The organism is Actinoplanes lobatus (assembly GCF_014205215.1).
Lineage (GTDB): Bacteria > Actinomycetota > Actinomycetes > Mycobacteriales > Micromonosporaceae > Actinoplanes > Actinoplanes lobatus.
Map to the genome: position 1 here is coordinate 9,609,635 of NZ_JACHNC010000001.1, position 228,056 is coordinate 9,837,690.

General features: G+C 71.9%; 206 protein-coding genes, 1 tRNA gene and 1 riboswitch (2 of these 208 running past the window's edge). Of the genes, 84 read left to right on the plus strand and 123 right to left on the minus strand.

What is annotated here, in order from left to right; all coding sequences use genetic code 11:
* Both BJ964_RS43680 and BJ964_RS43685 read right to left on the minus strand, forming a co-directional pair.
* Positions 1-625, minus strand: the 5' portion of a protein-coding gene (locus BJ964_RS43680; protein WP_188126142.1) for a DUF3500 domain-containing protein. The gene continues 611 nt to the left of window position 1, outside the view; the window shows 625 of its 1,236 coding nt (coding positions 1-625); its start codon is at positions 623-625; the stop codon falls past the left edge of the window.
* A gap of 38 nt (positions 626-663) precedes the next feature.
* Positions 664-1,443, minus strand: coding sequence for an inositol monophosphatase family protein (locus BJ964_RS43685; RefSeq protein WP_229806818.1), 780 nt, complete (start codon positions 1,441-1,443; stop codon positions 664-666).
* Between the two features lie 75 nt (positions 1,444-1,518).
* Here BJ964_RS43685 and BJ964_RS43690 point away from each other — a divergent pair, with 75 nt between their 5' ends.
* From BJ964_RS43690 to BJ964_RS43700, 3 genes are all read left to right on the plus strand, one after another.
* Positions 1,519-2,190, plus strand: coding sequence for a TetR/AcrR family transcriptional regulator (locus BJ964_RS43690; protein ID WP_229806819.1), 672 nt, complete (start codon positions 1,519-1,521; stop codon positions 2,188-2,190).
* Positions 2,187-3,866, plus strand: coding sequence for an AMP-dependent synthetase/ligase (locus BJ964_RS43695; RefSeq protein WP_229806820.1), 1,680 nt, complete (start codon positions 2,187-2,189; stop codon positions 3,864-3,866). Before BJ964_RS43690 ends, BJ964_RS43695 begins: the two co-directional genes overlap by 4 nt.
* 232 nt (positions 3,867-4,098) lie before the next feature.
* Positions 4,099-4,881, plus strand: coding sequence for a hypothetical protein (locus BJ964_RS43700; RefSeq protein ID WP_188126144.1), 783 nt, complete (start codon positions 4,099-4,101; stop codon positions 4,879-4,881).
* Between the two features lie 9 nt (positions 4,882-4,890).
* On the opposite strand, the gene BJ964_RS43705 is transcribed toward BJ964_RS43700, so the two are convergent.
* The 3 genes from BJ964_RS43705 to BJ964_RS43715 form a co-directional block, all read right to left on the minus strand.
* Positions 4,891-5,223, minus strand: a complete 333-nt coding sequence (locus BJ964_RS43705) for an STAS domain-containing protein (RefSeq protein ID WP_188126145.1) — start codon at positions 5,221-5,223, stop codon at positions 4,891-4,893.
* Positions 5,220-6,050: an ATP-binding protein gene (locus BJ964_RS43710; RefSeq protein WP_188126146.1), complete on the minus strand. Its 831-nt coding sequence runs from the start codon at positions 6,048-6,050 to the stop codon at positions 5,220-5,222. The genes BJ964_RS43705 and BJ964_RS43710 overlap by 4 nt, the downstream gene beginning before the upstream one ends.
* 98 nt (positions 6,051-6,148) lie before the next feature.
* Positions 6,149-8,902: a DEAD/DEAH box helicase gene (locus tag BJ964_RS43715; protein WP_188126147.1), complete on the minus strand. Its 2,754-nt coding sequence runs from the start codon at positions 8,900-8,902 to the stop codon at positions 6,149-6,151.
* 78 nt (positions 8,903-8,980) lie between these two features.
* On the opposite strand from BJ964_RS43715, the gene BJ964_RS43720 reads away from it, so the two are divergent.
* Complete coding sequence (locus BJ964_RS43720) at positions 8,981-9,724, plus strand: HAD family hydrolase (protein ID WP_188126148.1); 744 nt, start codon at positions 8,981-8,983, stop codon at positions 9,722-9,724.
* Here the strand turns inward: BJ964_RS43720 and BJ964_RS43725 are convergent.
* The 7 genes from BJ964_RS43725 to BJ964_RS43755 all read right to left on the minus strand — a co-directional run bounded on the left by BJ964_RS43725 (position 9,715) and on the right by BJ964_RS43755 (position 14,887).
* Positions 9,715-9,897, minus strand: coding sequence for a hypothetical protein (locus BJ964_RS43725; protein WP_188126149.1), 183 nt, complete (start codon positions 9,895-9,897; stop codon positions 9,715-9,717). The two genes, BJ964_RS43720 and BJ964_RS43725, sit on opposite strands and share 10 nt — an antisense overlap.
* A 41-nt stretch (positions 9,898-9,938) precedes the next feature.
* Positions 9,939-10,838 carry a diacylglycerol/lipid kinase family protein gene (locus BJ964_RS43730; RefSeq protein WP_188126150.1) on the minus strand — a complete coding sequence of 300 codons (900 nt, stop codon included), beginning with the start codon at positions 10,836-10,838 and terminating at the stop codon, positions 9,939-9,941.
* A 356-nt stretch (positions 10,839-11,194) separates the two neighbouring features.
* Positions 11,195-12,160, minus strand: coding sequence for a twin-arginine translocase subunit TatC (tatC, locus tag BJ964_RS43735; protein WP_188126151.1), 966 nt, complete (start codon positions 12,158-12,160; stop codon positions 11,195-11,197).
* A gap of 9 nt (positions 12,161-12,169) precedes the next feature.
* Positions 12,170-12,472, minus strand: coding sequence for a Sec-independent protein translocase subunit TatA (gene tatA, locus BJ964_RS43740; protein ID WP_188126152.1), 303 nt, complete (start codon positions 12,470-12,472; stop codon positions 12,170-12,172).
* A gap of 128 nt (positions 12,473-12,600) precedes the next feature.
* The gene (locus BJ964_RS43745; protein WP_188127508.1) at positions 12,601-12,846 is read right to left on the minus strand and encodes a hypothetical protein; all 246 of its coding nucleotides are present in this window, start codon (positions 12,844-12,846) and stop codon (positions 12,601-12,603) included.
* Between the two features lie 15 nt (positions 12,847-12,861).
* Entirely contained in the window at positions 12,862-13,848 is a 987-nt protein-coding gene (locus tag BJ964_RS43750; protein WP_188126153.1) for a helix-turn-helix transcriptional regulator, read from the minus strand.
* A gap of 49 nt (positions 13,849-13,897) precedes the next feature.
* Positions 13,898-14,887 carry a helix-turn-helix transcriptional regulator gene (locus BJ964_RS43755; RefSeq protein WP_188126154.1) on the minus strand — a complete coding sequence of 330 codons (990 nt, stop codon included), beginning with the start codon at positions 14,885-14,887 and terminating at the stop codon, positions 13,898-13,900.
* A 76-nt stretch (positions 14,888-14,963) separates the two neighbouring features.
* On the opposite strand from BJ964_RS43755, the gene BJ964_RS43760 reads away from it, so the two are divergent.
* Entirely contained in the window at positions 14,964-16,046 is a 1,083-nt protein-coding gene (locus tag BJ964_RS43760) for a DUF3866 family protein (protein WP_188126155.1), read from the plus strand.
* Positions 16,047-16,337: 291 nt separating this feature from the next.
* On the opposite strand, the gene BJ964_RS43765 is transcribed toward BJ964_RS43760, so the two are convergent.
* From BJ964_RS43765 to arc, 8 genes are all read right to left on the minus strand, one after another.
* On the minus strand, positions 16,338-16,538 hold the full coding sequence (locus BJ964_RS43765) for a hypothetical protein (RefSeq protein WP_188126156.1): 201 nt from the start codon (positions 16,536-16,538) through the stop codon (positions 16,338-16,340).
* Positions 16,539-16,564: 26 nt separating this feature from the next.
* Positions 16,565-17,923, minus strand: a complete 1,359-nt coding sequence (gene pafA, locus BJ964_RS43770; protein WP_188126157.1) for a Pup--protein ligase — start codon at positions 17,921-17,923, stop codon at positions 16,565-16,567.
* A 110-nt stretch (positions 17,924-18,033) separates the two neighbouring features.
* Positions 18,034-18,831 carry a proteasome subunit alpha gene (gene prcA, locus BJ964_RS43775; protein ID WP_188126158.1) on the minus strand — a complete coding sequence of 266 codons (798 nt, stop codon included), beginning with the start codon at positions 18,829-18,831 and terminating at the stop codon, positions 18,034-18,036.
* Between the two features lie 34 nt (positions 18,832-18,865).
* A complete protein-coding gene (gene prcB, locus BJ964_RS43780) occupies positions 18,866-19,705 on the minus strand; it encodes a proteasome subunit beta (RefSeq protein WP_188126159.1) in 840 nt (279 codons plus the stop codon).
* Between the two features lie 143 nt (positions 19,706-19,848).
* Positions 19,849-20,064, minus strand: a complete 216-nt coding sequence (locus BJ964_RS43785) for a ubiquitin-like protein Pup (protein WP_106320381.1) — start codon at positions 20,062-20,064, stop codon at positions 19,849-19,851.
* A 99-nt stretch (positions 20,065-20,163) separates the two neighbouring features.
* Positions 20,164-21,681 (minus strand): depupylase/deamidase Dop, encoded by a 1,518-nt coding sequence (gene dop / locus BJ964_RS43790; RefSeq protein WP_407650826.1) that lies wholly within the window; start codon positions 21,679-21,681, stop codon positions 20,164-20,166.
* A 47-nt stretch (positions 21,682-21,728) separates the two neighbouring features.
* The gene (locus BJ964_RS43795) at positions 21,729-22,922 is read right to left on the minus strand and encodes an acyltransferase family protein (RefSeq protein ID WP_188126160.1); all 1,194 of its coding nucleotides are present in this window, start codon (positions 22,920-22,922) and stop codon (positions 21,729-21,731) included.
* A 62-nt stretch (positions 22,923-22,984) separates the two neighbouring features.
* The gene (arc, locus tag BJ964_RS43800) at positions 22,985-24,766 is read right to left on the minus strand and encodes a proteasome ATPase (protein ID WP_188126161.1); all 1,782 of its coding nucleotides are present in this window, start codon (positions 24,764-24,766) and stop codon (positions 22,985-22,987) included.
* 174 nt (positions 24,767-24,940) lie between these two features.
* On the opposite strand from arc, the gene BJ964_RS43805 reads away from it, so the two are divergent.
* Positions 24,941-25,228, plus strand: coding sequence for a ferredoxin (locus BJ964_RS43805; RefSeq protein ID WP_188126162.1), 288 nt, complete (start codon positions 24,941-24,943; stop codon positions 25,226-25,228).
* A gap of 54 nt (positions 25,229-25,282) precedes the next feature.
* Here BJ964_RS43805 and BJ964_RS43810 read toward each other — a convergent pair whose 3' ends face one another.
* From BJ964_RS43810 to BJ964_RS43820, 3 genes are all read right to left on the minus strand, one after another.
* Entirely contained in the window at positions 25,283-25,873 is a 591-nt protein-coding gene (locus tag BJ964_RS43810) for a hypothetical protein (protein ID WP_188126163.1), read from the minus strand.
* Positions 25,874-25,934: 61 nt separating this feature from the next.
* Positions 25,935-26,873, minus strand: coding sequence for a tRNA (adenine-N1)-methyltransferase (locus BJ964_RS43815; protein ID WP_229806821.1), 939 nt, complete (start codon positions 26,871-26,873; stop codon positions 25,935-25,937).
* Positions 26,874-26,896: 23 nt separating this feature from the next.
* Positions 26,897-28,048: a site-2 protease family protein gene (locus BJ964_RS43820; RefSeq protein ID WP_407650827.1), complete on the minus strand. Its 1,152-nt coding sequence runs from the start codon at positions 28,046-28,048 to the stop codon at positions 26,897-26,899.
* Positions 28,049-28,264: 216 nt separating this feature from the next.
* Here BJ964_RS43820 and BJ964_RS43825 point away from each other — a divergent pair, with 216 nt between their 5' ends.
* Positions 28,265-29,452 (plus strand): RecB family exonuclease, encoded by a 1,188-nt coding sequence (locus BJ964_RS43825; RefSeq protein WP_188127512.1) that lies wholly within the window; start codon positions 28,265-28,267, stop codon positions 29,450-29,452.
* 297 nt (positions 29,453-29,749) lie between these two features.
* Positions 29,750-30,466, plus strand: coding sequence for a LuxR C-terminal-related transcriptional regulator (locus tag BJ964_RS48845; RefSeq protein ID WP_407650828.1), 717 nt, complete (start codon positions 29,750-29,752; stop codon positions 30,464-30,466).
* Between the two features lie 151 nt (positions 30,467-30,617).
* Here BJ964_RS48845 and BJ964_RS43835 read toward each other — a convergent pair whose 3' ends face one another.
* Both BJ964_RS43835 and BJ964_RS43840 read right to left on the minus strand, forming a co-directional pair.
* On the minus strand, positions 30,618-31,268 hold the full coding sequence (locus BJ964_RS43835) for an HAD family hydrolase (protein ID WP_268248015.1): 651 nt from the start codon (positions 31,266-31,268) through the stop codon (positions 30,618-30,620).
* 58 nt (positions 31,269-31,326) lie between these two features.
* Positions 31,327-32,046, minus strand: a complete 720-nt coding sequence (locus BJ964_RS43840) for a neutral zinc metallopeptidase (protein ID WP_188126165.1) — start codon at positions 32,044-32,046, stop codon at positions 31,327-31,329.
* 203 nt (positions 32,047-32,249) lie between these two features.
* On the opposite strand from BJ964_RS43840, the gene BJ964_RS43845 reads away from it, so the two are divergent.
* The gene (locus BJ964_RS43845) at positions 32,250-33,017 is read left to right on the plus strand and encodes an ABC transporter ATP-binding protein (protein WP_188126166.1); all 768 of its coding nucleotides are present in this window, start codon (positions 32,250-32,252) and stop codon (positions 33,015-33,017) included.
* Positions 33,017-35,551, plus strand: coding sequence for an ABC transporter permease (locus tag BJ964_RS43850; RefSeq protein WP_188126167.1), 2,535 nt, complete (start codon positions 33,017-33,019; stop codon positions 35,549-35,551). The genes BJ964_RS43845 and BJ964_RS43850 overlap by 1 nt, the downstream gene beginning before the upstream one ends.
* A 252-nt stretch (positions 35,552-35,803) precedes the next feature.
* Here the strand turns inward: BJ964_RS43850 and BJ964_RS43855 are convergent, their stop codons facing one another.
* Positions 35,804-36,358: a hypothetical protein gene (locus BJ964_RS43855; RefSeq protein WP_188126168.1), complete on the minus strand. Its 555-nt coding sequence runs from the start codon at positions 36,356-36,358 to the stop codon at positions 35,804-35,806.
* Positions 36,359-36,365: 7 nt separating this feature from the next.
* On the minus strand, positions 36,366-37,136 hold the full coding sequence (locus tag BJ964_RS43860; protein WP_188126169.1) for a CDP-alcohol phosphatidyltransferase family protein: 771 nt from the start codon (positions 37,134-37,136) through the stop codon (positions 36,366-36,368).
* Between the two features lie 107 nt (positions 37,137-37,243).
* On the opposite strand from BJ964_RS43860, the gene BJ964_RS43865 reads away from it, so the two are divergent.
* Complete coding sequence (locus tag BJ964_RS43865; protein WP_188126170.1) at positions 37,244-38,113, plus strand: PAC2 family protein; 870 nt, start codon at positions 37,244-37,246, stop codon at positions 38,111-38,113.
* A 56-nt stretch (positions 38,114-38,169) separates the two neighbouring features.
* Here the strand turns inward: BJ964_RS43865 and BJ964_RS43870 are convergent, their stop codons facing one another.
* From BJ964_RS43870 to BJ964_RS43880, 3 genes are all read right to left on the minus strand, one after another.
* Entirely contained in the window at positions 38,170-38,361 is a 192-nt protein-coding gene (locus BJ964_RS43870) for a DUF397 domain-containing protein (protein WP_183219225.1), read from the minus strand.
* Positions 38,362-38,381: 20 nt separating this feature from the next.
* On the minus strand, positions 38,382-39,305 hold the full coding sequence (locus BJ964_RS43875) for a helix-turn-helix domain-containing protein (protein ID WP_188126171.1): 924 nt from the start codon (positions 39,303-39,305) through the stop codon (positions 38,382-38,384).
* A gap of 99 nt (positions 39,306-39,404) precedes the next feature.
* A complete protein-coding gene (locus BJ964_RS43880) occupies positions 39,405-39,815 on the minus strand; it encodes a DUF6232 family protein (protein ID WP_188126172.1) in 411 nt (136 codons plus the stop codon).
* A gap of 281 nt (positions 39,816-40,096) precedes the next feature.
* On the opposite strand from BJ964_RS43880, the gene BJ964_RS43885 reads away from it, so the two are divergent.
* Positions 40,097-40,888: a GntR family transcriptional regulator gene (locus BJ964_RS43885; protein ID WP_188126173.1), complete on the plus strand. Its 792-nt coding sequence runs from the start codon at positions 40,097-40,099 to the stop codon at positions 40,886-40,888.
* A gap of 24 nt (positions 40,889-40,912) precedes the next feature.
* On the opposite strand, the gene BJ964_RS43890 is transcribed toward BJ964_RS43885, so the two are convergent.
* Positions 40,913-42,220: an alpha/beta fold hydrolase gene (locus tag BJ964_RS43890; RefSeq protein WP_188126174.1), complete on the minus strand. Its 1,308-nt coding sequence runs from the start codon at positions 42,218-42,220 to the stop codon at positions 40,913-40,915.
* A 111-nt stretch (positions 42,221-42,331) separates the two neighbouring features.
* Between BJ964_RS43890 and BJ964_RS43895 the strand changes: the two genes are divergently transcribed.
* The 3 genes from BJ964_RS43895 (at position 42,332) to BJ964_RS43905 (ending at position 44,948) form a co-directional block, all read left to right on the plus strand.
* The gene (locus BJ964_RS43895) at positions 42,332-43,489 is read left to right on the plus strand and encodes a sensor histidine kinase (RefSeq protein WP_188126175.1); all 1,158 of its coding nucleotides are present in this window, start codon (positions 42,332-42,334) and stop codon (positions 43,487-43,489) included.
* Positions 43,486-44,151: a response regulator transcription factor gene (locus BJ964_RS43900; RefSeq protein ID WP_188126176.1), complete on the plus strand. Its 666-nt coding sequence runs from the start codon at positions 43,486-43,488 to the stop codon at positions 44,149-44,151. Before BJ964_RS43895 ends, BJ964_RS43900 begins: the two co-directional genes overlap by 4 nt.
* Before the next feature lie 311 nt (positions 44,152-44,462).
* On the plus strand, positions 44,463-44,948 hold the full coding sequence (locus tag BJ964_RS43905; protein ID WP_229806822.1) for a response regulator transcription factor: 486 nt from the start codon (positions 44,463-44,465) through the stop codon (positions 44,946-44,948).
* A gap of 86 nt (positions 44,949-45,034) precedes the next feature.
* Here the strand turns inward: BJ964_RS43905 and BJ964_RS43910 are convergent, their stop codons facing one another.
* The 7 genes from BJ964_RS43910 to BJ964_RS43940 form a co-directional block, all read right to left on the minus strand.
* Positions 45,035-45,367 carry a hypothetical protein gene (locus BJ964_RS43910; protein ID WP_188126177.1) on the minus strand — a complete coding sequence of 111 codons (333 nt, stop codon included), beginning with the start codon at positions 45,365-45,367 and terminating at the stop codon, positions 45,035-45,037.
* 128 nt (positions 45,368-45,495) lie between these two features.
* A complete protein-coding gene (locus BJ964_RS43915; protein WP_188126178.1) occupies positions 45,496-45,771 on the minus strand; it encodes a lipocalin/fatty acid-binding family protein in 276 nt (91 codons plus the stop codon).
* A gap of 238 nt (positions 45,772-46,009) precedes the next feature.
* Positions 46,010-47,254, minus strand: coding sequence for a cysteine--1-D-myo-inosityl 2-amino-2-deoxy-alpha-D-glucopyranoside ligase (gene mshC, locus BJ964_RS43920; protein ID WP_188126179.1), 1,245 nt, complete (start codon positions 47,252-47,254; stop codon positions 46,010-46,012).
* Positions 47,255-47,308: 54 nt separating this feature from the next.
* Positions 47,309-48,124 (minus strand): SCO1664 family protein, encoded by an 816-nt coding sequence (locus BJ964_RS43925; protein WP_188126180.1) that lies wholly within the window; start codon positions 48,122-48,124, stop codon positions 47,309-47,311.
* Positions 48,121-48,708 carry a DUF3090 domain-containing protein gene (locus tag BJ964_RS43930; protein WP_188126181.1) on the minus strand — a complete coding sequence of 196 codons (588 nt, stop codon included), beginning with the start codon at positions 48,706-48,708 and terminating at the stop codon, positions 48,121-48,123. The genes BJ964_RS43925 and BJ964_RS43930 overlap by 4 nt, the downstream gene beginning before the upstream one ends.
* A gap of 108 nt (positions 48,709-48,816) precedes the next feature.
* Positions 48,817-49,509 (minus strand): histidine phosphatase family protein, encoded by a 693-nt coding sequence (locus BJ964_RS43935; RefSeq protein WP_188126182.1) that lies wholly within the window; start codon positions 49,507-49,509, stop codon positions 48,817-48,819.
* Positions 49,509-50,561, minus strand: coding sequence for an LLM class F420-dependent oxidoreductase (locus BJ964_RS43940; RefSeq protein WP_188126183.1), 1,053 nt, complete (start codon positions 50,559-50,561; stop codon positions 49,509-49,511). The genes BJ964_RS43935 and BJ964_RS43940 overlap by 1 nt, the downstream gene beginning before the upstream one ends.
* A gap of 138 nt (positions 50,562-50,699) precedes the next feature.
* Here BJ964_RS43940 and BJ964_RS43945 point away from each other — a divergent pair, with 138 nt between their 5' ends.
* On the plus strand, positions 50,700-51,698 hold the full coding sequence (locus BJ964_RS43945; protein ID WP_188126184.1) for an aldo/keto reductase: 999 nt from the start codon (positions 50,700-50,702) through the stop codon (positions 51,696-51,698).
* 54 nt (positions 51,699-51,752) lie between these two features.
* The gene (locus BJ964_RS43950; RefSeq protein ID WP_188126185.1) at positions 51,753-51,944 is read left to right on the plus strand and encodes a DUF5703 family protein; all 192 of its coding nucleotides are present in this window, start codon (positions 51,753-51,755) and stop codon (positions 51,942-51,944) included.
* A 38-nt stretch (positions 51,945-51,982) separates the two neighbouring features.
* On the opposite strand, the gene BJ964_RS43955 is transcribed toward BJ964_RS43950, so the two are convergent.
* The gene (locus tag BJ964_RS43955; protein WP_188126186.1) at positions 51,983-52,663 is read right to left on the minus strand and encodes a hypothetical protein; all 681 of its coding nucleotides are present in this window, start codon (positions 52,661-52,663) and stop codon (positions 51,983-51,985) included.
* Between the two features lie 22 nt (positions 52,664-52,685).
* Positions 52,686-53,996 (minus strand): M20/M25/M40 family metallo-hydrolase, encoded by a 1,311-nt coding sequence (locus tag BJ964_RS43960; RefSeq protein ID WP_188126187.1) that lies wholly within the window; start codon positions 53,994-53,996, stop codon positions 52,686-52,688.
* Positions 53,997-54,119: 123 nt separating this feature from the next.
* On the opposite strand from BJ964_RS43960, the gene BJ964_RS43965 reads away from it, so the two are divergent.
* Positions 54,120-54,677, plus strand: coding sequence for a hemerythrin domain-containing protein (locus BJ964_RS43965; RefSeq protein WP_229806827.1), 558 nt, complete (start codon positions 54,120-54,122; stop codon positions 54,675-54,677).
* A gap of 125 nt (positions 54,678-54,802) precedes the next feature.
* The gene (locus BJ964_RS43970) at positions 54,803-55,786 is read left to right on the plus strand and encodes a LysR family transcriptional regulator (protein ID WP_188126189.1); all 984 of its coding nucleotides are present in this window, start codon (positions 54,803-54,805) and stop codon (positions 55,784-55,786) included.
* Positions 55,787-55,831: 45 nt separating this feature from the next.
* On the opposite strand, the gene BJ964_RS43975 is transcribed toward BJ964_RS43970, so the two are convergent.
* Complete coding sequence (locus BJ964_RS43975; protein WP_188126190.1) at positions 55,832-58,357, minus strand: ATP-dependent Clp protease ATP-binding subunit; 2,526 nt, start codon at positions 58,355-58,357, stop codon at positions 55,832-55,834.
* Between the two features lie 119 nt (positions 58,358-58,476).
* Here BJ964_RS43975 and BJ964_RS43980 point away from each other — a divergent pair, with 119 nt between their 5' ends.
* From BJ964_RS43980 to BJ964_RS44000, 5 genes are all read left to right on the plus strand, one after another.
* Complete coding sequence (locus BJ964_RS43980) at positions 58,477-58,917, plus strand: hypothetical protein (RefSeq protein WP_229806823.1); 441 nt, start codon at positions 58,477-58,479, stop codon at positions 58,915-58,917.
* A gap of 285 nt (positions 58,918-59,202) precedes the next feature.
* Positions 59,203-59,463, plus strand: a complete 261-nt coding sequence (locus BJ964_RS43985) for a hypothetical protein (RefSeq protein ID WP_183219414.1) — start codon at positions 59,203-59,205, stop codon at positions 59,461-59,463.
* A 4-nt stretch (positions 59,464-59,467) separates the two neighbouring features.
* Positions 59,468-60,373 carry a hypothetical protein gene (locus tag BJ964_RS43990; RefSeq protein ID WP_188126191.1) on the plus strand — a complete coding sequence of 302 codons (906 nt, stop codon included), beginning with the start codon at positions 59,468-59,470 and terminating at the stop codon, positions 60,371-60,373.
* A gap of 42 nt (positions 60,374-60,415) precedes the next feature.
* Complete coding sequence (locus tag BJ964_RS43995) at positions 60,416-63,223, plus strand: FtsK/SpoIIIE domain-containing protein (RefSeq protein ID WP_188126192.1); 2,808 nt, start codon at positions 60,416-60,418, stop codon at positions 63,221-63,223.
* Between the two features lie 19 nt (positions 63,224-63,242).
* Positions 63,243-63,947: a hypothetical protein gene (locus tag BJ964_RS44000; protein WP_188126193.1), complete on the plus strand. Its 705-nt coding sequence runs from the start codon at positions 63,243-63,245 to the stop codon at positions 63,945-63,947.
* Here the strand turns inward: BJ964_RS44000 and BJ964_RS44005 are convergent.
* Positions 63,916-64,086, minus strand: coding sequence for a hypothetical protein (locus BJ964_RS44005; RefSeq protein ID WP_188126194.1), 171 nt, complete (start codon positions 64,084-64,086; stop codon positions 63,916-63,918). The genes BJ964_RS44000 and BJ964_RS44005 overlap by 32 nt on opposite strands.
* Positions 64,087-64,140: 54 nt before the next feature.
* Here BJ964_RS44005 and BJ964_RS44010 point away from each other — a divergent pair, with 54 nt between their 5' ends.
* Positions 64,141-64,566 carry a DUF72 domain-containing protein gene (locus BJ964_RS44010; protein ID WP_229806828.1) on the plus strand — a complete coding sequence of 142 codons (426 nt, stop codon included), beginning with the start codon at positions 64,141-64,143 and terminating at the stop codon, positions 64,564-64,566.
* Between the two features lie 104 nt (positions 64,567-64,670).
* Here the strand turns inward: BJ964_RS44010 and BJ964_RS44015 are convergent, their stop codons facing one another.
* From BJ964_RS44015 to secA2, 4 genes are all read right to left on the minus strand, one after another.
* Positions 64,671-65,096 carry a TraR/DksA family transcriptional regulator gene (locus tag BJ964_RS44015; RefSeq protein WP_188126195.1) on the minus strand — a complete coding sequence of 142 codons (426 nt, stop codon included), beginning with the start codon at positions 65,094-65,096 and terminating at the stop codon, positions 64,671-64,673.
* Positions 65,097-65,296: 200 nt separating this feature from the next.
* Complete coding sequence (locus BJ964_RS44020) at positions 65,297-65,929, minus strand: nucleoside/nucleotide kinase family protein (RefSeq protein ID WP_188126196.1); 633 nt, start codon at positions 65,927-65,929, stop codon at positions 65,297-65,299.
* A 3-nt stretch (positions 65,930-65,932) separates the two neighbouring features.
* Positions 65,933-66,502, minus strand: a complete 570-nt coding sequence (locus BJ964_RS44025) for a winged helix-turn-helix domain-containing protein (RefSeq protein WP_188126197.1) — start codon at positions 66,500-66,502, stop codon at positions 65,933-65,935.
* A 354-nt stretch (positions 66,503-66,856) separates the two neighbouring features.
* A complete protein-coding gene (gene secA2, locus BJ964_RS44030; RefSeq protein ID WP_188126198.1) occupies positions 66,857-69,148 on the minus strand; it encodes an accessory Sec system translocase SecA2 in 2,292 nt (763 codons plus the stop codon).
* Between the two features lie 179 nt (positions 69,149-69,327).
* On the opposite strand from secA2, the gene BJ964_RS44035 reads away from it, so the two are divergent.
* Genes BJ964_RS44035 through BJ964_RS44045 form a run of 3 tightly spaced genes read left to right on the plus strand, consistent with a single transcriptional unit; the run spans position 69,328 to position 72,529 of the window.
* A complete protein-coding gene (locus BJ964_RS44035) occupies positions 69,328-70,068 on the plus strand; it encodes an ATP-binding protein (protein ID WP_188126199.1) in 741 nt (246 codons plus the stop codon).
* A 54-nt stretch (positions 70,069-70,122) separates the two neighbouring features.
* Positions 70,123-71,751: a CheR family methyltransferase gene (locus tag BJ964_RS44040; RefSeq protein ID WP_188126200.1), complete on the plus strand. Its 1,629-nt coding sequence runs from the start codon at positions 70,123-70,125 to the stop codon at positions 71,749-71,751.
* A gap of 52 nt (positions 71,752-71,803) precedes the next feature.
* The gene (locus BJ964_RS44045) at positions 71,804-72,529 is read left to right on the plus strand and encodes an STAS domain-containing protein (RefSeq protein ID WP_188126201.1); all 726 of its coding nucleotides are present in this window, start codon (positions 71,804-71,806) and stop codon (positions 72,527-72,529) included.
* 4 nt (positions 72,530-72,533) lie between these two features.
* On the opposite strand, the gene BJ964_RS44050 is transcribed toward BJ964_RS44045, so the two are convergent.
* Together BJ964_RS44050 and BJ964_RS44055 are read right to left on the minus strand one after the other, a co-directional pair.
* Entirely contained in the window at positions 72,534-73,673 is a 1,140-nt protein-coding gene (locus tag BJ964_RS44050; protein ID WP_188126202.1) for a SigB/SigF/SigG family RNA polymerase sigma factor, read from the minus strand.
* A 183-nt stretch (positions 73,674-73,856) separates the two neighbouring features.
* Positions 73,857-74,861 carry a hypothetical protein gene (locus BJ964_RS44055; RefSeq protein ID WP_188126203.1) on the minus strand — a complete coding sequence of 335 codons (1,005 nt, stop codon included), beginning with the start codon at positions 74,859-74,861 and terminating at the stop codon, positions 73,857-73,859.
* A 2,242-nt stretch (positions 74,862-77,103) separates the two neighbouring features.
* On the opposite strand from BJ964_RS44055, the gene BJ964_RS44060 reads away from it, so the two are divergent.
* Both BJ964_RS44060 and BJ964_RS44065 read left to right on the plus strand, forming a co-directional pair.
* Positions 77,104-77,625: a hypothetical protein gene (locus BJ964_RS44060; protein ID WP_188126204.1), complete on the plus strand. Its 522-nt coding sequence runs from the start codon at positions 77,104-77,106 to the stop codon at positions 77,623-77,625.
* A gap of 178 nt (positions 77,626-77,803) precedes the next feature.
* Positions 77,804-79,282, plus strand: coding sequence for a glutamate--cysteine ligase family protein (locus tag BJ964_RS44065; protein ID WP_188126205.1), 1,479 nt, complete (start codon positions 77,804-77,806; stop codon positions 79,280-79,282).
* On the opposite strand, the gene BJ964_RS44070 is transcribed toward BJ964_RS44065, so the two are convergent.
* The 6 genes from BJ964_RS44070 to BJ964_RS44095 all read right to left on the minus strand — a co-directional run bounded on the left by BJ964_RS44070 (position 79,229) and on the right by BJ964_RS44095 (position 87,959).
* Positions 79,229-79,648: a cobalamin biosynthesis protein gene (locus tag BJ964_RS44070; RefSeq protein WP_188127592.1), complete on the minus strand. Its 420-nt coding sequence runs from the start codon at positions 79,646-79,648 to the stop codon at positions 79,229-79,231. The two genes, BJ964_RS44065 and BJ964_RS44070, sit on opposite strands and share 54 nt — an antisense overlap.
* On the minus strand, positions 79,645-80,994 hold the full coding sequence (locus BJ964_RS44075) for a cobyrinate a,c-diamide synthase (protein ID WP_188126206.1): 1,350 nt from the start codon (positions 80,992-80,994) through the stop codon (positions 79,645-79,647). The genes BJ964_RS44070 and BJ964_RS44075 overlap by 4 nt, the downstream gene beginning before the upstream one ends.
* Entirely contained in the window at positions 80,988-81,587 is a 600-nt protein-coding gene (gene cobO, locus BJ964_RS44080) for a cob(I)yrinic acid a,c-diamide adenosyltransferase (protein ID WP_188126207.1), read from the minus strand. The genes BJ964_RS44075 and cobO overlap by 7 nt, the downstream gene beginning before the upstream one ends.
* Positions 81,588-81,864: 277 nt before the next feature.
* Complete coding sequence (locus tag BJ964_RS44085; protein WP_188126208.1) at positions 81,865-84,249, minus strand: VWA domain-containing protein; 2,385 nt, start codon at positions 84,247-84,249, stop codon at positions 81,865-81,867.
* Between the two features lie 55 nt (positions 84,250-84,304).
* Positions 84,305-84,431: riboswitch (cobalamin riboswitch) on the minus strand.
* A 252-nt stretch (positions 84,432-84,683) separates the two neighbouring features.
* Positions 84,684-86,321, minus strand: coding sequence for a gluconokinase (locus BJ964_RS44090; RefSeq protein ID WP_188126209.1), 1,638 nt, complete (start codon positions 86,319-86,321; stop codon positions 84,684-84,686).
* A 354-nt stretch (positions 86,322-86,675) separates the two neighbouring features.
* Positions 86,676-87,959 (minus strand): citrate synthase, encoded by a 1,284-nt coding sequence (locus BJ964_RS44095; RefSeq protein ID WP_188126210.1) that lies wholly within the window; start codon positions 87,957-87,959, stop codon positions 86,676-86,678.
* Between the two features lie 173 nt (positions 87,960-88,132).
* On the opposite strand from BJ964_RS44095, the gene BJ964_RS44100 reads away from it, so the two are divergent.
* Positions 88,133-88,891 (plus strand): universal stress protein, encoded by a 759-nt coding sequence (locus BJ964_RS44100; protein ID WP_188126211.1) that lies wholly within the window; start codon positions 88,133-88,135, stop codon positions 88,889-88,891.
* A 29-nt stretch (positions 88,892-88,920) separates the two neighbouring features.
* Positions 88,921-91,251, plus strand: coding sequence for a putative bifunctional diguanylate cyclase/phosphodiesterase (locus BJ964_RS44105; protein ID WP_188126212.1), 2,331 nt, complete (start codon positions 88,921-88,923; stop codon positions 91,249-91,251).
* 5 nt (positions 91,252-91,256) lie between these two features.
* Here the strand turns inward: BJ964_RS44105 and BJ964_RS44110 are convergent, their stop codons facing one another.
* Positions 91,257-91,886 carry a hypothetical protein gene (locus BJ964_RS44110; protein WP_188126213.1) on the minus strand — a complete coding sequence of 210 codons (630 nt, stop codon included), beginning with the start codon at positions 91,884-91,886 and terminating at the stop codon, positions 91,257-91,259.
* A 200-nt stretch (positions 91,887-92,086) separates the two neighbouring features.
* Between BJ964_RS44110 and BJ964_RS44115 the strand changes: the two genes are divergently transcribed.
* The 4 genes from BJ964_RS44115 (at position 92,087) to BJ964_RS44130 (ending at position 96,239) form a co-directional block, all read left to right on the plus strand.
* Positions 92,087-92,872, plus strand: coding sequence for an exodeoxyribonuclease III (locus tag BJ964_RS44115; protein ID WP_188126214.1), 786 nt, complete (start codon positions 92,087-92,089; stop codon positions 92,870-92,872).
* 9 nt (positions 92,873-92,881) lie between these two features.
* Entirely contained in the window at positions 92,882-94,495 is a 1,614-nt protein-coding gene (locus tag BJ964_RS44120; protein WP_188126215.1) for a SpoIIE family protein phosphatase, read from the plus strand.
* On the plus strand, positions 94,492-95,517 hold the full coding sequence (locus tag BJ964_RS44125) for a cobalamin B12-binding domain-containing protein (protein ID WP_188126216.1): 1,026 nt from the start codon (positions 94,492-94,494) through the stop codon (positions 95,515-95,517). Before BJ964_RS44120 ends, BJ964_RS44125 begins: the two co-directional genes overlap by 4 nt.
* 485 nt (positions 95,518-96,002) lie before the next feature.
* The gene (locus BJ964_RS44130; RefSeq protein WP_188126217.1) at positions 96,003-96,239 is read left to right on the plus strand and encodes a hypothetical protein; all 237 of its coding nucleotides are present in this window, start codon (positions 96,003-96,005) and stop codon (positions 96,237-96,239) included.
* A gap of 102 nt (positions 96,240-96,341) precedes the next feature.
* Here BJ964_RS44130 and BJ964_RS44135 read toward each other — a convergent pair whose 3' ends face one another.
* From BJ964_RS44135 to hrpA, 3 genes are all read right to left on the minus strand, one after another.
* Positions 96,342-97,070, minus strand: coding sequence for a LamG-like jellyroll fold domain-containing protein (locus BJ964_RS44135; RefSeq protein WP_188126218.1), 729 nt, complete (start codon positions 97,068-97,070; stop codon positions 96,342-96,344).
* A 74-nt stretch (positions 97,071-97,144) separates the two neighbouring features.
* Positions 97,145-97,534 (minus strand): DUF6401 family natural product biosynthesis protein, encoded by a 390-nt coding sequence (locus tag BJ964_RS44140; RefSeq protein WP_188126219.1) that lies wholly within the window; start codon positions 97,532-97,534, stop codon positions 97,145-97,147.
* 83 nt (positions 97,535-97,617) lie between these two features.
* Complete coding sequence (gene hrpA, locus BJ964_RS44145; RefSeq protein ID WP_188126220.1) at positions 97,618-101,532, minus strand: ATP-dependent RNA helicase HrpA; 3,915 nt, start codon at positions 101,530-101,532, stop codon at positions 97,618-97,620.
* Positions 101,533-101,726: 194 nt separating this feature from the next.
* Here hrpA and BJ964_RS44150 point away from each other — a divergent pair, with 194 nt between their 5' ends.
* The gene (locus BJ964_RS44150; RefSeq protein WP_188126221.1) at positions 101,727-102,104 is read left to right on the plus strand and encodes a response regulator; all 378 of its coding nucleotides are present in this window, start codon (positions 101,727-101,729) and stop codon (positions 102,102-102,104) included.
* On the opposite strand, the gene BJ964_RS44155 is transcribed toward BJ964_RS44150, so the two are convergent.
* Complete coding sequence (locus tag BJ964_RS44155) at positions 102,025-103,074, minus strand: CHASE domain-containing protein (RefSeq protein WP_188126222.1); 1,050 nt, start codon at positions 103,072-103,074, stop codon at positions 102,025-102,027. The genes BJ964_RS44150 and BJ964_RS44155 overlap by 80 nt on opposite strands.
* A 22-nt stretch (positions 103,075-103,096) precedes the next feature.
* On the minus strand, positions 103,097-103,960 hold the full coding sequence (gene gsmA, locus BJ964_RS44160) for a sporangiospore maturation cell wall hydrolase GsmA (RefSeq protein WP_188126223.1): 864 nt from the start codon (positions 103,958-103,960) through the stop codon (positions 103,097-103,099).
* Positions 103,961-104,130: 170 nt separating this feature from the next.
* Between gsmA and BJ964_RS44165 the strand changes: the two genes are divergently transcribed.
* Positions 104,131-105,024 (plus strand): phosphatase PAP2 family protein, encoded by an 894-nt coding sequence (locus BJ964_RS44165; protein ID WP_188126224.1) that lies wholly within the window; start codon positions 104,131-104,133, stop codon positions 105,022-105,024.
* A gap of 54 nt (positions 105,025-105,078) precedes the next feature.
* Here the strand turns inward: BJ964_RS44165 and BJ964_RS44170 are convergent, their stop codons facing one another.
* Positions 105,079-105,864, minus strand: coding sequence for an RNA polymerase sigma factor SigF (locus BJ964_RS44170; protein ID WP_188126225.1), 786 nt, complete (start codon positions 105,862-105,864; stop codon positions 105,079-105,081).
* 246 nt (positions 105,865-106,110) lie between these two features.
* Between BJ964_RS44170 and ppgK the strand changes: the two genes are divergently transcribed.
* Both ppgK and BJ964_RS44180 read left to right on the plus strand, forming a co-directional pair.
* Positions 106,111-106,905, plus strand: coding sequence for a polyphosphate--glucose phosphotransferase (gene ppgK / locus BJ964_RS44175; protein WP_188126226.1), 795 nt, complete (start codon positions 106,111-106,113; stop codon positions 106,903-106,905).
* Positions 106,906-106,926: 21 nt separating this feature from the next.
* Positions 106,927-107,388, plus strand: a complete 462-nt coding sequence (locus BJ964_RS44180; protein WP_188126227.1) for a PPOX class F420-dependent oxidoreductase — start codon at positions 106,927-106,929, stop codon at positions 107,386-107,388.
* 222 nt (positions 107,389-107,610) lie between these two features.
* Here BJ964_RS44180 and BJ964_RS44185 read toward each other — a convergent pair whose 3' ends face one another.
* A complete protein-coding gene (locus BJ964_RS44185) occupies positions 107,611-108,213 on the minus strand; it encodes a hypothetical protein (RefSeq protein WP_188126228.1) in 603 nt (200 codons plus the stop codon).
* Between the two features lie 475 nt (positions 108,214-108,688).
* On the opposite strand from BJ964_RS44185, the gene BJ964_RS44190 reads away from it, so the two are divergent.
* Genes BJ964_RS44190 through glgB form a run of 4 tightly spaced genes read left to right on the plus strand, consistent with a single transcriptional unit; the run spans position 108,689 to position 115,896 of the window.
* A complete protein-coding gene (locus BJ964_RS44190) occupies positions 108,689-110,653 on the plus strand; it encodes an alpha-1,4-glucan--maltose-1-phosphate maltosyltransferase (protein ID WP_188126229.1) in 1,965 nt (654 codons plus the stop codon).
* A gap of 13 nt (positions 110,654-110,666) precedes the next feature.
* Entirely contained in the window at positions 110,667-112,424 is a 1,758-nt protein-coding gene (treS, locus tag BJ964_RS44195; protein ID WP_188126230.1) for a maltose alpha-D-glucosyltransferase, read from the plus strand.
* Positions 112,421-113,722 (plus strand): maltokinase N-terminal cap-like domain-containing protein, encoded by a 1,302-nt coding sequence (locus BJ964_RS44200; RefSeq protein ID WP_188126231.1) that lies wholly within the window; start codon positions 112,421-112,423, stop codon positions 113,720-113,722. Before treS ends, BJ964_RS44200 begins: the two co-directional genes overlap by 4 nt.
* Before the next feature lie 23 nt (positions 113,723-113,745).
* A complete protein-coding gene (gene glgB, locus BJ964_RS44205; protein WP_229807142.1) occupies positions 113,746-115,896 on the plus strand; it encodes a 1,4-alpha-glucan branching protein GlgB in 2,151 nt (716 codons plus the stop codon).
* Between the two features lie 18 nt (positions 115,897-115,914).
* Here glgB and BJ964_RS44210 read toward each other — a convergent pair whose 3' ends face one another.
* Both BJ964_RS44210 and BJ964_RS44215 read right to left on the minus strand, forming a co-directional pair.
* A complete protein-coding gene (locus BJ964_RS44210) occupies positions 115,915-116,454 on the minus strand; it encodes a GNAT family N-acetyltransferase (RefSeq protein WP_188126232.1) in 540 nt (179 codons plus the stop codon).
* A gap of 57 nt (positions 116,455-116,511) precedes the next feature.
* Complete coding sequence (locus BJ964_RS44215) at positions 116,512-117,231, minus strand: PP2C family protein-serine/threonine phosphatase (protein WP_188126233.1); 720 nt, start codon at positions 117,229-117,231, stop codon at positions 116,512-116,514.
* A gap of 397 nt (positions 117,232-117,628) precedes the next feature.
* Between BJ964_RS44215 and BJ964_RS44220 the strand changes: the two genes are divergently transcribed.
* Positions 117,629-120,064 carry a Tex family protein gene (locus BJ964_RS44220; protein ID WP_188126234.1) on the plus strand — a complete coding sequence of 812 codons (2,436 nt, stop codon included), beginning with the start codon at positions 117,629-117,631 and terminating at the stop codon, positions 120,062-120,064.
* 48 nt (positions 120,065-120,112) lie between these two features.
* On the opposite strand, the gene BJ964_RS44225 is transcribed toward BJ964_RS44220, so the two are convergent.
* Positions 120,113-121,897 carry a serine/threonine protein kinase gene (locus BJ964_RS44225; RefSeq protein ID WP_188126235.1) on the minus strand — a complete coding sequence of 595 codons (1,785 nt, stop codon included), beginning with the start codon at positions 121,895-121,897 and terminating at the stop codon, positions 120,113-120,115.
* Positions 121,898-122,098: 201 nt separating this feature from the next.
* Here BJ964_RS44225 and BJ964_RS44230 point away from each other — a divergent pair, with 201 nt between their 5' ends.
* Together BJ964_RS44230 and BJ964_RS44235 are read left to right on the plus strand one after the other, a co-directional pair.
* Positions 122,099-122,341 carry a PspC domain-containing protein gene (locus BJ964_RS44230; RefSeq protein WP_183225650.1) on the plus strand — a complete coding sequence of 81 codons (243 nt, stop codon included), beginning with the start codon at positions 122,099-122,101 and terminating at the stop codon, positions 122,339-122,341.
* Positions 122,342-122,396: 55 nt separating this feature from the next.
* Positions 122,397-122,960 carry a DJ-1/PfpI family protein gene (locus tag BJ964_RS44235; protein WP_188126236.1) on the plus strand — a complete coding sequence of 188 codons (564 nt, stop codon included), beginning with the start codon at positions 122,397-122,399 and terminating at the stop codon, positions 122,958-122,960.
* Positions 122,961-122,963: 3 nt separating this feature from the next.
* Here the strand turns inward: BJ964_RS44235 and BJ964_RS44240 are convergent, their stop codons facing one another.
* Genes BJ964_RS44240 through BJ964_RS44250 form a run of 3 tightly spaced genes read right to left on the minus strand, consistent with a single transcriptional unit; the run spans position 122,964 to position 126,690 of the window.
* Complete coding sequence (locus BJ964_RS44240) at positions 122,964-123,548, minus strand: TlpA family protein disulfide reductase (protein ID WP_229807141.1); 585 nt, start codon at positions 123,546-123,548, stop codon at positions 122,964-122,966.
* Positions 123,545-125,020 carry an NADH-quinone oxidoreductase subunit NuoF family protein gene (locus BJ964_RS44245; protein WP_188126237.1) on the minus strand — a complete coding sequence of 492 codons (1,476 nt, stop codon included), beginning with the start codon at positions 125,018-125,020 and terminating at the stop codon, positions 123,545-123,547. The genes BJ964_RS44240 and BJ964_RS44245 overlap by 4 nt, the downstream gene beginning before the upstream one ends.
* Positions 125,017-126,690, minus strand: a complete 1,674-nt coding sequence (locus BJ964_RS44250; RefSeq protein WP_188126238.1) for a translation initiation factor III — start codon at positions 126,688-126,690, stop codon at positions 125,017-125,019. The genes BJ964_RS44245 and BJ964_RS44250 overlap by 4 nt, the downstream gene beginning before the upstream one ends.
* A 379-nt stretch (positions 126,691-127,069) precedes the next feature.
* Between BJ964_RS44250 and BJ964_RS44255 the strand changes: the two genes are divergently transcribed.
* Together BJ964_RS44255 and BJ964_RS49420 are read left to right on the plus strand one after the other, a co-directional pair.
* Positions 127,070-127,855, plus strand: coding sequence for a hypothetical protein (locus BJ964_RS44255; protein WP_188126239.1), 786 nt, complete (start codon positions 127,070-127,072; stop codon positions 127,853-127,855).
* A gap of 109 nt (positions 127,856-127,964) precedes the next feature.
* On the plus strand, positions 127,965-128,834 hold the full coding sequence (locus BJ964_RS49420) for a DUF3455 domain-containing protein (RefSeq protein ID WP_188126240.1): 870 nt from the start codon (positions 127,965-127,967) through the stop codon (positions 128,832-128,834).
* Between the two features lie 235 nt (positions 128,835-129,069).
* Here BJ964_RS49420 and BJ964_RS44265 read toward each other — a convergent pair whose 3' ends face one another.
* Together BJ964_RS44265 and BJ964_RS44270 are read right to left on the minus strand one after the other, a co-directional pair.
* Positions 129,070-129,705 (minus strand): hypothetical protein, encoded by a 636-nt coding sequence (locus tag BJ964_RS44265; RefSeq protein ID WP_188126241.1) that lies wholly within the window; start codon positions 129,703-129,705, stop codon positions 129,070-129,072.
* Between the two features lie 116 nt (positions 129,706-129,821).
* Positions 129,822-131,594: a glycoside hydrolase family 6 protein gene (locus BJ964_RS44270; RefSeq protein WP_188126242.1), complete on the minus strand. Its 1,773-nt coding sequence runs from the start codon at positions 131,592-131,594 to the stop codon at positions 129,822-129,824.
* 186 nt (positions 131,595-131,780) lie between these two features.
* On the opposite strand from BJ964_RS44270, the gene BJ964_RS44275 reads away from it, so the two are divergent.
* The 8 genes from BJ964_RS44275 (at position 131,781) to BJ964_RS44310 (ending at position 145,610) form a co-directional block, all read left to right on the plus strand.
* On the plus strand, positions 131,781-132,476 hold the full coding sequence (locus BJ964_RS44275) for an RNA polymerase sigma factor (RefSeq protein ID WP_203832694.1): 696 nt from the start codon (positions 131,781-131,783) through the stop codon (positions 132,474-132,476).
* The gene (locus BJ964_RS44280) at positions 132,473-133,405 is read left to right on the plus strand and encodes a hypothetical protein (RefSeq protein ID WP_188126243.1); all 933 of its coding nucleotides are present in this window, start codon (positions 132,473-132,475) and stop codon (positions 133,403-133,405) included. Before BJ964_RS44275 ends, BJ964_RS44280 begins: the two co-directional genes overlap by 4 nt.
* Before the next feature lie 209 nt (positions 133,406-133,614).
* Positions 133,615-135,078 (plus strand): sensor domain-containing diguanylate cyclase, encoded by a 1,464-nt coding sequence (locus BJ964_RS44285; protein WP_229807140.1) that lies wholly within the window; start codon positions 133,615-133,617, stop codon positions 135,076-135,078.
* Positions 135,079-135,170: 92 nt separating this feature from the next.
* The gene (locus tag BJ964_RS44290) at positions 135,171-135,965 is read left to right on the plus strand and encodes a hypothetical protein (protein ID WP_188126245.1); all 795 of its coding nucleotides are present in this window, start codon (positions 135,171-135,173) and stop codon (positions 135,963-135,965) included.
* 116 nt (positions 135,966-136,081) lie between these two features.
* Positions 136,082-139,042 carry a glycine--tRNA ligase gene (locus BJ964_RS44295; protein WP_188126246.1) on the plus strand — a complete coding sequence of 987 codons (2,961 nt, stop codon included), beginning with the start codon at positions 136,082-136,084 and terminating at the stop codon, positions 139,040-139,042.
* A 33-nt stretch (positions 139,043-139,075) separates the two neighbouring features.
* Positions 139,076-141,607 carry a DUF6493 family protein gene (locus BJ964_RS44300; protein WP_188126247.1) on the plus strand — a complete coding sequence of 844 codons (2,532 nt, stop codon included), beginning with the start codon at positions 139,076-139,078 and terminating at the stop codon, positions 141,605-141,607.
* Between the two features lie 5 nt (positions 141,608-141,612).
* Entirely contained in the window at positions 141,613-144,270 is a 2,658-nt protein-coding gene (locus tag BJ964_RS44305) for a DUF6493 family protein (RefSeq protein WP_188126248.1), read from the plus strand.
* Positions 144,271-144,512: 242 nt separating this feature from the next.
* Positions 144,513-145,610 (plus strand): glycerophosphodiester phosphodiesterase, encoded by a 1,098-nt coding sequence (locus BJ964_RS44310; RefSeq protein ID WP_188126249.1) that lies wholly within the window; start codon positions 144,513-144,515, stop codon positions 145,608-145,610.
* Positions 145,611-145,865: 255 nt separating this feature from the next.
* On the opposite strand, the gene BJ964_RS44315 is transcribed toward BJ964_RS44310, so the two are convergent.
* The 4 genes from BJ964_RS44315 to BJ964_RS44330 form a co-directional block, all read right to left on the minus strand.
* Complete coding sequence (locus BJ964_RS44315; protein ID WP_188126250.1) at positions 145,866-146,174, minus strand: hypothetical protein; 309 nt, start codon at positions 146,172-146,174, stop codon at positions 145,866-145,868.
* A gap of 11 nt (positions 146,175-146,185) precedes the next feature.
* Positions 146,186-147,412 (minus strand): inorganic phosphate transporter, encoded by a 1,227-nt coding sequence (locus tag BJ964_RS44320; RefSeq protein ID WP_188126251.1) that lies wholly within the window; start codon positions 147,410-147,412, stop codon positions 146,186-146,188.
* A gap of 338 nt (positions 147,413-147,750) precedes the next feature.
* Positions 147,751-149,046, minus strand: coding sequence for an aspartate aminotransferase family protein (locus BJ964_RS44325; RefSeq protein ID WP_188126252.1), 1,296 nt, complete (start codon positions 149,044-149,046; stop codon positions 147,751-147,753).
* Between the two features lie 27 nt (positions 149,047-149,073).
* Positions 149,074-150,498 carry an aminotransferase class I/II-fold pyridoxal phosphate-dependent enzyme gene (locus BJ964_RS44330; RefSeq protein ID WP_262479434.1) on the minus strand — a complete coding sequence of 475 codons (1,425 nt, stop codon included), beginning with the start codon at positions 150,496-150,498 and terminating at the stop codon, positions 149,074-149,076.
* Positions 150,499-150,640: 142 nt separating this feature from the next.
* Here BJ964_RS44330 and BJ964_RS44335 point away from each other — a divergent pair, with 142 nt between their 5' ends.
* The 7 genes from BJ964_RS44335 to BJ964_RS44365 all read left to right on the plus strand — a co-directional run bounded on the left by BJ964_RS44335 (position 150,641) and on the right by BJ964_RS44365 (position 157,589).
* Positions 150,641-151,483 (plus strand): nitrilase-related carbon-nitrogen hydrolase, encoded by an 843-nt coding sequence (locus BJ964_RS44335; RefSeq protein WP_188126254.1) that lies wholly within the window; start codon positions 150,641-150,643, stop codon positions 151,481-151,483.
* Positions 151,480-152,880, plus strand: coding sequence for a dihydropyrimidinase (gene hydA, locus BJ964_RS44340; protein WP_188126255.1), 1,401 nt, complete (start codon positions 151,480-151,482; stop codon positions 152,878-152,880). The genes BJ964_RS44335 and hydA overlap by 4 nt, the downstream gene beginning before the upstream one ends.
* A 12-nt stretch (positions 152,881-152,892) precedes the next feature.
* Complete coding sequence (locus BJ964_RS44345) at positions 152,893-153,891, plus strand: TIGR03842 family LLM class F420-dependent oxidoreductase (protein ID WP_188126256.1); 999 nt, start codon at positions 152,893-152,895, stop codon at positions 153,889-153,891.
* On the plus strand, positions 153,888-154,730 hold the full coding sequence (locus BJ964_RS44350; RefSeq protein ID WP_188126257.1) for an ABC transporter permease: 843 nt from the start codon (positions 153,888-153,890) through the stop codon (positions 154,728-154,730). Before BJ964_RS44345 ends, BJ964_RS44350 begins: the two co-directional genes overlap by 4 nt.
* Entirely contained in the window at positions 154,727-155,536 is an 810-nt protein-coding gene (locus BJ964_RS44355) for an ABC transporter ATP-binding protein (RefSeq protein ID WP_229807139.1), read from the plus strand. The genes BJ964_RS44350 and BJ964_RS44355 overlap by 4 nt, the downstream gene beginning before the upstream one ends.
* 73 nt (positions 155,537-155,609) lie before the next feature.
* Complete coding sequence (locus tag BJ964_RS44360; protein ID WP_188126258.1) at positions 155,610-156,368, plus strand: ABC transporter permease; 759 nt, start codon at positions 155,610-155,612, stop codon at positions 156,366-156,368.
* A 90-nt stretch (positions 156,369-156,458) separates the two neighbouring features.
* The gene (locus tag BJ964_RS44365; protein ID WP_188126259.1) at positions 156,459-157,589 is read left to right on the plus strand and encodes an ABC transporter substrate-binding protein; all 1,131 of its coding nucleotides are present in this window, start codon (positions 156,459-156,461) and stop codon (positions 157,587-157,589) included.
* 1 nt (position 157,590) lies between these two features.
* On the opposite strand, the gene BJ964_RS44370 is transcribed toward BJ964_RS44365, so the two are convergent.
* The 6 genes from BJ964_RS44370 to BJ964_RS44395 all read right to left on the minus strand — a co-directional run bounded on the left by BJ964_RS44370 (position 157,591) and on the right by BJ964_RS44395 (position 164,675).
* On the minus strand, positions 157,591-158,373 hold the full coding sequence (locus BJ964_RS44370) for a hypothetical protein (protein WP_188126260.1): 783 nt from the start codon (positions 158,371-158,373) through the stop codon (positions 157,591-157,593).
* 66 nt (positions 158,374-158,439) lie between these two features.
* Positions 158,440-159,309: an SCO6745 family protein gene (locus tag BJ964_RS44375; RefSeq protein ID WP_229807138.1), complete on the minus strand. Its 870-nt coding sequence runs from the start codon at positions 159,307-159,309 to the stop codon at positions 158,440-158,442.
* A complete protein-coding gene (locus tag BJ964_RS44380) occupies positions 159,297-159,806 on the minus strand; it encodes a hypothetical protein (protein WP_188126261.1) in 510 nt (169 codons plus the stop codon). Before BJ964_RS44380 ends, BJ964_RS44375 begins: the two co-directional genes overlap by 13 nt.
* 19 nt (positions 159,807-159,825) lie before the next feature.
* Complete coding sequence (locus BJ964_RS44385; RefSeq protein WP_188126262.1) at positions 159,826-162,102, minus strand: putative bifunctional diguanylate cyclase/phosphodiesterase; 2,277 nt, start codon at positions 162,100-162,102, stop codon at positions 159,826-159,828.
* The gene (locus BJ964_RS44390) at positions 162,099-163,922 is read right to left on the minus strand and encodes a diguanylate cyclase domain-containing protein (protein ID WP_188126263.1); all 1,824 of its coding nucleotides are present in this window, start codon (positions 163,920-163,922) and stop codon (positions 162,099-162,101) included. The genes BJ964_RS44385 and BJ964_RS44390 overlap by 4 nt, the downstream gene beginning before the upstream one ends.
* A gap of 129 nt (positions 163,923-164,051) precedes the next feature.
* A complete protein-coding gene (locus BJ964_RS44395) occupies positions 164,052-164,675 on the minus strand; it encodes a hypothetical protein (RefSeq protein ID WP_188126264.1) in 624 nt (207 codons plus the stop codon).
* Between the two features lie 155 nt (positions 164,676-164,830).
* On the opposite strand from BJ964_RS44395, the gene BJ964_RS44400 reads away from it, so the two are divergent.
* Positions 164,831-166,228 carry a serine/threonine-protein kinase gene (locus tag BJ964_RS44400; protein WP_188126265.1) on the plus strand — a complete coding sequence of 466 codons (1,398 nt, stop codon included), beginning with the start codon at positions 164,831-164,833 and terminating at the stop codon, positions 166,226-166,228.
* 218 nt (positions 166,229-166,446) lie between these two features.
* On the opposite strand, the gene BJ964_RS44405 is transcribed toward BJ964_RS44400, so the two are convergent.
* Positions 166,447-167,457 carry a LacI family DNA-binding transcriptional regulator gene (locus tag BJ964_RS44405; RefSeq protein ID WP_188126266.1) on the minus strand — a complete coding sequence of 337 codons (1,011 nt, stop codon included), beginning with the start codon at positions 167,455-167,457 and terminating at the stop codon, positions 166,447-166,449.
* 177 nt (positions 167,458-167,634) lie between these two features.
* Between BJ964_RS44405 and BJ964_RS44410 the strand changes: the two genes are divergently transcribed.
* Positions 167,635-168,654 (plus strand): LacI family DNA-binding transcriptional regulator, encoded by a 1,020-nt coding sequence (locus tag BJ964_RS44410; RefSeq protein WP_188126267.1) that lies wholly within the window; start codon positions 167,635-167,637, stop codon positions 168,652-168,654.
* Between the two features lie 6 nt (positions 168,655-168,660).
* Here BJ964_RS44410 and BJ964_RS44415 read toward each other — a convergent pair whose 3' ends face one another.
* Positions 168,661-169,227 (minus strand): helix-turn-helix domain-containing protein, encoded by a 567-nt coding sequence (locus BJ964_RS44415; protein WP_188126268.1) that lies wholly within the window; start codon positions 169,225-169,227, stop codon positions 168,661-168,663.
* Between the two features lie 47 nt (positions 169,228-169,274).
* Between BJ964_RS44415 and BJ964_RS44420 the strand changes: the two genes are divergently transcribed.
* Entirely contained in the window at positions 169,275-170,147 is an 873-nt protein-coding gene (locus BJ964_RS44420; protein WP_188126269.1) for a class I SAM-dependent methyltransferase, read from the plus strand.
* 36 nt (positions 170,148-170,183) lie between these two features.
* Here BJ964_RS44420 and BJ964_RS44425 read toward each other — a convergent pair whose 3' ends face one another.
* Both BJ964_RS44425 and BJ964_RS44430 read right to left on the minus strand, forming a co-directional pair.
* Entirely contained in the window at positions 170,184-172,151 is a 1,968-nt protein-coding gene (locus BJ964_RS44425) for an MFS transporter (RefSeq protein ID WP_188126270.1), read from the minus strand.
* Positions 172,148-172,288 carry a hypothetical protein gene (locus BJ964_RS44430; protein WP_188126271.1) on the minus strand — a complete coding sequence of 47 codons (141 nt, stop codon included), beginning with the start codon at positions 172,286-172,288 and terminating at the stop codon, positions 172,148-172,150. Before BJ964_RS44430 ends, BJ964_RS44425 begins: the two co-directional genes overlap by 4 nt.
* Before the next feature lie 197 nt (positions 172,289-172,485).
* On the opposite strand from BJ964_RS44430, the gene BJ964_RS44435 reads away from it, so the two are divergent.
* The gene (locus BJ964_RS44435; protein ID WP_188126272.1) at positions 172,486-173,100 is read left to right on the plus strand and encodes a hypothetical protein; all 615 of its coding nucleotides are present in this window, start codon (positions 172,486-172,488) and stop codon (positions 173,098-173,100) included.
* Between the two features lie 20 nt (positions 173,101-173,120).
* A complete protein-coding gene (locus tag BJ964_RS44440; protein ID WP_188126273.1) occupies positions 173,121-174,410 on the plus strand; it encodes an MATE family efflux transporter in 1,290 nt (429 codons plus the stop codon).
* A gap of 1 nt (position 174,411) precedes the next feature.
* Here the strand turns inward: BJ964_RS44440 and BJ964_RS44445 are convergent, their stop codons facing one another.
* From BJ964_RS44445 to BJ964_RS44485, 9 genes are all read right to left on the minus strand, one after another.
* Entirely contained in the window at positions 174,412-175,641 is a 1,230-nt protein-coding gene (locus BJ964_RS44445; protein ID WP_188126274.1) for a hypothetical protein, read from the minus strand.
* A gap of 142 nt (positions 175,642-175,783) precedes the next feature.
* A complete protein-coding gene (locus tag BJ964_RS44450) occupies positions 175,784-176,383 on the minus strand; it encodes a fascin domain-containing protein (RefSeq protein ID WP_188126275.1) in 600 nt (199 codons plus the stop codon).
* Positions 176,384-176,516: 133 nt separating this feature from the next.
* On the minus strand, positions 176,517-177,830 hold the full coding sequence (locus BJ964_RS44455; RefSeq protein WP_188126276.1) for a pectate lyase family protein: 1,314 nt from the start codon (positions 177,828-177,830) through the stop codon (positions 176,517-176,519).
* A gap of 10 nt (positions 177,831-177,840) precedes the next feature.
* Entirely contained in the window at positions 177,841-178,176 is a 336-nt protein-coding gene (locus BJ964_RS44460; RefSeq protein ID WP_188126277.1) for a cupin domain-containing protein, read from the minus strand.
* A gap of 130 nt (positions 178,177-178,306) precedes the next feature.
* The gene (locus BJ964_RS44465) at positions 178,307-179,449 is read right to left on the minus strand and encodes a Gfo/Idh/MocA family protein (RefSeq protein WP_188126278.1); all 1,143 of its coding nucleotides are present in this window, start codon (positions 179,447-179,449) and stop codon (positions 178,307-178,309) included.
* Positions 179,449-180,909, minus strand: a complete 1,461-nt coding sequence (locus BJ964_RS44470; RefSeq protein WP_188126279.1) for a mannitol dehydrogenase family protein — start codon at positions 180,907-180,909, stop codon at positions 179,449-179,451. The genes BJ964_RS44465 and BJ964_RS44470 overlap by 1 nt, the downstream gene beginning before the upstream one ends.
* The gene (locus BJ964_RS44475; RefSeq protein ID WP_188126280.1) at positions 180,900-182,189 is read right to left on the minus strand and encodes an enolase C-terminal domain-like protein; all 1,290 of its coding nucleotides are present in this window, start codon (positions 182,187-182,189) and stop codon (positions 180,900-180,902) included. The genes BJ964_RS44470 and BJ964_RS44475 overlap by 10 nt, the downstream gene beginning before the upstream one ends.
* Positions 182,186-183,607 carry a glucuronate isomerase gene (uxaC, locus tag BJ964_RS44480; RefSeq protein ID WP_188126281.1) on the minus strand — a complete coding sequence of 474 codons (1,422 nt, stop codon included), beginning with the start codon at positions 183,605-183,607 and terminating at the stop codon, positions 182,186-182,188. The genes BJ964_RS44475 and uxaC overlap by 4 nt, the downstream gene beginning before the upstream one ends.
* On the minus strand, positions 183,604-184,923 hold the full coding sequence (locus BJ964_RS44485) for a Gfo/Idh/MocA family protein (RefSeq protein ID WP_188126282.1): 1,320 nt from the start codon (positions 184,921-184,923) through the stop codon (positions 183,604-183,606). Before BJ964_RS44485 ends, uxaC begins: the two co-directional genes overlap by 4 nt.
* Positions 184,924-185,141: 218 nt before the next feature.
* On the opposite strand from BJ964_RS44485, the gene BJ964_RS44490 reads away from it, so the two are divergent.
* The 5 genes from BJ964_RS44490 to BJ964_RS44510 are packed head-to-tail and all read left to right on the plus strand — an operon-like array spanning position 185,142 to position 190,136.
* Positions 185,142-186,167, plus strand: a complete 1,026-nt coding sequence (locus BJ964_RS44490; protein ID WP_188126283.1) for a LacI family DNA-binding transcriptional regulator — start codon at positions 185,142-185,144, stop codon at positions 186,165-186,167.
* Between the two features lie 9 nt (positions 186,168-186,176).
* A complete protein-coding gene (locus BJ964_RS44495; RefSeq protein WP_188126284.1) occupies positions 186,177-187,472 on the plus strand; it encodes an ABC transporter substrate-binding protein in 1,296 nt (431 codons plus the stop codon).
* 5 nt (positions 187,473-187,477) lie between these two features.
* On the plus strand, positions 187,478-188,452 hold the full coding sequence (locus BJ964_RS44500) for a carbohydrate ABC transporter permease (RefSeq protein ID WP_188126285.1): 975 nt from the start codon (positions 187,478-187,480) through the stop codon (positions 188,450-188,452).
* Entirely contained in the window at positions 188,452-189,288 is an 837-nt protein-coding gene (locus BJ964_RS44505; protein ID WP_188126286.1) for a carbohydrate ABC transporter permease, read from the plus strand. The genes BJ964_RS44500 and BJ964_RS44505 overlap by 1 nt, the downstream gene beginning before the upstream one ends.
* Positions 189,285-190,136, plus strand: a complete 852-nt coding sequence (locus BJ964_RS44510) for a hypothetical protein (RefSeq protein WP_262479435.1) — start codon at positions 189,285-189,287, stop codon at positions 190,134-190,136. Before BJ964_RS44505 ends, BJ964_RS44510 begins: the two co-directional genes overlap by 4 nt.
* Before the next feature lie 200 nt (positions 190,137-190,336).
* On the opposite strand, the gene BJ964_RS44515 is transcribed toward BJ964_RS44510, so the two are convergent.
* Both BJ964_RS44515 and BJ964_RS44520 read right to left on the minus strand, forming a co-directional pair.
* Positions 190,337-190,813 (minus strand): hypothetical protein, encoded by a 477-nt coding sequence (locus BJ964_RS44515; protein ID WP_188126287.1) that lies wholly within the window; start codon positions 190,811-190,813, stop codon positions 190,337-190,339.
* 344 nt (positions 190,814-191,157) lie between these two features.
* A complete protein-coding gene (locus BJ964_RS44520) occupies positions 191,158-191,625 on the minus strand; it encodes an Lrp/AsnC family transcriptional regulator (protein ID WP_188126288.1) in 468 nt (155 codons plus the stop codon).
* 128 nt (positions 191,626-191,753) lie between these two features.
* On the opposite strand from BJ964_RS44520, the gene ald reads away from it, so the two are divergent.
* The gene (gene ald, locus BJ964_RS44525) at positions 191,754-192,869 is read left to right on the plus strand and encodes an alanine dehydrogenase (protein ID WP_188126289.1); all 1,116 of its coding nucleotides are present in this window, start codon (positions 191,754-191,756) and stop codon (positions 192,867-192,869) included.
* 255 nt (positions 192,870-193,124) lie between these two features.
* Here the strand turns inward: ald and BJ964_RS44530 are convergent, their stop codons facing one another.
* The gene (locus BJ964_RS44530) at positions 193,125-193,289 is read right to left on the minus strand and encodes a hypothetical protein (RefSeq protein WP_188126290.1); all 165 of its coding nucleotides are present in this window, start codon (positions 193,287-193,289) and stop codon (positions 193,125-193,127) included.
* A 115-nt stretch (positions 193,290-193,404) separates the two neighbouring features.
* Here BJ964_RS44530 and BJ964_RS44535 point away from each other — a divergent pair, with 115 nt between their 5' ends.
* On the plus strand, positions 193,405-194,094 hold the full coding sequence (locus BJ964_RS44535) for a lytic polysaccharide monooxygenase (RefSeq protein ID WP_188126291.1): 690 nt from the start codon (positions 193,405-193,407) through the stop codon (positions 194,092-194,094).
* Positions 194,095-194,128: 34 nt separating this feature from the next.
* Here the strand turns inward: BJ964_RS44535 and BJ964_RS44540 are convergent, their stop codons facing one another.
* The 7 genes from BJ964_RS44540 to BJ964_RS44570 form a co-directional block, all read right to left on the minus strand.
* Complete coding sequence (locus BJ964_RS44540) at positions 194,129-194,950, minus strand: MetQ/NlpA family ABC transporter substrate-binding protein (RefSeq protein WP_188126292.1); 822 nt, start codon at positions 194,948-194,950, stop codon at positions 194,129-194,131.
* Between the two features lie 73 nt (positions 194,951-195,023).
* Entirely contained in the window at positions 195,024-195,680 is a 657-nt protein-coding gene (locus BJ964_RS44545) for a methionine ABC transporter permease (protein WP_188126293.1), read from the minus strand.
* 73 nt (positions 195,681-195,753) lie between these two features.
* The gene (locus BJ964_RS44550; protein ID WP_188126294.1) at positions 195,754-196,725 is read right to left on the minus strand and encodes a methionine ABC transporter ATP-binding protein; all 972 of its coding nucleotides are present in this window, start codon (positions 196,723-196,725) and stop codon (positions 195,754-195,756) included.
* A gap of 130 nt (positions 196,726-196,855) precedes the next feature.
* Positions 196,856-197,536, minus strand: a complete 681-nt coding sequence (locus BJ964_RS44555) for a response regulator (protein WP_407650829.1) — start codon at positions 197,534-197,536, stop codon at positions 196,856-196,858.
* Positions 197,515-198,690: a sensor histidine kinase gene (locus tag BJ964_RS44560; RefSeq protein ID WP_188126296.1), complete on the minus strand. Its 1,176-nt coding sequence runs from the start codon at positions 198,688-198,690 to the stop codon at positions 197,515-197,517. The genes BJ964_RS44555 and BJ964_RS44560 overlap by 22 nt, the downstream gene beginning before the upstream one ends.
* Positions 198,687-199,388, minus strand: a complete 702-nt coding sequence (locus BJ964_RS44565) for a YqeB family protein (RefSeq protein WP_188126297.1) — start codon at positions 199,386-199,388, stop codon at positions 198,687-198,689. Before BJ964_RS44565 ends, BJ964_RS44560 begins: the two co-directional genes overlap by 4 nt.
* Positions 199,389-199,502: 114 nt before the next feature.
* Positions 199,503-200,687: a helix-turn-helix domain-containing protein gene (locus BJ964_RS44570; protein ID WP_188126298.1), complete on the minus strand. Its 1,185-nt coding sequence runs from the start codon at positions 200,685-200,687 to the stop codon at positions 199,503-199,505.
* Positions 200,688-200,796: 109 nt separating this feature from the next.
* On the opposite strand from BJ964_RS44570, the gene BJ964_RS44575 reads away from it, so the two are divergent.
* Positions 200,797-201,891, plus strand: a complete 1,095-nt coding sequence (locus BJ964_RS44575) for a ferredoxin reductase (protein ID WP_203832691.1) — start codon at positions 200,797-200,799, stop codon at positions 201,889-201,891.
* Positions 201,892-202,019: 128 nt separating this feature from the next.
* Positions 202,020-203,198 (plus strand): fatty acid desaturase family protein, encoded by a 1,179-nt coding sequence (locus BJ964_RS44580; protein WP_188126299.1) that lies wholly within the window; start codon positions 202,020-202,022, stop codon positions 203,196-203,198.
* Between the two features lie 48 nt (positions 203,199-203,246).
* Here the strand turns inward: BJ964_RS44580 and BJ964_RS44585 are convergent, their stop codons facing one another.
* The 4 genes from BJ964_RS44585 to BJ964_RS44600 form a co-directional block, all read right to left on the minus strand.
* On the minus strand, positions 203,247-203,555 hold the full coding sequence (locus BJ964_RS44585) for a putative quinol monooxygenase (protein WP_188126300.1): 309 nt from the start codon (positions 203,553-203,555) through the stop codon (positions 203,247-203,249).
* 53 nt (positions 203,556-203,608) lie between these two features.
* On the minus strand, positions 203,609-205,081 hold the full coding sequence (locus BJ964_RS44590) for a family 4 glycosyl hydrolase (protein ID WP_229807136.1): 1,473 nt from the start codon (positions 205,079-205,081) through the stop codon (positions 203,609-203,611).
* A 141-nt stretch (positions 205,082-205,222) separates the two neighbouring features.
* Entirely contained in the window at positions 205,223-206,287 is a 1,065-nt protein-coding gene (locus BJ964_RS44595; RefSeq protein ID WP_188126301.1) for a carbohydrate kinase family protein, read from the minus strand.
* Between the two features lie 43 nt (positions 206,288-206,330).
* Positions 206,331-206,738: a hypothetical protein gene (locus BJ964_RS44600; protein ID WP_188126302.1), complete on the minus strand. Its 408-nt coding sequence runs from the start codon at positions 206,736-206,738 to the stop codon at positions 206,331-206,333.
* A 70-nt stretch (positions 206,739-206,808) separates the two neighbouring features.
* On the opposite strand from BJ964_RS44600, the gene BJ964_RS44605 reads away from it, so the two are divergent.
* A complete protein-coding gene (locus BJ964_RS44605) occupies positions 206,809-207,462 on the plus strand; it encodes a DinB family protein (protein WP_188126303.1) in 654 nt (217 codons plus the stop codon).
* On the opposite strand, the gene BJ964_RS44610 is transcribed toward BJ964_RS44605, so the two are convergent.
* The 5 genes from BJ964_RS44610 to BJ964_RS44630 form a co-directional block, all read right to left on the minus strand.
* Positions 207,455-207,961 carry a GAF domain-containing protein gene (locus BJ964_RS44610; RefSeq protein ID WP_188126304.1) on the minus strand — a complete coding sequence of 169 codons (507 nt, stop codon included), beginning with the start codon at positions 207,959-207,961 and terminating at the stop codon, positions 207,455-207,457. The two genes, BJ964_RS44605 and BJ964_RS44610, sit on opposite strands and share 8 nt — an antisense overlap.
* Positions 207,962-207,969: 8 nt before the next feature.
* Positions 207,970-208,233 (minus strand): hypothetical protein, encoded by a 264-nt coding sequence (locus BJ964_RS44615; RefSeq protein WP_229807135.1) that lies wholly within the window; start codon positions 208,231-208,233, stop codon positions 207,970-207,972.
* 28 nt (positions 208,234-208,261) lie between these two features.
* Positions 208,262-209,890, minus strand: coding sequence for a methyl-accepting chemotaxis protein (locus tag BJ964_RS44620; RefSeq protein WP_188126305.1), 1,629 nt, complete (start codon positions 209,888-209,890; stop codon positions 208,262-208,264).
* A 97-nt stretch (positions 209,891-209,987) separates the two neighbouring features.
* Positions 209,988-210,464: a hypothetical protein gene (locus tag BJ964_RS44625; RefSeq protein WP_188126306.1), complete on the minus strand. Its 477-nt coding sequence runs from the start codon at positions 210,462-210,464 to the stop codon at positions 209,988-209,990.
* A 41-nt stretch (positions 210,465-210,505) separates the two neighbouring features.
* Positions 210,506-211,327 (minus strand): TIGR02452 family protein, encoded by an 822-nt coding sequence (locus BJ964_RS44630; protein WP_188126307.1) that lies wholly within the window; start codon positions 211,325-211,327, stop codon positions 210,506-210,508.
* A 118-nt stretch (positions 211,328-211,445) separates the two neighbouring features.
* Between BJ964_RS44630 and BJ964_RS44635 the strand changes: the two genes are divergently transcribed.
* From BJ964_RS44635 to BJ964_RS44645, 3 genes are read left to right on the plus strand one after another with little or no spacing between them, the layout of a single operon-like run.
* Complete coding sequence (locus BJ964_RS44635; protein ID WP_188126308.1) at positions 211,446-212,342, plus strand: ABC transporter ATP-binding protein; 897 nt, start codon at positions 211,446-211,448, stop codon at positions 212,340-212,342.
* A gap of 42 nt (positions 212,343-212,384) precedes the next feature.
* Positions 212,385-213,389, plus strand: a complete 1,005-nt coding sequence (locus tag BJ964_RS44640; RefSeq protein ID WP_188126309.1) for an aliphatic sulfonate ABC transporter substrate-binding protein — start codon at positions 212,385-212,387, stop codon at positions 213,387-213,389.
* Positions 213,386-214,135, plus strand: coding sequence for an ABC transporter permease (locus BJ964_RS44645; protein ID WP_203832690.1), 750 nt, complete (start codon positions 213,386-213,388; stop codon positions 214,133-214,135). Before BJ964_RS44640 ends, BJ964_RS44645 begins: the two co-directional genes overlap by 4 nt.
* A gap of 1 nt (position 214,136) precedes the next feature.
* On the opposite strand, the gene BJ964_RS44650 is transcribed toward BJ964_RS44645, so the two are convergent.
* From BJ964_RS44650 to BJ964_RS44665, 4 genes are all read right to left on the minus strand, one after another.
* Positions 214,137-215,330, minus strand: a complete 1,194-nt coding sequence (locus BJ964_RS44650) for an ABC transporter permease (RefSeq protein ID WP_188126310.1) — start codon at positions 215,328-215,330, stop codon at positions 214,137-214,139.
* Between the two features lie 73 nt (positions 215,331-215,403).
* On the minus strand, positions 215,404-216,072 hold the full coding sequence (locus BJ964_RS44655; protein WP_188126311.1) for an ABC transporter ATP-binding protein: 669 nt from the start codon (positions 216,070-216,072) through the stop codon (positions 215,404-215,406).
* Positions 216,069-217,142: a peptidoglycan-binding protein gene (locus tag BJ964_RS44660; protein WP_188126312.1), complete on the minus strand. Its 1,074-nt coding sequence runs from the start codon at positions 217,140-217,142 to the stop codon at positions 216,069-216,071. Before BJ964_RS44660 ends, BJ964_RS44655 begins: the two co-directional genes overlap by 4 nt.
* Positions 217,139-217,696 carry a hypothetical protein gene (locus BJ964_RS44665; RefSeq protein WP_188126313.1) on the minus strand — a complete coding sequence of 186 codons (558 nt, stop codon included), beginning with the start codon at positions 217,694-217,696 and terminating at the stop codon, positions 217,139-217,141. Before BJ964_RS44665 ends, BJ964_RS44660 begins: the two co-directional genes overlap by 4 nt.
* A gap of 151 nt (positions 217,697-217,847) precedes the next feature.
* Here BJ964_RS44665 and BJ964_RS44670 point away from each other — a divergent pair, with 151 nt between their 5' ends.
* Together BJ964_RS44670 and BJ964_RS44675 are read left to right on the plus strand one after the other, a co-directional pair.
* Positions 217,848-219,077 carry a sensor histidine kinase gene (locus BJ964_RS44670; protein ID WP_188126314.1) on the plus strand — a complete coding sequence of 410 codons (1,230 nt, stop codon included), beginning with the start codon at positions 217,848-217,850 and terminating at the stop codon, positions 219,075-219,077.
* The gene (locus BJ964_RS44675; protein WP_188126315.1) at positions 219,077-219,733 is read left to right on the plus strand and encodes a response regulator; all 657 of its coding nucleotides are present in this window, start codon (positions 219,077-219,079) and stop codon (positions 219,731-219,733) included. Before BJ964_RS44670 ends, BJ964_RS44675 begins: the two co-directional genes overlap by 1 nt.
* A gap of 9 nt (positions 219,734-219,742) precedes the next feature.
* On the opposite strand, the gene BJ964_RS44680 is transcribed toward BJ964_RS44675, so the two are convergent.
* The 7 genes from BJ964_RS44680 to BJ964_RS44710 all read right to left on the minus strand — a co-directional run.
* Positions 219,743-221,044, minus strand: a complete 1,302-nt coding sequence (locus BJ964_RS44680) for a ferredoxin reductase family protein (protein ID WP_229807134.1) — start codon at positions 221,042-221,044, stop codon at positions 219,743-219,745.
* Positions 221,045-221,135: 91 nt separating this feature from the next.
* Positions 221,136-221,209, minus strand: a tRNA-Cys gene (locus tag BJ964_RS44685).
* 197 nt (positions 221,210-221,406) lie between these two features.
* Positions 221,407-222,306 carry a hypothetical protein gene (locus tag BJ964_RS44690; protein ID WP_188126317.1) on the minus strand — a complete coding sequence of 300 codons (900 nt, stop codon included), beginning with the start codon at positions 222,304-222,306 and terminating at the stop codon, positions 221,407-221,409.
* Between the two features lie 11 nt (positions 222,307-222,317).
* Complete coding sequence (locus BJ964_RS44695; protein ID WP_188126318.1) at positions 222,318-222,812, minus strand: SigE family RNA polymerase sigma factor; 495 nt, start codon at positions 222,810-222,812, stop codon at positions 222,318-222,320.
* A gap of 69 nt (positions 222,813-222,881) precedes the next feature.
* Positions 222,882-223,883 carry a TAXI family TRAP transporter solute-binding subunit gene (locus BJ964_RS44700; protein WP_188126319.1) on the minus strand — a complete coding sequence of 334 codons (1,002 nt, stop codon included), beginning with the start codon at positions 223,881-223,883 and terminating at the stop codon, positions 222,882-222,884.
* Entirely contained in the window at positions 223,880-225,892 is a 2,013-nt protein-coding gene (locus tag BJ964_RS44705) for a TRAP transporter permease (protein ID WP_188126320.1), read from the minus strand. Before BJ964_RS44705 ends, BJ964_RS44700 begins: the two co-directional genes overlap by 4 nt.
* A 124-nt stretch (positions 225,893-226,016) precedes the next feature.
* Positions 226,017-228,056, minus strand: partial view of an NACHT domain-containing protein gene (locus BJ964_RS44710; RefSeq protein WP_188126321.1) — the 3' portion only. Its footprint extends 1,083 nt past the window's final position; the window shows 2,040 of its 3,123 coding nt (coding positions 1,084-3,123); its start codon lies off the right edge, out of view; the stop codon is at positions 226,017-226,019.

Sequence of the window (228,056 nt, forward strand, 5' to 3'; positions counted from 1 at the left end):
GCGTGCCGAGGAACGCCAGGAAGTAGTTGCCGGACGAGTAGCTCGTGTCCGCGCCGCTGAACGGGCCACCGCTCGGCATCTCACCGGGCGGGCCGCCGCCCGGCATGCCACCGCTGGGCATCCCGCTCGGTCTCCCGCTGGACATGCCACCGGGTGGGGCACCGCTGGGCATGTCCGGACGGGCGCTGCTGAGAGCGCCTTTGGCCTGGAGGACGCCGAGGTAGTCGTCGGCGGCCATGATCTGCTCGGCCCGCTCGTAGCCGCCGCCGGCCCCCGTCCCGAGCGCCGTCTTCAGCACGCTCTTGGCGGCGGCCTGCTCCTCGATGTCCAGGTCACCGAACCGGATGCCGGGGCGGCAGGACGAGCCGCACGGCAGGTTCGACCACAGGGTCGCGTTGGCCTCGGTCAGCTCCAGCTGGGTGAGCGCCTTCTCGTCGGCGTCGAGGGTGGCGAGGAACGCCTCGGCCGCCTGGACCACCCCGGCGACCGATTTCTCGTACGACCTGACGATGGGCAGCGCCGCGCTGGACCTCCCGGTCGTCGGCTCCTGGTCCGCCGACTCGCCGCAGCCCGCGGACGCGAGCACGAGAAGCACGCCGGCGAAGGCCGGCCACCGATTTCTCACGATCCGCCCCCTGGTGAAGATCCGTCCGGATCATCACGTTAGCGATCGTTGAGCACCTTCAAGGCGATATCACCCAACTCCGCACTCCGGGAATACAGCGACGCCCCCGGCCCCGGCCGGGTCCGCCCGTCCAGCCCCCGGTAGTCGCCGCCGGCCTCGGTCACGATCAGCGAGGTGGCCGCGAAGTCCCAGATCTTGCCGCCGGTCTGCACCGCCAGATCCAGTTCGCCCCGGGCCACCAGCAACGCGGGCTGCACCGTCCACGCGCGCTCGTCGGCCGCCTCGATGAGAGGGGCGACCTTGTCGCGTCCCCAGTCCGGCACCACGCCGAGCCGGCTCCCGGCCAGCTCCGCCGGCCCGGCGCCGGCGACCCGGATCCGGTGTTCGCCGAGGATCCGCCCGTCCTGGATCCGGCCCTCCCAGGTGCCGCCGCCGCGTTCGGCCCACCAGATCCGTCCCTGGGCCGGGACGGCCGCGACGGCGACGCTGATCTCGTCCCGCTCCTCGAGGGCGATCAGCACGAGCCACCGGTTGTCGCCCTCGACGAAGAGATGGGTGCCGTCGATCGGGTCGATGATCCAGCGGCGGCCCTCGGTGCCGGCGGTCTCGCCGTGCTCCTCGCCGAGAACCGCGTCCCCCGGCCGGGCGGCGGCGAGAACCTCCCGGATCCGGGTCTCGACGGCCCGGTCGGCGGCGGTCACCACCGACCCGTCGGTCTTGACCTCACGCGGCAGCCCGGCGAGCGCCGCGAAGTGCCGGAGGCCTTCGGCGGCACCCGCGAGGGCGGCGTCCTGGGCGAGTCTCAGATCATCAGCCACTCCCCCATCCTGCCCGCGGCACCCCCGAGGGGTTGTCCCGTGTAACGAGAACGTCATGGGAATCTTGAAGTAACAATGCGTACTCAGATGGACCGGATCACCGACGGAGTGATCTTCACCGTGCCGGCCGGCCTGCCCCGGGGCCGGCACGTGCTGGCCCGTGAGCAGGTGGTGGCCGCCCAGCGGGAGCGGATGATGATCGCCGCCACCGAGCTGCTGGCGGCCGGGGGCTACCGGGGCTTCGGGGTGCGCGAGATCTGCGCCCGGGCCGCGGTGTCGAGGGCGGCGTTCTACGAGTGCTTCGCCGACAAGGACGCCTGCGTGCACGCCGCGTACGACCGGTTCATCGCGGTGTTCCTGGACCGCCTGGCGGCGAACCGGGGCGAGGACTGGCCCGGTTGCGTGCGCGAGTTCGTGGCCGCGTACCTGGGCACGCTGGAGAGCGACCTGGTGGCGGCCCGCGCGTTCGGGGTCGAGATGGACGCGCTGGGCCGGGCGGCCCGTGAGCGGCGGCGCGCCGCGCTCACCCACCTGGCCGGGTTCATCCGCGACCTGCGGGAGCGGCGGTTCCCCGGCACGACCGGGGACACCCCGCTGAGCGCCTACATCGGAGCCGTCTACGCGCTGCGGCAGATCGCGTCGGACGCCCTCGACGCCGAACCCGTGCCCGGCCTGTCGGCCCTGATCCCGGAACTGTCCACCTGGCTGTGCCGGATGGTGCAGAGCCCAGCAGAGGAGAGAGTGTGACGATCTGTGCCGCGCCCGCGGACGAGAAGGCCCGCCTCGACGATCTACGGCGGGACACCCCGTCGTCGTTCGGTGCGATGTTCCTGCGGCGCGCCGAGCGTACCCCCGATGAAGTGGCCTATCGGCGACCCGGCAGCGAGGGTGAGTGGATCGCCCAGACCTGGGCGGAGACCGCGTCAGCGGTCCGGGAGATCGCGGCCGGACTGATCACGCTCGGCCTGCGCCCGGAGGACCGGGTGGCGATCGCGGCCGGCACCTGCGTCGAGTGGATCGAGGCGGACTTCGGGGTGATGTGCGCGGGCGGCGCGACCACCACCGTCTACCCGTCGTCGTCGCCGGAGGAGGTGGCGCACGTCCTCACCGACTCGGGCAGCCGGTTCGCGTTCGTGGCGGACGCCGCCCAGGAGGCGAAGGTCGGCCCGCACGTGGAGCGGGTGTTCCGGATGGACGCCCTCGGCGAGCTGCGGGACGCCGGCCGGGAGGCGCTGGCCGCCGATCCGGAACTGGTGCGGCGGACCACCGGCGCGGTCGGCCCGGACGACCTGGCCACGCTGATCTACACCTCCGGCACCACCGGCCTGCCCAAGGGTGTGCGGATCACCCACGGCGCGTGGGTCTACCAGGGCCTGGCGATCCAGGCGATGGGCTTCCTGCGGACCGACGACGTCGGCTACCTGTGGCTGCCGCTGTCGCACGCCTTCGGCAAGGCGCTGCTGGCCTGCCAGCTGTCGGTGGGCTTCGAGTTCGCCGTGGACGGCGACGTGAGCCGGATCGTGCAGCGGCTCGCCGAGGTGCGGCCGACCATCATGCCGGCCGTGCCGCGGATCTTCGAGAAGGTGTACGCCGGGGTCGGCGCGACGGTCGGCGGTGGCCTCAAGGGCCGCCTGTTCGCTTGGGCGATCAAGGCCGGGCACCGCAACGTGCTGGCCGACCGGCTGGTGCTGTCGAAGGTGCGGGCCCGGTTCGGCGGGCGGATGCGGTTCTTCATCTCCGGCGCCGCCGCGCTCTCGCCGGACATCGCGGTCTGGTTCGGCGCGATGGGCCTGCCGATCGCCGAGGGGTACGGGATGACCGAGTCCTGCGCCACCACGGTCTTCAACCGCCCCGAGGCCCCGGAGTACGGCACCGTGGGCCGCCCGCTGCCCGGCACCGACGTACGGATCGCCGAGGACGGGGAGGTCCTGCTGCGCGGCCCCGGCATCATGAGCGGCTACCACGGGCTGGACTCCGGCGAGACCCTGGTGGACGGCTGGCTGCACACCGGCGACATCGGCGAGATCACCGAGGGCGGCTCGCTGCGGATCACCGACCGCAAGAAAGACCTGATCAAGACGTCGAACGGCAAGTACGTGGCCCCGCAGGCGATCGAGGCGAGGTTCAAGGCGATCTGCCCGATGGTGAACCAGATCCTGATCCACGGCGACGGGCGGAAGTTCGTCACCGCGCTGATCGACCTGGATCCGGAGGTCACCCGTACGCCCGAGGTGGAGGCCGAGGTCGCCGCCTGCGTCGAGCGGCTGAACGCCGGTCTCAACCCGTGGGAGACGATCAAGAGGTTCCTGATCCTCGACGAGCACCTGGACGTGGAGAGCGGCCTGCTCACCCCGTCGATGAAGCTGCGCCGCCGGGTGGCCGAGGAGCGCTACCGGTCGCGATTGGACGGTCTCTACACCTAGGGTCCGATCATGCGTCGCAGCCACGACGGTCGCCGACCACGGCGGCCACAGGACGCTGCGGGCGCCGGGCGGCCGTCTGCTCTGCGTGGTGCCGGTGCAGAGCCCGCCCGGCCTGTTCGACGCGGAGGCCAGCACCTGGGCGTGACCTGGGCCGCACCCGGTCCGGCCTGCGCCTATACCGGTTGCGCGATCACATAGGGTTTTGGATGCGTCGATCCATGGGGGAATCAACATGTCGCCATCTCGCCCTGCCCTGCTCGCTCTCGCCACCGTCGCGCTGGCCGCCGGGTGCACCAGCCCGGCCGTCGAGCGGGCATCCACGCCCGCGTCCACGCCGGGCACCGAGTCCACGTCGGCCGCCACCGCGCCGAGCCCGACCGGAACCCCGGCCCGGGACCAGTTGCTCGCCGCGCTGGAGAAGTCACGCACCAGCACCTACCGGTTCAGCGTGACCGGTGACGTGCCGGACAAGCAGAAGGTCGCCGGATCCGGGACGTTCGACCCGAAGGCGAAGCGCCTCAGCGTCAAGTACAAGATCACCGGCAAGGAGACCGACCAGTCCCAGCGGATCGTGGTCGGCACCGACCTGTATTCGCGGGAGAAGAGCAACGAGACCTGGGTGCACCTCGACCTGAAGCGGATCAAGAAGGACTCGCTGTACTGGTTCGACATGACCGACCCGACCGGCCTGTCCCGGTTCACCTCGGCGGTCGACCAGGTCCGCAGCACCGGGCCGAACGCGTACGCCGGCACCCTCGACATCGAGGGCGACAAGTTCAACGAGGGCTTCCTGCCGGTCGGCACCCCGGCCATCTCGGTCTGGTTCGGCGGAAACGCCCAGTTCACCGCGACCACCGACGCGGCCGGCTGGGTCACCTCCATCGGCGTGACGCTGCGCGACAGCGACGGCGCGCTGAAGATGAGCACCCGGCTCAGCGGCCACGGCAAGCCGTCCGGGGTGAAGAAGCCGTCCAACTACGGCGAGGCCTGGGACTTCTACTACGACAAGAAGTAGCGGCCGCGGTCACATGTCGAAGAGGTCGGCGGCCCGGGTGGCGCGCAGCAGCCATCGCAGGTGCGGCTGCGGATCGTGCAGGTGGCAGGTCGCCTGCCGGGCCTCCGCCACCCGCCGGGCCGCCACCAGCATCCGCAACCCGGCCGCGTCGCAGAAATCCACGCCGGCCACGTCGATGTGGATCTGCCGGACCGGGTCGCCGAGACCGATCAGGTCGTGCACCCGGGTCAGGTCGTAGAGCTGGGTCTGCAACGCCTCCACCGACATGGCGTCCAGGCTGCCCTGGAGGGTGATCAGCAGACGGTCGCCCTCCCGGCTGCCGGCGATCCGGGTCCCGGTCACGACGGACCCTCCGGGCGCGATCGGATGATCGCCCAGACCAGCTTGCCGCCGCGGGCCGGCAGGGCGCCCCACGCCGACGCCGCCGACCCGACGATCCGCAGCCCCAGGCCCCGGTCGACCAGCGACGGACCGAGCGGGCCGGGCACCGGATCGCAGACCCGGGGCAGCACCAGGTCACCGTCGTAGACGGCCAGGTGCAGGGCGGCCGCCGGCCCGGAGCCGCGCGACGACACCACCACCTCGATGTCGGTGCCGGCGTGCTCGGCCGCGTTCACCACCAGCTCGGAGATCACCAGGCGGGCCCGCTCGCACAGGTGGCCCAGGCCCCAGCCGGAGCAGGCGTCGGACACCAGTGACCGGGCCTGCATCGCGGCCGCCGGGTCCGGGGGCAGGGCCAGGTGCAGCCGGTCCGGCAGCGCGTTCCGGCCGGACAGGGCGGCCCGCGCCTGGGAAACGGTCGCGTACAGCACCAGCCAGTCCCGGGCGCCGAGTCGCCGCAGCCGCCGGGCCACCGGCGCGTTCGCCGGCACGCAGACGGCGACCGCGACCGGCGGTTGCAGGGCGGCCCCCTGGGCGCACGCGGTCAGCCACAGCGGCGCGCTCACCGCGTGCGGGTCGCGCAACCGGTGCAGATCCACGATCACCCCGGTCGGGTGCTCGGCGAGGCATTTGTCCAGCACGGTACGGGCCTGCACCGACCGTCGCCGGTCCCAGCCGCCCCATACGGACAGCTCGATGACCGCGGTGTCCGCGTCGATGACGGCCAGCACCGAATCCGCCACCGCATCACCGGACCACCCGATCAGGTGCGGTGAGCCCGCGCTCATACCCTCTTCTCCCGGAAATCAGCAACATCGATGCCGCCGCCGCAATTCTTGGATTATCCGGGAGATACCGTCAACGGTGATTCACCATCCGCCACGATCTACAGGGCGCTCTGCAGTGCGAGCACCCCCCGGTTGACCGCGCTGATCGCCTTGCGGGCCGTCTCCCGCACGCTCGGCGAGGCGGCGGACGCGTCCTTCACCTGGCCGAGCAGGTCGAGCACCTGGCGCGCCCACCGGACGAAGTCGCCGGCCGGCATGTCGGCGTCGTTGGAGCCGCTGGCCAGCACCCGGGCCAGCGGCTCACCGCGGGCCCAGCGGTACATCGGCCAGACGAAGCCGGCGTCGGGCTCGCGGGTCAGCGACAGCCCGTGCTCCGACTCGTCGGCCGCGATCTCGCCCCACAGCTTGGCGCAGGCGTCGACGGCGCCGCTGACCGGGCCCTTCGGCACCGAGGCGCGGTCCTCGCCCTCACGGCGGGACTCGTAGAGCACCATCGACACGGCGGCGGCCAGCTCGTCGGGGGCCAGCCCCTCCCACACGTCCTGGCGCAGGCACTCGGCGACCAGCAGGTCGGCCTCCGACCAGATCCGGCCGAGCATCCGGCCGGCCTCGGTCACCTCGCCGTCGGAGGAGAGATAGCCGCGGGCGGTCAGGACGGCGCACACCTGGTCGAACGTGCGGGCGAGCGAGCCGGTGCGCCCGGACACCTTGGCCCGCAACGTCTCGGTGTCGCGGTGCAGGCGGTGCCGCCGCTCGGCCCAGCGGGCGTGGTCCTCCCGCTCCGGGCAGGCGTGGCAGGGGTGCTGCCGCATCCTCACCTTGAGCAGGCCGATCTCGGCGTCCTCCCCCGGGTTGGCGCGGCTGCGGCCGCCCCGGCGACGGTCCGGATGCCGGTCCAGCCCGGTGGCGCTGACCTGGGCGGCCAGATCCCGGCGGGCGCCCGGCGAGCGGTGGTTGAAGTTCTTCGGCACCCGCACCCGGGCCAGCACCTCGACCTGTCCGCCGAAGTCGCCGGGGCTGACCCGGCCGGCCCACCGGTCCTGGGTGAGCACCAGCGGCCGCGGCTCGCCGAACCCACCGGTCGCCGGCTCGATGACCACGGCCAGCCCGGCCCGGCGGCCCTGCGGCACCCGGATCACGTCGCCGGTCCGCAGCCGCTCCAGCGAGTCGACGGCCGCCGACCGGCGCTGCTGGACGCCCTGGCGCGACAGCGACTTCTCCCGGTCGGCGATGGCCACCCGGATCCCGAAATACTCGTCGAAGTCGCCGTGGTGGCAGGCGGCGTCCGCGGAATACGTCTCCATGGTCTCGACGTTGCGCTGCACCTGCCGGGCCAGGCCGACCACCGACCGGTCCGCCTGGAACTGGGCGAACGACGACTCCAGCAGCTCCCGGGACTTCTCCGCGCCGACCGAGCCGACCAGGTTGACCGCCATGTTGTACGACGGCCGGAACGACGACCGCAACGGATAGGTCCGCGTGGAGGCGAGCCCGGCCACGTGACGCGGGTCCACGTCGGGGCTCCACAGCACCACGGCATGGCCCTCGACGTCGATGCCGCGGCGCCCGGCCCGGCCGGTCAACTGCGTGTACTCCCCCGGGGTGAGGTCGACGTGCGCCTCGCCGTTGAACTTGACCAGGCGCTCCAGCACCACGCAGCGGGCCGGCATGTTGATGCCCAGCGCCAGCGTCTCGGTGGCGAACACCGCCTTGACCAGGCCCTTGACGAAGCACTCCTCGACCGCCTCCTTGAAGGCGGGAAGCATGCCGGCGTGGTGGGCGGCGACGCCGCGCTCCAGGCCGTCGAGCCACTCCCAGTAGCCCAGGACCGACAGGTCCTCGGACGGGATGGCGGCCACCTTGGCCGACACGATCCGGCGGATCTCGGCCCGCTCCTCCGGGTCGGTGAGCCGCAGCCCGGCGTCGAGGCACTGCTTGACCGCCGCGTCACAGCCGGCCCGGCTGAAGATGAACAGGATCGCCGGCAGCAGGCCGCCCCGCTCCAGGCGGTCGACGACCTCGGCCCGGGGCGGTGGCTGCCAGCGCTTGCCGCGCCCGCCCCGCCAGCCGCTGCTCGCCCGGTCGGTGAACTCGAGCCGCCGGTCCATCTCGCGGGTGTAGCGCAGCAGCTCGGGATGCACATCGTGCTTGCGGGCCGCGTCGGCGTCGTGGAACAGGTCGAACATCCGCCGGCCGACCAGCATGTGCTGCCAGAGCGGCACCGGCCGGTGCTCGCTGACCACCACCTCGGTCTGCCCCCGGACGGTGACCAGCCAGTCGGCGAACTCCTCGTAGTTGCTGACCGTCGCGGACAGCGAGACCAGGGTGACCGACAACGGGAGGTGGATGATCACCTCTTCCCAGACCGCGCCCCGGAACCGGTCGGCGAGGTAGTGCACCTCGTCCATCACCACATAGGCCAGATTGCGCAGCTGGTCGGAGCCGGAGTAGAGCATGTTGCGCAGCACCTCGGTGGTCATCACCACCACCGGCGCGTCCCCGTTGATCGCGTTGTCGCCGGTCAGCAGGCCGACCTTGTCGGCACCGTGGCGGGCCACGAGATCGTGGTATTTCTGATTGGACAGCGCCTTGATCGGTGTCGTGTAGAAGCACTTGCGCTCCCCCGAGCGCAGGGCCAGGTGCACCGCGAACTCGCCGACCACGGTCTTGCCGGCGCCGGTCGGAGCGCAGACCAGGACCCCGCTGCCACGCTCCAGCACCTGGCAGGACTCGCGCTGGAAGTCGTCCAGGTCGAAGCCGACGTCGAGCATGAAATCCTCGAGGGCCGGATAGGTGGCGACCCGCGCCGCCCGCCGTCGGGATGCCGCGTAGTTCTCGGCGGGACTAGTCATGACCCAAGGCTAGTTCGTGCGTATGACAATTTGCAGCACGGTATAGGGCCGCAAGGTCCGCCGGGACAGGTCGGTAAGGTGCACGACGTGCCGCTTGCCTCGAATCCTCCAAACCGTCCGGTGCGGCCCGTCGAGGCCGTGCTCTTCGACTTCCACGGCACACTCGCCCAGGTGGAGGATCCGCTGACCTGGGTGATCGCCGCGGCCGCCGCGTGCGGGACCGCACTGGACCGGGGAAAGGCGACGGTTCTGGCCGACCGTCTGACGACCGCCGGGCGGGCCGGCGGGCCGCTGCCGCACCGGGTGCCGCCGCATCTGGCCGAGCACTGGGCCGACCGCGACCTGTACCCGCACAGTCACCGCGCCGCCTACACCGGCCTGGCCGCGACCGTCCACACCGATGTCGAAGGATTCGCGGACGCCCTCTACGAGCGGCTGCTGCTCCCGGAGGGCTGGCTGCCGTACCCGGAGACCGAGCCGACGCTGCGCAAACTCCACGAGGCCGGGGTGAAGGTGGCGGTGGTCAGCAACATCGCCTTCGACATCCGGCCGCTGTTCGCCGCCTGGGGGCTGGACGGGTTCGTCGACGGTTACGCGCTGAGTTACGAGATCGGGCGGATCAAACCCGACCCGATGATCTTCTACCGGGCGTGCGGCCTGCTCGGCGTCGACCCGGAGCGGGCGCTCATGGTCGGCGACACCCCGGCCGACGCGGGCGCCGTCAACGCGGGCCTGGCCACGCTGGTGCTTCCCGCCGCCGACCCGGGCCGGCCCAACGGCCTGTCCGCAGTGCTGGCGCTGGCGCTCGCCGGTCAGGCGTAACGGTCCAGGACGGTCCCCTGGCGGCCCTTCTTCGCCGCCTCGGCGACCGGCGCCTCGTCCTGCGTGCTGACCGCCGCGTCGGCGATCGCCCGGAACGCGTCCTTGGCACCCCCGAACAGGGCGGACGCACGAGACGTCACCGAGGGGGCGCTGCTGCCGATCGAGTTCGTCATGCCCTACGGTTCGGCACCCGCACCGGGATCTGACCCCGTGGTCAGCGGAGCAACCGGACCGCACCCGGCACACAGCTCACCTCGACCGGCAGAGGGCCGAGACGCTCGCCGTCCGCGTACCCGATGATGCCCTCCGCCTCGATCCGCACCTCGCGCGCCCGCAGCACGGTGACCCGCGGATCGGTGACGTGGGTGCCGTTGCGCAGGCGCGGCTTCAGCCGCGTCAGGGCCGCGCGCCCCAGCGTGGTCGCGAAGATGACGTCGAGCAGGCCGTCCGCCGGGTCGGCGTCCGGCACGATCCGCAGGCCGCCGCCGTAGCTGGGGCAGTTGCCCACCGCCACGATCTCGCCCCGCAGATGATGGACGGCGCCGTCGGTGTGCACCGTGTAGTCGCGGGCCCTCAGCCGGGCCAGCTCCAGCAGGATCGCCAGGTCGTAGCGGCGCGGTCCGGAGGGCCTGCGCATCCGGTTGGCGCGCTCGTTGACCAGCGCGTCGAATCCGCCGGCCAGGACCGCGCAGAACCATCGCCGCTCACCCCGGGCGTCACGGGTCCGGGCCAGATCGAACCGGTGGTCCCGCTGATCACGGAGGGCCCCGGCGATCGCCTCCGCGGCCTTCAGCGGATCATGGGGTACGCCCACCGCGCTCGCGAAATCGTTGCCCGTCCCGGCCGGCACCACCCCGAAGCCGGCCTCCTGCCCGGCGACCGCCTGGAGCGCCCGGTGCACCGTGCCGTCGCCACCGACCGCGACCACCGCGGCGGCCCCGTCGGCGACCGCCCGGTGGCAGGCCAGCTCGGCCTCGGCGCTGCTGCCGGCGTCCAGGAGCCGCACCGTGTGCCCGGCCGTCCCGAGAGCCTGCAACACTCCCGGAAGCAGGCCGCGGTGCCGGCCACGCCCCGCCGAGGGGTTGGCCAGCACCGCGATGAAGTCGCTCGTCACAGCCGCGAACGGTACCCCCCGGTCAGGATCGCCGCCGGTGAGGGGGCATGCGATCGCCGCGGAGCGAAGCGAAGCAATCAAGCTACGTCGCGATCGCCGCCGGTGAGGGGGCAAGCGATTTCTCGACGCCCGCGCTCTTGGTTTTGCGGGCGGCGGGAAATCGCCTGCCCCCTCACCGGTTACCAGGCGATCGCCGCGGAGCGAAGCGGAGCAATCAAACTACGTCGCGATCGCCGCCGGTGAGGGGGCAAGCGATTTCTCGACGCCCGCGCTCTTGGTTTTGCGGGCGGCGGGAAATCGCCTGCCCCCTCACCGGTTACAAGGCGATCGCCGCGGAGCGAAGCGAAGCAATCAGGCTAAGTCATGTCGTCGAAACGGCGTTCGATCGGCATGGGCTTCTCCACCGGCGCCGGGGCGTCGATGGAGGTGGGCGACTCGATCGGGTCGGACGCGCCGACCGGCACCCGCTCCTCCTCGAGCGGGGAGATCGCGTCGTCGTCGAGGCCCGCGTAGATCTCCCGACCGCGGCCCTTGCGCCGGTCGTAGAGGAAGGCCACGCCGACCGCGATGAAGTACAGCAGGCTCATGCAGGCCGCCAGCAGGGTCATGCCGAACGGCCCCGGGTCCGGGGTGGCGATCGCGGCGAACGCGAACGACAGGAACACCACCGTGCGCCACCAGCTGAGCAGCCGGCGCGCGCTGACCACGCCGGTGAAGTTCAGCATCAGCAGCACCAGCGGGAACTCGAACGCCACACCGAACAGCAGGATCATCGTGGTCACGAACCCGATGTAGGCGGTGACCTCGAGCTGCTGGGACTCCTGGAGGACACCGGCCTCCATGATGAAGGCCAGGCTGTGCTCCACCACGAGGTAGGCCAGGACCGCGCCGCCGAGGAACAGCGGGGCGGCGATCGCCACGAAGACGTACGCCCATTTGCGCTCGTGCCGGTGCAGGCCCGGCGCGATGAAGGCCCACAGCTGGTACAGCCAGACCGGCGCGCCGATGATCAGGCCGAGCCACAGCGCGATCTTCAGCCGGATGATCAGCGAGTCGGTGGCGCCCAGGGTGAGGAACATGCACTGCTTCTCGCCCTGGGCGTTGAGCACCCACGAGGTGTCGAGAGCGCAGTACGGCCCGCTCAGGACGTCGAACGCCCAGTTGGCCAGGATGAAACCGACGATCAGGCCGACGACGATGCCCAGTGACGCCCAGAAGAGCCGGTTCCGCAGCTCACGGACGTGCTCGATGAGCGTCATGGAGCCGTCGGCGGCCTGCTGGAACTTACTGGGTCCCTTGTTCTTCCGAAGGCTCAGGTCCATCGGCCCGGGTCAGCGGTCGTTGGTGCGCTGCACCGGGTCCACGTACGGCTGGGCGGACGGCTGCTGCGGCTGCTGGTAGCCCTGCTGCTGGTACGGCTGCTGCACCTCGCCCTGCAAGGGGGTGCGGCTGTGCTGCGGCTCAGCCTTCTCCGCGACGTTGTTGTCGTCGTCGACGAGGCCCTTGGTCTCCGCCTTGATGATCCGCAGCGAACGGCCGAGGGACCGCGCCGCGTCGGGCAGTCGCTTCGCGCCGAAGAGCAGGACAAGCACAACAACGAGAACAATGATGTGCCATGGCTTGAGGGCGCCCATGGGAGACTCCAGTCGGTCGGATCAGGTTGCGGGGTCCATCGTACGTGTGGATCCCCGGGATGTTGCCCTCCGGATCCTTCCGGTTTCTTATGATCTTCGGAAGGTCCGGACAACAGGCCGGGAACTGTCTAACGGTGGCCCAGACCTGCTTTGATCTGCTCCACCTTCTCCTGGGCCCGCTCGGCCCGCTCCTGCACGGCGAGCATCGTCTCCTGCATCACCTCGGCCTTGGCCTGCACCGCGAGCGCCTGCTCCTGGCGGTGCCGCAGCCGCCGGGCCGCACGCTCCAGGACCCGCAGCCGCCCGAGAAGTCTCGTCCCGGCGACGATCAGGACCACCAGCGCGACCGCCACCACGGCGATCCAGACCCACATCAGCACGCGGCCACCCTATCCGGCCGCCGGACGGTCCGCCGCGAGGCCGTGCGGCGCGGCGTACTGGCCGAGGGCGGTAGCGGCCTGGGCACGGATGCGTTCCAGCAGCTCGGGCGGGCCCACCACGGTGACGTCGCGGCCCTGGCCGGCCAGGAACCGCTGAGCCCAGCCCAGGTCGGTGACCCGCATCGTGACCAGCCATTCCGGGCCCTCCCGGACGACCTGCTCGACCGGGTAGTACTCGGTGATCCAGCGCCCGCCGCGGCCCACCCGCAGGGTGACCAGCGGCAGCTCCGGGCCGGGGTGGAAGACGCCGCTGGTGACGTCGTGCGGCACCGCGCCGACCGGCGGCGCGGACGGCTCGTCCAGCTCGGTGAACGCGTCGATCCGGTCGATCCGGAACAGCCGGGTCGCCTCGGCCCGGCGGCACCACGCCTCCAGGTAGTTGAAGCCGCCGACCATCAGCATCCGCATCGGGTCGACCACCCGATCGGTGGTCTCGTCCCGCGACGGGGTGTAGTAGGTGAGCCGCAGCGCGTTGCCGGAGGCGACCGCGGCCCGGACCTTGGCGAGCCGCTCCTGGTTCGCCGGCAGCTTGACGGCCACCGGGGCGTCCGCCAGGTCACCGGCCGCGTTCTCGATCTTGGCGAGGGCTCGCTCGATCGCGTCCCGGGTGCCGATGCCGGGCGTCTCGGCGAGCATCCGCAGCGCCACCACCAGGGCGAGGGCCTCGTCCGGGTTGAGCCGCAGCGGCTTGTCCATGCCGGCGTCGTGGCTGATCGTCACGTGGTCGCCGTCGATCGCCATGTCGATCAGGTCACCGGGACCGTAGCCGGGCAGCCCGCACACCCAGAGCAGCTCCAGGTCCTCGCGCAGCTGCTTGTCGGTGACGTCCAGGTCGGCGGCCGCCTCGGAGATCAGGATTCCGGGCCGGGCCAGCAGGTACGGCACCAGGTTCAGCAGCCGCCCGAGCCGGTCCGCGCTCGGCGTACGCGCGCTCATGACGCCACCTCCGCCGCGTTCCCGCGCCATCTCGAAACCGGGCCCGCGCTCATGCCGGCACCGCCGGGGCCTCGTGCCGGGTGATCATTTCCTTCAGGTGCTGGATGACGGCGTCGCGTAGCTCGGGCGGGCCGTCGGCGCGGGCGTCCGGACCGTACCCGGCGATCCGCGAGGCCAGCCAGTCCACGTCCCCGTAGCTGATGGTCAGCCGGTCGCCGTCCGGCCCCGGGGACACCTCGGCGGCCATCCGGCGCAGCCCGGCGGCCCGGCCGGGACGGACCGTCACGGTGGCCCGGCCGTTGCGCGCGATCGGCCCGGACGAGCGGGCCACGTGGCTGATCAGGTCCGCGCCGACGGGCGGCTCGAAAGCGCCCGGGCGGCCGGTGGCCTTGACCTCGCCGACGATGCGGGACAGGCGGAAGCAGCGGGTGGCGGCCCGGTCGCGGTCGTGGCCCACCACGTACCACCGGCCGCGCCAGCAGACCACGCCCCACGGCTCCAGGCGGCGCGAGCTGGGCTCGTCGACCTCGGGCACCCGGTACTTGAAGGTGACCGCGCGGCGCTCCCGGGCGGCCGAGGTGAGCGGCCCGAACGACGGGTCGACGGTCACCACCGGCTCCACACCCAGGGTGGCCTGCGGGTCCACCTCGACGCCGGCGGCCCGCAGCTTGGCCAGCCCGGACGACGCCGCGGCGGCCAGGCCGGCGTGCTGCCACAGGCGGGCCGCGATGCCGACGGCGGCCGCCTCGTCCGGCTCCAGGAGGATGTCGGGCAGCGCGTACTCCCGCTGGGCGATCCGGTAGCCGGGCTCCTGGTCGAAGATGCTCGCCGTACCGGTCTCCAGGGGCACGCCCAGCTCACGCAGCTCGGCCTTGTCCCGTTCGAACTTGCGCTGGAACGCCTCGTGGTCACGTGGGTCCGACGGGTCGTGCTCGTAACCGGGCACGGTCAGGGCGATCTGCGCGGCGGTCAGGAACCGCCGCGTCGACAGGAGGCAGATGACCAGATTCACCAGGCGCTCGGTACGAGTGCGCGACACGAGTGGCAACGCTAGCAGCCCCCGGTCGAGGGACTGTCAGGCGTCACTGCCCCCGCAACCTTGTAGGGTTCGCCGCATGGTGCGATGGCGGTCCGGGACGGTCCAGTCGGTGCGGCGCAGCTGGCACGGGGCCGTCGAGCTGGAGGTCAGCACCGCGGACGGCCCGCTGCGTGCCCTCGCCTACCCCGACCTGGTCGGCAGCCCGGAGCCCGGCGACCGGGTGCTGCTCAACGTCGGCGCGCTGGTGATGGGCCTCGGCACCGGGGGGTACGCGCTGGTCGTCGCCCTTCCCGACCGGCTGCCCGCGGATCCGGCCGGCGACGGCGCCACCCGCGACGGCGGACATCTCGTGAAGGCCCGCTACACCCCGTTGCAGGCGATCCGGCTCGGCGTGGACGAGGAGGCGTCGCCGTACCGGGAGGTGCTGGCCGCCGCCGAGTCGATCGACGGGATGCCGGTGGTCACCGCCGACCTGCACTCGGCGCTGCCGGCGATCCTGGCCGGGGTCCACGCCGACCGGCCGGACGCCCGGGTGGCCTACCTGATGACCGACGGCGGGGCGCTGCCGGCCTGGTTCTCCCGCACCCTCGACGGGCTGCGCGGCCATCTGGCCGGGACGGTCACCACGGGCCAGGCGTTCGGCGGCGACCTGGAGGCGAGCACCGTGCACACCGGGCTGCTCGCCGCCCGGCACGTGCTGCACGCCGACGTGACCATCGTCGCCCAGGGGCCGGGCAACCTGGGCACCGGCACCACCTGGGGGTTCTCCGGGGTGGCGCTGGGCGAGGCGGTCAACGCGGTCGCGGTGCTGGGCGGACGGCCGGTCGGCTCACTGCGGATCTCCGACGGCGACGGGCGCGAACGGCACCGGGGCGTGTCGCACCACAGCCTCACGGCGTACGGGAAGGTCGCGCTCGTCCCCGCCGACCTGCCGGTGCCGGACGGCCTGGAGCCCGGACTGGCCGCGCTGGTCGACGCCGCGCTCGCCCCGCTGAGCGGGCGGCACCGCCTGGTCCGCGTCGCCACCGCCGGTCTGGACGCGGCGCTGCGCGCCTGTCCCGTCCCGCTCTCCACGATGGGCCGCAAACTGGACCAGGACCACGGCTACTTCCTGGCCGCCGCGGCCGCGGGCCGTCACGCCGCGTCGTTGCTGGCCTGACCGGGGAGCCCCGCGAGCCGCCGCTGCGCAACAGCCGGGTGGTCAGGGCGGCCGCGCACGCCGGGTGGAGCCCGAGGAACAGCGGATCCGCCGGGGTCGGCAGATCCTCCAGCCCGTCGTGCAACTGCCGACCGGTTGCCGGGTTTTGAGCGGAACCGCTCACGCACGCCGCACGGTGTGGCTCGCGTTCTGGACGCGCCAGCGGCCAGCGGGGCGCGCCGGGCCCTCGGCGGGAGCAGCGGTCTGTACCCACCACCCCGCTACGACATCGATCTTGATCTTCGAAGCCGGTCAGGAAGTGATGATCAGGTACACCCAGCCAGCCAGAATCAGGGCGAGGACGGCGGCCAGCACCCACGTGGGGATGCGGTGGTTGCCGGCGCGATCGCGCTGGATGTCGCGGTAGATCTTCTCGCGGCGGCGTTCGGCGCGCCGGAAACGGACCTCGCGCTCCGAGCGCTCGGGTGGTTCGGGCTGGCCGGGTGTCGTCATGGCCCGGCCAGCCTATTCCACAGGCGTCACATGCTGGCGATCAGCCGCTCCACCCGCTCGTCGTAGGCGCGGAACGGGTCCTTGCAGAGGACCGTGCGCTGCGCCTGGTCGTTGAGCTTGAGGTGCACCCAGTCGACGGTGAAATCGCGCCGCTTCTCCTGGGCGTGCTTGATGAACTCGCCGCGCAGGCGCGCCCGCGTGGTCTGCGGGGGCGTCTCCTTGGCCTCGAAGATCTGCAGGTCGTTGGCGATCCGGTCGACCTGCTTGCGCTTCTCCATGAGCGCGTAGAGGCCGCGGCCCCGGCGCACGTCGTGGTAGGCCAGGTCGAGCTGCGCGATCCGCGGGTGCGACATCGGGATCTCGTGCTTGGCCTGGTAGCGCTCGATCAGCTTGTACTTGGAGACCCAGTCGATCTCGCGGGAGACCGGGTCGAGGTCGCCGCTCTCGATGGCGTTGAGGACGCGGCCCCACAGCTCGACGACCCGCTTGGCGACCGGGTCGCCGCCGCGGCGCTCGACGAACTCGGTGGCCTTCGCCAGATACTCCTGCTGGATCTCCAGCGCGGAGACCTCCTTGTTGTTCGCCAGGCGGATCTTGCGGCGGCCGGTGATGTCGTGGCTGACCTCGCGGATGGCCCGGATCGGGTTCTCCAGGGTGAGGTCGCGCATCACCACGCCGGCCTCGATCATGCGCAGCACGATGTCGGCGCTGCCCACCTTGAGCAGCGTGGTGACCTCGTTCATGTTCGAGTCGCCGACGATCACGTGGAGGCGGCGGTAGCGTTCGGCGTCCGCGTGCGGCTCGTCGCGGGTGTTGATGATCGGCCGGGACCGGGTGGTGGCGCTGGAGACGCCCTCCCAGATGTGCTCGGCGCGCTGGGAGAGACAGAACACCGCGCCGCGCGGGGTCTGGAGCACCTTGCCGGCGCCGCAGATGAGCTGGCGGGTCACCAGGAACGGGATGAGCACGTCGGCCAGGCGGCCGAACTCGCCGTGCCGGCTGACCAGGTAGTTCTCATGGCAGCCGTAGGAGTTGCCGGCGGAGTCGGTGTTGTTCTTGAAGAGGTAGATCTCCCCCGCGATGCCCTCGTCGTGCAGACGCTTCTCCGCGTCGACGAGCAGGCCTTCGAGGATCCGCTCGCCGGCCCGGTCGTGGGCGACCAGGTCGGTGACGGAGTCGCATTCGGGGGTCGCGTACTCAGGGTGGGAACCGACATCGAGGTAGAGGCGTGCGCCGTTACGAAGGAACACGTTGCTGCTGCGTCCCCAGGACACCACTCGGCGGAACAGGTAGCGGGCCACCTCGTCCGGAGACAGCCGCCGCTGCCCCCGATAGGTGCACGTGACTCCGTACTCGGTCTCGAGGCCGAAAATTCGCCGTTCCATGACGAAACACTACCGGTAAGGACCGGCTGAGCGGCACCCACAACCGGCCCTTTCCATGACAGCGGGGCGTGGTCCAGGTGACCACGCCCCGCAATCGTGCGACGGAACGGCTACTTCTCGGTGTCCTCCGACGCGGCCGACTCGGTCGGCTTGCCCTCGGCCGGCGCGGGCGGCGCCGCGTCGACGTCGCCCAGCTCCGCCTCCGGCACCGACTCGTGCCCGAGCAGGGTGATCAGCGCCGCCCCGGCGATCCGCCGGAACGCCCGGCCCGGCCGCCGCCGGTCCAGGACCGCCACCTCGAGCTGCTTCGGCGTCAGCGTGCGGGCCTGGCCGTTCTCCCCGCCGACGCTGCCGAGCGCCTCGGCGGCCAGGGCCAGGGCCACGGTCAGCTCGGCCGTCGCGTCGTGCCGCTCGCGCAGCACGTTGCCGATCGCCTCGGCCTGGCCGCCCATCGCCATGAAGCCGGGCTCGTCCATGACCGAGCCGTCGTAGGTGATCCGGTACAGCTCGTCGGCCGCGGGCGTCGCGCCGACCTGCGCCACGCAGATCTCCACCTCGTACGGCTTCTGCGTCTCCGAGAAAATGGCGCCGAGGGTCTGCGTGTACGTGTTGGCGAGCGCCCGCCCCGTCACGTCCCGCCGGTCGTAGCTCAGACCGACCATGTCGGCCATCCGGACGCCACCCCGCCGCAGCGCCTCGAACTCGTTGTACCGCCCCACCGCGGCGAACGCGATCTTGTCGTAGATCTCGCTGATCTTGCGCAGGGTGGTGATGTTCTCGGCGACCAGCAGGATGCCGCCCTCGTAGGTGAGCACCACGGCCGACCGGCCGCGGGCGATGCCCTTGCGGGCGTACTCCGAGCGGTCCCGCTGGACCTGCTCGGGCGACGCGTAGAACTGCATTGCCACGGGTGGCTACCTCCTCTTTCTCGAAAAGCGCGGGTCAGCCGCCCGGGTTCTCCATACGGCCCGCGACGACCCGCTCGGCCACCGTGGTGATCTCTTCGTCGCTGAGGCGGTGGGTGCCGGACGCCGTCGCGGTCATCACCACCGGGTAGATCTTGCGGGTCACGTCCGGCCCGCCGGTCGCGGTGTCGTCGTCGGCCGCGTCGTACAGCGCCTCGACCGCCAGGTTGATCGCGTCGTCGGTGCTCAGCCCGGCCCGGTAGCGCTTCTTCAGCGCCGACTTCGCGAACAGCGAGCCGGAGCCGATCGCCTCGTAGCCGGTCTCCTCGTAGAGGCCGCCGGCCACGTCGAAGCTGAAGATCCGCCCGGCCCGCGCCGGGTCGGACGGGGACAGGTCGAAGCCCGCGAAGAGCGGCACCACGGCCAGGCCCTGCATCGCCGCGCCGAGGTTGCCGCGCACCATGGCCGCCAGACGGTTCGCCTTACCGTCGAGCGAGAGCATGGTGCCCTCGATCTTCTCGTAGTGCTCGAGCTCCACCTGGAACAGGCGGATCAGCTCGATGCCGATGCCGGCCGTCCCGGCGATGCCGATCAGCGAGTAGGCGTCGGCCGGGTGCACCTTCTTGATGTCCCGGCTGGCGATGAGGTTGCCCATGGTCGCCCGGCGGTCACCGGCCATCACCACACCGTCGGCCGTCGCGAGCGCGACGATCGTGGTGCCGTGCGGGGCGATGTCCGCGGACAGGCCCGGGGGGAGCGGCCGCCGGCCCGGTAGCAGCTCCGGGGCGGCCTGGCTCAGGAACTGCGTGAAGGAGGACGTCGAAGTGCTGGTGAAGAAATCCGGTAGACGCCCGGATGGATCAAAGCCCGTCGCCACGTGGTTCCTTTCAGGTACGTGCAGTTGAAGCACAATATCCCGCCGAAGCGAGTGGTTGCGATCAACGCCATCGACATGTCTTGAGGAAATGCCGGACGCCGCCGAAACGGCGGCGTCCGGTCACTTACAAGCGGACAAACCGGTCACTGGCCGCCCTTTTGGACGTATCCCCTCACGAACTCTTCGGCGTTCTCCTCCAGGACCGAGTCGATCTCGTCCAGCAGGTCGTCGACGTCCTCGGTGATCTCCGCGTGCCGCTCGGCGACCTCGGGATTGGCCTCGACGGTGACGTCCTCGATCTCCTGGTCGCTGCGGCCCTTCCCGCTCTGCGACTGACCACCTGTGTCTCGGGTTGCCATGGATGCCCCCTTCTGAAGCCACCCGAAGTCCTGCACCATCGGGTTGGAAAAACCTACCTCGCGCCTATGACGAAAAGGTCCGCCGGAACGGGTGTTTTCTTACCGGCTCGTGATCACCTCGAGCAGGTCCTTGGCGCTCTCGCACGTGTCGAAGAGCTGGCCGACGTGCTTCTTGGTGCCCCGCTCCGGTTCCATCATCGGCACTCGCACCAGCGATTCCCGGCCAACGTCGAAGATGACCGAGTCCCAGCTGGCGGCGACCACCTCGGAGGCGTACTGCGCGAGGCAGCGGCCCCGGAAGTAGGCCCGGGTGTCCTCCGGCGGCTCGTACATGGCGCGCTGCGTGTCGTCCGGGTCCAGCAGGGTCTTCATCGACCCGCGGGCCACCAGACGGTGGTAGAGGCCCTTCTCCGGGCGCACGTCGGAATACTGCAGGTCGACGAGCTGGAGCTTGGGCGAGGACCAGCCCAGGTTCTCCCGCTCCCGGTAGCCCTCCAGCAGCCGCAGCTTGGCCACCCAGTCCAGGCTGTCGGACAGCAGCATCGGGTCGCGGCCCAGCTTGTCCAGCACGTCCTCCCAGCGGTCCAGGACGTCGAGGGTCTGCTCGTCGGCATCCTGGCCGTACCGGTCGTCGACGAACTGGCGGGCGCGCTCGTAGTAGGCCCACTGGAGGTCCAGCGCGGTGAGGCGGCGGCCGTCGCGCAGCCGCATCAGGTGCTGGAGCGCCGGGTCGTGGCTGACCGCCTTGAGCTCGGAGACCGGGTCGGCGATGCCCAGCTCGCCGGTGAACACCTTCTCCTCGATCATGTTCAGCACCAGGGCGGTGGTACCGACCTTGAGATAGGTGGCGATCTCGGAGAGGTTGGCGTCGCCGATGATCACGTGCAGCCGGCGGTACTTGTCGGCGTCGGCGTGCGGCTCGTCCCGGGTGTTGATGATCGGCCGCTTCAGGGTCGTCTCCAGACCCACCTCGACCTCGAAGAAGTCGGCGCGGGAGGAGATCTGGAAGCCGGAGCCGCCGCCGTCCTGCCCGATGCCGACGCGCCCGGCGCCACAGTAGATCTGCCGGGTCACGAAGAACGGGGTGAGGTGGGCGACGATGTCGGCGAACGCGGTCTGCCGGCGCATCAGGTAGTTCTCGTGGGCGCCGTACGATGCGCCCTTGTTGTCGGTGTTGTTCTTGTAGAGCTGGATCCGGTGGGCGCCCGGGATGGTGGCGGCCCGCCGCGACGCCTCGGCCATCACCCGCTCGCCCGCCTTGTCCCACTTCACGATGTCGAGCGGGTTGGTCACCTCGGGCGTGCTGTACTCCGGGTGGGCGTGGTCGACATAGAGGCGCGCGCCGTTGGTCAGTATCACGTTGGCCAGGCCGAGATCCTCGTCGGCGAGAGCCTCCGCCGGGTCGTAGGCGGCGCCGGAGTAGGTGAAGCCCCGCGCGTCACGCAGCGGGGACTCCTCCTCGTAGTCCCAGCGCGCACGGCCGTTGCGGTTGAGCTCCGGGCGGGCGCCGTAGGCGTTGACCACCTGGGACGACGTGACCATCGGATTGGCGCCGGGCTGACCGGGCACCGAGATTCCGTACTCCACCTCGGTGCCCATAATCCGTCGAACGCTCATGCGACCACCCTGTCCGCCACGAAGCCAAGCCTGCACATGCATCGAGCCTAGACGCTCTCATGGCGCTTTCCGAAGCTGCGCGTGCGCGCGTCGGTACCTTGCGTGGCGATGTTGATCATCGGGAGCCGGCGGGCGAGCGCCTGGGCCGGGCGCTCCACATACCGGTGACCTGCCCAGGCCGTGCCGAGAGCACCCGCCGTGAACAGCAGCGCGATGATCAGCGGCCGGCCGGAGACGTGCACGGCCACCGCGAGGACCGGGACATGGAGCAGATAGAGCGAATAGCTGACCTCGCCGAGCCACACCAGCACGGCCGGCGGGCGCTGTTCGCTCAGCGCGTAGCCGACGGCGAAGGTGCCGGCGACAGCGAGGACGACCGCCGGTCCCAGATGGACCGCGGCGCCGGCCAGGACGACGGTCAGGGCCACCGCGGCCGGCAGCCGGCCGATCTGCCGGTGCTGCATCCGGTGGATCACGGTTCCGGCGAACATCACCGCGAGCATCTGCGTGGCCTGGACCGAGGACGCGCCGGTCACCTGGCCGGTGGCCGAGCCGTTCACCAGCGGGAGGGCGGCCGCGCAGAGACCTCCGGCGGCGGCCACGAGCGACACGGCCTTCCACCCGGTGAGGTACGCCGTGACGACGCCGATCAGGAGCACCAGGACCGCCACGGCGGTGATCCGGCGTTGCCCCACGGTCCCGCCGAGCAGGTCGTCCGGCAGCGCCACCACGGCGGCGACCACCGTGAGCCCGGCCGCCCACCAGCCGCTCCAGCGGTGCCGTCCCCAGGCGAACAGCCCGGCGGTCAGCAGGTAGAAGACCATCTCGTAGGAGAGCGTCCAGAACGGCCGCAGCACACCTTGGACGCCCAGCAGGTCCTGGAGCATGGTGACGTGCCCGGCGACGCTGGCGACGGTCTCGGTGGTCAGCTGGGCGGGCATCCGCAGCAGCCCGGCCGCGCCCAGGGCGAGCGCCACCACGGCGGCGACCAGGTAGGCGGGATAGATCCGCAGGAGGCGGCCGGCCCAGAAGCGCCGCAGCGAGCCGTGCCGTTCCAGGGACATCGGGATGACGTAACCGCTGACCAGGAAGAACAGCAGGACGCCGTACCGGCCCAGGTCGAAGGCGTGGTAGAGGCTCAGGTGGCGCTCGCTGCCGAGCACGGCCGGGCTGAGGTGGAAGACGGCCACGGTGACCGCGGCCCAACCGCGAAGCGCGTCGAGCCAGGCTAGGCGGGTCATACGGGTTGAACGAGGACGGGGCCGGAGGGAAACCCCCCGGCCCCGTCAACCGCACGTGCTGGTTACAGGTACTGACCGGTGTTGGTGGCGGTCTCGATGGACCGGCCGGCCTCGGCGCCCTTGCCGCCGGACACGAGGGTGCGGATGTAGACGATCCGCTCGCCCTTCTTGCCGGAGATCCGGGCCCAGTCGTCGGGGTTGGTGGTGTTCGGCAGGTCCTCGTTCTCCCGGAACTCGTCGACGCAGCTGTCGAGCAGGTGCTGCAGCCGGAGCCCCTTCTTGCCGGAGGTGAGGAACTCCTTGATCGCCATCTTCTTGCCACGGTCGACGATGTTCTGGATCATCGCGCCGGAGTTGAAGTCCTTGAAGTACAGGACCTCCTTGTCACCGTTGGCGTAGGTGACCTCCAGGAAGCGGTTCTCCTCCGTCTCCGTGTACATCCGCAGGACGACGGCCTCGATCATCGCGGCCACCGTGGCGTCCCGGTTGCCGCCGTGCTCGGTCAGGTCGTCCGAGCTGAGCGGCAGGTCGGCCAGGATGTACTTGGCGAAGATGTCCTTCGCCGCCTCCGCGTCCGGGCGCTCGATCTTGATCTTCACGTCGAGACGGCCGGGCCGCAGGATCGCCGGGTCGATCATGTCTTCCCGGTTGGAGGCGCCGATGACGATCACGTTCTCCAGGCCCTCGACACCGTCGATCTCGCTGAGCAGCTGGGGAACGATCGTGTTCTCCACGTCGCTGGAGACACCCGAGCCACGGGTCCGGAAGATCGAGTCCATCTCGTCGAAGAACACGATCACCGGGGTGCCCTCGCCGGCCTTCTCCCGGGCACGCTGGAAGACCAGGCGGATGTGCCGCTCGGTCTCACCCACGTACTTGTTCAGCAGCTCCGGGCCCTTGATGTTGAGGAAGTAGCTGGTGTGCTTCTCCTCGCCACGCCGCTCGGCGATCTTCTTGGCCAGCGAGTTGGCCACCGCCTTGGCGATCAGGGTCTTGCCACAGCCGGGCGGGCCGTAGAGCAGGATCCCCTTGGGCGGGCGCAGCTGGTGCTCCCGGAACAGGTCGGCGTGCAGGAACGGCAGCTCCACCGCGTCGCGGATCTGCTCGATCTGCGAGTGCAGGCCACCGATGTCGCCGTAGTCGACGTCGGGGACCTCCTCCAGGACGAGCTCCTCGACCTCGCTCTTCGGGATCCGCTCATAGGCGTACGCCGAGCGCGGCTCGATCATCAGCGAGTCGCCGGCGCGCAGCTTGGTGATCTCGAGCGAGTCGGCGAGGAACACGATGCGCTCCTCGTCGGCGTGCGACACCACCAGCGCCCGGTCGGCCGGACCACCCGACGGGTTGTCCAGGACCTCCTTGAGCAGCACCACCTCGCCGGTGCGCTCGAAGCCGAACGCGTCGACGACGTTGAGAGCGTCGTTCAGCAGGACCTCCTGGCCCCGCTGGAGCTCCTCGGTGGCGAGCGACGGCGAGACCGCCACCCGCAGTTTGCGGCCACCGGTGAACACGTCCACCGTGCCGTCCTCGTGGGCCGTCAGGAACACGCCGTAGCCGCTGGGCGGCTGGGCTAGCCGGTCAATCTCTTCCTTGAGAGTGACGATCTGGGCCCGGGCTTCCTTGAGGGTCGCCACGAGCCGCTCGTTGTTCTCGGTCACTCGGGCCAGCTGCGCCTGCGTTGCCGCGAGCCGTTCCTCGAGCTGCCGGAGGTGTCGGGGGCTCTCCGTCAACTTCCGCCGGACCAGAGCGAGTTCCTCTTGCAGAAACGCGACCTGACTCGAGAGATCGTTGACTTCCTTCTCCGCTCGCGCGGCGCGGGAGTCCGCTTCGTCGCTACGTGCCACGTCCCACCTCCCCGGGGGGCTCGAACGTCTTGGGTTAACACTAGCCGTTGCGAGGCGGTTTTCGACCCATGCAACACCCTCGTCACCGACTCTTGATCGATTGGTCCGACCGCACCTGAGCCGGTCGGACAGACTTCGGGTACCGTCAGCCCTCACCGGTTGTGGGAGGTAGGAGTGTCCGCTGACACTGATGAGCTGCGCGTCTGGATCGATCAGGACCTGTGCACCGGTGACGGACTCTGTGTGCAGTACGCCCCGGAGGTGTTCGAACTGGACATCGACGGACTCGCCTATGTGAAAGACCACTCCGGCGAGTTGCGGCAGGAACCGGGGGCCCGGGTAGGGGTGCCCAGGGGTCTGTTCCTCGAGGTCGTCGACTCGGCCAAGGAGTGCCCCGGCGACTGCATCCACGTGGTCCGGGCCTCCGACGGCACGGCGGTCGCCGGTCCCGACGCCGACTGACCGCCCGCGGCCCTTCCGCGGCTTTTCCGCGGCGCGAGTGAAGGTGAGTGACGTTCAGAGGGTGGGACGCCCGACCAGGGACGCCACCACCCGGGAGAACTCCTCGAGCCGCGCGATCTGACCGGGCCCGCCGTCGTCCAGCGTCTTGCCGAAGCGCAGCGCGTCGTGCCGCAGCGGGGCACGGCCCTCCTCCTCGCCCACCCCGGGCGGCGGCACCGCGTCGTCGACCGAGCTGAGCAGCAGGTAGACGTCGATGCTGTCGACCCGGGCCTGCCCGTTCGGGGTGCGGGTCAGCCGCCGCCGGCAGCCCACCTCGGTGACCGTCGACAGCGGCACCACCCGCAGCGACGAGGTCATCGCGCCGGCCGGGCCGTCGCCGGGGGCCACGTCCTCCCCGTGCCACAGCACCAGCCGGCTGCCGTCGCAGACGACGACCTCCTGCCACACCCCGTTCACCTCGTTGACGAAGCGCTCCAGGGTGAAGCACAGCACTTGGGCGCCGCGCAGCACCCCGAACAGCGCCTCCAGCGCCACCTCGGGATCACGCAGGTAGGCGCGGGCCGCCGAGTCCAGATCCGGGTAGGGCGACCAGTCCGGGAAGACCGCGGGCATCTCGTTGCTGCCGCCGAAGGGCGGAGAACTCATGACTGGCGCTCCTCCGTGTCGTCCCGATCGCTAGGAACCTACCCGACCGCAACGGAGACGGTCACTCCCCCGTCGACTCCTCCCGCTGCGCGGCGAGAGCGGCCAGGGTGGCCTTGCGCATCGCGTACGCCTCGGCGCCCTTGCTCGGTTTGCGGCGCCGCGGCGGCGCGGTGACGCCGGGCGCGAGCTTGCGCGCCGACACCAGGAAGGCGGTGTGCGCGATCATCCGGTGGTCCGGCCGCACCGCGAGCCCGTCGGCATGCCAGTCCCGGACCAGCGACTCCCAGGCCCGCGGCTCGGTCCAGCCGCCCCGCTCACGCAGCGCCTCGACCAGCTCGGACAGCTGCGGGGTGGTGGCCACGTAGCCGATGAACACGCCACCCGGGACGAGCGCCTTCTCGACCATGTCGAGCGCCTCCCACGGGGTCAGCATGTCCAGGATGATCCGGTCGAAACCGGTGATGTCGTTGCCGGCCACGTCGCCGTGGTGCAGGTGCCACGCCGGGTGCGGGCCACCGAAGAACGCCTCCACGTTCTTGCGGGCGACCGCCGCGAAGTCGTCGCGCAGCTCGTAGCTGTGCACCTCACCGGAGCCGCCGACGGCCCGCAGCAGCGAACAGGTCAGCGCGCCCGAGCCGGCGCCCGCCTCGAGCACCTTGGCGCCCGGGAAGACGTCGCCCATCGCGACGATCTGCGCCGCGTCCTTCGGGTAGATCACCTGCGCCCCGCGCGGCATCGACAGCACGTAATCGGACAGCAGCGGCCGCAGCGCCAGGTAGGCGGTGCCGCTGGACGCGGTGATCACGCTGCCGTCCGGCAGGCCGATCAGGTCGTCGTGCTCCAGGGCGCCGCGGTGGGTGTGGAACGCCTTCCCGGGCTCCAGCACGATGGTGTGCATCCGGCCCTTCGGGTCGGTCAGCTGAACGCGGTCACCCGGCCGGAACGGTCCGCGGTGCGCGGGCACCGAGTCGTCGACGGCGGTGGTCGGGGTTGTGGTCACTGCTCTTCTTTCCCAAAGGTCCGTCAGGTACGGCTCGCGCGCCTCGGTTCCAGCACGGCGGCCACGTCGGCGACCCGCAGGACGCCCACGACATCCTCGCCTGCGGTCACCAGGTACTGCGCACCCGGGTGGGCCTGCAGCGCGCGGACCACCTGCTCGCCGGTCAATCCGAGCGGCAGGGCGGTGAGCGCGTCCCGGGAGCGGGAGACGCTCTCCACGCTCACCCACGGCCGCCGGTCCACCGGCACCCGCTCGGCCTGCGCCGGGTCCACCACCGCGGTCAGGCTGCCCGCCGAGTCCGCCACCGCCAGCACCACGTCCGGCCGCGGATCCTCGGCCCGGCGCCGCTGCGCCTCCCCCAGCGGGGTGCCGGCCGGGACCGCCAGCACCGGCCGGACCAGCGCGCCCAGGTCCACCAGCGGGAACCGGCCGGTCATCCGGCCCAGCCGGATCGACTGCCCCGCACCCTGCCACAGGGTGAGCACCACCAGCAGCACGAAGATCAGCCCGAGCAGCGTCAGCAGCCCGGTCAGATGCAGCGCCACCACGACCGCCGCGGTGACCAGGGCCAGCACCCGGCCCGCCCAGCCGGCCACCACGGTCGCCCGGTTCCGGTCCTTGAGGATCGCCCACAGCGCCGCCCGCAGCGCCCGGCCACCGTCCAGCGGCAGGCCCGGCAGCACGTTGAAGACCGCCACCAGCACGTTGCTCACCGCCAGCTGGAAGGCGATCTGCCCGGGCACGGTCCGCTCCGGCAGCGCCAGCGCGGCCGCCGTCGCCACCCCGCCCAGCACCAGCGACACGGCCGGCCCGGCCAGCGAGACCAGCGCGTCCACCCGGGGCGCCGGCGCGTCCCGGTCCATCTCGGTCCAGCCGCTGAGCAGCTCCAGCGTGATCCGGCGCACGCCGATCCCGAGCCGTCGGGCGGTCAGCGCGTGGCCCAGCTCGTGCAACAGCACCGAGCCGAGCAGACAGACCACGAAACCCAGACCCACGAGGTACGCCCACGGCTGCACGAGCCCCAGCTCGGCCTGCGCATAGTTCCCGTACACCACGGTGACCAGCACCGCGAGCAGCAGCATCGATGCGTTCGCGTGCACCGGGATGCCGGCGACGTGCCCCACCGGCCGCCCACCGGCCGGCGGCGGGACCTGCGGTGTCCGGCTCTGCTCCACGCGATCGATGCTACGGACACGCCCGCGTGGGACCCACCCCGCATTTTTCGTCGTACCCCTGGCCTAGCCTCTTGAGACATGACGGCGCTCTCTCCCATGGCTGCCCAGCCGGTCTCCCCACCCCCGCAGCCCGGTGACCCGGCCTCCGCCTCCGTTCCCGGCCAGGCCACGACCGCCGACGGCCCGGTCCCGGCGCCGGCCGGCCGGGGCCGCCGGATGGCGACGCCGTCCGGGCCGTCGTTGTCGCCGTCGCGGGCCGCCGACTTCAAGACGTGCCCGCTGCTGTTCCGCTTCCGCACGGTGGACAAGCTGCCCGAGACCCCCTCCGCCGACCAGGTCCGCGGCACCCTGATCCACGCCGTCCTGGAGCGCCTTTTCGACCTGCCCGCCGCCGACCGCACCCCGGAGGCCGCGGCCGCGCTGGTCGCCCCCGAGTGGGACAAGCTGGTCGCCCAGGAACCCGAGCTGGCGTCCCTGTTCGCCGCCGAGCCACCCGTGCCGGCCGGGCCGTCCGCGGCCGCAGCGCCGTCCGCGGCCGACGAGCCACCCGTGCCCGCCGGGCCATCCGCGGGCGCCGGGCCATCCGCGGGCGCCGGGCCATCCGGCGCTCCGGCGCCGAGTTCCTCACCCGCCGGAGCGGGCGGCCCGTCGGTCCCGGATTCCCCCGCCGCCCGGACGGGCGACGCACCGCCCGGCCCCGCGGCGGGCGGCGGGCTGATGCGTGACCCGGCGGCGGTGGCGGCGGAGGCCGATGCGACCGGCCAGGCCGCGCTCGTCGACGTTCCGTCCGGTGCCGCCGAGGCGGCCCGGATCGCGGCCTTCCTCTCCGGCGCCCGCGACCTGCTGGCCGGCTACTTCGCGGTGGAGGACCCGCGCCGTCTGGAGCCCGCCGAGCGGGAGAGCCTGATCTCCACGATGATCGGCGACGAGCTGCTGCTGCGCGGCTACATCGACCGCCTCGACGTCTCCCCGGCAGGGGACCTCCGGGTCGTCGACTACAAGACCGGCGGCGCGCCCCGCCAGGCGTTCGAGGGCCGGGCACTGTTCCAGCTGAAGTTCTACGCGCTGGTCCTGTGGCGCACCCGCGGCGTGGTTCCCCGGGCGCTGCGGCTGCTCTATCTGAAGGATGCCGAGGCCCTCGACTACAGCCCCGAGGCCGGTGAGCTGGAGCGTTTCGAGCGCACCCTGCTCGCTCTCTCCCAGGCGATCGAGCGCGCCAAGCGCGACCGCGACTTCCGCCCCAAGCCGAGCCGCCTCTGCGGCTGGTGCAGTCACCAGAGCCTGTGCCCGGAGTTCGGCGGCACCCCGCCGCCCTATCCGGAGACGATTCCGATCAGCGACCTCACGCCCGACGCCGAGCCCGACCGGGTCGGCACCCTGCTCCGGGACGACCCCCTTGGCTGACTCCGCACACCACCGCCACGCGAACGCCACCGGCCGATGAGGCCGCTCCGGGTGCTTCTCGCCGATGCCGCCCCGCTTCAGCGGGCGGGTCTGCGGGCCGTTCTCACCGGGCCGCCCGACGGCGTGCCCGCACCGGCATCGCACGACCGGCCCGTGAACGTCCCCGGGCCGGCATCGCGCGGCGAGCCCGTGAACGTCCCCGGGCCGGCATCGCGCGGCGAGCCAGGGGGCGTCTCCGGGCGGGCATCGCGCGGCGAGCCAGGGGGCGTCTCCGGGCGGGCATCGCACGGCGAGCCCGTGAACGCCTCCGGGCGGGCATCGCACGGCGAGCCCGTGAACGCCTCCGGGCGGGCATCGCGCGGCGAGCCAGGGGGCGTCTCCGGGCGGGCATCGCGCGGCGAGCCAGGGGACGGCCCTGGGCCGGCGGAGATCGTCGTGGCCGGGGAGACGGGTGACGGGGTCGAGGCGGTCGACCTGGCCCGGCGGCTGCTCCCCGACGTACTGATCGTCGATGTGGCTCTTCCCCGCCTTGACGGGCTGGCCGTGACCAGGGCGGTCACCGAGGCGCGGCTGGCCGTCCGGGTGCTGGTCCTGACCGAGCGCGACACCGACGACGAGGTGGTGGCGGCCATCGCGGCCGGGGCGAGCGGCTATCTCTGCAAGGACACCCCGCACGGCGAGCTGATCGCCGCCGTCCGGGCGGTGGCCGCGGGTGGCGCGGTGATCGCCCCGCCGATCCTGGCCCGGGTCCTGACCCGGCTGGCCGGGGCCCTGCCGACGGCGGCGGACGGTTCGGCCGCCGCCCGGCTCGACCCGCTGACCGGCCGGGAACGCGAGGTGCTGGTGCACGTGGCCCGCGGCCGGTCCAACGCCGAGATCGCGACGATCCTCGGGGTGAGCGAGACGACGGTGAAGACCCACGTCGGTCACGTCCTCACCAAGCTGCGGCTGCGGGACCGCACCCAGGCCGTGGTCCTCGCCTACGAGACCGGCCTGGTCCGCCCCGGCACCTGACCAGCCCCGACGGCCCGGCCCGGACGCATCGACCCGGACGACGAGGGCAGCCGAGCGGGCCCGCCACGACACGAAAAACCAGCGGGGCGGGCCCGCCACGACACGAAGGACCAGCGGGGCGGGCCCGCCGCAATGCGACGAGCGGGCCGGGTCAGACGAGAAGGGCGGCCAGGAAGAGCGGATCCACGCCGGTCAGCGTCGTGCGCAGATGCACCCCGTCGACCGGCTCGAGCTCCAGCTCGGCCGGCACCGCCAGCACCGCCGCCCCGGCGGCTCTGGCGCTGGCCACCCCGCTGTGCGAGTCCTCGATCGCGACGCACGACCCGATCGGCACGCCGAGCAGTTCGGCGGCGGTCCGGTACGGCTCCGGATCGGGTTTCGGCCGTTTCACCTCGTCCCCGCAGACGACGACGTCGAAGTTCTCCGCGCCGAGCGTCTTGAGGGCCACCTCGACCAGCTCCCGCCCGCTGGACGTGACGAGCGCTGTCGGGATGCCCGCGGCCCGCACCGCGAGCAGCAGCTCCATGGCGCCGGGCCGCCACACCAGGCCGTCCGCGAACATGTCCCGCACCCGGGCGGTGAGCCATGCCAGGTCCGGCGCCTCGGGCCGGTCCGGCTGGCCGATGTCGTCCCGGAAGATCCGCATGCTGGTCGCCGAACTGGTGCCGACCATGGCGAGCCGGGCGGACTCGGAGAGCGTCCCTCCGGCGCGCGCGGCGAGCTCGGTCAGGGCGATGCCCCAGATCCGCTCGCTGTCGACCAGCGTCCCGTCCATGTCGAAGAGCACCGCGGCAGGTTTCACCGGACCATTCTGGCCGGGCCTCCGACCCCCTGCCGACCGGATGTGACGGAGCCGACCGTCACAGCCCGCACGCCTGCAGGGAGTTGTTGTAGCCGTTCGCGAACGACTGGAACCGCTGGGCCGGCGACCCGTGCGATCCGGGCGCGAACCACGGCTGATCAGGGTCGTCGCCGACCGCCGCGAGCCCGTCGGACAGCTCCTTGGCGTCGTTGTCCTGCATGCTCAGCGCCTTCTGCCGGACCATGTCGCCGATGAACGCGCCGGACATGCAGTCGGCCTGCAGCTCCTGCTCGATGGTGAACTGCTTCTGGATGCCGAGGCGGTCCTGGATGCCGTGCGCGTACTCGTGGCCGAGCAGGTAGAACACGAACGCGTCGCCGATCTGCTGGAACGCGCCGAAGGCCCAGTTCACGTCGTACGCGATGAAGTCGCCCGCCGAGCAGTAGACGGCGTTGTTGAGCGGCAGCGGCTGCCCGGCGCACGCCACCTCGCCCTCCTGCTGGTACGGCACCACCTGGCTCACCGGCCGGAAGGAGCCGCCGAGCCGCTGCGCCCAGTACCGTTCGGCGACGACCTGGGAGGCCCGCATGTCCTTGGCGAACTCCTCGGGGGTGTCGGTGCCGTCCGGGTCCACCGAGCCGGTGACGTCGACGGTGGGTGCCGGGCCGGTCGGCTCGGGCCCGGGGGTGGGCGTGGTCGTCGGCAGGCAGGCCGCCAGCAGCAGGGCGGCCGAGATCGCGGCGAGAAGAGACATGAGCGGTACCGGCCGAACGCGCATGTGGTCCTCCAGAGCGGGGCGTGTTTCCACGTTAGACCGGCTCCGCCGCACCGTTCCGGCTCAGGGGCTTCCCTGAGTGTTCCCTGGGTGCCTCCCCGAGAGAAATCTCCCCCCTCCTCTACCCCCGCAGGGGGACGCCGGAGGAGGTTTCCGCCGCAACACTGGGCCGGACACGAACGAATTCCACAGGGGGAGACACGGTGGTGGCAGCGACGAATGCCGGCGGGCCGGTGGCGGCGCGAGCGGACGCGATCTGGAAGGTGTACGGCTCGGGCGAGGCCCGGGTGGCGGCGCTGCGGGGGGTCAGCGTGGAGTTCGGCAAGGGCCGCTTCACCGCGATCATGGGCCCGTCCGGCAGCGGCAAGTCCACGCTCATGCACTGCCTCGCCGGACTCGACACGGTGGACGAGGGCTCCGTGCACGTCGGCGGCACCGAGATCAGCCGGCTGAACGACAAGGCGCTGACCCGCCTGCGCCGGGACCGGATCGGCTTCATCTTCCAGCAGTTCAACCTGCTGCCGACGCTGAGCGCCGCGGAGAACATCCGGCTTCCGCTGGACATCGCCGGGCGCAAGGCCGATCCGCAGTGGTGGGACACGGTGATCAACACGGTCGGGCTGAGCGACCGGCTCGGGCACCGGCCCAGCCAGCTCTCCGGCGGCCAGCAGCAGCGGGTGGCGTGCGCGCGGGCCCTGATGGGCCGCCCCGATGTGATCTTCGCGGACGAGCCGACCGGCAACCTGGACTCCCGTTCCGGCGCCGAGGTGCTGTCGTTCCTGCGGTCCAGCGTGCGCGAGCACGGCCAGACCATCGTGATGGTCACCCACGACCCGGTGGCGGCGAGCTACGCCGACCGGGTGGTGTTCCTCGCCGACGGCGCGATCGTCGACGAGCTGGCCGGCCCGACCGCCGAGACGGTGCTGGACACCATGAAGAAGCTGGACGGCAAGAGCGACCCGGTGATGCTCTGATGCTGCGCGCCACGCTGAAGAGCCTGCTCGCCCGCAAGCTGCGGCTGGTCCTGTCCGGTCTGGCCGTGCTGCTCGGCGTGATGTTCGTGTCGGGCGCCCTGGTGCTCACCGACACCCTCAACCGCACCTTCGACTCGATCTTCTCGGAGGCCTTCGCCTCGACGGACGTCTCGGTCACCGCGAAACCCAAGGTCGAGGTCTCCGAGATGGAGGGCGAGGAGGTCGCCGCGCCGCTTCCGGCCTCCGTCGTGGAGACCGTCAAGACCCAGGAGGGCGTACGCTCGGCGACCGGCCGTGTCGACGCGGACGGGGCCCGGGTGATCGCTTCCGACGGCAAGGTGCTCACCTCGTTCGGTCCGCCGCGGATCGGCTCGAACTGGACCGGCACCGACGAGATCATGGAGATGCGCGCCGGCCGCGGCCCGGAGGCCCCCGGCGAGATCGCCATGAACGCGACCACCGCCGAGCTGGCCGGCTTCACCGTCGGCGACCGTGTCTCGGTGCTCACCCAGCGGCCGAAACAGGAGTTCACCCTGGTCGGCATCTGGGGTTACACCGGCGGCCGGGACAGCATCAGCGGCGTCCAGGAGGTCGCCTTCACCACGCCGGTGGCGCAGGAGCTGATGCTCGGTGAGAAGGACGTGTTCACCTCGGTGACCGTCCGCACGGCCGACGGCGTCACCCCGGAGCAGCTGCGCGACCGGATCGCCCCGGTGCTCGGCGCCGGCTACGAGGTGAAGACCGGTGAGCAGCTCGCCGAGGACAACTCCTCGAGCCTCAAGGAGGGCATGGGCTTCTTCAACCAGATCCTGCTGGGCTTCGCCGGGATCGCGCTGTTCGTCGGCATCTTCCTGATCCTCAACACGTTCTCGATCGTGGTGGCCCAGCGCACCCGGGAGCTGGCCCTGCTCCGGGCGATCGGCGCCAGCCGCCGCCAGGTGATCAACTCGGTGCTGGTGGAGGCCGTGGTGGTCGGCGTGATCGCCTCGGTCCTCGGTCTGGCCGCCGGGGTCGGGGCGGGCGCCGGGCTGGGCGCGCTGTTCAGTGGCATGAGCGGCGGCATGGACCTGGCCCCGATCGGGGTTCCGCTGTCCGCGGTGATCAGCTCGTTCACGGTCGGCATCCTGGTCACCGTGGTCGCCGCGGTGCTGCCCGCGCTGCGCGCCTCGCGGATCTCGCCGGTCGCCGCGATGCAGGACGTCGCCACCCCGGACCGGCCGCTCACCAAGCTGACCGTGGCCGGCACCGTGGTGACCGCGGCCGGGGCGGCGGCTCTGGGCATCGGGCTGTTCGCCGACTCCGGCGACGCCACGCTGTACCTGATCCTCGGCGGTGTGCTGGTCACCTTCATCGGTGTCGCCCTGCTCACCCCGCTGATCGCCCGCCCGGTGGTGTCCCTGCTGGGCCGGCTGTTCTCCTGGTCGGTGCCGGGGCGGCTGGGCCGGCTCAACTCGGGCCGCAACCCGCGCCGCACCGCGATCACGGCGGCCGCCCTGATGGTCGGCATCGCCCTGGTCACCGGCGTGACCGTGGTGATGGACTCGGCGAAGAGCAGTCTCAAGGCCGAGGCGGCGCGCATCCTCAAGGCCCAGATCATGATCAGTGGCGATCAGGGCGGGCCGCGGCCGCCGACGTACGATCCGGCCGTCCTGGACAAGGCCGAGCAGATCCCCGGGGTGCGGGCGGCCGCCGGCCTCTACAACGACCTGGTGGCGATCGGCGACGACCGGACGTATGTGGCCGCCACCGAGGACCTCTCCCGGATGGCGGAGGCCTACGGCACCACCGCCGCGAAGCTCGGCCCCGCCGAGATCGCGGTGAGCGAGCCGGAGGCCACCGAGCGCGGCTGGCAGACCGGCTCGACCGCGACGATCCAGACGTCGAAGGGTGAACCCCGGACGTACACGGTGGCGCACGTCTTCGGAGAGAACGCGCTGCCCGGCAGCATCATCATGCCGGCCGAGGCGATCAAGGGCTTCGGCATCAGCCAGCCGGTCCTCGGGTTCATCCGCCTGGACGACGGTGTCGCGGTGTCGTCGGTGCTGCCGCAGGTGAAGGCCCTGGTCGCGGACAGTCCCGAGGTGACCGCCACCGACCAGCAGACCTTCGTCGACGATCAGGCCGCGGTCTTCGACCAGATCATCACGATGATCCAGATCCTGCTGGGCCTGGCCATCCTGATCGCGGTCCTGGGCGTGGTCAACACCCTGGCGCTGTCCGTCCTGGAACGCACCCGCGAGCTGGGCCTGCTCCGCGCCGTCGGCCTGGGCCGTGCCCAGACCATGCGCATGATCACCGTCGAGGCCGTGGTGATCGCCGTCTTCGGCGCCCTCCTCGGCGTGGCGGTCGGCGCCGGCATGGGCAGCGCGGTGGCCCGCGCCCTGGAGAACGACGGCATCACCGAGATCGTCCTCCCCTGGGCCCGCATGGGCACCTACCTGGTCCTGGCCGCCCTGGTCGGCGTCTTCGCCGCCGTCCTCCCGGCGATCCGGGCCGCCCGCCTCAACGTCCTGGGCGCCATCGCCCACGACTGACCATCGGCGAACATCCCGCGCCCACTCCGGGCGCACGAGCCGGCCCCGGCCCCGTGCCGGGGCCGGCCCGTTCCCGGAACACGTCCGCCGGCCGGACCACCGATCTTCGCCCGGCGGCGCCTCGCGGGCGGGACCATGCACGGGCCTCGCGGTGCGCCACGGGACGTCCTGGATGCGGTGGGGGACGGTTCGGCCCGTACCGGAAAGGGTTGTGGGAAAGGACGGCCGGGAGCCCTCCGCGGACAGTGCCCGTCAGACCTTGCTGGGCAGGCGACGGTGCAGTTCGGCGAGCAGGACCTCGGGGCCGGGGGACATCAGGCCCACGTCGATGACGTAGGCGAACTCGCCGCCCCGGCGCCGGACCCGTGGCGGGCCGCCCTTGCCGGGCAGGCGGGTGGCGTAGTTCTCGCTGATCGGCGAGATCACCAGCTCGGTGAACGGGCCACGGCCGTGCAGGGCCACCGCGGCGATCCCGGACCAGGGCAGATGGACCGGCTGCCGGCTGGTGGCGGCGAAGTCGATCCCGTGCACCGAGGTGTGCAGCCAGCCCAGCCGCCGCCAGACGACCAGCATGAGCACGGCGGCCACCACCGCCGGGACGACGAGGGTGGCCTCGAAGAAGACCACGATGTCGGATGCGCTCGGGCGGTATCCGGTGGCCATCCGCACAGCGATCGCGATCAGCAGCAACGGCAGCCAGGCGGCGGCCAGCACCCACAAGGCGGTCACATAGAACATGCCGCGGGCCTGGATGAAGCTGACGGTGTCGTCGGTGGGCCCCAGCACCTGATCCAGGTGATCTGTCATATGACGATTATGTTCGGATAAGTGCCTCCTTTTCGGTGGAATAGCTACGGGTGGTCAGCCACAGCTTGTAGATGAGCAGCAGCTCGAACGCGGTCAGCAGAACCGCCGCGACCACGGTGAACGGCACGACGAGGCCGGTCAGCGGGCCGAGCACGAAGACGAACATCATGAACTCGATGCCGCTGAACACGTGCGCCCGGATCCGGTGTGCCAGCAGGAACCCGCGCGCCCGGCCGAACAGCCCGAACCGGGCCCGGAAGTCGCCGTGCACGTCGGCCGCCTCCGGGCCGTCGCCGCGCATCAGCTCCCTGATCTTCCCCATCTGGAGCGCGTTCAGGTAGCGGAACAGATCGAGGAAGATCACCAGCCCGGCCAGCCCGATCCAGAGTGGGTCGCCGGTGCGCTGCCACTGCCCGCCGAACAGCCCGAGCGCGCAGATCACCACGCGCAGCCGGTCGAAGATGTAGTCCAGCCAGACGCCGAACACCGAACCGGTCCCGTTCAGCCGGGCGATCTTGCCGTCCAGGCAGTCGATCAGGAACGCCACGTGGAACAGCAGCGCCCCGGCGATCAGCCACCCGGTCCAGAAACACGCGGCGGCGCCCGCCCCGACACCGAACGCCAGGAGGCTGAGCCGGTTCGGCGTCACCCACCGCCACGGCGCGATCAACCGCACCAGGTGCACCGCCACCGGATCGACGAGCCACACCGTCCACCAGGAGTCCCGCCGTTTGTAGGTGCGCTCCCGGATCTCGTCGACCGTCAATCGGGGGGTCATGCGGGCGACATTACCGCTAGTGAGCAAGGTCGATACAGATCGTCACTCCTGAGGTGCCCGGCGCGGCCATCGGGTACGCACCGCCGCGCGCACGTAGGCTGTTCCCCATGAGTGAGTTCGACGGCCTCCCCATCCTCCGTTCTCCCGTGGCCATCGCCGCCTTCGAGGGCTGGAACGACGCCGCGGACGCTTCGACCGCGGCCGTCGAACACCTCGAGCAGGTGTGGGAGGCGCGAGAGGTCACCAGCATCGACCCGGAGGACTTCTACGACTTCCAGGTCAGCCGTCCGACGATCACCATGGCGGAGGGTGAGACCCGGAAGATCGAGTGGCCGACCACCCGGTTCACGGTGGCCAGCCCGCCCGGCGCCGACCGGGACGTGGTACTCATCCGGGGCATCGAGCCGAGCATGCGCTGGCGCACGTTCTGCGAGTCGGTCCTGGAGATCTGCCACAGCCTCGAAGTGACCCGGATCGTCCTGCTCGGGGCGCTGCTGGCCGACGTTCCGTACACCCGGCCCCTGCCGATCAGCGGCACCGCCAGCGACCGCGAGACCGCCGAGAAGTACAAGGTCGTCCCCACCCGCTACGACGGCCCCACCGGCATCGTCGGCGTGCTCCAGGAGGCGGCCACCCGCGCCGAGCTGGACGCGCTGTCGTTCTGGGTGCACGTCCCGCACTACGCGAACAACCCGCCCTGCCCGAAGGCCACGCTGTCGCTGCTCAGCCGGATCGAGGACGTCCTCGACCTGCCGGTGCCGATGGCCGACCTGGCCGAGCAGGCCGACGACTGGGAGAAGAAGGTCCGCGCCGCCGCCGAACAGGACTCCGAACTCGGGGAGTACGTGCGGGAGCTGGAGGAGCGGGTCGGCGACGCCGGGATCCAGCCGCTCACCGGCGACGAGATCGCCAGCGAGTTCGAGAAGTACCTGCGCCGGCGCGGCGGTTCGGCCGGCCCCACCGCCGGCTCCTGGTGAGACACCGACGGCGGGCGGCCCCGATCGGGGTCACCCGCCGTCACGGAAGACGAATATCAGGACGACTTCTCGTAGGAGAGAACGAGATCCTGGAAACCACTCCACTCCGCCTGGGTGAAGACCAGCGGCGGCTGCCCCGGGTTCTTGCTGTCCCTGAGCCGGATGGTGCCATCAATTTGGGCAACCTCGATGCACCCGGAAGTCGCACAGAACGAACTGCGCTGCCACGCCATTGTGGTGTCTTTCATCTCGCACCTTTCTGGACATGTCAGGACCCTTTGTCCTGATCCCTGCCGGGCTCTCGGGCTATACGCGCACGCAGGTCAAAGGCCCGCGCTAGAATGAGTGCCCGGCTCGCATTCTCGTCGAGCGACTGTTTCCAGAAACGCTCGAAGACATCCATGTGGAACTGCACCTCTGGCGAGTCTTCTACCATTTCATCCCGCGTGTACGACTCTCGGTAAAGAACTGCGTCATCGGGCGGATCATCCCCAAGATGAATGACCGCGAATGCGCCGAACATGCCCATTACCGCACCGTCGTCCATCGGGAGAACCCGGACATGGACGTTCGGCCGGGAGGCGGAGGCAGCAAGATCATCCAACTGATCGGCGGTTGTCGACATCCCGCCCACCCGGCGCCACAAAGCGGATTCATCGAAGAGGAGCCGGTACTCCGGCGCGCCGTCCTGCTCGATCAACCGCAGGCGGCGGTCCAGCCGGACCTCCCGGCGAACCCGGCGCTGATCGTCGCTGAGATTGGCGCCGTACCACGCCAGGGTCGCCTCGGCGGTCGCCGGGGTCTGGAGATGCCCCGGCACCATGGTCGGCTGGTACTCCCGGATGGAGGTCGCCGCCATCTCGAACTGCATCAGCTGGAGCAGGCCGGGCGGGAGGTGATCACGGTGCTCGGGCGGCGTCAGGTACCGCTCGCGGCGGGCGGTCCGCGCCTCCTCGACCAACTCGGCGATCCGGGCCTCGTCGGTCACCTGGTACATCGTGAGTGCGGCGCGGAGGTCGGTGGGCGACACGGTCACCTCGCCCAGCTCGATCCGCTGCAATTTGGACAGCGACCAGCCGAGCTTCTTGGCGACCTCACTCTGGCTGAGACCGGTGCGCTCACGGGCCGCGCGCAATGCCAGACGCACCCGCCGCCTCGAGACAGCGGGCAGGTCGTCGCGCGCAGCCGACATCCAGCCTCACCAAACGCTTGAATCGTCGCGAATCGACCATGACTGCGACCTGGCATTCTGCCGTGTCGCTCACGGCTTGCCGAAGGATACCCCACCCGCTCAGGGCCGACGAAACTCCAGACAGCGGACCAGGCCACGGCAGAAGCCGGTGAACTCGCGCTCGTCACGGGAGGAGAACACCTCGACCACCCGGCCGTGGTAGGTGGCCCGCAGCTGCCACCAGCGGCCGGCCCGGGGGCGCAGCCAGTACAGCGCGTTGACGGCCAGGACACCCGACACCAGGACCGCCAGCAGCCCGGACGCCGGCCCCACCAGGGGCACCGCGACAACCGCCGCGACCAGCGCGGATGCACCGAGGAACTGGCGGCCGGCACCCTCCGGGCCGGGGTCGAACCGTACGATGTGGAGCTCCGTCATCTCGGCCACCTGGAACCGCCGGTGGCTCTCCCTGGAGACCTCGACGATCTGCTCCGTGATGACGGCCCGCGGACCCTTGTAGAAGACCGGCACCTCCCACCCTCCTCTCGGGTTCTCCCCCCGGAGAAGGACCCTCCCCCGGGGAGAGAAGGCCGGGGCGGCACTCAGTTGCCGCTGAGTGCCGCCCATCCACCGACCCGTCCTTAACGTGCGCTCAGTATGGGGTCTAACCGCCCGTGTCCGCCAGACTCCTGGGAGCCATATAGCTGATAGCCGAATTCACTCATGGTTTCATTCGGCGAAGGTCGGCGCGTCGCGTGACGGCGCCACCACCGCTGGCGCATCCTAGGAACCTAGCTGGAAGGGGGACGATCATGACCGTCAATCCGGGCGCCGCCGAGTTCCCGCATCGGCAGATCGCGGCTCAGCTGCGGGAACGCATCCGTCGCGGGGACTGGCAGCCGGGCGAGCGCCTGCCCTCCATCCCGGCCATGGCGGAGATGTTCGGCGTCGCGAAACAGACCGTGCAGCGTACCGTCGACCAGCTACGGGTCGAGGGCATCCTGATCACCAAGCCCGGCTCCGGCACGTACGTCCGGGGCACCCGCCGCCGACTGAACCGGCTCTCCCGCGGCCGGTACGGCGCCCACCGCGGCTACCACGCCGACTTGGCCGCCCGCTACCGCCAGCAGCTCACCGCCGTCGGCCGGGAACCCGCCCCGCCCGAGGTGGCCGACGCCTTCGGGGTCCGCGACGGCACCGAGATGCTGGTCCGGCGGCACGTCGTGCGTACCGACGACGCCACCGTGGAGGTGGGCGCCTCCTGGTTCCGGGTGACCGACGCGAGCGGCACCACCCTGGAGCGGCCCGAGGCGTTCGGCCGGCCCCTCTACCAGGAGGCCGAGGAGGTGCTGGATCGCAGGTACACGACGGCCACCGACACGATCAGCGCCCGCCAGCCGAGCCGGGAGGAGGCGGAGATCCTCCAGATCCGGCCGGACACCCCGGTGCTCCATCTGCTACATGTCGCTTTCGACGAGACCCGTAAGCCGATCGAGGTGGCGCAGGCGACCTGGCCGGGGCCGATGACCACGCTGACCGAGGAGTACCGGATCCCCTTGCCGGCCGCCGAGCCCGATCCCGACCCGGGGCTAGCTCTGGCCTGACAAAAGGCCTGACAAAAGGCCTACCTAAAGGCCTGACAGCAGCTCCGTCACCGCCGCGGCGAACCGGTCCGGCTCCTCCGACATCGGATGGTGGCCGGACTCCGGCAGGACCACGAGACGTTTGCCCGGGGCGCGCAGCGCTGCGTACCAGGTGGCGAACGGCTCCGCCAGGGAGCGCATCTCCCGGCCGCCCTGCACGAAGTAGGCCGGGATCGCCAGCTCCGGCACGTCCCGGCGCAGGTCGACGTCCTGGAGGTTCGGGTAGAGGGCGTCCCAGGCGTCCAGCATCGTGGTCATCACGTGCGCCCTCGCCAGCGGGGTGTACTCGGGGACGCCCAGGTCGAACGGCGGGCCGGCGATGCCGTACACCTCGGGCGCGTGCAGCTGGAACGGCTCGTAGTCGTAGACGTCCGGCCACGGCGGCGGGCCCTGGGCGGTCAGCCGGTCCACCAGGTCGTCGCGGCCGGCCGAGCGTGCCCACGCGAGCATGTCGCCGTACAGGATCCGGTCGCTGTCACGCAGGTCGACGGCCTGACCGATGCCCAGGTAGGCGTGGAACAGCCCGGGACGGCGGTGGGCGGCCGTGACCGCCGGGATCGAGCCACCCGAATGGGCGGCCAGCACGATCCGGTCCCGCCCGAACCGTTTCCGCAGGTGTTCGGTGACCGCGACGATGTCGGCCACCTCGCTGTCCAGGGTCATCCCGGCGCCGCTGCGACGGTCCAGGGTGGCCACCACGAAACGCTCCTCCAGGGCGGGCAGGCGCAGCCGCAGCGTGCCGATCATCGAGCCGCCCGGCGGACCGGGCACGAACAGCAGCACCGGCGCCGCCGTGTCCCGGCCGCGGATCATCACCCGCAGACCGCCGACCTCGGCCAGTTCGGCGACGCCGCCGGGGATCCGCTGGGTCCGGGCCGGCACGGCGGCCGCCACGGTGACCAGCACCAGCCCGGCCGCGGCCAGGCCGAGAGGGATCCGGCGCCGGACACCGCTCCCCCACGCCGCGCCGGCCGCCATCGGGAACAGCGACAGCAGCCCGTGCACGCCACGCCCGGTGATCAGCACCAGAAAGCCCAGCACGCTGGGGTGCGGCGCGTCCACCGAGGGGCCGGTCGCGCTCATCCGCGCCAGTTCGAAGGCGATGGCGTACGCGAGAGGCGCGCCCAGGATCATCCAGCGGGTACCGGCCGCGCGCCCGGCCAGGATGCCCACCACCAGGCTGATCGCGATCGACCCGAGGGCCTGTCCACCGGTGAGCGGGCCGCGTGGCGTCCACAGGGCGGCGGCCACTCCCCAGGCCACGGGAACGAGGACGGCGAGGGATCTCTTCATGCCCGGCAGCATGGGACCCCGCCCCGTCCACACACACCGGCCGGCGGACGGGGTCCGGGCCCTACTTTGGTAGGTGCCGGTACGGACGCCCTACCCCATAGGGTCTGCATCATGCTCCTCGCCCTGCTGGTGCCGGACCCGGCAGCGCCTCGCGCGGCTTCCCGCGACCGGATCGCCGACGCCGTCGCGATCGTGCTGGCGCTGGCCTACGGCCTGGGGATGATGCTGCTCGGCGACGCCACCCGGCCCGGCGCGGCGCTGCCCTGGCCGGCCGACGTGGCGGTCGGGCTGGCCTGCGCGGCCGCGCTCACGCTGCGGCGACGGCATCCGCTCGCGGTGACGGCGGCGCTGCTGCCGTTCGGTGCGGTGTCGGTGACCGCCACCGGGCCGATCGTCGTGGCGCTGTTCACCGCCGCGATCCGGCTGAGGCTTCCGGTCCTGGTCGTGCTCGGCACGGTCAACGTCGGCACCGCCGGGCTGTACTTCGTGCTCCACGACCACCCCTCGTTCGACATCTGGGTCGACTTCGTGGTCCGTGGCGTGGTCACCGTGGCGGCGCTGGGGTGGGGGCTGTTCGTGCAGGCGTACCGGCGTCTCACCACCTCCTTGCGCGACCACGCCGCCCGTCTGGAGGCCGAGCAGCGGCTGCGCGAGGACCGGGCCCGGCTGACCGAACGCGCCCGGATCGCCCGCGAGATGCACGACGTCCTCGCCCACCGGATGTCGCTGATCAGCCTGCACGCCGGCGCTCTCGAGATACGCGGCACGGTGTCGCCGGAGGAGCTGACGCTCGCGGCCGGCGCGATCCGCGGCAGCGCGCACGAGGCCCTCGAGGAGCTGCGGGCCGTGGTCGGCGTGCCGAGCGGGCGTCCCGAGCCGCCGCAGCCCGGCCTCGGCGACATGGACGAGCTGCTCGGCGGCGCGCGGGCCGCCGGGATGACCGTCGACTACCGCAACGAGCTGCCCGCGGACATCCCACCGGAGGTCCTCGGCCGCACCGTCTACCGCATCGTCCAGGAGGGACTGACGAACGCCCGCAAACACGGCACAGGGCCGGCCGCCACGGTGCGGCTGGCGGGTGCCGCCGGTCACGCTCTCCACGTCACGATCACCAACCCCTTCACCGGTACGCCGTCCGCGCGGCCGCCGGGCACCGGACTGGGCCTGGTCGGCATCGCCGAACGGGTGGCCCTGGCCGGCGGCCGCGTCACCCACGGCCCGGCCGACGGCACCTTCCACCTGGACGCCTCACTGCCGTGGCCGGCATGACCCCCGGCCGGCCGATCCGGCTGGTGATCGTCGACGACGACGCGCTGGTCCGGGCCGGGCTGCGGATCCTGGTCGGCGGGTCGCCGGACATCGAGGTGGTGGCCGAGGCCGGCGACGGCGCGGAGGCGGTGACCGCGTCCGAGGCACACTGGCCGGACGTCATCCTGATGGACATCCGGATGCCCCGGGTCGACGGTCTGATCGCGACCCGCCGCATCCGCACCCGGCCGAACGCGCCGCAGGTGATCGTGCTGACCACCTTCGACGCCGACGAGTACGTGCTGGAGGCACTGCGTGGCGGGGCCGCCGGTTTCCTGCTGAAGGACACCCCGCCCCGGGAGATCCTGGCCGCGGTCCGGTCGGTCGCGGCCGGCAGCGCCTCCCTCTCCCCCACGGTGATCCGCCGGCTGATCGACCACGTCGCCGACCCGGAGGCCGGGACCCGCCGCGCCCGCGCCCGGACCCGGCTGGCCGCCCTCACCGACCGGGAACGCGAGGTGGCCGTCCTGGTGGGCCACGGCCGGTCCAACGCCGAGATCGCCACCGAACTGCGCATGAGCGTCCCCACCGTGAAGGGCCACGTGTCCCGCCTGCTGAGCAAGCTGACCCTGAACAACCGCGTCCAGATCGCCCTGCTGGTCCACGACGCCGAACTGCTCTGACCCGTCCCCGGGCGCGCCGCCCCCGGCGTGCCCGGGGACGGTGGCCGGTCAGGCCTCGGCGGGGACGACGGGAGCGGGCGCCGGGGCTGGGGACCGGGCCAGGTCGTGGGCCATCAGACCGAAGCCGGCCAGGAGCAGCAGGGGGCCGGTGACGCCGATCGGGCCGAGGCCCAGACCGAGGAAGGCGACGATGCCGGGCGGCGGCCGGCCGGACCAGGCGCCGGGCCGCCGCGCCGTAGGCGCCGATCAGGACGACCGGGCCGAGCAGGCAGAGCGGCACCGGCGAGATGGCGAACGCCAGGTAGAGGGCGGTGCCGAGCAGTGCGGCGCCGGCTGTCCACCAGTCGATGACCCGGCCGCGGGCGGCGGCGATCGGGGTGAGGACGAGCGACAGCCCCCAGCCGATCAGGCCCGGCCACTGCCAGCCGGCCGCCGTGACGCTCATCGCGAGGAAGCGCTCGTCGACCGCCCGCACCTGGGCGTCCGGGAGGGACGTGGTGCTCATGGACATCGCCATGCCCCGCCAGGACGGGCTGTCCGCGACCCGGGCGCTGCTGTCCACCCCGGATCCGCCGCGGGTGATCGTGCTGACCACCCTGACGCCACGGGAGCTGGACGTGCTGCGGCTGATGGCGCGGGGGATGTCGAACTCCGAGATCGCGGCGGCGCTCACCGTGGGCGAGGCGACGGTGAAGACGCATGTGGCGCGGGTGTTGATGAAACTCGGGCTGCGGGACCGGGTGCAGGCGGTCGTCTACGTGTACGAGTCGGGGCTGGTCCGGGCCGGCGGCGGCTGATGCCCCAGAAGTTTTCGACGCCCGAGGCGCCAGTGCGGGCCTCGGGCGTTTGTCCCTGAACGGTGTTTCCGGGGGTGTTGCGGTGATCAGTTGAAGATCGTGCCAGGCACCCGGCGCTGGCCGCCGAAGGCGTTCTGGGTCTGGTCGATCAGGCTGATGTTGATCAGGCCGTGCTGCTCGACGTAGGCACTCTGGTCGGCCACGTTCACGGTCGGGCCCTGCTGCGGCCGAGCGTAACCGGCCGGGCCATAAGCATTGCCGTAGGACGGACCGTAGGCCGGACCGTAGGCCGGACCGTAGGCGGGCGAAATCGGGCCGCAACCGCAGGAGAGAGCCGCCGCCTGAGCCGGGGCGGACACTGCCAGGGCGGCACCGGTCGCGATGAGGAAACCGCCGAGAGTCAGAGCCGTCTTGCGCATGTTTTACCTTTCCCTTACGTGTGTTTGGACAAGTGGCCGGAGACCGGCCGAACTGACGCCCGAAGCGCCATCGGCGCTTCGGGCGTCAGTTGAACAACGAATCCACTACGCGAGTGGAAACGGCATTGTCACCAGGGGTAGACGTTGACGTCGTCGCCGGCCTGGTTCTGGGTCTGGTCGATGATGCTGAAGTTGTACTTGCCGTTCTGGTGGTTGTAGGCCTTCTGCGAGGCAACGTTCGAGACGTACGGCTGCTGGTAGTACGGCTTGTTGTAGCCGCAGTAGCTGGTCTGGTAGTAGCCGCACGTCGGGGTGCTCGGGGCAGCCTGGGCGGGGGCGGACACTGCCAGGGCGGCGCCGGTCGCGAGGAAGAGGCCACCCAGGTACAGAGCCGTCTTACGCATGTCGTTTCCTTTCGGATTTGGGGTTTGGCTTGTTGTGCCAAGGAGAATCTTGGACGGAACAACCCGCGATCGCTGGGATTTGGGCGAACAACTTCCGCCGTTTCACCTAATAGAGGAAACTCCCGAAACCCGGCGAGAATCTGGCTAGGGTCACGCGGGGCGATTCTCATCCCGAACGGCCCCGGGTACGCGAAAGGGCCCCCGCCCAAGCGTGGACGGGGGCCCTTTCTGAATAGCCTTACAGGCGCACACCGAGAAGAGCGTCCACCGTTCGTGTCATCAACTCCGGCGCGCCGATGTCGTCGCCCACGCCGGCCAGCGCCGCCTCCGCCCAGGCGTCCACGAGGGACAGCGCGGCGGGCGCGTCCAGGTCGTCGGCGAGCGCCTCACGGACCGCCGCCAGGAGGCCGGCCCCGGACGGCCCGGACGGCGCGGCGGACGCCTCCCGCCACCGGGCCAGCCGCGACTGGCCCTGCTTGAGGACGTCGTCGGTCCAGTCCCGGTCGGCGCGGTAGTGCCCGGAGAGCAGGCCGAGCCGGACCGCCATCGGGTCCACGCCGTCGCCGCGCAGCCGGGACACGAAGACCAGGTTGCCGCGCGACTTCGACATCTTCTCGCCGTCCAGGCCGATCATGCCGGCGTGCACGTAGTGCGCGGCGAACGGCTCCGCCCCGGTCAGCACCTCGGCGTGCGCCGCCGAGCACTCGTGGTGGGGGTAGAGCAGGTCGCTGCCGCCGCCCTGCACGTCGATGGTGTCGCCGAGCAGGCGGAGCGCGATGGTGGCGCACTCGATGTGCCAGCCCGGGCGGCCGGGGCCGACCTCGCCACCGTCCCACACCGGCTCGCCGTCGCGGGCGCCGCGCCACAGCAGCGGGTCGAGCGGGTCCCGCTTGCCGGCCCGGTCCGGGTCGCCGCCGCGCTCCGCGGAGAGCACCGTCATCTCGTCGCGCGACAGGTGCGACTCGTAGCCGAACCGGGGCGCGGCGGAGATGTCGAAGTAGACGTCGCCGGTGCCGTCGCCGAGCTGGTACGCGGCCCCTTTCCCGACCAGTTCGACGACGTGCTCGACGATTCGCGGAATGGACTCGACGGCGCCGACGTAGTGGGCGGGCGGAATGATCCGCAGCGCCTCCATGTCCTCCCGGAAGAGGGCCGTCTCCCGCATCGCCAGAACGATCCAGTCCTCGCCGTCGCGCTCGGCGCGTTCCAGCAACGGGTCGTCGATGTCAGTCACATTCTGCACATATCGGACATCGTTTCCGAGGTCCCGCCACATACGATTCACCAGATCGAAGGTGATCATCGTGGCGGCGTGGCCGAGGTGGGTGGCGTCGTACGGCGTGATGCCGCAGACGTACATCGTCGCGCTGCCGGCCGGCGTGCTGGGCTGCGCCGACGCCCGCGCCGTGTCGTACAGCCGCAGCGGGGACCGCGCGGGCGAATCCGGCAGGGTGGGTACGTCGTGGCCGGTCCATGCATCCATGAAAGGAGCCTAACCAGCGGCCCCGGAAGGTACCCGGGGGCGTGAGCTAAACCTCTAGATCGGCGGCCAGGGAATAGCCGGCCAGTCGGTCGGCGGCTGGGGGAACCGGGCCGCCCGCAGCAGCCGCTTCACCCGCAGCGCGGCATGCTGCACCTCGGCGACGGTCAGATGCTCCTCGAGCGCCGCGCCGAGCGGCCCCGTCAGCTGCTCGCCGAGCCGGGTGAGCACCGCCGTGCCCTCGCCCGGCAGCGGCCGGCCGGTCCAGCCCCAGAGCACCGTGCGCAACTTGTTCTCCACGTGGAAGCTGACCCCGTGGTCGACCCCGTGCAGGCCGCCGGTCGCCGGGTAGAGCACGTGCCCGCCCTTGCGGTCGGCGTTGTTGATCACCGCGTCGAAGAGGGCCAGCCGGGCCAGGCGCGGGTCGTCGGCGTGGGCCAGCGCGAACGCGTCGCCGTCGTCGTCGCGCGCCGCGGCCACCGGGATCCAGCCGGGCGGCACGTCGTACGCCGGGACGAACCCGATCAGCGCGGGCGCCTCCGCCGGCTCGTCGATCCAGAGTTGCAGCGCCCCGGGGCCGAGCGGCCCGTCCCGCAGGACGGTGGGCGGCACCAGATCCCACCCGGTGGCCCGGGAGACCAGGTAGGCCGACACCTCACGGCCGGCCAGCGTGCCGTCCGGAAAGTCCCACAGCGGGCGCTCGCCGCGCACCGGCTTGTAGACGCAGCGCCGGGTCAGCCCGTCCAGGCTGATCTCGGCGCGCAGGGTGGTGTTGGAGGCGTCCACGAGGCGCCCCTCGATCTCGATCCGCCCGCGCCCGAGCAACTCGAGCGCGTCGGCCTCGGCCAGCACCGACGTCGGCTCCGCCGTCACCGGTGGTAGCCGTTGTGCCGGGGACAGAGGTGACCGGCCGGGTCGAGCGGCTGGCCGCAGAGCGGGCAGGGCGGCCGGCCGGCGGCCACGACCCGGCGGGCCCGGTCGATGAACGCGCGGGTCGCCTCAGGGGTGAGCCGCACCCGGAGCCGGTCCAGGTCGTCGTCCGGCTCGTCGTCGTCGGCTTCCTCGTCGTCCTCGTCGTCGAGCGGGCTGCCGGAGAGATCGGCATCCGGCTCACCGGCCTCTATCGCCTCGATCACGACGGTGCTGGTGTCCACGTCGAAGGCCAGGCCCAGCGTGCCGACGCGGAACTCCTCGTCGACCGGGGTGTCGAGCGGCTCGTTGTCGTGCCCGGCCGTCAGCACGGCCTCCGGCAGCGTGACGCCGAACCGCTTGTTCGCCTCGAGGAGCAGCTCCTCCAGCTTCTCGGCGAGCAGCGACACCTGGACCTTCTCCAGCGCGACGCTGATCACCCGGCCGCCACCGCGGGCCTGGAGATAGAAAGTGCGGTCCCCCGGCTCGCCCACCGTCCCGGCGACGAACCGCTCCGGCGGCTCGAAGGCATGCACTTGGTGGGTCATGCGGACAACCCTAGCCATCCGCGGCGGTAACCGCGCGGGCCAAGGTCCCCGGTTCGCCGAGGGCGCAAACGGCCCACGCTGCGACGATACATCGATCACGGAGCGTCGTCAGACACCGCCTCCGGCGCCACCACCCACGGCCGCGTCACTCTCCGCGGCCCTCTCCCGCCCATCGATCTTCGGGGGTACGAGTGAGCCCAGTTCACCGGTCTCGTTGAGGCGCACCACGAACGGCCGCCCGGCGGTGTACCGGATCGCGGTGATCGACGCCGGGTCGGCCACGATCCGCTGGAACTGGTCGAGGTGCAGGCCCAGCGCGTCGGCCACGATGGCCTTGATCACATCGCCGTGGCTGCACGCCAGCCAGACCGCGTCCGCCCCGTGCTCGGCGGTGATCTTCGCGTCCCAGGAGCGGATCGCCTCGACCGCCCGTGCCGACATCGCGGCCATCGACTCGCCGTTCGGGAAGACGACCGCGCTGGGATGGTGCTGGACGACCTGCCAGAGCGGCTCCTGGGCCAGCTCCTTGAGTTGCCGGCCCTCCCAGTCGCCGTACCCGCACTCGGTCAGCGCCTCGTCCAGCGCCGGCTCGGCGCCCGGCACCGCCAGCCCGACCGTCTGCCGGCAGCGAACCAGCGGGCTGGAGACGACCGCGGCCAGCGGCAGCCCGTCCAGGCGGGCGGCCACCCGGCACGCCTGGGCACGGCCGGTGTCGTCCAGCTCGACCGGCCGGCGCCCGGCCAGCTCCCCGGAGGCGTTCGCGGTGGTCCGGCCGTGCCGGAGCAGCAGTACGGTGGCCACTACCGGCCCACGCCGGAGGAGTCGAAGGCCTCGGCCACGATCCGCAGCGTCCGCAGGCCGCTCTCCAGATCACCCACGTAGGGGCTGATCGACAGCGTGCCGACACCGGCCGCCGCGTACTCCTCGATCCGTTTCCGGACCTGCTCGCGGGTGCCGATGATCGAGGTGCGCTCGATGAACTCGCGGGGCAGCGCGGCCGCCGCCTCGGCCGGCCTACGGCTCAGGTAGAGATCCTGCACCGTCCTCGCCTCGTCGGCGTAGCCGAGCCGGACCGCGAGCGCGTTGTAGAAGTTCTGCTCCCGGCTGCCCATCCCGCCGACGTAGAGCGCCGCGTACGGCCGGATCACGTCGGCGCAGGCGTCCAGGTCGTCGCCGATCGCCACCGGCACACTGGCCACCACGTCGAAACCGGACAGCCCGAGGCCCCGCTTGGCCCGGCCGGCCGCGATGTGCCGCAGGTGGTCACCGGACGCGTCCGGGGCCACGAAGATCCCCAGCCAGCCGTCGGCGATCTCACCGGCCAGCTCCAGGTTCTTCGGGCCGACCGCGGCCAGGTAGACCGGGATGTCGGTGCGCGCCGGGTGGAAACCCAGCTTCAGCGGCTTGCCGGCGCCGCCGGGCAGCGGCAGCGTGTAGTGCTCGCCCTGGTAGGACACCGCCTGACGGGACAGCGCCTGCCTGACGATCGCCACGTACTCCCGGGTGCGGGCCAGCGGCTTGGCGAACCGCACGCCGTGCCAGCCCTCGGACACCTGCGGGCCGGAGACGCCCAGGCCCAGCCGGAACCGCTTGCCGGACAGCGTGTCCAGGGTGGCGGCGGTCATCGCGGTCATCGCCGGGGTTCGCGCCGGGATCTGCATGACGGCCGCGCCCAGGTCGATCCGCTCGGTCTGGCCGGCGATCCAGGCGAGCATGCTCACCGTGTCCGAACCGTACGCCTCGGCGGCCCAGACCACCGAGTAGCCGAGCCGGTCCGCCTCCCGCGCCATGGCGAGATGATCGGCGGGAGTGCTCCACGCCGTCTGGTAGCCGAGGCTGAGTCCGAGCCGCACCGAGCTGCCCTCCCGAGATCTTGATAGGTCTCGGGCAAGCGTACTGACCGAAGACCGACCCGTTTCGGTCCGGTAACCGACCCACCCGGCTGAGGCTCGAGCATTTCGCGAAAGGGCTGGTCTGAATAAGGTTCACTCATGCATCAGCGACCGCTCGGCCGAAGCGGGCTAGCGGTTTCGCGGCTCGCGCTCGGCACCATGACCTGGGGCCGGGACACCGACCCCGACGACGCGGCGGATCAGCTGAAGATCTTCCTGGAGGCGGGCGGCACGCTTCTGGACACCGCCGACGTGTACGGCGACGGCGACGCCGAGTCGGTGATCGGCTCGCTGCTCGACCACCTGGTCCCCCGCGACGAGGTGGTGATCGCCACGAAGGCGGGCCTCACCCCGCACCGCTACCGCCCGCGCGACGGCTCCCGCGGCAACCTGCTGCGCTCGCTGGACGCGTCGCTGCGCCGGCTCGGCACCGACTACGTCGACCTGTGGCAGGTGCACGGGTACGACGCCCAGACCCCGTTCGAGGAGACCCTGGCCGCGCTGGACCACGCGGTGGCCAGCGGCCGGGTCCGCTACGTCGGCGTGTCCAACTTCGCCGCCTGGCAGACCGCGCGGGCCGCCACCTGGCAGGCGGCCCACCCCGGGCGGGCCCCGATCGTGGCCGCCCAGATGGAGTACTCGTTGTTGGAACGCGGCATCGAACGCGAGATCCTGCCGTCCGCGGCCGCCCTCGGGTTCGGCGTGCTGGCCTGGTCGCCGCTGGGCCGCGGGGTCCTCACCGGCAAGTACCGCAACGGCCGCCCGCTCGACTCGCGGGCCGCCTCCGAGCACATGGCCCCGTTCGTACAGACCTACCTGGAGCCACGCAGCTCCAGCATCGTCGAGGCGGTGGTCACCGCGGCGAGCGGCCTGGGAGTGTCCCCGCTGGAGGTGGCCCTGGCCTGGATCCGCGACCGCCCGGGGGTGGCCGCCCCGGTCCTCGGCGCCCGCACCGCGGGCCAGCTGGAGGGCGCCCTGCGCAGCGAGCACCTCACCCTCCCGGCCGAGATCGCCTTCGCCCTCGACGACGTCTCCGCGATCGAGGTCGGCTACCCCGAACGCGAGGGCGCCAGCCACCCGCACAGCTACTACGGCTGAGTAAGCGCTGGTCAGCGCTTGTCGTCGGTCAGGGCGGGGAGCATATTAGACGCCATGGACTACGAATACGCGCCGCTACGGTTGCCTTCGAATGTCGATCGACTGACCGCGGCGGCGCAGCTCGCCATCCAGGCCGAGTTCTCCGGCTGGGAGCTGGCCAGGGTTCAGCTCTTCGCCGACGGCAGCCGCAAGGTGATGCTCCGCCGTCGCCTCCAGCCCATCCCGCAGCCCGGCCTCAGTTACTGACAGGGCCCGCCCGCCCGACGCGGACGGGCCCTGGTCCGTCAGTGGTGCTTGTGACCGGCGTGGTCGTGATCGTGGTCGTCCTCGTCGGGCAGGAACGGGTGCTCGTCGAGACGGCCGACCAGCAGGTCGCCCTCGACCGGGGCGAACGGGCCGCTGCCGTCCGCGTCGTCGAAGGCCTCCAGGTCGAGCGGCTCGGTCACCTCGGTGACGGTGAGCAGGCCGTCGAGCGGCTCCAGCTCGGGCACGTCGAGCGAGGCGAGCGACCCGTCGCCGGCCTGCAGCAGTTCGAGCACGGCCTCGCCGACCGACTCGACGGGGCCGGCGTCCTCGTCCTCGGGGACGGAGCTGCGCCGGGCCGCCTCGGCGACCCGCAGCAGGGCGGTGACGCTGGGCACCCGGTAGTCGCGGCGCTGCCGGACCGAGACGACCTGCGGGTACGGGTCGGCGCCCGGCCCGCCCGCGGACTCGGCCAGCTGACCGAACCGGCGGTCCGCCTCGTCCGGGTCGATGGCCTCGACGTCCCACGGCGTGACTTCGCCGAAGGCGTCCAGCAGCTTCTCGTCGTACGCGAAGGAGGCGTTGTTGAGATCGACATACGCCTGCCAGACGTCGTCGTCGTCGATGCGGCCGGCGGCCGTCTTGACGGCCGCGAGATGCGCCCGCGCCGCCTCGACCACCCGCTCGAGAGCCTCGTCGAGCTCGGCGTTCTGGTCAGTCATGGATTTGGGGGTCCTTCCGATTTCAGCTGTTTCGGAGCAAACGGTCGAGCACACGCACGCCGAACTTTAGTCCCTCCACCGGAACTCGCTCGTCGATGCCGTGGAAGAGGGCACTGAAGTTGAGATCCGGGGGCAGCCGGAGCGGCGCGAAGCCGAAGCAGCGGATGCCGAGCGTGGCGAAGGCCTTGGCGTCGGTGCCGCCGGACATCAGGTACGGCACGGTACGCGCTCCCGGGTCCTCGGCGCGCAGCGCGGCCCCCATGGCGTCGACCAGGGCGCCGTCGAAGGAGGTCTCCACGGCCGACTGCTGGTGCATGTGCTCGATCTCCAGGTCCGGCCCGATCACGTCACGCAGTTCGCGCAGGAACGCGTCGGCGTGGCCGGGCAGGGTCCGGCAGTCGATGGTGGCCGACGCCCGGCCCGGGATGACGTTGTCCTTGTAGCCGGCTTCCAGGCGGGTCGGGTTGGCGGTGTTGCGCAGGGTGGCGCCGATCAGGTTGGCGATCGGGCCGAGCTTGGCGACCGCGAGTTCCGGCTCCTCCGGGTCCAGGTCGATCTCCAGGGCGTCGCTGACCTGTTCCAGGAAGGCCCGTACGGTCGGGGTGACGATGGTCGGGAACCGGTGCCGGCCGACCCGCGCGACGGCTTCGGCGAGCGCGGTGACCGCGTTGTCGTCGTGGATGAAGGAGCCGTGGCCGGGCCGCCCGGTGGCGTGCACCCGCAGCCAGTCGAGTCCCTTCTCGGCGGTCTGCACGAGATAGAGACGAAGGTCGTCGTTGACGGTGTACGAGTACCCGCCGACCTCGCCGATCGCCTCGGTGCAGCCCTCGAACTCGTCCGGGTGGTTGCGGACCAGCCACTGGGAGCCGTACTCCATGCCGGCCTCCTCGTCGGCGGTGTACGCCAGAACGATGTCGCGCGGCGGGACGTAGCCGGTGCGCCTCCATTCGCGGACGACGGACAGCACCATGGCGTCGAAGTCCTTCATGTCGACCGCCCCGCGGCCCCACAGGTAGCCGTCCTTCTCCTCGCCCGAGAACGGCGGGACCGACCACTCGCTCGCGTCGGCCGGGACGACGTCGAGGTGCCCGTGGACGAGCAGCGCGCCCCGGGACGGGTCGGCGCCGGGTATCCGGGCGATCAGGTTGGCCCGTTTCGGCGCGGACTCCAGCAGCCGCGACTCGATCCCGACCTCGCCGAGCTTCTCCGCGACGTACTCGGCGGCGGCCCGCTCCCCCACGGTGGTCCGCTGGTCGCCGGTGTTGGTGGTGTCGATCCGGAGCAGGTCGCGGCACAGGCCGGTGACCTCGCTCTCCGCGGTCGTGGTGTCCATCCGCCCTTCTTACCAGCAAGGCGTAAAGAGCCTTCAGTCCGATCTAGGGGTGGTGGGCGGGGCGGTCGGATGGAGAGGTTTGGCCGGAGAGCCGTGGCGGGTATCGGGACGGCCGTGTCCGACGTGAATCTTCCCCCGCTGCCGCCGACCGGCGGCGAGACCTCCGGCCGCAGCATCGTCGACGTGGTCGGCGAGGAGCACCGGCAGATCCTCGCCCTGACCGGGCGGCTCCGGAGCGATCCCGCCGACGAGCGGGCCGCCTCCGTGCTGATCGCCGTCGTGTCCCGGCACCTGTGCGCCGAGGAGCAGTACCTCTACCCGGCGGTCCGGTCCGCGGTGCCCGGCGGTGACCTGATCGCCGACCGCGAGCTGGCCGAGGACGCGCGGCTGCTGCGGTTGCTGAGCGACGGTGACGTGGGCGGGTTCGGCGCCGCGATCGAGCGGCACGTGGCGGCCGACGCCGCGGAGTTGCTGCCCCTGCTGGAGCAGATGGTCCCGGCGGAGGATCTGATCCGGCTCGGCAACCGGTTCGAGACGGCCGAGGAGGCGGCGCCGACCCGGCCGCACCCGGCCACGCCGTCGTCACCGCCCTGGAACAAGGTGGTCGACCCGATCGTGGGCGTGGTGGACAAAGTGCGGGATGCGGTCACCGCACGTGCCACCTACATGAGCGATCTGTGACGATAAATGAGCTACAGGCGGTAAGCACGGTCTGTCCTGTTCGTTCATACGTTTGTCACAGGTCGCCGATCATTCCACGCTTCCCGGACTAGCATTCCCTCCCGTTCTAGTCCTAACGTCACGCTATGAACCTCGAGCTGCGGCATCTGAAGGTGGTCTGCGCCATCGCGGAGACCGGCAGCGTGACCAAGGCCGCGTCACAACTCGGCCTTGCCCAGCCGGCACTCACCGCCCAACTCCAGCGGATCGAGCGCACTCTGGGTGGCCCGCTGTTCGATCGTGACCGCCGGGGCGCGCGCCCCACGGCCCTGGGAGAGCTGGTGCTGTCCCGTGCCAGGGTGTTGCTGCCAGCGATGAAGGGTCTGCAGGACGAGGCGGCCCGGCTGGCCGCCGGCGGTGGGCACGACACGATGAGCAGGTACCGCATCGGCGCCATCAGCGGCCCGGTCGTGGCACACCTGGTGCACCGCCTGTCGGCCACCCAGCCGGAGGCGCAGATCTCCACCCACGCGTCGTACTACATCTCCGAGCTGTCGAGCATGGTGCTCGCCGGCAAGCTGGACTACGCGCAGGTGGGTGTCTGCGGCGACGCCATCCCCTCGGCGGAGTACGGACTGGTCTGGGAGACGATCGGCATCGACGCGGTCTGCGTGCTGATGCCGGAGGACCACCCACAGGCCAAGAACATGGAGGTCGACCTGGCCGACCTGGCCGAGGAGCACTGGGTGGCCAGCGCCGGGGACGGCTGCTTCGCCGACTGTTTCGCCGCGGCCTGCGCCCGGGCCGGCTTCGCCCCGCGCCGGGTGCTGGAGTCGGACGTCCGCAACTGCGTCGACATGGTGGAGCTGGGCTCCGCGATCGGGCTCTGCCAGCCCACCTTCCGCGCGCCGGCCGGGCTGGTCAGCCGGCCGCTGATGGGGGCGCCGCTGCGCTGGCGGATGATCCTCGGCTGGCACCCGGACTCGCAGGCCGCCCGCAGCGCGCCCAACCTGATGGACCACGCGCAGGAGGCGTACCAGGAGATCCTGGCCCGCAACGAGAACTACATGGAGTGGATCCGCACCCAGACCCATCTCGGTGGCGGCAGCAGTCAGCTGGCCGCGGCGTGACGCGGACGGGCGCCCTGGCGTGAGGGCGCCCGTCGCCACGCCGGATCAGACCGCGGCCGTCAGCGCGACATCGAAGGTGAGCGAACCGTCGCGGGCATCCACCCGGACCGTTCGGCCGGGGGCGAGATCCGCCGCGATCAGCATCTTCGACAGCCGGTTGTCCAGCTCACGCTGGATGGTCCGGCGCAGCGGCCGGGCGCCGAACTCGGGCTGGAAGCCCCGCTCGGCCAGCCAGTCCACCGCCGCCGCCGTGATGTCCATGGCGACGTCCTGCGCGTGCAGGCGCCGCCGGGTCTCCTCGAGCAGCATCTCGGTGATCCGGTGCAGCTGGTCGTCGTCCAGCTGCCGGAAGATGATGATCTCGTCGATCCGGTTGATGAACTCGGGCCGCAGCTGCTCCTTGAGCCGCCGGTCGAGCCGGTCACGCAGCTCCTCGCCGGGGGACCGGCCGGTCTCCGCGCCGCCGAAGCCGACGCTGCGGGTGCTCCCGTTGATCAGGTCGGCGCCCAGGTTGCTGGTCATGATCAGGACGGTGTTCTTGAAGCTGACCGTCCGCCCCTGGCTGTCGGTGAGCCGCCCGTCGTCGAGCACCTGGAGCAGGATGTTGAAGACGTCCGGGTGCGCCTTCTCGATCTCGTCCAGCAGCACCACGCTGTAGGGCCGCCGCCGGACCGCCTCGGTGAGCTGACCCGCCTCGCCGTAGCCGACGTACCCGGGCGGCGCCCCGACCAGCCGCGACACCGTGTGCCGCTCCTGGAACTCGCTCATGTCCAGCCGGATCATCCGGTCCGGCTCGCCGAACAGCGCCTCGGCCAGCGACCGGGCCAGCTCGGTCTTGCCGACGCCGGTCGGGCCGAGGAACAGGAAGCTGCCGACCGGGCGGTTCGGGTCGCCCAGCCCGGCCCGCGACCGGCGGACCGCCTCGGCGACCGCGGTGACCGCCTCCTCCTGGCCGATGACGTGCCCGTGCAGGTGCTGTTCGAGGCGGAGCAGGCGATCCCGTTCGGCCTCGGTGAGCTGGGCCACCGGGATGCCGGTGGACCGCGACACCACCTCGGCGATCTCGTCCGGCGTCACCTGCGGCACCCCGGCGGCGCCCGCGCCACCGCCGGCCAGCTTCGCCTTCAGCGAGTTGATCTGGTCGCGCAGCCCGGAGGCCTGCTCGTAGTGCTCGGCGGCGACCGCCTGGTCCCGGTCCCGGGACAGCTGCTCCAGCCGGCGCTCCAGCTCACGGCGGTCGGCGTCCGGCGTCTTGGTACGCAGCCGGACCCGCGCGCCGGCCTGGTCGATCAGGTCGATCGCCTTGTCCGGCAGGAACCGGTCGGTGACGTACCGGTCGGAGAGCACGGCCGCGGCGTCCAGCGCCTCGTCGGTGATCCGGACCTGGTGGTGGGCCTCGTAGTTGTCCCGCAGGCCGCGCAGGATCGCCACGGTGTCCTCGACGCTGGGCTCGCCGACCAGCACCGGCTGGAAGCGGCGGGCCAGGGCCGCGTCCTTCTCGATGTTCTTGCGGTACTCGTCGAGCGTGGTCGCGCCGATCACCCGCAGCCGCCCGCGGGCCAGCGCCGGCTTGAGCATGTTGCTGGCGTCCATGCCGCCGCCCTCGCCGCCACCGCCCGCCCCGACCAGGGTGTGGATCTCGTCCAGGAAGACGATCAGGTTGTCGCCGGAGGCCTGGATCTCGTCGATGACCTTCTTCAGGCGCTCCTCGAAGTCGCCGCGGTACTTGGTGCCCGCCACCAACCCGGCCAGGTCGAGCTGGACGACCCGCTTGTCCTGGAGGGTGAGCGGCACCTCGCCGTCGACGATCCGCTGGGCCAGGCCCTCGACGATCGCGGTCTTGCCGACGCCGGCCTCACCGATCAGCACCGGGTTGTTCTTGGTGCGCCGGGACAGGATCTCGACCGCCTGCTCGATCTCCTCGGCCCGCCCGATCACCGGGTCGATCTCGCCGCGCCGCGCCGCCTCGGTCAGGTCCACGCCGAACTGCTCCAGCGTGGGCGTGGGGGCGGCCGGGGTGTGGGTGACGCCGGACGGCTTCGGCAGCTCGCTGTGGTGCGGGATGGTGCGCGGGTCGACGATGCGCCCGGCCAGCAGCCGGCCGGCCGCGGAGTCGGTGTTCAGCCCGAGCGCCATCAGGATGTGCTCCGGGCCGATGTAGGAGGCGCCGACCGCCCGGGAGATCTGCAGGCTGTCCAGCAGCGCCCGTTTGGCGGCCGGGGTCAGCGCGATGCTGTCCGGCAGGCCGCCGGGCGTCTCCGCCGGGCGGCCCATCTCGGCGAGGAGCCGGTCCGGGTCGGCACCGGCCCGTCGTACGGTCTGCTTCATCGGCTCCTGCTGGAGCACCGCCCAGAGCAGGTGATCGGTGTCCAGGTCGGCCGGGCGGCCGCCACCGGCCAGCTCGGCGGCCCGGCGTGCCGCATCGGCGAGCACCTGCCGGGCGTCGTTGCTCATGTAACGCGCGATGTCGAAACGCTGCGCCGACCGGCGCGGCTCGGCCGCACCGAAGAACTGCGCGAACAGGTCGTCCCACTGGCCGGGCCCAGCCGGCCCGAACGGTCCGATGCTCATCTGTCTCTCTTCTCCTGGTACCTCGAGCCTGGGTCCCCGCAAGGGGCTACCCGGCCTCCCGGGCGGCAAACTCACGCCGCCGGATCACGCGAAAACTTGACTCCAGTAGGCTCAACTTCATGGTTGCCCCCTCCGATCCACCCTCCCTGACCCCGGAGTTCTTGGCGCCCGATTCTCGCGACCCCGATGTCCCGCTGGTGGTCGTCGACGGCGCGAACGTCGTCGGCTCGGTTCCGGACGGCTGGTGGCGCGACCGGGCGGGCGCGGCCGAGCGGCTCCGTGACCGCCTGGCCGCGGTGCCCGCCGCCGGCCTCCCGGACGTCCCGGCCCCCGTCGAGGTGGTCCTGGTGGTCGAGGGCCGGGCCAGGGACATCGCGCAAGCTCCGGGCGGCGTGCGCGTCGAGCGCGCCGCCGGCTCCGGCGATGACAAGATCGTTGATCTGGTACGGGTGAGCGCCGCCACCAGGCGCACCGTCGTGGTGACCGCCGACCGTGGGCTCCGTGCCCGGGTCACCGCCCTGGGCGCCGAGGTCCGCGGCCCCTCCTCGGTCCCCCGCTGACGTTCCCCACGGCTCTCCGCCCGGCCCACGGTCGAGGGCGTGTCGGTCACCCGGGGGACGGGTGTCATGTCACCGCCGATCCGGGGACGACGGGCCCCCTGTCTCCACTGTGGATCTTCGTCCGATACGATCCCACCTGCGCGATCTTCGGCCGTGCCGGGGGAACCCGGTGCCGTGCCGCGCCTGGCACGGTCTGCCAAATCCGGGCGACCGAGGACAGCCGGGCCGGAACCGGGCGGTAGGCTGGGACCGCAAGTCGTGAAACCCGCACAGGAGGCTGCCCGGGTGGCCAGTGTCGCCGAACTCAGAGCTGCCGTGGAGGCCGCGCTTCAGCAGGTCACCGAGGGGCAACAGGCGATTCAGGCAGCGAAGGAGAAGCTCGGCGAGGCCCAGCAGAGCCTGGCCGCCGCTCTCGACGGCAGCGCCAACGACGCGGTCGGCGCCGCCCACGCCTCGCTCTCGCACGCCGAGCAGCAGCTGGAGGACGGGTTCAACGCCACCGTCGCGGCGGTCGAGCAGGCGCACACCTACACGGCGAGCCTCTGACGCGATGTCGCTGCTCCAGGAACTCGGCGCCCAGCTCCGGGCAACCTCCGACGACCTGCCGATGGGGCTGGTGACGGCGGCGATGGAGAAGCTGCGCGCCGCCACCGAGCTGATCCGCTGGGTCCAGGAGGAGTCCAGTCAGGACATCGGTGTGGCCCGGCTCGGCCACGCCACCGAGCACGTGGAGAACGCGGCGGCCGCCCTGCGGGGCGCCCAGGAGGCCCTCGACCGCTATCTCGCGGTCCTCGGCCTGACCGGTGTGCCCGGCGCCCCGGCCGGCCAGGAGTGGCGCGAGGGCCTGCGCCGCGAGGAGGAGCGCCCCCGCCCGGAGCGGATCGAGGCCGAGCGGGTGGAGACGCTGGGCCCGTGGTGGCAGCGGCGGGTCGCCGAGCTCACCGGCGAGCAGCCGTCCGGCGAGCGCTCCGGGTCCGGCGAGTCCCCGGACTCCGCCGAGCTGTTGCGCCGGATCGCCGCCGGGGTACGCTCCGGCGACCGGGCCAGGCTCGGGCGCGAGCTGCACGCGGTGAACGCGTCGACCGGCCTGGGCCTGTCCGCGGTCACTCCCCCGGTGCTGCACCGGCTGGCCGGCGACCTGCTCGGCCACGATCCCCGCCCGGAGGACGTGCCCCGCCTGCGGACCGCGGCGGAGGGCCGGGTCCGGGCGCTGCTGCCGGGCACCGAGCCGGGGGTGCTGGAGACCCTGCTGGACCGCATCTGCCGGGTGCCGGTCAAGGAGCAGCAGGAGAAGCGCGGCGACCGGCCGCCGGGCCACCCGGCCGACACCGCGGTGACCGCGAGCGTCCTGACCGGGATCCTGCTGGCCCGGCTGGGCCGCGACGCGGACGCCCTGTCCCCGGACGCGCCGGAGCCGGTCCGGTCCCGCCCCGGCGCCCCGGAGGACGACCGGTGAGCCGCGCCCGGATTTCCGTAACTGCGACGATGCCGGCAGGTCATGGCTGAATCCACCAAACACCGGGTGATGGAGATCCGCGCCGGGCTGTCCCATGCGCTCGGCGCCGCGCAGGTGGCGCTGGAGCGGGCGCAGGCGGCCCTGGAGGAGGCCGAGGCGCGGCACCGCAAGGTCGGCACGGCCGTGACGGCGCGCCGGCGGAAACTGGCCGCGACCCGGGACGAGCGGATCCGTGAGATCGAGGCCTGGCACGACACCGAGCTGGCGGCGCTGGCCGGCGCGGCGGCCGGCGCGGCCGACCGGGCGGCGCCGGGCGCGGCCGGCGAACCCTGGCACAGCTGGGAGGTGACCCCGCTGGACGCCGCCGCCGAGCTGCGGGTGGGCCGCCTCATGCTGCCCGAGGCGCCGGTGCCGTCACCGGTGCGCACCGAGCGCCCCGGGACCACCGGGCCGGGCGACGGCGACGCCTGGGCCGGTGGCGCGTGGGCCGGCGCGCCGGGCGAGGCCGCCGAGCCGCCGGCCGGGCCGGAGAGCGAGCCGCCGCCGGTGACCGGGCCGGCCGGAGAGGACGGGCCGCCCGAGGTGCCGGCCCTGGTGCGGCTGCTCGACCACGGGCACATCGTGATCGAGGGCGACCGGCGCGCCGGTGACGACGTGGCGGCCGGGTTGCTGCTGCGGGCGCTCGGCAGCAGCCCGCCCGGGCACGTCCAGATCATCGGGTACGACCCGGAGAGCCTCGGCGGTGGCCTGGCCGGGTTCGCGCCGCTGGCCAGCGCCGGGGTGCTCACCTTCGTCGGCCCGGACGGGCTGGAGAAGCTGCTCGACGAACTGGTCGGGCACGTCCGGCGGATCAACGAGACGGTCCTGGCCGGGGAGTATTCGTCGTTGCGCGAGTTGCACCGGGCCACCAAGCGCCGCCCGGAGCCGTGGCGGGTGGCGGTGCTGCTCGGCGGTGGGGAGCTGTCCCGGCACGAGCGGTCCCAGCTGGACCGGCTGTTGCGTACCGGGGCGGCGTGCGGGGTGCACCTGGTGATCCGGGGGCTGTCCGTGCAGCCGGGCCCGGACGTCGAGTCGGTGACGGCCGCTCCCGGTGACGGTGCCCGGATCGGGGGCGCCGGAGCGCTGCCGGTCCGCCTGGACCCCGGCCCGCCGCCGGCCCTGGTGACCGTGACCTGCCGGCAGATCGCCGAGGCGGTGGCCGCCGGCCCGGCCCCGGTGGCGCTGGACAGCCTGCTGCCGGGCGCCGGTGACGAGTGGCGGGAGGAGTCGGCCACCGGGCTGACCGCGCCGCTCGGCGACAGCCCGCAGGGTCCCCGGGTGCTGGTGACGTTGAGCGACTATCCGCCGCACGCGCTGATCGCCGGACCGTCCGGCACCGGCAAGACCAACTTCATCTACGCCTGGCTGGGTGCGCTGGCGGCCCGCTACTCCCCCCGCGAGCTGGCCTTCTACCTGCTCGACTTCAAGGAGGGCGTGTCGTTCGCCCGGTTCGCGCCGGGCCGGCGGGACCCGACGTGGCTGCCGCACGTGCGCCTGGTGGGGGTGAACGTCAACACCGACCGGGAGTTCGGGCTGGCGCTGCTCCGGTTCCTCAGTGGTGAGCTGCGGCGCCGGGCCGACGCCGCCAAGCAGCACGAGGTCACCAACCTGGCCGAGCTGCGCGCCGAGGATCCGGAGGGGTCGTGGCCGCGGATCGTGGCGGTGGTCGACGAGTTCCAGGTCCTGCTGGCCGGCCGCGACGCGGTCGCCGCCGAGGCGGTCGACCTGCTCGAGGACCTGGCCCGGCGGGGCCGTTCCCAGGGCATCCACCTGATCCTGGCCAGTCAGGACGTGTCCGGCATCGAGGCGCTGTGGGGCCGGCCGGCGCTGGTGGCCCAGTTCAGTCTGCGGATCGCCCTGCCCCGGGCCCGCCGGGTGCTGGCCGAGACGAACGCGGCGGCCGACTCGCTGCCCCGCTACCACGCCGTGGTGAACGCGGACTCCGGCGCGACCGAGGCGAACCGGGTGGTCCGGGTGCCGGCCGCCGGTGACCGGGAGCAGTGGTCCGCCCTCCAGCACCGGCTGTGGCGGCGGCGCCCGCCCGAGATGGGGCCGCCCCGGCTGTTCGACGGTGACGTGGTCCCGAAACTCGCCGACAGCCCGGACTTCCGTGGGTTGCGGGCCGCCGCGTCGCCGGCCGCGCCGATCGCCCTGCTCGGCGAGACCATCGACGTGACGGCACGCTCCGCCCGTACCGTGCTGCGCCGTGCCCCCGGCCGGAACCTGGCCGTTCTCGGCACCCGGGTGGACGAGGCCTGTGCCGTGCTGGCGACCGCGGGCCGCTCGCTGGCCGCGCAGTTCACCCCGGAGGGTGCCCGGTTCTCGGTGGTCTGCCTGGACGCCGACGCCCGGGCGGCCGCCGAGGCGCTGCACGCGCGGATCCCGGACTGCGGGTGGTACGACGCGGAGAACGTGGACTGGCTGCTCGAGGACGCCGCCGCGGAGGCGACCGCCGCGTGGCCGGCCGACCGGCCGCACTTCATCCTGATCTACGCGGCCGACGCGCTGCCCGGCGGCAAGGCGGCCGGTGACCAGCTGCGCACGGTGCTGCGGCAGGGCCCGGAGCGGCGGCTGCACGTGCTGGGCTGGTGGCGCGGGGCCGGGTTGCTGCGGGACAGTCTCGGTGGGCACGCCGCCCGGACCGACGCGATCGGCTCCTGGGTGGCCCTGGACGTGCACGGCAGCGAGCTGGCGCCGTACTACCCGGGGACCGGGGCGCCGAACTGGTACCCACGCCCGTGGCGCGCCCTGCACTTCGACCGCTCGGTCCACCGCGGCGCCGAGGTGCTCATCCCGTACGGAAACTCATGACCCGAGTGGAGGTCGCGCCGTGAGCGAGCTGGAGCCCGCGGACTTCGAGCGGGCCGACTACCGGACGGTGCTGCGCCGCCTCACCACCCTGGACGAGCGCGCGGCCACCCTGCGCGACGAGGCACACCGCTGGCACACCGAGCGCCGGGCCGCCGCCGACACCGCGGTCCGGGAGGCCGCCGGCCAGATGGAGGACGCCGAGCTGGCGGTCCGCCGGGCCCGGCGCGACCTGGAGCACGTGGACGCCCGGGCGGCCGGGCTGTGGTCGGAGTTCGTGCACCGGATCGGGCCGGCCGCCGAGCGGTTCGGGCGCACCCTGCCGCCGGCCAGCATCCCCCGGCAGCGCGGTGACCGGGACGCGGCGGACTATCTGGACGAGGTGGAGAGCCGGGTCAAGTACACGCCTCCGGCCCGGCCGATCACCTTCGGCACCAAGCTGGGCTTCGTGCTGCTGGGGCTGGCCGGCGGCCTGCTCGGGGTGACCGGCAACCTGCTGGTCACCCGGACCGGTGCGGCGGCCGGCGGCGAGTGGCAGCAGGCCGCCCCGGTGGTGGCGCTGCTGGTGCTGCTCTGTTGCCCGGTCCTGGCCGTGGTGACGGCGAAGCTCATCGCCGACCGCCGTGGAACCAGCCTGGACACGGCCGCCGTGGTGACGGTCCTCGGCACCGGCCTGCTGACGGCCGGGCTGCTGTTCAGCGCGGTGCGGTTCGCCCAGCCAGGCTGACCCGCCGCTGCGCCTCCTCGCGGAGGGCGGCCGGCACGTCGGGCCCGCTGTCGCCGCCGCCGTGCGCCTCGTCGTACTCGTAGTCGCCGGACTGCTCCTCCGGCTCCTCGGTCTGCTGTTCGTCGGGTGCGTCCGTCATGAGACGGAAGTTACCCGGGTATGAGGGCGGCATGCTGTGGATCGGGACCTCGGGATGGCGGTACCGCGACTGGCGGCCGGAGAAGGGGGCCGACGCCACCGGCTTTCTGTGTCCCGCCGGGCTGCCGCAGCGGGCGTGGCTGGGGCAGTACGCGGAGGCGTTCGCGACGGTCGAGGTGAACTGCGGCGGCGCGGTGCGGCGCTCTGCTGGGCCGACCGTCGCGGGCGGCCGGTCACCCCGCTCTGGCGTACCGCGGATTTCGGATATCTACGGCTTCACGAAGGAGCCGCGAAACCCTGGCCCCGTTACGGGCGGGCGGCGCTGACGTCATGGCCGGACCGCTGCGACGGACCGGAATTCTTTGTGTTCTTCAACAACGATCCGGGTGGCGCCGTGATCGACGCCGGTGTGATGGCGGCCGAGGCGGAGCGCCGCGATCGGCGGATCAGCCGGGTTCCGCGGGTCCGGCCGCGCCGGTAATCGGTGCGGAATTGCGCATGTGGTGGTCGCCACCATTGTTGGAAATGACGTCGCCGGATTCGGCGAATCCCGGGCCCGCCGCACGGACGGGCCCGGACGACCGGTCAGCTGGCCCGGCGCTCGCGCACCTGTTTGCAGTTGACGCACGTGGTGGCCGAGGGGAACACCTCCATGCGCTCGACCGGAATCGGGTTCGAGCAGCCCTCGCAGTTCCCGTACGTCCCCTCGTCCAGCCGGTGCAGCGCGTGCTCCGCCTGGGTCCGCCGGTCCAGCAGCGTCCGCAACAGCGAGGTCGCGGCGTCGCGCTCCGCCGTCTTCGATCCGCTGTCGGCCTGGTCGTCGCCGGCCGCGTCGCCGATCTCGACCAGCCGAAGCCGGGTGTTCTGGGCGACGGCCTCTTCGTACTCGGTGTTGAGCTCCTCGAATCGGCTCTGCAGGATCACCCGGATCTGCTCGATCTCCTCGACCGAACGTAAGCCCTTCGACGTGCTCGCGCCCTTACCCGCAACAACCGCTCCGTTGACGAGCATGCAGTCCCCCTGCCCTTCCCTCAGCCCCAGCCGGTGGAGCATCCGCCGGGTCACCCTCGTCCCGGCCGGCTCCACATGTGGAGCCGGTCGATACCCACCGCCGGAGATCCCAAACGGGACCCCCGCGAAAAAGTAACCGGAGCATAACTGTCAGTGGTCGGATCCGCCACGGACTCGGCACACGGGTCTTGTGCCGAGCGTCACCAGTCACTCACCACCAGCGCCGGGCGCTTCGGGTCATCGAGACGAACGACCACGTCAGCGAAGGTTTCCGGGGCCACCTCGGCGGTGTAGCGGTGGTACGCCGGAAGCGTCCAGGCGGCGCCCGCCGGGGTACGCCGTGACAGCGCGGCCCGGGACAGCTCGAGATGCACGGCGAAGTCGAACGGCAGCCCCGAGCCGAGCAGGAGCGGGCCGCTGACCAGCACGATCGCGCCGGCGGGGAGCTGCCGGTAGGGCTGGCGGGCGGCCCGGTCGGCGGTGGCGTCCCAGAGACGCTCGACGATCCGCCCGGAGCCGTCCGGGCCCGCCGGGGCCAGCACCTCGCGGATCAGCCCGGCCTCGTCGAACCAGCCGCTGTAGAACGAGTCCGGATTGGTCCGCCCGAACTCCAGGCGCACCGAGGCCGGGCGCAGGAAATCCCTGGTCTCGACCCGTACCGCGGGGCGGCCGCGGACCCGCAGCGGGTCGACCAGAGCGTCGGCCAGGCGGGCCGGATCGGCGGCGTCGGCCCCGTCGACGGCCACCCGAATTCGATTGTCGGATTCCCGACTGGCGAGACGGTCGGCGAGATCCTCGACCAGGACCTCGAAGGAGAGCGGGCGGACGTGCATCCGTCAGTCGTGCGGCAGGACCACGATGCGGGCGTCGTCGGCCAGCCGGTAGCCCACGCCGTACACCGTGGTGATGAGCGGGAGCTGCCCGCCCAGCTTGAGCCGCAGCCGGCGGACGTGCACGTCCACGGTCCGCTCGCCGGCCCGCTCGTAGCCCCACACGGCGGCCAGCAGCTGCGCCCGGGTGAACACCCGGCGGGGCCGCTCGGCGAGATATTGCAGGAGGTCGAACTCGAGCCGGGTGAGCGGCAGCGCCTCCCCGTCCAGCAGCGCCTGACGCGACGCGGTGAGCAGACGCACCTCCGGCCCCCCGAGAACGCTCTCCGGCTCGTCAGCGACCGGCTCGGCGGGGTCCACGGGCACGGCCTGCTCGACGGTCACCGTCCCCCGGCTCAGCTCGACGAGCTCACGGACCGCGGCGAGCAATCGGTGCGCCTGTGGCGATATCGCGTCTCCGGTGAGCGGAATGGCGAGCGTCACGGTCAGCGCGGGCTCGGCGGAACGACGACCGGCGCCCCGGCCCGGTCCGGCGGATCGACGATCGGCTCGCGGCGACAATGCGCTGACCGGCATTGGTGTATCCCCCAGAATTTGCTGCGGCAAGCGAATATGACTGATCACTGTGCGTAAAGCGGGGACGATATTTCCCGCCCGCCCGATCGCGGGTCAAGTCGCCAACCACAGTGTGGGAAAGACGTTCCATATTGTCGCGCGTCACACAAATGCATTCCGGGAACGTTTTCTGTCAGCCTCATTAAACGTTGCCGAACGCGGGTAGCGGTGAAACGTGACACACCTCGACGTGGGGACCCGTCGCCATGGGGCGATCTCGGGTGGCCACGGAGCCGGCGGCGAAGATCTCGAACCGCCGAAATGGTGGAACCGGTGGGGGCGCCGCACGGGCGGCGCCCCCGGGAGAGCAATCTCTCAGCCGCCCGACGTGAGGCGACGGCCGACGGCCGCGATGAGCCGGTCCAGTTCGGAGCCGAACGGGTTGTCGTGCACCAGGTAGGTCCAGGTGGCGCTGGGCCGGATGATCTCCGCCCGGTCCGGCTGCCAGCCGTCCGCGAGGTCGACCTCCTCGAAGGTCTCGATGGTCCGCGCCTCGACCTGGGTGAGCAGCTCCTGGAAGGCGGGCACCGCGGCCCGGTGGAACTCGTCCAGCGGGTCCAGCTTGCCCAGCGCCCGCAGGTGCACGCCCTCGCGCACCTCGGACAGGTAGGCCAGGTGCTCGGCCCACAGCCGGTCCAGGTGGTAGAGCGCGATGGCGCGGGCCGAGTCGGACAGCACGTCCTCGTCGGTCTCCTCGGCCTTCTCCTTCGCCTTCTCCAGCAGCATGATCGCCGCCACCTCGGAGGTGAGCAGGCGCTCGCGGCGCTCGGCCAGCAGCAGGCGCTGCTGCTCGATCACGACGCTGTACCGCCAGGTGTTCTTGTGGATCTCGTGGTTCACGCCCTCGGCGACCCGCTGGGCGTGCTCCACCGCGTACTCCACCTGGGAGTCGTGCACGACGCCGTCGATGTCCATCCGCGGGGAGGCCGGCAGGATGTCGCCGGCGTGCCGGTGGACCAGCTCGTCCTCGAGGCTCACGAAGAACACCGAGCGGCCCGGGTCGCCCTGCCGGCCGGCCCGGCCACGGAGCTGGTCGTCGACGCGGCGGCTGTCGTGGCGACCGGAGCCGATCACGTACAGCCCGCCGAGCTCGACCACCCGGTCGCGGTCCTTCTCGTCGCTGCCGCCGAGGCGGATGTCGACACCACGGCCGGCCATCTGGGTGGAGACGGTCACCGCGCCGAGCGCGCCGGCCTCCGCGATGATCTCGGCCTCCTCGGCGTCGTTCTTCGCGTTCAGCACGCTGGACGGGACCCCGGCGTCGGCGAGCTGGCGGGCCAGCCGTTCGGAGGCCTTCACGTCCAGGGTGCCGATCAGCACCGGCCGCCCCGACTCGTGGGCGATCTTGATCTCCTCGACCAGGGCCTCGTCGCGCATGTCGTGCGCCGAGTAGATCCGGTCGACGTCGTCCTCACGGATGTTCGGGGTGTTCGACGGGATGACCGCGACCTCGAGCTTGAAGTACTCCCGCAGCTGCTCGCCGACGTGCACGGCGGTCGCCGTCATGCCGCAGACCGTCCGGTAGAGCGCGATGAACGCCTGCACCGTGCAGGTGTCCAGCACCTCGCCCTCGGCGGTGGCGGACAGGCCCTCCTTCGCCTCGACGGCCGCCTGGAGCCCGTCCGGCCAGCGGCGGCGCTGCGCCACCCGGCCGCGCATCTCGTCGATCAGCTCGACGCCGCCGTTGCGGACGATGTAGTCGACGTCGCGGCGCAGCAGGGCGTGCGCGTGCAGCGCCACGTTCACCGCGGAGAGGACCTCGACCTGGTCGTCGGCGTACAGGTCGATGCCGCCGAGCTGCTCCTCGACGTGCTTGAGGCCGTCGTCGGTGAACGCCACGCTGCGGCCGTCCTCGGCCACCTCGAAGTGCTTGCCCTTGCGCAGCTCCTTCATCAGGGCGGCGGCGTCGTGCACCGGGTCGCTCTCCACCGCGGTGCTGCCGGCCAGCACCATCGGCACCCGGGCCTCGTCGATCAGGATCGAGTCGGCCTCGTCCACGATGCAGGTGGCCAGGTCGCGCTGGACCCGGTCGGCCACGTCGGTGACCAGCTGGTCGCGCAGGTAGTCGAAGCCGGCCTCGCTGACCGACACGTAGGTGACGTCCGCGGCGTACGCCTCCCGGCGCTCCTCCGGCGTCATCAGCTCGGTCACCGAGGCGACGGTGAGGCCGAGCAGCGTGTAGATCGGCTCCATCCACTCGGCGTCGCGCTTGGCGAGGTAGTCGTTGACGGTGAGCACGTGCACCGGGCCGTTGCCGAGGCGGGTGTGACCGTACGCCGCGATCGTGGCGGTGAGCGTCTTGCCCTCACCGGTGGCCATCTCGGCGACCCGCTTGTCGAGCAGCGCCATGGCGCCGAGCAGCTGCACGTCGTACGGTCGCTGGCTGATCGCCCGGCGGGCCGCCTCGCGCCCGATCGCGCAGATCTCGGCGTAGTCGGTCGCCTCGCGGGCGGCCTCGGTCAGTGCCGCGTCGTCGAGCTCCCCGAGCGCGTCCTCGCGCGCCTCGATCGCACCGAGCCGCTTCGACAACGGCCCCAGGTCCACCGTCGTACCCGGACGCTGGAGAAACTTGCGGAACCGGCTCTTCAGCCGCTGCGACACACCCATGGCGCGCAACGGTACTTCATTTTGCCCCGTCTCAGGCGGCTGACTCCCGCCCGCCCATCAGAAGGTGATCACCACCGGCGGCTCCATGACGGTGACCAGGAGTTTCTTTCCGGCGTTTGGTCCGGGCGGGCGCAGGGCACCTCAAGGGGTCGACATCCGCCGGCGGAGGAGGAAGGGGAATGCCCAGTCAGCTGGTCTGCCGTCCGGAGCAGGATCTTCCGGCAGCGGTCCTGGCCGTCAGCGGCACCCTGGACCGGATCACCGGCGACGCGCTGGGCGCGGCGATCCGCCGCAGCCTCTCGGTGCAGCCGTCCCGGATGATCCTCGATGTCACCCGGTTACGCATCGGTGATCCGCTGGCCCTGCCCGCCCTGGGCGAGGTCGTCTGCCGGGCCGAGGAGTTCCCGGCGGTGCCGATCGTGGTGTGCGGCGCCGACCCGGCGACCCGGGCCGCGCTCGCCGCCGAACCGGGGTGCGCCGGCCTGGAACTGGCCGACGGCCCCCCGCGGTCCCTGGCCGGGGCGCGGGCCGAGCCGGGCCCGCCGGCCGTCCGGGCCCGCCTGCGGCCGGTGCCCGAGGCCTGCCGCCAGGTCCGCCACCTCGTCACCCAGGCATGCGCCGGCTGGCAGCGCTCCGACGTCACGCCGACGGCCGCGCTGGTCGCCACCGAACTGGTCGCCAACGTGGTCCGGCACGCCCACACCAGCATGGACTTCACGCTGCGGCTGCGCGGTGGACGGCTCATCGTGGCGGTACGCGACCGCGACCGCCGTATGCCGCGCTCCCTCGACCCCGGGGTCACCGACATGGGCGGCCGCGGCCTGCGCCTGATCCGCGACCTCACCGAGACGTGGGGTGTCCTGCCGGTCAGCGACGGCAAGGTCGTCTGGAGCCGGCTCAGCACCGGCGCCGCCGGATGACACCCCGCGCTCCGCCGAGGCCGATCCGGCGTGACGTGCGATAAGTTCCGACACGTGCAGGAGACGGACCCGACCTTCGAAGCGCTGCTGGCGTACCTGAAGGAGACCCGCGGCTTCGACTTCACCGGGTACAAACGCTCGAGCCTGATGCGGCGGGTGCGGCGCCGGATGAGCCAGGTCGACACCCCCGCCTATCCGGAGTACCTGGACCATCTACAGGTCCACCCGGACGAGTTCACCGCGCTCTTCAACACCATCCTGATCAACGTGACCGCGTTCTTCCGGGACGCCGACGCCTGGAAGTACCTCCGGGACGAGGTCCTCGAACCGATGGTGACGGGCAAACCCGGCGACTCGATGATCCGGGTCTGGTCGGCCGGGTGCGCCTCCGGCGAGGAGGCGTACACGCTGGCCATGGCGCTGGCCGAGATCCTCGGCGTGGAGCAGTTCAAGGAACGCGTCAAGATCTACGCCACCGACGTCGACGAGGAGCAGCTCAACGAGGCCCGCCAGGCGGCGTACGGGGAACGCGAGGTGCAGGATCTCGCCCCCGAGCTGGTGGAGCGCTACTTCGAGCAGGTGAACGGCCGGTTCGTCTTCCGCAAGGACCTGCGCCGCTCGGTCATCTTCGGCCGCAACGATCTGGTGCAGGACGCCCCGATCTCCCGGATCGACCTGCTGACCTGCCGCAACACCCTGATGTACTTCAACGCCGGGACACAGGCGAAGATCCTCGGCCGGTTCCACTTCGCCCTGGCCGAGACCGGCGTGCTCTTCCTCGGCAAGGCGGAGATGCTGCTCAGCCACTCCAGCCTGTTCACGCCGATCGACCTGAAACGGCGCGTCTTCCGCCGGGTCCCCCGCCCGTACGCCCCCGGCGTCGTCTTCACCGATCCGCCGCAGGCCGTCCCCGGACGGGTCACCGGGCTGGACGAGCCGCGCACCGAGACCTTCACGGCCAGCCCGCCGGCCCAGCTCGCGCTCACCCCGGACGGCCTGGTCGCGCTCTCCAACCGGCAGCTGGAGAAGCTGTTCGGGGTGTCCTCGCGGGACATCGGCCGGCCCTTCCGGGACCTGCGGGACGAGCTGGAGCACGCCAACCAGCAGCTCGAGGCGGCGTACGAGGAGCTCCAGTCGACCAACGAGGAGCTGGAGACCACGAACGAGGAGCTCCAGTCCACGGTCGAGGAGCTGGAGACCACCAACGAGGAGCTCCAGTCCACGAACGAGGAGCTGGAGACCACCAACGAGGAACTCCAGTCCACCAACGACGAGCTGCAGAGCATCAACGACCGGTTGCGGATCAGCACGGCCCGGCTGGACGAGGCGAACGCGTTCCTGGAGACGGTGCTGACCAGCCTCCAGGCCGGCGTCGCGGTGGTCGACGCCGACCTGCGGATCCGAATGTGGAACCGGCACGCCGAGGACCTGTGGGGCCTGCGCTCCGGCGAGGTGATCGGCCAGCACTTCCTCAACCTCGACATCGGCCTGCCGATCGACCGGGTCCGGCCGCTGCTGCGCGGCTCACTCGGTGCCGGCGGCGCCTCCGCCGAGACCGAACTCGACGCGGTCGACCGGCGCGGGCGCCCGATAACGGTACGGGTCGCGTGCACCCCGCTACGGCGGCGCGACGGGGGTCCCGCCGACGGCGACGGGGCCATCATCGTGATGGAGACGGCCTGACGTTTACCACCCACGCCGCCGGGTAAGCCGCCGCCCTGAGGAAGGCGAAGCCATGACGATCCGGTGCGAGACGCGCGACGACGGCGCGAACCTGGTCATCGCGGTGACCGGCGAACTTCAACTGACCGATGCGGGCGCGCTGCGCGAGCGCCTGCTCAAATGTCTCGCCGAACAGCCCGGCGCCCTGCTCGTGGACCTGGCCGGGCTGCACGTCGTCCAGTCGCTGGCACTGGCCGCCTTCACCGCCGTGCTGCGCCAGGCCGCCCGGTGGCCCGGCACCCCCGTACTCATCTGCGGGCCGTCGGCGCAGACCCGGAGGCTGCTGCTCGCCGGCGCCTTCCGCGGGCTGCCGCTCTACGACGACCTGGCCGGCGCGACCGCCCACCTGCCCGACGAACGGCGGATCCGGCCGTCGCTCAGTGAGCAGCTGCTGCCGGTGTCCGGCTCCACCCGGCACGGCCGGGACGTCGCCACCGAGGCGTGCCTGCGCTGGGACCTGCCCGATCTCGTCGCCCCGGCCAGCCTCATCGCCACCGAGCTGGTGGCCAACGTGGTCGATCACGTCCACACGATGATGACGCTGCACCTGACGCTGCGGCCCCGCTATCTCAACATCGCGGTCCGCGACGGCTCCCCGGTGCTGCCGGAGCCGCCCGGGCAGATCACCCCGGAGGCCGCCGGCGGGCGCGGACTGCTGCTGGTCGGGGAACTGGCGCACACGTGGGGATGGCTGCCGTCGAAAGACGGCAAGGTGGTGTGGGCGTCGCTGCGCCGGTGAACCGTCAGCAGTGCCGCAGCACACCGGCCAGGCCGGACACCGCCAGGATCCGGGCGACATAGGGCTGGGCGCCGGACATGCGGATCTCCCGGCCCGCCCGGTCCGCCACCCGGACCGCGTCGAGCAGCACCGACACACCGGCCGCGTCGAGCAGCGGAACAGCCGTCAGATCCACCACGACCGAGGCGGCCCCGCCCGTCGTGATCGCGTGCCGCAGCCCCGTCCGCAGCCGCTCGGCGGTGTCCCGGTCGACCTCGCCGCACACCCGGACCCGCAGCGCCGTGCCGTCGCGGGTCACCGAGACGTCCATGCCGTGCTGGTGCCCGGCCCGGCATTCGCCCTCCCACGGCGGCGGGGCGTCGCTGAGCATCGCCTCGCGCAGCCAGGAGAGGGCCCGGCTCAGCAGCCGGGACACGTGCATCTGCGAGATGCCCAGCTCGGCGGCGATCTCCGCCTGGGTACGGTTGCCGTAGAAGCGCATCGCCAGCATCCGGCGCTCCCGGGCCGGCAGGCGCAACAGCAGATCGGTGACGGTCAACTTGTCGGTCACCGACTCCAGATCCTCGTCGACCTCGCCGATCAGATCACCGAACTCGGCCGCCCCGTCCCCGGCGACCGGTGCGTTCAGCGACGCCGGCGAATATCCGGCGGCCGATTCGACGGCCTCCAGCACGGCCGGTTCACTCACCCCCAGGTGCTCCGCGAGCTCCGCGACCGTCGGGGTACGGGCGAGCGCGCTCGTCAGAACCATGGAGGCGTGCCCCACCTCGAGACTCAGATCCTGAACCCGCCGGGGCACGTGCACGCCCCAGGTGCGGTCCCGGAAGTGGCGCTTCAGCTCGCCGGAGATGGTGATCACCGCGTACGCCGTGAACGAGCCGCGGCCCGGGTCGTACCGGTCCACCGCCTTGACCAGGCCGAGCCGGGCCACCTGCTCGAGATCCTCCATGTGCTCGCCCCGGCCGCGGTAGCGGCGGGCGAGCCGCCCGGCGAACGGCAGACAGTGCCGGAGCAGGTCCTCGCGCAGCAGCTCGGCCTCGGCCGGGGTGGCGCCCTCCCGGCCCGCCGCGAACTCCAGTGCCGCGGTGTCGAGATCCTCGAGCGTGTTGTCGGCCGCTTCACCGAACTGACCTCGCACGGGCATGTCACCCCTTCCCGGTACGTCCCCGACGGAGACGCCGCCTCACCGGCAGTCCTCCGCCGGGAGTGTCGGAACCAGTCCAAAACCGACTATCCGTCACCTTCCCGGCCATCAGGACGCTACCGCCCGATCCGGTCACCGCCCCAACACCTCCGGTGTACGGGGGTCGCGCCGTCCTTCGCCGGCTCACCGCGTATGCCGCGGCGGCAGACCACTCGGCGCGGCCGACGCGTCGTCGTGCCCCTTCGGCGCGCCGGGCTCACCCGGCCGGACCGGCGCCGCCCCGGCCCGCGACGGCAGACCGGACGGCGTGCCCCCGTCCTCCGCCGGCGCGGCCTCCGCTCCCGGCCGGCCCGCGGCGGGCGGGGCACTCTGACCCATGTCCGGCGCCTGCAACGGGCTGCGGGCCGGGGCACTGTGCTGCCCCAGGTCCGGCGCCTGCAACGGCGGCCGACCCGTCGACTGCCCCATATCCGGCGCCTGCAACGGCGGCCGGCCCGCGCTCTGACCCAGATCCGGCGCCTGCAACGGCGGCCGACCCGCGGACTGCCCCATGTCCGGCGCCTGCAACGGCGGCCGGCCCGTCGACTGCCCCAGATCCGCCGCCCGGCTCGCAGACTGGCCCATGTCCGGCGCCTGCAACGGGCTGCGGGCCGGGGCATTCTGCTGACCGGAATCCGGCGGCTGGAGCGGGCTCCGGGTGGGCTCGTTGTGCCGGCCCACATCGGGAGCCTGCAGCGAAGAACGGGCCGGGCCCTGCTGACCCGCGTCCGCCGAGCGAGCGGTGCCGTCCTGGCCCATGTCCGGCGCCTGCAACGGAGAACGGCCCAGATCCTGCTGACCGGCCGACCGGGCGGTGCCGCCCAGCCCCATGTCCGGCGCCTGCGACGGCGGACGGGCGGAACCCGCCGCCGGATCCCCGGTCGCCGTCCCTTCGCCCGGCGTGGGTGAACTGTGCTGGCCCATGTCGGGCACCTGGAACGGCGGACGGGCGGGAGCGGACGCGCCGGCCGCCGGGAGAGCGGTCGCCGCATCGGGCGCGGGAGAAGTCGTGACCCCACTGCCGGCCGCCTGTGCGGGGCGCGCCGAGCGGGTGAATCGGGGCGCGTCGAGCGGGCGGTTCTGCTGGCTGTGGAGCGGCGGCCGCCTGATCGACTCGTCCAGATCCTCCGGGGCGCGCGGGCTGCCCACGGCGGGGCCGCCCCCGGCGGGTGCCTGCGATCCCGGTACGGATGCCGCCTGACCCGCCGGGTCCGGCCCTCCGGTTCCGAAGCCACCGGCCCCGGCCATGCCATGCCCCTGCGCATCCGGCCCGGCCGGGCTCCGTCCTCGGCCGCCCGCCACCGGTTCGTCCAAGCCTTGACCAGCGCTTCCGTAGAGCCCTTGACCAGTAGCCTCCGGCGCGCCCGCGCCACCCGGCACGAAACCCGAACCACCCGGGCCTGGATCACCGAACCCGGAGTCATCCGCACCGGCCGACCCCGAACCACCGAACCCGGGAACACCCGCGCCAGCCGACCCCGGTTCACCGAACCCAGGAACGCTCACTCCGGCAATCCCCGAACCAGCCAGCCCCGAACCAGCCAGCCCCGAACCAGCCAGGCCCGAACCAGCCAGGCCCGAACCGGCAATCCCCGAACCGGCAATCCCCGGATCACCGATCCCAGGAACGCCCGAACCAGCCATCCCCGGATCCTGGAACCCAGGACCACCGGCCGTCCCCGGAGCGCCGAGCCCGGGAGTCGCCGGGCCGGGTGGCATCGAGCCGCCCAGTACCGGCCCAGCCTGCATCAATCCACCCACCACGATGCCGGATATCCCGGACGGGACGGCTCCTGCCGGACCGCCTCCCGGGATGGCATCGGTCGCTCCTGGGACTGCCCTGCCGCCCGCCGGGAAGGCGCTGGCGGCTCCAGCGTCCGCGTCCGGAATCCCACCGCCACCGGCACCAGCCGATGTACCGCCGGGGAAGCCGCCGCCCATCCCAGCGGAATCGCTGCTCTCCCTGCCCTCCGCTCGGCCCGCACCGAGAACGGGCGAGCCCGGGACCGCCGAACCAGAGCCTGGGAAACCGCGATCCGACGATGCGGGAACCGCCGATCCCGGAACAGGCGAACCCGGAACAGGCGAACCCAGGACCGGCGAACCCAAGACCGGCGAACCCAGGACCGGCGAACCCAGGACCGAGGAACCCGGGGCGGGCGAACCCGGGACGGGCGAACCCGTGAAGCGTGAGCCCGGAACGCCAGGGATCGATATCCCGGAATCGCCCGGCTCGCCGGGCAGCCAGGGCGGCCGGCTTCCTTCCGGCCGGCCCGAAGCCGCCCACTCCCCGGTCTCCTCCGTGGCCCACGACGGCACGGACGGTTCGGTCGGCGGCCAGGGCCGCGGCTCCCTCTCCGCCGTGGTGGCCGGCGGTGGTGGCCAACTTCCGGGGCCGGAAGCCGGCCATCCCCCGGCGGGCCCGGTGCTCTCCGCGGCCGGACCCGGGGCGAGCGGGTCGTACGCCGGCGGCGGAGGCATCGGTACCGCACCCCGCGAGGGCACCCCGCCGACAGCCGGAGCGGATCCGGCTATCGGACCGGCAGGACCGGCCGCACCAGCGGCCTCTGTTCCCGGCCCACCACCCAGCGGCCCGAAACCGGCGGCATCGCTCCCCGGCCCACCACCCAGCGGCCCGAAACCGGCGGCATCGCTCCCCGGCCCACCAGCCAACGGCCCGAAACCGGCGGCGGCCGCGCCGGCCGCGCCGACCCCCGGCAGGCCGGAGAGGTCAGGCCGGTCGTACCCCAGGGAGGGGTCCGCGGGCGCGCCGGAAAAGTCCGGAGAAGGAGCCGCGGAACCATACGGAGAAGAAGCGTCAGGGGAGAGGGGCTCCTCAACGGCCCACGGCGGCGGCCCGGGAACCGCCGACGGCATCAACCCGGACGAGCCCGGCTCCCACGCCGGACGGCTCGCGGCGACCAGCCCGGACTCTTCGGCGAGCCCGGCCGCGACGAGGACCTCGGCCGCGGACTGCGCGGCACGGCAGGGCAGCGGTTCACCGCAGGCGGGACAGTGGGTCATGCCGTCGCGGGCGCCGGACCCGCCGCCGTGTGCTTCGACCACCTCACGCGCGACGGTCGCCAGCACGCTCTCCGGTTTGACGTATGCCTTCACCGGTCTCCGCCCCCCATCCCCGGCTGTCCACGTGCCGGGACGGCACGGCGGTCTTGCCGGGTTCACACGGCCCGGGTCCAGTTCACCCCTTCGAGTGCTCCGGGAGGGTGATTTTCCGAAGATCTGCGCAGATCAGCGGGGCTGGGCGAGCGAATCGGGGTGATCCGGCGGCGGCCGGGCGGAGCAGGCGGTATGCAGAGACTGCATATTCACTCACGGTGGTGAAGCGGATTCCCTCCGTAGCATTTGACGTATATCCAGGAGGTGACCCCCCATGGACGACACCGAACTGCACCGCGAGCGGATCCTCCGGCACGTCAGTCCCATCATCACCGGCCGGTTCCTCGGCTTCCAGGCCTCCTACACCCGTGAGGTACGGGTGGGACGCCCAGTCGCACTGGCCGTCTTCGTGGCCGCCGGCATCGCCCAGATGATCGGCGCCCTGCTGCGGATGAAGCCGTCCCGGCGCACTCTCAAGGAGCTCCGGAAGGGCCCGGAGTTCCTGGTGACGCCGGTGCGGCTGCGCGACGACCTTGGCCAGACGTACGAGATCGAGATGCACGGCCAGCTCCCCCAGTCGGCCCTGCACCGTGGCGATCTGGTCCAGGTCCGCACCCAGCCGCAGACCGACCCGACCCTCCCGGTCCGCCTCGTGCAGGTGGTGAACCTGACCACCATGCAGCCGCTGACCCCGCGTATCCCGACCCAGTGGTCGCACATGGGCCCGGCGCTGCTGCTCCAGGCGGCGGTGGGGGTGGCGATCGCCGGAGGGCTGCTGGCCGCCCTGCTGGGATGATTTCCGGCCGGTCCGGGTAGAGACAGCGCCCATGGAAGATCGTTTGCCAGTCTGCCGAGAATGGACGGTCGGCACCGGGCGCCACACCATCGACAGCGGTCATCATGGGCGCAGGGGATGGCGGCTACGGCGCCGCGCGATCTCCTGGCGTCTCTGACGGCTCGAAAGGTGGTGCGCGGTGGGCGAGAAAGTCGACCAGACCGATTTCACCCGTGAGGACCGGACCCGCTACCGGCAGAAGATCCGCCGCAGTCTCGACGTGTTCGCGACGATGTTGCGCGAGGCACGCTTCGAGTTCGAACGGCCACTGACCGGCATGGAGATCGAGCTCAACCTGATCGACGGCAACGCCGATCCGGCGATGCGCAACGCCGAGGTGCTGGGCGCGATCGCCGACCCCGACTTCCAGACGGAGCTGGGGCAGTTCAACATCGAGATCAATCTGCCGCCGCGGCGGCTGGCCGGCGACGACTTCGCGGAGCTGGAGCGTGGCCTTCGGGCCAGTCTCAATCAGGCGGAGCGGCGGGCCCGGGCGGCCGGCGCGCACATGGTGACGATCGGCATCCTGCCGACGCTGCGGCGCGAGCACCTCACCGGCGAGGCGCTCACCGTCAATCCCCGGTACCAGCTGCTGAACGAACAGATCTTCGCGGCCCGCGGCGAGGATCTGGACATCCGCATCGACGGGGTGGACCGGCTGGCCGTCACCACCGACACGATCGCGCCCGAGGCGGCGTGCACCAGCACCCAGTTCCATCTCCAGGTGAGCCCGGCGCAGTTCGCGGCGTACTGGAACGCCTCGCAGATCACCTCCGGGGTGCAGCTGGCCCTCGGCGCGAACTCGCCGCTGCTGTTCGGCCGGGAGTTGTGGCGGGAGACCCGCATCCCGCTCTTCGAGCAGGCCACCGACACCCGGTCGGAGGAGATAAGAGCACAGGGGGTACGCCCACGCGTCTGGTTCGGGGAACGCTGGATCACCAGTGTCTTCGACCTGTTCGAGGAGAACGTCCGCTACTTCCCGGCGCTCCTGCCGATCTGCGACGTGCACGATCCGGCCGAGATCCTGGAGCGGGGCGAGATCCCGGAGCTGAGCGAGTTGCGCCTGCACAACGGAACGGTCTACCGGTGGAACCGGCCGATCTACGCGGTGGTCAACGGCCGCCCGCACCTGCGGGTGGAGAACCGGGTGCTGCCGGCCGGGCCGACCGTCGCCGACACCATCGCCAACGCCGCGTTCTACTACGGCCTGGTCCGCAGCATCGCCGAGGCGGAGCGCCCACTCTGGACGCAGATGAGCTTCCGCGCCGCCGAGGAGAACTTCCACAACTGCGCCCGGCACGGCATCGACGCCAGCGTGTTCTGGCCCGGCCACGGCACGGTCCCGGTCACCGAGCTGGTGTTGCGCCGGCTTCTGCCGCAGGCCGCCGAGGGCCTGGACCTGTGGGGTGTCTCGCCGGCCCAGCGGGACCGGTTGCTCGGCATCATCGAGCAGCGCTGCCTGCGGCACCGCAACGGCGCGTCCTGGCAGGTGGAGACGTTGCACGAGATCGAGGCGCAGGGCGCGGACCGGCAGAAGGCGCTGCACGAGATGCTGCGCCGCTACCTACCGCTGATGCACGACAACATCCCCGTCCACGAGTGGCCCCCGGGCAAGTGAGCGGGCCACCGCGACGGTGATGCCGTCGCGCACCCGCTTGCCGACGACGAGGCGGGCGCCGGGGCCGGCCGCCAGCAGGGCGGCGGCCTCGGCGACGCTCGGCGTGCCGACCGCCGCCCCGACCACGGCGCTGGGCGTGGGCACCCGCTGGGCGGCCAGTTCGGCGGCCGGGAAGCCGAGCAGCCGCCACCCGGCAGAGGCGGCGAATTCGCGCGGACCGTCCTCGGCGGCCCGCCGGTCCAGCGTGGCCAGGGCCACGACCTGCGGCAACGCCAAACCCTCGCCCAGCAGAACACCGCGAACCACATCGGAGAGGACTCCGGCGGTCACCCCGGCGCGTGCGCCGAACCCGACGACCAGCCTCACGCGGCCGCCGCGCGGACCAGCCGCTCCGCGATCCCGCGCCGCCCCGCCCAGTGCAGGTGCAGGTAGGAGGCGTGCACCGACGGCGTCGCGAACCCCTCCGGATCGGCGCCCCGCCACGCCCACGCCGCCTGCCCGGCCGGGGACAGCAGCAGCCCCGACCGCGGATGCGCCACGGTCCGGTGGAACTCGTGCCCGGTCACCCGGGTCCCGGCCACCGCGAGCGGGCTGTCGCCGAGCGCGACCGCGTCCCGGTAGCCGAGGGTCAGCGTCGGCGTCATCACCGCCTCGGCGTCGAGGACCCCGCACATCGGCTCGCCGTCCAGGGTGCGGCACAGCCACAGCAGCCCGGCGCACTCGGCGGCGATCGTCCCGCCCGCCGACGCGAACGACCGCACCGACTCCCGGAGCGGCTCGTTGGCGGACAGCGACGACGCGTACACCTCGGGGAACCCGCCGCCCACCACCAGCGCCCGCGTCCCCTCGGGCAGGGCCTTGTCGTGCAGCGGGTCCACGGTCACCACGTCGGCTCCGGCGCCGGCCAGTAATTCGCGCGTCTCGGCGTACGAGAAGGAGAAAGCCGGACCACCGGCGAGGGCGACCAGGGGACGGCCCGGAACCGGCGTCTCGCTGACCGGTGTCCATGCCCGGAAGGGCAGGGGTGGCGCCGAGCGGGCCACCGCCGCGACCGCCTCGAGATCGACGGACGTGGCGATCAGCGCGGCCAGCGCGTCGACCGAGGCCAGCGCTTCGGCACGCCGTTCCGCCGCCGGGACCAACCCGAGATGCCGGGAGGGCGCGGCCACCGCGTCGGCGCGCCGCAGCGCCCCCAGCACCGGTGTGCCCACCTCCTCGCAGGCGTCCCGCAGGATCCGCTCGTGCCGGTCCGAACCGACCCGGTTGAGGATCACGCCGGCCAGCCGCACCGTCCCGAAGCTGCGGAAACCGTGCACCACGGCGGCGATCGACCGCCCCTGGGCGGCGGCGTCCACGACCAGGATCACCGGCGCGTCGAGGAGCGCGGCCACCTGCGCGGTCGAGCCGGTGTCCCCCGCCCCGGTACGCCCGTCGTAGAGCCCCATCACCCCTTCGACGATCGCCAGTTCGGCGCCCTGCGCCCCGTGTGCGAACAGCGGCCCGACCAGGTCCTCCCCGACCAGCACCGGATCGAGGTTGCGGCCGGGCCGCCCGGCGGCGAGCGCGTGATAGCCCGGGTCGATGTAGTCCGGCCCCACCTTGAACGGCGCCACCGGCACCCCGCGCCGCGCGAACGCCGCCAGCAGCCCGGTGGCCACGGTCGTCTTCCCGTGTCCCGACGCCGGCGCCGCGATGACCAGCCGGTCTACCATTCGATGCCCTGCTGCCCCTTGCGCCCGGCGTCCATCGGGTGCTTCACCTTCGTCATCTCGGTGACCAGGTCGGCGGCCGCCACCAGGTCCGGGTGCGCGTCCCGCCCGGTGATCACCACATGCTGGGTGCCCGGCCGCTCCCGCAGCGTCGTGACCACGTCCTCGACGTCCACCCAGCCCCATTTCATCGGATAGGTGAACTCGTCCAGCACGTAGAACCGGAACGTCTCCGCGGCCAGGTCCCGCTTGATCTGCGCCCACCCTTCGGCGGCCTCGGCGGCATGGTCCCGCTCGCTGCCCGCACGCTGGATCCAGGACCAGCCCTCACCCATCTTGTGCCAGGTCACCGGCGTCGGCCCGGCCGCGCCGAGCGCTTTGAGCGCGGCCTCCTCGCCGACCTTCCACTTCTCCGACTTGACGAACTGGAACACCCCGATCGGCCAGCCCGCGCTCCAGGCCCGCAGCGCCATCCCGAACGCGGCCGTCGACTTCCCCTTGCCCGCCCCGGTATGCACCGCGAACACCGCCTGCCGCCGCCGCTGCCGCGTCGTCAGCCCGTCGTCGGGCACGCTCGTCACTTTCCCTTGCGGCACGCGCTCCTCCTCCTTCTCAAGATCAACCCCATTCCCGGTACGCGGTGAGCCGTCCAGCCCATCCCACACCGTCCCGCCGGCCGCGGCGAAGGTGGCCCGCCCGGCGCGCGCCCCTCACGCCCCTGCGAAACTCCCCCTCACCCCACCGTCACCTCACCCCCGGCGAAACCCGCCCTCACCCCGCCGTTACCTCGGTACCGTCCCGGCCCGGCGGGGACCGCGCCGACGGGCGGATGAGGGCAGCACACGGACGCCGGCCTGACCCGCACCGAACCGCCTACGCGGCGGTGCGGTAGGAACGGTCGGCCGGAGCTGAGGCGGTGCGGTAGGAGCGGTCGGCCGGAGCCGAGGCGGTAGCGGCGGTGCGGGCCGCCGGCTGGAGAACGGTAGTGGCTTGAAGGTGTTCCAGCGGCATGAGATCGGCTCGAAGAACCGCCGCCAGCTTTCCGGCCAGGCCCAGCCGGACCGGGCCGGACTCGCAGTCGACGACCACGGTCGCCACACCGGCCAGCGCGGGCGCGAGCAGGGCCGGATCGGGTCCGCTCGTGGCCCGGCCGTCGGTGACCACCACCAGCAGCGGCCGCCGTCGCGGGTCGCGGCGGCGCTCGGTGGCGATGGTCGCGGCCGCGGCACGGAGCCCCGCCGCGAGCGGGGTACGGCCACCGGTCCGCAGCGCGGCCAGCCGCATCACGCCGACCTCATGGCTGGACGTCGGCGGCAGCACCACCTCGGCGTCCCGTCCCCGGAAAGTGATCATCCCGATCCGGTCCCGCCGCTGGTAGGCGTCCCGCAACAGCGACAGCACCGCCGTCTTGACCAGCGTCATCCGCTTCCGCGCGGCCATCGACCCGGACGCGTCCACCACGAAGAGCACCAGGTTCGCCTCGCGCCCCACATGCACCGACTCCCGCAGATCCCGCGGCGACACCCGGATCCCACCCCGCCGCTCCCAGGCCGCCCGCCCCTGAGCCACCTGACCCTGAGCCACCTGACCCTGAGCCACCTGACCCTGAGGCACCCGATCCTGGGACGCCACAAACCGATCCGGGGATAGGGCGGTTCGGTCGAGGGCGGCTCGGTCGAGGGCTGCCCGGAGAGTGGCGAAGAGGTGAGGGGCGCCGGAGAGCTTGCCCTGCGGGACGCGGCTGCCGACTACGCGGCCCCGGCGGGCGAAGGCCGGGGAGCGGCGGCCGGCGTGACCGCCCTCGCCACGGGCGGTGATCCGGAGTGTGCGGGTGCGGAACGCCTGGCCGGCGGCGGCTGTCGCGCCCGCCTTCTCCGGTTGCGGCGCCTCGTCGTTGCTGGACGGGGGCGTGCTCTCCTCCGTACCCCCGTGGGGTGATCCTGCTCCGGACGGCCCGCCGCCGTCTCGCGGGGTGTCGTTTCGCGGGCCTCCGCCGCCGGGGCCGCCGCCGTCCGGGTCCGGGTCGATGTCGGGGTCCGGCTCGTCGTCGGGGCCGCCGCCGTTCTGACCGTCCTGGCCGGCTCGTTCCCGGTCGGCTGCTTCGCGCTCGGCCCGTTCGCGGTCGGCCTGATCGCGCTCGGCACGTTCCTGTTCGGCGCGTTCCTGTTCGGCGCGTTCCTGTTCGGCTCGGTCCTGTTCGGCCTGGCGTTCGGCTTCGGCCAGGGCGTCGTCGAGCTTCTGTTCGTCGGTGCCGGGCGGGTCCAGCGGGTCGGTACGGCGGCGGTGCGGGAGAGCGAGGCGGGCCGCGTCCCGGACGTCGTCGGCGGTGACCCGGTCGCGGCCGTGCCAGGCGGCCAGGGCTACGGCGCAGCGGGCGACCACGATGTCGGCGCGCATGCCGTCCACGCCGTAGGCGAGGCAGACCCGGGCGATCCGGTCGAGTTCGGCGTCGGGCAGCGTCACCGCCGGAAGAGCGGCGCGGGCGGTGGCGATGCGCGCCGCGTAGTCGCGTTCGGCGTCGGCCCAGCGCGCCGCGAAACCGTCCGGGTCGGCCTCGTAGGCGAGGCGGCGGCGCACCACCTCGGCGCGCTGACGGGCGTCGCGGGGTGCGGCGACGTTGACGACCAGGCCGAACCGGTCGACCAGCTGGGGCCGGGGCTCGCCCTCCTCCGGGTTCATCGTGCCGACCAGCAGGAATCTCGCCGCGTGCTTGACCGACACCCCGTCCCGCTCGACGTGTGCCCGGCCCATCGCCGCCGCGTCCAGCAGAAGGTCCACCAGGTGGTCCGGCAGGAGGTTCACCTCGTCGACGTAGAGGACACCCCGGTGGGCGGCGGCGAGCAGGCCCGGGTCGTAGGCCTTCACCCCGTCGGTGAGCGCGCGCTGCAGGTCGAGCGTGCCGACCACCCGGTCCTCGGTGGCGCCGACCGGCAACTCGACGAGCGACGCGGGCCGGACCGTGGCCGCGGTCGTGGCGTCCGCCGGGGCGTCCGGACGTGCCGGGCCGGGGAGGGTGGGGTGCGGGCCGTCCGGGCAAGCCGGGTCCGGGGCGGCGGGATCGCAGGCGAAACGGCAGCCGGGCACCACGGTGACCGGTGGCAGCAGGCCGGCCACGGCGCGGACGACGGTGCTCTTGGCCGTGCCCTTCTCGCCGCGGACGAGGACCCCGCCGACGGCCGGTGACACCGAGGTGAGCAGCAGGGCCAGGCGCAGGTCGTCGAGACCCACCACGGCCGAGAACGGGTACGGAGTAGTCACCAGGATCCCTTCCGGCGGGTGTCCACGCCCGCTCGTCGGTCGACGCGAGCGGCCGGAGTCTCCTGACTCCCGGATCGACGTTTCCCGCTCGCCTTCCGGCGCAGGTGCCGTGGCGTGTGTGGTCAGCGGGTCGCTCCCCGGTCACAGTGGCGGGACCGTCCCGGAATCGCACCGGGTTCCTCCGCAACCGCTCGCCGGTCACTCTTCCCGACCGGCCGGGCACCCGTCAACGCGGGATCCGTCACCCGCCGAGCGCACCTTCTCCGAAGGCGGTCCGCACGGCCGGCGCCGCGTGTGCGCCAATCCGTCCGGCATCGACGGCCCGACCCCACGCCGCGTCCACCGTGCGCCCACGATCAGGCGGTCTCGAAGCGGCACCGCGACGGTGCCGTGACGGGGCGGGCCGCGGTCGAATCAGCCGCGGGCGGGGTCGGTCAGCGGCTCACCGCCTTCTCGGTGGCGGGGAGAGGCTCGGGGGCCAGGCGGTCGAGTTCGGCGACCACGTCGAGGACGGCCAGGGCGGAGCGTTCCACCAGGGGGCGCAGGCGGCGGTAGAGGGCGGCGTCCTCCGGGTCGGGGTGGGTGGCGTTCGCGGTGGGGACCAGGTCGGCGGCGCGGTCCAGGTCGGGGAGTTCGCCGAGGGCGTGCCGGGCCAGGAGGCAGGCGCCCAGGGCGGTGCCCTCGGGGACGTCGGCGACCGTCACCGGGAGGTCGAGGGCGGAGGCCAGGACGGACACCCACAGGCGGGAGGCCGCGGCGCCGCCGGTGGCGCGGATCTCGGTGACCGGGCAGCCCTCGGCGTCGAACGAGTCGCGGACCAGGGCGAGTTGCTGGCAGACGCCCTCCACGGCGGCGCGGACCAGGTGCGGGCGGGCGTGTTCGCGGCGCAGGCCCAGGTAGGCGCCGCGCATGCCGGGGCGCCACCAGGGGGCACGTTCGCCCAGGAGGTAGGGCAGGCAGAGCAGGCCCTCGCTGCCGGCCCGGATCTCGGCGGCCTCGGCCAGCAGGGCGGCGTCCAGGTCGTCGGCGCCCTCGCCCGCGACGCCGGGCGCACGGCCGGGACCGCCGGAGGTGCCGGGAACGCGGTCGTCATACGCGCCGGCGCCGCGGTCACCAGGGGCTCCGGGGGCGGGGGCCGCGAGGCTCTGGGCGGCCCAGCGTACGACCGAGCCGGCGTTGTTGACCGCTCCGCCGATCACCCAGCGGTCCTCGGTGAGGGCGTAGCAGAACAGGCGGCCGGCGGCGTCGGCGGTGGGGCGGTCCACGACGGTACGGAGGGCGCCGCTCGTGCCGAGGGAGACCGCTGCGACACCGGGCGGGGTGGCGCCGACGCCCAGGTTGGCGAGCGGGCCGTCGGCGGCGCCGATGATCAGGGGTACGTCCGGCGGCAGGCCGGCGGCGGACGCCACCTCGGGACGCAGCCGGAGGGCGTACGTGGTGGGGACGACCTCGGCGAGCTGCCCGGGGCGCACGCCGGCGATGGACAGGGCCTCGTCGTCCCACCGGCGGGCGTGGATGTCGTAGAGGCCGGTGCCGGAGGCGATCGACAGGTCCACCAGGAACGGGGCGTCGGCCAGCGCCGCGACGATCAGCTCCTTGACGCCGCCCCAGCGTGGGGTGCCGCGCAGCGTGTCCGGGTCCTCCTCGGCCCACCAGGCCAGCTTCGTGAGCGGCGACATCGGGTGGACCGGGGTGCCGGTGCGGGCCTGGAGCCGCTTCGCCGGACCGGCCGCGACGATCTTCTCGCACTGCCGGGCGGAGCGGCCGTCCGCCCACGTCACCACGGGGCCGAGGGGGCGGCCCGCGGCGTCCATCGGCAGCAGCGCGTGCAGGAAGGAGCTGAGGCTGATCGCGATCACCCGGTCGCCGCGGTCGCGGCACTCGGCGGCCACGTCGGTGAGCGCCTTCACGGCGGCGCCGGTGAGCTGCCGGGGGTCGAGTTCGGCCCGGCCCGGCCCGGGGACCGACAGCGGGTAGTGGACGCTGGTCAGCGCCCGCAGCTCACCGGCCGGGCCGGCGGCGACCCCCTTGGTCGCGGTGGTCCCGGTGTCGATCCCGATCACGACGTCCATGCTTCCCCTCCCGAACGTGCCGTCCCGACCCTCTCATGCCCACCCTCCCCACCCCTCATACCGCTGACACGTTCAACCACGAAACGGTCACGCTGAGCTAAACGGCCGTGCACTCAGCGTCCCCCGCAAAACACCGCCGGTGTCGGGGCAAGGCGTTTTGCCGCGGAGCGAAGCGGAGCAATCAGGCACAGCAGCTACGCCCGGCGCGGGCGGCAATGGCTCACGTTGCAGAAGATCGCCGGAAATTTCGGGACGGGGAATTAATCGATAACGATCCACCCCGTACCGGAAATGGGTCTTGAAAAGCGAAACGCCCCGCCGGGAAGGGCGGGGCGTCGCGGGGTGGAGAAAAGGTCAGCGCTGGTCCATCGGCGTGAAGTCGCGGACCGGCGAGCCGGTGTAGATCTGCCGCGGGCGACCGATCTTGTTGGCCGGGTCGGTCATCATCTCGCGCCACTGGGCGATCCAGCCGGGGAGGCGCCCGATCGCGAACAGCACCGTGAACATGTCGGTGGGGAAGCCCATGGCCTTGTAGATGAGGCCGGTGTAGAAGTCGACGTTCGGGTACAGCTTGCGGGAGATGAAGTACTCGTCGGAGAGGGCGATCTCCTCGAGCTTGAAGGCGATCTCCAGCAGCGGGTCCGGCTTGTCCAGGGTGTTGAGCATCTCCTGGGCGGCCTTCTTGACGATGGCTGCGCGCGGGTCGTAGTTCTTGTAGACCCGGTGGCCGAAGCCCATGAGCTTGACGCCCTTTTCCTTGTTCTTCACCCGGGTGACGAACGAGGTGACGTCTCCGCCCTCCTTGCGGATCTGCTCGAGCATCTCGAGGACGGCCGCGTTGGCGCCGCCGTGCAGCGGGCCGGAGAGGGCGTTGATGCCGGCGGAGACGCTGGCGAACAGGTTGGCCTGCGCCGAGCCGACCAGGCGCACCGACGAGGTCGAACAGTTCTGCTCGTGGTCGGCGTGCAGGATGAACAGCATGTCCAGGATCTTGGCGACCTTGGGGTCGACGTTGTACTGGACGGTCGGCAGGCCGAAGGTCAGGCGCAGGAAGTTCTCGACGTAGTCGAGCGAGTTGTCCGGGTACGGCAGCGGGTGCCCGATGGACTTCTTGTAGATGTACGCCGCGATGGTCGGAAGTTTCGCCATCAGCCGGATCGTGGAGATTTCGACCTGCTCCTCGTCGAGCGGGTCGAGCGCGTCCTGGTAGAAGGTCGACAGCGCCGTGACCGCGGACGACAGCACCGACATCGGGTGCGCGTTACGCGGGAAGCTCGAGAAGAATGTCCGCATCTCCTCCTGGAGGAGGGTGTGGACGCGGATCTTGTCCGCGAAGTCCCGGAGCTGGGCCGCGGTCGGCAGCTCGCCGTTCATCAGCAGGTAGGAGACCTCAAGGAAGGTGCTCTTCTCCGCGAGCTGCTCGATCGGGTAACCCCGGTAACGCAGAATGCCCTGGTCACCGTCGATGTAAGTGATCGCCGACTTGGTCGACGCGGTGTTCACGAAACCCTGATCGAGGGTTACGTAACCGGTCTCCTTCAGCAGAGCACTGACGTCGATGCCGCCCGGACCGTCGACGGCCTTCGTGACCGCCATCGACAACTGACCACCAGGGTGGTCGAGCTTGACATCCGTCATGTATTTCCCTCACTTCACCGGCAGATGTCCCAAAGATTTTGCCGTTCACCGTAAACCCTCAACCTGAATGGGTCATCAGGTGGCCGCCTGTTGAGGCATTGGTCACCAGTGCGTATGGGTCGTTGCGCCATAGACAATGGTCGGTATATTGCGACGCTGTTACGGGAGGGACCATGCAGATCCCGGCCGAGGGACCCGTCGTCGTGGGGATCGGCGGCACGGCGACCGACCCGGCCGCAGTGCGGTTCGCCGCGCGGGAGGCGGTCTCCCGTGGACGGGCGCTCACCGTCGTCCACGCCTTCACGTGGCCGGGCCCCGGCGAGTACGCCCTGGCGCGCCGGGCCGCCTCACGCATCGTCGAGGAGGCGGTCTCCATCGCCCAGCGTTCCACACCCGGGGTCGACGCGCGGGGCCATCTCGTGGATGGGCCGCCCGAGCGTGTCCTGCTGCGCCTGACCAGGGCTTCCGCACTGCTGGTCCTCGGTGGCGGCCTGGTCGAGGTGGTGCTGCGGGCGTGGTGCCCGGTGGCCGTGGCCCGCCGGCACCGTACGCCGTCCGGCCCGGTCCTGGCCGCCGTCGACGGGTCGCCGGTCTCCGCCGCGGTGCTGCGGTTCGCCGTCGAGCAGGCCCGGCGCCGGGGTGGCCGGGTGGACGTGGTGTACGCCGGCGAGCCCGCCGGCCGCCCGGTCCTCGACGGCGTCCGCCCCCGCCTGCTCTCCGGCGACCCGGCCGGCGCCCTGGTGCACGCCTCCCGCGGCGCCGGCCTGATCGTGCTGGGGCCGCGCGGTCCGGGCACCCGCGGCCGGCTGGGCACGGTCGCGGCCGCGGTGCTGCGGCACGGCGGATGCCCGGCGGTCTTCGTGCACGGACCGGCAGGTTTCCGGAACCCCGGTAACCCGGTGCCCGAATTGCTACCGTTGGCCCACACATAGGTCTTCGGCCTGTACGGGAGGAATGCCCGGTGCAATCGGTGCTCCCGCCCGGAATCGCCCGACGGTTGTGGCAGGTCATCGCCGTGGGCGGCGTCATCGCCACCGTGCTCTACGGCTTGTTCCCGTCATCGGCTGTCGGCACGATCGCGTTCACGCTGCTCGCGGTCGTCGTCGTGATCGCCTGCTTCGCCGGGCCGCGGCGATGGGGCGCCGAGCCCCCGGGCGCCTGGCTGCTGATGGGCGCGGCCGCGCTGCTGTTCATGATCGGCGTGATGATCCGCCCGACGGTCACCGAGATGCCGATGCCGTGGCCGCTGCTCGCCGACGTCGCCTCCTTCAGCGGGTATCTGCTGCTCGGCGCGTTCGTCATGGTCCTGTTGAAGAAGCGGGGCAGCCTCGACCGGCACGCGGTACTGGACGGGCTGATCGTCTGCCTGGCCGCCGGGGTGGCCACCACGCTGCTGCTGGCCCTGCCGGCGGCCCAGATCCCCGGCCGGGACCCGGTGCTGTCGGGCATCCAGGGCATGTACCCGATGTTCGACGTGCTGCTCCTGCTGCTGCTGGTGAACCTCACCTTCACGGCGAAGACCTGGCCGGTCAGCCTGATCGGGCTGATCGTCATGATGTCGATGATCTTCGCGGGCGACCTGGCCTACGCGATCGTCGGGGTACAGGGCCACATCTACGCGTCGCCGCTGCTCAACGTGCCGTACATGATCGCGTACACCGGGCTCGGGGTGGCCGCGACGCACCCGTCCGTGGTGGAGATGAGCCGGGCCGCCAAGCTGCCCGCCCAGGCCTGGTCCTGGCCGCGGCTGTCGCTGCTGCTGCCCGCCCTGGCCGTCCCGTTCGCGCTGCTGCTGACCACCGGCACCCGGTCGGCCGCCAGCCGGGTGCTGATCGCGGTGACCGGCGCGATGATCGTCGCGCTGCTGCTGGTCCGGGCGATCGGCGCGGTCCGCGCCCAGGTGGCCGCTCAGCTGCGCTCGGAGCATCAGGCCATCCACGACCCGCTGACCGGGCTGCCCAACCGGCAGTCCATGTCGGCCGAGATCGAGCGCCTGCTCACCGTGGTGGATCCGGAGGGGCACGACCGGGTGTGGGTCTACATGCTCGACCTGGACGGGTTCAAGTGGGTCAACGACTCGTGGGGCCACGACACCGGCGACCAACTGGTGATCGACGTGGGCCGGCGGCTGCGGACCGGGGTCCCGCACGGGATCCCGGTGGCCCGGGTCGGCGGCGACGAGTTCCTGCTCCTGTTCATCGGCGAGAAGGGCGGGGCGCTGCGCCTGGTCGACGACATCCGCGGCTGCTTCGCCAAGCCGTTCCCGGTCCGTGACCACGACGTGGTGATCAGCGCGTCGATCGGCATCTCGCACGCCGCGGCCGACCCGGTCAACGCCACGGTCACCGCCGAGGCCCTGATGCGCGACGCCGACACCGCCATGTACCGGGCCAAGGACGAGGGCCCGGGCCGGTCCATCATCTTCGACACCAGCATGCACACCCAGGTCCGGGAGCGCATCGAGCTGGAGGTGGCGCTGCGCCAGGCGCTCGCCAAGGAGCAGCTGCACGTGGCCTACCAGCCGCTGGTCCGGCTGGAGACCGGGATCCCGGTGGGCGCCGAGGCGCTGGTCCGCTGGATGCATCCGGAACGCGGCCCGATCCCGCCGATGACCTTCATCTCGATCGCCGAGGACGCCGGCCTGATCAACGCGATCGGCACCTGGGTACGCAAGGAGGCCCTGCGCCAACTCGGCGTGTGGCGCTCGGAGGGCACCGTCCACGACGACTTCTACCTGTCGATCAACGTCTCGCCGCGCCAGCTCAGCGACCCGGAGCTGCCGTTGATCGTGTCCGGCGAGATGGTCCGGTACGGCGTCCCGCCGCACTGCGTGGCCCTGGAGATGACCGAGTCGGTGATGGTGGACGGCTCCAGCGTCACCTCGCGGGTCCTCTTCGAACTGCGCGAACTCGGCGTACGGCTGCTGGTGGACGACTTCGGCACCGGTTTCTCGGCGCTCGGTTACCTGCGCAAGTTCCCGGTCACCGGTGTCAAGATCGACCGCTCGTTCGTGACCGGGCTCGGGGTCAACCACGAGGACGACGAGATCGTCCGTGCCGTGGTGGCGATGAGTCACGCGCTCGGCCTCAGCGTGATCGCCGAGGGGGTGGAGACGCCGTTGCAGCGGGAGGCCCTGTACGCGGTCGGCGTCGTCAACGGCCAGGGCTGGCTGTGGGGCGCCGCCGTGCCGGCCGACGAGTTCGCCCAGCGCTGGCGGGACGTGGTGATGGGCGGCCCGGCCGTACCGGAGATCCTGGAGAACCAGTCGGGCCGGCACCGCCGGCCCGACTGAGTTCGTCAGATCCGGGCGGCCCGCCGCTCCTGCTGGCCGTCGAGCCGGGCCGGCACACCGCGCCGTTCCTCACGCCGGAACGGCATGTCGTCCTTCGGGAACTCGAACAGCCAGAACGACTGCGCGTCCAGCCGGGTCGGCTGGGCCCGGCCGCAGGAGGCCGCCCGGCTCAGCACCAGGGCGATCATCCGGGGCAGCTGGTTGCGTTCCTCGTTCCACGAGCAGATGTCGAAGAAGACCTTGCCGTCCACCTCCTCGATCGGCGCGTACATCTGCCGTTGCAGGGAGACGAACACACCCCGGCCCCGCTGGCCCAGCGCGGACCCGGCGAAGATGCAGTAGAAGAGCCGGCGCTGCTCGTACAGCTCGGGCCAGTGGTACTTGAAGTAGTCCGCCGAGATCAGCGGGACCGACTCCAGGTCGTTCGTGATCGTGCCCATCCCGGCGATGCCGTCGTCGTCCAGCGCGACGTGCTTGGCGATCCGTTTGTCGCTCATCATCTCGTCGAACTCGTGGCGGTACATGAGGTGCCGGTTGACCGCGAGGATCCGCAGGTCGCTGAAACAGTTCGAATAGAAGTCCCAAGCCTCGTCCCGCATGTCGGCCGGTAGCTCGGGCATCACTTCCACGCGCATTGTCGCCCCCTCTCGGTGTCAAACCTTCCAGGGACCCTGGTGCCGTGCGGCCAACTCGGGCATTATTCGCTGGCGGAATCCTGGTGTAAGCCACGTCACTGCCGATCGGAGGTCCGATGATCTGGCTGACCGTCCTGCTGGTCTCCCTCAGCGTCGGCCTGGCGGCCGCGCTGATGGCCGCGACCAGGTAGAAAGCGGGTATGCGCTTCGCCACCTGGAACGTCAACTCGGTCAAGGCCCGGCTGCCCCGCCTGATCGACTGGCTGGAGAACACCGCCCCGGACGTCGTCTGCCTTCAGGAGACCAAGGTCGCCGACGACGGCTTCCCCTCCGAAGTCGAGAAACTCGGGTACGAGGTGGCCGCCTACGGCCAGGGCCGCTGGAACGGTGTCGCCCTGCTCTCCCGAGTCGGCCTCGACGACGTACGCCGCGGCTTCGACGGCGAACCCGGCTATCCCGGCCCGGAGGCGCGGGCGATCAGCGCCCGCTGCGGCGGCATCCGGTTCATGTCGGTGTACGTGCCGAACGGGCGCACACCGGAGGATCCGCACTACGACTACAAGCTGCGGTGGCTCGCCGCGCTGCGCGACGCCCTCGTGCCCGACCTGGCCGGCGGCCCGGTGGTGGTGGCCGGCGACTACAACGTGGCGCCCACCGACACCGACGTCTGGGACATCGCCGTCTTCGCCGCGTCCACCCACGTCACGCCGCCCGAGCGGGCCGCCCTGGCCGCGCTGCGCGACCTCGGCCTCACCGACGTGCCGGCCCGGCCGCTCAAGGGCGACCACCCGTTCACGTACTGGGACTACCGCGCCGGCATGTTCCACCAGAACAAGGGAATGCGCATCGACCTGGTCTACGCCACCGCGGACGTGACGGCCCGGGTCGCCGACGCGTACGTGGACCGGGAGGCCCGCAAGGGCAAAGGACCGTCCGACCACGCCCCGATCGTGGTCGACCTGAACGATGCTCCATCCAGACCCTAGGCTGGGGACATGACCGTGGTCGCACCGGCATCGGCCCTGCTCCAGGCCGCCTTCGAGGCCGCCGGCGAGGGCATGCTGCTGTGTGACACCGCCGGGCACACGGTGCTCCTGGCGAACGCGGCGGCCCGGCGCCTGCTGCCCGGCGCCCTCCCCGGCGAGCCGGTCACCGGCCCGTTCCCGGAGCCCGGCGCCGACTCGTTCCGGTGCGAGTTCGAGGGGCGCTCGCTCTCCGGGACACGGCGTGACCTCGACGGCGCGCACTACGCCTGGTTCATCCGGGACGAGACGGAGCAGGCGCGGCACATCGCCCACCACGAGTTCCTCGCCGAGGTGGGGTGGCGGCTGTCCACGTCGCTGCATGTGGGGCGCGTCATGCGTACCGTCGTGGAGCTGGCCGTCCAGCACCTCGCCGACACCGCGACGGTGGTCCTGCCGCCGCACCGGCACCGCAGCTCCTGGACCAGGCTGCTGCCCGGGCGCGCCGTCGAGGAGGGCACACTCCCCGAGCGGCTGCTCGACGGCGTACCCGGCCTGACCGAGTCGCTCGCCGGCCTCCCGCCGACCCCCAGCCGCTGGCTGGACCCGGCGCAGGCGCCCGGCTGGCTGCTCCCGGCCGAGCTGGGCCCGGTCGGCGCGATGCTGGTCACTCCACTGCCCGGCAACGCCGAGCCGGCCGGGGCGCTGATCCTGGCCCGGCACGGTGCGACCGCCGTGTTCGGCGAGGAGGACGAGGCGCTCGCCCGGGTCTTCGCGGCCCGCGCCGGCATGGCGATCGCGGGCGCCACGCTCTACCACGAGCAGTCCGAGACGGCCGACATCCTCAAGGCCGACCTGCTCCCACCGGACCTTCCGGTGATCGACGGCTTCGAGCTGGCCGGATCGCACCACCTGCACATCGGCGGCGACTTCTACGACGTCTTCGGGCCCGCCGGGGACAGCACCGACACCGTGATCGCCCTCGGCGACGTCTGCGGCACCGGCCCGGAGGCGGCGGTCCTCACCGGCAAGGTGCGCCAGACCCTGGGCGCGCTGCGGCTGGTGCGGGCCGAGCCGGAGGCGATGCTGCGGGTGCTCAACGACGTGCTGCTGCAATCCGGGCCGCGGAGCCGGTTCGTGACCATGGTGATCGGCTCGGTCCGACGGGTGGAACACGGCCGGGTCCGGCTCGAGCTGGCCACCGGCGGCCACCCCGGCCCACTGGTCCTGCGTGCCGACGGCGCGGTCGAGGAGGTCCCGGCCAAGGGGGCCCTGATCGGGGTGATGCCGCTGGCCGACATCCGGCCGGCCACCGTCGAGCTGGGCCCCGGCGAGCTGTGCCTGCTCTACAGCGACGGCCTCACCGAGGCCCGCGGCGGTCCGGCCGGGCGCGGGCACTTCGGCGAGGACCGGCTGCACCGGGCGCTCGCCGGCTGCGCCGGCATGCCCGCCACCGCCGTCGTCGAACGGCTCAGCCAGGTCGTCTCCGACTGGCTGCACGGCGGCCGGTCCGACGACATCGCCATGCTGGCCGTCCGCGCCCCGGCGCGCACCCCGCTCAGCCTGCGCGGCGGCGGCGTCCCCGAGCGGTCGCCCTTCCTGATCGCCGCCCGGCGCGGCGACCGCCGGCACCGGGCCCGGTCGTGACCGTCGATTTCCTGGTGACGGACCGCTATCTGGGACTGGTGGCAGACAGTGACGAGGCCGGCGCCATCGAGCTGGTCGGCGAGCTGCACGACAGGGGTGTGCCGGCCGAGCGGATCATCGTCGACCTGATCGGCGGCACCCAGCTCCGGGTCGGCGAGCTGTGGGCCGCCAACGAGTGGTCGGTGGCCCGCGAGCACGCCGCCACCGCGGTCAGCGAGCGCGCCCTCGCCACGGTCGCCGCCCACACCACCACGCGGGAGCCACGAGGCCGGATCACCCTGGCGTGCGTCGACGGCGAATGGCACGGGATGCCCGCCCGGATGCTCGCCGAGCTGCTACGACTCGACGGCTGGCGGGTCGACTTCCTGGGCGCGAGCGTCCCCGGCCGGCACCTGATCACCCACCTGCACCAGACCGGGCCGGACGCGGTCGCGCTCAGCTGCACGATCCCCACCCGGCTGCCGCGCGCCCACGCCGAGATCACCGCCTGCCGCGCCGCCGGTGTCCCGGTGATCGCCGGCGGCCGCGGCTGCGGCCCCGGCGGCCGCTACGCCGCCCGCCTGGGCGCGCACGCCTGGGCCGGTTCCGGCGAGGAGGCCGTCGCCCGCCTGACCACCGACTGGCCGCCACGCACCGTGACCGGCTTCCCCGCGGTGGGAACCGACGGTCACCTCGGCGGCGACGAGGAGTACACCCACCTCGTCCGCGGCCGCCCCGAGCTGATCGCCACCGCGATGGAGCGCCTGACCACCGCCTACCCGGCCGCCCACGAATACGACGCCGCCCAGACCGAGTCGACCGTCGAGGACATCGGCCACATCGTCGACTTCCTGGCGGCCGCCCTCTACGTCGGCGAACAGGAGATCTTCACCGACTTCATCGTCTGGACCAGCGGCGTGCTGGCCTCCCGCGGCGTGCCGCCCGCCGCGCTGCGCACCGGCCTCCGGCTGATCCACGACCAGCTGACCGACTTCCCGGCCGCCGTCGCGATGCTCGACGCCGCGATGGTCCGGCTTCCCTGACGGTACGTCAGACCTGGAACGTCGCGACGAGGCGCCGCATCGTCGTGGACATCTGCTCGAGTTCGCCGACCGCACGCCGGGTTCCGGCGATCCCGGAAGCCCTTGCTCGTTGCCGTTGGGGGGCGGCGGCGTCCGTACAGAGTGAATTCGGTGGCGAAGGTGACCGGGACGGATTAGCGTGAGCGACATGCTGTGATGCCTTCCCGACCTGCCGCCTGGCGCCCGCCGCTCCGAGCCGGTGACGCGTGCGGGCCGCGTTCGTCGCCGTGCGCCGGAAACGGCCGGGGTGGGAGCGTCGCGCATTCCTCGCGGCATCATCACCGGGTTTCCGGCATGTCCGGTCGAGGGCCCCGTGCCCGCCGGGCTCTTCGCCGCTGATCGGGCCGCCGCGCTCCGGGCGCGGGGCCGTTCGTTCCGGCCATGCCCTCCGATACGGAGGTGAGCGTGGCCCGTCCGCTCCCCAGTGGAGCCGCAAGGAGGTCGTTTTGCCTGCCGAACCGTTTTCCGTGCACCCGAACCTCGACGAGATCGCCGAGCGGGACATCGCCGCGGCGCTGCGCCCGGCCGTGCCGGGTGGGACCGCCGACCATCCGTCCGATCAGGCCGCGCATCACGGGGCGGGGGATTCCCGTCAGGCCTCCCGGGAGCGGTCCGGGCGGGCTCGCGCGGGCCGCGCGGGCCAAGCCTCGGGTGGGCGTTCCTACGCGTTCCGCCGCAGCTGAGCCGAACGGATCAGGCCGCGGCTGAGCGGCCCGGATCGAGTGGGGGCCCGGTGCCGGAGGAATCCGGCGCCGGGCCCGTCGTCGTTCTCTGGTGGGAGTGGGTCAGCCGAGCTGCGCGTACACGTCGTCGATCTGACCGTGGTACATGTCGCCGTTCCCGGCGAGGTTCGGGCCGCCGATGCGCAGGGGCATGGCGTTCTCGACGGAGAGCGTGGACGGGATGGTGGTCTTCGGGCCGGCCTCGCCGTCGACCGAGACGCCCAGGGTGGTGCCGACGCGCTCGCAGACGACGCGGTGCCAGTTGCCGTCGGAGATCGGGTGGGCGGAGCGCGCCACGAACGACTGGCGGGAACCGCGGGCGACCATCACGCACTGGGCGCGGCCGGTCTTGCCGATCTGCATCTTCCACTGGCTCTCGGTGGTGGCCACGCCCTTCTGCATGACGTTGGCGTTGCCGCTGATCTGGGCCGTCGTCAGCCGTACGGTGGCCGCCCACCGGAAGTTGCGGGTGCCCGGGTCGAGGTCGGCGTCGTCGGGCGCCTCGAGCAGCGCCTTGGCGCAGGTGGCGGCCGCGGTGGCGGCGCAGGCGCCCGGGAAGGACGCGAAGCGGCTGGTGCCCTGGGTCATGATGGCGACCTGGCCGTTGTTGGCGCCACGGATGGTGAGCTGACCGCCGCGGCCGGACAGGTCGCTGATCTTGCCGGCGTTGGCGCCGCCGTCGAAGTTGTAGCGGGCGACGACCGCGGAGCCCGCGGGTTCGTCGGTGGCGAAGGCCGGAGCGCCGAACAGCGGCGCGAGGAGAACGGCAGAAAGAGCCGCGAACATCTTCATGAGATGAAAGATGGCCTAAAATCCGATTTGATGCCCAACGTCCTGGAAAAAGTAGATCGGATGGGGGTCGTCCCTCAGAGGAGGCCCTCCGCCTCGGCGATCATGCAGATCGCCACCACACGCAGCAGCGGAAAGCCGGTGGCCAGCCACTCGGCGGCGGTGAGCGGGGCGAAGCCCGGCTCCGGCAGCGGACGGCCCATCCGGACGGCGCCGGCCGCGATCGACCGGGCGTACGCCGCCAGGCCCGCCGCGTCGGTGGCCCGGCCGGCGGCACGCAGCGCGTCACGGACCGCCGCGGCGTGCTGGTCGAGCCGGGCCAGCAGGGCGGGTTCGGCGAACGCGGCCGCCAGCCCGTCGACTCCGGCGCGGGCCATCATCTCGTCGAGGTAGACCCGGGCGGGGAGGTCGGCGGCGACGGCGGCGGCGATCGGAGCGGCGGCGAAGGCGAGGTTCTCGTTCGTCATGCCGAAGACGTTAGAGGGCCATGAGCTGCAATGACACAGGGGTGACCGGTTAGCACCCCAAGCGCCACCGCGAGCCAACCGGGCTAACCGGGCAGCGCGTCCATGGCCTTGTAGATGCGCTTGTCGGAGACCGGGTACGCCGTCCCGAGGGCCTGCGCGAAGTAGTTGATCCGCAGCTCCTCGATCATCCAGCGGATCTCCCGAAGCCCCTCCTCGGCCGGCCCACCGGGGGACGTCGAGGCCCGCAGCTCGCGGTACTCCGACTCGATCTCGTGGATCTGGGTGGTGAGCTGCCGGTCGCGGGCCAGGCCGCCGCCGAGCCGGTCCAGCCGGTGCACGATGCCACGCAGGTAGCGGGGCATCTGGTGCAGCTGGCGCCACCCGGTCTGGGTGACGAACCCGGGATGGACCAGGCCCTTGAGCTGCTGCCGGATGTCGGCGAGGGCGGGCAGCAGCTGCGGGTCGCGCAGCTGCTTGAGGCGCTGGTCCACGTCGTACGACGTGGCGAGCACCGCCCGCACCTGGGTGACCAGGTTGGCGACCGCGTCGACCAGGTCCTGCCGGACGGTGTCGCGCAGCGACGCGAACTCCACCGACGACCAGACCGGTCCCCCGGCATCGGCGACGAGCCGGTCCACGGCCGCACCGGCGCAGTCGTCGAGCAGGTCGGCGATCGACCGGTACGGGTTGGCCCGGCTCAGTTCCAGCTTGGCCCGGTTGTCCAGCCGCCCCTGGAGGAACCGCGCGGCCGGCGGCAGCGTGAGCAGCAGCAGGCGCCGGGTGCCGGCGACCATGGCGACCCGCTGCGACGCCTCGTCCTCGAACACCCGGACCGCCACGCTGTCGCCCTCGTCGACCAGCGCCGGCCAGACGTTGACCTCGTAGCCGCCGCGGACCTGGGCGACCCGCCGGGGCAGCGCGCCGAAGTCGTTGGCGGTGATCCCGCGCCGTTCCAGGTTGCCGGCCGCCCGGGAGATGGTGGCCTGCACCTTGGGCGCCAGCTGGCGGCGCAGCACCTCCAGGTCGCGGCCCTCGGCGACCGTCTCGCCGCTCTCGTTGACGATCCGGAAGTTCATCCGCAGGTGCTCGGGCACCTGGTCGGGCCGCCACGCGTCGCGCGGCACCACGGTGCCGGTGAGCCGCCGCAGCTCGGTGCCGATGGCGTCGGGCAGCGGGCCGCGCCGGACCGGCACCCGGTCGAGGACGGCCTCGGCCCAGTCCGGCACCGGGACGAAGGCGGTGCGCAGCTGCTTGGGCAGGGCCCGGATCAGCGCGATCACCACCTCCCTGCGGAAGCCCGGCACCGACCAGCCGAAGTCGTCCGCGTCGACCTTGTTGATCAGGTCGAGCGGCACCCGGACGGTGACGCCGTCGGCCGGTGAATTCGGCTCGAAGGAATAGGACAGCGGCAGTTTCACGCCACCGGACAGCCAGGCGTCCGGGAACTGGTTGGGGTCGATCGTGTCGCGGCCCGTGTTGACCAGATCGTCGCGGGTGAAGGTGAGCAGATCCGGCGTCTCCACCCGCGCCTTCTTCCACCAGCCGTCGAAATGGCGGGCGGAGACGACGTCGGCGGGGATCCGGGCGTCGTAGAGCGCGTACACCGTCTCGTCGTCGACCGCGATGTCCCGGCGGCGGGCGCGGTTCTCGATCTCGGTGATCTTCTCCAGCAACCGCTGGTTCTCGGAGAAGAATTTGTGGTGGGTCTCCCAGTCACCCTCGACCAGCGCGTGCCGGATGAAAAGCTCCCGGGAGACGACCGGATCGACCCGGCCGTATCCGACGCGGCGGCGCGGCACGATCGGCAGCCCGTAGAGGGTCACCTTCTCGAAAGCCATCACCGCGCCCATCTTGCGGTCCCAGTGCGGCTCGCTGTAACTGTGCTTGACCAGGTGCGGAGCGAGTTTCTCGGCCCATTCCGGCTCGATCCGCGCGTTCACCCGGCCCCACAGCCGGCTGGTCTCCACCAATTCGGCGGACATCACCCAGCGGGGCTGCCGCTTGAACAGCGCGGAACCGGGGAAGATCGCGAACTTCGCGCCGCGGGCGCCGATGAATTCGCGTTTCTCCTGGTCCTTCATGCCGATGTGGCTGAGCAGACCCGCGAGCAGAGCGGTGTGCACCGGTTGTGGCGCGACTCCGGCTTCCCAGTCCTCTTTCAAAGACAGATTCAGCGTACGGGTGACCTGCTTCAGTTGGGCGTAGATGTCCTGCCACTCCCGGACCCGCAGGTAGTTCAGGAATTCGCTGCGGCAGAGCCGGCGGAACTGGTTCCCGGACAGTTCCTGCTGCTTCTCCCGCAGATAGCGCCACAGGTTGAGATAGCTGAAGAAGTCCGATTCCTTGTCGGTGAACCGGGCATGCTTCTCGTCGGCCTGCTGCTGTTTGTCGGCGGGCCGCTCGCGCGGGTCCTGGATCGACAGGGCGGCCGCGATGACCATGACCTCGGCCAGGCACTCCTGCCGGTCCGCCTCGATGACCATGCGGGCCAGCCGGGGGTCGACCGGGAGCTGGGCGAGCTGCCGGCCGAGGGGGGTGAGCTTGCGGTCGTCGAGGGCGCCGAGCTCCTCGAGCAGCTTGATGCCGTCGGTGATGTTGCGCCGGTCCGGCGGGTCGATGAACGGGAACCGCTGGAGGTCGCCGAGCCCCAGGTTGGTCATCTGGAGGATGACGCTGGCCAGGTTGGTCCGCAGGATCTCCGGCTCGGTGAACTCCGGGCGCTGCTCGAAGTCCTCCTCGGAGTAGAGCCGGATGCAGATGCCGTCGGAGGTCCGCCCGCAGCGGCCCTTGCGCTGGTTGGCGCTGGCCTGCGAGACCGGCTCGATGGGCAGCCGCTGGACCTTGAGCCGGTGGGAGTAGCGGCTGATCCGGGCGGTGCCGGGGTCGATCACGTACTTGATGCCGGGCACCGTGAGCGAGGTCTCGGCGACGTTGGTGGCGAGCACCACCCGGCGCTGGCTGTGCCGTTCGAAGACCCGGTGCTGTTCGGCCGAGGAGAGCCGGCCGTAGAGCGGGATGACCTCGGTGCCGCGCAGATCCTTCTTGGTCAGGGCGTCGGCGGTGTCCCGGATCTCCCGCTCGCCGGAGAGGAAGACCAGGATGTCGCCGTCGGTGGGGAGCTCGTCGACGGCGGCCGCGATGCCGTCGATCTGGTCGATCGGCTCCTCGCGGATCTCGTCGTCCTCGATCACCGTGGTGGTGACCAGCGGCCGGTAGCGCACCTCGACCGGGTAGGTCCGGCCGGACACCTCGATGACCGGGGCGGGTTTGCCGTCCGCGGCGGCGAAGTGGGCCGCGAACCGCTCGGTCTCGATCGTCGCCGAGGTGATGATCAGCTTGAGGTCGGGCCGCTTCGGCAGCAGCTCCCTGAGGTAGCCGAGGATGAAGTCGATGTTGAGGCTGCGCTCGTGGGCCTCGTCGATGATCAGCGTGTCGTACCGGTACAGCATCCGGTCGGTCTGGATCTCGGCCAGCAGGATGCCGTCGGTCATCACCTTGACCATGGTGTCGTCGCTCACCTGGTCGGTGAACCGCACCTTGTAGCCGACCGTGGAGCCGAGCGGCCGGTCCAGCTCCTCGGCGATCCGCTCGGCCACGGTACGGGCGGCGATCCGGCGCGGCTGGGTGTGGCCGATCTGGCCGTGGATGCCCCGGCCCAGCTCCAGGCAGATCTTCGGGATCTGGGTGGTCTTGCCGGAGCCGGTCTCGCCGGCCACGACCACGACCTGGTGGTCCCGGATGGCCTCGGCGATGTCGTCCTTGCGGGCGCTGACCGGCAGCCCCTCCGGGTAGGTGATCCGGGGCGCCGACGCGATCCGGCTCTCCAGGCGCAGCCGGGCCCGCTCCACCTCGGCCTCGATCTCGGCGAGGGCGGTGGCACGGGCGGCGTCGTCACGGACGCGCCGGGTCCCGTCGAGGCGGCGCTGGAGCCGCCGCTGGTCACGGGGCAGCAACTCGGAGATCCGGCTACGCAGCGAGGAGACAGGCGTTATCGACATGGCGGAGCAAGGATAGGCGCAACCGGCCGGAAACGCCTGGTGATTAACGCCGCCCTGCCCGGGCTCGCCACGAGCGGTTCGGCGGACCCGACGGCGGCGGTCACCCTTTCGGGCCGGAGGGGCGGGGCCGTTTCCCGGAGGCCGTCCGGCTCGGTATCCCGGGGGACGAAACCGGATCAGGAACGGGGCCGACGGTGATCGTAGTCGCTGAGGATCACGACGACATCCGGTACGTGGTGCAGCGTTCGCTGGAGCGCGCCGGGCACCGCGTGGTGGCCGCGGCCGACGGTGCCACCGCGCTGGCGGCGGTCCGGGAGCACCGGCCGGACCTGGTGGTCACCGATGTGGACATGCCGTACATGACCGGCCTGGAGCTGTGCCGGGCGATCCGGGCCGACGACGATCTGCGGCACATCCCGGTGGTGGTGGCCAGCGGCTCGCTGATGCCGGGCGACGGGCTGGCCGAGGACGCGGGCGCCTCCGCCACGCTGCTCAAGCCGTTCCTGCCGGCCCAGCTGCTGGCGCTGGTCGCACAGCTGTTGCCGTCGCGGTGCGCCTCCGACGGGGCCTAGGACCCGGCTCGGCGAACGGTGGCCGCGGGTAGGCCAGCCGGGCCAGCAGGCCGGTCAGGACCAGGCCGCCGGCCAGGACGGTGATCGGCAGGTACCGGCCGGTGCCGGCAAGCTGCCGGGAATCGCCGCGGGTCTCCAGGACCCACTGCCGGTCGCCGACCTCGAACGGATCGGCGCGGCGCATGTCCGGCACACCGGGGCCGGGCCAGCCCGCCACCGTGTCCCGGCCGCCGTCGCTGTCGACCGCGACGAGCTCGCCGGAGATGCCGGAGTCGCCGACGGTCCGCAGGACGTCCCGCAGGAAGGTGCCGCCGTGCAGGGCGGAGACCACCCAGCCGCGGAACTCCGGGGTGTTGGCGCGGGTCCAGACCGGCGCGGCGAACGTGAACGACCGCTGCCCGTCCGCGTCCGAGACGGTGGTCCGGTGGGTGTCCCGGGCCAGTTCCAGCGCGGTGGACAGCGGCCCGGGGCCGGCCACGTCGGTTCCCGGGCGCGGGCCGGCCTGCCCGGCGTCGTCGAGGGCGCGGGTCAGCACCCGGAAGTAGTGCACGTCGTTGCCCGGGTTCGGGCGCAGGACGAGACCGGCCGCCCCGCGGTCGCGCCACCGCTGCTGGGCCGCCGCCACGCCGTTCTCGGGGACGCTCACGAGGAACGCCACCGGGGTGGCGCCGGCCAGGCGTGCGTCCGCCAGCGGACCGGTCGCGACGTCGAAGTCCTCCCAGGTGAGGTGGCTGTCGGTGGCGATGCCGGCGGCGACGCTGTCGAGCATGCCGCGAAACCGCTCGGTCTCGGCGCGGACGGCGGCCAGGGCGGTCCGGTGCCGCTGGTCCATCACCCGGCTCGCGATGTCACGCTGCGCCCCGTAGAGGGCGGCCGAGGACAGGACGGTGACGGCCAGCCCGGCCAGAAGCACCGAGACGGAGAGCAGCGGGCCGGTGACCCGCCGCGCTCCGTCCCTACGTTTCCCCACGTGAAAAAGGGTATGCCCGGCACTACTTCCAGGTGTCGTACTGATACAAATCGTAGTTTTTCATGATCTTAGTGACCTTGGCGGTGTAGTCGGGATCGGTGGCGTACCCGGCCTTCCGCACCGCCTCGATGAACCTGTTCGCGTCCTTCGTGTGGGCGAACGCCGGCGCGTACCGCTTGTTGTTCTTCAGGAAGTGGCCGTGGTCACGGAACGAGCGGCCCATCGTGGCGTACGTCCGGAACGCGTCGGACGTCTCGAAGCACTTCCCGGCCTTGTCGCACTCGGTCGTCCGGTAGACGTGGCACCCGGTGGCGTGGGGCCCGTAGTAGCCGCCCTGGCACTTGATGCCGAAGTAGTTGCGGTCCACCGACGACAGGCCGCTGCGGCCCCAGCCGGACTCCAGGATGGCCTGGGCGATGGTGACCGACGCCGGTACGCCGTACTCCCGCCAGCCCTGCTGCGCGCCCGGCACCGCCGCGGCGATGAACTGCGCGGGCGTCAGCGCCGGGGCCGGGGCCGGGGTGGGCTTCGGCGCGGGGGCGGGCGCCGCGCTCTTGCAGGCCGGGATCTTGGCGGAGGTGCGCACGTAGGCGTGCGACACGTACCGGCCGTCGGCGAGCCGGTCCCACAGGGTGGTGGTCCGGACCTTGCCGCGCACGCTCTGCCCGCTGATCGAGCAGGCCACGGCGATCCGCTGACCGTCGCGCAGCGTCCCGGTGACCGCGGCCGTCTGCGACGGCTTGGCGCGCACCTTCAGCTTGCTGTTCACGTCGATGGTCGCCCGGACACCGGCCGCGTGCGCCGCGCCGGGCGCGGTCACGGTACCGGCCCCGGCGGCGAGCACCAGCAGAACACCGGTGAGCAGTCGTCGGGTGGTGTGGCCCATGAATGAGATCCCCTTCGTCACCGGCAACGTCGGTTTCGAAGGTGGGGCGCGGCCGTTGCACCGGAAGATCACGATCGGGTGCGGTCACGTTGCGGTCGAGGGAAACCACGCTTGGGAACCGGCGGTACGGGGAAAGGGCGTTGGCGCATCGCCAGTCCTGGAGGTTCCCGATGACGGCTGTCGCGCCCCGCCCGGCTCCCGCCCGCACCAAGGGCCGCACCCTGCGCCACACCCTCACCCCACTGCTGGTCGCGGTGGCCGCCGCGGTCGGGGCGGTGGGCGTGCACCGGCTGTTCGTGGGGACCGGGCTGGGGCAGGCGGTGGACACCGCGGCCCTGCTGGGCGGCGACTTCCAGCATCCACGGGTCGGTGACGTGCTCACCCGTACGCTGGACGCCACCCGCCTGGCGGTGCTGGCCGTGGTGTGCGTGGCCGCCGCGGCCTTCGGCGTGCTGCGCCGCCGCCTCGACCTCGCCGTCGCCTCCGCCTTCCTGGTGATCACCGCCAACCTGGCCACCCAGCAGTTCAAGGCCCATCTGGACCGGCCGCTCCTGGACGGCTTCCCGGCGCCCAACTCGTTCCCGAGCGGGCACGCCACGGCCGCCGCGTCGGCGGCGTTCGTGCTGGTGCTGGTCTTCCCACGGGCGCTGCGCGGCACGGTCGGGCTGCTCGGCGCCGGCTACGTCGCGGTGGTCTCGGTGGCCACCGTGTGGGCCGAGTGGCACCGGCCCGGCGACGTGCTCGCGGCCCTGCTCATCGTGCTGGCCTGCGGCTCGGTCGCGGTTTTCGGGGTGCGGCTGCGCCGGTCCGGGCCGACCCGGCGCCTGCACCTGCCGAACCGGCTGGTCATGGCGGTCCTCACGGTGACCGCAGCCCTCACCGCCACCGCCGCGGTGGTCGGGTGGCTGTCCGTGGCCCTGTCCGAACGCGCCCTCCCGGACCTGGTGTCGGGTCGCTACGCGTTCCTCACCGGCGTGGCCGCCATCGTGGCCGCCACCGCCGCCACGTTCATCGTCTGGGTCCGGCTCACCTCCGGCGAACCCGCCCAGGAAGCGACCCGCTGAGCGGGCATGCCGACGGCGCCCGGCTCGCCGGGCGCCGTGGAGGAGCCGGGACCGTCAGGCCTCGGCCAACTGCCGGCGCAGCTTGGCGAGCGCCTTGGTCAGCAGCCGGGAGACGTGCATCTGGGAGATGCCGATCTGGTCGGCGATCTGGGATTGGGTGAGGTTGCCGTAGAAGCGCAGGGTGAGGATTTTCTGTTCGCGTTCGTCGAGGGTGGCGAGGGCGGGTCCGAGGGCGACGCGGGTTTCGGCGATTTCGTATTCGTGGTCTTCGCCGCCGAGGGTGTCGCCGAGTTCGGTGGTGCCGTCGGCGCCGATGGGGGTGGAGAGGCTGGTGGCGTTGTAGGCGCGGGCGCCTTCGAGGCCTTCGAGGACGTCGTCTTCGCTGATGCCGAGGTGGGTGGCGATGTCGGGGACGGTGGGGGATCGGCCGAGGGTGTGGGTGAGGGTGGCGTTGGCTTCGGTGATGGCGAGGCGGAGTTCCTGGAGGCGGCGGGGGACGCGGACGGACCAGGTGCGGTCGCGGAAGTGGCGTTTGATTTCGCCGATGATGGTGGGGATGGCGTAGCCGGCGAAGTCGACGCCGCGGTCGGGGTCGAATTTGTCGACGGCTTTGATGAGGCCGACGGTGGCGGTCTGGATGAGGTCGTCGGTGGGTTCGCCGCGGCCGGAGTAGCGGTGGGCGAGGTGCCGGGCGAGCGGCAGCCACGCCTCGATCGCCTGGGCGCGGAGCCGATCGCGGTGCCGGCCCGGTGAGGTGGTGGCCATCGCGGCCAACAAATCTGACGCACTGTTACCGGCCACGCTGTGCACGGGCTGGTGCGGCGCTTCGGTCACGGTCATGACTGGTCCTCCATCAGACGGGCAGAGAGCCGTGCCCGCACGCGGCGACCGTTCTGAAATGCAACGCTAACCGAGAAGCCTACGCCTGAATAGCCGAAAGTATGAGTGACGTTGCGTGAACGCGGGGAACACGGCGCGGATTCACCCGAGGGTGGCAGGCATGCCGGTACCGGGACGGGGGGAATCAGTGTCGGTCGCGCGTGGTAGACACCCACCAGAAGTGGCATCCGGAAGAACGGAAGACGCATGACCATCCTCGGTATCGACATCGGCGGGTCCGGCGTGAAGGGCGCACCGGTCGACCCGGCCACCGGCGAGCTGCTCGCCGAGCGGTTCCGCGTGCCCACGCCGCAGCCCGCGGACGTGGACAGCGTCGCCGCGGCGGTGGCCGAGGTGGCCGCGTCGTTCGGCGGCTTCGACCGGGTCGGTGTGACGTTCCCCGGCGTGGTGGTCGACGGGGTGACCCGCAGCGCCGCCAACGTCGACAAGTCCTGGCTCGACGCGCCGGCCGCCCAGATCTTCGCCCAGCGGCTCGGCCTGCCGGTGACGGTTCTCAACGACGCCGACGCGGCCGGGGTGGCCGAGGTGGCGTTCGGGGCGGGCCGCGACCAGTCCGGCCTGATCATGATGCTGACCTTCGGCACCGGCATCGGCAGCGCCCTGTTCTCGGACGGGATCCTGATCCCCAACACCGAGCTCGGCCACGTCGAGATCGACGGCGCCGACGCCGAACTGCTCGCCTCCGACCGGATCCGCGAGGCCGAGAGCCTGAGCTGGGAGCAGTGGGCGGCCCGGGTCGAGCGCTACCTGCACCATGTCGAGATGCTGCTCTCCCCCCGCCTGTTCATCATCGGCGGTGGCGTGAGCAAGAAGTCGGAGAAGTTCCTTCCGCTGATCGACATCAAGACGCCGATCGTCCCGGCCACCCTGCTCAACAACGCCGGCCTCATCGGCGCGGCCATGGCCGCGCATCAGGCCGCGGCCGGTCCGGGTGGCCGGCATCCGGGGGCGATCCCGGTCAACGCGGCCGCGGCCTTCTGAAAACCACGAGGGGTACGGGTAATGGCGCGCTCGATCGCGACGAACAACCGGGTCGGCCGGGCCGGGCTGCTGGAGTTCCTGCGGCCCCGGCACCGGGCGATCCTGATGACCACCCGTAAGGACGGCCGCCCCCAGTCGTCGCCGAACACGTGCGGCGTCGACGCCGAGGGCCGGATCGTCATCTCCAGCTATCCGGAACGCGCGAAGGCGGCGAACGTGCGCCGCGATCCACGGGTCTCCGTCTGCGTCCTGTCGGACGAGTGGAACGGCCCGTGGGTGCAGGTGGACGGCGTGGCCGAGGTGCTCGACCTGCCGGAGGCGCTGGAGCCGCTGGTGGAGTATTTCCGCGGCATCTCCGGCGAGCACCCGAACTGGGAGGAGTACCGCCAGGCCATGCGGGACCAGGGCAAGTGCCTGATCCGGGTGACGATCGAGTCCTGGGGCCCGATCGCCACCGGCGGCTTCCCGGCCCGCCTGGCCTGACCCGGGGCAGAGCAGAAAGAGGCCGCAAGGCCGGCACCCAGGAGGACAAATCCGGTGCCGGCCTTGCGGCCTGAGACCCCTCCCGTTCCGGCGGGCCCACGAACCCGTGGCCCCTCGGGAGGGGGAAGTAAGCGCAACCAGAGCCGGATCGCGCCCGTCGGTGTCGAGGGCTCCGAAATCGGCTAGCGAAGCGTGGTCGATTTCGGCGCCCTCGACACCGGCTTAAAGGGCGCGATCCCTGCCGAGCGGAGCGAGGCCATCAGACTCAGTCTCAGCGCCCAGCAGGTAGAGCAGGGTGTCGCGGTGCAGGGTGGCGATCGGCTCGAGGAGGTCCGGGTGGCGCAGCAGGGCGGCGGCCTCCCGGTCACGGGTGTCCGGCTGGAGCAGGCGGCGGAACTCGGTGGGCATCCCGGCGGCCCGGCGGCCGGCCGGGCGGGGCCGCGGGTCGGGCGCCGGCACGGCGGCGATCACCGCGTCCACGCCGCGCCGGGCCAGCAGCGGGTCGGCCAGCAGGCAGGCGGCCCAGCTGACGACGACCTCGTCGACCCAGGTGCGCCAGCCCTCGCCGTCGGCGAACTCGTCGTCCGGTTCGCTGCCGGCCTTCCAGTCGAGGATCGCGGAGCCGCCGGGGCCGGCGATCGCCACCAGCGCGGCGTCGATCTCGGTCGGGTAGCGCAGCCAGGCGGCGACCGTCACGGCCTGCCGGGCCTGCAACTCGGCGAGGGTGTGCGACACGGTGTTGGACTCGCCCCCCGGGTAGGCGCGGGCCAGCCAGTGGGTGCTGGCGGCGATCACCGGGGACAATGCGGTGGACGGTCCGGCCACGTCGGTTTCTCCTCCTTCAGGCGCTAGCCGGGTCGGCCCGCGTCCAGGAATACAAGCTCGGAGCCGGCGGGCCCTCCTTGAGCAGGCTTCCTCGATGGCAACGCACCGCAACCGACGCGCTCCCTTCGCCCCGGGACGGCCGGGTCGCCCTGTCCGCGGACGCCGTGCCGGGACCGTGATCCGGCTCGCCGGGGCCGTGATCCGGCTCGCCGGGGCCGTGATCCGGCTCGCCGGGGCCGTTTCACGTCTGCCGCCCGGGAAAGATGAACGCCTGTTGCGAGCAGGTGAAATTGTCGTGTTTTCCGGCGGCGCGCGGCCGCGTCCGGATGCGCCGCGGGCACCCCCCTCCGGTAGGTTGGGACGCATCGGCGATCGGCCGTTTCACAGCCTCCACTGCGGAGAAGTCATAGAGACGCCGGCGGTGGTTTTCCCGGTCGCCGAGTCCTCCCGTGCCCCTCTGACTACGGTGGAGATCATGACCGGTCGCTTCCCCATCGAAGACGTGACGCCGGCGGTCGCCGGTGGCCGCTATCCCGCGAAAGCGGTGGTCGGCGAACTGGTCCCGGTGTCGGCGGTGTCCTATCGCGAAGGACACCACGCCCTCGGCGTGAACGTGGTATGGCGCGGCCCCGACGGCGAGACCAGGCCGTTCACCCGGATGACCCCGGGCGAGCCGGGCCTCGACCAGTGGCACGCCGCGATCCGGCCGGACCAGGTGGGCCGGTGGACGTTCACGGTGGAGGCGTTCGACGATCCGTACCGGACGTGGCGCGACGCCGTGGTGAAGAAGATCGGCGCCGGTCAGGGCGCCGGGGACCTGGCGAACGACCTGGCCGAGGGCGCCGACGTGCTGGACCTGGCCACCAAGATCGTGCCGGCCGAGCAGGAGGACCTGGTCCGCGACGCGGCGGCCGCGCTGCGCGACGAGCAGAGGTCGCTGTTCTCCCGGGTCACGCCGGCGCTGGACCTGGAGGAGCTGCTCTGGCACAACCCGGTGCGGCAGCTGGTCACCGCGACCCGTTCGTTCGCCATCTGGGTGGACCGCACCCGGGCCCTCTACTCGGCGTGGTACGAGTTCTTCCCGCGTTCCGAGGGCGCCGAGATCGGCCCCGACGCGGCCCCGGTCAGGCACGGCACGTTCCGGACGGCGGCCGAACGGCTGCCGGCCATCGCGGCGATGGGCTTCAACGTGGTCTATCTGCCGCCGATCCACCCGATCGGCAGGGTCAACCGCAAGGGGCGCAACAACACGCTGGTGGCCCGGCCGGAGGACGTCGGCTCGCCGTGGGCGATCGGGGCGGCCGAGGGCGGCCACGACGCGATCCACCCCCAGCTCGGCACCCTGGAGGACTTCGTCCGTTTCCGGGAGAGGGCGGAGGAGCTCGGCATGGAGGTGGCGCTGGACCTGGCGCTCCAGGCCGCGCCGGACCACCCCTGGGTCAAGCGGTTCCCGCAGTTCTTCACCACGAAGGCGGACGGCACCATCGCGTACGCCGAGAACCCGCCCAAGAGGTACCAGGACATCTACCCGATCAACTGGGACAACGACTACCGCACGCTGCGCGACGAGGTCTACCGCGTGGTGATGCACTGGGTGAACAACGGGGTCAAGATCTTCCGGGTCGACAACCCGCACACCAAGGCCGTCAACTTCTGGCAGTGGCTGATCCCGAAGGTCAAGGAGACCGACCCGGACGTGCTGTTCCTGGCCGAGGCGTTCACCCGCCCGGCGATGATGAACGGGCTCGGCAAGATCGGCTTCACCCAGTCGTACACCTACTTCACCTGGCGGACCACCGCGCAGGAGATGCGGGAGTACATGGGCCAGTTGCTCGCCTCGGCGGACTGGATGCGGCCCAACTTCTGGCCGAACACGCCGGACATCCTGCACGAGACGCTCCAGCACGGCGGGCCGCCGATGTTCAAGATCCGCGCGGTGCTGGCCTCGATGCTGACCCCGTCCTGGGGCATGTACTCGGGGTACGAACTGTTCGAGCACGTGCCCCGGCCGGGGGCCGAGGAGTACATCGACAACGAGAAGTTCGAGCTGAAGCCCCGTGACTGGGCGGCGGCGGAGCGGTCCGGGCGGTCGCTGGCACCGTACCTGACCAAGCTGAACCGGATCCGGGACGAGAACCCGGCCCTGCACTGGCTGCGGAACCTGCGCTTCCACGAGGTCGACAACGGCGCGCTGCTCTGCTTCTCCAAGCGGGACCCCGCCACCGGCAACACCGTCCTGGTCATCTGCTCGTTCGACTCCGGCAACGTGCAGTGGGGCAACACCACGCTGGACATGTCCGCCCTGGGCCTGGACTGGCACCAGCGATTCACGGTGGTCGACCAGATCACCGGCGCGACGTACGAGTGGGGTCAGCACAACGCGGTCCGGATCGACCCCTTCGTCGAGCCGGCGCACATCTTCGTCGTCAGGACGGGGTAGGGGGAGAAACTCGATGGAGCTGACGAGCGAGCACGACCCGGCCGAGGGCAGCCACACCGAGGGCGGGGTGGTCGAGCACCCGACCGCCGACGACTTCGGTCATGCCCGCGCGCTTCCGGCGGACCGCACCTGGTTTCAGCGGGCGGTCTTCTACGAGGTGCTGTGCCGGGCGTTCTACGACTCGGGGACCGACGGTTCCGGCGATCTTCGCGGCCTCATCGAACGACTCGACTATCTGCAATGGCTCGGGGTGGACTGCCTCTGGCTGCCACCGTTCTACGACTCACCGCTGCGCGACGGCGGCTACGACATCCGCGACTTCTACAAGGTGCTGCCGGAGTTCGGCACGGTCGAGGACTTCGTGGCCCTGCTGGACGCGGCGCACAAGCGCGGCATCCGGGTGATCACCGACCTGGTCATGAACCACACGTCCGACTCGCACCCGTGGTTCCAGGCCTCCCGGCACGACCCGGAGGGGCCGTACGGCGACTTCTACGTGTGGAACGACACCAGCGACAAGTACAAGGACGCGCGGATCATCTTCGTCGACACCGAGGAGTCGAACTGGACGTTCGACCCGGTGCGCCGGCAGTTCTACTGGCACCGGTTCTTCTCCCACCAGCCGGATCTCAACTACGAGAACCCGAAGGTGCAGGAGGCCATGCTGGACGTGCTGCGGTTCTGGCTGGACCTCGGCATCGACGGGTTCCGGCTGGACGCGGTGCCGTACCTGTTCGAGGAGGAGGGCACCAACTGCGAGAACCTGCCGGCCACCCACGCGTTCCTCAAGCACTGCCGCAAGGTGATCGACGACGAGTTCCCGGGCCGGGTGCTGCTGGCCGAGGCGAACCAGTGGCCGGCCGACGTGGTGGAGTACTTCGGCGACGCCCGCTCCGGTGGCGACGAGTGCCACATGGCGTTCCACTTCCCGCTCATGCCACGGATCTTCATGGCCGTCCGCCGGGAGTCGCGTTTCCCGATCTCGGAGATCCTGGCGCAGACACCGTCCATACCGGACAACTGCCAGTGGGGCATCTTCCTGCGTAACCACGACGAGCTGACGCTCGAGATGGTCACCGACGAAGAGCGCGACTACATGTACTCGGAGTACGCCAAGGACCCGCGGATGAAGGCGAACGTCGGTATCCGGCGCCGCCTGGCCCCGCTGCTGGAGAACGACCGCAACCAGATCGAGCTGTTCACCGCCCTGCTGCTGTCGCTGCCCGGCTCGCCGGTCCTCTACTACGGCGACGAGATAGGGATGGGCGACAACATCTGGCTCGGCGACCGGGACGGCGTCCGGACCCCGATGCAGTGGACGCCGGACCGCAACGCCGGCTTCTCCACCGCCACGCCGGGCCGCCTCTACCTGCCGGTCAACCAGGACCCGGTCTACGGCTACCAGGCGGTCAACGTGGAGGCCCAGCGGGACAGCGCGACCTCCCTGCTGAACTGGACGCGGACCATGCTGGCGGTCCGCCGGCGGCACGAGGCGTTCGCCGTCGGCACGTTCCGCGAGCTGGGCGGCTCCAACCCGTCGGTTCTCGCCTATCTGCGTGAACATGGCGACGATGTGGTGCTCTGCGTCAACAACCTGTCACGCTTCCCGCAACCGATCGAGCTGAATCTGCAGCACTGGAACGGGTACACCCCGGTGGAGCTGACCGGGCACGTCAACTTTCCCCGGGTCGGGCAGTTGCCGTACCTCTTGACCCTTCCGGGCCACGGCTTCTACTGGTTCCAGTTGTGCGGGTCGGAGGAGAAGCAATGACGCTGCCGTTCGCCGAGTGGTTACCGAAACAGCGCTGGTACGCCGGCCGCAGCCGGATTCTCGCCTCGGTCGAACAGGCGGCCGCCACGCCGCTGGGCGGGGATCTGGAGCTGGTCCTCCTCGACGTGGCGTACACCGACGGCAGTTCCGAGCGTTACCAGATCCTGGTCGGGTGGGGCGCCGGCCCGATACCGGAGTACAGCGCGGTCGCCACCATCGGCACCACCGACGACGGCCGGATCGGCTACGACGCCCTCTACGATCCGGTGGCGGCCCGGCATCTTCTGGGGCTGATCGACCGGTCCGAGCCGGTCGGCGACATCACCTTCGACCGGGAGCCCGGCATCACGCTGCCGCTGGAGGCCTGGCCGCGGGTGTTCGACGCGGAGCAGAGCAACACCAGCGTCATCTTCGACCAGGACGCGATCCTCAAGCTGTTCCGCCGGGTCACCTGCGGCGTCAACCCGGACATCGAGCTGAACCGGGTGCTCGGCCGGGCCGGGAACGCGCACGTGGCCCGCCTTCTCGGCTCCTTCCAGGCCGACGACTGCTCGCTCGGCATGCTCACCCAGTACGCGGACAACTCGGCCGAGGGCTGGGCCATGGCGACCGCGTCGGCGCGGGACCTGTTCGCCGACGCGGCGTACGCGGCCGACGAGGTGGGCGGCGACTTCCAGGGCGAGTCGTTCCGGCTCGGCGAGGCGGTCGCCTCGGTGCACCTGACGCTCGCCGCGGAGCTGGGCAGCGGCCCGTCGCCGTTCCCGCTCGACGCCGTGCTGGCCCGGCTGCGCACCGCCGCCACCGCGGTGCCCGAGGTCCAGCGGTTCGTTCCGGCGATCACCGACCGGTTCACCGCGCTGACCGGCGAGCAGGTCGAGATCCAGCGCATCCACGGCGATCTGCACCTCGGGCAGGTGCTGCGCACCCCGGAGGCGTGGCTGCTGATCGACTTCGAGGGCGAGCCGGGCCAGCCACTGGACGAGCGCCGGCTGCCCGACTCGCCGTTGCGTGACGTGGCCGGGGTGCTGCGCTCCTACGAGTACGCGGCCTATCAGCTGCTGGTCGACCAGGACGAGGACGAGCATCTCGCGGCGCGTGCCCGGGAGTGGGTGGACCGCAACCGGACGGCGTTCTGCGACGGATACACGAACGTGGCGGGCACCGACCCGCGCGTGCACGGTGCGCTGCTGGCGGCGTACGAGCTGGACAAGGCGGTCTACGAGGCCGCCTACGAAGCCCGGCACCGGCCCGGCTGGCTGCGGATCCCCCTGCGGTCGATCGCCCGGCTCGTCGGATGAACCCCGGAGGGCAACCCGAGATCATGATAGGCCAGTCCACCTCTCCCCTCGCCGCCGACCAGCGGGCCATGAACAGCGTGATCGCCGGGGACACCCACGATCCGCACGCCGTCCTGGGCGCGCATCCGCACGGCGGGCGCACCGTCATCCGTACCCTGCGCAAGGGCGCCGGGAAGGTGGCCGTCCTGCACGACGGGGAACGCCACGAGACGACGAAGGTGCACGCGGACGGGATCTTCGCGGCCGAGCTGCCCGGCACCGTGCTCGACTACCGGCTCGACGTGGACGGGGTGGAGTGCGACGACCCGTACCGGCATGTTCCCACCCTCGGCGAGCTGGACCTGCACCTGATCGGTGAGGGCCGGCACGAGAAACTGTGGACGGTGCTCGGCGCGCGGCCGCACGAGACCGGGGTCGCCTTCGCGGTGTGGGCGCCGAGTGCCCGGGGCGTGCAGGTGATCGGTGACTTCGCGGGCTGGGGGCCGTACGACGGGTGGCCGATGCGGTCGCTCGGCTCCAGCGGCGTCTGGGAGATCTACGTCCCGGCGGCGCATGTCGGCACCAAGTACAAGTTCAAGATCCTCGGCCGGGACGGGGTCTGGCGCGAGCACGCCGACCCGCTGGCCCAGCACACCGAGGTGCCGCCGGCCACCGCGTCGGTGGTCTTCCAGTCGTCCTACCGGTGGCACGACGAGCAGTGGATGCGGGAGCGGTCCCGCCGGTCGTGGCACCAGGAGCCGATCAGCGTCTACGAGGTGCACCTGGGCTCGTGGCGGCCCGGCCTCACCTACGTCGAGCTGGCCGAGCAGCTGGTCGACTACGTGGTGGAGACCGGGTTCACCCACGTCGAGCTGATGCCGGTGATGGAGCACCCGTTCGGCGGCTCGTGGGGTTACCAGGTCACCGGCTACTACGCGCCGACGTCCCGGTTCGGCACGCCCGACGAGTTCCGGCACCTGGTCGACAAGCTGCACCAGGCCGGCATCGGCGTGATCCTGGACTGGGTGCCGGCCCACTTCCCGAAGGACGAGTGGGCGCTGGCCCGGTTCGACGGGACCCCGCTCTACGAGCACGGCGACTGGCGGCGCGGCGAACACCCGGACTGGGGCACGTTCGTCTTCGACTTCGGCCGCAAGGAGGTCCGCAACTTCCTGGTGGCCAACGCCCTCTACTGGTGCGAGGAGTTCCACGCCGACGGGCTGCGCGTCGACGCGGTGGCCTCGATGCTCTATCTGGACTACTCGCGCAAGGACGGCGAGTGGACCCCGAACCAGTACGGCGGCCGGGAGAACCTGGACGCGATCAGCTTCCTCCAGGAGATGAACGCGACCGTCTACAAGCACCACCCCGGGGTGGTCACCATCGCCGAGGAGTCGACCGCGTGGCCGGGCGTCACCCGCCCCACCCACCTGGGCGGTCTCGGGTTCGGCTTCAAGTGGAACATGGGCTGGATGAACGACACCCTCTCCTACATGGAGAAGGAGCCGATCCACCGGCAGTGGCACCACCACCAGATGACCTTCGCCACCGTCTACGCCTGGAGCGAGAACTACGTCCTGCCGATCAGCCACGACGAGGTGGTGCACGGCAAGGGCTCACTGACCGGCAAGATGCCCGGCGACCTGTGGCAGAAGCTGGCCAACACCCGCGCGCTGCTCGGCTTCATGTGGGCCTTCACCGGCAAGCAGCTGCTCTTCATGGGCTCCGAGATGGGCGACGAGTTCGAGTGGAACGAGGGCGGCGGCCTGCACTGGCACCTGCTCGGCGACGAGCAGCACGCCGGGGTGAAGCGGCTGGTCACCGACCTGAACCGGGTCTACCGGGAGACCCCGGCCATCTGGACGCAGGACACCGGCCCGTCCGGCTTCCGGTGGATCACGAGTGAGGACTCGCACCACAACACGTTCTCGTTCATCCGGTTCGCCCCGAACGGCGACACCCTGGCGTGCATCGTCAACTTCGCCGCCATCCCGCACGAGGGCTACCGCATCGGCCTGCCGCGGGCCGGCCGCTGGACCGAGGTGATCAACACCGACAGCGAGCTCTACGGCGGCTCCGGCGTCGGCAACATGGGCGCGGTCGAGGCCGAGCACCTCGCCTGGCACGGTTTCGACGCCTCGGTCTCGCTGCGGGTCCCCCCGCTCGGCGCCGTCTGGCTCAAACACGAGGGCTGACCGGTCACGGGGGCGGGCTCAGGCCCGTCCCCACCACTCGGTCGCGAGCAGACCGTAGATCAGGTCGTCGGTCCACTCCCCCTTGATGAAGGTCTGCTGCCGCAGCAGACCCTCGCGCTGGAAGCCGAGCCGCTCCATCAGGGCCGCCGACCGGACGTTGCGCGCATCGCACTCGCCGGTCACCTTGTGCAGCCGCTGCCGGCGGAACAGGCGGTCCAGGACGGCGCCGACGGCCTCGGACGCGAAACCCCGTTTCTGGTACGGAGCGGCGAACGTGAACCCGAGTTCGGCCTGCTTGAGGTTGTCGTGCAGGCGCACGTACACGTCCCCGATCAGCCTCTCCTCGGCGGCCAGCTCCACCGCGTACTGAAAATGGCCGGCCCGGTCCGGGGAGCCGGCCGCGAAGTTGCGGACCGCGATCACGGCCCGTTCCGGTGGGAACGGCGCGTCCCACGACTGGTAGCGCGCCACCTCGGGATCCGACCGGTACGCCGACAGCACCGGCGCGTCGGATGCCCGGAAACGCCGCAGGATGAGCCGCTCGGTCGGTATCAGCACGCGCCGAGGATATGTCACACCCGCCCGGCGGAGGCGCCGGGCGGGTTCCCGGCGGCGCTACACCTCGATGACGTCGGCGACGATGACGGTCACGTTGTCGGGCGCGCCGTTCTCCAGGGTGCGGTTGACCAGCTCGGCGGCGCAGCCCTTGCGGTCGGCGACCTCGCGCAGCGTCTGGGCGATGACCGCGTCCTCGACGTAGTCGGAGAGGCCGTCGCTGCACAGCAGGTACCGGTCACCGGCGCGGGCCGGGATCATCCGGCCGGCCGGGCGGAAGGGGCCGCCCTGCACGGCCTGGGTGACCAGGGCGCGCTGCGGGTGGCGGCGGGCGTCGTCGGGGGTGAGCACGCCCTGGTCGACGAGCGCCTGTACGTAGGTGTCGTCCCGGGTGAGCTGGGTGAACTCGCCGTCGCGGAGCAGGTAGCAGCGGGAGTCGCCGACGTTCAGGGCGGCCAGCCGGTCGCCGGAGAGCAGCAGCGCGGTGACCGTGGTGCCCATGCCGTCGCGGGCGTCGTCGTCGGCCACGGCGGCCTCGATCCGCTCGTTGGCGGTCTGGAGGGCGCTGATCAGATCCTGGAGGGGCTCGCCGGTGTCCGGCGTCGAGTCGACCGTGCTGAGCGTCTGCACGAGGATGTCGCTCGCCAGCTCCCCGGCGGGCAGACCACCCATGCCATCCGCCACCACGAAGAGTCGATTACCGACGAAGACGGCGTCTTCGTTATTGGACCGGACCAGGCCCTGATCAGTGGCGGCGACCGCCCGGACAGCAAGCGTCATGTGACAAGAGTGCCAAAGGCCAATTCCGTTGTCTCTAGTACCTCCTACCAAGTGTCATCGAGTACCGCCCCGAACGCTCCGGCCGCCCCCGTCGGGCAACCCCCACGACAGCGATGATTACGCAGGTCAGGACCCTTCCACGGGGGCCGGGAGGCCGGTCCGGGGCGGGTCCGGCCGATCGGGCCCTCCGGGCGCCGCCGCGACGGGCCCTCGTGACATTCGCGACATCGGGGTACGCGCGGCGGCCCGCGGGGCGAAAGCGGACATCGCCGGGCGTACCACATCGTGCCCGTCGCGTCCGTGGAATCGGCCCGCGGCGTCCGCCGGGGGGCGACTGCGCGGCCGACCCTGCGGGGCGGCGCGACAACCCGCGGCGGCCTCGGTAACAATCGTCGGCGTGACGACAGCTATCCATCAGCGCATCGCCTCGGAGCTCGGGGTACGGGAAGGGCAGGTCACCGCCGCGGTCGAGCTGCTCGACGGCGGGGCCACGGTGCCGTTCATCGCCCGCTACCGCAAGGAGGTGACCGGCACGCTCGACGACGCCCAGCTGCGCACCCTCGAGGAGCGCCTGGGCTACCTGCGGGAGCTGGAGGACCGGCGGGCCGCGGTGCTGGAGTCGATCCGCGCCCAGGGCAAGCTCGACGACGCCCTGGAGCAGCAGATCCTCGAGGCCGACACGAAGGCCCGGCTGGAGGACATCTACCTGCCGTTCAAGCCGAAGCGGCGGACCAAGGCGATGATCGCCCGTGAGGCCGGCCTGGAGCCGCTCGCCGAGGGACTGCTGGGCGACCCCTCGGTCGACCCGAAAGCGGCCGCAGCGGCGTTCGTGGACCCCGGGAAGGGCGTCGCCGACGCGCAGGCCGCCCTGGACGGGGCGCGGGCCATCCTGATCGAGCGGTTCGCCGAGGACGCCGACCTGATCGGCGACCTGCGTGAGCAGATGTGGACCCGGGGCCGCCTGGTCGCCAAGGTCCGCGACGGCAAGCAGACCGACGGGGCGAAGTTCTCCGACTACTTCGACTTCGCCGAGCCGTACTCGAAGCTTCCCTCGCACCGGATCCTGGCGATGCTGCGCGGCGAGAAGGAGGACGTCCTCGACCTCACCATGGAGCCGCACCCGGAGGAGGACGAGGGCTACTTCGAGGGCCGCATCGCCGGCCGCAACGGGGTCAGCGACCAGGGTCGGCCCGGTGACCGGTGGCTGGTCGACACGGTCCGCTGGGCCTGGCGCACCCGGATCCTCATCCACCTCGGCGCCGACCTGCGGGTCCGGCTGCGGGAGGCGGCCGAGGACGAGGCGGTGCGCGTCTTCGCGGCCAACCTGCGTGACCTGCTGCTGGCCGCGCCGGCCGGCACCCGCGCCACGATGGGGCTGGACCCGGGCTTCCGTACCGGGGTGAAGGTCGCGGTCGTGGACGCCACCGGCAAGGTGGTGGCGACCGACACGATCTACCCGCACGTGCCGCAGAACAAGTGGGACGAGTCGATCCACCGGCTGGCCGCGCTGGCGTCGAAGCACGACGTCGAGCTGATCGCGATCGGCAACGGCACCGCCTCCCGGGAGACCGACAAGCTGGCCACCGAGCTGATCAAGCGGCACCCGGACGCCAAGCTGACGAAGGTGGTCGTCTCCGAGGCGGGCGCGTCGGTCTACTCCGCGTCGGCGTACGCCTCGCAGGAGCTGCCCGGCATGGACGTGTCGCTGCGCGGCGCGGTCTCCATCGCCCGCCGTCTCCAGGACCCGCTCGCCGAGCTCGTGAAGATCGACCCGAAGTCGATCGGCGTCGGCCAGTACCAGCACGACCTCTCCGAGGTGAAGCTGGCCCGGTCGCTGGACGCGGTGGTCGAGGACTGTGTGAACGGCGTCGGCGTCGACATCAACACCGCCTCGGCGCCGCTGCTCACCCGGGTCTCCGGCATCACCGCGGGCCTGGCCGAGAACATCGTGCTGCACCGCGACCAGAACGGCCCGTTCAGGAACCGCCAGCAGATCAAGAAGGTGGCCCGGCTCGGCCCGAAGGCGTTCGAGCAGTGCGCCGGCTTCCTGCGGATCCGTGACGGCGAGGACCCGCTCGACTTCTCCAGCGTGCACCCGGAGTCGTACCCGCTGGTCCGCACGATCGCGGCCGACGCCGGCTCGGACGTGAAGACGATGATCGGCAACAGCCCGCTGCTCAAGGCGATCCGGCCGGACCGGTTCGTGACCGACACGGTCGGCCTGCCGACCATCACGGACATCCTCAAGGAGCTGGAGAAGCCGGGCCGCGACCCGCGGCCGGCGTTCACCACGGCCACCTTCGCCGAGGGCGTCGAGAAGATCGCCGACCTGAAGCCGGGCATGATCCTGGAGGGTCAGGTCACCAACGTGGCCGCGTTCGGCGCGTTCGTCGACATCGGCGTGCACCAGGACGGTCTCGTGCACGTGTCGGCGCTCTCCGACAAGTTCGTCCAGGACCCGCGCGAGGTGGTCAAGTCCGGTGACGTGGTGAAGGTCCGCGTCCTGGAGGTGGACCCGGTCCGTAAGCGGATCTCGCTGACCATGCGCCTCACCGACGAACCGAGGCAGGGCGGCGGCCGCAACCGCGACGACCGCGGCCAGAGCGGTCAGGGCGGCCAGGGCCGGGGTCAGGGCGGCCAGGGCGGCCAGGGCCGGGGTCAAGGCGGCCAGGGCGGCCAGAGCCGGGGCCAGGGCGGTCAGGGCCGGCAGGGTGGCGGACAGCGCCAGCCCCGGCAGGGCGGCGGCCAGCGGGGCGGTCAGGGCGGCGGAAACAGCTTCGGCAACGACGCCATGGCCGACGCGCTGCGCCGGGCCGGCCTGACCAAGGACTGAGCGACCGAACGGATCACGGGCCCGGGCGTCTCGCCCGGGCCCGTGCCGTCACAGCTTCCAGACCCGGAGGTCGGTGAAGGCCACCTCGTACCGGCCCTCGTCCGGCGCGTCCCGCTCGTTGTAGATGCCGAGCAGCACCCGGCCGATCCCGAAGTCCTTCTCCAGCGGCGCGTCGCCGACCCGGGCGCCGTCGCGCGACACCTGCACCGTGTCGCCCTGGACGACCAGGGTGATCAGGGTGGGCTCGCCGTTCAGCGGGACCGCCTCGCCCAGCGGCATGGTCTTCACCACCGACACCTTGCCGTCGCTGCTGTGCACGCCGAAGTAGATGTTGTTCTCGCAGACGCGGACCTGGTAGCCGGCCTGTTTCACGTTGCGGAACCAGATCGCCGCGCAGCTGTCCGGGGTGAGCAGCCGCACGCCGGTCTCGATCCGCAGGTCCGGCGGCAGCTCGTCCTCCGGGCCCTTGCACTTGTAGGTGCCCACGCTGTCGCGGTGCGCCACCAGGCCGCCGTCGAAGTGGCAGTTGCCCTCGCCGTCCTGTTCGCTGGGCCGCCAGTAGGACTGCTGCCGTAGCGTGTCCGCCATCCACGGGCGGTCGGCGGGCACGGCCGTGTCCTCGCTGGGCGCGGGCGTGGGATCGGTCACCGTCTCGCCGTTCCGGTCCGGGCGCATCGAGAGGGCCAGCATGACCGCGCCGGCGACCACCGCGAGGATCAGGAAGGCCACCGCGACCGGCAGCGCCCAGCGGCGGGCCGGCTCGGGCGGCGGCGGGCCGGTGGGCCGGGTGTGCCCCGGGGGTGCCGAGATCGGCACGGTGACGATCGAGTTCTCGTCGTAGCCGACCAGGCCGGCCGGGATGTCCAGGGTCGGCACGCTTTCGCCGGCGGTCTCCGGCGCCGCCGCGAACCCGGTCACGGCCTGCGCCTCGACCGCCGCCGCGCGCAGGGCGGGCTGGTCGGCGAGGGCGGCCGCGGAGGCCGCCGGGCGCTCCCCGGAGATCAGCAGGTCGAGGAGCTCACGGGCGCTGGGCCGGTTGGCCGGGTCCTTCTCCAGGGCGTGCGCCACCAGGTCGCGCAGCGGGCCGCTGAGCCCGTCCAGGCGGGGCGGCTGGGTGAGGATGCGGGCCGCGGTGGCCGGCGGCGAGTCGGCCCGGAACGGGGTGTGGCCGGTGCCCGCGTACGCCACCACGCTGCCCCAGGCGAACACGTCCGCGGCCGGCGTGACCGGGGTGCCCGGGTCGGAGCTGAACCGCTCGGGCGCCATGTACGCCACGGTGCCCACCATCTGGTCGGTCCGCGTGTTGGCGCTGGTCGCCTCCATGGCCCGGGCGATCCCGAAGTCGATCACCTTGGGGCTGCCCGGCGCCAGCAGCACGTTGCGCGGCTTGAGGTCGCGGTGGATCACCCCGGCGCCGTGGATGGCGGTCAGCGCGGTGGCCACCCCGATCGCCACGCCGTGCAGGTTGGCGCTGGTCAACGGCCCGCGCTGCTCGACCACGTCGGCCAGGGTGGGCCCGTCCACGTACTCGACCACCAGGTACGGGTGCTCGTGGTCGGGGTCGGCGTCGATCACCTCGGCGGTGCAGAACGGCGGCACCTGCCGGGCACGGTTCACCTCGCTGCGGAACCGGCGCCGGAACTCGTCGTCGAAGGCCAGGTCGGCGCGGACCATCTTGACCGCGACCAGCACTCCCCCACCGGTTCTCGCCAGGTAGACGGTGCCCATGCCACCCTCGCCGAGGCGGCCGACGAGCTCGTAGTCGCCCAGGGTACGTGGGTCGCGCGGCCGCAGCGGTTGTGTCCGCTCGCCCGGCAGTGCGGCATCGACCATCCTCGTCCCCCCGGAGCGCCTCCTTCGTGTGCCGATCGCACTGTATAGGGCCGTGTCCCGGGCGGAAATATCGGCGGCCTCATGGAGATCCCCGATACAGGAATCGGGGCACCACCCGATGCCGGACACCCCCGCACCGGCACACCATGGAGTCACGGTTTCACCACCAGTGACAGCCACCAGTGAAAGTAGGAGTCCACGATGAACGCCGTGCACGACACGCTCGCCCGACAGGGTCTCGTCCGCCCGCTGAACGGCCGGATGCTCGCCGGCGTGTGCGCGGGCCTGTCCCGCCGCTTCGGCCTCGACCCGTGGATCGGCCGGCTGCTGTTCGTGCTGATCCTCTTCGTCATCCCGGGCAGCCAGATCCTGGTCTACCCGCTGCTGTGGATCCTGATGCCGGCCGAGAAGCCCGCCTTCTCGCCCACCCCCACCACCTTCTGAGGAACCCGCCGCGCACCCGGTTGACCCACCGTGACGAAGTGGACACGATGGGGTCATGGCAAAGATTCTGATCCTGACCGGTGACGCGGCGGAGGATCTGGAGGTGATGTACCCGTACCAGCGCCTCCTGGAGGAGGGGTACGAGGTGCACATCGCCGCCCCGTCGGCCAAGAAGCTCCAGTTCGTGGTGCACGACTTCGTGGACGGTTTCGACACGTACACGGAGAAGCCGGGCCACGCCTGGCCGGCCGACCTGGCCTTCGCCGACGTCGACCCGGCCGGCTACGCGGCGCTGGTGCTGCCCGGCGGCCGGGCGCCGGAGTACATCCGCAACGACGACGACTGCCTGCGGATCGTGCGGCACTTCGCCGCGGCCGACAAGCCGATCGCGGCCCTGTGCCACGGTCCGCTGGTGCTGGCCGCGGCGGGTGTGCTGAGCGGGCGGACGATCAGCGCCTACCCGGCCTGCGCCCCGGACGTGCGCGCGGCCGGGGCCACCTTCGCCGACAGCGCGGCACAGATCGACGGCGTGCTGGTCACCGGGCGGGCGTGGCCGGACCACCCGGCGTGGATGCGTGAGTTCCTCACCGTCCTGCGGGCCAAGGCGCCGCTCGCCTGACCCTCACGCGGTCAGCTCGCGGACCTTCCCGGTCAGCTGGAGGTCGTCCAGGTAACCCCGGTAGACGATCTTCCCGGTCCGGTCCACCATCACGTACCAGCTCTGCTGCGCGATCCCGAACCGCTTCCACAGCTTGCCGCCGGGATCGTTCAGGTGCGTGATCGACTCCAGTTCGAAGTCGGCGACGAACTCCTTCATCTCCGCGGCGCCGCCCATCCCGGCGATGCCCAGGATCGCGAGCTCGTCGCCGTACTCGGTATGGATGTCGCCCAGAGATTGCGCCTCGCTCGCGCACGTGGCGCACCAGGGTGCCCAGAACCAGAGGATGGCCGGCTTGCCGGCCAGACCCGCCGCGTCGAACTTCTCGCCGGCGAGGGTGGTGCCGGTGAAGGAGAGCGACTTCGGCACGGCCACCGCTTCCGCTTTCGCGGTCGCGGTGGCCGTCGGCCCGGAGCTCGTGACGGGCCCGGAAGCCGTGGCGGGCGCGGGAGACGCGGCCGGTGTGGTGCCGCAGCCGGTTGCCGCGAGCGCGGCCGCCAGCATGATCAGAACCAGCCGGGGTACGCGTGACGCGCGCCGCCTCGTCATTTGGCCGTGGTGGGCTCGGTCAGCCGCAGCGCGAGCGCCGGGCAGACGTTGACCGCCTTGCGGGCGCCGTCCTCCAGCCACGGCGGCAGCGGCGTCTGGGGGAACGCCGGGAACCCGTTGTGGTCCAGCCGGATGATCTCCGGGGCCACCGCCGAGCAGAGCCCGTGGCCGTCGCACCGCGACCAGTCCAGGGCCAGCTTGCGCGCCCCCTTCTCGGCCGTGTACGGCAGCGGCAGGATGCCGCGCACCGGCTTGCCACAGCCCTCGCCGTTGGAGTGCGCCTGCACGTCGGCGCGGAAGACCTCCAGCGCGGACAGCGCGAACCGCGAGCTGCCGTCCGGGTGACTGCACGCGCCCCGGCCCTTGACCAGGCCGGCCGCCTGCCGCACCTGCTCGACCGCGTTGCCGCCGAGCGACACCAGGGTCACCGCGCGGGCCAGGTCGGGCAGACCGATCCGGCACGGGCCGCACTGACCGGCCGACTCACCGGCCAGGTACTGCACGACCTGGGCGACCTCGCCGACCGGGCAGGTCTTGGAGCCGATCGGGATCAGCATGCCGGCGCCCAGGGTGCCGCCGACCTTCGCGAACCCCTTGCGGGAGATCTGGATGGTCTTCGCCTGCTCGGCGCTCACCCACTTGCCGTGGTAACCGCCGACCAGCAGGCCCGGGCCGATGTCGGCGCCGCACATCTCCAGCACCTCCATGAGCGAGGTGCCGGTGGGCGCCTCGACCACGGCGGGCGCCGACGCGGAGCCGCCGATCGTGAGCATCACGGTGCCCGGCTCCTCCGGGATGCCGACCGCGTTGTACTCCCACGGCCCGAGCCGGGCCGCGATCGCGAGCTGCGAGTACGTCTCGGCGTTCGACAGCAGGGTGGGCAGGCCCATCACGCCGTTGTCGCTGGACCGGACCTTGCGGCCGGGCGGGATGTGCGCCTCGCCGTTGATGCCGCGGACCAGCGCGCCGCCCTCACCGGAGATGAACCGGTGCGGCACCAGGACGATCCGGGTCGGGCAGGGCATCTTGCGCTCGGCCAGCGCCGCGGCGAGCGACTCCTGGCCGACACCGTCGTCGGCGACGCCGATGACGATCTCCTCGGCGTCCAGGGCGGCGGCGGCCAGCGCCGCGCCGTCCAGGATCAGGTGCGGGCCGCGGGTCAGGATCGCCTTGTCCTTCCAGGACGGCGGCTCACCCTCGGTGGCGTTCACCACGATGACCGGCGGCAGCTCCTGGCGGCGGCACGAGTCCACCACCGCGCGGACCTTACGGGCGAACGGGAAACCCGCGCCGCCGCGGCCGCGCAGCTCGATCCGGTCGGCCAGGCCGATCAGCTCGCCCGAGGAGAGCGCCGCGAAACCGCCGTGCACCTCCTGGTGGGCGAGCAGGTCGAGGCGACCGTACTCGTCGAATCCCGCGGTGATCCGCGGCGTGCCGATCGCCGTGACCGGGGGAACCTGTGCCGTACTCAATTCGCTTCCCTCGCGTCACCACGGAGCTGGGAGAGGTAGGCGTCGTCGGCGTCGTCGCGCCCACCCCGGCGGCCGCCACCACGGCCCGGCTCGTCCCGCCGGGCCCGGCGGGAACCCGTGTCGACCAGGGTCGCCGAGTCGTCGGCCGGGTAGCCGCCGCCGGACCCTTCGGCCAGGTCCACGAACTCGCTACGGCTCTGCCGGCGGGGCGGCTCCTCGTAGCGCGGCTCCTCGTAGCGGGCCGAGCGGGACCCGCGGGGGGCCGCGTCGTAGTCGTCGTCGGCGCGGCGACGGCCACGGGAGCGGTCGTCGTACTCCGGCTCACGGCGCATCCGGGTGCCGGTCGCCTCGACGTCGTCGCGGCGGCGGGAACGGGGCTCGTCGTACTCCGGTTCACGGCGCATCCGGGTACCGGTGGCCTCGACGTCGTCACGGCGCATCCGGGTGCTGGTCGACTCGACGTCACGGCGCGACATCCGGGTCTGGGTGTCGTAACGCTCGTCGTCCTCGTACCGGCGGCCGCGGCCGCGCGGGCCCTCGTCGTAGACCTCCTGCGAACGGCTGCCACGGGAGCGGGGGGCCGGCTCCTCGTCGTACCGGTAACGCTCCTCCTCGACGTCACGGCGCGACATCCGGGTCTGGGTGTCGTAACGCTCGTCGTCCTCGGCGGGCCGGCGCTGGCGCGGCGCGGGCGGCGCCTCCAGCTCGGCCTGACGGCGGCCACGCGGCGGGTAGTCCTCCTCCACCGGCGCCGGAGCGGGCGCCGGGCTGACCGGGCGGGTCGGCGGCGGCTGGTTCCACGTCTGGGTGGGCGCGCCACCGTCCGGGGCGCCGGCCGGGGCCAGCAGGTCCACCGGGGGAGCCTCGCGACGGGCCGGACGGCGGATCGGGGCCGGGGCGGTCGGCACCAGCGTGCCGGTCTCGGACGGCTTGACCGCGCCGACACCGGCCGGCGAGGCGAAGTCCTTACGGCGGTTCAGGCTGACCGAGAGGCGTACCGCCAGTCCGACCAGAACACCGAGCACACAGACGATGTAGCTGACGGTGACCCAGGTGGCCGCCGGACGGCCCGCGGAGAGGCCGTGGGTGAGGGCGATCGGCCACATCAGGTAGGAGATCGCGTGGATACCCCGCCACATCCAGGGCTTGCCGCGGCCGATGAACCTGGCCCGGGCGATACCGGACCACAGCACCAGCACCATGATCCAGCCGGCGATCGGGCCGAGGCCGACGAACCACTTGTTGAGCCCGTCGGTCAGGAACGGGATGAAGATGTCGACCAGGCCGATGTAGTCCTTGGCGAACTTCGTCCAGACGTGCGCGACCAGGGCAGCGACCGCGATCACACCGGTGGTGCGGTGCGCGGACTGGAGCAGCACCCGCTGGCGGACACTCAGAACCAGCCTGTCGGTGGCGACCAGTCCCACCATGATGGTGATGGACAGCGACACCAGACTGACGACCCCGATGTAGAAATCGAGGTAGTAGAAAAAGTAGACGTACCCGACTTTTCCGGGCGTGGTCATCATCGCGACGGCCCAGATGGCGGCCCCGATGCTCAGGATCAGCAGGGTCACCTCGAGCTTCGACGCCGATCGGGTGCCGGTGGAGCCGACGTCGACCGCGACCCGGGAGGCGGCGGTTGCCTTGTTGTTCTTCGAGCGGGCCATGGACTCCTCGTTTTCCTTGGTGCGGTCACGTCCCGTGGGCGGTGGGACGCCGGCGTCCGTGGGGAACGCCCCGCGCTCAAGCTCTGCGCTGGACCCGTCCTCGGCCTTGCTTTCCCCTGCGTGGCCCCAGTCCGTGTCCTCCCCGGATTACGTGCCGGGCCCAGGATCGGATGAACACCGGCCGAACTTTTTGCGTAGTCTCCTGACTACTTTCTGCGCAGGCCTGCTGAGCTGCGCAAACACCGAAAAGGTTGCTCTCTTAAGGAAGAAATAAGGATCGGCGGGTGGGTGACGCGGGCCACCCACTGAACCATTTCCGGCCCGGAGGCGAACTAAGTAGTGCAGGCGAGTCGATGACAGGCAGCGAAGGGGGATCGTCATGCGTCACCGGATCACCGCGCTCACCGGCGCGGTCATCGCCGGCGCCGTAGTGAATACCGTGGTGTGGGCGGCGCCGGCCGCGGCCGACGTGGAGGGGTTCAACGTCCGGGTCACCGCGCCGGACCGGTTCACCGCCGGGCGCAACGCCCAGGTCGTGACCGCCGTCGTCACCTCGGAGAACCGGCAGTGCCGCAAGGTCCGGTGGGCCCTGCTCGTGCACTCGCGGATCGACCCGGGCCAGTTGCAGGTCACCCGGTTCGAGGACAACGGGCCGTTCGCCACCACCGACCAGACCGAAGGCGTCACCACGACGATCGTCGACAACGACCTCGACCCGGGCGAGGCGTGCCGGGGCCGGACGGTGACCGGCCGCTGGCAGGTCGGGTTCGCCGGGCCGGAGGGCGGCGACGTGCGGTTCGAGGTGCGCGCCTTCGACGCCGAGAACACCCTGCTGACCGCCGGCGGCGCGGCGGCCCGGGTGCGCGGCGAGGTGGAGGCGGAGGCGTCCCCGTCGGCCACGCCGGAGGAATCCGCCGCGCCGGAGGAGTCCGAGGAGGCGGCACCGGAGGAGACCCGCGAGCCCACCCGGGCCGTAGCCGACCCGGACGAGACCGAGACCGCGCTGGTCGCCGACGACACCACCCTGCTCGGGCCGGGCCTGATCGTCGGCGGCGTCTGCGTCTTCCTGGGCGTGCTCCTGCTGGTCCGGCTGCGGGCGCGGGCACGGCAGGCCCGGCAGGACGCGCAGTCGACACCCACCGGTTTCTACAGAATGCCCGGATAATCCAGATAGGAACACTTCCTCCGGGTGATTTCCCGGCGCAACGAGCCTCCCCGGCCCCACGGCCCACTACCGTGAGGACCCAGCGTCACCGTCCATAGGGGAGGACTCCGTGGCCCAGATCCCGCCCGCCCGTCCGCGCCCACCGGCCGACCAGCAGCCGCCCGCCACCGAGCGTGCGCCCGTCGATCAGCAGCCGCTGAGCGACCCCCAGCCACCCGCCGCCCTACAAACGCCCGCCACCCACCAGACGCTGGACGGCCCCCAGCCGGCCGCCACCCACCAGACGCTGGACGGCTCCCAGCCGGCCGCCGCCCGGCAGGCGCCTGCCGGGGCCGGCCGGTCGTCCGGTGAGCAGCCGCCCGAACGGGGGCGTTCCGCCGGGCGGCGGGTCAAGGTCGCCGCCGCGTTCGGGGCTCTCGCGCTCGTCGCGGTCGCCGTGCCGGCCGGCGTCTCGTTCGCCGGGACCGACCGGGCGCCGGCCGAGTCCAAGCCGCCCACCACGCAGGCCGAGAACTTCCATGGGGTCGACCCGCGGGTGCCGGCGGAACTGACCCCGCCCGCCGGGAACGTGCTGCACTCGGTGCTCAAGGCCCGGGGCGTGCAGATCTACGAGTGCCGCGGCGGCACGTGGACCCTGCTGGAGCCGGCCGCCTCACTCACCGGCGTCACCATGCACCCGGTGAAGAAGCTGTCCGCCCTGCACTTCCGCGGCCCGAGCTGGCAATCCGACCAGGACGGGTCGCTCCTGGAGGGCGACGGCCCGAACGCCAAGCGCGCCCCCTCCGAGCACCCGAACAGCATTCCGCAACTGCTGATCCCGGCGAAACTGAACCGTGGCGACGGCGTCTTCGGCAAGGTCACCTACGTCCAGCGGCTGGACACCGTCGGCGGTGTCGCCCCGGCCGGCCCGTGCACCGGCTCCGGCGCCACGGCCGTCCCGTACCGCGCGGTCTACCGCTTCTTCGCGGCCAAGCCCTGACCCCGCCACCCGCGGCCGCTTCGGCAATGGCTCCCCAAGCCGGCGGCACGAAACCGGCCGACTCCAGAGGCTGTTTCAGCAGTACCGGGACAGCCCCGGGAGCCGGCCGGACCACCGATCTGCGCCCGGCGGGCGCGGCACAGGCGTGACCCGGCAGTGAGCTCGCGGGGAGCTCCGGGAACGGGGTGTTGCGGTTGTGGGCGGCCTACCGCCGTACAAGAAGAGGGTTCTGGGTTTAGGCCGGCTGGGTCTCGGAGCGGTCGGATGGTCGGGCGGCCAGGTGGGTGCGGGCCGCCTGCACCAGGGCCTCCGGGTCGTCGGCGTGGAAGCGGACCGTGGTCGCCGGCCGGCCCTTGGCCTTGCGGACCGGGAGCACCATCGGGCCGGTCAAGCGCACGTCGATGCTGGTCTGGCTGGCCATGCCGAGGGAGAGGACGCCGTCCTCCAGCTGGATCTGGCCGCCCGGCGGCATCGAACGGCGGCGCACCTCGAGGGACTCGACATGCTCCCAGGCGATCGGGACGTCCAGGGTGATGCTGTTGCGGATGCGCAGCCCGGATGGGCCGACCAGGTGGGGATGGACCACCATGGTGGCGGCCAGCCCGATCATCCAGAACAGGCCGTAGACGCCCGCGGCCAGCGCCGTCACCCGGACCGGCTCCCACGGGATCATCAGGTCCAGGATCGGGATCTCCACGGCCGAGACGACGATGAACGCGCCCAGGATCAACTTGACCGCGCCCACGTAACCGAATCGCTCGACCCCCGGCCCGACCGGGACCGGCCGCCGGAGGATCCAGCGGAACAGCGCCGCCCACAGCCGCAGCTCGTAGACGACCACGAACCGCGCGAGTCCCCACACTTTCGTCACCGGGCCACCGTAGTTCGCGATGCACTCGTATTGCAATGGCCGAACGGACATCCCACGACGAGGACGACCGGCCGGCGCCACGCGGGCGCCGGCCGGTCGCCGGTTCGGTCAGCTGATCAGAGCGCCGGGTAGGCGTTCGCCATGAGCTGGGTGAACTGCGCCGGGAACCAGGCTCCGGAGATCGGAGCGCCGGACAGGGAGCCGGTCATGCTGTTGCCGTTACGGGCGTTGCCGGTGTAGGTCGGGTCACACATCCGGTCGAAGCCCTTGCCCTCGTCGTTCTCGATGAGGGTGCTGGAGCCGTCCGACTCACCCGGCGGCTTCACCCAGACGTAGGCGTCGATACCGGAGGCCGGAGCCGCGGTGGGACGCTCGCCGAGACCGGCGCCGGACTGGTTGCACCAGTTGCCGGCGTGGATCCGGCGGTCGATGCGGGACTCGTTGACGTAGGTGTCGACGACCGTCGAGGTGCTCGCCGCGGTGGGCCGGGCCGAGCCGCCCCAGCCGTTGCGGGAGGTGTCGATCAGCATGCCGATGCCCGAGTCGAAGCCGATCGAGACCAGCTTGGTGCGGAACGCCTGGGCGAAGGTCAGCTCGTCGGTGTACTGGTTCCAGTCCACCCACTTCGACTGCCGGACGCTCGTGCCGCCGACCGTGGTGGTCGGCTGGACCCACGGCTCACGCAGAGCCGAGTAGTTGGCGGTGTTGGTGATGAAGCCGTGCACGTTCTTCACGTTGCCGGACGCCTGGGCGGCCTGCAGCATGATGTCGGCGGTCGGGCCGAAGTTCGAGTCCCAGCCGATCCAGCCGTGGTGGGCGGCGTCCACGTAGTTGTAGGTGTTGCCGAGCCCGCCGAGCTTCTGCAGGGCATAGCCGATGCCCTGCACGTACCCGCCGTTGGCCTTCATCGTGTCGCACATCGCCGTGCCGCCGGCCTGGCCGGAGGTGTTGGTGACGAGGTTCGGCAGCGAGTCGATCTCGACGACGTTGATGATCCGCAGGCTCTTGTACTTCGCGTCGCCCTGGATCGCGGCGATCGGGTCGATGTACTCGGCCTTGTACCGCGGCAGGTCGGTCGGGCCCAGCTCACCGTTGGAGGCGAGGGCCGCGCAGTCCCGGCCGGGCAGGTTGTAGATGACGAACTGGATGTAGCCGGCGCCCTGCGTGAGGGCCGCGTCCAGGTGGTCACGTACGCCCATGGCGCCGTTGGAGCTGCTGCCGGAGGTGCCGTTGATGGCGGCGATCCGGTCGATCCAGACGGCGGTCGGGTTGTTGGAGACCCGGCTGCCGCCGGACACCGACTCGGCCTTCGCCTTCCACTCCGGGTTCACGTAGCCCTTGGCCCCGGCGTACGGGTTGTCGACCTTGGTGGTCGGCGACGTCGAGGTCGACGGGGACACCGAGGTCGACGGCGAGGTCGAGGTCGACGGGGACGTCGAGGTGGACGGCGAGGTGGACGGGCTGCCGGTCGAGCCGTTGCAGACCGTGCCGTTCAGCGAGAAGGACGCGGGCGCCGTGTTCGTGCCCGACCAGGTGCCGTTGAAGCCGAAGTTCGCGGTGCCGTTGGTGGGCAGCGAGGTCGCCCACGACGGGTTGGTCGCCGTGACGGCCTGCCCGGACTGGGTGACCGTCGCGCTCCAGGCCTGGGTGATCGTCTGGTTGCCGGGCCAGGTCCACTTCAGGTTCCAGCCGCCGCTGATCGGGTCGCCGAGGTTGGTGACCGTGACGTTGCCGGTGAATCCTGTGTTCCACTGGTTGACCGAATAATCGACGCGACAGCCGGCCGCGGCGCTGGCGCTGGTCGCCACGGCGACGGCGCCGGAAGCGGCGACGACGCCCACGGCGGCGGCCGCCGTGAAGGCCCTGGCACGGGTGGGGATGGGTCTCATGAGGACTCCTCGAGACGGGGACGGCGCGGGAGGCGCCGGGGAACGGTCGGCCAACACATCGGTGGGGATCGCTGGCCGATGTCGACAGCATTCCATGGGAGCGCTCCCAGCGCAATCACTCCGAAACAGTCGGGCAACGCCGATTTCATGGCGCAACAGGATCCCTGCTCGCGGGCATAGTCAGGTGTGACGATCCAGCGCGAGACCCTCTGGCAGAGCGGCGACTCCGACGAGTTCGAGGCCGTGTTCGACCGCTGTTCCCGGGCGGTCTACAACCACGCCTTCCGGCTCACCGGCTCATGGTCGGTCGCGGAGGACGTGACCCAGGCGGTCTTCCTGACCGCCTGGCGGCGCCGGGCCGAGATCCGGCTGGTCGACGGGTCACCGCTGCCGTGGCTGCTCGTCACGGCGAGTCACCACGCCCGCTCCGAGCAGCGCACCCTCACCCGGTGGCGCAACCGCCTGTTCCGGGCGCCGGCCGACGAGATCCTCCCCGATCCGGCCGACGACGTGGCCGGGCGCCTCGACGACGAGCGCCGGATGCGGGAGGTGCTCGCCGCCGTGCGCCGGCTGCCCCGGGCCGAGCGGGAGGCGGTCGCGCTCTGCCTCTGGTCCGGGGTGTCGTATGCCGAGGCGGCGGCCGTTCTGGGAGTCACCGAGTCGACCGTCCGGAGCCGGGTGAGCCGGGCCCGCGCCCGGCTGTCGCGCCAGCTGGCCACCGATCCCGACCCACCCCCGCCGATCGTCCGCCCGCCATCGGTGGGCGCCGCCGTCCCGGTGCGCCCGAACGACCCGGGGCCGCCGGGGACGACGGCATCACTCGCAGCAGGAAGATCACCCAAAGTGACCGCCGCCACCGCTCACCTCCAGGAGGAGTCATGATCACGAAGCTGGACCCACCCGCTGAGCGTGACCTGCCGGCCGCCGGGGCGGCCCGGATGCGGGTCCGTCTACGGTTCGAGATGCACGGGCCGGCGCTCGCCCGGCGCGGGCGGGCCGGCCGGCTGGCCCTGGCCGGGGTGGCCACGCTGGCCGCCGCCGCGGCGGTCGCGACCCCGTTGGTCCGCGACGGGGACCCGCCCACCACGATCGCGATGGGCCCGGGCGAGCTGACCTCCTCGCTGACCGCCACCGCGAAGGCGTGCCTCCACGGCTACCCCGACGGTCCCATGTTCGAGCGGGGGCCCCGGTTCCCCGTCACGGTCGGGGACCTGAGCGTCGCCGTTCAGCACCGGGGCCGGACCGGCGCGCTGTTCCTCACCGATCAGGGTTATGTCGCCTGCAGCCGGGAGGCCGAGCCGGGCCGGGAGGACAGCGGCAGCTTCAGTATCGAGCTCTGGAACGGCACCCGGGACTGGCTTCCCGGCCCCGTCCAGGTCCTCAGCCGCAGTTCGTCGGAGGCCGAAAGCGGCTGGGTGATCGCGGCCGGCCGGATCAGTGGGCGGGTGAGCCGGCTGACCCTGGAGCACGGCACCGGGAGGACGACCGCGGCGCGACTGTCCGGTGGCACGTTCGGGCTGCTCACGAGGACCGACGACGTCCAGCCGACCGCCGAGCTGGTGGCCTACGACAAGGGTGGTCAGGAGGTGTGGCGGGAACGGTTCTTCAAGCCGCTGCTGGGAAGGGACCGGTGCTGGACGGCCCCGGACGGCCGGGTGGTCTACGAGAACCAGTGGCGCCAGGGGAAGGACACGGAGCCCGGTCGTGCCGACGGCGACAGCGGTGCGGTGGTCGACCTGCCCGAGCCGGTCAACACGCCGGAGCCGGCGCCCGAGCACCCCTGCCGGCCCGCGGAGGCGTGGACGCCCTGATCCACCGCCGGCCCGGCTCGACGGGGGCCGGGCCGCGCGTGGCCGGCGTCACGGCCGGATCCGGGTACCGGGTCGCACCCGATTTGCGACCCGGCACACGTCCTCGGCGTCTCAAGCGCGGGCTGCGGTTGCCGACCACTAGGGCCATGAGCGTGGGCAGCGAGATGCACACCGCCGGTCCCGAGGTGGAGGGGCCCAATGGGGCGGTCATGACACCGGATCGGCAGTCGCTTCTGCTGACCGAACTGGTGGGGTTCATGACCAAGGACACCCCTTCGGTGCAGCATGTCCTGGATCTGACGACGCCTCACCTGCGGGACATCGCCGGCCTGACCGCGGCCACCGTCTTCGAGCTGGACTCGGAGACCGGCATGATGACCGTGAGCGCCCGGGTCGGCGAACCCGGCCGCCGTGACCAGATGGTGGCCGGCAAGGTGTTCCGCACCCCGGCCGGTGGCAAGCCGGTGGTCAACGGCGAGCAGATGGCGATCCGTCTGCGCATCGGCGGCCAGACCGTCGGCGTGCTGCTGCTGACCGGCACCGCTCTGGACGAGCTCCAGCTGGACACGATCGCGACGATGTCGCTGCACTTCGCGACCACCCTCCAGGGGCTGGCCGCGGAGAAGCAGCGGCAGTTCGTGGCGCACAGCAGCGCCACCATCCGGGAGCTGTTCGAGCACGGTATGTCGGCCGACAACGTGGAGACCGCCGCCGAGCTGCTGGCCCGCTCGTGCGCGACCGCGTTCCGCACCGAGCACGCGGCGATGCACCTGATCGACGGCGAGGGCCGGATCCGGTACGTGCACGGTGTCGGTTTCCCCGACGAGGTGCACCGGGCGCTCAGCACCAACCTGCTCGGCAAGCGGGCCGCGGAATCACCGGTCTGGTGCAACAGCGCCGAGAAGGGTGAGCCGATGCTGGTCAGTGACGCCGGCACGGCCAAGGTCCGGTCCGGCGGGCTCACCCAGACCATCGGGTTCCGCTCGTTCATCGCGATGCCTCTGCTGTCCGCGCAGGGCCCGGTCGGCATGGTGATGTGCGGTGACTCCAGCGGCACCCGGGACTGGACCGCCCAGGACCGGATCCTGGCCGAGCAGCTCGCCGTCGAGGGCACGCTGATCATGGACAGCGCCCGGATGCGGCAGGCCGCCGAGCTGCACATGAACGAACTGACCCAGCAGGCGTTCCACGACTCGCTGACCGGGCTGCCCAACCGCAAGCAGCTGCTGGACCGGGCCGAGACGGCGGTCGAGATCGCCTCCTCCACCGGCACCCGGGTCGGCCTGCTGCTGCTCGACCTGAACGGATTCAAGCAGGTCAACGACACCGTCGGGCACCACGCCGGCGACGTGCTGCTGCAACTGGTGGCGAAGCGCCTCCAGGGGGTCGTGCGGCGTCCGGACCTGGTGGCCCGCCTCGGCGGCGACGAGTTCTCGGTGCTGCTCACCGGCGACCCGGACGAGAAGGCCGCGATCGCGGTGGGCGAGCGGATCTGCGAGCGGCTCCGGGAGCCGTTCGACATCGAGGGCGAGCCGGTACGGATCGGGGCGAGCATCGGTGTGGCGCTCTTCCCGGACCACGCCACCGAGTTCGAGGCCATGATGCGCGAGGCGGACGCCTACATGTATCAGGCCAAGCGAGGCGGTGGAGGGGTACGCCTGGTCGGCTCCTGACTCGCCATGTCGGCAAACCGGCGCGCGATTCGACCCGTACTGGTAGTTTTCGTGCTGAAACAACACGAAACTACCCCACGGGGAGGATCAACGTGGGCAATACCCGTTTGCTCGCGGCCGGCGGCGCGCTGGCCGCCACGATGGCCGTCGCGGCGCCCGTCGTGACGCTGGACCGGGCGGTCGCCGTCCCGGCGCCGGCTCGCGGGCCGGCGAGCGGTATGGAGTTCTCCGCCCCGCACGGCGAGGTGGAGGCGGGCACCCCGATCGTCCTCAGCGGCCGCGCCGGATACCTGGACCGGACAACCGGCAACGGAGGGCGGGTGGACATCTTCTTCCGCAAGGGGCAGGCCACGCCGAAGGTGTACCTGGGCTCGGCCACGGCCGGCAGCTCGGGCAGGTTCCGCTTCCCGACGCGGGCCAACGCGACCGGCGAATACGTCGCCCACTACCAGCACCGGAAACTGGCGGTCACCGCGGACGCCACCGACTTCCTGGCCGTCTACACGAGCCGGGCGGTGGACCGGAGGCTCTTCTCCTGGACCGCCACCAACCTGTCCTGCCTGCCCACCTGCAAGGCCGTCGGCCCGGATCAGCAGATCAGCGCGGGCCCGGTGAAGGTGAGGCTCGAACGGAAGTGCCTACAGCCGAAGTCGGGCGGCCGGATCGGTTTCACGACCGACCAGAAGAACGCCTACCGGGCCGGCGACCTGGGCTGGCGTGACTTCCCGCAGGGTGACGGGCCGACCGAGTTCGAGCTGAAACCGGCCACCACGAAGGGTCACTTCTACCTCGAGTGGACCAGCGCCACCCCGCCGCAGGGACAGTTCTCCTCCTGCGACATCACCTTCGCCGTCTCGCAGACGAGCATGGACAAGACCTACGTCTGACGCGGCTCCCCGGAGGCGGCCCGGCCGCCTCCGGGAGGTCCTGAAAGGCGTAAAGATCTCCGAGTAGCACAAATCGCGTACCTCCCCCGGTGTGGGCGCACCTAGACTTCGGTCCCATGCTCACCATGCAGGACGCGCTCGCCCGGTTGACCACCTACTGGACGGATCAGGGCTGCCTGGTCGTCCAGCCGATGAACACCGAGGTCGGCGCCGGCACGCTCAACCCGGCCACCTTCCTGCGGGTGCTCGGGCCGGAGCCATGGCGGGTCGTCTACACCGAGCCGTCGGTGCGGCCGGACGACTCCCGTTACGGCGAGAACCCGAACCGGCTACAGACCCACACCCAGCTCCAGGTGATCCTCAAGCCCGATCCGGGCAACCCGCAGGAGCTCTACCTCGGCAGCCTGGCCGCGCTCGGCATCGACGTGACCGCCCACGACGTCCGTTTCGTCGAGGACAACTGGGCCTCCCCCGCGCTCGGCGCCTGGGGTCTCGGCTGGGAGGTCTGGCTGGACGGGCTGGAGATCACCCAGTTCACCTACTTCCAGCAGGCCGGCGGCCTGAACCTCGATCCGGTGAGTGTGGAGATCACTTACGGCATCGAGCGGATCATCATGGCGCTCCAGGACAAGACCCACTTCAAGGAGATCGAGTACTCCCCCGGGGTCAGTTACGGCGAGGTCTTCGGCCAATCCGAGTACGAGATGTCGCGCTATTACCTCGACGACGCCGACATCGAGGCGAACCGGCGACTGCTGGAGATCTACGCCGGCGAGGCGCAGCGCATGATCGACGCCGGCCTGCCCGTCCCGGCCCACTCCTACGTGCTGAAGTGCTCGCAGGCCTTCAACGTCCTGGACGCCCGGGGCGCCGTCTCCACGGCCGAGCGGGCCGCCGAATTCGGCCGGATGCGGCGGCTCGCCGGGGAGGTCGCCAGACTCTGGGTGGATCGCCGCACCGAACTGGAACTGCCGCTCGGCACCGTCGCCCCGCTCGCCCCGGCCCGGCCTGCCGCCGCCGTGCAGACCGGCGACACCGCGCGCACGCTGGTCTTCGAGATCGGCACCGAGGAACTGCCGCCCGCCGAGCTGCGCTCCGCGCGTGAGCAGGTGCAGCGGCTGCTCACCGAGGGTCTGGCGGCCACCCGGCTGGGCCACGGCGAGGTGCGGGTCTTCGGGACGCCGCGCCGGCTCATCGCCGTCGCCACAGCGGTCGCGGCCCGCGAAGAGGATCACGTGCGCACGGTGAAGGGCCCCAAGGTCCAGGCCGCCTACACCGGGGACGGCACCGCCACGAAGGCACTGGAGGGCTTCGCCCGCGGGCAGGGCGTCCCGCTCGCCGACGTCGAGACCGAGGAGGTCGGCGGCGTACCCCATGTGGTGGTCCGGAAGCACGAGGCCGGGCGCGCGGCGCCCGAGGTCCTCGCCGCCGTTCTCGCGCAGGTCGTGACCGGCCTGCGGGCCGCCAAGAACATGCGGTGGAACGATCCGAGGCTGGCCTTCAGCCGGCCGGTCCGCTGGCTGACCGCGCTCTGGGGCGACGACGTCGTGCCGGTGGCCGTCTCCACGCTGGCCGCCGGACGCCGGACGCGGCTGCTGCGCACCGCCGTGCCGCCGGAGACCGAGATCGCCTCGGCCGAGACCTTCCTGGAGACGCTCGGCGTCAACGGCATCGTCGCCGACCACGAGGACCGCCGGGAGCTGATCGTCATCGGCGCCCAGGACCTCGTCTATCCGGACGGGCGGATCGACGTCACGGGCGAGGCCGCGCTGATCGACCAGATCACCGACCTGGTGGAGCAGCCGCTGCCGCTGCTCGGCACCTTCGACGAGGGCTACCTGTCGTTGCCGGACGCGGTGCTGACCACGGTCATGCGCAAGCACCAGCGTTACCTCCCGGTGCGCGACGCCGACGGGAAGCTGCTGCCGATGTTCGTCACCGTGGCGAACGGGCCGGTCGACGTGGAACTCGTCCGCGCCGGGAACGAGGCGGTGCTGCGCGCCCGTTACGAGGACGCGGCCTTCTTCTACCGCGCCGACCAGGCGACGCCGATCGCCGAGATGAAGTCGCACCTGAACCGCCTCACCTTCACCGACAAGCTCGGCTCGATGGCCGACCGGGCCGGCCGGATCGCCGCCCTCGCCCTCTCTGTCGCCGACCGCCTCGAAACCGGTTCACCGGTCCTGCGGAGGGCCGCCGAACTGGTCAAGTTCGACCTCGGCTCGCAGCTGGTCACCGAGATGACCAGCCTGGCCGGGGTGATGGCACGCGACTACGCGCTGCACGCCGGTGAGGACCGGGCCGTGGCGCAGGCGGTGTACGAGGCCGAACTGCCCCGCAACACCGGTGACGAGCTGCCGCGCACGCTGCCGGGCGCGCTGCTGTCGCTGGCCGACCGGCTGGACCTGGTCGCCGGGCTGGCCGCCACCGTGGGCCTGCCGACCGGGTCGAGCGACCCGTTCGCGGTCCGCCGGGCGTTCCTCGGCCTGATCGCGGTGCACCGGGCGACGCCGCGGCTGTCCGGGTTCGACCTCATCGAGGGTCTGGCGCTGGCGGCGGCCGCACAGCCGGTGCCGGTGGCGGACACCGTCCTGGAGGCGTGCGCCGAGTTCCTGACCCGGCGGCTGGAGCAGGTGTTCACCGAGGAGGGGCAGCCGGTCGACCGGGTACGCGCGGTCCTGCCGCACGCCGCCCGGCCGGCGGTCGCCGCCGCCCTGCTGGGACAGCTGCGCGACGCGGTCGGCGATCCGGGCTTCCGGGCCGTCGCCGAGGCGGTGCAGCGGGCGCGCCGGATCGTGCCCGCCGGGACTCCGGCCGGCTACGACGCGGGGCTGCTCAAGGAACCCGCCGAGATCGCGCTGCACGAGGCGGTGACGGCGGTCGCCGTACCGGCCTCGCCGGACGTCACCGCGTTCGTGGCGGCCACCCGGCCGCTCGTGGAACCGGTCGGCCGCTTCTTCGACGAGGTGTTCGTGATGGCCGACGACCTGGCGCTGCGGGCCGCCCGGCTGGGTCTGCTGGCCCGGGTACGGGATCTCGGCGACGGGTTGCTCGACTGGTCCCATCTGCGGTTCTGAGAAATGTCGTAGCCCGGCTCTAGGGTGTGCCGCATGCCGCTCACCTGGGCCGGGCTCGCCCGCCCGTTCAGCCACATCGACAGCGCCGCTCTGACCGCCCTCCTGCTCGGCGCCACCGAGCGGGAGCGGCTGGCGTTCGCCGCCGAGATCGAGCGACGGATCCGGGCCGACGGCGAGGGCCCATGGGAACGGTCGACGAGCCCGGCCGGGCTGTTCGGGCTGACCGTGATCGCCTGCATGCCGACGGCGGCCCGGGCGGCGGCCCTGCTCACCCGCCGGAGCATGCGCGACTGGGGCCGGATCCGGGTCGACCTGTTCCTGGAGATCGCCCGGGCCCGGGAGCTGCCATGGATCGGTGATCTCGGCGTCCGGCTGTGCGGGCGGCTGCCGGCCCGCAATCCGGCGCCGCGGGACTGGGAGTTCGCCGAGGCGCTGCTCATCGAGGGCGGCGCCGAGCCGCCGGTCACCGAGCCGGTGGTGCGCGGCTGGCTGGCGGCGGTCCGGTTCGCCCCGCTCGCCGACCACTTCCGTGCCAGCCCCTGGCTCGACCTGCTGCTGCCCAGCGCCTTCGAGCTCGACGGCCTGTCCGGTGTGGAGGCCAGCTTTCCGTACGCGGTGGCGCAACTGACGGCCGAGGGCCGCCTGGACCGCGCGACCGTCCTGGCCGCCACCGCCGATCGTCTCACCCGCCCCGGGACGGCGTCGGCCCTGCGGCCGTTCGCCCGGCTGCACGACGCCCTGTCCCCGGCGCCCGCCGAGACGGCCCCGCACCTGCCGGTCTATGCCCGGCTGCTGCCGGAGGCCCCGTCCCCGGTCGCCGCGATGGCCCGGGGCGTGCTCCAGGCGCTCGACGACGACGGCCGACTGCCGCTGGAGACCCTGCTGGAGATCGGCGCGGCGACCCTGGTCCGGTCCGAGAAGACCCTGGTGCGGGAGCAGATCGACTGGCTGGACCGCGTGGCCCGGCGGGAGCCGGACCGGGCCGGGGAGATCCTGGAGACGGTCGCCGTCGCGCTCGCCCACCCCTCCCTCGACCTCCAGGAGCGGGCTCTCGGCGTGATCGCGGTCCACCTGGGTGCGGCCGGCCCGGAGACGGTGACCCGGCTGGCGGAGGCCGCCGGTGGCCTGACCGGGACCGTGCGGGCCATGGCCGGTGCACTGCTCGGGCCGGTGCCCGCGGAGCCTCCCGGGGTGGTGGCCACTCCCCCGGCCGGGCGACGGGCGGTCGCGATGCCGCCGCCCATCGGGAGCGCCGCCGAGCTGGCCGAGGAGCTGACCGCGCTGAGGCACGGCGGGAGCGCGGTCCGCTGGGAGCGGGTCATGGCCGGTCTCGTCACGCTGCACCACGCCGGCAAGCTGGCCGGGATGCCCGCCGAGGTGATCCGGATGCTCCCGACCGGGTTCGAGGTCCCCCCGTTCAACGTGCCGGCGGATGTGCTGACCTGGCGGCTCGCCGAGCTGTCGGCCCGGCTCACCGGCAGCCCGGTGCCGGTGCTGCTGGCGACCCCCACCGACGTGTCCGGGAGCATCGGCGCGGGCACCCTGGTCGAGCGGATGGAGCGGCTGGAGGAGGCCGGCCGGGACCCGTGGCCGGTCGACTTCGAGCAGGCGCTGCTGCGGGTGGCCGACACCGGCGACGCCACGGTGCTCGCCCGGGCCGCCGCCCTCGGCTCGCCGGAGGGGGACCGGCTCGCCGGGTGGCTCGGCGCCGCACGGGTCGAGACGGTCGGCACCCGTGTGGAGCAACCGGCCGGACACTACGGGTACGACGCCTGGACCCCGGTCGACACGGGGCCGAAGCTGATCCGCCGGGTCGTCGTCACCATGGCGCCACGACGCGACGACCCGCGACTGCCCCTGCTGGGCCGCCTGCTGTTCACGATCGGGCGGCGGCCGACCGCCCGGGAGGACTACCTGTCGTTCCACCACTGCCCGCCGGAGGTGCTGGCCATGACGCTGCCGCACGACCGGGAGGCGGTCGCGGCGTGGGCGCTGCCGGAGATCGCCGCGCTCGCCGACCGGGACAGCCGGGACGAGACGGCGCTGCCGCTGCTGGGGGACTGCTCCGGGCCGCCCGGTCCGGCCGTGGCCCTCGCCCTGGCGTACGGGCTGGGCGCCCGCCATCAGCCCGGCCGGGCCGCGGCCGTCGACACCTACCTGGCGGTCACCGCCGGGACCGGACCGCCTCCCGCGGCCGCCGGCACCTGTCCGGGGGTCACCGCCGGGGCCGGACCGCTGCCCGCGGCGGTCGGCGCCGAGCTGGGTGACCTGTGCGCCGACGGCGCCGTGAAACTGACCCGGGTGGTGCCCGCGCTGGCCGACGCCCACGCGGCCGGAGCGTCCGCGGCCGTCTGGGAGACGATCACCGGAGCCCTGCCGCCGCTGCTGAAAGCCACGCCCCGCGGCCTGCCCGACCTTCTGGAGCTGGCCACCCGGGTGGCGTCGCAGCTCGGGAGGCGGGGCGAGGTCCCCGGACTCGGCACCCTGGCCGAGCGCGGTGGCGGAGCCCGGCTGACCCGGGAGGCGAAGCGCCTCCGGACCACCCTCACCGGACCGTTAGGTTGATCGACATGCTGACCTGGGACGTCCTCGATCGACATGTCCGCGAGGGCGACGACGAGACGGCCACCGCCCTGCTGCTCGCCGCCGGGGAGAAGGAACGGCTGGCGTTCGCGGCGGAGCTCACCGCGCGGATCCGCGCGGAGCGGGACGACTGGTGGCGGCGATCCCGGCATCCGGCCGGGCTCTACGCGCTGGCCGTCATCGCGTGCGCCCCGTCGGCGGCCCGGGCCGCCGGCCTGCTCTCCCGCCCGGAGATGCGCCGGTGGAACGAGATCCCCGTCGACCGGTTCCTGGAGATCTCCCGCGCCCGTGGGCTGACCTGGACCGGTGATCTCGGGGTGCGGCTCTGCGCCAAGATCCCGTCCGACGGGCTCTGGCCCCGGGAGTGGCGGTTCGTGGCAGCCCTGCTCGACGAGGGCCGGGCCGAACCGCCGGTCACCGAGGGTGTCGTCCGCTCCTGGCTCGACGCGCTCATCGACAGCCGGCTCGCCGAGTCGGCCGATGTGCGCTTCCTGCATCTGCTGCTGCCGGCCGTCTTCGAGATCGACGGCCTCGGCAGCTCGGTCATGGCCCACACCGGGGACTCGCGACCCGGCTTGGCCACGGTCCTGACCCGGCTCATCGAGGACGGGCGGACCGATCGGGCGAAGGTGCTGGAGATGACCGTGGACCGGCTCGTCCGCGGCGACCGGCCGGCGAGCCTGCGGGAGTTCGCCGTGCTGCACGAGGCGCTGGTCCCGGCACCCGGCGAGATGGCCGCGCACATCTCCGGCTACACACGCCTGCTCGGCTCGGCGCCGTCCGTGGTGGCCGGGCTCGCGCAGCGGTGCCTGCGGGCCGTCGACGACGCCGGGCTGCTACCCGTGGAGACGCTGCTGGAAGCGACCGCCGAGGTCCTGGTGCGGACCGAGCGGACGCTGGTCAGGACACAACTCACCTGGCTCGGCCGGGTGGCCCGCCGTGAACCGGACCGGGCCGCGGAGATCGCGGAGACGGCGGCGGTGGCGTTCGGGCATCCGGCCCTGGACGTGCAGGAGCGGGCGCTCGGCCTGGTGCAGCGGGTTCTGCCCGCGTCCGCGTCCACGGCGGGCGCAGACATGGACCCCGCCATGGCAGGGCAGGCCACGCCGGCCGCCGTGGGTGGGTCCGGGCCGGTCACGATGCCGCCGCCGATCACGGGCGCCGCCGAGTTGGCGGAGGAGGTGTCCGTGCTGTTCGAGGCGGAGGACGCCGTCCGGTGGGAGCGGGTTCTGGCCGGGCTGGTCACCGTGCACAGAGGTGGCGACACCGCCGCGCTGGGGCCGGTGCTGGACCGGCACGACGGCCGGCATCGGTTCCACCCCAAGATGATCTACCTGTTGGAAGCGTTCCGGGTCCTTCTCGGACGGCCCGAGCGGGACGACGACGTCCGGTGGCGGATGGCCGGGGTGGTGCAGGCCGCCCTTCCCGACAGCAGCCGCCCTCGGTCGTCCGCGAGTTCGCCCGCGGACCTGCTGCCACTCCGGATCGGGGAGCTGGCGCTGCGGCAGGCCGCACAACCGGTGCCACTGCTGCTGGCCACACCGACCGACGTCACCGGCGCGATCGACGCCGGTGTCCTGGTGGACCGGCTGGCCCGGCTGGAGGCGGCCGGTCTGACACCGTGGCCGATCGACTTCGAGCAGGCGCTGTTGCGGGTCGGTCCCGCCGCCGGCACGGAGGTGACCGGGCGGGCCGCGGCGCTCACCTCCGCCCGGGGGCGGCAGCTGGCCGCGTGGCTGGCCGCGGGCGGTCTGCCCGACCCGGTCAGCAGCCGCAAGGTGCAGTGCAACCGTGGGCCGGACGGCGAGATCGTGATGCGGCGGGTGCTGACCGAACTGGAGTCCGCCCGCACCGGAGACGACGGCCTCCGGTTGGAGGGTCTGTTCCTTCCGTTACGGAGGGCAGACCATCCCCGCTACTTCGGCGACCGTGGCTACCGTCCGGACATCCTGGCCATGGCGCTCCCCCGGCATCGTGAGGTGATCGCCGCCTGGGCTCTGCCCGACCTGGCGGGCCTGGCCGATCAGGACGCCCGCGACGCCTCGCTGCTTCCCCTGCTCGCCGACGCGGGCGGCCCGGCCGGCCCGGCGATGACGCTGGCCGTCACCTACGGCCTCGCGGCACGCCACGAGGCCGACCGGATCGCGGCCGTCGACGCCTTCCTGGTCCTGGCCTCCGAAACACCCGGCGCCGGGTTCGGGGACGACACCCCGGCCGAGGGCGCCGACCCGGCGGGGGCGCGTGCCGAGAGCGCCCAGCCGGCGGGGACGCGGGCCGAGAGCGCCCAGCCGGCGGGGACGCCGGCCGGGGCCGCCCACAGGTCGTTCGCCGCCCGGGTCGGGGCGGAACTGGGCGATCTCGGCGCGGACGGCACGATCAAGCTGGGCCGGGCGGTGTCCGCCCTGGCCGGGGCCCACCAGGCCGGGGCCTCGGCCGCAGTCTGGGAAGTGCTGGCCACAGCGCTGGCTTGGCTGTTGCCGACCGCGCCGAGAGGCCTACCGGACATGATCGAGCTGGCCACCCGCGTCGCCGCGGCCGTCGGCGCCCGGGCCACGATCCCAGGACTGGCGGAGGCCGCCGGGCGACCAGGCAGCAGCCGCCTGACCCGGGAGGCGAAACGCCTGCACGCGACCGTCACCCGCTGACCACGCCGGGCCGGATCCGGCCACCGGGGTCGGCCCTGGCCTCGGCACCCGGCGGGACGAGAGCGGGGATGACCATTGACCCGGCGTTCGCGGACGCGCCATGAGATCGTCGCCTGGGTGACGGATCGGTCACGTCGACTCTCAACGGGCATCCGGCGATCTCCGCCGGAAAAGTTCTTCCGGCGGGTGGCGCCGGGTGGTGGTTCCGGCATCGCGGCCGGACCGAGTTCGTGGAGGAGAACGTGGCAGATCGCCGTCAGGTGCTGCGCTTCGGCGCTGTCGCCGCCGCCGCTCCGGCGCTGGCCGGGGCCGCTTCCGCGCCCGCATGGGCCGGCGGCGACGGCAGCACCCGGAACCGGGCCCTGGTGGTGGGCCACCGTGGCGCGTCCGGTTACCGGCCCGAGCACACGCTGGCGTCGTACGAGCTGGCCGCACGGATGGGCGCCGACTACATGGAACCCGACCTGGTGATCACCAAGGACGGTGTCCTGGTGTGCCGGCACGAGCCGGAGATCGGCGGCACCACCGATGTGGCGTCGCGGGCCGAGTTCGCCGACCGGAAGAGGACGGTCGTCCTCGACGGGGTGAGCGTCACCGGCTGGTGGACCCAGGATTTCACGCTCGCCGAGCTGAAGACGCTGCGTGCGGTCGAGCGGATTCCGGCGGTCCGTCAGCGGAACACGCTGTACGACGGCCGGTTCGAGGTGCCGACCTTCCAGGAGGTGCTGGACCTGCGCCGGCGGTTGTCGAAGGAGCTGGACCGGGATCTGGGCGTGTTCCCGGAGACCAAGCACCCGACCTTCTTCCAGCGGCTCGGCCTGGAGCTGGAGAAGCCGCTGGTCCGGGCGCTGCGCCGCAACAGCCTGGACCGGCGGGGCGCGAAGGTGTTCATCCAGTCGTTCGAGGCGGCCAACCTGCGGACGCTGGCCGACGAGCACCGGGTCGACGTGCCGCTGGTGTTCCTGAGCAGCGCGTCGGGCAGCCCGTTCAACGATCCGCGCAGCTACGCCGACTACCTGACGCCGGGTGGGCTCAAGGAGCTGTCCGCGTTCGTGGACGGTCTCGGCCCGGAGAAGGGGCAGATCATCCCGCGTAGGGCGGACGGCACTCTCGGCACGCCGACCAGCCTGGTCGGCGACGCGCACGCGGCCGGGCTCCGGGTCGTGCCGTACACGTTCCGCGCGGAGAACTCGTTCCTCCCGGCCGAGCTGCGGGTGGGCACCGACGTCAGCGCCTACGGTCGGGCGATCGACGAGCAGGTGACGTTCTTGCGGACCGGGATCGACGGCATCTTCACCGACAATCCGGACATCGGCGTCCTGGCCCGCAGCCTGGCCTGACCGCACACTCGTGCCCGGACGGCCGTTCCGTCCGGCCGCCGGGTTGAGGAGGAACGGACCGCTCAAGCCCGGCGGGCGCGGCACGGCCGTGCGGGCGCACCCGGCTCGCGGGTGCGCCACGGTTCGCCGCCGTCGCTGTGAGGGCGTTCGTCCCGTACCGGAAATGGGTTTGAAAGCGACAACGGCCCGCGGCCGCAACGCCCGGTGGACGACGAAGGCCCCGGCGCGAAAACGCCGGGGCCTTCGTCGCCACCGCTACTTCTCGACGAGCGTCGGGTAGAGGTGCGAGAAGTCGAGCTTGTAACCGAATCCGCTGGCCACGATGAACGTCAGGCCGAGCAGCACGCCGAGGACGACCACCGCGAACAGGGCGTAGCCGAGGACCGTGCCGAGCGGGCGCCGGGTGCCGGCGGTGACGCCGCTGGTGTTGACGGACGCCTCGCCGGCGCCCCAGGCGAGGGAGCGGATGCCGAGGGCGAAGAGGATCGGCAGGCCGGCGCCGAGGGCGAGGCCGGCGAGCAGGACCTGCCACGCGCCGGTGAGCGCGAAGTCGAGGTTGTGCATGTCCCGGCCTTTCAGTTCGCCGCGGTGGCGGGGATCGGGGTGACGGGCTGGCCGGCCGGGGCGTCCCAGTCGTCGTTGACGTTGTCGTGGTCGACCCGTCCGGAGCGGGAGCGAAGGTACATCGCGCCGGAGGCGGCGACCAGGAGGGCGAAGACCACCAGGGCGCCGGCCATACCGCCGACGGCGTCGCCGACGTACCACATCGCGGCGCCGACGAGGCCGGCCGAGGGAAGGGTGATCATCCAGGCCAGGACCATCCGGCCGGCGACCGCCCAGCGGACCGTGGCGCCGGGACGGCCGAGACCGGAACCGATCACCGAGCCGGTGGCCACGTGGGTGGTGGAGAGCGCGAAGCCGAGGTGGCTGGAGGCCAGGATGACCGCGGCGGCGCCGGACTGCGCGGCGGTGCCCTGCGGCGGGGTGATGTCGGTGATGCCCTTGCCGAGGGTGCGGATGATGCGCCAGCCGCCCAGGTAGGTGCCGAGCGCGATGGCCAGCGCCGCGGAGACCTTGACCCACAGCGGGATGTTCTCCAGGTCGTCCCAGTGACCGCTGGCGATCAGGGCGAGGGTGATCACGCCCATGGTCTTCTGGGCGTCGTTGGTGCCGTGCGCCAGGGAGACGAGCGAGGCGCTGCCGATCTGGCCCCAGCGGAAGCCCTTCTCGGTGAACCGCGCGGCCACCCCGGCAGTGATCTTGAAGATGACCCAGGTGCCGGCCACGGCGACGAGGCCCGCGATGACCGGGGAGATGACGGCGGGCAGGAGCACCTTGCCCACGACGCCGTCGAGCTTGGAGCCGTCGCCGTTCCAGTTGACGCCGGCCACGCCGAGACCGGCGAGGGTGGCGCCGATCAGGCCGCCGAAGAGGGCGTGCGACGAGCTGGATGGCAGGCCGAAGAGCCAGGTGAGCAGATTCCAGACGATGCCACCGACTAGGCCGGCCAGGATGATCAGCAACAGTCCGCTGCCGCCGTCGGCGAGGAGTTCCGCCTTGGGCGCGCCGCTCTTGTCCTGGATCTTGACAACGGCATTGGTGACGGTCAGCGCGACTTCCACGGAGAGGAAGGCGCCGACCAGGTTCAGGACACCGGACAGAGCGACGGCCGTTTTGGGCCGGAGCGCCTTGGTCGCGATGGAGGTGGCCATCGCGTTGGCGGTGTCATGGAACCCGTTGGTGAAATCGAAGGCCAGGGCCGTGATGACCACCAGCGCCAAGATCACGGATGTTTCTGTCACGCCGTGATCGTGACCGAGTTACGGGCCCACTGCCATACCCCCAACGGAACATGTACAAGGTTCGGCCCTCGTTAACCTTACGTTTCCCAAATATCACCCCTCGGTGACCGAAGAATTACTCTTCGCGTCCGCCGGTGGACGCTGGATGAACAAAACTTTAGGCTCGGCACGGCGGAAACCCGGCAAAGGATCATATGTCGCATCGGGGTGGTGGGTTCGGACCGTCGCTCCCGCCGAGGGCCCGGCACGGCCCGCCGGCCGCTGGCGCGTCCAGAACGCGGGCCGCACCGTGCGACGTGCGTGAGCGGTTGCGCCCGAAAAGGCCCAGCCGGCTCGGCCTAGGCGATCCGGGACTCGGCGTCGGCCGTGGCGATCGCGCCGGACAGGATCGCGAGCCCCTCCCGGGCCTCGTCCTCGGTGAGGGTGAGGGGCGGGCCGATCCGGAGCACGTTGCCGTACAGACCCCCCTTGCCGACCAGCAGGCCACCCTCCCGGCAGAGGTCGAAGACCCGCAGCGTGGCCGCCGGGTCCGGCTCGGTGGTGCCGGGCCGGACGAACTCCAGCCCGATCATCAGGCCCCGCCCGCGCACCTCGGCCAGGATCCCGTACGACAGCGCCCGCAGCCCACCGAGCAGGATCCCGCCGACCCGCCGCGCGTTGCCCTGGAGGTCGTGATCGAGCACGTAGTCGAGTACCGCGTTGCCGGCGGCCGCGCTGACCGGGTTGCCGCCGAAGGTGGAGAAACTGACCGCCGGGACCGCGTTCATCACCTCGGCCCGGCCGACCACGCCGCCGAGCGCGAACCCGTTGCCGATGCCCTTGGCGAAGGTGATCAGATCCGGGGTGACGCCGTGCGCCTGGTAGCCCCAGAAGTGGTCGCCGGTCCGCCCCCAGCCGGTCTGCACCTCGTCGGCGATGAGCAGGATCCCGTGTTCGGCCAGCACCTTCCGGTACGCCCCGAGCAGCCCGTCCGGCCCGTGCACGAACCCGCCCACACCCTGGACCGGCTCGGCGATCAGGGCGGCCACGTCCCCGGCGGTGACCGTGGCGAGGACCTCCCGCAGGTCGTCGACGGCCGCCTCGATCAGGTCGGCGTCGGTCAGCCCGGCCATCCGCCCGCGCAGCCGGTCGGCGGAGGCCAGCCAGTTCACCGACAGTGGACTCAGTGAGCTGGACGACCAGCTGCGGTGCCCGGTGACCGCCATGGTCGCGAAGGTCCGGCCGTGATAGCTGTTCTTGATCGCCAGGATCTGGTTGGACCGCCGTACGTTCGTGGCCATGAGCAGCGCCGACTCGTTGGCCTCGGTGCCCGAGTTGGTGAAGAAGACCCGCGCGTCCGGGATGCCGGAGAGCCGGGCGATCTTCTCGGCCAGCTCGACCTGCCGCCGGATCAGGTAGAGCGTGGAGGTGTGCGCGACGCCGGTGCCGATCTGGGCGCGGACCGCGTCGCTGATCTCGGCCACGTCGTAGCCGATCATCGTGGTCAGCACCCCGCCGAAGAAGTCGAGGTAGGTGCGGCCGCCGGCGTCGGTGACCCGGCGCCCACTCCCGGAGACGATCTCCAGCGCGTCGTCGCCGTAGTAGACGGGCATCCAACCGGGCATCACCGCCCGGTGACGGTCGAGCAGACTCATCGATGGCCTCCCTTGTCGTGAAGTCCCCTAGCGCCATCCGGATGGGTGCGCGAGGTCCCGCCGGCCGCTGCCGCGGGTGGTCTCCGAGGTGGCCGCCGCGAGCACGTCGGCCAGTTCGCCGTAGCCGTCGGCGACCAGTCCCGCGGTGATCCGCAGGTGGTCGCCGGGCAGCGGGGTGACGCAGAACGGGGCGCCGGGCGCGGCCGCGATCCCGTTGGCGGCCAGCGCGACCATGGCGTTCTGCTGGTCGGGGACCGGCAGCCAGAGGTTTATCCCGTCGGTCGCCTGGGTGGTCACCCCGCGTTCGGCGAGCGCGGCCGACAGCGCGGCCCGGCGGTACGCGTACGCCTCCCGCGCGGCCGCCACCTGTGCCGTGACGTCCGGGTCGGTGAGCAGGTCGAGCAGCACGCCCTGGAGCAGCCGGCTGGACCAGCCGGGCCCGAGCAGCCGCCGGTCGGCGACCGCGTCGAGCACGTGGGCGGGCCCGCCGACCGCCGCGAGCCGCAGGTCCGGTCCGTGGCTCTTGGAGAAGCTGGCCACGTGCACGGTCCGGTCGGGCAGGTAGCGGCCGAGGCTGACCGGCGGGGCGGTGGCGATGTCGCCGGCGTGGTCGTCCTCGACCACGAGCAGGTGCGGCGCCTCCAGCAGGACGTTGGCGAGCAGCGCGGCCCGGGACTCGTCCATGCTGGCGCCGGTCGGGTTGTGGGCCCGCGGCTGGAGGAAGAGGGCGACCGCCCGGTAGCCGCGGACGGCCCGCAGCAGCTCGTCCGGGATGATGCCGGAGGCGTCCATCGGCACCCCGACGACGGTGGCGCCGACCGCCTGGAGCAGGTCGAGCAGCGGCGGGAAGGCCGGGTTCTCGACGAGGACGTGGTCGCCGTACCGCAGCACCGCCCCGGCCACCCGGTCGAGCGCGTCCATGGCGCCGTCCACCACGGTGAGCCGCTCCGGCGGGTACGGCCACCGCTGCCGCAGCACCTCGTCCAGTCCGGGCAGCACCGGCGGGTCGAGGTAGCTCCCGGCCCACCGGCCGTCGCCGATCCGGCGCAGCGCCACGTCGAGCGACGGCAGCAGCAGCGGGTCGGGCACACCGGTGGACAGGTCCCGTGGCAGGCCGATCCGGGCCCCGCTGAGCTGGGCGTACCGCAGTCGTGCGCGGGGCGGCAGCGGCCCGGACACGAAGGTCCCGGAGCGGCCGCGGGTCTGGATGGCCCCGGCGAGGATGAGGTTGCGCCACGCCTCGCTGACCGTCGTCGGGCTGACGCCGAGCCCGCCGGCCACCGTGCGGACGGTGGGCAGCCGGGCCCCGGCGGGCAGCCGGCCGGAGGTGATCAGACGGCTCACCGCCGCCGCGATGCCCCGGGCGCTTCTGTCCTGAACCGCCCCGGTGATCAGCGTCAGCAAATTATCGTCTCCGAAACATTCCGTAACGTACGGGCAATTGTCCGCCATCAGGTGTGTCGTTAGTGTCCTACGGCATCCGACGCCGACAAGCAACCCCTGGCGCGGGACCCAGAACGAGGAGTAAACACACGATCACAGGCGCTTCGAGGCGCACTGCGCGTGCCAGAAGATCAAATAGAGAGGGGCCGCAATGACGACCGGAGTCGTCCGCGCCGCCCTCGTCCAGACCACCTGGACGGGCGACAAGGAATCCATGATCAAAGCCCACGAGGACTACGCTCGTGAGGCCGCCGCCCGGGGCGCGAAGGTGATCTGCTTCCAGGAGCTCTTCTACGGCCCGTACTTCTGCCAGGTCCAGGACGCCGCCTACTACGAGTACGCCGAATCCGTCCCGGGCCCGACGACCGAGCGTTTCCAGGCGCTCGCCGCCGAACTGGGAATGGTCATGATCCTGCCGATGTACGAGCAGGAGCAGCCCGGCGTCCTCTACAACACCGCGGCCGTCGTCGACGCCGACGGCAAATACCTCGGTAAATACCGCAAGAACCACATCCCGCAGGTGAAGGGGTTCTGGGAGAAGTTCTACTTCCGTCCCGGAAACCTGGGTTATCCGGTCTTCGACACCGCGGTCGGGAAGGTCGGCGTCTACATCTGTTACGACCGGCATTTCCCCGAGGGCTGGCGCGCGCTCGGCCTGGGCGGCGCGCAGATCGTGTTCAACCCGTCGGCCACCAGCCGCGGTCTCTCCTCCTACCTGTGGCAGCTGGAGCAGCCGGCCAGCGCCGTGGCGAACGAGTACTTCATCGGCGCCATCAACCGGGTGGGCGTCGAGGAGCTGGGTGACAACGACTTCTACGGACAGACGTACTTCGTCGATCCGGAGGGTAAGTTCGTCGGTGAGGTGGCGGACACCCACAATCCCGAGCTGATCGTTCGTGACCTGGACCTGAGCCTGCTCGGCACGGTCCGGGACCGCTGGCAGTTCTTCCGCGACCGCCGCCCCGACTCCTACGACGGGCTGGTGGCGCCGTGACCACGCTGATCAGGGGCGGAACCGTCGTCGGCCCCACCGGCCCGGTGAAGGCCGACGTCCTCATCGACGGTGAGACCATCGCGGCGATCTTCGCGCCCGGGCAGGCCCCGGACGGACCGGAGGTCATCGACGCCACCGGGAAGTACGTCATCCCGGGCGCCGTCGACGCCCACACGCACATGGAGCTGCCGTTCGGCGGCACCCACGCGAGCGACACCTTCGACACCGGCACCAGGGCGGCCGCGATCGGCGGGACGACCACGATCATCGACTTCGCGGTGCAGCGGTACGGCGAGGTGGTGCAGGACGGGCTGGCCGCCTGGCACGGCAAGGCCGACGGCAACTGTCACATCGACTACGCCTTCCACATGATCCTCGGCGGGGTGGACGACGAGTCGCTCAAGGCCATGGATCAGCTGGTGGCCGGTGAGGGCATCTCCAGCTTCAAGCTCTTCATGGCGTACCCCGGGGTGTTCTACTCCGACGACGGGCAGATCCTGCGCGCCATGCAGAAGGCGCGGGACAACGGCGCCATGATCATGATGCATGCGGAGAACGGGCCGGCCATCGACGTCCTGGTCAAGCAGGCCCTGGAACGCGGTGAGACGGACCCGGTCCACCACGGTCTGACCCGCCCGCAGGAGCTGGAGGCGGAGGCCACCAGCCGGGCCATCTGGCTGGCGAGCGTGGCCGCGGACTGCCCGCTCTACATCGTGCACCTGTCCGCGTCGAAGGCTCTGGAGCAGGTCCGCAATGCCCGTGACCTGGGCCGGAACGTGTTCGCCGAGACCTGCCCGCAGTACCTCTACCTGACCCTGGAGGACCAGCTCGGCGCGCCCGGCTTCGAGGGCGCCAAGTGGGTCTGCTCGACGCCGCTGCGGTCCAAGCACGAGACGCACCGCGCCGATCTGTGGCAGGGCCTGCGCACCAACGACCTGTCGGTGGTGTCGACCGACCACTGCCCGTTCTGCTTCAAGGACCAGAAGGAGCTGGGCCTCGGCGACTTCTCCAGGATCCCGAACGGGATCGGCGGTGTCGAGCACCGGGTGGACCTGCTCTACCAGGGCGTCGTCGACGGCAAGTTGTCGCTGGCCCGCTGGGTGGAGACGATCGCGACCACCCCGGCGCGGATGTTCGGCCTCTACCCGCGCAAGGGGATCATCGCCCCCGGCTCGGACGCCGACATCGTCCTGTACGACCCGAACGGGCGTACCCGGATCAGCGCCGAGACGCACCACATGAACATGGACCACTCTGCGTGGGAGGGCTGGGAGATCGATGGCCGCGTCGACACGGTCATCGCCCGCGGCGAGGTGATCGCCTCCGGCGGCGAGTACACCGGGCGGGCCGGCCGCGGCCGCTATCTCAAGCGCGGCCTCAGCGACTACCTGCTCTAGAAAGGGGTGGGCATGGACATCGGTGTCGTCTTGCAGAACGACCCACCCGCGCGGGAGGTCGTCGAGTGGGCGAAGAAGGCGGAGGCGGCCGGCTTCAGTCACTTCTGGACCTTCGACTCGCACGTGCTCTGGCAGGAGCCGAACGTGGTCTACTCGGCCATCCTCGGCGCCACCGAGCGGATCGTGGTCGGGCCGATGGTCACCAACCCGGGCACCCGGGACTGGACGGTGACCGCCTCGACCTTCGCGACCCTCAACGAGATGTACGGCAACCGCACGATCTGTGGCATCGGCCGGGGCGACTCCGCGCTGCGGGTGCTCGGTCTCGCCCCGCAGACCCTGGGCCAGCTGCGCGAGAGCGTGCTGGCGATCAAGGGCCTGGCCAACGGGGAGAAGGTCACGGTCCGCGGTCAGGAGCTCCAGCTGGCCTGGGCCGCGGACAGCCGCCTCGAGGTCTGGGTGGCGGCCTACGGCCCGAAGGCCCTCGCCCTCACCGGGGAGGTGGGTGACGGCTACATCCTCCAGCTCGCCGACCCGGACATCGCCGAGTGGATGATCACGGCGGTGCGCAAGGCCGCGGTCCTCCACAAACGGGATCCGGACGCCATCAAGTTCTGTGTGGCGGCGCCCGCCTACGTCGGCGACGACCTGGCCCATCAGCGCGAGCAGACCCGCTGGTTCGGCGGGATGGTGGGCAACCACATCGCCGACATCGTGGGCCGCTACGGCGGTGACGGCCGGGCGGTGCCGCCGGCGCTGACCGACTACATCGCGGCCCGGCAGGGGTACGACTACGCCGAGCACGGGCGGGCCGGCAACACCCACACCTCGTTCGTGCCGGACGAGATCGTGGACCGGTTCTGTGTCCTCGGGCCGGTGGAGAACCACGTGAAGCGGTTGCAGGAGCTCCAGCAGCTGGGCGTCGACCAGTTCGCCGTCTACCTCCAGCACGACGCCAAGGAGCAAACCCTTTCGGCGTACGGCGAGCACGTCATCCCGGCGTTCCCGTGAGGCGGGTCCTCTCGGTGATCGCCGGGCTGGCCGTGGCCGCGCTGCTCTGGGAGGGCTACAAGGCGGCCGGCGATCCCGAGGGGACGGTGCTGTTCGGCGTACGGGTCCTGCCCCGCGCCGACGACCTCTCGATGCCCCATCTGTGGACCATCGGACAGCGGCTGGCCGATCCGGAGATGACCGGTGGCCGGCCGGTGTGGCTCGTGGTCCTCCAGGCCTGCCTGTTCACCCTCGGCATCACCGCGGCCGGGTTCGCCGCGGGCACGGTGATCGGGCTGGTCCTGGCCGCGGCCATGCAGCGGTTCCGGATCGTGGAGCGGGGGCTGCTGCCGTACGTCGTGCTCTCCCAGACCGTGCCGCTCGTGGCGCTCGCGCCGCTGATCGCCGGCTGGGGCGGCACCCTCATGCCGCCCTGGGCGACGGTCTCGGTGATCGCCGCCTACCTGGCGTTCTTCCCGGTCGCGGTGGGCATGCTGCGCGGGCTCCAGTCGCCGTCGGCCGCCGGGGTGGAGCTGATGCGCAGTTACGCCGCGGGATGGTGGCGCACGCTGGTGAAGCTGCGCTTCCCGGCGGCGCTGCCCTACCTCTTCCCGGCGCTGCGGCTGGCCGGCGCGGCCGCGGTGGTCGGCGCGGTGGTCGGTGAGATCTCCACCGGCACCCGGGGCGGCATCGGCCGCCTGATCATCGAGTACTCGCGGGAGGCCACCTCGGATCCCGCCAAGGTCTACACGGCCATGCTCGGCGCGGCCCTGCTGGGCCTGCTCGTCGCGGGCGCCGTGAGCCTCCTGGAACTGCCGCTGATGCGGCACCGGCGTCACGTGGAGGTGGCAACACTGTGAGTGAGCTGGCGAGCCCGGCCCCGGACGTCGTGCCGGCGCCGGAACGCGCGGCCTCGGTGGTCGTCGACAATGTCACGAAGGTCTTCAACCAGGGCCGCTCCGACGAGGTCCCGGCCCTGTCCGGCGTGAGCCTGACCGTGGGCGGCGGCGAGTTCGTGTCGCTGATCGGGCCGTCCGGCTGCGGCAAGAGCACCCTGCTGCGGCTGATCGCCGACCTGATCGAGCCGACCACCGGCACGGTCACCGTCGCCGGGCGGCCGGCCGCTCAGGCCCGCCGCGACCAGGAGTACGGCATCGCCTTCCAGCAGGCCGGCCTCTTCGAGTGGCGGACCGTCCGCCACAACGTCGAGCTGCCGCTGGAGCTGCGCGGGGTGTCCAGGGCCGAACGGCGGGCCAAGGCCGAGGAGATGCTGGAACTGGTCGGCCTGGCCGACTTCGCCGGGCACTATCCCGGTCAGCTCTCCGGCGGCATGCAGCAGCGGGTGGCGATCGCCCGTGCCCTCGCGGTCCAGCCGCCGCTGCTGCTGATGGACGAGCCGTTCGGCGCGCTCGACGAGATGACCCGGGAACGGTTGCAGTCGGAGCTGCTCGGCATCTGCGCCAAGACCGGGACCAGCACGGTCTTCGTCACCCACTCGATCTCCGAGGCGGTGTTCCTCTCCGGCCGGGTGGTGGTCATGTCCGCCCGGCCAGGACGGATCACCGCGTCGATCGAGGTGGAGCTGCCGTCGCGGGACGAGGCCGGGCGGCAGGCCCCGGCCTACTTCGAGAAGATCACCGAGGTACGACAGGCGCTGCGCTCATGAGCGAGCTTGCGAGCGAATCATCGAGCTCAGTTGTGTACTCATGGCGACGCCGGAGCGCAGCGGAGGTGGCGACATGAGGAAAATTCTGCCGCCGGTGATCGTCGGCGTCGTGGCCCTGCTCCTCTGGGAGCTGTTCGTGACGCTGGGCCGGGTCGCGCCGTTCATCCTGCCGGCGCCGTCGGCGATCGGGGCGCAGATCGTCGAGCAGCGGCGCAACATCGTGGAGGCGGCCCTGGCCAGCGGCGCGAACGCGCTGATCGGCCTGATCGGCGGCACCCTGGTCGCGGTGCTGGCCGCGCTCGCCGCCAGCCGGTTCCTGGTCCTCGGCGAGGTGTCGATCCCGTTCGCCGCGGTCCTCAACGCGCTGCCGATCATCGCCCTGGCCCCGATCCTCAACAACATGTTCGAGTCGACCAGCAGCGTCCCGCGGCGCCTGGTCACCGGCATCGTGGTGTTCTTCCCGGTCTTCCTGAACCTGCTGCGCGGGCTGCGCGAGGTGGATCCGGTCCACCAGGAGCTGATGCGCACGTACGCGGCGTCCGGCTGGACCTTCGCCCGCAAGGTCCGGCTGCCCGGCGCGCTCCCCCACCTCTTCACCGGCCTGCGGCAGGCGTCGTCGCTGGCCGTGATCGCCGCGGTCGTCGCCGAGTACTTCGGCGGGTTGCAGGACGGGCTCGGTGCGCGGATCACCTCCGCCGCGGCGCTCACCGCCTACCCCCGGGCCTGGGCCTTCGTGGCCGGCGCCTGCCTCCTCGGACTCACCTTCTACCTGGTCACGCTCCTGCTGGAGCGCCTGGCCATGCCGTGGAGGTCTATTCACGACCTACCTTGACCTGCACTTACCCGCAGGAAGGCACCTGGTCTTAACCGTCGTGAACAAACCTCCCAAAACAACGCCTTACAAGTTAGTTAGGGGTACGCGTTGAAGCTCTCCCGGATATTCCTCGCATCGGTTCTCGCACTGACCGCCTGCGGCACCGCCGATACCGCCACCACTCCGGCTCCGGGCGCGAGCGGCGCCCTGACCCCGATCACGTTGCAGTTGCAGTGGTTCTACCAGGCCCAGTTCGCCGGCTACATCGCCGCCGTGGACCAGGGCTTCTACAAGGAGCAGGGCCTGGACGTGACGCTGCTGGAGGGCGGCGTCGACATCGTCCCGCAGACCGTCCTGGCCCAGGGGAAGGCCGACTACGCGATCGCGTGGGTGCCAAAGGCGCTGGCCTCCCGCGAGCAGGGCGCCGGCATCACCGACGTGGGGCAGATCTTCGCCCGCTCCGGGACGTACCAGGTGGCCTGGAAGGACAGCGGCATCACCAAGGCCGCCGACCTCAAGGGCAAGAAGGTCGGCAACTGGGGCTTCGGCAACGAGTTCGAGCTGTTCGCCGGCATGACCAAGGCGGGGATCGACCCCGGTAGGGACGTCACCCTGGTGCAGCAGCAGTTCGACATGCAGGCGCTGCTGAAGAAGGAGATCGACGCCGCCCAGGCGATGAGCTACAACGAGTACGCCCAGCTGCTGGAGGCGAAGAACCCGGCCACCGGCAAGCTCTACACGGCCGACGACTTCGCGGTCATCGACTGGAAGACCGAGGGCTCCTCGATGCTCCAGGACGCGGTGTGGGCGAACACTCAGAAGCTGGACGATCCGGCGTACCAGCAGCAGACCGTCAAGTTCCTGACCGCCACGATCAAGGGCTGGGCGTTCTGCCGGGACAACCCGGAGAAGTGCCGTGACCTGGTCGTCGCGAAGGGATCCAAGCTCGGCAAGAGCCACCAGCTGTGGCAGATGAACGAGGTCAGCAAGCTGGTGTGGCCGGCCGCCGCGGGCGGGATCGGCACGATCGACGAGGCGGCCTGGAAGCAGACCGTGGAGATCTCGCAGACCACGAAGAACCAGACGGGCGACAGCGTGCTGACCAAGGCGCCGGAGGGCCTGGCCTACACGAACGACTACATCAAGCAGGCGATCGAGCAGGCCAAGGCCGCGGGCGTCGATGTCGAGGGGGCCGGTTTCCAGCCGGCCACGGTCACCCTCACCGAGGGCGGCGCCTGAGCTACTGGGACGACATGACGAGCCGGGCCGCGAGGGCGACCGTTGCCAGGTCGCCCTCGCGAAGCTTCTCGGCCGCGTTGGTCTCGCCCAGGGCCTCCAGCCGCAGCGCCGACGCGTCGATCAGGGCGTCCTCCCCGGCCAGAAGGCGGCGGGCGACCCGCACCTGAACCGGGTCCAGGTCGGCGTACGCGCACTTGTCCAGCGCCTCGACCGTCTCGTCGTCGAGCCGGCCGGCCATCGCCCGCTCGGTGATCACCTGGAGCAGCCAGCTCGGCCACCAGTTGTACTTCCCGACGATCTGGCCGGAACGGAGCGCGACGGCCGGTTCGAACCCGGCGGCCAGCATCTTGACCGCGAGATCGGTGTCGAATCGTTCCATCCGCAGCGCGCCCACGAAGGCCCGCAGGACCTTCTGCGTCGGCACGAACGCCTCGGCCGCGAACGCCGCCTCCCCGAAGCGGCCCAGCAGAAGATGACAGGTCGCGCGCGCCTCGGCGACCATCGACGAATCGCCGGATTTGTCCTCGATCCGGTCGAGGGTGGCGACCAGCCGCTCGGCGCTCTTGGCGGCGCGCTCGGCCAGCTCCCCGCTCTCCGGCTTGTTGAGGTGCCGGACCATGACCTCGGTGGCGATCTCCGCTTCCCGTCGCAGCAGCTGCGAGGCGATGTTCGGGTTGATCAGCTCACCCAGACCCTCGGTGAGGTGCGCGGTGTCGAACCGCTCGGAGGCCTCTGGGAACTGCTCCCACCACGACGCCGGATGTCTCTGCTGGGGTTCTGTCACGCACCAAGCGTGACCTACCGATTACGCTCCGGCAATCATTTTGGCCAGGTGAATGCGTGGTCAGCTTCACCGCGCCGTCTGCTCAACCAGGGCGGACGGGTTCAGCAGCCCCGCTTTCACGATCGCCCGGCTCAGCGGCCGGGTCAGCGAGGCGAGCCGCAGGCACCCCTGTTCGCCGATCGCCCGGTAGGCCGCCTCGGCCACCGCGTCGGTCCGCTCCTCGATGTGCGCCCGCAAGGCCGCACCGGCATCGGTGAGCCCGTCGTCGCCGTACAGGCCGCTGCGCCGCAGGTCGTCCTCGGCCTCGGCCCACTGCTCACGGCTCCACCCCCGGGTGGCCCGCAGGAACCGGCCGTCGATCTCCCCGCTTGCCGCGTGCATGACGATCGCGTCGAGGCCGCTGACCCCGTTGGCCAGCAGCGCCGCCACGTGCCCGTCGCCCCGGAACTCGCGGAGCAGCATCTGGGCGTGGAACAGCACCAGGTGCGGCGCCTCCGGCCAGGGCAGCGCGGCGTGGACGGCGAACAGCGGGCGGCCGTGCGGCAGCCGGGTGGCCGCCTCCGCCGCCGTACGGGCCAGCCCGGCCGCCTCGGCCATCTCCGGGCCGGCCAGCACGTCCGCGCCCAGCCCGCGGGTCAGGGCGACGTCGGCGGCCTCCAGCCGGGCCTGGATCAGCTGCTCGGGGCTCGCCCTGGCCCACGCGGCGGGCAGCGCGCGAGCGACGCGGGCCGGGTTGAAGTTGTAGAAGGTGGCGGCCACGATCTCCGGCCCCACCGGCCCGAACGCGGCCCCGCGGGACGCGAAGTAGCCGTCCATCGGGCTCAGGCCCAGCTCCGCGTACCGTTCGAAGGTCTCCGGCACGAAGTAGACCATCGAATGCAGCGGCTCGGTGACCCGCCAGGCGAGTCGGTACGGGCTCTCGGTCACGGTTCCCACGGCAGCTCCTCGGCGTGGACGGTGTCCCCGGGGCCGACCGCCCCGGAGTGGCGCGGCGCCGGCCGCGCCGCCACCGTATGCCATCGGCCGGATCGACGGGACGCCTCACGGACCACGAGATGCACCGGCAGCGGCGGTGGCGGGAACGGGCCGGCGCCCCAGCGCACCCAGATCGCCAGCCGGCCGGCCGCTGCCTCGGCGAGGAGTTTGTCGACGGTGCGCTGCCGGTCCAGCCGGTCCACCTCGATCGCCAGCGGCGGACCGCCCGGGCGCGCGCAGGCCACGTCCAGGACCGAGTGGCCCCGCAGCGGCGCGGGCAGCGGGAAGACGCTCGGCGCCCGCCGGTAGACCCGCCAGCCCTGGGCGGCGGCCCACTCGGCGACCGCGTCCACGATCCGGGCGGTCGCCTCGGTCTCCGGCAGGTCGGCGAAGGTCACCCGCTCCAGCCAGCCGGCGAGCGACCGGGCGGTCGACGTGCCCTCGTCAGAAAAGCTCACGCCGTACGATATCGGGGGTTTATGCGGCGATCTTGACCCGCCGGGCGGCGAGAAGCGCGGTGAGCTGCTCGGCCGGCATCGGCCGGCCCAGGTGGTAGCCCTGGCCGACGGTGTAGCCGAGCCGGAGCAGCCGGTCGGCCTGCTCCTGGTTCTCGATGCCCTCGGCCACCGTCTCCAGGCCGAGCGCGCCGGCGAGCTGGGCCACGGCCCGGGCCACCGCCTGCCGCGCGTCGGCGGCCGGGGTGCCGGGCTCGTCGAGTTCGACGCCGTCGACGAACGACTTGTCCAGCTTGACGATCGCCGCCGGGAAGGCGCGCAGCAGGCTCAGCGACGACTCGCCGGTGCCGAAGTCGTCGAGCGCCAGGCGCACCCCGGAGTCGTGCAGCTCGTGCAGCACCCGCAGGACGTGCTGGCCGCGCAGCACCGCCGACTCGGTCAGCTCCAGGACCAGACGGTCGGCGGGCAGCCCGTGGCCGGCGAGCGCCGCCGCCACGTCGGCGACGAAACCGGGGTCGTGCAGCTGGCGCACCGACACGTTGGGCGCCACCTTCTCGAGCGCGTCCGGACCGAACTCGGCCAGCCACGCGGCCCCCTGCCGGCACGCCTCCCGCAGCACCCAGCGGCCCAGCGGAACGATCAGCCCGGTACGTTCGGCGGCCGGGATGAACTCGGCCGGCGACACCATGCCCCGCGTCGGGTGCTCCCACCGGACCAGCGCCTCCACCCCGACGATCCGGCCGTCGCCGAGGTTCACGATCGGCTGGTAGTGCAACCGGAACTCACCGGCGTCCAGGGCCCGGCGCAGGTCGCCGGCGAGCTGGGCGTGCGCCTGGGCGGGCCGTTCCATGCCGTCGGCGTACCGGATCCAGTTGGCCCGGCCGCGCTGCTTGGCCGCGTACAGGGCGGCGTCGGCCTGGCGCAGCAGGGCACCGGCGGCGGCGCCGCGCGACCCGGTGGCCAGGCCCGCGCTGAACTGGACCAGCAGCCGCTGGTCGCTGATCGGCACGGCGGTCGCCCCGGCCACCCGTTCGGCCACCGCCTCGCCGTCGGCCGGACCCGGCAGCAGCACCGCGAACTCGTCGCCGGCCAGCCGGGCCACCACCGACCCCGGCCCGGCCGCGTCGCTCAGCACCGCCGCGAACGCGACCAGCAGCCCGTCGCCGGCGTCCTGACCGAGCGAGTCGTTGACCGAGTTGAACTCGTCCAGGTCGGCGAGCAGCACGGTGGCCGGCCCGGTGGCCAGCGCCTCCTCCAGCCGCTGCCGGAACAGGGCCCGGTTCGCCAGCCCGGTCAGCGGGTCGTGGGACGCCTGGTGCCGCAGCCGCGCCTCGGACTCCTGCCGCTCCCGCAGCAGCCGGGTGTTCTCCCGGAAGGTCACGTACTGGCGGACCGCGACCAGGGCGGTGACCAGCACCGCCGCGGACACCACGAGGACGCCCTCCCAGGCGCCCGGCGCCCAGTGCCAGCGGCGGATCAGCACGTCGGCGACCGGCAGGTCGACCGCCGCGATCGCCAGGTAGGGCAGCCACACATTGGCGGGACGGCCCGGCCCGGCGGTGGCGGTCAGCTGACGGCGGGCGCCGACGGCGACCAGCGTGCCGCCGACCGGCAGCACCAGCGCATGGCCGGCCAGCAGGCCCTGGTGGCCGCCGAGCACCGTGAGCAGCGCCGCGACGGCCGCCACCAGCCCGATCATGGCGACCAGGCGCACGGCGGCCCGGTCCACCGGACCGCCCGCGATGTACGACACCTTGGTGATCGCCCCGGCCGCGAACATGCACGCCAGCACCAGCAACACCAGCGCCTGCGGGGACCACGGCTCGGGCGCCGAGTACATCGGGGCGACCCCGAAGTGCCACAGCAGGGTGGCACAGCCGAGGAAGGCGATGGTCCGGTCCAGCCACTGTTTGCCGCGCTCGTAGCCGGTGGTCACACCGACCGGGACCTGGCCCACGGCCCACATCGCGACCAGTACGCCGAAGCCGATCAGGGCGGCGCCGGCCACCGGCATCGTGGGCAGTACCGGGGCGGTCCAGAAACCGGCCACGGCCTGCAGGGCGAAGCCGGCCACGAACAGGGAGCTGCTGATCTGCAACAGCAGCCAGAAACGGCGCCCGGCGGGAGCCATCGGCACGGCACGCCGCAGCGATCGCACCGACAGCCCGCCGAGCGTCATCGACACCGGCAGGAACAGGTAGCCGATCGCGAGGGTGCCGGGGCTCGACACCTCCCATGCCACGTACCAGAGGATGCCCAGCAGGCAGGTGAGACCGGTGGCGAACACGTAACGCCTCATGACGCGTACTCCCGGGTGCGCTGCTTCTCCTCGTACATCCGCAGGTCCGCGGCGTTGAGCAGGTGATCCGGGTCGGCGGACGGCCCGACGGCGACGCCGATGCTGGCGCCCACCCGCAGCGGCCGCCCGGCGATCTCGAACGGCCGTTCCAGCACCGTCCGCAGTCCGGCGGCGATCCGCTCGGCGCTCTCCACCCCGGTGGCCAGCACCGCGAACTCGTCGCCGCCCAGCCGGGCCGGCACGTCGTCCGGACCGGAGCACTCGCGCAGGCGGTCCGCCACATGCCGCAGCACCGCGTCGCCGGCGGCGTGCCCGTACGTGTCGTTGATCTGTTTGAAGCCGTCCAGGTCGATCAGCAGCACCGCCGCGTCACCGGACCGCCCGGTCACGGCCGCGGTGAACTGGCGCCGGTTCGCCAGCCCGGTCAGCTCGTCGTGGCCGGCCTGGTAGCGCAGCCGCTCGTGCAGCTCCCGGGACTCGGTCACGTCCCGCGCGTTGCACACCACACCACCGATGCCGCGCTCGTGGGTGAGGTTCATCGCGACCACCTCCAGCCAGCGCCACGAACCGTCGGCGTGCCGGTACCGCCCCTGGTAGGTCAACTCGGCTCCCGGCGTCGAGTACAGCGTGGTCAGGTCGGCGGCCAGGGCCGCACGGTCGTCGTGGTGCAGGATGTCCAGCGAGTTGCGGCCCAGCGCCACCGACGCCGGCACCCCGAGCACCCGCTCGACCGCCGGGCTCACGTAGGTGAAACCGGCGTCCGGCGCCGCGATCGAGATGACCTCGGAGGAGTGCAGCAGCAGGGCGTTCAACCGCTGCTCACGGTTACGGATCCCGACCAGCAGGGAGTCGTTCTCGGCCAGCGCGAGAACCTGCCGGCCGATCACCAGGGCGACGTTCACCAGCAGCCCGGCCAGCGCGCCCCAGGCGCTCAGCCCGAGACCCGCCGTGGTCAGCACGATCACCAGGGCCACGGCACAGAGGATGGTCCCGGTGTACGGGAGCACGCCGAACCGGCCGCGCAGGGTCCGGTCCAGCCAGCGCCGGCCGTCCAGGCCCTCGGCGCCGCGCAGCGACTGGACCCGCGGTCCGGCCAGGACCATCAGCATCGGAGCGAGGGTCAGCGCCATCTGGGTGCCGGGAGCCCCGGCGCTGCCGCTGGGCAGCAGGATGCCGCCGAGCGCCTGCACCACGGTGGCCGCCACGATCGGCACCGCGGCCGACCCGGCCAGCGGCGCCTCCCCGGTCAGGCTGGAACGCACCGTGACGAAGACCGCGCAGAGCACCAGCCCACAGCCGAATACCGCGACGGCGTACACCTCGACGCCGGGATCGGGCAGACCCGGGCGCGTCACCAGGCACCAGGCCACCGACACCGCGGCGGTGTTGACGATCGCGGTGTCCAGCAGCATCCGGATCCGCCGGCCGCGCGGCTGGCCACGCGTCCGGTATTGCAGCAGCGCCACCGCGCTGACCAGGACGACGCCGCCGATCGCCCCCGCCGACTGCGCCGGATGGAACACCAGGTGGTCGATGCCGGGGTCGGACAGGGTGGCGTAGAGCTGCACCAGGTCGCCGGTGAGGAAAATCAGCGCGGCGACGGAGAGGGCGCACCAGAAGCGGTTGGCGTGGGGCGGCAGATCCAGGGTGCGGTGCACCCGGCGGGCCGACCAGAACAGCAGCAGGTCCAGCACCAGGGCGATCAGCCAGCCGGCGATCAGCTTGGGCCGGGGCTCGCCGGGGCTCAGGACGAGCCCACCCAGCACGAGCGCGCCGCCCACGGTCAGAGCGATCAGCACGGGGTCGCGCCGCAACAGCATGCCATCTCCCGTCAGTGCTCCGGTCCCGCACCGGTTGCCATCGGCCGACCGGGCGCGGGCATTAGCAGAAGACGGTGACCGGTACGCCCCGGCTTGTCATGGCGGTGGGGCGCACCGGTCACCGGGGTCTCACTGCTCGGGGGTCTCGGAGGCCTCGGGCTCCTCCGGGGCCTCGGTAACCTCCTCGGACGGCGTCGCGCTGGGTGACTCGGTCGGCTCGACCGTCGGCGACGTGGTCGGCGTGGCGGACGGCGACGACGGGGCCGGGGTCGGCTTCGCCTTCCTACCGGTCGCCTGGATCTTGCCGGCGGTGTAGGCCGTGTCGGCGCGGGTGCCGGTGATCGACACCTTGTTGCCGGCGCTCAGCCCGGCCACCGTGACCTTCTTGCCGTTCAGGATGATCCGGGCGCCCGCCGGGACGGTCATCGTCACGGTCTTACGACGGACGTCCCTGGTGCCGCTCTTCGCGGCCACCGTGATCGTGCCGGCCGACGCGTCGACCTCGGTGATCGTGCCGGAGGCCTGGAAGCCGATCTTCTTCGGCGCCTTGGTGGGCCTGGTCTTGGTGGGCTTGGCCTTCGTGGGCTTGGCCTTCGTGGGCTTCGCCGCGGCGGGCTTCGTCTCCCTCGGCCCCTTGGCGGCCGAGGCGGTGGCCGACGAGCTCTCGGCGTACGCGACCCCGCCGATACCGACAGCGGGAACGGTGACGGCCGCGACGATGGCGACGGCGACGGCGGTACGGCGCATGCGCATCTGAAATGAACTCCTCAGCTCGGGGGGAGTCACCACTGTGGGCAGCACCGGGTTCAGGTTGGTTGGCCTACCGGTTGCCGCACGGTTGCATCCATTGGGCCCACGGCACACCGGCACGGGTTGACATGCCCGACCCACTGGGCGAATGTCCTGGGATGCACGAAGTTTGGCCGGCCCCCGACATTCTCCTGGCCTCCCGGTACCGCCTGGTCACCCTCCTCGAGACGGGTGGCATGGCACAGGTCTGGCGAGCCGCCGACGAGCTGCTGGACCGTCCGGTCGCGGTCAAACTGCCGGCCGGCGACACCCGCGCCGCACACCTGGCCTGGCGGGAGGCCCGGCTCGCGGCCCGGCTCTCCCATCCCGGGATCGCGGCCGTCCACGACTACCGGGAGGCGGTCCGGCCGGACGGCTCGGTGGCGCCGTTCGTGGTGATGGAGCTGCTCGACGGCGAGACCGTGGCGGCCCGGCTGTGCGACGCAGGCGGCCCCATGCCGTGGGGCGAGGCCGTGTCGATCGGCACCGCGGTCGCCGAGGCGCTGGCCGCCGCGCACGCCGCCGGGGTGGTGCACCGCGACATCAAGCCGGGCAACGTGATGCTGTGCCCCGGCGGGGTCAAACTCCTCGACTTCGGCATCAGCGCCGCCGCCGGCGAACCCGACGACGACGAGACCGGCGTCAGCTTCGGCACACCGGCCTACGCGGCCCCGGAGCGCCTGGACGGCAAACCGGCCGAACCTGCCACCGACCTGTACGGACTGGGCGTGCTCCTGTTCGAGATGGTCACCGGGGAGCCGCCGTACGACGTCAACACCTGGGAGGAGCTGGCCCTCGCCCAGGCGAACGGCCCCACTCCCCTGCCCGAGGCCCTCCCGGCCCGGCTGCGCGAGCTGATCCTGCGCTGCCTCGACGAGGACCCGCTGCGCCGCCCCACCGCCGCGCAGGCGCGCCGCGTGCTGTCCCGGCTGATCCCGTCCGCCCCGGCCCGGCTCACCATCCCGCTGCCCGGCCGGCCACCGACCGGCCTGGCCCGCGTGCTCCCCACCCCGGCCGCCGCCTCCTCCCCGCTGCCGCGCCGGCTCGCCGTCGGCGCCGCCCTGGCGGTCACCGCCATCGCCTTCATCGCTGTGATCAACGCGGTCGGCGACTCCCAGCAGGAGGCCGAGTTCGCCCAGCCGCCCAGCGGCGCGCCCACCACCACGGCGCCGGTCGAGTCCGCATCCACGGCGCCGCCCGCGCCGCCGCCGGCGACCTCGGCCACGACCCGCCCCAGCCCCACCGCCACACTGACCGTCGACGTGGCCCTCAGCCGGGTCCGCGCCGCCGTCGAACGAGGCGAGGACCGCGGCGAGATCCGCCCCGACGTGGCGCTCGACTTCATGAACCTGCTGCGCCTCATCGACCCGGATTCCGAAGCCGACATCACCGGCCAGGTCGACCAGCTCACCCGCAAGGTCCGCGAGCGCCTCAACGAGGGCGGCATGACCGAAACCCAGGCCGCCGTCCTCCAGCAGCGCCTGGCCGACCTCCGAGGCCTCCTGACAACCACATGACCGGCCTTACCACGGGGCGGTCAAGCTGAGCTGGACGGCGGTGCACTCAGCGTCCCCGCAAAACGCCGCCGGTGTCGAGGCAGCTGATTTGCCGACGCCAGCGGTTTTTGCTGGCGGCGGGAAATCACCTGCCTCGACACCGGTTACAAGGCGTTTTGCCGCGGAGCGAAGCGCAGCAAAGCTAGCCCAGCGTTTTGCCGCGGAGCGAAGCGGAGCAATTAGGCACTACCGCGCAGGATCAGGCGGGTGGGCAGGACGGTCTCCCAGTCGGCGGGCTCCTCGCCGTCGATCTTGGTGAGCAGCAGGCGGACCATCTCCTGGCCCATCTGCTCGATCGGCTGGTAGACGCTGGTCAGCGGCGGATCGGTGTGCCGGGCGATGACCGAGTCGTCGAAACCGATCACCGCGACGTCCTGTGGGACGCGCCGCCCGGCCCGGCGCAGCACACGCAGCGCACCGGCGGCCATCATGTCGGAGGCGGCGAAGACCGCGTCGATGTGCGGGTACTGACTGAGCAGCCACTCCATCGCGGTGGCGCCGCTGAGCTCGCCGAAGTCGCCGCGGGCGGCCGGGCCGTCGCCGACGACGTCACGGTAGCCGTCGTAACGGGCGATACCCACGGCCATGTCGAGCGGGCCGGTGATCGTGGCGATGCAGCGCCGCCCCTGGTCACGCAGGTAGGTGACGGCCGCCCGGGCGCCGCCGCGGTTGTCGGCGTCGACGAAGCTGACCGGCTCGGGATGGAACGGCCGGCCGGCCCGGACGGTGGGCACGCCGCGTTCCTCGAGCAGGGCCGGCAGCGGGTCGTCGCCGTGCAGCGACAGCAGCAGGGCGCCGTCGACGTGCTGGCGGGTGAGGTAGCCCTCGAGCTGGCGCCGCTCCTCGGGCGCCTGCGCGATCATCAGGACCATCTGGAGGTTGCGCGCCACCAGCACGGACGAGATGGACTGCACGATACGGCCGAAGAACGGCTCGGCGAAGAACCGCTCCCCGGACTCGAAGATCACCAGGGCGATCGAATCGGTCCGCTGGGTGACGAGCGCACGGGCCGCCCGGTTCGGCACGTAGCCGAGCGCGTCGATGGCGTCCTGAACAGCCTGCCGCGCCTTCGGGCTGACCTGCGCCGACCCGTTGACGACCCGGGACACCGTCCCGCGGCCGACACCGGCCCGGGCAGCGACCTCTTCGAGGGTCGGCCGCCCGGTCGAGCGGCTCCGGTCCTCCCTCATCGTTTGACCGTCCTTTCCGCCACCTGAGATGTGCACGATTCCAGGTGCGCCCTGATGAGGGTAGCCCCCCAACCGAAAGTTACGGGAACTGTCCCCGCGACCGATCCGGAACCGTCGATCGACGGCTTCGGCCGGGTCGTCGACACATCCGCCCCGCCGGGCCGTTAACCTGTCCGGATGGCGGTCACCCTGGCGGATGTTGCCCGGCTCGCCGGGGTCTCCCCGGCGACCGTCTCCCGCGTCATCAACGACAGCGCGAAACGCGTCAACGAGGATCTCCGCGAGCGGGTCCTGGCCGCGGTGCGGCAGCTGCACTACGTGCCGAACGCGCACGCCCAGAACGTGGCCCGCCCCCGCAAGTCGGCGGTCGGTGTGATCGTGCACGACGTCTCCGACCCGTACTTCGCGGAGATCACTCGGGGCCTGCAACGCCAGGCCGGGGCGCACGACCGGCTGCTGGTGATCTGCAACAGCTACCGGGAGCCGGAGCGGGAGCTGGCGTATGTCGGGCTGCTGCGCGCCCAGCAGGTGCACGCGCTGATCCTGGCCGGCTCCGGCTACCACGACGACGCGTTCACCGAGCGGCTCAACGGCGAGCTGGACGCGTACCAGCAGGCCGGCGGCCGGGTCGCGGTGATCGGCCGGCACCGGCTGGTCGGCAGCGCGGTCCTGCCGGCGAACGAGGACGGCGCCCACGAGCTGGGCCTGCGCATCCTCGGTCTGGGTCACCGGCGGATCGGGGTCATCGCCGGGCCCCGCTACCTCACCACCACCACGGACCGCCTCACCGGTTTCCGCCGTGCCTTCGACGAGGCCGGGGTGGAGCTGCCGGCGTCCCGGCTGGTCTACTGCGACTTCACCCGTGACGGCGGCGCCCGGGCGACCGGGGCCCTGCTCGACGCCGAGCCCGGCCTGACCGCCCTGATCACGCTGAACGACTCGATGGCCGTCGGCGCCCTCGCCACCTTGCGCGAGCGCGGGGTCCGGGTGCCGGAGGACATCTCGGTGACCGGTTTCGACGACATGCCGATCGCCCGGGACGTCACCCCGGCCCTGACCACGGTGCGCCTGCCGCTGGTCGAGATGGGCGAGCGCGCGATGGCCCTGGCGCTCGGCGACGACACCGGCCCGCACAGCGAGCGCGCCGCGGCGGCCCTGGTGTGGCGGTCCAGCCTCACCGCGCCGGGCTCGTCCTGACCCGGCTCAGGAGTGGACGTGGGTGCGCTCGCCGTCGGGCGTGAGCACCGCGATGACCTCGGCCGGCCCGCCGCGCGCGCCGAAACTGTGCGGCGTCATGGTGGAGAACGACGCGGCCTCGCCGGTCTCGACGATGACGACGCGGTCGCCGAGCACCAGCTCGACCGTCCCGGAGAGCACGGTGAACCAGTCCCGCCCGGGATGCACCCGCAGGTCCTCGGGGCGCCGTGACGCGGGCCGGGTCACCCGCACCCGGGCCACGGTCAGCCCGGCGTGCTCGTGGTCGCCGCTCAGCATCCAGGTGGTGATGCCCCGCTCCGGATGGTGGTGCGGCTTGATCACCACGTCGTCGTTCTCCGTCTCGACGAGCTGGTCGAGGCTGGCGCCCAGCGCCCGGGCGATCGCGGTGAGCTGGTCGAGCCCGATCCGGCGGTGGCCGGTCTCGATCCGGCTCAGCGTGGACGGGCTCAGGTAGCAGCGGGCCGCCAGCTCGTCGAGGGACCAGCCCTTGGCGATCCGGAGCCCCCGGATGCGCGCCCGGACGAGGGCGTCAACCTCAGCGTCTTGCGTCATACGCAAGATTGTATGCGTGAGCCGCAAACCAGTTCTACAGTCGTCGTATGGCTCACGAACATCACCACCACGGCCACGGCCACGGCCACCACGGCCACGAGCACGGTGACGGATACGACCTGACCGAGATGCTCCTCCTGGACGCCGAGGTCACCGCCGCCCACCTCGCCGCGTTCACCGGCCGGATCGCCGAGCTGGCCGGGGAGGCCGCCGTCCATCGTGTCGTCGACCTCGGCAGCGGCACCGGGACCGGTGCGTTCGCGCTGCTCCGGCGCTTCCCCGGGGCCGTCGTCACCGCCATCGACACCGACGAGGGGATGCTGCGGCATCTCACCGAGAGCGCCGCCCGGCACGGCGTGGCCGACCGGATCCGCCCGCTGCACGCCGACGCCGGCGGCGGCCTGCCGGAGACCGGCGAGGCCGACCTGGTCTGGGCGTCGTCCTCGATGCACCACATGAACGACCCGGACCGGGTGCTCGCCGACATCCACGCCACCCTGCGTCCCGGCGGTCTGCTCGCGATGATCGAGATGGAGTCGATGCCCCGGTTCCTGCCCGACGACATCGGCATCGGCGCCCCCGGCCTGGAGGCGCGCTGCCACGCCCTCGCCGACGCGGCCAAGGCCGAGCACCTGCCGCACATGGGCTCCGACTGGCCGGCCCGGCTGCGCGCCGCCGGCTTCACCGTCCTCGACTCACGGGACCTGGTCGTCGACCTGGCCCCGCCGCTGCCCGCCCCGGCGGTCCGCTACGCGGTGGCCACGCTGAAACGGTTCCGGGCCGGCGTCGCCGAGCGGCTCTCGGCCGAGGACCGGGAGACGCTCGACACGCTGCTCGCGAAGGACGAGCACGTCCTCCGGCATCTTCCCGGCCTGTCGGTGCACAGCACCCGCTCGGCCTGGATCGCCACACCGGCCTAGGGTCCGTCCTGCCGACCGGGGACCGGCCGCGATTCGTCAGGCGGTCGCCGTCTCGGCGGCGCGCTCCTCGATGAGCGTCTTGATCCGGTCGGCCTGGACCCGGCTCTTGATCCCGGTCACGGCCTGCACCTTGTACCGGCTCAGCCGCCCGGTGCTGCGCAGGTGCTCGAACAACTCGGCCCCGTGCACCTCCAGCAGGTCCTCGTCGCTGGCCGGCCGGACACTCTGCGGGCGCGGCAGCAGGTGTGCCCACGGCTGGACGCTGCCCGGCCCCGGCATCCCGCTCAGCGCGAGGACGTAGTCGCTGATGAAGGCCCGGATCGTGGCCTCGTCGAGCCGGGGCGCGCTCGGAGCGAGCAGCTCGGCCAGTTCGTCGGAGTCGAGCGGCTGCCCCTCCGGGAGCTCCTCCTCCAGGGCGGTACGCAGATCGGCCAGAGCCGCGTGCCACGCCTCCGACCCGGGCGGCACGGCGGCCGCGGCGGGCAGGAAGTCCCGCCACGGGTACGCCGACTCGACGTGCTCCCCGTCCAGCTCCCGCACGTACTCGTTGATGAACGTCCGGACCACGCCCTCGCCCAGCTCCGAAACCCGGGGCGCCAGCTTGCGGGCCAGCTCGTTGATCCGCAGGTAGTTCATCTCCGGCAGGTCCTCGGCGGTGATCTCCTGGGCGACCATCTTGCTGAGCCGGTCGACGGCGAGCCGCCACCAGGGCGAGCCGGCGATGCTGACGGCCGGACGGGCGCCGGTCGGGGTGGCCGCCCAGGCCGGCTGCGGGGCGGGCGCCGGGGAGACCGGGACCACCGCGGTGACCGCATCGCTCCGATCGACCGGGCCGCGCTGGACCGGCACCGTGACCGTCGCGACCGGGAAGGCCGCTTCGGGCTCGGGCAGCGTCTCTTCCGCCTCCACGGAAGCCGCCACGGAAGCCGCCGCAGGCGCCTCCACGGAATCCGGCTCCGCGGGGGCCGGCAACGAGGGGGCCGGCACCGCGGGATCCGGCTCGACCGGCTGGACGAACCGGACCGGCTGCACCGACGGCACGGCCGGAACCGAGGGGGCCACGGCCGGATCCACCTGCCCGGCCGGCGCGGGACCGTCCGGGATCGCCTCGGCCGCGGGCCCCGAAGCCCCGGCGGAGAGCAGCGCGGACGCGGAGGGCGCGGTGACCGCCGGCACGCCGGCGGCGGCCGGGACCCGGATCCGCACCGCCCCCGGAACCAGCAGGTCCATCACCCGCTGGATCCGGGCCAACTGCTCGACGACCTCCTCGACGACCGGCTCCCCCGCGGTCCGGGCGTCCTTGAGCAGCCGGGACCGCCACCACGGCTTCGGGAACCGGCCGGCGCTCACCCGGTGGTAGTTGACGACCATCCGGCGCACCTGTCGCTCGGCGGCCATCCGTACCAGATCGGGGTCGTCGTCCGGGATGAGCCAGCCCCACCGCTCGGCGAGCCGCCGCGGGCTGTAGGCGAAACGCCCGCGGCGGACCCGCTGCCCGGCCGCGGTGAGCGCCGCCCACCACATCAGGAAGATCATGCAGGGTACGGCGAGGCGCAGCAGTTTCTCGGTGAAGGTGGCCGCGTTGCTGGCCACGATGACACCGGAGAGCCCGGCGATCAGCGCCGCGATGTAGAGCATCGCCCCCGGATGGCCGGGGGTGACGATGGTGCCGTCGCTCGCGTAGACGGAGGTGCGCCGGTACTGCTCGGCGGCCAGCGAGGTGGCGGTGAGGAAGCAGATCTCGAAGACCGCGAACACCAGCACCGCGAAGATCTTCGGCAGGTTCAGCTGGTCGATCGCGATGACCCACATGCCCTCGGCGTTGAGCAGCAGCGCCAGGTTCATGCTGAAGGCCAGGGCGAGCGGGCGCAGCGGCTTGCCGGTCCGCTTGGCCCAGATGCCGAAGCTGATCAGCAGGATGACCCCGAGCAGGCCGCCGGCCAGCAGGACCAGGGCGGCATAGTCCCCCCAGAAGTCCGCGATCAGGTCGTTGAGCTGCTTCACGATCGAACGCCTTTCGATGCGGCCGGGAGGTACTCGTCGAGCGCCGCGGCGATCAGCGCGGAGCGGTTGCCGGTAGTGTGCCGTCGCCGGCCGGAGCGCTGGGCCGGGAAGATCGTGATCGGGTCCGTACTCCCCATGACGGCACCTCCCCTGTGCGCCCGCTGTCTACCACGCCCGTGTCACGGCTTCGGTGCGCCACGCGGCGCATGAGGCTATCCGATGGTGAGGTCCCGGGGCGATCACACCCCCGGCCGGAGTGGAGTGGCGGGCGGCGGGTGATCAATTTACGGTCGTGGGATCGACGGTGGTCGGGTGCCGGGAGGAGTAGCGGTCGATGGTCTTGAGGTGGGCGGTCGTGGCGGCCGCTGCCGTCGTGGTGATCCTGCTCTGTGTGGCGGTGGTGGCCGTCTGGCAGCGACCCCGGCGGGTGACCGCCGAGGCGGACGAGATGGTGGCCGACGTGGAGGCGGTCCGGGCGGCGGCCGGCCGGGCGGTCCGGGCGGCGGACGAGGCACGGCACCGGGCCGAGTACGCGGCAGGCGTTCGCGACCGGGCCGAGGACCGCTACCTGGAGGCGCGCTGGGAGTCCCGGGTGGCCACCGCCGACGAGACGCAGATGCTGGTGCAGCGGGCGGCGCTGGCCGCCTACCGGCGCGGCGAGCTGACGGTGGAGCAGCTCAACGGCATCTGGCAGCACGCCGGCCCGCCGGCCGACCAGGTCGACGACGACCGGGTCCGGGTGGCCCGCCGCGCCTATCTGGACGCGGTGTCGGAGACCGTCCAGGTCCGCGAGGCGGCGCACGTGGCCGCGGTCGCCGCCGAGGTCCTGGTCGAGGAGGCCCACAACGTCGAGCGGGACGCCATCGAGGCGCGGGTGGAGCACGAGGCCACGTCCGGGATCAACGGACTGTTCACATCGGACGGCCCGGAGGGGATCACGCCGGCCTGATCCGGCATGATCACCTCACCATGACCGAAACCCGGGCGATTCTCCGCTCCGCGCTCCCCCTGTACGTCACGATGGCCGTCTCGTCGGCGAGCGCGCTGGTCAGCACCGCACTCCTGGGCCGTCACGGCACCGCCTCCCTGGCCGCGTTCGCGGTCGCCGCCGCGGTCTACGTGCCCGTGGTCACCGCGGTGTCCGGGGTGATGCGCGGCATGATGCCCTATGTCACCGCGGCGCACGACGACCCGGCGGCGCTCCGGCGGGTGCTGGGCAGCGGCCGGGTGCTCGGTCTCGGGATCGGTGGCTGCGGGGCTCTCGTGGTGCTGGCCACCCCGGCGGTCGCCCGGGCGTCCGGGGTGGACGGTGCGGCGGTCGACGGTCTCGGCCCGCTGCCGCTGCTGCTGGCCGCCGCGGTGCTCGCCCAGTCGGCGGGCGCCTCGGCGAGTTCCGCGCTGGTCGCCCTGGACCGCGGGAAGCTGGTGATGTGGGCGGGCCTGTCCGGCACGGCGGTCACGGTGCTGCTGTCCGCGCTGCTGACGCCGCGGACCGGGGTGGTCGGTGCGGGCATCGCGATGCTGGCCTCCGCGGTCGTCGTCGCGGTGGTGGCGCGGGCCGGGCTGCACCGCAGGACCGGCCGGCCCGGCCGCCCGGACCGCCGGGAGATCGTCACCCTGGCCCGGACCGGCCTGCCGATGGCCGGGACGGTGCTGGTGAAGTTCGCGGTCCTGAGCGTCCTGACGTTCGCGGCGGCCCGGCTGGGCGCCGCGCAGGCGGCCGCACACGGCATCGGCGAGACCCTGGTCAACCTGATCTTCACGGCCGCCGTGGCGCTCGGCCAGGCCACGGTGCCGCGGGTCAGCGCCGGCGCGTACCGGGCGGCCCGGACCGCCGCCGTCCTGGCGCTGATCGGGACCGGGACGCTGGCCTGTGTCCTGATCGCCGCCGGCCGCTGGATCGTCCCGGTGTTCAGCTCCGACCCGCAGCTGCGGCCGGACGTGGTGGTGCTGCTGCCCCTGGTCGGGTTCGCCGTGGTGACCGACGCGCTCCAGGCCGTCTACGGGTTCGCGCTGCTCGGCCTGCGCAACACCCTGCCGAGCCTGTTCTGCACGCTGGTCTTCTTCGGCCTGCTGGCGGCGGTGGCCGTCCCGGCCGCCGAGCACGGCGGACTGCCGCTGCTCTGGACCGCGCTCGGCCTGGCGAACCTGTCCCAGGCCGCGGCCAAGGCGTACTTCTACAACCGCGCCGCCGGAAAGGCACGGGAACGGCCCGGCCGCCAGAGGCAGCCGGGCCGTTCCGTCGATCGAACTGGCTAATTCACTTGTTCAGGTTGCAGGCGGACAGGCCCTCGGCGTTCAGGTCCGGCTTGGCGGCGTTGCGGCCGATCGCCGTCTCCATCCGGTTGATCGCCGCGAACCGCTTGTCCTTCAGCGGGCCGAGGATCGCGTTGTTGATGAAGTTCACGCCACCCTGGAAGGCCGTGCTCTTGATCCGGGCGTTGGCCTCGTTGATCTGGGTCTGCAGCAGGGCCAGGTTCTGGTTGACCTCGTTCGCGGCCTGCGCCGGGATCGCCACGTTGATCACGACGGCCGGGCAGTCCACCTGCGCGGTGCCGTCGTTGATGCCGACGTTGCCGGTGTTCCGGCTGGCCGCGGCCTGGTTGTTGCCGTTGTTCCCGGCGTTGCCGTTGTTCGCCGGGGCCTGCGTGGTCGGGGCCGCGGTCGGCGCGGCCGCGGCGCCACCGCCGGCGGCGTTGAGCGAGCAGGTCGACAGGCCCTCGGCGTTCAGGTCCGGCTTGGCGGCGTTACGGCCGATCGCCGTCTCCATCCGGTTGATCGCCGCGAACCGCTTGTCCTTCAGCGGGCCGAGGATCGCGTTCTGGACGAAGTTGGCGCCGCCCTGGCCGACCGAGCTCTTGAGCCGGGCGTTCGCCTCGTTGATCTGGGTCTGCAGCAGGGCCAGGTTCCGGTCGATCTCGGCCTTCGCCTGCGCCGGGATCGCCACGTTGATGACGACGTCCGGGCAGACGATCGTGCCGACGTTCCCGACCGCGGCGGCGCCGGCCGACACCGAGGCGGCGGGCACACTGGTCGGCTCCGGCGAGGCGTTGCCGCCGCCGTTGGTGTTCAGCGAGCAGCCCGACAGGCCCTCGGCGTTCAGGTTCGGCTTGGCGATGGTCCGGCCGATCGCCGTCTCCATCCGGTTGATCGCCGCGAACCGCTTGTCCTTCAGCGGGCCGAGGATCGCGTTCTGGATGAAGTTCGCGCCGCCCTGTCCCTGGGTGGTGCGGATCCGGTTGTTGGCCTCCTGGATCTGCGTGTTGAGCAGTTGCAGGTTGCGGGCGATCTCCGCCTGGGCCTGCGCCGGTACGGCGCCGAGCTTGTCCGCGACCGTGGGGCAGTTCACCGTCGGGACGGCGGTGTCGGCCGCGGCCGCGACGCCGAGCCCCACACCGACCAGGGCCACCGCGACACCCGCAACACCGGCCACACGCCAGCGCTTCGCTCCGGCCGACGAGCCCTTCGCGTAGCTCCGGTACCGCTTCATCTGCGTGCCTTCCTGTCGAACCGCTCTCTCGACCGGTCCATACGGGAACGCTCCCAACGGCGGATCACCAAAGATGCGAATAAAGAAAAACTTAAGGTTCGAGGGGCTGCACTCTTAAGGCTCTTACCAGACGAGTCGGCCCCTACCAGCTGAAAGTCTCCTCGGCGCCGACGCTCGTGGCCCGGGCGCGCAGCGTGCCGTACGCCCGTCCCCGGAACGTGACCTCGGCGGAAACCCATCGCCGGGTGTCCCGGGCGTAGAACGAGAAGTTCCCGCCGGGCTCCCGGTTGGAGTAGTACCGCTCCCACCCGCCGACCGTCTCGGACTGGGCGCGCAACAGCCCGTACCTGGCGCCGGCGTAGTCCAGCTCGGCGGAGACGAAGTCGTTGTTGGCCTGTGCCCGGATCCGGGTGACGCCCGAGCCGGTGTCCCGGCAGACGATGAACCTCTCCCACGGGCCGACCGAGGTCGCCCGGGCACGCAACGCCCCGTAGAAGGGGCCGTCCCAGCCGATCTCGGCGGAGACGTACCGGCCGTTGGCCGCGGATCTGATGGTGATGTCGCGCCAGCAGGGCACGTCGGGTGATCCGGTCGCGGCGGCCACCTCACGCCGCATCCGTTCCAGGGCGGGCGCGCCGGCGCCCGGGGCCACCGGGACCGCACCGGCGGGCGCGGAGGGCGCCACGAACGGGAGGAGACCGGCCGCCATCACCGCCGCCGCGCAGCGGGCAGCACTGTTCATGAGGATCACCCTCGAATTGCGGAATCGCCGGGAAGCAGACGCCCGCCAGCGTAGCCCAGCCCATTCCGCGATTCGGCGCGATCGGCGGAGGACCCGGCCGGGGAAGCCGAAAACCCCGGCCGGGAGACTTCCGTCAGATCCTTCCGGCACCCGCCCAGACATTCACCAGAACCGGCACCGCGACGGTCGGCGTGACCGGGCCGGCCCGCAGCGCCGGGGTCCAGCCGGCGTCCGTGCCGAGGTCCGGGTCGTGCGTGGCGTTGTACTCGCCGAGCAGGTTGACCTCGCCTACCGGGCCGGTTCCGACCCTGGTCAGCGTGCCGATCTCGGTGATCGCCGTGCCGCCCCAGTCGTAGACGAAGTCGTCGAGGGCCAGGTCGGCGCTGCGCAGCAGGAAGTTGTTCTCCGCGTAGATCGCCGATTGGACGCCGACACCCCACGAATACGAATAGGTGTCCTCATCGGTCATGTAGTAGTAGTTGTTGAATACGTCGACCTGGCCGAACCGCACCCGCGGAACGCGCTGCCCGACATTGGCGAAACGGTTGTGGTGGATGGTCACGCGCAGTTTCCCGACATCCGCGCCGACGGTGTTGGTGGAACCGATCAGCATCGTCTTGTCGTGCTCCTGGAACACATTCCAGGAGATGGTGACCAGATCGGACGCCCGGATCACGTCGAGCGCGCCGTCGTGCACCTGGTACGGCCGCCCGTAGTACAGCGGCTGGTTGGCGTCGACGTTGTTCCCGTCGCTGAGCGTGTTGTGGTCGGCCCACACGTGCGTCGCCCCGGTCAGGGTGATCAGGTCGTAGGCGGAGTTCCAGTTGCCCGCCGACCCGTCGGTGGGGTCCCACGCCGGGAAGCAGTCCGCCGCGTCCTCCATCCGCAGGTTTCGCACGATGACGTTGTCCACGTTGGAGATCAGCAGGTTGGTGCCGACCAGGCGGGCGTTCGGCAGCCCGTAGATGGTGGTGTTGGCGCCCACCTTGAGCTGCATCCGGGCGGCCTGGGTGCGCGCCGACCGGACCCGGGCCTCCTCGAGCGGCCCGGAGGGCTTGCTCGCCCGGCCCCACACGGCCGGGTCGTAGGCGGCCAGGTAGGCGTCCAGGCTGTACGCCGGGTCCGCGTAGTCGGCGCAGGTCAGGGGATTGCCCGCGTCGTCCACATTGGTGTTGATGGTGCCCTTGACCAGCACGATCCGCGGGGTCGGATCGGTGCCTGCGGCCAGGGCGGCGGCCAGTTCGGCACGGTTGCGCACCACGAAGACGTGCGCGTCGTCGGCCGCGGAGCCACCGGTGGTCCCGGTGGTGGCGGCCGCCCACCCGTCGTTCGCGGGCAGGGTCTGCCGCGCGAGCACCGGGACGGCGGGCGGGGCGGCGGAGGCGGGGATGGTGGCGACGCCGGCGGTGAGGACCACGCCGAGCGCCGCCGCGAGAGCGGTTCGCACGACCCCGGCCCTACTCGACCGGTTCCAGGTGCATCCAGACGAAGGCCAGCGGGCCCTCGCCCCGGCTGATCAGGTGGTGGTCCTCCTCCGGCTCGATCAGGATCGCGTCACCGGCCTCGAACTTGTCCACCACCTCGCCCTCGATCTCGATCTCGCCCCGTCCCTGCACGATGTAGAACACCTCGGGGATCGGGTGCGTGTGCCGCCCCGGCCCGTCGTGCGTGCGATGGTTGCGGTCCGGATAGATCCGGAACCCGCCACGGTCGGTCACATGTCCGGGCAGGACGTTGGTGAATCTCGGCCCCTGATCCCCGGTGTCGAGATCGGCGAAGCTCAACTTGCGCATGGCGTTCCTCCTTTCAGATCTTTTTTCGTACGGGCTGAGCAGCCCGCAACCGCAGCCGCACCTCCCCGTGGCGCCCGCGCGGGCATCTGCCACGCGAGGCCGCGGCGCGGCCGCCGGGCTGAACCGGTGGTCACCGGCTGGCTTCGGAAGCCGGCCGGGGTTCCACGACGATGCGGTGGACCTCGCCGGCCCAGGGCACCCTCGTCTCCGAGGGCAGCCGATCGGTCTCGGCCACCTCCCGGACGATCTCGTCGATCCCGGTGACGACCCGCCCGCCGCCGTCCGGGTGCGGCGCCAGCCAGCCGTCGCCGATCACGTGCGGCGCGGGCGCCCGCACGATCGCCTCGGCGACCGCGGTGAACAACCCGGTCCGGGCCAGCGGCGCCAGCAGCGGCGTCCGGGGGTCGCGCCGGTGCTCGATCAGGTTCTCCAGCAAACCGGTTCGCCCGGGGACCCGCTGGAGCCCGGCCTGGCCGGACAGCCGCAGGCGGTCGGTCGGGTACTCCAGGACGGCGTCGCCGACCCGGATCTCCCCGGCGATGAAGACCGCCGACGCCAGCGTCACCCCCACGGTGATGCGGCGCCCGTCGTTCCCGGTGAGGCGCAGGAAGGTGGTGTCGTCGGTCTCGATCGGCCGGGTCCGGTAGCGCTCCAGCTCCATCCGTACCGGCCGGAACCCGGGGCCGCCCTCGTCGGCCAGCACCAGCGCCTGCATGAGGGCGTGCGCGAACGGGTTGACCAGCGCCCCGTCCAGCACCGGCCGGCCGTCCACGGCACGGCGCCCGGCCCAGGGCGCCCGCTCGTAGTAGGAGTCCGGGCGCCACCACGCCCCGGACACCCCGATCGGCCCGGCCGGGGCGGCCGCGCACAGTTCCGCGAGGGCCGCCGACCCGAGCGCCTGGAACCCGACCTGGCAGAGCCGCCCGCTCTCGGTCACGGCCGCCGCCAGCCGGTCGTGCTCGAACGACGACATCACCGGCGGCTTCTCCAGCAGCAGGTCGGCGCCGACCGCCAGCACGTCCAGCGCGATCGCCAGGTGGGTGTGCGGCGGAGTGCAGACGATCACGATCTCCGGCCGCTCCCCGGCGAGCAGCTCCCGGTGGTCGCGGTAGAACGGCACCCCGGGCAGCGGCGCGTCCGGGTGCGCCTCGACCGGCTGCCGGTCGCAGAGTCCGGCCACCTCGACGGTTCCGGCGTCGGACAACCGCTGCAACGTACGCCGGTGCGAGAGCCCGTGGCCCCCGGCGCCGATCAGCGCCACCCGGGTGGCCATCAGCCGAGCCCCTTCACCGTCGCCACGGCGCCGTGCCGGTCCAGCTCGCCGTACCACCGCAGCAGCTCGGCGCGCAGGACGTCGTCGCCGGCGAGCTCCGGACCGAAGACCGCGTCCAGGCCGAGCAGGGCGTCCACCACACCGGCCGGGGTGTCCGGCGCGGCGGCCAGCGCGTCCCGGATCGGCCCGGCCAGCGGGTCGTCCAGCGGCAGTTGGGCGCCGCTGTCGGCGGATCCCCGGACGAAACGCATCCAGGCGGCCACCATCAGCGCGCCCCAGACCGGCACGGCGCCGGCCCGGCGGCGTTCGGTGATGGTGTCGAGCAGCCGGTACGGCAGCTTCTGGGTGCCGTCCATCGCCACCTGGAGGTTGCGGTGGCCCAGCTCGCGGTTGGCGAACCGTTCCAGAACCGATTCGCCGTACCCGGTCACGGTGACCCCGGGCGGCGGCGCGATGGTCGGCGCGATGTCCTCGGCGATGAGCCGGCGCAGCAGCCCGGTCATCCCGGCCAGCTCCAGCGAGTCGGCGATGAACTCCCGGCCGGCCAGCGCGCCCAGGTAGGCGGCCGACGAGTGGACGCCGTTGAGGGCGCGCAGCTTCAGCGTCTCCCAGGGGGTGACGTCGCCGGTGAGGACCGCGCCCGCGGCCGCCCAGTCCGGCCGCCCGCCGGGGAAGTCGTCCTCGATCACCCATTGGGTGAACGGCTCGGCCACCACCGGCACGGCGTCGTCGGCGCCCAGCGCGGCGGCCGCCCGGCGGATGTGGTCCGCGCTGGTGGCGGGCACGATCCGGTCCACCATGGTGGACGGGAAGGCGACATCGGCGGGCAGCCCGGCGCCGGCCACCGCGAGCGCCTGCTCGACCAGGCCGCGGATCCGGGCGCCGTTGCGCTGCATGTTGTCGCAGCAGAGCACGGTGAGCGGGCCGCCGCCGGCCGCCTGCCGCCGGATCAGCCCGCGGGCCAGCAGCGCCGGCACGGTGACCGGCGGCGCCTGCCCGGTGAGCTGGGCGCGCAGGTCGTCGTCGAGCAGCAGCCGCCCGGCCGGGTCGAGCCGGTACGCCTTCTCGGTGACGGTCGTCGACACGATCCGGATGGCCGGGTCGGCGATCGCCGCGACCACCCCGTACGGGTCTCCGGCGGCGTGCCCGAGCCCGGCCAGGATGCCGATCGCGCGGGCCCGGTCCGCTCCCCCGCCGACGGTCAGCACGCTGTAGAGCCCGTCCTGCTCGCGGAGCTTCTCCAGGATGTCGCGGGAGCGCGGGGCGACGCCCAGGATCCCCCAGTCGCCACCCGACGCGGCGACCGCGTCCTCGGTGAAGACGGCCTGGTGGGCGCGGTGGAAGGCGCCCAGACCGAGGTGGACGATCCCGGCGCGGACGCTGCCGGGGCTGACGGCGGGACGGCTCGCCTCGGGCAGCGACGTGAGCGCCCCGCGGCCGAGGCGGTAGGTCACCGCCATGCCGGCCCGTCCGGGAAGCGGAACTCGGCGATCGACTCCGGCTTCATCTCGACGCTGTAGCCGGGCAGCCGCGGCAGGCGGTAGCGGCCGCCGGCCACGGTGACCGGGTCGGTGAAGTGCTCGTGCAGGTGGTCGACGTACTCGATCATGCGGCCGTCCAGCGACCGGCCCACCCGCAGGAAGTCGAAGATCGCCAGGTGCTGCACGTACTCGCAGAGGCCGACGCCGCCGGAGTGCGGGCAGACCGGCACCCCGAACTTGGCGGCCAGGAGCAGGATGGAGAGCACCTCGTTGACGCCGGCGACCCGGCAGGCGTCGACCTGGCAGACGCCGATCGCGCCGGCCTGCAACAGCTGCTTGAAGATCACCCGGTTGGCGGCGACCTCGCCGGTGGCGACCCGGACCGGCGCCACGGCACGGGCGATCCGGGCGTGGCCGAGGACGTCGTCGGCGTGGGTGGGCTCCTCGATCCAGTAGGGGTCGAAGGCCTTCAGCTCCGCCATCGCGGCGATCGCCTCGTCCACGTCCCAGACCTGGTTGGAGTCCATCATCAACAGCGCGCCCTCGGGCAGCTCGCCGCGGATGATGCCGGCCCGGCGGACGTCGTCCTCCAGCGGGCCGCCGGTCTTCATCTTGACCGCGCGCCAGCCGTCGGCCACCGCCTGTCGGGTCAGCTCGCGCACCTTGTCGTCGGGGTAGCCGAGCCAGCCGACGCTCGTGGTGTAGGCCGGGAAGCCGTCACGCTCCAGTTCCGCCAGGCGTTCGGCGTACCCGATGGTGCCTTTTTCCAGGATCTCGCGCGCCTCGCCGGGCGTGATCGCGTCGCTGATGTGCCGGAAGTCGATGGAGGCGACCAGCTCGTCGGCCGGCATCTCGGCGAGGTACCGCCACATCGGCTTGCCCGCGAGGCGGGCCCGCAGGTCCCAGACCGCGTTGACCAGCGCACCGGACGCCATGTGGATGACGCCCTTCTCCGGGCCGAGCCAGCGCAGCTGCACGTCCGCGGTGATGGACCGCCAGAAGCCGACCTGGTCGGCGGCGATCTCCTCGACGGTGCGGCCGGTGACGTGGTGGGCCAGTGCCTCGACGGCCGCGCAGGTGAGCTCGTTGCCGCGGCCGTTGGTGAAGGTCAGGCCGCTGCCGGTGACGCCCGCGTCGGTGGTGACCTCGACATAGGTGGCCGAGTAGTCACCCTTGTTGATCGCGTCGGAGCCGTCGCCGGCCGCCGCGGTCGGGAACCGGACGTCGTGGACGTCGACGCCGGTGATCCGCACTGTCATGAGTTCTTCTCCAGTCGGAAGACACGCTTCGGGAGGTGGTAGGCGAGGTCGGCGATGGTCTCGGCGGCCTCGTCGAGCGGGAGGCGGTGCTCGGCGACGAGCCGGGCCAGGAAGCCGGCGTCGATGCGGCGGGCCACGTCGTGCCGGGCCGGGATGGAGCAGAACGCCCGGGTGTCGTCGACGAATCCGGACGTGTTGTAGAAGCCGGCCGTCTCGGTGGCGGTCTCCCGGAACCGGCGCAGACCCTCCGGACTGTCCAGGAACCACCAGGGCGCGCCCAGGTAGAGGCTGGGGTAGCCGCCGGCGAGCGGGGCGAGCTCGCGGGTGAAGACGGTCTCGTCCAGCGTGTAGAGCACGATCCGCAGGCGGGGGTCGGTGCCGTACGCGTCGAGCAGCGGCTTGAGCGCGTGCACGTAGTCGGTGGCCGACGGGATGTCGCCGCCCACATCCCGGCCGTGCCGCTGGTAGAGCGCCTCGTTGTGGTTGCGGACCGAACCCGGGTGCAGCTGCATGACCAGGCCGTCGTCGAGGGACATCTTGGCGAACTCGACCAGCATGTGCGCCCGGAACGCCTCGGCGTCGGCCCCGGTTGCGCCGCCGCCGAGGGCCTTGCGGTAGAGGACGGCCGCGTCGGCGTCGCTGAGCAGCAGGGTGGCCGCGGTGAGGTGGCCGTGGTCCGAGCTGGTGGCGCCGGCCTCGATGAACGCGGCCCGGCGGCTGCGCAGCGCGTTCAGGAAGCCGGGGTAGGTGCCGACGTCGAGGCCGGTCAGCTCGCCGAGCTGGGCCACCCGCTCGGCCCAGCCGGGCCAGTCCGGGTCGACCAGGTTGTCGGGGCGGAACGTGGTGATCACCCGGCCGCCCGGGCCGCCCCAGCCGTCGGCGGCCAGTTTCGCGTGCGCGTGCAGTTCGTCGAGAGGGCTCTCGGTGGTGGCCAGCACCTCGATGTTGAACCGGGTGAACAGCGCCCGCGGCCGGAACTCGGGCTCGGCGAGCCGGGCGGACAGCTCGTCGTAGATCTCGTCGGCGTTCTGGCCGTTCAGCGGCTTGGTGAGGCCGAAGACGTCGGAGAGCACCTTCTCCGTCCAGAGCCGGGACGGGGTCCCGCGGAACAGCTTCCAGTTCTCCGCGAGCAGCCGCCAGATCGCCCGCCCGTCGGTCTCGACCGCCGACCCGTCGACGCTGGGCACGCCGAGCCGGGCCGGTGGAATGCCCTGGCTGGCCAGCATCCGGGTGACGTAGTGGTCGGGGACCACGAACAGCCGGGCCGGATCGGGAAAGGGCTGGTCGTCGGCGAGCAGCACCGGGTCGACATGCCCGTGCGGGCTGATCAGGGGCAGATCCTTGGCGTGCCGGTACAGCTCGCGGGCGATCTGCCGCTGGGTCGGCTCGGCGGGGAAGAGATGGTTCTCGTCGATCACTCGTTGTCCTCAAGATCTAGGAGGTCTTGCACGCGTATGGCCTGCCCCTGGGCCAGGGACTCGTTGGCGGCCAGGCCGGTGAGCAGGGCGCGGGCGCCGTCGACGGCGCCGGCCGTCCGCCCGAGCGGGTCCGCCGGCGCGTCCGGCCGGATCAGGTCGGCGAGCATCCGCACGTCCGCGCCGCCGTGCCCGTGCCGGGACAGCCCGTCCACCACGACCTCCCGGGGCGGCGCCCAGAACGGCCGGACCAGCAGCCGCTTGAAGCCCTTCTCGGCGGACGACTCGGCGCCCGGCTCGCCCTTGACGCCGGCCGCGGCCCCGGGTGAGACGTGGTCGCTCTCCACGACCTCCAGCTCCAGGCGGCCCCGGCTGCCGTTGAACATCACCCGGTAACCCTCCCAGGGCGCGTACGCCGTGAGGTGGTAGCTCATCGACGCGCCGCGGGTGTAGCGGACCAGCACGGCCATGTCGTCCTCGATGGTCACCCCGGGCGCGAAGACGTTGCGGTCCCGGATGTAGCCGTCGTTGCCCTCGGCTTCGAGGTAGAGCTCGCGCATGGTCGGCTCGTCGGCCATCCGCAGCGCGAACGGGTCCCCGGCGGCGGTCGCCGCGCCGTGCGCCCGGTCGTAGTCCCGGGCGTACCCGTGGCGGCGTCCCTGCTCGCCGTAGAAGAACAGCCGGCCGGCCGCGAAGACCTGCTCGGGCCCGTCGTCGAGCCACCAGTTGACCAGGTCGAAGTGGTGGCCGGCCTTGTGCACCAACAGGCCGCCGGAGTTGGCCTTGTCGCGGTGCCAGCGGCGGAAGTAGTCGGCGCCGTGCCGGACGTCGAGCAACCACTCGAAGTGGACCGAGCCGACCTCGCCGATCTCGCCGGACGAGATCACCCGCTTCACCGCCTCGTGCAGCGGGTTGTAGCGGTAGTTGAAGGTGACCCGGACGTCGCGCCCGGTGCGCCGCTGGGCGTCCAGGATGCGACGGCAACCGGCGACGTCGACGGTCATCGGCTTCTCGGTGATCGCGTCGCAGCCGGCGTCGAGCGCCGCCGCGACGTAGTGGTCGTGGTAGCGGTCCACGGTCGCGACCAGCACGACGTCGACGCGCTCACGCTTGAGCATCTCGGTGAAGTCCGCCGCGTCGTACACCGGGACGGGCTCGGCGAGCCGCTTGTTGTGGGCGGCCATCCGCGCCCGGTTGGTGTCGGCCATCGCGACCAGCTCGGCCACGTCCGCGTGGTCGCCGGTGATCGCGCGGAGGAACATTCCGGCCCGGGAGCCGGCGCCCACGAGGGCGTACCGGCGGCGGGAAGAGAGGGGCATTCCGTCGCCTCCATTCGGCAAACGTTTGCAACAGCTTAGGGAACAGACCACGACCAAAGTCAATGCATGGCCAGCATTTGTCCATATATGACCTGACTGAGCCATGGCCCGGCAACAAGATCGACATCGAAGGGCGTTGACATGACAGCAACCGTTTGCATTAATGGCTGTCACCTAGAGACCCGGGTCACATCCGGGCCGTCATCAAGGGAGGCACCGTGGCTGTGACGATCCGGGACGTCGCAAGGGCGTCCGGCGTGCACATCTCCACGGTGTCGCGCACGTTCTCCGCACCGCACCTGGTCAATCCCGAGACCCGTTCCCGGGTCCTGGCCACCGCGGAGCAGCTCGGCTACCGCCCCAACCGGGCGGCCCGGGCACTGATCACCGGACGTACCCACAACATCGGCCTGATCGTGGCCGATATCGCGAACCCGTTCTTCCCGCCTCTGATCAAGGCGGCCGAGACCCACGCCCGGCGGCGGGACTACCACGTCTTCGTCGCCGACACCGACGAGGATCCGATCGTCGAGTCCGACCTGGTGCAGGCACTGGCCAAGCAGGTCGACGGGATCCTGCTGTGCAGTCCCCGGATGAGCGACGACCAGATAGAACAGTTGCGCCGCGAGGTGCCCCTGGTCGTCGTCAACCGCATGATCACCGGCTTGCCCGCGGTGGTCATGGACGTGGGACAGGGCGCCCGGGAAGCCGTGCGCCACCTGCTCGGCCTGGGCCACCGCCACCTGGTCTATCTGGCCGGGCCGCGGGGCTCGTGGACCAACCGGGAGATCCGCCGGGCCGCCGGGGCCACCACCCGTTCGGCCGGCGCGGACCTCACCGTCCTCGGCCCGAACCAGCCGGTCGAGGAGGCCGGGGCGGCCGCCGCCGAGGCGGTGCTCGCCACCGGCGCCACCGCGGTGCTGGCCTACAACGACCTGATGGCGATCGGCCTGCTCCAGGCGTTGCAGGACCGCGGTGTGGACGTCCCCGGGCAGGTCAGCATCGTCGGGATCGACGACATCGCGTACAGCGGGCTGGTGCGACCACGGCTCACCACCGTGGCCAACCCGACCGCCGCCGCCGGCCGCACCGCCGTCGACATGCTGCTCCAGCAGGGCGACGACGGGGCGACCGGGCAGGTCACCCTCCGGACCGACTTGATCATTCGCAACTCCACCGGCCCGGGGCCGTACGCCCCGGCCGTCGCGATCGCCGCTGAGGTTGCCGCACACGTCAAGGAGTGACGAACCCCCATGACCGCATCCCACCCCCTTCCCCGGCGCCGCCTGCTCCGCGGCCTGGTCGCCGGCATGCTGGCCCTTCCCCTCGCCCTCGGCGCCTGTGGCGGCGAGGAGTCCAGCGACGACGGCAAGGTCGAGCTGAGCTTCTTCTGGTGGGGCGCCGAGGCCCGCGCCCAGCTCACCGAGCAGGCCCTCGCCCTCTACACGACCAAACACCCCGAGGTCACGTTCAAGAAGACCTGGCAGGCCAACCAGGGCTACTTCGACAAGCTGGCCACGCTCACCGCCGGCAACGACGCGCCGGACATCTTCCAGATCGACGACAACTACCTGGCCGAGTACGCGACCCGCAACGTCACGCAGGACCTCACCGAGTACCAGAAGTCCGGGAAGATCGACACCTCGAAGTTCCCGCAGGGTCTCGTCACGTACGCCACCGTGGACGGCAAGCTGGCCGGCCTGCCGATCGGTGAGAACACCCAGGGCCTGGTCTTCAACAAGACCAAGCTGGAGGCCGCCAAGGTGCCGCTGCCCACCACCGGGCAGACCTGGGAGGAGCACATCGCCTGGGCCAAGGACGCCGCCGCGAAGACCGGTGTCGCCGGCACCCAGGACCCGAGCGCCGACTACAAGGCGTTCTGGGTGTGGCTGCGCCAGAACGGCAAGGAGTTCTACAACGGCAGCCAGCTCGGCTTCACCCAGGCCGACGTGCAGGCCTGGTTCGAGCTGTGGAAGGGCGCCCGGGACGCCAAGGCCACCCCGACGCCGGACGTGATCCACGAGGGCAACGCCACCGACGTCAGCAAGCAGCTGGTCGTCACCGGCAAGGCGCTCACCTCCTGGGTGTGGGCCAACCAGATGCCCGAGCTCCAGAAGAACACCAAGGACGCGCTGGAGGTCATCGCGTACCCGGGTGACGCCAGCAAGCAGTGGCCGCGCGCCTCGATGTACTTCTCCGTCTACAAGGGCAGCGAGCACAAGGACGTCGCCGCCGACGTGCTGAACTTCCTGGCCAACGACCCGGAGGCCGGCAAGATCCTCGGCACCGACCGCGGCATCCCGGCGAACACCGAGATCCGCGCCCAGGTCGCCGCGACGACCGAGAACCCGTCGATGAAGCAGACCATCGCGGTCGTTCAGGAGCTGGCGAAGAACTTCGGCCCGGCGCCCGCCGTGCCGCCGAAGGGCCACAGCACGGTCCGCTCCGAGCTGATCAAGGCCGCGGAGGAGGCCCAGTACGGGCGCGCCACCCCGGCCAAGGCCGCCGAGCAGTTCTTCGCCGCCGCCCAGGCCGCGATCAGCCGGTGAGTCCCATGGCAACAACGGCACGGCCCTCGCCGACCGCGCCGACGACCGGTCCCGCCGCTTCCCAGCGGCGGGGCCGGCCCGCCAAGCGCAGGAACGACGGCGTCGCCGGCTACGTCTTCCTCTCCCCCTGGCTGCTCGGGCTGCTCACCATCACGGCCGTCCCGATGCTGATGTCGCTCTACCTCAGCTTCACCAACTACGACGTCCTCTCCGACTGGGAGTCGATGAAGTGGGTGGGGCTGGACAACTACCGCACCATGTTCACCGAGGACCCGTCCTTCTGGCACGCGGTCCGGGTCACCCTGGTCTTCGCGCTGGTGGCCACCCCGCTCAAACTGGCCGCCGCGCTCGGTGTGGCGATGCTGCTGAACAAGTCGTTCAAGGGCGCCGGCCTGTTCCGTGGCCTGTTCTACCTGCCCTCCCTGCTGGGCGGCAGCGTGGCGCTGGCCATCGTCTGGGTCAACATGTTCAACCGGGACGGCGCGTTCAACTCCTTCCTCGGCTGGTTCGGCATCGAGGGCAAGGCGTGGGTGAACGACCCGGACTTCGCGCTCGGCACGCTGATCCTGCTGGCCGTGTGGCAGTTCGGCGCCCCGATGGTGATCTTCCTGGCCGGTCTCAAGCAGGTCCCCGTCGAGCTGTACGAGGCGGCCTCGGTGGACGGCGCCAACCCGTGGCGCAAGTTCCTCAGCATCACGCTCCCGATGCTGTCACCGGTGATCTTCTTCAACCTGGTGCTCGAGACGATCAACGGCTTCCAGGGCTTCACCTCGGCGTTCGTGCTCAGCAACGGCACCGGCGGCCCGGTCGACTCGACCCTCATGTACACGCTGCACCTCTACATCAAGGGCTGGAACGAATACCAGATGGGCTACGCCTCGGCGATGGCCTGGGTCTTCCTGCTCGCGATCGGCCTGGTCACCGCCCTCGTCTTCCGGACCGGCAGGTTCTGGGTGCACTACTCGGACGGAGAAGACTGATGACCCTCCAGCGCCTGGCCCGGCCGTTGACGCTGGTCCTGCTCTCGGCGGTGGTGCTCTACCCGCTGGTGTGGATGCTCGGCAGCTCGTTCAAGAGCCCGTCCGAGGTCCTGAACAACGTGGCGGTGCTGCCCGAGGAGTGGACGCCGAGCAACTACACCGACGGCTGGAGCAACTTCGACGTCAGCTTCGGGCGGTTCTTCCTCAACAGCGCGCTCGTGGCGGGCCTCACGGTGGTCGCCAACTGCATCTCGTGCCTGCTGGCGGCGTACGCCTTCGCCCGTTTGAAGTTCCGGCTGCGCGGCTTCTGGTTCGCCATCATGATCGGGACGCTGCTGCTGCCCGGCCACGTGCTGATCGTGCCGCAGTTCGTCATGTTCAAGACGTTCGGCTGGGTGGGCGGCGACTGGCCGTACGCGCCGCTGATCGTCCCGCAGCTGCTGGCCACCGAGGCGTTCTTCGTCTTCCTGATGGTCCAGTTCATGCGGGGTGTGCCCCGTGACCTGGACGAGGCCGCCACGATCGACGGCTGCTCCCCGTACGGTGTCTTCCGGCACGTGATCCTGCCGCTGTCCCGGCCGGCCCTGGTGTCCACCGCGATCTTCTCGTTCATCTGGACGTGGAACGACTTCTTCCGCCAGCTGGTCTACCTGTCCGACCTGGAGAAGTACACCGCCCCGGTGGCGCTGACCCTGTTCATCGACTCCAGCGGCCAGTCCTCGGTCGGCCCGATGTTCGCCATGTCGGTGCTGTCGCTGGCCCCCGTCTTCCTGTTCTTCGTGGCCTTCCAGCGGATGCTCGTCGAGGGCATCAACACGTCAGGCCTCAAGGGATGACGACGCCCGCCGCCACCGGCCCGCTCGCCTCTCCGGCGGGCGGGCCGGGCGCCCCGCTCCCCACCACGACCGGTGAACCCAGCGCCCCGCTCCCCACCACGACCGGTGAACCCAGCGCCCCGCTCCCCACCACGACCGGTGAACCCAGCGCCCCGCTCCCCACCACGACCGGTGAACCCAGCGCCCCGCTCCCCACCACGACCGGTGAACCCAGCGCCCCGCTCGCCATGACGGCCGGTGGGCCGGGCGGCCCGAACTGGCCGCAGGAGGACGAGCCGGAGATCCGTCCGGACTGGCGCGAACGGTTCGCGCTCGGCGCCGATCTCGCGCTGATCGGCATCGGGGTGACGGTCGCGGCACTGCCGGTCCTGACCCTGCCGGCGGCGCTGGCGGCCGGTTCGACGGCGGTCCGGCACCGCTACCACGCCGGTTCGCTGCCGGCGTTCCGGCCGTTGCTGCGACAGTTCCGCCGCACCCTGCTGCCCGGTGTCCCGGTCGTACTGGTGGCCGCGCTGCTGCTGGTCGACCTGGTGGCGCTGAGCCGCGGCTGGGTACCCGGCGGCACCCCGATGCTGGTGATCACCGCGGCCGTCGTCAGCTGGCTGGCCGGGGTCGCCACGCTCACCCTGGTGGCCGGCGGCCGTGATCCGTCTCAGTCGTGGAAGGCCGCGATCGGCTGGGCGTGGGGGCAGGCGGTGAGCCGGCCGTGGTCGGCGCTCGCCCCGGCGCTGGCCGGCGTGCTCGCCTTCTTCCTGGCCCTCTCGGTCCCGGCGACGATCCCGCTGGTGGTGGGCTTCCACCTGTTCGCCGCCCACGTCCTGAGCGACCGCCTGGCCCCCGCGGAGTAATACCGCCGCACCAGCGACGATCACTCACCGCATCCCGCGCCCACACCCCCGCAATCTTGGACGCCTTACGACCGCCGACGGCGGCAAAGCGTCCAAGATCAACGAAGGTCAGCGCGCGCAGCACCACCCCACCCACGCCTCCACGATCTTGGACGACCGCTCACCGCCCCACCCAGACCCTCGCAATCTTGAACGACCGCTCACCGCCCAGCCCAGACCTCCGCGATCTTGAACGCCTTACGACCGCTGTCGGTGGCAAAACGTCCAACAACGCGGAAGGTCAGCGCACGAAGCACCGCCCTCATCCACGCCTCCGCAATCCTGGACGCCTGACGACCGCCGGCGGCGGCAAAACGTCCAAGAACGCGGAAGGTCAGCGCACGAAGCACCGCCCTCATCCACGCCTCCGCAATCTTGGACGCCTGACGACCGCCGGCGGTGGCAAAACGTCCAAGAACGCGGAAGGTCAGCGCACGAAGCACCGCCCTCATCCACGCCTCCGCAATCCTGGACGCCTGACGACCGCCGGCGGTGGCAAAACGTCCAAGAACGCGGAAGGTCAGCGCACGAAGCACCGCCCTCATCCGCGCCTCCGCAATCCTGGACGCCTTACGACCGCCGGCGGTGGCAAAACGTCCAAGAACGCGGAAGGTTGGCGCACGAAGCACCGCCCTCATCCGCGCCTCCGCAATCCTGGACGCCTTACGACCGCCGGCGGTGGCAAAACGTCCAAGAACGCGGAAGGTTGGCGCGTGGCGCGCGTGGCGCGCCACGCGCGTGGGTCAGCGCGGTGGGGGGCCATAGGCGGGTGGCCAGATGCCAGGCGCCGAGGAACAGGAGCACCAGCAGGCCGGTGAGCACGACCGTGACCGGCCCGCGGAGCGGCCGGGCTGGCCGGACACGATCTGGCTGGAGCGACGGCCAGCCCGGTAACGGCCGAAGCGCTCCGGTCCGGTCCAGAGCCACGGCGGCGCGGTCATGACGGGAGCGGCAGCGCGAGCAGGAGGAAGCCGCGGCGCGGTCAGGAGCCGCGGCGGTGTTCGAAGATCAGGTAGGTCTCGGTGCCGGCGACCAGGCGGGTGCCGCTGAGCCGCTCGGTGATGATCGAGCGGAGGTCGTCGACGTCGGCGCAGGCGACGTGCAGCAGGAAGTCGTACGACCCGGAGACGAAGTAGACGTCGCGGACCGCCGGGATGCCGGCCAGCGACTCGGCGAAGCGGCCGATCTCCTCGCGGGCGTCGGATCGGATCCGCACGGCGATCATGGCCTGGATCGGGCGGCCGATCCAGGCGGGGTCGACGTCGGCGTGGAAGCCGCGGACCGCGCCGATCTCGCGCAGCCGGCGGATCCGGGTGAGGCAGGTCGACGGGGCGATGCCGACCCGTTCGGCGAGCGCGTTGTTGGGCATCCGGCCGTCGGACTCCAGGAGGCTCAGCAACTCCAGGTCGATGTGATCGAGGCCTCGAACATCCTTCGGCAGATCGGTCACCCGAGACCGCCGCATCGAAGGATCTGCCCATGGACGTAAGCGTTCAGAATCTTCTTCGCTCGTGTTGCCCCCGGGCTGCACATCGTTCCACTCTATCGCCATCGGGAGTTGATGGCGGAAGGAACCCCATGCACATCGGTGTGCCTGCAGAGGTCAAGAACCACGAGTACCGGGTGGCGATCACCCCGGCCGGTGTCGTGGAGGCGGTACGACACGGGCACGAGGTGTCGGTCCAGGCCGGCGCCGGCGTGGGATCCGCCATCAGCGACGCCGACTTCGAGGCGGCGGGCGCCCGGATCCTCGCGGACGCGGACGCGGTGTGGGGCACCGCCGACATGATCCTCAAGGTGAAGGAGCCGATCGCCGAGGAGTACCACCGGCTACGCGCCGGGCAGGTCCTCTTCACCTATCTGCACCTGGCGGCCGACGCCGAGGGCACCAAGGCACTGCTGAACAGCGGGACCACCGCGATCGCGTACGAGACGGTGCAGCTCGCCGACGGGTCGCTGCCGCTGCTCGCGCCGATGTCCGAGGTGGCCGGCCGGCTCGCGCCGCAGGTGGGCGCGTACAGCCTGATGCGCAACAGCGGCGGCCGGGGTGTGCTGCCGGGCGGTGTCCCGGGGGTCGCGCCCGCGAAGGTGACGGTGATCGGCGGCGGTGTCTCCGGCGTGAACGCGGCGACCATCGCCCTCGGCCTGGGCGCCGACGTCACCGTGCTGGACCTGAGCATCCCGCGGCTGCGGCAGATCGACGACCGGTTCGGCGGCCGGGTGAAGACCCTGGTGTCCAGCTCGTACGCGATCGAGCAGTCGGTCCTGGACGCCGACATGGTGATCGGCGCGGTGCTGGTGCCCGGTGCGAAGGCCCCCACCCTGGTCAGCAACGCGCTGGTGAAGCGGATGAAGCCCGGCTCGGTGCTGGTCGACATCGCGATCGACCAGGGCGGCTGCTTCGAGGACTCGCGGCCCACCACCCACCAGGACCCGGTCTACCGGGTGCACGAGTCGGTCTTCTACTGCGTCGCCAACATGCCGGGCGCGGTGCCGAACACCTCGACCTACGCGCTCACCAACGCCACCCTGCCGTACGTCCTGCGCCTGGCCGACCTGGGCTGGCGCGACGCGCTGCGGGCCGACCCGGCGCTCGCGCTGGGCCTGAACGTGCACGCCGGCGTCCTCACCAACGACCTGGTCGGCTCGGCCCTCGGGCTCCCCACCGAGCGGATCGAAACGATCCTGGCCTGACCGGGCGGCTAGCGCCGCACGGTCCGGCCCGGGCGGCTAGCGCCGCACGGTCCGGCCCGGGCGGCTGGCGCCGCACGGGCCACTGTGGGCACGGTTTGGTTTGGGCGGCTGGCGCCGCACGGGCCACCGGGTTCGGCGGGTGACCACCCACTCACGCCCGGCGGGCGCGGCACGGTCTGGACCGGTGATCAGCTCGCGGGGAGCGGCGGGGGCTTTTGGTAGGCGTACCGGACAAAGGTTTGAAGCTCTGTTGCCTCAGGCGGCCGTGTGCAGGGCGCGCTCGTGTTCGGGGTCGAGTGCGGTGGCCGGCCGGCCCTCCGGGCGGCGGATGTCGACCAGCTCGACGTGGTCCTCGGGCCGGATCCGGGCGGGCAGTTCGCCGAAGCGCCGGCGCCGTTCGGTGGCGGTCTCCTCGGTCATGCCCCGATCATGCGCCGTCGTGTGCGGATCGCGCCATCCCGCTTTTAATTTAGGAAACCTTACTTTATATTTCTGTCACATCCATCAATCGACATCCGTCATTGGAGGGAGTGGCATGCGCAAGTTTCTGGCCCTGCTCGCCGTCGCCGCCCTGGGGACCGCGGGCTCGATACTGGTCGCCTCACCGGCGGCCGCGCACGGATATGTCTCGTCACCGCCCAGCCGGCAGGCCCTCTGCGCGCAGGGGCGGGTCTCCTGCGGGCAGATCAAGTACGAGCCGCAGAGCGTCGAGGGCCCCAAGGGCCTACGGAACTGTCACGGCAACAACGCCGTCTTCGCCGAGCTCAACGACGACAGCAAGGGCTGGCCGGCCACCAACGTCGGCACCTCGCAGACGTTCACCTGGATCAACACGGCCCGGCACGCGACGACGAGCTGGGAGTACTTCATCGGCGGCACGCGGGTCGGGTACTTCGCCGGCAACAGCCAACAGCCGCCGGCGACGCTGTCGCACACCGTCAACCTGAGCGGGTTCTCGGGACGGCAGAAGGTCCTCGCCGTCTGGACGATCGCCGACACCGCCAACGCGTTCTACTCGTGCATCGACGTCAACATCGGCGGCACCGGCGGGGGCGGCACCACTCCCCCGCCGACCGGATGCTCGGCGGCGGCGTGGAGCAGCAGCGCGGTCTACGTGGGCGGCAACCTGGTGTCGCACAACGGGCGTACCTGGCGGGCCAAGTGGTGGACGCAGGGCGAGACGCCCGGATCCGCCGACGTGTGGGCGGACCAGGGCGCCTGCTGAGGGTTTCGGGGAGCCGCACGCGGCTCCCCGAAGATCAGAACGCGGCCAGCACCGAACCCTGGTACTTGTCCTCGATGAACTTCTTCACCTCGGCGGAGTGCAGCAGCTTCTCCAGCTTCACGACCCGCGCGTCGGTCTCGTCACCGGCGCGGACCACGACCAGGTTGGCGTACGGGTTGTCGTCGCCGGCCTCCAGCACGAGCGCGTCGGTGGCCGGCTTGAGCCCGGTCTCGATCGCGTAGTTGCCGTTGATCACCGAGATCGCGGTGTCCTCCAGGCTGCGCGGCAGCTGCGCGGCCTCGAGCGCCTTGAACTGGAGGTTCTTCGGGTTGGCGGTGATGTCCTTCTCGGTCGCCTTGACGCCGACGCCGTCCTTCAGGGTGATCAGGCCGTTCTTGGCGAGCAGGGCGAGGGCGCGGCCCGAGTTCGACGGGTCGTTCGGGATGCCCACGACGCCGCCGGAGGGCACCTCGGCCAGGGTCTTCACGGTCTTGGAGTAGACGCCGAGCGGCTCGATGTGCACCGGCTTGAGCGCGGTGAACTTGTAGCCCTTCGACGCGACCTCCTCCTCCAGGTACGGGATGTGCTGGAAGTAGTTGGCGTCCAGCTGCTTCTCGCTGAGCGCCACGTTGGGCTGGATGTAGTCGTTGAACTCGACGATCTCGATCTTCAGGCCCTCGGCGGCGGCCAGGTTCTCGGAGACGTACTTGAGGATCTCGCCGTGCGGGACCGGGCTGACGCCGACCTTGAGGGTGTCCTTGTCCGCGCTGTCGGAGGAGTCGGACGAGCCGCACGCGGCCAGGCCCAGGGTGAGGGTGGCGGCGGCCAGGACGGCGGCGAAGGAGCGGCGGCGCATGATGAGCCTTTCATTTCGATGGGCGTTGAAGGAATTGAGACGGACCCCGGCCCGGGTCACGGCCGGGGGGTGTTCAGCGGTGTGACAGCCTGCGGACGAGCAGGTCACCGAGCATCTGGACGAGCTGGACGAGGATCACCAGGGCCACCACGGTCGCGATCATCACTTCGGTCTCGAAGCGCTGGTAGCCGTACCGGATGGCGAGGTCGCCGAGACCGCCGCCGCCGACCACCCCGGCCATCGCCGAGTAGCCGACCAGCGCGATCACCGTGATGGTCAGGCCCGCGACCAGGGCCGGAAGGGCCTCGCGGAGCAGCACCTTGCCGACGATCTGGGTGCGGGTGGCGCCCATCGCGGTGGCCGCGGCGACCACGTCCGGCGGCACCTCGCGCAGCGCCGACTCGACGATCCGGGCGAAGAACGGGATGGCGCCGATGGTCAGCGGGACGATCGCCGCGTCGGTGCCGATCGTGGTGCCGACGACCATGCGGGTGAACGGGATGACCGCGACCAGCAGGATGATGAACGGCAGCGACCGGCCGACGTTCACGATCAGGCCGAGGACGGCGTTGAGCGGCCGCATCGGCAGCAGGCCGCCGGGGCCGGTGAGCACCAGCAGCACCCCGACGAGCAGACCGCCGACGGCGGTGAGCAGCGCCGACACGCCGACCATCCAGGCCGTCTCGCGCACCCCGACGTCGAGCAGCTCGTAGATCTCCGACCAGGTCATGCCGCCACCTCCGCTTCGCTCCGGCGTCGCCACGACCTCAGCACTGAGCCCGATGATTCGCTCGCAAGCTCGCTCATGCCGCCACACCCCGTTTGCGCAGGTAGTCGAGGGCCTCGCGGTTGTCGTCGGGGGCGCCCGGCAGGGCGAGACGCCAGCGCCCGGCGCGCGTCGCGGCGAGCGTTTCCACGGAACCACCCAGGATGCGTACGTCGAGAGCGAACCGCCGGGCCAGTTCCGCGATGATCGGCTCGTCGGCCTCGGCACCGCTCACCGTGATGTCGACGATCGTCTCCCCGGCCGTGCCGGTCACCGGCTCCAGCGGGAACAGGTCGCGGGCCAGCTCCGACTCCGGCCGCCGCAGCAGGTCGGTGATGGCGCCGGATTCGGTGAACCGCCCGTCCCGCATCACCGCGGCCGACGTGCAGATCCGCTTCACCACGGTCATCTCGTGGGTGATCAGCAGGATGGTGAGGCCGAGCCGGCGGTTCAGGTCGAGCAGCAGCCGCAGGATCGAGTCGGTGGTCTCCGGGTCGAGCGCCGAGGTGGCCTCGTCGGAGAGCAGCACCCGGGGCCGCGCGGCGAGCGCGCGGGCGATGCCGACCCGCTGTTTCTGGCCACCGGACAGCTGGGCCGGGTACGCGTCCGCGCGCTCGCTGAGACCGACCAGTTCGAGCAGCTCGGCGACCCGGGCCTTGCGCTCGGCCCGCGGGGTGCCGGTCACCTCCAGGGCGAACGCGACGTTACCGGCCACGGTGCGTGAGGAGAGCAGCGCGAAGTGCTGGTGGATCATCCCGATCCCGTGGCGGGCGGTCCGCAGCCGCTTGCCGCGCAGACCGGTCAGCTCGACGCCGTCGACCGTGACCGTGCCGGCGTCCGGCCGCTCCAGCATGTTGACGCAGCGCAGCAGGGTGCTCTTGCCCGCGCCGCTGCGACCCAGGACACCGAAGACCTCGCCCTCACCGACAGTGAGGTCAACCCCGTCGACAGCCCGCACCGAGCCATTCCTGGAGCGGTACGTCTTACGAAGACCGCCGATTTCGATCACGTTGAACACCCTGCTCAGCAGTTGTGACGAGCGTCGCAATGCCTACTGAACAAGTAGGTCTTTGCGTCCGTCAAAGCTAGCCGGAGTCACCGCCGGAAACCACCTCCTGTAACGACCCTCACGAGAGATGTCACTTTCCGGCGCGGGACTCGTGGACCAGGATCGCCACCTGCACCCGGTTCGCGCAGCCGAGCTTGTCGAGCAGCCGGGAGACGTACGCCTTCACGGTCGGCACGCTCATGTGCAGCTCCGCGCCGATCTCCGCGTTGGAGCGCCCGGTCGCCACCGCGTCGGCCACCTCCCGCTCCCGCTCGGTGAGCCGGTCGAGCACCGCCGACGCCCGGCTGCCGCGGCCGCCGTCGCTCTCCGGGTCACGGGCCACCGCGTACCCGATCAGGCGCGGCACCACCGACGGCGCCAGGATCGACTCACCGGCGGCCGCCCGCCGCACCGCGTCCAGGATCTCGGTCGGCGCGATGTCCTTCAGCAGGAAGCCGTTGGCCCCCAGGCGCAGCGCCCCGAGCAGGTTCTCGTCGGTGTCGAAGGTGGTCAGCACCACGATCGCCGGGGCCGGGCCGTACCGGCGCAGCTCGGCGGTCGCGGCCAGGCCGTCCGTCCGGGGCATCCGCACGTCCATCAGCACCACGTCCGGCCGCAGGCGCCGGGCCAGCTCGACCGCCTCGGCGCCGTCGCCCGCCTCACCGACGATCTGGATCTCCGGCGCCGCGCCCAGCACCAGCGACAGGCCCACCCGCACCAGCGGGTCGTCATCGGCGATCAGCACCCGGATCAGCTCGGCCACGGCAACCACGCCTCCAGATCGAAACTCAGGCCCGCGCCCGGGTGGGTGCGGACACCGTGCGACAGCCGCCCGTGCAGCAGCTCCACCCGTTCGGCCAGCCCGACCAGCCCGGCGCCCGCCCCCGGAACCACGCTGCGCGCGATGCCCGGCAACGGGTTGGAGATCAACAGATGCAGCTCACCCTCACCGGTGCTCTCCAACAGCAGGCGTACGGACGTGCCGGGCGCGTGCTTGCCCGCGTTCGTGAGGCCCTCCTGGATCAGCCGGTACAGGGTCCGCCCCAGTGAGGCGCTGATCGGCAGTCCGTCCAGGTGGTTGACGGTGCTCACCCGTACCCCCGCCCGGTCGGCGTCGGCGAGGAGATCGCCCAGGTCTCGCAGGTCGGGTTGCGGCCGGAGGCCGTCGCCGTCGCCGTCGCCGGCCCGCAGCACGCCGAGGATCTCGCGCAGGTCCTCGAGGGCCTGGTGGGCGCTGTCCCGGATGGTGGCGGCCGCCTTCGCCACCTCCTCCGGGGTCAGGTCGGGACGGATCTGGAGGGCACCCGCGTGCAGGCTGACCATCGAGATCCGGTGGGCGAGCGCGTCGTGCATCTCCCGGGCGATCCGTTCCCGTTCCAGCGAACGCAGGCGGTCGGCCCGCAGCCGCGTCTCCTCCTCGGCGCGGGCCGCCCGCTCCCGCAGCGACGCGATCAGCTCCCGCCGCGCCCGCGCCGCCAGCCCGATCGCGACCGTGGCGGCGGTGATCGCGACAGTGAGCGCGACGGCGACCACCGCCGGCACGGCCGGGTCCGGATTGAGCCACGTGAAGAGCAGCCCGGTCACCAGGCTGAGCGCGGTGACCAGCACCGTCGGCCGCCCGCGCCGCAACGTGACGACCGTGAAGAGGGCGATCAACGAGGCCACGCCGGCGCCTTCGGCGACCACCGAGACGAGGTTGAGGAAGACCGCCACCGCCACCGGCCACCGGTGCCGCCACCAGAGCGCCTGGGCGAGGACGCACCCGGCCACCAGATGCAGGAACACCTGCTCGTCGGTCAACCCGCGGCTGGCCTGGGCCTCGCCGAGCACGAACGCCGCACCGAGATAGGCGGACAGCACGGCCGCCACGTCCCAGACGCGCTGCCTGTTCCGCTCCTTCCGCTCCGCCTCGGTCGCGGGTGTCATGAGCGCACCAGCGGGCGCCAGAGCTGGTGGGCGCCGTCGTCACGGACCGCGTAACCCAGCTTCTCCAATGAGCCGCGCAGCTCGGCGGCCTCCTTCGCGGCCTTCTTGCGCAGCGCGACGGAACGGGCCGACAGCACCGCCTCGACGGCCACCGGCAGCTGACCGCTCTCCGGAACCCACCGCTGGTAGAGGCCGGCGAACGGGTCCTCGGCCCGCCAGGGGTAGCCGTGCTCGCGGAAGACCCGCTCCAGCACGTCCTGTTCGGCCTGCGGGTCGCCGTGGAACACCCGCCGCGACTCCCGGTCCAGGATCACCAGGGCGGCGTCGTCCACGAACAGGGCCCCGATCTCCGAACGGGCGACGACGGCCTCGCTCTCCCCGGTCCGCAGCCGCACCTCCTCGGCGCCGACCGTGACCCGGACGGTGCCGCGCACCAGCTCCACGCTGGCCAGCGCGCCCACCACCGCGAAGATCGCGGCCTGCACGACGGCCTTCCACCAGGTGTCGACCGAGGCGGCCACCCGCCACACCACACCGAGGACCGGGAAGCCCACGTCGACCAGCCATCGGGCGGCCACCGGCAGCGCGAACCCGATCAGCACGCCGAGCGTGGCCGGCCCGAACACCACCAGGACGCGGGCCACCGGCGAGAACGTCAGCACCGTCCCGTCCTGCCGTGACGCATCGCCGCCGCTCATGTCCCCGACCACCCGGTTCCCCTGCCCGGCCTTGCGGTGACCACGCTATTTCGGGCCGTCCAGGCGAACCAGTCGTCCGAAGTCGGCCGGTTCTGACTTTGGTATATCCGCCGTTCACTCCGGAATGGCGAGGGCGATGGTCAGGGCCAGGACCCACCGCGGGTCGCGGAGGCGGTCGCCGTACAGCTCGCGGAGCCGGGCCATCCGGTAGCGGACCGTCTGCGGGTGCACGAACAGTTCAGCGGCCACGTCCTCGCGGCGGCCGTGGTGCAGCAGCCAGCTGCGCAGCGTCTCGACCAGCTTGGCGGCGGCCGCGCCGCGCTCGCCGGCCAGCGGGGTCAGCGCCCAGGCCCGCAGATCCGCCAGCGCGCCCGGGTCGGCGGTCACCACCACCGCGGCCAGGTGGTCCTCGGTGTCGACGACCTCGCCGCCGGCCGGTGCGGTCAGCCGGTGCACCCGGATCGCCCGGTCCAGCGAGCTCTTCGCCTCCAGCCATGGGCGGGCCGGGCCCATCACGACGTTGTGGCCGGTCAGCAACCGGGTCATGGTCGGGCGGGAGCTGCCCTGCGGGTCCGGTACCAGCAGCACGGTCAGGCCGGGATGCTCGGGTACGGCGTCGGCGAGCTGCAGCGTACGCGGATCGAGCAGGTCGATCACCCAGCGTGCCGCGCGTTCCGGCAGCAGCAGCGCGGTGAGGGTCTGCGGGGCCGCCCACTCGGCCTGCTCGGCGGCGGCCTGGAGCACGTGCGCGGGTTCCCCGGCGACCAGCGCCTGCGCCAGCTCCTGGAGGTGGCGCATCCGGATCCGGCCGGAGGCGGCCAGTTCGTCGGCGTGCCCGGCCACGCTGGCCGCGGACAGCTCGTCGATGTAGGCGAAGACCAGTTCGGCGAAGTCGGCGATGGTGGCGGCGGGCTGCCCGGCGGCGACACTGATCGCGGCCAGCTCACGCCACGCCACCCGGGCGCCCACCCGGTAGGCGGCGAGCAGCGCGTCCAGGCTGCGGCCGGAGCGGGCCTCGCCGCGGCCCAGCGCGTACGCCGCCTCGATCGCCGACGCCATCGGGGTGCCCGGGTCGGCGCCCGGACGGGACACCAGGTTCAGGAAGGTGGCGAGTGCGGCCCGCACCGCCCTCGCGATCTTGTGCCCGAGCTCGCCGGCGAACGGTTCGGCGTACGCCGGGACCTCCCGGATGATCGCCTTGATCGTCTGTGAGGAGACTCCGGACAAACCCTGCCGGAGTGGGTCGACGACCTCTGGCGGCAGGCGATAGGACCGTACGTCGCGCAGCGGCTGTTTCACGCGGCTCCCTCACATTCCGTCCGTCCTTGTCCCCGCCGAACAATTATGCGGCCCCGGATTCACTTTCCCAGGTCAGGACTTTGCCTTTGCGAGCGACCAGTCTTGGTAGGTGCCTGTAAATCAGACATCGCTGTTCACCCGGCGACTCAGGAACGGCGCGTGGCGCGTGGTCGAGCTGATCACCACTCCGGTGGTGCCGGCCGACTATCTCGACGTCATCGCGCCCCTGCGCAACCCCACCGTCCTGCGCGCCCGGATCGAAGCGGTGCGCCCCGAGACCGCCGACGCGGTCACCCTGGAGCTGCGCCCGGGTCGTGGCTGGGAGCCACACCAGCCCGGACAGTACGTCCGGCTCGGCGTGGACGTCGACGGTGTCCGGCTGTGGCGTGCCTACTCGGTGACCAGCGCGGCCGGCCGTCGCGACGGCAGGTTCACCGTCACCGTGAACGCCGTCCGGGACGGCGTGGTCAGCGGTCACCTGCTGCGGCACGCCCGCAAGGGCATGCTGGTCCACCTCGACGTGCCGGCCGGCGACTTCGTGCTGACCTCGCCCCGGCCGGCCAGGACGCTGTTCGTCACGGCGGGCAGCGGCATCACCCCGGTGATGGGCATGCTGCGCAGCGCCCTTCCCGAGCTGGGCGACGTGGTCGTCGTGCACTCGGCCAGGACCCCGGAGGGCGTCGTCTTCGGCGCCGAGCTGCGTGAGCTCGCCGCCCAGGGCCGGATCCGGCTGATCGAGCGGCACACCCGCGCCGACGGGCGGCTCAAGCCGGCCGCGCTGGCCGACCTGGTGCCCGACCTGTTCGAGCGGGAGACCTGGGCGTGCGGCCCCGGCGACATGCTCGACGACCTCCAGGAGCACTGGGCCGACGCGGGCGCCGCCGAGCGGCTGCACGTCGAACGCTTCCGTCCCACGGTGCTGGTCGCCGGCGACGGCGGCACGGTCACCTTCGAGAAGTCCGGCCTGGTCGTCGACGTCGCCGCCGGCGCCACGGTGCTCGACGCGGCCGAGGCGGCCGGCCAGTTGATGAGATCCGGCTGCCGGATGGGCATCTGCTTCAAGTGCGTGCTGCCCATGCGCGAGGGCATCGTCCGCGACGTCCGCGACGGCAAGCTCACCACCGCGACCGAGGTGGACGGCGACAACGTCCTGATCCAGACATGCATCTCCACGGCCGCCGGCCCGTGCCGGCTGGACGCCTGACTTTCTTGAGAACGGCTTCCTCCGAGCCCGCAACCTCGGAGGCGCCACCTCCGAGCCCCGCCGCCTCGGAGCCCCGCCCGCGAGCCGGCTCCCCGCCGAACCGGCTCCCGAAAGAACGAGGAAGTTCTGTGACGACGCTCCAGCGCAAGGAAGTCAACCCGATCGCCCATCTCTCCCCGGAGGACATCGAGCAGCTCGGCCGGGAGCTCGACGCCATCCGCGACGAGATCCTCGCCGTCCGCGGCGAGCAGGACGCCCGGCACATCCGGCGGATGATCGCCGTGCAGCGGCGCCTCGAACTCGGCAGCCGCGCCGTCCTGCTCTTCTCGGTCTTCCCCCCGGCCTGGGTCCTCGGCACGATCGGCCTGTCGATCTCCAAGATCCTGGAGAACATGGAGATCGGCCACAACATCCTCCACGGCCAGTACGACTTCATGCGCGACCCGAAGATCCACTCGACCACCTGGGAGTGGGACTCGGCGTCGCCGGCCGAGCAGTGGAAGCACTCGCACAACGAGCTGCACCACAAGTACACCAACGTGGTCGGCCGGGACAACGACCTCGGCTACGGCATCATGCGCGTCGACGAGCAGCAGAGGTGGGCGCCCGCGCACCTCGGGCAGCCGCTCTACAACTTCGTCAACGCGTGCTTCTTCGAATACGGCATCGCCGCCTACGACCTGGAGCTGGGCCGCAACCTGCGGACCAAGAAGCGCCGCAACAACCCCGAGTTCCGTGCCCGCGCCCGCCAGGTCCTCCACAAGATCCGCCGGCAGGTCACCCGTGACTACGTCGTGCACCCGGCCCTCGCCCTCCCGGTCGGTTTCGCCGTCGGCAACCCGCTCGGCGCCCTCTTCGGCACCATGGCCGCCAACTTCGTGGCCAACCTGGCCCGGAACCTGTGGACCCACTCGGTGATCATGTGCGGTCACTTCCCGAACGGCGTCGAGACCTTCGAGCGCACGTCGATCACCGGCGAGACCCGGGGTGAGTGGTACCTCCGGCAGATGCTCGGCTCGGCCAACATCTCCGGCAGCAAGCTGATGCACATCATGACCGGCAACCTCTCCCACCAGATCGAGCACCACCTCTTCCCCGACCTGCCGGCCAGCCGTTACGCCGAGGTCGCGCCGAAGGTGCGGGCGCTCTTCGAGCGTTACCAGCTCAACTACGTGACCGGGCCGCTGGTCTTCCAGGTGGCGTCGGCGTGGGCCAAGGTCTTCCGCCTGGCCCTGCCCAACCGCAAGCCGGCCCGCGAGATCGACCACTCGATCCCGCCGCGCCACCCCGCCGAGGTCGCGGCCTGACCGCACGAAACGCCGGGGCCGGGCGACACACGCCCGGCCCCGGCGCCGTCACTCGGGTGGGACGCCCAGGCCGCCCAGCACGGTTGTCTCCTGACTGGTGAACTCGCCGGTCAGCAGCGGCATCGCCGCCGCGATCGCGGCCCGGGTCGCGGGCAGTTGCAGGGAGGCGTCGTGATGCTCCTTGCTCTCCCACACCTCGTTGACCCAGATGGTCTGATCGTCGTCGTCCGACACGCCGACGACGTAGACGTGGCAACCGGCGGAGCGCAGCCCGTCGGCGCCGCTGAGCAGGATGGACACGACCTCCTCCCGGTGGCCGGGCCGGGTCCTCATCGTGCCGAAGTAGCCATACCTCATCTCGTGCCCCCTTTCACCGGTCACCCTGCCAGGCGGGTACGACAGTTTTCGGCTCACCCGGCCCGCAGGTAGGCGAGTTCGGGGAACTCGGCCCGGTAGGCGTCGATCAGACGGGCCGCGACGGGTTCCGATCCGACCAGGGGATGCTCGGCCATCGCCCGTACCGCTGCGGCCTTCGATCCTGAATCGACCGCTTGCAGGACCCACCTCTCGGCCGTCTTGACCGCCTGGATCAGCCCCGTGCCGTGCGCCGGAAGCGGCGAGATCCGCTGGGGCGAAGCCCCGCGGGCGTCCACCGTGCACGGCACCTCGACCACCGCGCCGTCGTCGAGAGCGGCGACGGCGCCCCGGTTGCGCACGTTCAGGATGAGGGTGGTGGGCTCGTCGTGGGCCAGGGCGCGCATCACCGCGAGCGCGACACCCTCGTAACCGGCCGGCCGGGACTCGTCGTGCTCCCGCTCGCCGGCGCCGGTGAGCTCCCGGTTCTCGGCCATGTAGGTGGCCTCCCGCTCCCGCCACGCACCCAGCCAGGCGCCGAGCGGATCACGGACGAGGATCTCGGCATAACAGCGCCGCTGCTGCCCGAGCAGGAACTCACCCCGGGTCTGCGCCGCCTGCCGCACCGCGGCCAGCGTGCCGGCCGGATCGTAGTAGTAGTGCAGATACTCGTTGGGGATCGCGCCCAGGTCACGAAGACGGTCGGCGCCGAAGAGGCGGCCCTCCTCGAAGGATTCCAGCCGCGGGCGGTCGGCCAGGAGGCGCGCCAGGAGATTCCCGTCGCCGTCAGCGCCGGGCCCGGCCGGCCCGGGCGCCCCGGTCCCGCGAGCCGATCCCGGAACACCCGGCAGACCCGCCCCGGTACGCCGAGCGCCCGCCCCGAGCGGGACCGCGGCACGCGGGTCGGCCGCGTCGAGGAGGTGGACGCCGTAGAGCCAGCCCAGGTGGTTGAGCCCGGCGTAGTCGACGCGGACCGTGCCGGGGTCGGCGCCGAGGGCCTTCAGCACGCGGTCGACCAGTCCGGACGGGGAGTCGCAGATGCCGATGACCCGGTCGCCGAGGTGGGTGGCCATGGCCTCGGTGACCAGACCGGCGGGGTTGGTGAAGTTGATCGTCCAGGCGGCGGGGGCGAGGCGCGCGATGCGGGCGGCGATACGGCGGGCCTCGGGGACGGTGCGCAGGCCGTAGGAGATGCCACCGGCGCCGACCGTCTCCTGGCCGAGGACGCCCGCTTCGAGTGCCACCCTCTCGTCGGTGACCCGCCCGCGCAGGCCGCCCACCCGGACCGCGCAGAACACGAAGTCCGCGCGGGTGACCGCGGTGTCCAGGTCGGTGGTGGTGATCAGCCGCGGGGCTCCGGGCACGCCACGCGCCTGGGCGGTGAGCACCCGGCCGATCGCGTCGAGGCGCCCGGCGTCGACGTCGTGCAGGACCAGCTCGGTGATGCCGGTCTGCTCGCGGTCGGCGAGCAGCGCCCGGTGCACCAGCGGCACACGGAAACCCCCGCCGCCGAGAATCGTCAGTCGCATGCGATCTCCATGGCTCGGTTACCGATCATCGTTCTCCGCCGCCCTGACCCACGGGCGACGGCCGGGCAGAAGGCGCCGGGCCGTGACATGAACGCCGGCGGACGCCGGACACGAACGGCCGGGGAAGGGCATTCACCCGGGTCAGTGGCCGGGGCTGACGTCGGAGAGGCGGGCGATCGTGGCCGTGGCGCGGTGGACCGCGTTGCGGCTGCCCGGTGGGATCACGTCGTCGAGGAAGCCGAACCGCCGGGCCAGGACCGCCTCGCTGGAGTCGCCGTGGTGGCGGGCGGCGCCGGCGCGGGTGGCGGTCCACCAGTCGGCGATGTCGCCCCAGCCGGGGGCCGACAGGGAGCCGCCGAAATGCTGCACCGACAGGGCGCCCACGAGCGTGGCGAAGGCCACCCGCTCGGCGAGCGGCCAGCCGCCGAGCGTGCCGGTGACGAATCCCGCGGTGAAGACGTCGCCGGCGCCGGTCGGGTCGAGGGCCTCCACCGGTACGCCGGGGACGGACGCGACCTCCCCGGTGCTCCCGTCGACGGCGAGCGCCCCGTCGCCGCCGCAGGTCACCACCACCACGGGTACGAGACCGGACAGTTTCTCCAGGGCCTGGCGCGGCTCGTCGGTACGGGTGTAGCGCATGGCCTCGACCGCATTGGGCAGGAAGGCGTGACAGTCGGCGAGCACTCCGAGCACCTCGCACGACCACTGGTCGGTGTCGTCCCATCCGGCGTCGGCGAAGACGAGTGTCCCGGCGGCGCGGGCGCGGCGCACCCAGCCGGTGCCCTCCGGCGCCAGGCTCACGGCGGCGCTGCGGGCCGCGGGGAGGCCGTTGACCAGCCCGTCGGCGTCGGTGGGCAGGGGATGGCCGTGGGTGATCATGCTGCGGTCCCGGTCGTACGCCACCGACACGGTCACCGGCGAGTGCCAGTCGTCGAGGCGGCGTGAGGCGGAGAGGTCGATCCCCTCCTGACGGCTGAGCACCTGGTGGCAGAACTCACCGTAGGCGTCCGAGCTCAGCGCCGTGCCGAGCCCCGTGTGCAGGCCGAGCCGGCTGGCGGCCACCGCCAGGTTGGCGACGCCGCCGGGGCACGAGCCCATGCCGGGCGCCCAGACCTCGGTGCCGGGCTCGGGCAGCTCACGGAGGCCGGTGAAGATCACATCGAGGTAGACGATTCCCGGGACGAATAGGTCGAGCTGTCGAGCCATTGTCCGATCTTAGCGCCGCTCCTATCGGCGAAGTGGCCTTTGATCAGCGAGCCTTCCGAAGGTCTACATGGGCGGCACGCAGGGTGTCCACAGTCCGGTCGGTGCCCGGCGGCCGTATTTCATCGAGAAGCCTCCATGCCTCATCCAAGGCTTGGGACAGGTCACCGATGCGTTGCGCGTGCTGGCGACGGACGTCCTCCCGCACCTTCTCGATACGGCGCATCCACCCCTCAGCCGCAGCCGAGGGCGCCGCCGGAGGTGGCGGCGGAGGTGGCGGCGGGTCGAGCACCTGCGAGGCCGGCACGATGGCGGCGATCGGCCGCCCGCCGTCGACCACGACGGTCACCTGCCCGGTCACCCCGGTGACGCGGACGAGTTGCTGGAACCGCAGGCGAGCCTCAGCGACGGTGAGCTCAATCCGGCGGCGAATCGGCGTTGCTGGTTCTCCCATACCGCGATGATGCGCCTGGGGTACGACAAATTCCGTGGCCGCTCGTCACCCGTGGGGATAAATTGCCGCGATGACTGAGAACTCCATCGGTGCGCGGGATGTCCGCGAGGCGGTTGACCTGGCCATCGCCACCCTGCGGACCGCGACGGACCGGGATTGGCACACCCCGGCCGCCGGCCTGATCTGGTCCTGCTGGGAAACGATCGAGCACATGGCCGACGATCTGTTCGCCTATGCCACCCAATTGACGCCGAGGAATCCGCCACGGGCCACCTACGTCCCCTTCGGATGGCGGCACCACCGGGACGGCGGGCCGGCGCTGACCGTCTACGCCGAGGACGGCGCGAGCCGGGAGGGCCTGATCCAGGTGCTGGACTCGGCGGCCGGCCTGCTGGTGGCGGTGGTCGAGGTGGTTCCGGCGGACCGGGTGGCCTACCACCCGTACGGTGCTTCGGATCCGTCCGGTTTCGCCGCCATGGGCGTTGTGGAGACGCTGGCCCACATGCACGACGTCGCACGGGCCCTCGATCTGGAGTGGGCCCCGCCGGAGGACCTGTGCGACCGTGCGCTGCGCCGCCTGTTCCGCGACGCGCCCACGGACACCGGCCGCTGGCCGACACTGCTCTGGGCGACCGGCCGCGGCGACCTGCCCGGACGGGACCGCCGGCCGTCCGACTGGCGCTGGGACGGCGCGCCCCTGAGCAAGGACGAAGCCGCTACCTGAGCCGGTACGCGTCGAGCAGCCGCATCACCTTCTCCGCCCCGTCGGCCAGCACCGCCCGGTCGACGTCGGTGAAGATCCGTGGCCGCGCGTCGATCACGCAGTGCGCCCCGAGCGCGTGCCCACCGCCGATCAGCGGCACCCCGAGATAGCTGCGCATCCCGGTCATCCGCAGGAACGGGTTGTCGGCGTGCCGGGGATCCTGCGTCCCGTCGACGACGCAGTAGGGCTCCCCGGCGAGCACGGTGTGCGTGCACATGGCCCATTCCGCCGGCGTGCCCTCCGCGTCGGCCACCCATCCGGACAGCCCGTACGAGCCGATGATGAACTGTGAGGTGTCGAGGATCATCGACACCATCGAGATCGGCGCCTCGAGGAGCCCGGCGCTGCGTTTCGCGATGGCGTCGAGGCTGGTCCGCAGGTCCTCGTCGAAGAGGTCGTACCCGGCGATCTCCCGGATCCGCTCCGGGACGCCGAGCCGGTCGAAGAGGTCGGTGTTCACGGTGACTCCTACAGGATGCTGTGCGCGGCGGCGAGCTGGGTGTATGCGGTGACCCGGATCTTGACGGCGACGGCGCAGAGCCGGGTGGACGGGTCGGCGTCGTGCATGACGGCGAGCATCCGGTCCAGGCCGGCGGGCTCGTTTCCGGTGAGCCCGGCGGTGCGGAGCAGGTCGTTCCAGATCCGGGCGCCGTCCCCGGCGTGGACCCGGAGCACCGCGGCCCGGGCGTCGTCCAGGGTGGGCCGGCTGAGCCCGTAGGGCGCACTGGTCACGATCTCTCCCGTCACGAGGGTCCAGGGTTCAGTGGCGGAACCCGCCGACCAGGTTGGTCAGGTCCCCGGCGAGCCGGGTGAGGTCTGCCGCCGCCTGCTGTGTGGCCTCGGCGCCCTCGGCGGTGGCAGCCGCGACCTCGGCGACCCCGGAGACGGTCCGGGCGACGTCGCCGCTGCTGGTGGCGGCGTCCGACACCGACCGGCTCATCTCGCCGGTGGTGGCGGTCTGCTCCTCCACGGCGGACGCGATGGTCGTGGTGTAGTCGCCGATGCGCTGGATGACCTGGGTGATCTCGTCGATCGCGGTGGCCGCCGAGCCGCTGGACTCCTGGATGGCGGCGATCCGCTCGATGATCTCCTCGGTCGCCTTCGCGGTCTGCTGGGCGAGCTCCTTGACCTCACCGGCCACCACGGCGAAACCCTTGCCCAGCTCACCGGCGCGGGCGGCCTCGATGGTGGCGTTGAGGGCCAGCAGGTTGGTCTGCTCGGCGATGACGGTGATCAGCCGGACCACGTCGCCGATCTCCGCGCTGGCGGCGCCGAGTTCGGCGACCTGGTTGGTGGTGCGCTCGGCGACGGCCATGCCCTCGTGGGCGACCCGGGCCGCGTCGGCCGCGTTGGAGGCGATCTCGGTGATCGAGGCGCTCATCTCCTCGGCGCCGGCGGCGACCGACTGGATGCCGATGTTGACCGACTCGCTGGCCGAGCTGGCGGCGCCGGCCTTGTCGGCGACGTCTGCGGCCCCGCTCTGCAACTGGGCGCTGACCGTGGACAGCTCCTCGGAGGCACTGGCCAGCGTGATCGCGGACCCGCCGATGGTGCCGACGGTGTCCCGGAGCCGGGTGATGGCGAGGTCCAGGGCGCGGCCCATGCGCCCGGGCTCGTCGCGGCTGGTGAGCCCGGTCTGCCGGGTCAGGTCGCCGTCGGCCAGGCCTTCACAGACCGCGGTGACCCGGTCCAGCGAGCGGACGATGCCCCGCGCCACCAGGACGCCGAGTCCGAGTGCCACGACGACGCCGACGACGAGCAGCAGGATCGACTGGAGGCGGCTGCTCTCGTGCCGGGAGCGGGCGTTCTCGGCCGCCTGTGCCGCCGCGCCCTGCTCGATCTGGACCATCTCGGCGAGGTGTCCGTTGACCTCGGTGGTCAGTTCCTGGAGCGGGCCGTTGCGGATCGCCACCCAGGCGTCCATGTCGTTGCTCTGGGCGGCGGGGACCAGTTTCTCGTTCGCGGTCTGCACGAACTTCTGCCAGTCGGCTTTCACGTCGTCGACCATGGCCGGATCGGGGACCGGGTCGGTGGCCTCGTAGGCGGCCCAGGCCTTCTGCACGGCGTCGAAGTCGTCGGAGATCTGCTCCTCGTACTGCCCTTCGGCGTCGGTGCCCGCGTTGAGCATGTGGTCGGAGAGGGCGAGCTGGGTCTGGGTCATCCCGTTCTGCACCGCTCCCAGCGCCGCCACGCCCAGCACGTTGCTCCGGTAGATCGACTGCGCCGCGTCACTGGCCGAGGCGGCCGCCCGTAGTCCCAGCACACCGATCAGCAGCGCGACCACCACGGCGATCACGATCGCCGCAATGATCTTGAGGCTGACGCTGAGATCGGCCCAGAACCGCCGTCCTCCGGCGCTCGGGTCCGCCTCCCCGGTCACTTCGGTCATCTCGTGTCCCCCTGGCCCGGCCGCCCCCAACCGGCCGCCCGTACTACTCACGTCGGCACCGTCCGGCAACCTCTGAGCAACCCGGGCCAGATAGAGGTCAGGCGACCCGGTCCCCGACCGGTCCGGGCCGCCGGACCCGGCGCGGCGGCACCGTCCGCTCGCGAGCCCGGTAGCGGACCGGTGGGGTGATCCGCAGCCGCCGCAGGAACGGCGCGAACGGGTCGCCGAAGGTGCGGGCCGCCGTGTTGAGCAGGAGCGCGGCGGCCACCATGCCGACCGCCGGCATGCCCAGCAGCAGGGCGATCACCGACCCGGTCAGCCCGCCCCACACCATCACCCGCAGGCCGACGTCGGCGACCGGGATGCCGCTGGGCCGCTGCCTGGTCCAGATCGGCAGGAACGACGAGGCCAGCGCGAGCGCCACCGCACCGAGCACGGCGGCCGCCGTCAGGAACGCCTGCGGCCAGTCGTAGTGCCGGCCGAGCGCGTAGCCGCCGGAGAGCACCACACCGAACCAGACCTTGGCGAGCGCCCAGCGCCCGACCCGGACCAGGGGATCGTCGGAATCCGTCATGACGCTCCAGCCGGGCTGCGACGGCGGACAGGCGGTAGCGACTACCCTACCGTCCGCGGACCCGCGCCGGCGGGAAGCGCGAAGGCCGCCCGGAACTCGTCACGGACCGTCTCCCGCCGGTCCATGATCGCGAAGACCACCCGGTCGAACCACGGCCCGTCGCGCAGCGCCGCGGCGAAGACCCGCGCCACCTCGCCCGGGTCGTTGCCGAAGACGCCGCAGCCCCAGGCCCCGAGGACCAGCTCGCGGACACCGTGGGCGGCGGCCACCCGCAACACCCGCGCCGCCCTCCGGGCGAGCGCGCCGGAGACCTCCGCGAGCAGGTCCGGCTCGTTCCGGGTGATCGCCGCGCGGTTGGGGGCGGCCGAGGTCAGAATCGAGACGGGGTACGGGTGAGCCAGCAGCCGGCCACGGTCGTCGCGGAAGACCGGAACCGCCGGGGACCAGATGATCCGGTCCGTGTAGAGCAGTCCCCGGTCGGCCCGGTGGAAGGCGTAGAAGTCACCGGCGGCCAGCAGCGCGGGATAGATCGCCGAGCCACGGGCGATGCTCTCCTCCTGCGCCTGGGCCCCGTTGAGGAAGCCGCCGCCCGGGTTGCGGGCCGACGCGAAGTTGAGGCAGGCCACCCCGGCGCCGACCCGGCGCGCGGCGGCCAGAGTGGACTCCGCGGTCACCTCGATCACGGGTGGGCCGGCTGCCGCCACGGGCTCCGGAAGTGGATCATCAGGCAGGTGCAGGCGGGTCCCCTCGACCGCGGCGGCCACCGTGGCGGCGATGTCCACGACCCCGTCCGGACCCTCATACCACCCCTGCTCGGTGATCGCGACCGTCTCCCGCGCGATCCCGCGCAACCTGGCACTCATGCCCTCGATGATCGCCGTGTCCGGCGGATCGCACCAGACATTTACCGCCCGCGGCGGGGCCGTGACCGCGAATCGACACCCTAGTTAACCGGTAGGAATAGTCGGTATAGTGCGCGGCATGAGCGCCGTACCCCTGCACATCTCCGGCGTCGGCAAGGAGTTCACCGCGAGCGGCCGTCGCCGCGCGATCCTCGCGGACGTCGACCTCGACGTGGCCGCCGGCGAGGTGGTCGCCCTGCTCGGGCCGTCCGGCTGCGGCAAGTCGACCCTGCTGCGGCTGGCCGGCGGCCTGGACACCCCGACCACGGGCAGTGTGCTGGTGGACGGACAGCCGGTGCGCGGCTTCGAGCCCCGCTGCGCCGTCGTCTTCCAGGAACCGCGGCTGCTGCCCTGGCGGAACCTGGAGCGCAACGTGGCGTTCGGGCTGCCCCGCGACGTCACCGGCGACCGCGCCCGCGCGGAGGTCGCACATTGGCTCTCCGTCGTGGGGCTCGCCGGCTTCGCGAAACACCGGCCCCGGCAGGTGTCCGGCGGCATGGCGCAGCGGGCCGCACTGGCCCGCGCCCTGGCCCGGCGCCCCGGCGTGCTGCTGCTCGACGAGCCGTTCGCCGCACTTGACGCGCTGACCCGGCTGCGCATGCAGGACCTGCTCGCCGACGTCCAGCGGGAGGCCGGCACCACGGTCCTGCTGGTCACCCACGACGTCGACGAGGCGCTGCACCTGGCCGACCGGATCGTGCTGCTGGGCGCCGGGCCGTCCGCGCGCAAAACCGCCCCCACCGTCGGCCCGCCCTCCCAGGGGGAGCCCCCACAGGACAGTGTGGCGGAAAGCGGATCCCGCCGCCGGACCGCCTGTGGACAACCCGGCGATGTGGACGACGCCGCCTCGATCCGGCTCGTGCTCGACGTGCCGGGCGCCCGCCCACGGGACCGCGGCGACTCCGGGCTCGCCGCACTCCGCTCCTCGCTGCTGGCCGAGCTCGGCGTCCGTACCCCCGCTGCCGTCGCCTCCTGAACCACCGCACAACCGCAACAGACCCCCCTGGAAGGACCCGACATGAAGATCTTGCGTGCCGTTTTCGCGGCGGCCGCCGCGACCGCGCTGCTGGCCGGCTGCGTGCAGGGCGAGGACGCCCCGGCGAAGAGCGCGGACGGCAAGGAGTCCGTCGCGCTGCGGCTGGACTACGCCTACTACAACCCGGCCAGCCTGGTGCTACGCGAGCAGAAGTGGCTGGAGACCGAGCTGGCCGGCAAGGGCGTCACGGTGAGCTGGCAGCTGTCGGCGGGCAGCAACAAGGCGAACGAGGCGCTGCGAGCGGAGGCCGTCGACGTCGGCTCGACGGCCGGGGCGGCGGCGCTGGTGGCCCGGGCGAACGGATCACCGATCAAGACCATCGACGTGTTCAGCCAGCCGGAGTGGGCGGCCATCGTGGTGCCGAAGGACTCGGCGGTGACCTCGGTGGCGCAGCTCAAGGGCAAGAAGATCGCGGCGACCAAGGGTACGGACCCGTACTTCTTCCTTCTCCAGGCGCTGGACGAGGCGGGCCTGAAGCCGGCCGACGTGACCGTGACCAACCTCCAGCACGCCGACGGGAAGACCGCCCTGGAGCGTGGCGACGTCGACGCGTGGGCCGGTCTCGACCCGCTGATGGCGACGTCCGAGGTGGACGCCGGCTCCAAGCTGATCTACCGGAACGTGGCCTTCAACTCCTACGGCGTGCTCAACGCCCGGGAGGGCTTCCTCACCGAGCACCCGGATCTGGCCCAGTCGGTGGTGAACGCCTACGAGAAGGCCCGCCAGTGGATCAAGGACAACCCGGATCAGGCGGTCGCCCTCTACGCCCGGGAGGCCAAGATCTCCGAGCCGGTCGCGAAGGCGGTGCTCACCGAGCGCACCAAGCTGGACATCGACCCGGTCCCGGGCGCCGCGCAGAAGGCGGTCTTCGAAAAGATCCTGCCGGTGCTGGTGGCGGACGCCAACGTGAAGAGCGAGGCGGACGCCCGCGCCGCGATCGACACCCTGTTCGAGCCGAAGTACGCGACCGCGCGGAGCGTTTCGTGACCCGACGGGCCCTCAAGCCCGCGATCGGTGTCATCCTGCCGGTGCTCCTGCTGGTGGGATGGCACCTGGTCGCGTCCGCCGGGATCTACTCGGCCGCGCAGCTGCCCCCGCCCGGCGAGGTGGTGACCGCGCTCGGCGAACTGTTGCGGCGCGGTGAGCTGTGGCACCACCTGGCGATCAGCACGCAGCGGGTGCTGATCGGGTTCGCCGCCGGGTCGTTGCTCGGGCTGGCGCTCGGCGGCCTGGTCGGGCTGTCGCGCACGGCGAACGCGGCCATCTCCCCCACGGTGCAGGCGATCCGGGCCGTGCCGTCGCTGGCCTGGGTGCCGCTGCTGCTGCTCTGGCTGGGCATCGGCGAGACGCCGAAGATCGTGCTGGTGGCGATCGGCGCGTTCTTCCCGGTCTACACCACGGTGTCGGCGGCGCTCGCGCACATCGATCCGCACCTGGTCGAGGTGGGCCGGGCGTACGGGCGCCGCGGGCTCCCCCTGCTCGGCACCGTCCTGTTCCCGGCGGCCACCCCGGCCATCCTGTCCGGCCTGCGGCTGGGGCTGGCCCAGGGCTGGCTGTTCCTGGTCGCGGCGGAGCTGATCGCCTCGTCGATGGGCCTCGGCTTCCTGCTCATCGACAGTCAGAACACCGGCCGTACCGATGTGATGCTGCTGGCCATCATCCTGCTGGCCGTGCTCGGCAAGCTGAGCGACACGCTGCTCGGGTTCGTCTCGCAGCGCGCCGCCCAGGTGTGAGTCACGCCGTCCGGAGGGCCTCGGTCGGGGCCATCCGGGCGGCCCGCAGTGCCGGGTAGAGGCCGGCGATCGTGCCGACCAGGATCGCGGCGGCCAGACCGCCGCTCGCGGCCTCCGGTGGGATGAGCGGCTGCCAGCCCCTGTTGACCGCCAGTGCCACCGTGACGCCGGCGCCCAGCAGTACGCCCACCCCGCCCCCGACCGCGCCGAGCAGCACCGACTCGACCACGAACTGTGCCGCCACGTGCCGCCGCGCCGCGCCCAGTGCCCGGCGCAGACCGACCTCGCCCCGGCGTTCCAGCACCGAGATCACCATGACGTTGGCGATGCCGATGCCGCCGACCAGCAGCGCCACCGCACCCAGCCCGAGGAACAGCGAGGTGCTCGCGTCGTCGACCGCCTGCCGGGCGGTGAGCACGTCGGACGGCTGGCTGACCGAGGTGCGGCCGGGGTTCTCCGGGTTGGCGGCGCGCGGCAGCATGTTCTCCACCTGCTCGGTCAGCGCGGTGTCGGTCCGTACGTAGATCCGGCTCGGATTCCCCTGGTAGCCGAACTCGCTCTTCGCCACCGCGAACCCGATCAGCGCGGCCCGGTCGATCTCCGGTGCCAGGTCCACCTGCCGCAGGATGCCGACCACGGTGAACCACCGGTCGCCCAGCCAGACCCGCTCGTACCCGGTCACCTCGGCGATGCCGAGCACGGTCGCCGCCTGGTAGCCGAGGACGACCACCGGGTAGTCCGCGGTGGCCGCGTCCAGGAACACCCCGTCGAGCAGGGCGCCGTCCAGGGTGGACAGCAGCTCGGTGTCGGTGGCCCGGACGTCGAGCCCGCCGTGCCGGTTCGCCGGCATCCGGTCGTTGCGCAGCACGTGCACGTCCGGGATCTGCGCGGTGCCGGACGCCGATGTCACCCCCTCGGTACGCCGGATCGACGCGGCCGCGGCGGCCGGCAGTTGCTCCTCGGGCGCGCCCTTGGGCTGGCTGCTGGCCACCGTGAGCAGGTTGGTGCCGAGCCGGTCGAGCTGGGCGATCACCTGGGCCTGGCTGGACCGGGTGACGCCGAGGACGGCGACCATGGCGGCGATGCCGATGGCCACGCCGAGCACCGACAGGGCGGCCCGGCCCGGCCGGGTGCGCAGCCCGATGGTGGCAACGGGCAGCAGGTCGGCCAGGCGCAACCGGGACAGCGGGCTCATGTCGTCACCTCCGCTTCGCTCCGGCGCCGCCATGAGTTCAAAACTGAGCCCGATGATTCGCTCGCAAGCTCGCTCATGGCGCCACCCGCCCGTCCAGGATGGTGACCTGCCGCTGGGCGGCGGCTGCCACGTGGGCGTCGTGGGTGATCACCACGATGGTGGCGCCCTCGGCGTTGAGTTCCCGTAGCAGCGCCAGGATCCCGTCGCCGTTGGCCGAGTCGAGGTTGCCGGTCGGCTCGTCGGCGAAGAGGACCGCGGGCCGGCCGATCAGCGCCCGGGCGATCGCCACCCGCTGCCGTTCCCCGCCGGAGAGCAGCCGGGCCCGGTGGTTCATCCGGTGGCCGAGGCCGACCCGTTCCAGGGCCTCTTCGGCGGCCGCCCGCCGGCGCCGGGCCGGGACGCCCCGGTAGAGCAGGCCGGTCGCCACGTTGTCCCGGGCGTCGGCGTGGTCGAGCAGGAAGAACTGCTGGAAGACCACGCCGAGCCGGTGCGCCCGCAGTCCGGCGAGCCGGCGTTCGCTCAGCTCCTCCAGGGCCTCCCCGGCGATGCGTACCGAGCCGGAGGTGGGCCGGTCCAGTCCGGCGGCCAGGTTGAGCAGGGTGCTCTTGCCGGATCCGGACGGGCCGACCACGGCGACCATCTCACCACTGTGCACGGTGAGGTCGACGCCGCGGACCGACTCGACCGGCGGGCTGCCCGGGTACGTCTTGGACACGCCGACGAGTTCCAGTGCGGCGGTCATGTCGCCGGCACCTCCACCCGGTCGCCCTCACTGATGTTCCCGGTCACCTCGACCAGGCCGGAGGCGTCGTCGTACAGGCCGGGCTTCACGTCGGCGTACGCCCCGGAGGCCAGCCGCACCCGGTAGCCGGCCCCGGGGGCGGCCAGCAGCGCCGACATCGGGACGACCAGGACGTCCTCGTGCTTCGCGGTGGCGAGATTGATCTGCACCGACGCCTGGTCCAGGGTGGCGCCGCCTTTCGGGCGGCCGATCCGCATGACCACCCGGACGGTGGCCGCCTGCTGGTTGCCGTTGTCGTCGGTGGCGCTCGTGGCCACCTTCCCGACCTCCAGCACCTGGCCGTCGACCGTCCCGGCACCCGGCACGGTGACCGACACCTCGTCGCCGGCCCTGATCTGGTTCTGCCGTTCGGCGGCCAGGTCGGCGGTGACCACCCGTCTCGTGGTGGTGCCGGTCAGCACCGGCTGGTCCGGGCCGGCCGACGCGCCGACCCCGATCTTCGCCTCGGTGACCCGGACCTCGCCGGCCAGGAACGCGACCGTCCCGAAGGTCAGCCGGCCCGTCTGCGTCACCTTCCACTTCTTCTGGAGGCGTTTCACCGCGGCGGCGGTCGCCGCGGTGAAGTCCCGGTCGACGGTCATCTCGCCGTCCGGGTCCATGCCGAGCGCCTTCAGGTTGCGCTCCAGCTGGCGGACGTCGTCGCCGTCGGTGACGCTGGAATCCAGGTCCCGGTACGCGGGGACGTTGCCGTAGAGCAGCCGGACCGGCGCGCCGTCGACCCGGTAGAGGACGCCCCCGCGGCGGACCGTCGACCCGGCCGCGGCGGCCCCGGTCAGGATCCCGGCGGCCCCCCGGTGGATGACCGTGTAGGAGCCGTCGAACCCGTACGTCCCGGAGATCCGGAACCGCTGGGTGACGGTGCCCTTCTCGACCGCCACGGTGTTCGTGGGCACGTCGCCGGCGCTCGCCGCCGCCTCCGGTTCCGCGGTGACGGTCCAGCCGGTGACCAGGGCGCCGGCGGCGACCACCACGCCGGTCAGCGACACCGCGACCGTCCGCCGGGCGCTCACGAGATGCCGATCGGGCCGGACCAGATCTGCTCGCACGCCTTGCGGGCGGTGTCCAGGCGGTTGCCCGGTTCCGGCTTCTCGCCCTCCAGGGACGTGCCCTTGATCGGGAACCGGCCCTGGGCGTCCGGGTCCGGCCACTCCGGCACGCCGTTGTCCCGGTAGCACTGCGCCAGCTTGCGCAGCGCCTCGACGTCCTCGGGGCCGGGCGGTTCCGGATCGCTGCCCTCCTCCTTGGCGAGGGCGCCCTCCGGGATCTTCCCGATGGTCTCCCGGCAGGCCTCCTCGGCGGCGTTCCAGGTCTGCTCGCCGGCCTTCTCCTCGGCCGCGTCCATCTCGTCGTCGGGCACCTTGAGGCGGTTGTCCTCGACGTACGGGTCCGGCATGTCGGCCACGCCGTTCTCCCGCAGGCACTGCACGGCCGCCTTACCCAGGGTGAGCAGTTCCGCGTCGGAGATCGTCGGAACGTACGACGAGGGATCCGTGGCCGGTGAGCCGTTGACGCCGGAACATCCGGCCAGGGCGACCATCAGGGCCGCCGCTACGCAACTCGTCACGATTCTCATGGGAGCCAGGTTGGCGGTCCGGCATGCGGCCGGTCGTCCGCGAGCGGTCGGATTCTTTCCGGTACGCGTATGCCCGCGGTCGTACACCGAAGTCCGACCGTGGACGGACGGCCGCTGCGCCCGGCGTCTCTAGACTGGGCGAATGTCCAGGTTAACCGGCCTCCGATGGGTCGCCGTCGACGTCTGCGGCGCGGCCGTGCTGGCCATCGCGTCGGCGGAGGACGCCCACGAGACCGACCTGTGGGGTCTGTACGCCACGGTCATGGTGGCGAGCCTGCTGCTGGCCCGGCACCGGCCGCTGCTCGCGCTGGCGCTGAGCGTCGCCGGCACCGCGCTGCTGCACCTGCCCGAGGCGACCGGCATCGACCCGCTCGACCTGGCCGTCCCGGTGGCGCTCTTCGCGCTGGCCGCCGCGGAACGGCCCCGGCGGGCCGGTGCGATCGCCTGCGGGCTGCTGCTCACCGGGATCGGCCTGGCCAGCCTGGCCCAGCCGGTCGCCCGCGCCGACGCCGTCCAGCCTCCGGACACGCACGCCGTCGCCATCCGTGTCGAGAAACCGGCCCGGCCGGTCGTCGTGGAGACCGTCGAGCCGGCCTGGTCGGAGCGGCTGTGGCAGAGCAGCGGGCTGATGCTCGCTTTGGCCGCCGCCTACCTGCTGGGCGACAATCTGCGCGGCCGGCGGCTGCACCTGCGCACCGTGGAGCGGCGGGCCGCCGACCTGGAGCGCGAGCAGCGGCAGCGGGTGGCGCTGGCGACCGCGGCCGAGCGCGCCCGGATCACCCGCGAGCTGCACGACGTGGTGGCGCACGGCCTGTCGGTGATGGTGGTCCAGGCACAGGGGGCGGCGGCGGCTTTGAAACGCCACCCCGATCGTACGGAGCACGCGCTCGGTGACATCGTCACCACCGGCCGGTCCTCGCTGGCCGAGATGCGGCGCCTGCTGGCCATCGTCCGGGAGGAGCCGGAGCTGGCGCCGCAGCCCGGGGTGCAGGCGCTGCCCGAGCTGATCGACCGGATCCGGGCCGCCGGGACCACTGTCACGTTCACGGTCGAGGGCGAGCCTGCGCCGCTGCCGGCCGGAGTGGACCTGTCGGCGTACCGGATCGCCCAGGAGGCGCTGACGAACACGCTGAAGCACGCCGGTCCGGGGGCGGGCGCGGCCGTCCGCCTGGGTTTTCACGCGGAGTCCCTGGAGATCGAGGTGTGCAACGACGGCCGGCCGCCGTCCGGGCCGGTCGATGTGACCGGCAGCGGTCTGCGGGGGATCGCCGAGCGGGTGCGGCTGCTCGACGGTGAGCTGGAGGCCGGGGTCGGTGACGGCGGCGGTTTCCGGGTGCTGGCCCGGCTGCCGCTGCGGCCGGTGGGCGCCTGATGGCCATCCGGGTGGTGCTGGTCGACGACCAGGTGCTGGTGCGGACCGGCTTCCGCATGATCCTCGACGAGACCGAGGGCATCGAGGTGGTCGGCGAGGCCGGGGACGGCGCCGCCGCCGTGGAGGTGTCCGCCCGGACCAGGCCGGACGTGGTCCTGATGGACGTGCGGATGCCCGGCGTCGACGGCATCACCGCGACCGAGCGGATCCGGGCGCTCTCCCCCGCCCCTCGGGTGATCATCCTGACCACCTTCGACCTGGACGACTACCTGTTCGCCGGGCTGCGTGCCGGGGCCAGCGGCTTCCTGCTGAAGGACACCCTGGCCGACGACCTGATCGCCGCGGTCCGGGTGGTGGCGTCCGGTGAGGCGGTGACCGCGCCGACCGCCACCCGCCGGCTGATCGCCCACTACGTCGCCGCCCCGGCGGCCGGCCCGGCCCGCGCGGACCACCGGCTGGATCCGCTCACCGCCCGGGAGCGGGAGGTGCTCACCCTGATCGCCCGCGGCCTGTCGAACGCGGAGATCGCCGAGTCGCTGCGTGTCTCGGAGGGCACCGTGAAGACCCACATCGGACGGATCCTGGCGAAACTCGGGCTGCGCGACCGCATCCAGGCCGTCATCCTCGGCTACGAGTGCGGCCTGGTCACCCCGTAGGGCCGTCGGCTAGCCCGCGAGGCGGAACAGCTCGGCGTGGATCTGGCGGGACGGGACCTTGAGGCGGCGCAGGCCGGCCAGGACCGCCTCGGTCAGGGCGGCCGGGCCGCACACGTACACGTCGCGGTCGGTGATGTCGGGGACCATGGCCCGCAGCCGGTCCGGGTCAAAGGGCTGGTTGCCGGGCCCGGTCCGGCCGGTCAGCAGGTGCAGCCGGGCGCCCCGGGCGGCGGCCAGGTTGCGCAGTTCGCCGAGCAGGACCGCGTCGGAGCCGCCGCGGACCCGGTAGAGGACGATCACGTCGTCGCCGATCCGCGGGTCCTCCAGCAGGGACCGGATCGGGGTGACGCCGATGCCGCCGGCGATCAGGAGGGTGGCGGTGCGGGCCCGCCGGTCCAGGGTGAACGCCCCGTACGGCCCTTCGGCGAACACCCGCGCCCCGACCGGAAGGTCCCGCAGCCCGGCCGTGGTACCGCCGACCGCCTTGGCGGTGAGCCGCAGCGACCGCCCGTTCGGCGCGGCCGACAGCGAGAACGGGTTGACCTGCCACCAGCGGTTGTGGCCGGGGAACCGCCACAGGAAGAACTGCCCGGCCCGGGCGCCCAGCTTCTCCAGGTCGCGGCCGGTCACGTGGACCGACACCACGTCGTCGGACTCGGGCACCACGGCGGCCACCCGCAGCCGGTGCCGGGAGTTGCGGACCAGCGGCACGATCACCCGGTTGGCCAGCAGCGCGCCGAGCACGAACGCCCACAGCCCCCACCAGTACAGCCGGGTCGCCAGGTTGGTGGTGAAGGCGGTGCCCTCGACGTACTGGTGGATGAGGCCGAGCACCAGCACCGCGTAGAGCAGCAGGTGGACGGCGTGCCAGGCCTCGTAGGAGAGGCGGCGGCGGGCGGCCCGGATGGACAGCGCCACGACCAGCACGATGAGGGCGACCGCGATCATGCCGAGCAGCACCGGCCACTGTTTGGCCAGGGTGAGCGCGGTGGCCGGGACCGGGTCGCGGCCGGCCCGGGCGAACCCCACGATCACCCAGGCCGGGTGCAGCAGGGCCAGCCAGAACACGGTGAGCCCGGCGCGCCGGTGCCAGCGGGTCAGCCGGTCCATGCCGAACGACCGGTCCAGCAGCGGCAATCGGGAGATCAACAGCACCTGTACGGCCAGGGCGAACGCCAGGTACAACCCGAGGAGGCGGCCGGCCGCGCCGATCAGGTTGTAGGCGGGCGGCCGGCCGAGCAGGAACAGGACGTGGACGGCGGCCAGATTGACCACGAGGAACGCCGCGACCGCGGCACGCGCGAGGATCATCCGGTCTCCCCCTGCCTGGACCTCCATCATGGGGGGTGTACCGCGGTCGGCGCCGTCTAGTTCAAGACAGTCCGGAATTGTTTTTCAAGAATGGAGACCGCAACCGGATTCGAACCGGTGTGGATCGTTTTGCAGACGATTCCCTAACCACTCGGGCATGCGGTCGTGAAATGGTGCGCGCATTCGGGCGCCAAAAGAAACGCCACCCGCCCCCAGCAGGGGACGGGTGGCGCGGCAAGCATCGCGAACGGCTCTAGCCGCACCACCGGTCCGGGGTACAACAGACGCGACACATAGCCGATCTCCTTCTAGAGCCGTTCGAAGCTGTGGCCCACATTAATCGAGGCTCGGGGAATGCGCAACTATTTAAATCCGTCCCCGGCGGCGAACTCCACCAATTGGTCGACGGTGAACGGCAGCGACTTCAGCGGCCGCACGCCCTCGCCACCGGTGGACAGGCCCTGCGCCACGAAGACGACGGTGTCGTCCGGGTGCTGGAAGGCGACCCACTGGTCGACCCCGTCGCGCGTGCTCGGCCCGGCCACGATGCCGGCCTCCTCCCCCGGGCGGACGGCACGCTTCTCGCAGGAGCCACCGATCCCCCAGAACGACTGGGCCAGTTCGCAGGGGTCGGCCGGCTGGTCGTTGTTCGGCTCGTGGACCTCGACGATGATCCGCCCGGTCCCGCCGTCCTTGACCAGCGGCACCGACACCAGGTAGGACCAGTGGTCGCCCTCGATGGCGGCCTGGTGGTAGCGGAACGGGATGTCGTCCGGGCTGTTCCCGGTCGGCACCGTGTAGCCGGCCGGCGCCACCTCGATCAGCTTCTCGAGCAGCGCCACGCCCTTCTGGTAGTGCACGCCGGAGTCCGCGGTGGCGTCGCCGCTCGCCTCGGCCGGCCAGGACGGCTTGGTGTTCTCCCCCGACGGCACCTGCCCGGACGGGAAGGCCGTGGGAAACGGCTCCCCCGACGGCACGGCCCCCGACGGGTAGACCGTGGGAAACGGCTCCACCGGCGCGGACGGTGCGGACGGTGCGGCGGCCGGTGCCCAGCCCGTACCCCCGCCGGGGTTGCCCTGACCGGGCAGGGCCGCGAGGGTGACGCCCAGGACGACCACCGCGGTGCCGGCACAGGCCATGATGTTGCGCCGCCGGGCGGCGCGGCGGGCCGTGACGAGCGCCGTCCGGGACTCCATCGGTGGTGGCTCGGAGTGCTGCGTGATGGTGGCGCGCATGGCGTCGCGAAGCTCGTTCTCGTCCATGGGAGGTCCCCTCAGTCGGCGTTCACGGGATGGGCGACCAGCGTGCGCAGCGTGTCGAGGCCGCGTGCCGCTTGACTCTTGACGGTTCCCGCGGAGCAGCCGAGTGCCGCCGCGGTCTCCTCCACGGACAGGTCCTGCCAGTAGCGCAGCACCAGCACGGCCCGCTGCCGGGCCGGCACCCGGGCGAGCGCGCCGAGCAGGGTCACCCGGTCGTCGGACGGCTCGGGCGCCGCGGCCCGATCGATCCGGGTCTCCTGCGGCCGCTCCCGCCGCCACCAGCCCCACCGCCCCTCGTCGATGAAGGTCGAGATCAGAACCCGGCGGGCGTACGGGTCGAGCGACTCGTGCCGCTGGACCCGGTTCCACCGCAGGTAGAGCTTGGTGAAGGTCTGCTGAACCAGGTCCTCCGCACGGTGCCAGTCACCACAGAGCAGGAACGCCGTCGCCCGCAGGGCGGACGATCTGGCCGCGAAGTACTCGGCGAACGCCTCGTCGCGGTCGGTCATGAGGTCTCCATCCCGTCGGTCCCGCTAATCACGAGGCGAGCACCGGGGAGGGTTGCACACATCCGGTCGTTATTTCGGGGCGCCCAGGTCGTCGAGGGCCTTGGTGGCGCCGCGGTGGAGGGTCACCGGGGTGGTCTGGCGGGCCGTCTCCAGCGTGATCTCCTTGGCCGCCGCGTTGGCCTGCTCGAGCTGGGCCTTGCGGTCGAAAAGCGTGCGAGTGAGCACGCAGGCCACATTCGGGTCCAGGTCCTCGCGGACCAGCAGGACGTTCGGCACCACGATGGTCTTCACGTCCGCCGGGGTCCGGTAGGTGGCGGCCGGGATGACGCCCTCCCGGTAGACCTCGTTGATCCTCCGCATCTCCGGCAGCAGCGGGGTGATGTCCAGGAACTCGACCTGGTCGGCGCCGGTGGTGAGCAGATCGGTGATGCCCGGGGTGGGCAGGCCGCCGGACCAGAACAGGGCGTCGATGGTGCCGTCCTTCATCCCGTCGACGGTCTTGGTGAGGTCCAGCTTCTGCGCCTGCACGTCGGTGTCCGGCTGGAGCCCGGCCGCGGTCAGCAGCCGGTTGGCGATCACCTCGGTGCCGGACTTCGGGGAGCCGGTCGAGACGCGTTTGCCCTTCATCCCGGCGACGTCGGAGATCCCGGCCGCCTTGCGGACGATCACCTGCGTGTAGTTGCTGTGGATCCGGGACAGCGCGGCGACCTTCTGCTTCTCGGTGAAGCTGCCGGTGCCGTTGACCGCGTCGGCCGCCGTGTCGGCCAGGGAGAAGGCGACGTCGTACGTGCCGGCCACCAGCTGCTGGATGTTCTGCACGGACGCGCCGGTCTCGGCCGCGGTGGCCTGCAGATTGCCGCCCACGGCGTTGATCTGTTCGGCGTACGCGTTGCCGAGGGCGAAGTAGACACCCGTGGCGTTGCCCGTCGCGATGCCGATCCGGGTCGCGCCGGCCACCTCGCAGGTGACCGCCCCGCCGGTGTCGGTGCTCGCCGTGTCCTGCCGGCCGCCGCACGCCGCGGTGGCGACCGCCAGCATGCCGACCAGCGCTGATCCCAGTATTCGTCTCATGCGTCTCCTCCGGGTGGGGTGGTGGGGCAAGGGCGAATCTCCACAGGGGGCCGGTGCCGGCGCTTCTCCAGGGCCGCGACTCCGGCGGCGGCCAGCAGCGCCGCCAGCCCGGCCACGATCGCCACCGGGTCCAGGTAGAGCAGCAGCAGCCCGGCGGCCGCGGCCAGCACCCGGGTCGCCGGGCCGGCCGGGCCGACGCCGGGCAGCCACGCGCCGGTCGCGACGGCCAGCCCGAACACGGCCAGCCCGGCCACCACCGTGGTCCAGAGGATGCCCAGGAACGGCCCGCGGGCCAGCAGGTACTCGCCGTTGGCGGTGAGCACGAAGGCGATCGGCGCGAGGAACGCCGGCAGCGCGTACTTCAGCGCCTGCCACATGGTCGCGACGGCGCGGCCGCCGGTGATCGCGCTCGCCCCCACGGCGGCGAGTGCGGTCGGTGGGGTCACCTCGGACAGCACCGAGTAGTAGAAGACGAACATGGCCGCCGCCGGGGCCGGTACGCCGAGACCGAGCAGCGCCGGGCCGATGATCACCCAGCCGATGATGAAGCTGGCCGTCACCGGCACCGCGAGGCCCAGCAGGGCGAGCGCGAACGCGGCCAGCACCACGGTCAGCGCGAGCACCGCCCGCGGTTCGTCGGTGATCGCCCGGGCGCCGTTGACCAGCAGCGACGCCAGCTGTGCGCCGAGGCCGGTCTTGGTGGTGGTCGCGGTGATCACCCCGGCCGCGGCGCAGACCGCGACCACCGGCAGGACGCCGCGTACGCCCGCGGACAGCGCCGTGAAGATCCGGGGCGGGGTCAGCCGGTGCCGCCGGTCCAGAAAGGACAGCGCGCCGGCCAGGATCGTCGCGTACACCACCGAGCGGGTGGCGCTCGTGCCCAGGGCCAGCAGCACCACGATGACGATCAGGGAGGAGAAGTGGTAGCCGAACCGGGTGAGCAGCCGCCAGGCACTGGTGGGCGGGGCGTCGACGGCGCGGACCCCGTACCGGCGGACGTCGATCTCGACGGCGAGCAGGATGCCCAGGTAGTAGAGGACGGTCGGGATCATCGCCCAGCCGAGGACGGTCAGGTAGGAGACGTTCAGGTACTCGGCCACGATGAACGCGGCCGCGCCCAGCGTCGGCGGCGACAGGATGGCGCCCACCCCGGCGGCCGCCAGCATCCCGCCGGCCTGCTCCGGTGGGTAGCCGGCGCGGCGCAGCATCGGCCAGGTGACGGCGCCGACGCTGACCGCGGTGGCCGTACCGGATCCGGAGACCGTGCCGAGCAGGAAGCCGGCGGCGACCGCGGTGCGCCCGGCAGCGGAGCGTGACCTGCGGAAGGCCGCGACCGACAGGTCGACGAAGAACCGGCTCGCCCCGGACAGGTCCAGCACCGCGCCGTAGATGGTGAACAGCACGATGTAGGTGGCCGCCACGTCCAGCGGGGTGCCGTAGAAGCCGCTGCCCGAGTTGTAGAGGGCGTCGACGATCTGTGCGAAGTCGAGTCCGGCGTGTGCGATCGGCCAGGTCTGCGGCAGCAGGCCGCCGTAGTAGCCGTACGCCAGGAAGGCCAGGCAGACCACCGGCAGCGCCCACCCGGTGGTGCGGCGGCAGGCCTCGATCACCAGGACCAGCAGGACCGCGCCGAAGACGACGTCGACCGGTTCGAGCAGCCCCTGCCGGTTCAGGAAGTCGTCGTAGCCGCCGGCGATCGGATACAGACAGACCACCAGCGCGGCGCCGGCCAGGATCCAGTCGGTCACCCCGGGCGTCTCCCGGCCCTTTCCCAGACCCGATTTGTACGCGAGGAAGACGAGCGGCAGGGTCCCGGCCAGAAAGATGATCAGGTAGTACTGGCTGCCCTGGGCGAGCGGGCGGAACACCTGCCAGAGGACGAGCAGCGCGACGGCGAACGCGACGACCGAGACGAACACCCCGACACGGCCGGGCAGCTTCCGGGCGGGCCGCTCCTCCTCGTCGTAGTGCACCGCGGGCGGATCCACCGGATATCGATCGTCGCCCATGAAACGGACAGTACTAGGTAGCATCCCTTCCTGTAACGATCGTCGCCCCAGGCCGGTTCCTACCGAAAGATCGCGAATCCGTGGACCGGGCAGGCCCCTCATCTCCCTGAGGCGCCTCCATCACTCAAACTTCACCGAGCCACTCGGCGATCCGCCTGGTCAGCTTGTCTCGCCCGCCGGCCCGATCGGCCAGCACGCGGATGGTCACATCGATCGCCTCATGGAAGAACGGCATCAACGACGACGTCTCCAGTTCCTGGACCAGAGCTCCGGCAAATCCCACCGGGAGATCTACGTCCGCTCGCACCGCCGCCAGCAATTGCGTGACGTAGGCGCCGTAAGCCGTGGCGTCCCACGACCGGAAATCTTCTGGCGAAAGAAAGGCGCATTCCTCGTAGGCAGCCTGCCTCTCCTCGTCATCCAGTCTGGAAAGCGGCAGAAGCCAAACCCGGAACAGTCCTTGGACAATCGATGACGAGTCGCCGGAAGAATGACCTGAGAAGAGCTGCATCGCCGGGGCCAGCGATGACTCCAGCACAGGCTGGAGCGCATGCAGCAGAAGCGAATCCATGGAGCACGACTGGAAACGGATATGCCGCACCATCGCCTCGGAGGTGAAGCTCGAACCGAAAGGGCGGCCGTACTCCCGATCACCGTCGCGGCCGAAGAGCCACAGCTCGTCGGTCCGCGAGACGGCGGTGCCGTCGGCGACGAACCGCAGTCTGAGATCCCGCTCGCCGTCGGGATCACGGCACTGGTCAGCGGCGAGAGTAAGAGTGATCGCGTCCCACGCGTCTCCGCCACCGAGCTGGGAGTGCCAGAGCAGGCTCTGGTCGTGCCACTGTTTGCGGGCGCTGGCCTCCTCGGGCTCGGCGATATCACGGAAGTCCAGCTCGCCGCCGGCGACGAGCACCGCCAGCACCACGAGATTCGCGGTGTAGGCCGCATATCGAAGCGGCATGCGAACCGTCACCGGACGGTATTCGCCGGACTGGCTTCCCCAGGTCAAATACTGACTACGCCGGTACATCCCGATCACGGCGGCGAGCCACTCGGCACTCTGCTTCTCGGTCAGCCCAGCAGAGAACTCGGCGAGAAAGCGAAGAATCAGGGACCGGATGGCGAGCGGGACGAAGGACAGCAGGCGGGAGAAGAGACCGTCATCGGCATTCCAGGTCGGCGAAACCGCGACGGACAGCCGTGACACCGCCTCTTGAAGCAGCTGCCAGGTGAAGCGCGCGACGAGGTATTCGCCGAAACTCCCGTGCAGAAACTCGTAGGTCGCCAGCGTCCGGGAGGCACGAACCGCCTGAGCCCGATGCACGAAGAAGAACCGTCCCAGGAGCAGTCCGGCGGCGTCGATACCGCCGTTGGCGGAGCCGGGCATCGTGCCGAAGACCGCCATGAGGTCACGTTCCAACTCGGGCTCGGTGATCCACTGGGCGGAACGGTTGAGCATCCCGAACGCGACGACCGACAGCCGCCGCAGCTCCCGTTCGGCCTCGGCGTCGCATTGTGCGGCGGACAGGTTTGGGCTGCCCTTGCGTACCTCCCGGCGGGCGAAGCTGGTGAGCAGGCGCTCGTAGAGGTCGCTGGGCGACAGCTCGCCGGTGTGCTGGAGTGCGTTATCGCCGGCGTCGTAGAGGGCGAGCAGCAGCAGGAGCAGCGGTTGCCCGGCAAGTTCCGGAAAGCGCATGGCTACCTCTGCGGGCAGCGGATGGAGTCCGCGTGCCGCCAGCCGCTGACTGTTCGCGGCGTGCCACACGTCGAGCCACGCGGACACACGCTGGGCGTCGAACGGCTCCAGCCGCAGCAGGAGCGTGTCCGGCGGCGGGACGGCCCGGTCGGCCACGCTGGTCCGGGTGGTCACCACAACCGCGACAGCCCGCCCCTGATCCTGCTCACGCTGCTGGAAATCGGCGACACGATCCAGATAGTCGCTCTGGCTCGTCGCGGTCGCCTGGAGCAACTCGTCAAAGCCGTCGAGTAACACGACCGGGAGGCGCCTGTCCGCCGTTTCGGCCAGCCGTGGCCAGGCGATCGCCTCACCGGTGGCGTCCAGTACCGCCTGCTCGATCTGGCGCTGTAGTCCGAGTGCGGTATCCACCTCCCGCAGCGACACCCGAACCGGGACAAATCCACCCTCGGCCAGTTCCGCGGCGAG

Coding starts and splice junctions, on each gene's coding strand:
- ppgK (WP_188126226.1), top strand. CDS start 106,111: ATGACCATCCTCGGTATCGACATCGGCGGGTCCGGCGTGAAGGGCGCA.
- BJ964_RS44215 (WP_188126233.1), bottom strand. CDS start 117,231: ATGACGCTTGCTGTCCGGGCGGTCGCCGCCACTGATCAGGGCCTGGTC.
- BJ964_RS43970 (WP_188126189.1), top strand. CDS start 54,803: ATGAACCTCGAGCTGCGGCATCTGAAGGTGGTCTGCGCCATCGCGGAG.
- BJ964_RS44015 (WP_188126195.1), bottom strand. CDS start 65,096: ATGCTCGTCAACGGAGCGGTTGTTGCGGGTAAGGGCGCGAGCACGTCG.
- BJ964_RS43995 (WP_188126192.1), top strand. CDS start 60,416: ATGGCTGAATCCACCAAACACCGGGTGATGGAGATCCGCGCCGGGCTG.
- BJ964_RS44505 (WP_188126286.1), top strand. CDS start 188,452: ATGACCCTCCAGCGCCTGGCCCGGCCGTTGACGCTGGTCCTGCTCTCG.
- BJ964_RS44635 (WP_188126308.1), top strand. CDS start 211,446: ATGAGCGCCGTACCCCTGCACATCTCCGGCGTCGGCAAGGAGTTCACC.
- BJ964_RS43885 (WP_188126173.1), top strand. CDS start 40,097: ATGACCGTCAATCCGGGCGCCGCCGAGTTCCCGCATCGGCAGATCGCG.
- treS (WP_188126230.1), top strand. CDS start 110,667: ATGGAGCTGACGAGCGAGCACGACCCGGCCGAGGGCAGCCACACCGAG.
- BJ964_RS43715 (WP_188126147.1), bottom strand. CDS start 8,902: ATGACTAGTCCCGCCGAGAACTACGCGGCATCCCGACGGCGGGCGGCG.
- BJ964_RS44470 (WP_188126279.1), bottom strand. CDS start 180,909: ATGGCGGTGACCTACCGCCTCGGCCGCGGGGCGCTCACGTCGCTGCCC.
- ald (WP_188126289.1), top strand. CDS start 191,754: ATGCACATCGGTGTGCCTGCAGAGGTCAAGAACCACGAGTACCGGGTG.
- BJ964_RS44415 (WP_188126268.1), bottom strand. CDS start 169,227: ATGACGCAAGACGCTGAGGTTGACGCCCTCGTCCGGGCGCGCATCCGG.
- BJ964_RS43930 (WP_188126181.1), bottom strand. CDS start 48,708: ATGACCCACCAAGTGCATGCCTTCGAGCCGCCGGAGCGGTTCGTCGCC.
- BJ964_RS43850 (WP_188126167.1), top strand. CDS start 33,017: ATGCTGCGCGCCACGCTGAAGAGCCTGCTCGCCCGCAAGCTGCGGCTG.
- BJ964_RS44255 (WP_188126239.1), top strand. CDS start 127,070: ATGCGTCACCGGATCACCGCGCTCACCGGCGCGGTCATCGCCGGCGCC.
- BJ964_RS44475 (WP_188126280.1), bottom strand. CDS start 182,189: ATGACAGTGCGGATCACCGGCGTCGACGTCCACGACGTCCGGTTCCCG.
- BJ964_RS44390 (WP_188126263.1), bottom strand. CDS start 163,922: ATGCTGTTGCGGCGCGACCCCGTGCTGATCGCTCTGACCGTGGGCGGC.
- BJ964_RS43875 (WP_188126171.1), bottom strand. CDS start 39,305: ATGTCGGCTGCGCGCGACGACCTGCCCGCTGTCTCGAGGCGGCGGGTG.
- BJ964_RS43745 (WP_188127508.1), bottom strand. CDS start 12,846: ATGTGGGTCTGGATCGCCGTGGTGGCGGTCGCGCTGGTGGTCCTGATC.
- BJ964_RS44240 (WP_229807141.1), bottom strand. CDS start 123,548: ATGACGAGGCGGCGCGCGTCACGCGTACCCCGGCTGGTTCTGATCATG.
- BJ964_RS44135 (WP_188126218.1), bottom strand. CDS start 97,070: ATGAAGATGTTCGCGGCTCTTTCTGCCGTTCTCCTCGCGCCGCTGTTC.
- BJ964_RS44690 (WP_188126317.1), bottom strand. CDS start 222,306: ATGGACGAGAACGAGCTTCGCGACGCCATGCGCGCCACCATCACGCAG.
- BJ964_RS44675 (WP_188126315.1), top strand. CDS start 219,077: ATGGCCATCCGGGTGGTGCTGGTCGACGACCAGGTGCTGGTGCGGACC.
- BJ964_RS44115 (WP_188126214.1), top strand. CDS start 92,087: ATGCGCTTCGCCACCTGGAACGTCAACTCGGTCAAGGCCCGGCTGCCC.
- BJ964_RS44625 (WP_188126306.1), bottom strand. CDS start 210,464: ATGACGGATTCCGACGATCCCCTGGTCCGGGTCGGGCGCTGGGCGCTC.
- BJ964_RS43765 (WP_188126156.1), bottom strand. CDS start 16,538: ATGACGACACCCGGCCAGCCCGAACCACCCGAGCGCTCGGAGCGCGAG.
- BJ964_RS44445 (WP_188126274.1), bottom strand. CDS start 175,641: ATGAAGCGGTACCGGAGCTACGCGAAGGGCTCGTCGGCCGGAGCGAAG.
- BJ964_RS44010 (WP_229806828.1), top strand. CDS start 64,141: ATGGCGGTACCGCGACTGGCGGCCGGAGAAGGGGGCCGACGCCACCGG.
- BJ964_RS44095 (WP_188126210.1), bottom strand. CDS start 87,959: ATGACGGATGTCAAGCTCGACCACCCTGGTGGTCAGTTGTCGATGGCG.
- BJ964_RS44620 (WP_188126305.1), bottom strand. CDS start 209,890: ATGACCGAAGTGACCGGGGAGGCGGACCCGAGCGCCGGAGGACGGCGG.
- BJ964_RS44060 (WP_188126204.1), top strand. CDS start 77,104: ATGGACGACACCGAACTGCACCGCGAGCGGATCCTCCGGCACGTCAGT.
- BJ964_RS43750 (WP_188126153.1), bottom strand. CDS start 13,848: ATGAGCGCGCGTACGCCGAGCGCGGACCGGCTCGGGCGGCTGCTGAAC.
- BJ964_RS44165 (WP_188126224.1), top strand. CDS start 104,131: ATGACGGCTGTCGCGCCCCGCCCGGCTCCCGCCCGCACCAAGGGCCGC.
- dop (WP_407650826.1), bottom strand. CDS start 21,681: ATGAGCGTTCGACGGATTATGGGCACCGAGGTGGAGTACGGAATCTCG.
- BJ964_RS43945 (WP_188126184.1), top strand. CDS start 50,700: ATGCATCAGCGACCGCTCGGCCGAAGCGGGCTAGCGGTTTCGCGGCTC.
- BJ964_RS44560 (WP_188126296.1), bottom strand. CDS start 198,690: ATGACACCCGCGACCGAGGCGGAGCGGAAGGAGCGGAACAGGCAGCGC.
- BJ964_RS44535 (WP_188126291.1), top strand. CDS start 193,405: ATGCGCAAGTTTCTGGCCCTGCTCGCCGTCGCCGCCCTGGGGACCGCG.
- BJ964_RS44640 (WP_188126309.1), top strand. CDS start 212,385: ATGAAGATCTTGCGTGCCGTTTTCGCGGCGGCCGCCGCGACCGCGCTG.
- BJ964_RS43960 (WP_188126187.1), bottom strand. CDS start 53,996: ATGGACACCACGACCGCGGAGAGCGAGGTCACCGGCCTGTGCCGCGAC.
- BJ964_RS44395 (WP_188126264.1), bottom strand. CDS start 164,675: ATGCGCATGCGCCGTACCGCCGTCGCCGTCGCCATCGTCGCGGCCGTC.
- BJ964_RS44335 (WP_188126254.1), top strand. CDS start 150,641: ATGACGACCGGAGTCGTCCGCGCCGCCCTCGTCCAGACCACCTGGACG.
- BJ964_RS44440 (WP_188126273.1), top strand. CDS start 173,121: ATGACCGAAACCCGGGCGATTCTCCGCTCCGCGCTCCCCCTGTACGTC.
- BJ964_RS43980 (WP_229806823.1), top strand. CDS start 58,477: ATGGTTGCCCCCTCCGATCCACCCTCCCTGACCCCGGAGTTCTTGGCG.
- BJ964_RS43825 (WP_188127512.1), top strand. CDS start 28,265: ATGGCGACGCCGTCCGGGCCGTCGTTGTCGCCGTCGCGGGCCGCCGAC.
- BJ964_RS44565 (WP_188126297.1), bottom strand. CDS start 199,388: ATGAGCGGCGGCGATGCGTCACGGCAGGACGGGACGGTGCTGACGTTC.
- BJ964_RS44050 (WP_188126202.1), bottom strand. CDS start 73,673: ATGCCCGTGCGAGGTCAGTTCGGTGAAGCGGCCGACAACACGCTCGAG.
- BJ964_RS43990 (WP_188126191.1), top strand. CDS start 59,468: ATGTCGCTGCTCCAGGAACTCGGCGCCCAGCTCCGGGCAACCTCCGAC.
- BJ964_RS44510 (WP_262479435.1), top strand. CDS start 189,285: ATGACGACGCCCGCCGCCACCGGCCCGCTCGCCTCTCCGGCGGGCGGG.
- BJ964_RS44170 (WP_188126225.1), bottom strand. CDS start 105,864: ATGACCGTGACCGAAGCGCCGCACCAGCCCGTGCACAGCGTGGCCGGT.
- BJ964_RS44360 (WP_188126258.1), top strand. CDS start 155,610: ATGAGGAAAATTCTGCCGCCGGTGATCGTCGGCGTCGTGGCCCTGCTC.
- BJ964_RS43975 (WP_188126190.1), bottom strand. CDS start 58,357: ATGAGCATCGGACCGTTCGGGCCGGCTGGGCCCGGCCAGTGGGACGAC.
- BJ964_RS43840 (WP_188126165.1), bottom strand. CDS start 32,046: ATGCGCGTTCGGCCGGTACCGCTCATGTCTCTTCTCGCCGCGATCTCG.
- BJ964_RS44650 (WP_188126310.1), bottom strand. CDS start 215,330: ATGAGCCCGCTGTCCCGGTTGCGCCTGGCCGACCTGCTGCCCGTTGCC.
- BJ964_RS43700 (WP_188126144.1), top strand. CDS start 4,099: ATGTCGCCATCTCGCCCTGCCCTGCTCGCTCTCGCCACCGTCGCGCTG.
- BJ964_RS43895 (WP_188126175.1), top strand. CDS start 42,332: ATGCTCCTCGCCCTGCTGGTGCCGGACCCGGCAGCGCCTCGCGCGGCT.
- BJ964_RS44460 (WP_188126277.1), bottom strand. CDS start 178,176: ATGCGCAAGTTGAGCTTCGCCGATCTCGACACCGGGGATCAGGGGCCG.
- BJ964_RS44695 (WP_188126318.1), bottom strand. CDS start 222,812: ATGACCGACCGCGACGAGGCGTTCGCCGAGTACTTCGCGGCCAGATCG.
- BJ964_RS44530 (WP_188126290.1), bottom strand. CDS start 193,289: ATGACCGAGGAGACCGCCACCGAACGGCGCCGGCGCTTCGGCGAACTG.
- gsmA (WP_188126223.1), bottom strand. CDS start 103,960: ATGGGCCACACCACCCGACGACTGCTCACCGGTGTTCTGCTGGTGCTC.
- BJ964_RS44465 (WP_188126278.1), bottom strand. CDS start 179,449: ATGGCCACCCGGGTGGCGCTGATCGGCGCCGGGGGCCACGGGCTCTCG.
- BJ964_RS43760 (WP_188126155.1), top strand. CDS start 14,964: ATGGTGCGATGGCGGTCCGGGACGGTCCAGTCGGTGCGGCGCAGCTGG.
- BJ964_RS44405 (WP_188126266.1), bottom strand. CDS start 167,457: ATGAGGGAGGACCGGAGCCGCTCGACCGGGCGGCCGACCCTCGAAGAG.
- BJ964_RS44670 (WP_188126314.1), top strand. CDS start 217,848: ATGTCCAGGTTAACCGGCCTCCGATGGGTCGCCGTCGACGTCTGCGGC.
- BJ964_RS44680 (WP_229807134.1), bottom strand. CDS start 221,044: ATGATCCTCGCGCGTGCCGCGGTCGCGGCGTTCCTCGTGGTCAATCTG.
- BJ964_RS44430 (WP_188126271.1), bottom strand. CDS start 172,288: ATGGGGAGTACGGACCCGATCACGATCTTCCCGGCCCAGCGCTCCGGC.
- BJ964_RS44605 (WP_188126303.1), top strand. CDS start 206,809: ATGACTGAGAACTCCATCGGTGCGCGGGATGTCCGCGAGGCGGTTGAC.
- BJ964_RS44700 (WP_188126319.1), bottom strand. CDS start 223,883: ATGAGACGAATACTGGGATCAGCGCTGGTCGGCATGCTGGCGGTCGCC.
- BJ964_RS44410 (WP_188126267.1), top strand. CDS start 167,635: ATGGCGGTCACCCTGGCGGATGTTGCCCGGCTCGCCGGGGTCTCCCCG.
- BJ964_RS44435 (WP_188126272.1), top strand. CDS start 172,486: ATGGTCTTGAGGTGGGCGGTCGTGGCGGCCGCTGCCGTCGTGGTGATC.
- BJ964_RS44285 (WP_229807140.1), top strand. CDS start 133,615: ATGACACCGGATCGGCAGTCGCTTCTGCTGACCGAACTGGTGGGGTTC.
- BJ964_RS43950 (WP_188126185.1), top strand. CDS start 51,753: ATGGACTACGAATACGCGCCGCTACGGTTGCCTTCGAATGTCGATCGA.
- BJ964_RS43725 (WP_188126149.1), bottom strand. CDS start 9,897: ATGACGAACTCGATCGGCAGCAGCGCCCCCTCGGTGACGTCTCGTGCG.
- secA2 (WP_188126198.1), bottom strand. CDS start 69,148: ATGGGTGTGTCGCAGCGGCTGAAGAGCCGGTTCCGCAAGTTTCTCCAG.
- BJ964_RS43865 (WP_188126170.1), top strand. CDS start 37,244: ATGAGTGAGTTCGACGGCCTCCCCATCCTCCGTTCTCCCGTGGCCATC.
- tatA (WP_188126152.1), bottom strand. CDS start 12,472: ATGGGCGCCCTCAAGCCATGGCACATCATTGTTCTCGTTGTTGTGCTT.
- BJ964_RS44305 (WP_188126248.1), top strand. CDS start 141,613: ATGCTGACCTGGGACGTCCTCGATCGACATGTCCGCGAGGGCGACGAC.
- BJ964_RS44420 (WP_188126269.1), top strand. CDS start 169,275: ATGGCTCACGAACATCACCACCACGGCCACGGCCACGGCCACCACGGC.
- pafA (WP_188126157.1), bottom strand. CDS start 17,923: ATGGAACGGCGAATTTTCGGCCTCGAGACCGAGTACGGAGTCACGTGC.
- BJ964_RS44450 (WP_188126275.1), bottom strand. CDS start 176,383: ATGAACAGTGCTGCCCGCTGCGCGGCGGCGGTGATGGCGGCCGGTCTC.
- BJ964_RS44500 (WP_188126285.1), top strand. CDS start 187,478: ATGGCAACAACGGCACGGCCCTCGCCGACCGCGCCGACGACCGGTCCC.
- hrpA (WP_188126220.1), bottom strand. CDS start 101,532: ATGTCGATAACGCCTGTCTCCTCGCTGCGTAGCCGGATCTCCGAGTTG.
- BJ964_RS44330 (WP_262479434.1), bottom strand. CDS start 150,498: ATGGCGGACAATTGCCCGTACGTTACGGAATGTTTCGGAGACGATAAT.
- BJ964_RS43955 (WP_188126186.1), bottom strand. CDS start 52,663: ATGACTGACCAGAACGCCGAGCTCGACGAGGCTCTCGAGCGGGTGGTC.
- BJ964_RS43860 (WP_188126169.1), bottom strand. CDS start 37,136: ATGACCCCCCGATTGACGGTCGACGAGATCCGGGAGCGCACCTACAAA.
- BJ964_RS44035 (WP_188126199.1), top strand. CDS start 69,328: ATGCCCAGTCAGCTGGTCTGCCGTCCGGAGCAGGATCTTCCGGCAGCG.
- BJ964_RS44630 (WP_188126307.1), bottom strand. CDS start 211,327: ATGAGTGCCAGGTTGCGCGGGATCGCGCGGGAGACGGTCGCGATCACC.
- BJ964_RS44100 (WP_188126211.1), top strand. CDS start 88,133: ATGCAGATCCCGGCCGAGGGACCCGTCGTCGTGGGGATCGGCGGCACG.
- BJ964_RS43900 (WP_188126176.1), top strand. CDS start 43,486: ATGACCCCCGGCCGGCCGATCCGGCTGGTGATCGTCGACGACGACGCG.
- BJ964_RS44385 (WP_188126262.1), bottom strand. CDS start 162,102: ATGAGGCGTTACGTGTTCGCCACCGGTCTCACCTGCCTGCTGGGCATC.
- mshC (WP_188126179.1), bottom strand. CDS start 47,254: ATGGATGCATGGACCGGCCACGACGTACCCACCCTGCCGGATTCGCCC.
- BJ964_RS44075 (WP_188126206.1), bottom strand. CDS start 80,994: ATGGTAGACCGGCTGGTCATCGCGGCGCCGGCGTCGGGACACGGGAAG.
- BJ964_RS44545 (WP_188126293.1), bottom strand. CDS start 195,680: ATGACCTGGTCGGAGATCTACGAGCTGCTCGACGTCGGGGTGCGCGAG.
- BJ964_RS44540 (WP_188126292.1), bottom strand. CDS start 194,950: ATGCGCCGCCGCTCCTTCGCCGCCGTCCTGGCCGCCGCCACCCTCACC.
- BJ964_RS44110 (WP_188126213.1), bottom strand. CDS start 91,886: ATGCGCGTGGAAGTGATGCCCGAGCTACCGGCCGACATGCGGGACGAG.
- BJ964_RS44280 (WP_188126243.1), top strand. CDS start 132,473: ATGATCACGAAGCTGGACCCACCCGCTGAGCGTGACCTGCCGGCCGCC.
- BJ964_RS43795 (WP_188126160.1), bottom strand. CDS start 22,922: ATGACCCGCCTAGCCTGGCTCGACGCGCTTCGCGGTTGGGCCGCGGTC.
- glgB (WP_229807142.1), top strand. CDS start 113,746: ATGATAGGCCAGTCCACCTCTCCCCTCGCCGCCGACCAGCGGGCCATG.
- BJ964_RS44655 (WP_188126311.1), bottom strand. CDS start 216,072: ATGACCGCCGCACTGGAACTCGTCGGCGTGTCCAAGACGTACCCGGGC.
- BJ964_RS44705 (WP_188126320.1), bottom strand. CDS start 225,892: ATGGGCGACGATCGATATCCGGTGGATCCGCCCGCGGTGCACTACGAC.
- BJ964_RS44200 (WP_188126231.1), top strand. CDS start 112,421: ATGACGCTGCCGTTCGCCGAGTGGTTACCGAAACAGCGCTGGTACGCC.
- BJ964_RS44180 (WP_188126227.1), top strand. CDS start 106,927: ATGGCGCGCTCGATCGCGACGAACAACCGGGTCGGCCGGGCCGGGCTG.
- BJ964_RS44585 (WP_188126300.1), bottom strand. CDS start 203,555: ATGAGGTATGGCTACTTCGGCACGATGAGGACCCGGCCCGGCCACCGG.
- BJ964_RS43710 (WP_188126146.1), bottom strand. CDS start 6,050: ATGAGCGCGGGCTCACCGCACCTGATCGGGTGGTCCGGTGATGCGGTG.
- BJ964_RS44045 (WP_188126201.1), top strand. CDS start 71,804: ATGACGATCCGGTGCGAGACGCGCGACGACGGCGCGAACCTGGTCATC.
- BJ964_RS43890 (WP_188126174.1), bottom strand. CDS start 42,220: ATGAAGAGATCCCTCGCCGTCCTCGTTCCCGTGGCCTGGGGAGTGGCC.
- BJ964_RS43810 (WP_188126163.1), bottom strand. CDS start 25,873: ATGAGTTCTCCGCCCTTCGGCGGCAGCAACGAGATGCCCGCGGTCTTC.
- BJ964_RS44400 (WP_188126265.1), top strand. CDS start 164,831: ATGCACGAAGTTTGGCCGGCCCCCGACATTCTCCTGGCCTCCCGGTAC.
- BJ964_RS43855 (WP_188126168.1), bottom strand. CDS start 36,358: ATGACAGATCACCTGGATCAGGTGCTGGGGCCCACCGACGACACCGTC.
- BJ964_RS44515 (WP_188126287.1), bottom strand. CDS start 190,813: ATGAGGGCGGTGCTTCGTGCGCCAACCTTCCGCGTTCTTGGACGTTTT.
- BJ964_RS44300 (WP_188126247.1), top strand. CDS start 139,076: ATGCCGCTCACCTGGGCCGGGCTCGCCCGCCCGTTCAGCCACATCGAC.
- tatC (WP_188126151.1), bottom strand. CDS start 12,160: ATGGACCTGAGCCTTCGGAAGAACAAGGGACCCAGTAAGTTCCAGCAG.
- BJ964_RS44225 (WP_188126235.1), bottom strand. CDS start 121,897: ATGGTCGATGCCGCACTGCCGGGCGAGCGGACACAACCGCTGCGGCCG.
- BJ964_RS44235 (WP_188126236.1), top strand. CDS start 122,397: ATGGCAAAGATTCTGATCCTGACCGGTGACGCGGCGGAGGATCTGGAG.
- BJ964_RS44020 (WP_188126196.1), bottom strand. CDS start 65,929: ATGCACGTCCGCCCGCTCTCCTTCGAGGTCCTGGTCGAGGATCTCGCC.
- BJ964_RS43690 (WP_229806819.1), top strand. CDS start 1,519: ATGCGTACTCAGATGGACCGGATCACCGACGGAGTGATCTTCACCGTG.
- BJ964_RS44190 (WP_188126229.1), top strand. CDS start 108,689: ATGACCGGTCGCTTCCCCATCGAAGACGTGACGCCGGCGGTCGCCGGT.
- BJ964_RS44230 (WP_183225650.1), top strand. CDS start 122,099: ATGAACGCCGTGCACGACACGCTCGCCCGACAGGGTCTCGTCCGCCCG.
- BJ964_RS43915 (WP_188126178.1), bottom strand. CDS start 45,771: ATGCGTAAGACGGCTCTGTACCTGGGTGGCCTCTTCCTCGCGACCGGC.
- BJ964_RS43870 (WP_183219225.1), bottom strand. CDS start 38,361: ATGAAAGACACCACAATGGCGTGGCAGCGCAGTTCGTTCTGTGCGACT.
- BJ964_RS44485 (WP_188126282.1), bottom strand. CDS start 184,923: ATGCCCCTCTCTTCCCGCCGCCGGTACGCCCTCGTGGGCGCCGGCTCC.
- BJ964_RS44005 (WP_188126194.1), bottom strand. CDS start 64,086: ATGACGGACGCACCCGACGAACAGCAGACCGAGGAGCCGGAGGAGCAG.
- BJ964_RS44315 (WP_188126250.1), bottom strand. CDS start 146,174: ATGCACAACCTCGACTTCGCGCTCACCGGCGCGTGGCAGGTCCTGCTC.
- BJ964_RS44325 (WP_188126252.1), bottom strand. CDS start 149,046: ATGAGTCTGCTCGACCGTCACCGGGCGGTGATGCCCGGTTGGATGCCC.
- BJ964_RS44270 (WP_188126242.1), bottom strand. CDS start 131,594: ATGAGACCCATCCCCACCCGTGCCAGGGCCTTCACGGCGGCCGCCGCC.
- BJ964_RS44250 (WP_188126238.1), bottom strand. CDS start 126,690: ATGGCCCGCTCGAAGAACAACAAGGCAACCGCCGCCTCCCGGGTCGCG.
- BJ964_RS44600 (WP_188126302.1), bottom strand. CDS start 206,738: ATGGGAGAACCAGCAACGCCGATTCGCCGCCGGATTGAGCTCACCGTC.
- BJ964_RS44140 (WP_188126219.1), bottom strand. CDS start 97,534: ATGACGAACGAGAACCTCGCCTTCGCCGCCGCTCCGATCGCCGCCGCC.
- BJ964_RS44590 (WP_229807136.1), bottom strand. CDS start 205,081: ATGCGACTGACGATTCTCGGCGGCGGGGGTTTCCGTGTGCCGCTGGTG.
- BJ964_RS44090 (WP_188126209.1), bottom strand. CDS start 86,321: ATGGACGTCGTGATCGGGATCGACACCGGGACCACCGCGACCAAGGGG.
- BJ964_RS44025 (WP_188126197.1), bottom strand. CDS start 66,502: ATGCCGGTCAGCGCATTGTCGCCGCGAGCCGATCGTCGATCCGCCGGA.
- BJ964_RS44345 (WP_188126256.1), top strand. CDS start 152,893: ATGGACATCGGTGTCGTCTTGCAGAACGACCCACCCGCGCGGGAGGTC.
- BJ964_RS44595 (WP_188126301.1), bottom strand. CDS start 206,287: ATGGCTCGACAGCTCGACCTATTCGTCCCGGGAATCGTCTACCTCGAT.
- BJ964_RS44120 (WP_188126215.1), top strand. CDS start 92,882: ATGACCGTGGTCGCACCGGCATCGGCCCTGCTCCAGGCCGCCTTCGAG.
- BJ964_RS44495 (WP_188126284.1), top strand. CDS start 186,177: ATGACCGCATCCCACCCCCTTCCCCGGCGCCGCCTGCTCCGCGGCCTG.
- BJ964_RS43785 (WP_106320381.1), bottom strand. CDS start 20,064: ATGGCAACCCGAGACACAGGTGGTCAGTCGCAGAGCGGGAAGGGCCGC.
- BJ964_RS43910 (WP_188126177.1), bottom strand. CDS start 45,367: ATGCGCAAGACGGCTCTGACTCTCGGCGGTTTCCTCATCGCGACCGGT.
- BJ964_RS44295 (WP_188126246.1), top strand. CDS start 136,082: ATGCTCACCATGCAGGACGCGCTCGCCCGGTTGACCACCTACTGGACG.